The sequence below is a fragment of the Lysobacter sp. P5_C4 genome (assembly GCF_054049695.1).
Map to the genome: position 1 here is coordinate 1 of NZ_JBFULX010000003.1, position 226,049 is coordinate 226,049.

A 226,049-nucleotide genomic window follows, 5' to 3' on the forward strand; every position below is an offset into this window, starting at 1 on the left:
CTGCTTCTACGTGATCAGCACCGCCACGCCCAAGCGCGAAGCCGCGCTGCGCGACGACATCGCATCGCTCAACAACTGCTCGCGCCTGATTCCGCTCGCCGATTTCGTCAATCGCCCCGAGTACACGTCGGGCGCGCTTTTCGACGTCAAGGTGACCGAACAAGTCGTCACGACAACCCAGCAACGCATCACCGGCTTGAAGACCGACGACATCAACTTCGCCACCAACAAATCGGAACTCGCCGCCGAGGACAAGGCGGAACTGGACAAGATCGCGGAGTTCATGAGCATGAAGCCGGATGCGTTTGCGGTCGTCGCCGGCTACACCGACGACGTCGGTGGCCGCGACCACAACGAAGGCCTCTCGCGCCGCCGCGCCGAAATGGTCGGGCGCTATCTGAAGGAAGCCCACGGCATTGCCAGCGACCGCATCGTGCTGTTCTGGTACGGCCCGAACAACCCGCTCGTGCCGAACGACTCGGCGGAAAACCAGGCGAAGAACCGGCGCGTGGAGATCCGGGTGGGGTTGCGGGGGGCGACTTGATCTGCGTGCGCTGAAAAACGAGGCGTACGCGAAGAGGCCAAAACGGACAGTGCCCCGGGACCCCACGCGCGATTACGCGTGGGACCGCTTTTCTTTCTTGTTTTCCCGAAGCACCGCCTCAAACGCATCGAGAAGGGTTCTTGTGGCCGGCAATTCGCTGAGCATTTCTTGTCCCGGATTTGGCGCTGCTTCGCTCCGCGCGTTTCGGAAGGTGCGCTCCAGCGTGCTTGGGGTGGGATGCGTGCGGAATAGCGCGATCAGCGCGCATGCCATCGTTTGGCGTAGGGCTTGGGCATCGTCGAGCTTCATTGGGGGCCTCCCCCGATTGCCGCCGAGTCGCGGCACCAGTGCCAACGGAAAGACCGGGGCAAGATGGCCGTATCTCATTACCGGGCGGTCGCGGTACCGATCTCCCGCTCGCATCTCATGATCGGTTCGATGTTCGTGACGCAAAACCGCATTGACGTGGAGGAGCGTCACCCGATCGGTGGCATTGGTCCAACGGCCAATTCAGGCGCTGGCCTCCAAGTGGGACCATCGCGATTCGGCGGCCGGGAGGAAGTCCGATGCAAGTCGACCAGTCAACCCTTCGCAAGTTGGTGACCCAGGACCTGACGGACACGTTGCTCCGGGTCGTGCTGATCGTCTTGTTGGTGTACGCGTGCGTGCGGGTGTTTTCCCCGTTCGCCCGCTTGCTGACCCTGGCCATGATCCTGGCCATTGCGCTGTATCCCCTTTACCTCCACCTGGTCCGATGGTTCGGCGGAAGGCGTGGGTGGTCGGCCACCGCGCTCGTGCTGTCGAGCCTGTTGTTGCTCGGCACGCCGATCGTGTTGCTGGGCGCGACCGTCACCAGCGAATTGAGCGAGATACACGACCGCGTGGAAGGCGACACGCTGGCCCTCAAGTCGCCCGATCCCAAGGTGGCCCAGTGGCCGATCATCGGTCCGCGCGTGTTCGCCACGTGGAATGCCGCGGCGAGCAACTTGCCGAGATTCCTGAAACAGAATCGCGAAGTGATCAAGGGCTACGCGAAAAAGGTGCTGTCGATGGCCGCCGGGGGTGCGAAGACGGCGGGCATGTTCCTCCTTGCCATCGTCGTGGCCGGCGTCCTGATGGTTTACGCGGAGGCGGCTGCCAACGTCAGCCGACGCATCTTCATACGGCTGACCGGTACTGACCAGGGACCGCAGTTGCAGACGCTGTGCATCGCCACGATCCGTTCCGTCGCCACCGGCGTGGTGGGTGTCGCCTTCATCCAGGCCATCCTGTTGGGCGTGGGCTTCGTGCTCGGCGGCATTCCGGGGGCGGGCGTGCTCGCGCTGATCGCGATGTTCCTCGGCATTCTCCAATTACCCGCGCTGCTCGTTTCGATTCCGGCGGTGGCGTATCTGTGGATGGCGGAGGATGGAAGCTCCACCGTCTTCAAAGTCCTCTTCAGCGCGTGGTTCATCGTGGCCGGCCTGGCCGACAACGTGCTCAAACCGATGCTGCTCGGACGCGGCGTGGATGCGCCGATGCTGGTGATCCTGATCGGCGCCATCGGCGGCATGGTGACCGGCGGCATGGCCGGCCTGTTCCTTGGTGCAGTGCTGTTGGCGGTGGGCTATCAGCTCTTCATGCAATGGGTCGATCGTGGCGTGCCCGACATGCGCGCGACGGCGCCCCCGGGGATCGCGCACACCGACGACACGCCCGGGTAGTCGCAACATGCGACGCGTCGGCACCGCGTTGATCCTTGCGTCCGTCGTGCTGCTCGAGGGCTGCGTCACGCTCGGCCCGGACTACCAGGAGCCGGAAGTCGGCTGGCTGAAGGCTTGGCGGTCCGACCTCTATGGCCAACTCGGAAACACCGACCAGCAGACGCAGGTCGACCTGCGTTTCTGGTGGCAGGCCTTCAACGACCCGATGTTGAACGGGCTGATCGAAACCGCGCGTCGCGAGAATCCATCGCTGCGCATCGCAGGCCTGAGGATCCTGGAGAGCCGCGCCGCGCTCGGCATCGCCGGCAGCAACCAGTTCCCGCAGGTGCAGCAACTCGGCGGCGCAGCCACCTACATCGACGATCGCCAGAGCGGAGGCGCAGGCCCGGACAACCACCAGCACTTCACCGCGTATGGCGCGGGCTTCGACCTGGCGTGGGAGCTGGATTTCTGGGGGCGCTTCAAGCGCGGCATCGAGTCGGCCGAAGCTGGCTTCTTCGCGTCGATCACCAACCAGCAGGACGCGCAGGTGCTGTTGAGCGCGCAGGTGGCCACGCTCTATTACGGCTATCGCACGACCTTGCTGCGCATCGGGATCGCGAAGAACAACGCGGCCATCCAGAAGCGGAGCCTGGACATCACCGAGCGCCTCTACCTGCAGGGTGAGGAATCGGAGTTGGATCTGCAGCAGGCGAAGGCGCAATACCTCGGAACCCTCGCGACGATCCCCGAGCAGGAAGCCGACCTGGTCAAGCTGCGCAACGCGCTGTCCGTCGTGCTGGGGCGGCCGCCGGGGGCGTTGCCGGAACTGGCATCGGTGGGCGGTCCGTTGCCGAACGTCGAGAAGGCGGTGATCGGTCAATTGCCGGCACAACTGCTGTTGCGTCGCCGGGATGTCCGCACGGCGGCGTGGCAGGTGGCCGCGCAGTCGGCGCAGATCGGCATCGCGAAGGCCGATTACTTCCCGGCCATCACGTTGCTCGGAAGCATCGGATGGTCCTCCGATACGCTGGACGGGACGCCGGATGTCACGCGCATCACGGCCGGCCCCGCGCTGAGCTGGAACCTCTTCGACCACGGCCGGATCCGCAACAACGTGCGCCTGCAGGATGCGCGCCTGCAGGCATCGATCGCGCTTTTCCAGAACAGCGCACTCCTCGCGGCGCAGGAGATGGACGATGCCGCGATCAGCGTCGTCAAGACCGGCGAACAGCAGGGACCGCTGCACGGCGCGGCGCGCGCGGCGGAGCGTTCGCTCGAGCTTGCGAACACGCTTTACCGGGAAGGCTACGCCGGATTCGACCGCGTCCTGGACGCGCAGCGGGTCCTGTTCTCGCAGGCCGAACGCGAACTGCTCAACGACAGCGCGCACATCAGCGCAGTGATCACGATGTACAAGGCGGTCGGCGGTGGATGGGTGGACATGCCGATGGACGACATCGTGCCTGACGAAACGCGCACCACCATGGAAGCGCGGACGCATTGGGGCGATCTGTTGCGTGCCCCGCTACCGACGGACGACGCGAAATGAGCGAAGCACAGTCTGCGCCAGGCGATGCCAAGGCCACCGTCAGGAAAGGCGGACGCGTCATCGCCGTCGTGATCGCCATCAGCCTCGTGCTGTATCTGCTCGCCGATCGCTACACGCCGTACACCTCGCAGGCCAGGCTCGAAGGCTTCGTCGTCGGCGTCGCGCCGACGGTTGCCGGTACGGTGACGAAAATCGGCGTCGCCAACAACCAGGCGGTCAAGGCCGGGCAGGTGTTGTTCGAAGTCGACCCGTCCCAGTACCGCATCGCGCTGGCCAAGGCGCAGTCGGACCTCGCCAACGCGCACAAGCAGGTCGGCGCCGGCACTGCGACGGTGGAAGCGTCTCGCGCCAAGCTCCGCGCCGCACGCGCGGCCGAGCTGGCCGCGCGACAGGATGCGATGCGCTTGCGCCGGCTGCGAGAAGAGGACGAAGGCACGGTCTCCGTGCGCCGCCAGGAGATCGCCGATGCCGGCCTGCAGCAGGCGACCGCGCAGGTGGCTGCGGCCGAAGCCGACATCCGCCGCGCCATCGAACAAATGGGCGGCGACAACGTCGACGAGAACACGGTGCTCCAAACCGCAGTCACCGCGGTCGACAAGGCGGAACTGGACCTGGCGAACACGATGGTCAAGGCGCCCTCGGCGGGTGTCATCACCGATCTGCGCACCGACGTGGGCCTGTATGCCGGCACGGGCAGTCCCGTGCTGACGCTGGTCGCCATCGACGAGGTGTGGATCAACGCGGAGTTCACCGAAAACAACCTGGGGCACATGCGCGCGGGAACGCCGGTGGAGATCCTGTTCGACGCGCTCCCCGGGCGCGTGTTCAAGGGCCGGGTGCGCAGCATCGGCCTGGGCGTCAGTGCGGGCAACGCGCCGCCGCCGGGCACCTTGCCTTCGATCGACAACAGTCGCGATTGGCTGCGGCAATCCCAGCGATTCCCGGTGATCGTCGGCTTCGACGCGCGACAGGATACTGCGCTGGCCGATGCACTGCGTGTCGGCGGCCAAGCCTCCGTGATCGCCTACGGAGAGGGCAGCGGGATCCTGCGCCTGCTGGGCAAGCTCTACATCCGCGCAGCCAGCGTGCTGTCCTACGCGTACTGACGATCGTGATGCCATTGGCCGCCAGGCGAACGTTCCGGATCGCAGCCGTCATGGGGTTGTCGTTGTTGCTGGCCTATGCCTTCGGCATGCCATTGCCGTTCCTCGCACCCTTGTTCGCGATCTTGCTCACTGCAAAGCCCGCACCGCCGATGGGGCCGAAAAGCCTGTTGGGCTTGTTGCTGGTCGTGTCGATCACGCTGGGCACCGGCCTGGTGCTGGCGCCGGTCCTTCGCTATTACCCATGGACCGGCGTGATGCTCGTCGCCGCGGGGCTCTTCGTGAGCACGTACTTGGGCGTGGGGATGGGAAAAGGCCTTGTGTCGACCTTGCTGACGATCGGCCTGACGATGATTCCCGCCGCCGGGCTCGTCGAATACGCCGTGGCCCGATCCGTCGTGCAGGCACTGCTGATCGGCATCGCGATGGCCATTGCGTGCCAGTGGATCGTCTATGCGTTCGTCCCCGAAGACCGGGTCGTCGCGCCTCGCGCCAAAGCATCGGAGACGGACGCGCAGCCGGCGGCCTGGATCGCCTTGCGCGCGATGATCATCGTCCTGCCGCCCGTGCTGATGGCCTTCACCAATCCGTCGTTGTACATGGCGATCATCATGAAGGCGGTCATGCTCGGACAGCAGGGGTCGGCAGTCAGTGCACGCGCGGCCGGCACGGAGCTCCTCGGTTCCACCTTCCTGGCCGGCGTCTTCGCGATGGCGTTCTGGTTTGCGTTGCAGGCGTGGCCCAGTCTGTGGATGTTCTTCCTCTGGATGTTGTTGTTCGGCGTGTACCTGGGCGCGAAATTGTACGGCGTGGTCCCGACGCGATTCCCGTCGTCGTTCTGGGTCAACGTCGGCGTGACGATGCTCATCCTCATCGGTCCCGCCGTCGAAGACAGCAATGGTGGCGATGTGCGGTCTGCATTCGCGCAACGCTTCTTTCTGTTCGTCGCGGTGACTTCGTATGCGTGGTTCGCGATCGTGGTGCTCGAACGGTTGCGTGCGGGCCATGCCGCACGGCGATTGCGCGCGGCCTAGCGCGGGAGGTGCATGATGTTGCTGAATGTCGTGATCGGGTTGTCGACGATGGCCGTCTGCCTGTTGCTGCAGTCGGTGTTGATCGTCGTGGCCATGCGCCATTATCTGCGGCACAACTACCTCGGCTCCACGCCTTCGGCGTGGCGCACGCTCGTCACGCTGAATGCCGTGATGTCGTTGCTGGTCATCGGCAACCTGGCGCAGGTGGTGATCTGGGCGCTGGTGTTTCGCATCCTCGGCGAGTTCGACGCGTTGGATCTGGCCGTGTATCACTCGGCGGTGAACTTCGCGAGTTTGGGCTATGGCGACATCGTGATGTCCGAACGTTTCCGGCTGCTGGGCCCGCTCGAAGCGATCAACGGCGTGCTGATGATCGGTGTGTCGACGGCGGCGTTGATGACGACGCTGCAGGATGCGTACGGCAAGACCCGGGCTGCAACGGACGAGACGATGAGTCGGCATTGATCCGTGCGAACGAAAGCGCTACTCCATCATTGGCGCGCCGCTGGGGCGTTACCTTGCGGGTCGCTTCGATCGGGGGCCGAGGATGCCGAAAACGCTTGCGCCGAGTGACGCGCGCCAGAGGGCGGTTCGCATGACTGGAGCATACCGTGGCAATAACCGCTCTTGGCCGATGGCGGACGCCACAGTGGCGAGTCCGTGCGCGGGTCAAGGCGCTCGCTGCATAATGGGTCCAGGGGTAGCGCGCGACGCGCCGATTGGAAAGAGATGATGGGTCGTATGCAGGAGAGACGCTGCCTCGTCGCGGTGATGTGCCTGCTGTTCCTCGGCGCTGCTTTTGCGGGAGAGCCGCCGTCGCAAGTCGCATGCGGGATAGGGCAGGCGGGTCCGATGCCACCGCTCGATAACGTGCGGGCGACCACGAATGGAAATTGAACTGGATTGCCTGATGGTCCGTACGGAGGATGGGCTCATCAACTGGGCCGTCGGCGCCTTCGAACTTTTACCGGGGCGACTTCCGTACACGCGATACACGGTGGAGTACGTGGCTAGTTGCATTGCAGCGCATGCTACGGACCGCCAAGAGCACTACAATGTGCGCCTGCAGCGCAAGTGGGCCGCATCGTTGACCGTGCGTCGTATTCTTTTCGGCAGGAAGGGCTGGGCTTATCGTCTCGGCTATGGGCTCATGCGCCACAGCGGCGTGGTAGTGACCTTCCACTAGCGACAGCGTCCTCCCCTGCGTACGGTGCAAGGGCGCTGGTCAGGTCGCTCGCACATCGGTGACGCGCGTTTCTGTTCGATTTCTGGCAAAAGCGCTGCTCCATCATTGGCGCGCCGCCCGAACGTGGAGAGTTCCAAATTTTTTTGGGAAAAAAATTTGAAACTCCCCACGCTGGGGCATCACCTTGCGGGTCGTTTCGATCGGGGGGCTTTCGCCCGAGCGGTCGTTGGGGGCTGCAAAGCAAGCTTTGCAGGAAGGTGATCGTTTTTGTGACCGCATTCGACCCAAAGCGGACATTCGGTCCGGCCCTGCTTTGACTCATGCGCGCCGTCCCTACCGATTGCCATACTGGAGATTGCCGGTAGCGGAACGGGCTGCTCGGGTCTTCGTTACAGCGAGATATAGCCACGTGCACGGGAATGCGGCGATGGCGCCGCACACTGCGAGGCCGATGGCTCAAGCAGGGCAAGTCCTTTCACATTACCGAACGCGGTCGGACCGTTCTTGAATCTGCGCACAAGGGAGCCGCAAATATGTTCGAAGTGTGGCGCGCGATTGAGGCGCGGATCGCGAGTGTCGATGCGGTTTGAGCAACTCACGCTGCACCTGTTCGAGGCGATTCGAGACACCTCCTTTCGAGAAACCCCGGGAATAGACGACGCTTTTGTTGCATGTCGAAAATGCATCGCCCCTCGGTCGACCTGACTCTGTCCACACTGTGCGTCAGAATTCGGCGGAGTCGTCATCCACCTCGGCGGCTTCCGCTTGCTCCGCTTCGGCTTCGGCTTGGTCGAGGCGTTCCTGGGCATACGTTTCGCAGCCTTCGATGAAGGAGTCGGAATTGCCGTCGCAATCGCCGGGCTCCTCAATGTCGTTTTCTTCCGCCCAGGCATACCCAGCTTCGTGGCCCGAGCAATCGACGGTGCACTGATCGACGTATGGATAGGCACTATCCGACGACGCGGACTGCATCTCGGCTGTCGCTGCCGCCGCGGCGTCCACCCCTTCCATGACGATCTGGCTTTGCACAGTGCGGGTGGCTGCCGGTTGCGCCAGTGCGTAGTCGTCGCTCGCCTCAGCTGCTGCAGCCGCGGCCGCAGCGGCTGCGTCAGAATCGGCACTCCGCTTCTCGCAGGCGCATAAGGTCGAAACGAACGCCACAGCCAATAACAGCTGCGCCCGCCTGAGCAAGATCTTCATGTGTTCCCCTGTTGTCCCCCAAGAATAGCGACATCCGAATGGTTGGAGAACCGGGACGCGTTTTCATCATTTCCCGTGGGTCAATCGCATCAGGCGGCGCAGCCTGCGGAACTGCCGTCGGTACATGCGCGCTTTCAATACTGCGTCTTGGTAAACGCCGAAGTACGTCCGATTCGACAGTACGATCAACATGATGACGAGTCCCGAGCAGGCGAAGAGGGCCAATCGCAACCACGTCGTATCGACGGGCGCTTCGACGATGACCCCGTCGACCAGGTTCTTGTTGAACATGGTCAGTTCCAGGAACCGATCCACCTTGCTGATCACGTAGCCAGAGATGAACGCGGAAATCGTCTTGCCGATGGCGCTGAACTTGGCGGCCTCTGCTTCGGTGTAGGGCGCGAAGAGCATGCCGAGGGCCCATCCCATCAGGCCACCCAGCGCGGATACGAGCGCGTTGATGACAGTACTTCCCGGCGCCCGCGCGCTGATCAGCCCAATGCCAAGGATGAACAAGAAGCCGCAGCCGTTGGTGAACACGACGAGCGCGTAGTGGTCGCCGAACCAGTTGTAGAGCGCTTTCCTCATGTTTCAGACCACGTAGGTCGGCGCGCCCCCTAAATTGGATGGGCGATAGCTCGGATCTTGTATGCGACGAGTTTCGACGCTTCCGTGCACTAGTGCATTTCCGGGGACAACTCTGGGCCTCGACGCGTGCGGCGACCATCGATGCGTCCACTTGCCGGCGACCTGTTCCCAGCGGGGAATCGGCAGCATCTCCGCGAATCGCCAACTGACTTTGTCCAACTCGTCGTGGCGCTTGCTGATAGACGTCGTCTGGAATTCGCGAGTTCCTGGAAAAGGTAGTTTGGCGGCATCTACGACGGCGCGATCCACTGCGAGTGGTGTCACGCGTCCGAGCTCGCTCAGCATCCACGCCAGGGACAGCTTGGATAGCGCGTCGGTTCCTGCGTAGCCACCGCCTACGTCCGAATGCACGCCGGCAAACCAAACTTCCTTGATATCCCCGGAGGTTCCCGTCCAAGGGCGATTGACATAGAAGACGCGGCGCTCATCCAGGGAAACGGCGTGCCTGACGATGTCGACAATCGGGTTCGAGTCGGTGTAGTTGTAGAGCGTCGGCGCCCACGGGAGGCCTACCGAACTGACCGTGTCCCAAAGGCCGAGAAACTTGACGCGCGCTGGACGTGAGTACGTCCTGTTGAAGTTGCGCGTTCGGTTGTGCCATGCGCGACTCTGCCTGCCTCTCGCGGTGCTCTCATCCTGCGTGTGCGCTTCGGCGCACAACGGCGACCAGGACGAATACGCGTCCCACGCAAAGGACACCATCTCGTGCATGCCGGGGTGCAGGATACCGACGGTGCCCAACATCCCTGCAATCACTCGGGCGGTATGCGCGCCGCGACTGAAGCCGAACAGATAGATTTCGTCGCCGTCAAGGTAGGTCTGGCAAAGGAATTCGTATGCTGCGCAGGCATGCCGCTTGAGCATCACCGCACTCGCCATGTCGACCAGCATCATGGTCCGGCGGCTCCCTCTCCCGAGCACGCCAATCGGCTCGAGTGTTCCGACGCCCGGTTGGTAGTAGGTGAGTTGTTCGCCCGGAATCCGAGGCAGCATCGAGTAAAGCCGCTGCACGTTCGTGCGGGTCTCACCCGGCTTATTGTTCGTGCCGTCGATGCAGATAGCGATGCGACGGGCCGTCTTGGATTCGACGATCAGCCCGGCTTCTGAAATTGGTTGTTGAATGGTGTCCATCGAGGGTTGCTCCTCAACGCACAGCACGCGTTCGCTGGGGACAACGCCCGGCCGGGGCTACTTCGGACAAGAAACCGGAATAAGACCAGACCATCCGTCGGTCACGGGGTGATTTGCGAGCGGCGGTCGTGCTGAAAGTGCTACCAGAGGTGCACCGATTGGTTGACTCGCGGTCACCCTCACAGGTTTGTTGTCCGCATCGCTTGTAGCGAGTCGTTCGCTGCATTCGCAACAGGCGCAAGTTTTGGGGGTTCCTGTTGACGCGATGACTGGACGCCTGTCGACGGGAGGAGAGCGCTCGTGCTCAAGTATTCGCTTCCGCGCATTCTTGCCATTCTTCTTGCGCTTCTCCTTGGTGGGTGCGCGACGATGAAGGGGATGCCGGATCAAACGGTCCGAATGGACTACTACCCAAGTCCCGCATCGACTGTCGTCAAAAGCGCTCCGCTGCTGGAGTCCTCGATTGGCTCAACAGAGTTGCCGCTAAGACGTGGCTACAGCGATGTGGAACGAAACGCATGGATAGAGCAGCACCTGATCTTCGTCGATCGTGCATACGCTCAATTCGTAGCTGGGCTGCAAGCTAGCCGCACCGGGTGGGGGTTGGGTGCAGGAATCCTCGACCTCGCATTCGGTGTGGCCTCCAGTCTGACGCCGTCCGCCGGAGTCAAGGCGAACTACGCTGCGGCAAGCACGCTTCTTACTGGATCGTATGCGGTCATCACCAAGGAAGCGTTCATAGAAAAGACTGTTTCGGCACTCGTCTCCGCGATGGATGCGCGAAGGAAGGCTGCAGTTGTCCAGATTCGCCGCGGAATGCTGCTCGATGAGCGTGCGTACACCGCGTCCGCTGCCCATGCCGACTTGCTGGAATACCAACGTGCTAGCAGCCTCGTTGGCGGTTTGTCATTTATTGAAACTGCGGCTCAAAAGGATATCGAAAAGTCCGTAGCGGATATCGGGGAACTGACTCCCGAGGGGAGGGTGCTGCGCGTCTGCGTCAAGGATCTTCTCTTCGGATTGAAGGAGCAGGATCACGCCAAGTTCTTGGCGGCCATTCGGGTCATCGATCCGAAGTTCAAGGACGAGGCCAGTACGGCTGACCTGGCTCAAGCCTTCAATGAAACGCGCTTGGCCCTCGACGCCGCGTACGACACGCGCGTCTTGGATGCACTGCGCGCCGCCGGGCTCACTCAGTCGAAATGCGGAGGTTGACCATGGGTACGTTGAAAGCTCCGATCGAATTATCTGCCAACGATCTGACACAGCGGATCAACGATGTTCAGATCGGTGGTTTCGCTTTCGTTGGATGCACCGTCGAGGGTGACTTCAACTATCTGCACTTCGCCCACTCTTTGGAGGCGTTGCCAATTCACGTAGTGCCATCGGACCAGGTTCCTCCACTGCACGCCGTTCTCACCTGGAGTGGCCAGATGGGCATCTCGGGGAAGCTGGGTCCGGTCAATGTCTTTCGTGACCTGCCGGGCACTTCGTCGGTTCCTCTGTCGCAGCCAGCATTAAGCCCAGAAGCGGCATCAGCAGTCTCGAAAAGCGTGTCAATTGAAAGCATTGCGACAATCTCCCGTGCAACGGTGGTCGCGCGCGCAATGAGCGCCGTGGGGACTAGTACGCAGTACACGATGACCGACACCCGCCCGCCGGCCATCGACGCCGAAAGGTGGCCGGAAGATGGTGCGCGAATTGATTGCTCGGGGTTCGTCGCCTGGTGCCTGCGTATGCCGCGAAAGATCCGGCATCCCCTTTATCAGAAAGTCAACGGTGGATGGTTCGAGACGACGGCGTTGTATCAGGATGGATTGAATCAGACCGGCTTCTTCTCGTCTGTTCCCAGCGCACAACCGGGCAGCCTGTTGGTATATCCGGACAAGGATGGAGCGCAGGGTCATATCGGCGTAGTGCTGGAGGCCAACGGCGCGGGTGTCCAGGGCGCACAGCGCGTCGTGCATTGCTCTTTAGGGAGTTTCAAGAAGACCGGGAAGGCGATCCAGGAAACAAGCGCCGCGATCTGGCAGAAGCGCGCGGACGCGATTGTGCTGGATTACGAGGGGTACGTTTGAAATCGAGGGCAATGCACATGGATATCCGAACGATGGCGATGATATTGGCGCTGTCCATTACTGCACTTTGCATGCCGCCTTCCATGGCTCAACAACAGGTTCCGGCTGCAAAAAAGCCATCGCGGATGAGCGCTGTTTTCGGTGAGTCCGATGACTTTGTCGAGTTGAAAAGGGCTCGCTCAACACTGATTTCGCAAGTTTCGCAGCTTGAAAACGAGATTCGAGATCAGCAAGAGGAGGCGGACAAACTCGACGAGCTGTCAAAGGATGATCAAGAGCGCCTGCGAACCATTGAAAGGGACTACCGCGCAATCAATGCGGCGATCGAGTTCCAGGAAGATTCAACGCCGGCGAAGAAGAAGGCGTTGCTTGCACGAGAGTTTCGAGCGGCCTTGTATCTCGACGCCCCGCCGCCGGCGCTGGTGGAGGCAAAAGCGTCAGTTGAGCGACAGCGTTCCGAAATTGATGAACGGGCAAAAAGAAGTCCTGTTCTGAAGGAGTCAATCAGGAAGTCCAAGGAGCACCTGAGCGAGCTGCAACAGGATCTCGAGGAAGTCGAAGACAGAATCGAAGAGGCGCTTGGAACGGGGCACAAGCAGTACATCTATCGCACTGCAGTCAGCTTCATATTCGCCGCGATCGTTTTCTTCTTGGTCTGGCAGTTCTTCCGGATCGTGCGCGATAACAACACCGTGCTGCAGAGCATCTTTGCGGGCGACGCAGGCATCCAGTTCATCACCTTGTTTTCGATCGTTATCGCGGTGATTCTGTTTGGAATTTTGGAGATCCTTGGATCAAACGAACTCTCAGCCCTCCTTGGCGGCCTGTCGGGTTACATCCTGGGCAAGACTCGTGGTCCTGATCGAACAGCCGCGATTGATCCGCCGGCCCCCGCGCCAGCTCCAGCGCCAGCGCCAGCGCCAGCGCCAGCTCCAGCTCCAGCTCCAGCTCCAGCTCCAGCTCCAGCTCCAGCTCCAGCTCCAGAGCCGAACTTAGCTGAAGCTGAAACACTTCCGTAGTTATTGCGCTGCGGGAGGCGATATCCATACCGTGCGATGGCGCCATTGATATTGAGCTGCGTTCAATGGCGGGTTACCAGCTTCTTCTTGACCGCCTTTTCGCGCGGGCCGTTAGGGACATCTTCTGAGAAGTACGTCGCCCCAATGATCGCGTCGATCTCCTTCGACAGGCTGGAAAAACACCAACTCAACGCACTCGGTCGCAGGTGCGCCTCGTAGTTGCTAGCATTGGTGCCGGGCTCGGTGAGCTGTTTCATCAGGTGGAGGAAGTAGGCCACCTGGACCAGCGAGAAGTGGGCTTCTTCGGGAATCGCGATAACGGTGGGGGCAGGGCGCGCATCGGCAACTTTGGACATGACGATCTCCTCGACGGGAAAGGACTTGCGCCGCGGATGCGGCGCAAGGTGCCGGGAGGTAGAAAGCCGCGCTCCGAACGATGCGGTGGACATATTCCCTCGCAAGCGAGGTCTTGTATTGGTCCCCTCCCGACGCAGAGGACTTGCGTTGCGACGGTGATGCCAGGCTGTTCGGAGCGAAGCTTTCTAACCTCGCGTTGCAATCGTGCCCGTCAAGCGGTGTCCAACGTAATCAGACGCGCACGCATCGCGCGTCTGACCGATCACAACCGTTACATCATTCCTCTTGGGCCAGCGCGGGTTTCTTCTTGCGCCGCGACCAGCGATGGCCCAGTTCCTTGACGGCTTCGTCCAGCCCCGTCGCTTTGCCGAGAAGTTTGAGCACCGCGTAGGCGATCTGCGCGAAGACCATCAGGTCGCTGCCGAGTGCATACGTCGTGTCCTCGCACTTCTTGACGAACTGCTGCGCGCGCTGGGTGATGCGCATCATGCGGTCGCGCGCTTCGAGATCCTGGTTGGCGCCGGCCAGGTCGGCGTTCGGCGGAATCAGGCCGGCATTCTGGTTCGCCAGGTCCATGGTCAATCGAACGTAGCGCTCGCTCTTCGTGCCCATCGAGTTCGAGCGGTCGTTGTCGGGCGTGTTGATCAACCCGGGCAGCAGGGCTTCGATCTGCGCGAAGAGGGCCATCACCTGGTCCTCGATTTCCTGCGTGATCTTCATTGATGCGAGGTCTTGCGTCATTTCGGTACTCCTTTGAGAGAAATCTCGCGCGGAGTGTTTGATCGCAGGAAAGCGGAAGGCAACAGAGGAAAGTTCGTGTGTGTTGTGCATGTGTTCGCAAGCGAAACACGGCGTGCGATGCGGTGTTGTGGCTTTGCGACAAGGGTCAAAGGATTGCGCTTAGACCTGGGAGGTTTGCGCGCAAGCGCTGGAGGTTTGCGCTAAGGGTCTGGCGGCTTGCGCGAAGACCTCGGAGGCTTGCGCTAGGACCAGAACGGCTTGCGCTAGGACCAGAATGGCTTGCGCTAGGACCGGAATGGCTTGCGCTAGGACCAGAACGGCTTGCGCTAGGACCAGAACGGCTTGCGCTAGGACCAGAATGGCTTGCGCTAGGACCAGAGCGGCTTGCGCTAGGACCGGAATGGCTTGCGCTAGGACCCGAATGGCTTGCGCTAGGACCGGAATGGCTTGCGCTAGGACTACAAACGCCTTGAGCTAAGGCCTCGGAGGCTTGCGCGAGGACCTCAGGGGCTTGCGATGGGACCTTAGAGGCTTGCGATAGGACCTCAGAGGCTTTCGCCAAGGCTTCGGAACGCTTGCGCCAGGACCTCAGAAGCACACGCTGGGACCTCGAACGGTAGCTCTACGAATTTTGCGGGCGCCAGTTCGGCGAAGCGCTTTTTAGACTCACAGCAGCGGACTCGCTGAGCAGGGCTCAAAGCCAAAAACGTTGATCAGCGATGGGGGCGCCTAGTTGGGTGTCTTTGGCAAACTGGCCGCGGCATCGCCACCGAACAGCCTTTCAGCGATCCATTGTCCGTTGTATCGCAACAGCTTTCCCGACAACCACTCATCAATGTCGTAGCCGGCTTCGCGCAACTCGCTCACGTACTCGTTAGAAATCTCCAATGAATCAGGCCCAAGCCAGCCAAGCGCTTGATCGGGATGCATCTGCATGGACTTAAACGCAAAGCGATCACCCTTCGAGCGAAGGATGATCTTTTTCTCCCTGGGTCCGTTCCTATACCAGTTGATGAGCGTGTCGTACGACATCACCTCAATGCGTTCTTTTTCCCTGAGTCGTTGCAAGTACTCCATTCGCTCCGACGACGCATTCTTGTTGTCGGATCGACCCATGATTAGCACGTAGTTGAACTCAACCGGATGCCGTCGCATGACCGCCGGAGCCATTATTGGATGCAGCCGTCGAAGTACGTCATCCTTATTACTTGCGACGTAGTGCTCCCAACTGCGAACCTGGTCTAGTGCGCCATTGAACTTCGAGCTAGAAACAACCTTGTCAAAAGTGGAATTAAAGAAGTTCTTCTCAGGAACTTCCAGTTCCACGAATGTGACAATCCACCGAGCAGAGCTCTTGGTGAGATACGCGTAGTCAGTTGTCAGCGCGGATGAGAGAGCAAACTTTGAAATGATGAAGTCGAAATGTAGTCCGTGATTCAGCAGGTTGTGCAACGGGACTAGTTCAGAGTTGTTCTCTAGGAAATCCTGAACAACCTGTTCCTTCTGCCGGCCGGGTGGGGCTGGCGCTTTCAAGACTTCTTCGAACCGATCAACGAGCGTCTGATCAAAATCTAGATACACGCTTCCACTCCATTACTTCTGTTGATCTTGCCGTTCCAATCGGCGAATCCGCGCGACTGGGGCTTGCTCCACTTTCAACACCAGAGCAGTCCACCAATGGTTGCCTACTTCGGTTGTGGAACGGCCTTCGCCAGCGCAGTTAACAGGTCCGCCAAAGCCTTTGGATCCCACTGTCCGTGCGTCTGAGCCTCAGGAACGCCGGCGCCATGCATCGATGACAGGAGCTCCTTTGCGATGAGGCCGGCCGCCTCATCGCCGGCAGACGCAAAAGCGGCCTGAACCGCCACATGTTGGACCGTCAGCCGCGTTATTTCATTCTGATACATGCGCATTTCGTTTAGGGTGGCGCGATATAGCCTCAAGAAAAAGAATGAAAAGACCTCGATGAAGACCACTAGAGACAGTCGAGGTATGTAGTGCGCGACGAGTACGGTAATCGAATCAAATTCTTCCGGTGCGCCGAGCACCATGTACGTTAGCAACGACACCGCCATCATCGTTGTCACCACGCCGATGACGAGATTCAAGTTGCTACGTCGGCCGAGTGCAGTTAGCTCAGACCGAAGCCTCCGCTCGGCGAGCGTGTACGTCTCTGTAATCTTCGTTTCACGGGCCTCACTTATTGCAGCTGCAGCAAAGCGTCGGCTAAATTCCGTCGCCAGATCCGCGTTGATTGACGGTCTAAGAGCATCAATCACCGCCTGCCGGTCTTCCTCCGAAACGCCCGGTCGGCCAGCCTTTAAGCGTTCGACGTCTGATACAAGGTGTTTGAAGTAGAGATCCACGTCCGGCTCAAACGCAAACAATCCGGGGCCGCTGATGGCGGCCTTAAGTTGCTCGCCGAAAGAACCACGCAGGTAGCGCAGCATCAATAGCGCAAATCCTAAAAAGAGGAACGCTATGCCAAAGGCAATAGCGAAGCTAACCGGCTTCTCAGGGCGCGAAGCAACGAGAATCGCGCGGTCGATGTCTCCCCGGAACGCCAACGCCGCAGTGCCGACGGTGATGAAAGCTACGGCCAATGAATACCGAAACTTTGCGTCGCGAAGCATCGCCCCGACGAATTCAAGGTAGGACATTCTCATGCAACTCCCTCCCGCGCCGCGTGTACGGCCGTTGCGTGGCTAATCGCGCTAACCTTAGATGAGATTGTCCTGCACAACAATGTGGATCAGGGTGGGTGAACGTTGGTAGCGCGCAACTCTAGACGCGTGCTCTCCCGCGATTTACTGCAGCCGCGAATTGACAACGAGGGGCCTGTCGCGGATCGGGGTTTCGACCATGCCGCGACTTGGCCGGCAAGGAGGGCGGGGAACGCCCTAAGCCCGGTCGTCTCGGACCTCTTGATGTACGCGTCGTCCTCCAAGGCAATACGCCGCGACGTCAACAGGATCGCTTGCGCGGGCTAACTCAAGTACTTTTTCGCATCTTCGTAGCGCGAATAAACCTTCGGGATGCGACCCTCGAACGTCATTCGTCCGACTGTCCGCCGGTCGGTCCAGTATTCAGCCGTCATCGACTCTGGTTTGTACTTCGCCCCATGCGTGGAAATCGTAGCCGCCCCAACGTGACGCTCGCTACGCACGCCCCGAAGCTCGACCCCTGGAGTATTGGCGTAGACAACCGAGACGTTGAAACGATTACCGCACGGTGTCGGCTCAATGGCATGGGCCAGCAGGCACGATTCGGATTCGGGTGTCATAAGCTGAATCTGCAGCTTACTTAACGTCTGTACCACACCTGCGTAGGCCGTGATTGGCGGAACCCGTTCGCCAGTCTCGGGGTTAATCCATTCCGACTGTATGGTCACCTTCCAGGTGCCACGAAGGTCGGGGCGATCGAACAACCAGCCCTGAAGGGGCCGCCACCGCCATAGGACATACTCCATCGCAAGCGACACGCCGACGAGCACGCCGACTACCGTTGTGAACGGCGCAAGATGCTCCCAGGATAGTTGCGTTCCCTGCATTGCAAGCATCCCGCCCCACGCGGAAGTGGCGACAGCAAGTGCAGCGGTGATTTGAAGGCGCGTGAACATGGTCTCAAGCAGTCCCGATGTATTGACGGGCGCGGTCAACGAAAGATTCGAACTGCTGGCGTTTAAATTCGTCGCCTTGGAGGAGGTATTTCAATTTGCTTACTTCAACCCATTCGCCGCATCGATCCATACTTGCAAGATTGTACGAAAGGTGATCGAGCACGGATTTGACGGCMGCGAACCAAGTGCTGTGTGCGAAACACGTGTTGGGTGCGTTCCAAACCAAGCACTCCACATTGAATCCTTTAAGCGGCTTCGCTTCAGAGATGCCTTCCTCGTCCATAACGTTTCGAAGCTTCTTGACGATGCGAACGACGCCACGATACGCGCGTCGGGTGTCATTGTTCTTGCCGTTTCCGTTTTCGTAATGCTGATTCGGCCATTCGGCCTTGTCGTAAAGGCGCTCGGGCCAGTTGATGATGCGCCCTCCGTCATCCGGACGAAGTTCTGTCCCACAAATGTATGAGCCATCGACGGCAAAACGTCGGTGAACCATTAGGGGTACAACATCGGCATCGACGCGATAAGTATTTTCGTGAACATCAAAGGCCTTCTTGCCTCTTGTCACGTGGTCGCGACCAAAGTGTTTTACAAGCGCCTTCTCGACATCGTCCTTGAAGTGCGAGTACCCGTAGTCGACGCTGACGACATTGAAGTCGCTGCCGGTTTTTCCAGGAGGGTAGTCGGGGCCAAAAAGATTGCCGGTGAACAGAACTCCGATGTCTACGTCGCTATCTTGTCGCACGTTTACGCGGTTTCGGTACGAACCTTGCACGAAGACCTTGGTCACAGATGCCAATTTCTCGTCGGCGGCCATGGCCTTCCGCACAGCGTTGATGGAGTTCTGAATTTTGTCGCTTTCAGTTTGGCTTGGCGCCTGCGCCCAAGTTGTGAATCGGTTCTCCCATGTAACGCTCACGATTTCCCCTTCTTTTTTCTTGTTCGGAATACTTCGGTTGCGTTTTCTCGGTGCCTATGTGCGCCGCATTTTGATAGCAGCGCTCGTTGCAACTACCTCCGCAGCCATAGGCTGCCCCCTATGCGTCTCTCTTAGGGAGATTAACGGAATCAGCTCCCGCGCTGGGCCAGGGCGTTTTCATTCAACGAAACCCGTGCCCGTCCGCAATCCCAGGACTTCAGAAATGGACGTGTTCGCACGCACTAGCGGTCTACACACCTGCCGGATGTGCGCTTGTGGTGGCATGTGTGTAGATATAGGTCTTGTTGGAGAGCCTCGCGTGCATGTATCCCCGCGTCCACTTGCGCCGGATGGTTGAATCTCTCCGAACCGCAGCCGCACTGACAGCGCGGCGCAAATTGCAAGGCATGCACGGACTCGGCATCGCGTAAGGGATCGTGGTGGCTGCGGCGACTTCCAACACGCGTTCGACCACCGCGGTTTCGTTCATGAAAATTGAGCGCGGAAACCTTTCATCGGCGATGGTCAATGTAATCAGGGTACGCTCCCCGAGTAAGCTCCTCCATCGTCAACTATCAACTTGAATCGTCGTGGGGTTGTGCCAATGCGGTGGTGTGAACTGCGTTCCCGAGTCGAATCCGAGTTCGCAGACGACATCCAGGGCAGGGTGTCCGTCCACGTGACCCGGCATCACGAACGCCCCCGCTCCGATCGGGGTTGGATCACGATCGACGGCAACGAGATCGCGAACTTTTTGCGACTGGTCCGTCTATACCCAAACCCGGACCATCGGTCGTCACACAAGGATGCGCTCGCGGCCTATGGCGAACTGCGCGCGTGGGATTTTTCAAAGAGGCGTGCTGGGCGCTGATCCACGACGGCGTGGATGCATGTTTTGATTCCGGCGAACCGCTGCGGCAGGCGTTGGCCGTCCTGCATCGCAAGTTCGGTAAGCGTCGGCTGCAAGAGCTGCTTTCCCCGCACGAGGCGTTGCATCCGTTGGTTCGGTTTCTCGCGGAGTTCAGAGCCACGGGCGGGGCTCCCGCGGTTGGCGAGGGACGATCAACGCATACGCTCACGAGATGCGTCCGGTTCCCACAGGCGGCCGGGCCGCGTGACCGAGCAGTGGTAGCCCGCTGCTGAAGTCGTCCACCTTGTGCCACGCGTGCGCGCAGCCAGAAGCCTCGCAATCGCGCCTCTTGCTGGCTACACCAAGGTCATCAGAACCACGACAGATGACGTCGCAGTGCAGTTCGCCAACGAAACGATGATGGCTTGTTGAGGTTGCTCACGATTCGTTTCCGAAAGAGTGAGTAACTCGCGCTGACCCGCTTCGATGGCGTTGGCCGCGTCATGAACAAAAAACCCCGCGCTTGCGGGGTTTGATGGGACTCGGGATTTCGATGCTCTGGTGCCGGAAGTGGGACTCGAACCCACACGCTTTTAAGGGCGGCGGATTTTGAGTCCGCTGCGTCTACCGATTCCGCCATTCCGGCGCGGGCGTGAAGTATAGCCCGGCTGTTGGTTCTTCAGAACCCGCCGTGGCGGGCCATCGCCGCGGCAAGGACGAAGATCGCCGCCACCAGGCCCAGTTCGATGCGCAGCACCCTGCGGATCTTCGCCAACTCACCGGCGGCCGGCGCGAAGCCCGGTTGCGTGCGCTGCGCTTTCTTCCAGCGCAGGAACTTCACCGTCGGGAAGATCGACAGCAGGCCGACGAGGACGAACGCGCCGATCTTCGCGTGGAAGTAGGGGTTGTGCAGGTAGAAGTCCGGGCCTTTCACGCCCAGGAACACGCGGCACAGGCCGACGACGAGGAGCAGGCCGGCGCAGGCGCCGTAGCCGCCGTCGAGTTTCGCCAGGCGCGCAATGGCGTCGGTGGTCAGGGGGCCGCGGAGGAGGACGGCTTCGGCGACGAGCATCGCCACCAGGCCGAACACGAGCAGATGATGGAGGGCGGCCAGGCCGAGGTCGGTCGCCACGCGGTCAGGCGGCTTCGTCGGTTTCGAGGACCGCGCTTTCGCGGACGAACCATTCGTCCTTCACGTTCGCGAACTTCGAGCAGCATTCCATCGGCGCTTTGTAGATGTGCAGCGAGATGGCGATGCGGTCGGGGCTCGCGTTTTGAATGGTGTGGTACTCGTGCGGCGGGATCAGGCTGCCGGCGCTGCCGGGGCCGGCGTGCATGCCGCCCGCGGCGCGGAAGCGGAAGCGGTCGCCTTCGCGGCCCAGCAATTCGTACTGCACGATTTCCAGTTGGCCGTCCCACACGCCTTCCACGCACCACAGGCCCGAGTGGTCGTGCAGCGGGGTGCCCTGGCCGGGGCCCCAGGTCATGCAGACGATGCTGTAGCCGTGGTCGCGGCTGCGATAGAGCTCGCGGCGGGCGTAGTGGTCGGTGATGGGTTCGTGCACGCAGTCGGGGAGTTGCACGTCGCGGTCGCGGATCAGGCGGCACAGGGCGTCGCGCAATGCGGCGGTCACCTTGTGTTCGTCGTCCTGGGCGACGGCGGCGTCGACCGCTTCGATCAGCTTGTCGCGGCCCGGGAAGTCCACGTCCGGGCAACAGGCGGAGTCGGTGGCGGCGGACGACGGGTTCATGGGTTTTTACCGGAAGGGGCGGCGGGGGACGACAGGCAGGCGGAATTGTACTTAGACCGTTGCGAGGAATTCGCTAACCGCGGGCCCAAAACGGGCAATGTCCACGAGGAAGGCGTCGTGGCCCTGCGGTGAGGGCAGGGGCAGGAAGGCGGAGTCCGCGCCGGCGGCCCGCAGGCCTTCGGCGATTTGTTCCTGTTGTTGCAGGGGGAAAAGGATGTCGGTCTCCACGCCGATGGCCAACGCGCGATCCACCGCGATCCGGCCCAGGCCGCGGTCCACGTCGCCGTCTCCGTATTCGGCGAGATCGAACCAATCCATCGAACGGCTGAGGTAGAGGTAGCAGTTGGGGTCGAAGCTGCGCACGAAGCGGCGGGCGTGGCCTTCCAGGTAACTCTCCACCTGGAACTCCAGGCCGAAGGGTTCGTCGTCGTCGCGGTCGTCCGATTCCAGGCGCACGCGGCCGAAGCGCCCGTCCCATTCCAGCGCGGAGCGATAGGTGATCACGCCGAGCTTGCGCGCCATGCGCATGCCGGCTTCGGGATAGATCTCTTCGTCGTAATCGCCGTGGTTCCATTTCGGATCCAGGCGGATCGCTTCGCGCTGCAGCGAGCGGATGGCGATCGAGAACGGCAACGCGCGTGCGCTGCCGGAGATGTTGATGTGCGTGCGTGCGGAATTCGGATGCAGCATCAGGTAGGCGAGCGCAACCATGCCGCCCATCGAGTTGCCGATCACGCACGCGAGTGCGTCGATGCCGAGGCCCTTCACGACTTCGTGCGCGGCGTTCGCGCCGTCCTCCACCGAGAGATCCGGAAACGTGAGTCCATACCGTTCGTTGGTTTCAGGGTTCAACGATGCGGGACCCGTCGATCCCTTGCAGCTGCCCAGCGAGTTCGCGCAAATGACGAACCAGCGGTTGGTGTCGATCGGTTTGTCGGGGCCGAGCATTTCTTCCCACCAACCGGCTTCGGCGTTGCCGGCATTCTTCGCCGCATGCGCGTTGGGCGATAGGCCCGTGAGGATCAACACCGCGTTGTCGCGCGCGGGATTGAGCGTGCCCCAGGTTTCGTAGGCCATGCGTGCGTTGCGCAACTCGCCGCCGCGTTTCATCGGGAAGGGCGAGGGCAGGGGGTGGTAGCGCGTGCCGGGGGGGATGAATTCGGTCATGGGGCCTTCGGTCCTTCGCGGGCTTTGGGGCATTTTACTTCGCGATGGGGCCGGAGCCGCTTCGGAGGGAACATGAGACTGTCCAAGGTCGAATAATGACTGAACCCGCTAATTAGCAGTCACCCGTCGATCAACTTCATTCGTTCACCGAAGTGGCAGCCCACACAGCCCAAGTGAGGCGCACTCCTTGATCATCTGGAGCTCCGGTGCCGAGATGTCGTTCTCGCGGGGTTTCAAGTCAACGCGTTGCTCGACGACTAGCTTGGCCAATCGCGAGTCACCGCGTGAATATTGGGGCCACGTTTGGAGCGACCCGCAAGGTGATGCCCCAGCGTGAGTAGTTTCAAATTTTTTTCCCAAAAAAATTTTGAACTACTCACGTTCGGGCGGCGCGCCAATGATGGAGGACCGCTCTAAACCACCTACTTCGGCAAGTAATCATTCGCCTCGACCAACGCAACCCCAGGCGCCTCGATCACACACTGGCGCAACAAGTAAGCGTGCCCCTCGCCGAAGAACACCACCGCGCGACCCCCCACCGGCAAGTCCTGCAACAACCGCGCACAGATCGCGAGATTGCGCGCATACCACGCACTGGCAAGCCGAACACCCGGCTGCGTATCGCCGTCGCCATAACGCAACATGTCCACGTAGAACCCATGGTTGCGAAGCGCGCGTTCCGGCGAATTCATGTAACGCAGCACCGATCCGAGACTTCCCTGCGCAACCCGCTTGCTGAGCGCCTGCACTTCCTTCCCGGCACCGGCCAGTGAAGCGTCCAATCGCGGCGCCATGCCATGACCCTTGGCGTACTCCTTGACCGCATCGAACGGAAACTCCCCTCCGACGTCGATCCCGCGAACACGCGCCAACCCACGCAACTTCGCCAGCCGGAACCCCAACTGCACGACCTCGTTGCGCGAGGGCGGAAGCGTGCCGTCCCGGAAGCTCGCGTACTTTTCGTCCGCCACCGCCTCCGGCCACTCCACCATCACCTGCGTCGGCGCGAACCGCGCGAGCGACGTGGCGATGTCGGCCAGCTCTGCCTGGCGCTTCCTGGAAAGTACGTCGTCGACCTGGACGTTGAAGAGGTCCTTTCCCGGATTGTCCAGGTGGAACGTGCCGACGATGATGACTTGGGTGGGCGCCGCCTTGGAGACCGACTGCGCCGTCGCATCGCCGATGGCGAGCAGTGCGCAAAGCGCGACAAGCAACCTTGCGGACATGGGAACGCTCCTGCAGGTCGAACCGATGCCCGCAAGAGTTTACCCCCACGTTCCGGGCAACGGCCGACGCGCACCGGGCGACGCGCCCGCCGCCCCCGGAGCAGGAAAATACGGCGAAGCCGCGCGGCGATTCCGAGCCTCACCCCGCACTCGCGCCTCGCATGGCGAGCTAGCCGCCCGATCGCCGCACACGACCGCACCATGCCGCTGCTGTTACTCCTCCCCCTCGGGCTGCTCGCACTGGTCGCACTCTGGCTCGTGCTGCTGCCGATATCGCTCTGGGCGCGCTACGCCTCCGGCCGCGCGCGCCGCCGCGCGCAACACTGGGTCATCCGCGCAAACGCGTGGTTGCTCGCGTTCTCCGTTCCACTGCTCCTGCTGTCGGCGTGGCTGGCATCGCACTGGATGCATGCCGCATTGCGCGATGCTTCGGTGGGCCTGTTGCTCGGCGCACTCGTCGGCATCGCGAGCCTGTGGTTGACGCGGTTCGAGCGCGACGCGAAAGGGCTGTTCTATACGCCCAATCGCTGGCTCATCCTGGCGATGACGACGTTGGTCGCGCTGCGCATCGCCGTGGGAGTGTGGGTGGCGTGGCGGCACGCGACGAGCGGCGCCGTGGATGCGCTCACCGACTGGATCCAGGGCGGCGCATGGAGCGGCGTGGCCGGGGTGTTCCTGGGCTATGCGCTGGCCTACACGTGGGGATTGCGGGCGCGGCTGTCGCAAGCGAAATAGCGAACCGAACTCGGCAATCAGCGCCGCGCAAGACCCTCGGGCACCAGCATCGTCGGCGCCAGGCCAAACACGCGCCGGCACGTGCGCGTCAGGTGCGCTGCATCCGCGAACCCGGCTTCGTGCGCAGCCTCCGTCCACGAACGCCCCTGAAACGCAGCCTGCACCGCCCGATCCACGCGTGCCCACAACAACCATGCCCGCAACGACGTCCCGGTCTGCTGCACGAACAAATGCCGGAACCGGCCCGGCGACAAATGCACCGCACCCGCCACATCCTCCAGGCGGATCTGCGACCCCAAGCGCGCACGCATCCACGCCAGCGCGGCCGTGATGCGCGGATCCTCGCTGGGCGCGAGCACCGGATCGCCGGCGACACGACAGATCGCGCCCTTCGCGTATTGCGACAACGCCGTGTCGTCGGCCCCACGGGTGTACTGCGCGTGCAAGTGTCGAACCGCCGCGTGTGCTTCCTCGTCCGAAAGCAACGCGACATCGAACCCCGCGAAGCGCTCCCGCAACGCCGCGCCGCTGCGCGAGTTCGGTTCGACGAACATCGTGGCGATCGACGCCCCCCGCCCATCGAAGGCATGCGGCCGATCCGGCAGCACGACCATCCCGCGCGCCGCCCGCGCCGCGGGCCAGTCGGCGGCGCGGATGTCGAACGCGCCATCCATCGCCAACGAAATCTGGATCGCGTGGTGCGCATGCGTCTGCACCGCGCCCAGATGGACACCGATCCAGAGACTGCCGCCGGGCCAGCCGATGATGCGGCCGATGCCCGCGACCGGTCGTTTGCCTGGAACCTGCGCGTCCGTGTTCACGTGCGAACAGCCCCTTTGTTCAAGAGCCCCCGGGGGGAGGGGGCCAAGATTACCCGCAGGCCACCCACGGCCTGTCCCTCACCCCGGAGATGAAGCCATGAACACCGAAGCCAAGGCCGCCTGCACCTGTGCCGATTGCGTGGGCGCCGCCTGCACCTGTGGTTGCCAGGCGCCCGCCGCCGCCAAAGGCGCCTGCCAGTGCGGTTGCCAGGAGGCGAAGCCGTGCCAGTGCGGGCCGAGTGCCTGACCTTACTCGCGAACCGCACCGATCGTCAGATCAACAGGGCCACCAGCGGGCAACGTGACGCGCGCAGGCGCTGACTCGAGATCGCCAGCCTGCGGAATCGCATCCCCACTCGCGGAGATGCGCGCCAACACTTCGATGTCATGCATCGCCGAGAGCTTCTGCGTCGGCATCGGACTGTCGCCGTCGTCGAGCGTGATGTCGAGCGGAAGGTCCTGCAGCGTGTGACGTTCGACCGCCACCGGCATCGGCGGCCCGCCAGCGGCGCGTGCGATGACGAACACGGTGGCATCGCCGCGCAGGCGCGCACGCGCGGCCAGGTCCGGATCCAGCGTCACCCGAACACGCAGGCCCGGTTGCGCGGCGACGGGCGCGGCGGCCGGCAGGGGCTGCATCCCCGCGGCCTTGCGCGCCTCGTCGATCTGCACGCGCAGCGATGGCGCGGTGTTCGCATCGACCATCGCGAGCAGCGGCTCCCACGTCTTCGCGGCTTCCGCATTTTCGCCGGCCTGGCGCTGCGCGATGCCGAGGAACCACCGCGCGCGCTGATGTTGCGGTTGCACCACAATCGCCTGGCGCAGCAGCGCAACCGCGACCGTGTCGAAGCGGTGTTCGGGATCGGCGAGCGCGCGCGACTGCGCGGCTTCGGTCAGCACGTCGGGATCGCGGGGTGCGAGCCTTGCTGCATGCGCCAAGGCATCGCGCGATTCGGTGAAGCGTTGGCTGTTGCCGAGTGCCTGGCCGAGCAAGCGCCAGCCTTCGGCCTGGTCCGGATGCTTCTTCAGCTCCGCCTGCAGCTCCCCGATCGCATCGTCCATCGTCTGCGGCATCGCCACGGCAGGCTGCACTTCCAGCGCCGCCGGCGCGCCGACGATGCGATACAGCGCAACGGTGCCGAGGGCGATGAACAGGGCGATGCCGAGCACCAGCTTCTGCGAATCACGCCACAAGGGCCGCAACAACAGCGCGGCAACGACCAGGACGAGCAAACCGCCCGCGATGGCGAACGTCAACGTGGGCGACATCACCACTCCTGGTTGGGGTCGTCGGGCAGGGGCGTGGTGCCCGCGCGCTTGCGCACGATGCGCGCGATGACGAAGCCGCCGGCGAGCAGCAGCAGCGCCGGGCCCAGCCACAGCAGCCACGTCGTGCGTTCCATGCGCGGGCGGTACAGCACGAACTCGCCGTAGCGCGCGACGAGGAAATCCTTGATCTCCGCGTCGCTGCGGCCTTCGCGCATCAGATCCAGCACTTCCTTGCGCAGGTCGAAGGCGATCTGCGCGTTGGAATCGGCGAGCGACTGGTTCTGGCACATCACGCAGCGCAGTTCGGAGACCAGCGCGTGGAAGCGCTTTTCTTCGGCGGCATCCTGGAAGTGCAGGGGCGCCACGTCGGTGCCGACCTGCGCTTGCGCGTGCGGCGTGGCGAACAACGCGGAGAGTGCGAGCAGCAGCGCGAACAGGAATTTCATCGTGCGACCTTGCCCTGCGGGTCGATGGCGTCGAGCGCGGGAATCAGCTCGCCTTGGATCAAGGCATCGGTGAGCGGGCCGACGTGCTTCCAGCGGATCGTGCCGTTGGCATCGACGAGGAAGGTTTCCGGCGCGCCGTAGATGCCCCAGTCGATCGCGGACTTGCCTTCGATGTCCGCGATCACCAGCCAGTAGGGATTGCCGAACTGGTCGAGCCAGTGCAGCGCGTCTTCGGGGTCGTCCTTCCAGTTGAAACCGACCAGGCGCACGCGCTTGGTTTCGGCGAAGCGCGTCAGCACCGGATGTTCGTCGCGACACGACGGGCACCAGCTGCCCCACACGTTGAGCAGGAACGGCGCGCCCTTGAGATCGGCGAGCGTGACCTTGCGGTCGGGTTCGTGCAGCACGGGCAGCGTGAATTGCGGCGCGGGCTTGTCGATCAGCGGGGAGGGCAGCGCTTCGCGATCGGGGTTGCGGCTCAACCACACACCGGCGGCGAGCAGCAGCGCGAGCGCGGCGAAAACCGCAAGCGGAACGAAACGCGATGCGCGCCCGGTCATGCCGCAGCCTCCGCGCGACGGAAGCGTTTGTCCGTCGCCGCGATGAAGCCGCCGATCGCCATCAACAATGCGCCGAACCAGATCCACCGAACGAAGGGTTTGGCGTGTACGCGCACGGCCCAGGCGTCGCCGCCCAAGGGTTCGCCGAGGGCGACGTACAGATCGCCGCGCACGCCGGGGGCGATCGCCGCTTCGGTCATCACCTGGCCGCCGGAGGCGTACTTGCGTTTTTCCGGATGCAACGTCGTCAGTTCGCGGTCGCCTTCCAACACGCGCACGGTGCCGCGATCGGCGACGTAGTTGGGGCCTTCGCGGTGTTGCACGCCTTCGAAGACGAACTGGCGGCCATCGATCGCCACCGACTGGCCCGGTGACAACGCGAGCTCGCGTTGTTGCGCGAGGCCTTCGACCAGCAATGCACCGACGAGGAACACCGCGATGCCTGCGTGCGCGAAGGTCATGCCGAGCATTTCGGCGGTGAACTTGCGGCCCGACGAATTGAATCGCGTCCACAGGAAACGCACCGTGCCCGCGGCGACCCAGGTCGCGCCCGCGAGACCCGCGGCGACTTTCCACGGACCCTGTTTTGCGAGGAAGAACGACGCGATGCCGATGCCGAGCGCAAGCCCGGCCCACGGCACGAGCATCGCGATCGGGCGCGAGGCCTGTTCGCGCTGCCACTTCGTCAACGGGCCGAACGGCAGCAGCAACACCAGCGGCGCCATCAGCAGCGTGAACAGCAGCGCGAAGTAGGGCGGGCCGACGGAGATCTTGCCGAGGTCGAGCGCGTCGGCGAGCAGCGGATACAGCGTGCCGATCAGCACCATCGCGCACGCGGTCGAGAGCAGCAGGTTGTTGGCGAGCAGCAGGGTTTCGCGCGACGAAGCGGCAAAGGGCGCGCCGTCGTTTTCGTTCGGCGCTCGCAACGCGTACAGCAGCAGCGAGCCGCCGACGACCGTGCCGAGGAACAGGAGGACGAAGAGCCCGCGCGTGGGATCGGCGGCAAACGCATGCACGCTCGTCAACACGCCCGAGCGCACGAGGAAGGTGCCGAGCAAGGACAGCGAGAACGTCGCGATGGCCAGCAGCAAGGTCCAGCCGCGGAAGCTGCCGCGTTTTTCGGTCACGGCCTGGGAATGCAGCAGCGCCGCGCCGGCGAGCCATGGCATGAAGCTCGCGTTCTCGACCGGATCCCAGAACCACCAGCCGCCCCAACCCAATTCGTAATACGCCCACCACGAACCCAGCGCGATGCCGCAGGTGAGGAAGCCCCAGGCGACGTTCGTCCACGGGCGCGTCCAGCGCAGCCAACGTGCGTCCACTTCACCACCGAGCAGCGCGGCGATGGCGAATGCGAAGGGGACGGAGAACCCGACGTAGCCCAGGTAGAGCATCGGCGGATGGATGATCATCCCCGGGTCCTGCAGCAGCGGGTTGAGGTCGCGGCCTTCGATGGCGGCGGGCAGCAAGCGTTCGAACGGATTGCTGGTGAAGATCAGGAAGGCGAGGAAACCGACGGCGACCAGGCCCATCACGCCGAGCACGCGCGCGATCACCTCGCTCGGCAAGCGTTGCGAGAAACGCGCGACCGCCGCCGTCCACAACGCGAGGATCAGCGCCCACAGCAGCAGCGAGCCTTCGTGCGCGCCCCACACCGCGGTGTAGCGATAGACCATCGGCAACAACGAATTGCTGTTCTGCGCGACGTAGCGCAGCGAGAAGTCCTGCGTCACGAACGCATGCGACAGCAGCCCGAAGGCGAACAGCACGAGGGCGAATTGCAGGTACGCCGCCGGGCGCGCGACCGCCATCCACGACGCGCGGCCGTTCTGTGCGCCGGCCAGCGGCAATACCGCCTGCAGCGCGGCGACGAGCAGTGCGAGGACGAGCGCGAGTTGTCCGAGTTCGGGCAGCACTACGGGGTGCCTTCGGTCGGCATGGCGGTGTCGGACGGGTTGGTGTCGACGTCGTGTTTCTTGTGTGCCTTGCCCATCTTGTCGGCGACTTCCTTCGGCATGTAGGCCTCGTCGTGCTTGGCGAGCACTTCCTCGGCGACGAAGGTGCCCTGGCGCATGCGGCCCGTCGCGACGACGGCCTGCTTCTCGCGGAACAGGTCGGGCAGGATGCCGGTGTAGACGACGGGCATCATCGCGTCCCCATCGTCGACGCTGAAGTGCGCTTCCATCGAACCGGGGGCGCGCTTGAACGAGTTCGCGGCGACCATGCCGCCCAGGCGGATGCGCGCTTGTCCCGAGGAGACGGCATCGCCCGCGCGGCCGTCGAGGATTTCGGCGGGCGTGTAGAGATAGGTGACGTTGCGACCCAGTGCGGTGACGACGAGGCCGACGGCGATTGCGGCGGCGACCAGCAGCGCGATCACGTACCAAAGGCGGCGCTGGCGGGTGGGGTTCATTCGGATTCGGTCCTGCTCAGGGTGTCGACGTTGGGGCGCGGTGCCTTGCGGGTTGCGCGCAGCTTTGCGGCGCGCAGCTGGCGCGCGATGTCGATGCGCGGTGCGATGAAATCCCACAGCAGCACGACGAAGAACACGGCGTATGCGCCGATGACGTAATCCAGGTAACTCATCGCACGCGCTCCGCAGTACCGGAGGCCATGCGCACGACCCAATCCTTCCCTGCTTCGCGGCGCAGATTGTCGGCACGCGCACGCGCCAGCAGCGAGCCGATGAACCAGAGCTTCGTTGCGATGATCATGGCGAACAGCGGCGGCAGCATGCTGGCATCCATCTTCGAACCGCCGAGCAGGCTGATCGTCTGCCCCTGGTGCAGCGAATTCCACCAATACACGGAGTAGCGGATCACCGGCAGCAGGGCGACGCCGACGATGGCGAGCAGGCCTGCGGCGCGCGCGGCTTGCCGTCGATCGTCGATCGCGTGATACAGGCCCATGATTCCCAGATAGAGGAACAGCAGCACGAGTTCACTCGTCAGCCGCGGATCCCAGTCCCACCACGTGCCCCACATCGGCTTGCCCCAGATCGACCCGGTGGCGAGCGTGATCAGCGTGAATGCAGCGCCCGTCGGCGCGCACGCCATGGCGAGGATTTCGCACAGCTTGATGCGCCAGATCTGCGCGATCGCCGCGTAGAAGGCCATCAGCCCGAACACGAACAGGCTCATCCACGCGGCCGGCACGTGGATGTAGAGAATGCGGAAGCTGTCGCCCTGCTGGTAATCGGCGGGCACCTGGAACAGCGCGCCCCACAACCCGTAGGCCATGACCAGCACGGCCAGCGCGTACGACACCGGCGACCAGCGCGCGGCGAAGCGATCGAAGTAGGGCGGCGAGCCGAGTTGGTGGAACCAGCGGACGAGCGGGTGCATGGGGGTCAGCTCAGTGAAATGCGGATCGCGGCCGCCGCGGCGAGCGGCGCCAGGACCAGCGCGAGCACCAGGCCCGCGCCGAGGTAGAGCAGTGGCGCGGCGGCATCCAGGCCTTGCCCGGCGAGCGCAACGCTCCCGGCGCCGAACACCAGCACCGGTACGTACAGCGGCAGCGCGAGCAGCGCGACAAGGATACCGGAGCGGCGCATGCCGACGGTCAATGCGGCCACCACTGCGCCGATCAGGCTTAACAGCGGCGTGCCCAGCGCGAGCGAGGCCATCAGCACGGGCAGTTCCGCGCGGGGGAGGTGGAGCAGTTCGCCGAGGACGGGCGTGGCGATCAGCAGCGGCAGGGCGGTCGAGGCCCAGTGCATGAATGTGCGCACCAGCACGAGCCAGGACAGCGGCACCGGCGCGAGCATCCATTGTTCGAGCGAACCGTCCTCGGCGTCGCCGCGGAAGAGCGTGTCGAGGGCGAGCAAGCCGGCGAGCAGCACCGCGAGCCACAAGGTCGGCGCTGCCACGCGCGCAAGCGTCTTTCCTTCGGCCCCCAGGGCGAGCGCGAACAGGACGACGACGAGCAATGCGAACAAGGCCGGCTGCAACGCATCGCCCCGGCGCCGCCACAACATGCGGGCATCGCGCGCGAGCAATGCGAAGGCCGCCGAGCGCATCATGCGGCGCGCTCCAGCGTGAGCATGCGCGTGCGCACCGGCGGTGCGGCGTAAGCGCCGTGCGTGGTCAGCAAGCAAGCGCCGTTTTCGCGCAGATGCGCCTGCACCATGCGGTTGACGAGGTTGATGCCTTCCAGGTCGAGGTTCGCGTAGGGCTCGTCGAGCAGCCACAGGGGCGCGGGCGAAAGCCACAGGCGCGCGAGCGAGAGGCGTTTCTTCTGCCCTGCGGAGAGTTGCCGCGCGAGGGTGTCTTCGTATCCGGCCAGGCCCACGATGCCCATCGCGGTTTCCGGCACCTGTCCGCGGCGGCGGCCATGCAGCCCGCAGAGGAAGCGCAGGTTTTCCATCGCGGTGAGGTCGGCCTTCAACGCGGGGAGATGACCGAGGTAGGCGATGGCGCGTGCGCGGAGCAACGGCGAGGCTTTGCGACCATCGATGTCGATCTCGCCCTCGTCGGGACGCAACAGCCCTGCAAGCACGCGCAACAAGGTCGTCTTGCCCGCGCCGTTGTCGCCCTGCACGAGCAGCGCTTGCCCTGCGTCGACGGAAAACGCGAGGGGACCGAACACCGGTTGTTCGTTGCGCGCGAAGCGCAGGCCGCGTGCGGCGAGCAGCGGTGGGGCGTCGCTCATTCGGGGTCGGTCTGATGCGGAGCCGGCATTTTAGCGGGTCGGTCGCGCGGAAGGGTCGTCTACAATGCGCCGCCTTCACCCCGGGCGGGGCCCGCATGCAGCGCTGGCGTGTCTTGTGCGCTGGCAATCACTGACGCGGCTGGCGCCCTTCACGGGCAAAATCGACGGTCAGGCGCCATCCGCGACGCTCCTGGGCCGCGTGGAGCGTTGTGCACGCACGTCGCGACGCTTCGAAGTGTCCGGTTGGATGACGCGGGCGGGGTCGTGCGGGACGGTTAGGGCGTGTGCGAGCGCGGGGTCGAACGACGATCGCGAGGCGTCGGGTTGACCGACGCCCATTCGACATGCGCGCGGTCTTTCGCCATCAGCGGCTGCGTTGCGTACATGCGCAATCCCACCGGCGCACCGCGGTCCCACACCAGCGTGCCCAGTTGCCCGTAGCGCAGGGCGAGGCGATCGAATTCGGGGTCGGGCATGTCCATCACCACCCAGCTCGGCTCGCGCCAACTGCGATTGGGCGCCGAGGAGAAGCCGGGGCGGAAGGGCAGGTCGCTGGTCAACAGGGCGGCGTGCAGCGCTTCGTCGGCGCGGCGGTTGACCGCCTCGGCGCGCGGGATCGACTGCGGATCCCAGGCCGACAGCAGACCGAAGCGCCGGCTGTGCGGGAAGAACGCCTCGAGTTCGGGCGCCCGCTGGCCGATGCGGATCTGGCGCCATTCCCCGTCGAGCTCCCAGCGGTATTCGGCCGCGTAGTAGGCGTCGAGGAGGGTGGCGATGCGGAGGTCGGTCTGGAGCGACATAAGACGATCAGGTTTAACGCAGGGGGCTTGCTTCCGTAAACTCGAATCTCCGCCGACGGCACGCCGTTCGTCGGATTCCTCACATTTCCCTCACACGGACGGCCCATGCACCCCACCACCAAGCTGCCGAAGGTCGGCACCACGATCTTTACGGTGATGTCGCAGCTCGCGATGGAACACAAGGCCGTCAACCTCGGGCAGGGCTTCCCCGATTTCCCGGTGCCCGACCTGCTGGTCGAGTCCCTGGACCGTGCGATGCGCGCCGGCCACAACCAGTACGCGCCGATGACCGGCATCCCCGCGCTGCGCCAGGCCATCGCGAACAAGACCGAGCGCGTGTACGGCTGGCGCCCGGACGCCGACACCGAAGTCACCGTGACCTCGGGCGCGACCGAAGCGATCTTCGATGCGATCCACGCGGTGGTGCACGCCGGCGAGGAAGTCGTCGTGCTCGACCCGTGTTACGACTGCTACGAACCCGCGATCGAACTGGCCGAAGCCAAGGCCGTGCATGTTGCGCTCGACCCGCAGACTTTCGCGCCGGATTGGCAGAAGGTGCGCGCAGCGATCACGCCGCGCACGCGCATGCTGATGATCAACAGCCCGCACAACCCGTCGGGCGCGATGTTGTCGCAGGCCGACCTGGCGGCGGTGGCCTCGATCCTGCGCGACAACCCGGACGTGTATCTGTTGTCCGACGAGGTGTACGAACACATCGTCTTCGACGGCGCGCGCCATGAATCGGTGCTGCGTTACCCCGAGTTGCGCGAGCGCGCCTTCGTCGTGTCGAGCTTCGGCAAGACGTATCACTGCACGGGCTGGAAGGTCGGCTACTGCATCGCGCCGCCCGCGCTGTCGGCCGAATTCCGCAAGGTGCATCAATACAACACGTTCTGTACGTTCGCGCCTGCGCAGCATGCCTTCGCCGACATGATCGAACGCGACCCCGCCCATTACCTGGAACTGGGTGCGTTCTACCAGGCCAAGCGCGATCGGTTCGCCGCGCAATTGCGGCAGACGCGCTTGAAACCGCTGCCTGTGCCCGGTGGGTATTTCCAGTTGGTCGACTACTCGGCCGTGAGCGACCTGGACGACCTGGCGTTCTGCCGTTGGCTGACGACCGAGAAGGGCGTCGCCGCCATTCCGTTGTCGCCGTTCTACGAATCGCCGCCCCCGGGCCAGCGCCTGGCACGCTTGTGCTTCGCCAAGAACGACGCGACGCTGGACGCGGCGCTCGAACGTCTTCGCAAGCTTTGAACGCAGGAGCGATTTAACGTGACGGCCATGCAGGATCTCCGCGTCACCCTGGTGCAAGGCGACACCCGCTGGCACGACCCGGCGGCCAATCGTGCGTATTACGGCCACCTCGTCGCGCCGTTGCACGGCACGACGGACCTGGTGCTGCTGCCGGAAACCTTCACCAGCGGTTTCAGCAACGAAGCCATCGGCCAGGCCGAAACGATGGACGGCCCGACGACCGATTGGCTGCGCGGGCAGGCGGCGAAGATCGGCGCGGCGATGTGCGGCAGCGTGCAGATCCGCGACGGCGAGGGTGTCTACAACCGGTTGTGCTTCGTGACACCGGATGGCGCCTTGTCGACCTACGACAAGCGCCACCTGTTCCGATATGCGAAGGAACACGAGCGTTACGCCGCCGGCCGCGATCGCATGACGATCGAATTCAAGGGCTGGCGCATCTGTCCGCTGGTTTGCTACGACCTGCGCTTTCCGGTGTTCTCGCGCAATCGCTTCGATGTCGAGCGGCCGCAGGGGCTGGACTACGACTTGCTGGTGTATGTCGCGAACTGGCCGGCCGCGCGGAGCTATGCGTGGCGGACCCTGTTGCGTGCGAGGGCGATCGAGAATCTGTGCTTCGTCGCGGGCCTGAATCGCGTGGGCGTGGATGGCAACGGGTTGAAGTACGACGGCGAGAGCGCTGTGCTGGATTTCCTCGGGCAGCCCCTGAGTGAAGCCGCGGACGAAGAGGTGGTGGTGACGGCGCGTTTGCCGGCGCGGGAATTGTTGGCGCATCGCGAGCGATTCCCCGCGATGCTCGATGCGGATGCATTCGCGCTGAAGTAGGGCTTGCGGGAACATCACGCCGCGACGGCCCCGGCTCGCGCGAACCGCGGGAACAATGCCTCCGCTTTCCCAAGCGCACTTCCAACGAATCGGCGATCGGCCATGGGCCGGACGATACGCCCGCGTTATTTCAACGCATCAGCCGAAATACACCCGTTCGGCCGCCCAGCGGACGGGCGGCGCGGACAGCAACAGGTCGAAGGGCCAGTCGAAGGGCAGGCGGTCGTAGGCCCAGCGCAAGGCGCGCTTGGTGCGGAATCGCGGGGCGGCGTCGATCGCGATGCTTTCCGGCGCGGGGCCACCGTGGCGCAGGTGCGCGGCGATGGCGCGACCGACCGTCCACGCGTGTTCCCAGGAGGCGCGGATGCCGCCTGCGGTCACGGGCGAAACAATACCGGCGGCATCGCCGGTGAGGATCGCGCCATCGCGCGCGAGCGGCCACACCGGTCCGCTGCACGGAATCAGGCCTGCGCGCGTCGGGCCGGGGGTCAATCGCAAGGGGAGGCCACCGGCTTGGCCGACGCGCAGGAGGAACGCATCGAGGTCGGGCACGCGCACGTTCGCCGGATCGTGGCGCAGCGCGAGACCGGCTTGCACGCCGCCCGGGTTCTGCGCGATCCAGCCGATGTAACCGGGCGCGTGGCGCTTGCTGATGAAGCAATGCAGCGCGTCGGGATCGGCGAGGCGCGCGTGCGGGAATTCGTATTCGATGCCGTAGAGGAAACCGCGCACGCGGCCGAGCCCGCAACGATCGGCGACGCGCGAACGTGCGCCGTCGGCGCCGACGAGGAAGCGCGCGCGGCCGGCGCCTTCGACGTGCCAGTGATCGCCGACGCGTTTCGCCTCGCGGAACGATGTGTTCAAGCGCAGGTCGACGCCGTTCGCGCGCAGTTGATCGGCGAGCCAACGCATCACGCCGGGCGTATCGGTGGTGAGGAAGTAGCTTCCCGGTGCGGCGAGCGCGATCTGTTTCAGGTTGGGCGCATACAGCTGCACGCGTTCGACGCGCCGCGTGAGATGCGCTGGCAACTCGCCGAGCAGCGTGCGCTCGGCGGCCTCCTTCACGATGATGCCGGTGGTGCGCAGCTTGTCGCCGGGATCGCGCTTGCGTTCGAGCACGCACACGCGCAAACCCGATTGCGCGGCGGCGAGCGCGCACGCCGCGCCGGCGAAGCTTGCGCCGACGACGATGAGGTCATGGTCCATGCGCGCAGTGTTTGCGCGCTGCGCGAAGCGACGACGAAAGGAATGTGAAGCGAAAACGAAGAAGGGCGCCGAGGCGCCCTTCTGTTCGATCAATCAACCGCCGCTGTGGCGACCGCCGCCGGGGCGTCCACCGCCGCGCGGACCACCCGGACGCGGGCCGCCGGGGCGCGGGCCACCGGGACGTTGACCGCCGGGGCGCGCGCCGCCGGGGCGCGGACCGCCGGGGCCGGCGTTACCCRGACGCGGACCACCGGGACGGGGACCTCCCGGACGCGGTGCGCGCGGCTTGTCGCTGTACGGATTGAAGCTGCCGGGATTCGCGTGATCCGACGGGAACGACGGCGCGTTGCCCGGGTGACCGTAGGGACGCGCACCGCCGCCGCCACTGCGCGCCGGGCGATTGCCGTCGCGGTCGCCGAACGGACGCGCCGGACCACCCGTGCGGTTGCCGTCGCGATCGCCGAACGGACGCGGCTGGCCGCCACCGCGATTCGCATTCGGGCCGCCGAACTTGTTGCCGCCGCCACCGGGCTTGCCGGCGCCACCCGGTCGGCCTGCGCCGCCCGGCTTCGGGCCGTAGGGCTTGCGCGGACCACGCGCGCCATCGGGATTCTTGTGGCCGGTCGGACCGGTATCGACACCTTCGGGCACGTACCAGGTGCGGAACGCAGCGGGGTTGCCCGCGTCGCGCTGTTCGCCCGGGCGCATGCGCTGACCCTGCTGACGCGGGCCTTTCGGCTTGAACGCTTTGTTGCCGGCATTCGCGGCGGCTTCGCCGCTGACGGTCAAACCCCCGTGCGGCTTCTTGCCACCGCGACCCCCGCGGCGATCTTCGCGCACGTGGTCGAAGCGACGCAGTTCGCGGCCTTCATCGGCGGTGTTGTGCCCGCTGACGTAACCGGCGGTGCGCGCGCCGCCGAAATGCAGCGTCGACTTCGCCGCCTTGCGCTGGCCGATTACCGGCATCAGCGTCAGCGACGCAGTGCCGTCTTCCAGGCCGAGCTTGCCGCGCAGCGTGGCGACCTTGTCGGGCGCGAGTTCCTGCGACTGGCCGCGCAGCAGCGGCTGCGGCAGCGAGACCTCGCCGTAGCGGATGCGCTTCAGGCGCGAGACCTGGCAGCCCTGCGATTCCCACAGGCGGCGCACTTCGCGGTTACGGCCTTCCTTCAGGAGGACGCGGTACCAATCGTGCGACTGGTCTTCGCCGCCGCTCACCTTCGTGATTTCGTCGAACTTGGCCGGGCCGTCTTCCAGCGCGACGCCGCGACGCAGGCGGTCGACCAGCTTGTCCGACACTTCCTCTTCGCCTTCCGGCGGACGGACGCGGCACACGTACTCGCGTTCGATCTCGTAGGAGGGATGCATCATCGCGTTCGCCAGCTCACCGTCGGTGGTGAGCAGCAGCAGGCCGGTGGTGTTGATGTCCAGGCGGCCGATCGCGATCCAACGCGCGCCCTTGAGCGAAGGCAGCGATTCGAAAATCGTCGGGCGGCCTTCCGGGTCTTCGCGCGTGGTGACTTCGCCTTCGGGCTTGTTGTAGATCAGCACGCGCGCAGGTTCGGTCAGCGCGGTGGCGACGAACGTGCGTCCGTCGATTTCGATCTTGTCGCCGCCGGTGATGCTCATGCCGACTTGCGCGACGGTGCCGTTGACCTTCACCAGGCCATCGGCGATGCGCTGTTCGAGCGCGCGGCGGGAGCCGAGACCGGCCTGCGCGAGGACCTTGTGCAGGCGTTCCTCGATGCGCGGGGCTTCGGCGGGTTGTTCGGTGGAGGCGCCGCGCTTGAGGGAAAGCTTGCGACGTTCTTGATCACTCATTGTGTCTGCTCCGACGAGGCCGTTTCAGCGTCGTCATCTTCGGTGACGTCTGCGGTGTCTTCTTCAGTTTCCGCTTCGTCGAGGGGGGACAGGGCATCGTGTCCGGATGCGTCCTGTTCGGGGATTGCGTCTTGCGTCGAGTCTTCGACGGCGACGGGTTGCGGCAGCGCGGCTTGGGGGCCGGCTTCGGGTTCGAACTGGAATTGCGGTTCGAGCTCGCCGATATCCTTGAGTTCGGACAGCGGCGGGAGTTCGTCGAGGCGCTTGAGGCCGAAGTAATCCAGGAAGCCCTTCGTCGTGCCGAACAACGCCGGCTTGCCGGGGACGTCGCGATGGCCGACGACGCGGATCCACTCGCGTTCTTCGAGCGCCTTGATGATGTTGCTGTTTACCGCCACGCCGCGGACCTGTTCGATTTCGCCGCGCGTGATCGGCTGGCGATAGGCGATCAGCGCCAGGGTTTCCAGCGTGGCACGCGTGTAACGGGTCTGGCGTTCGGTCCACAGGCGCGCGACCCACGGGTGCACGTCGGCCTTGACCTGGAAGCGGAAGCCGGAGGCGAGTTCCACCAGTTCCACGCCGCGATCGGCGCAACTTTCGCGCAGCGCTTCGAGTGCCTGTTCGACCGAGCCGTCGGGCGCGGGGTCGTCCAGCGAGAACAGGGCGTGCAACTGCGCAAGCGTCAGCGGCTGGTTGGCCGCCATGAGCGCTGCTTCGACGATGCGGGTGATGAGGCTCTGGTCCATTGGAGTCATGCGCGGGAATCGTTCGCTGCGGCGGGTTCTTCGTCGAACTCGCTCGAGAGTTGGAGGGCTTCGGGTGCGCCTTCGCCGACGGCGAGGGACTTGACGTAGATCGGGGCGAGGGCGCGCGCCGGCGTGTCGCCGTGTGCATCGCTCGGTCGGCTGTTGTCGGTGTATTCCTGGATGATCTCGACCAGTTGTTCCTTCGCCAGGGTCAGCAGCGCGAGGAAGGTGACGACCACCCCGAGCTTGCCTTCCTGCACCGTGAACAGCGATTCGAAGCGGTGGAACTGACCGTCGTGCATGCGTTCGAGCAACTCGCCCATGCGCTGGCGCACGCTGAGGGCGTCGCGCTTGATCGCATGTTGCGTGAACAGCTCGGCGCGCTTGAGCACGTCGCCCAACGCCAGCAGCATTTCGCGCAGGTCCACCGGCGGCGGCAGCTTCACCGACGCGCGATCCGGCACGAACGCGGTCACCGGCACGGTGTCGCGGTCCTGTCGGGGCAGGGCATCGAGGTCCTCGGCGGCCTGCTTGAAACGTTCGTACTCCTGGAGGCGGCGCACGAGGTCGGCGCGCGGGTCGTCCTCCAGGCCTTCCTCGCTCGGCGGGCGCGGCAGGAGCATGCGCGACTTGATCTCGGCCAGGATCGCGGCCATCACCAGGTATTCGGCGGCGAGCTCGAACCGCATCTCGTGCATCGCCTGGATGTAGTCGACGTACTGGCGCGTGATCTCGGCGACCGGGATGTCGAGGATGTCCAGGTTCTGGCGGCGGATCAGATACAGCAGCAGGTCCAGCGGACCTTCGAACGCATCGAGGATGACCTCGAGCGCGTCCGGCGGGATGTAAAGATCCTGCGGGATCTGCAGGACCGGCTGGCCGAGCACGACCGCCAGCGGCATTTCCTGCTGCTGCGGGTGTGTCGGATTGTGCGTTTGCGGGTGCGCGCCGTTGGCGGAATCGCCTTCGGGCGCGGGCACGCTCGGTTCGTCGGACATGCGTTATGCGGCCCCCTCGAGGCCACCGGTGGAGCAATGCAGCGCGAACGGCGGGGCCGTGCGCAGCCGCGGAACTCAAAGTCGCTTGCGGGGGGACCCCGGTCCGATTGTCGGTCGAACGCTGGTGGGGTCGCGCGGGCCGCGTCGCGCGCGGCACCGATTCATTGACCCCAAGGTTACGGGGGCAGGCGAGGGCTGTCCACCACTTACAATCGCCTTTTCACCAAACGCACCAACGGGCAGGAGCATCGGATGTGGTACGCGATCGAAGGGCACGACGGCCCCGGGGTGCTGGAACGCCGCCTGCAGGCCCGCCCTGCGCACGTGGCGCGCTTGCTCGCGCTGCGGGATGAAGGGCGGCTGCTGCTGGCCGGCCCATGCCCGGCGATCGATGCCGAAGACCCCGGCCCGGCCGGTTACAGCGGCAGCATCATCGTCGCGGAGTTCGATTCCCTCGACGACGCGCGGACCTGGGCCGAGGCCGATCCCTATGTCGAAGCCGGCGTCTACCACCGCGTCGACGTGCGCCCCTTCAAGCCCACGCTGCCGTGAACCGGGTCGAACGCATTCGCGCGCTGCTCGATCAGGCACTGTCGCCGCAGTCGCTGGATGTCGTCGACGACAGCGCCCGCCACGCGGGCCATGCAGGCGCGCGCGACGGGCGCGGGCATTTCAATGTCGACATCGTGAGCGCGGCCTTCGCGCGCCTGGCGCCACTGGCCCGACATCGCAAGGTGTATGCGGCCCTGGGCGGGATGATGGAGACCGATATCCACGCGCTGTCCATTCGCGCGCGGACCCCGGAAGAAGCCAACCGCTGAGCTTGCTGCAATGCAGCACGCACTCCGCTCTTTACACGACGTTTACAGTCCTTTGTGAAAACGTTTACATTCCAGCCACGGACGAAGGTGTGGGGCGGCGATGGGAGACGTTGTCACGATTCGCGACGTAGCGCGGCTGGCCCAGGTATCGGTGGCCACCGTCTCGCGTGCGCTCAACGGCCAGCAGAACGTGGCCAGCACCGTTCGCGAACGCGTCCTGGATGCCGCGAAGGAACTCAAGTACGTCCCGCACCACGCCGCGCGCAGCCTCAGCAGCCGTCGCACGCGCACGATCGGTGTCGTCCTTCCTGATCTGCACGGCGAGTTCTTCTCCGAATTGATGCGCGGCATCGATGTCGTCGCGCGCGAGCACGACCTCCACCTGCTCGTTTCCAGTTACCACGGCCATCCCGACGAACAAGGCACCGCGTTGCGTGCGATGCGCGGGCGCGTGGACGGCCTGCTCGTGCTCTCGCCCTTCCTCGACAGCCAGGCGCTGGCGAGCGAACTCGGGCAATCGCAGCCGGCGGTGCTGATCAACTCGCACCTCACCGGCGTCGGGCTGGGCACGCTGCGCATCGACAACTATGGCGGCGCGCGCGCGATGGTCGCGCACCTGGTCGACAATGGCTTCCGCCGCATCGCCTTCGTCACCGGCCCGAAGGACAACTTCGACGCCGACGAACGCCTGCGCGGTTACACCGATGCGCTCGCGCAGCTGCTGCCCGATGCGCAACCGATCGTGTTGCAGGGCGCGTTCGACGAATCCTCCGGACATGCCGCCGGACACGATGTCCTCAAGATGGACCCGCGTCCCGACGCGGTGTTCGCCGCCAACGACATGACCGCGCTCGGCGTGCTGTTCGCGTTCCACCAGGCCGGCCTCACGGTGCCGGACGACATCGCCGTCGCCGGCTTCGACGACATTCCCCTCGCACGCTACGTGCATCCCTCGCTGACGACGATCTCCGTCGACATCGCGCAACTCGGCGGCCGCGCGCTGCGCATGCTGCTCGCCGGCTGCGAGAACCCCACACCACCGACCGACGAAGCGACGCTCATCGCGCCGCACCTCGTCGCGCGGCAATCCACACAACGCAACGCATCAAACCGCCCGCCGGGAGAGAAACTCAAATGAAGTCTCGCAACCATCAACGCCCCACGCCGCGCCTGCTCGCATGCGCGCTCGCCGCGGCCCTCGCGGTCGGCGCGCCTTCGGTGTATGCGCAGAGCACCGCGTCCACCGTCCGTGGCGTCGCCACGGCTTCGCAGCAGGTCACTGCGACCAACGTCGCAACGGGCCTGACGCGCACCGCCACCGCCGACGCCAACGGCAACTACATCCTCGCCGGCCTGCCGCCGGGTACGTATCGCGTGCAGTCCGCGGGTGGCACGCCTAAGACGGTCACGCTGGCCGTGGCACAGACGGCGTACCTCAACGTGGCCGCCGCGCCCACCGAGATGGAGGCAGTCGAAGTCGTCGGTACGGCCCAGGAAGTGCGTACGTCCGAAGTCGCCACCAACGTCACGCCGCAGAAGATCGAAGCGCTGCCGCAGACCAACCGCAACTTCCTGTCCTTCGCCGACACCGTGCCCGGCGTGATCTTCGAGCAGGGCGCGGACGACTCGACGAAGTTGCGCAGCGGCGCGCAGAACTCCAACGGCATCAACGTCTTCATCGACGGCGTGGGCCAGAAGAACTACGTGCTCAAGGGCGGCATCAGCGGGCAGGATTCCTCGCGCGGCAATCCCTTCCCGCAGATGGCGATCGGCGAGTACAAGGTCATCACGTCCAACTACAAGGCCGAGTACGACCAGATCAGCAGTGCGGCGATCACCGCGGTCACCAAGTCGGGCACCAACGAAATGCAGGGCTCGGTGTTCTTCGACCGCACCTCCGATCATTGGCGCGCGCGCACGCCGTCGGAAGAGGACGCCGACCGCGAGTCGGACACCGCGACCTCGCAGTACGGCATGTCACTCGGCGGCCCGATCCTCAAGGACCGCCTGTTCTACTTCGTCTCGTACGAAGGCAAGGACATCACCTCGCCGCGCTCGGTGACCATCGGCGGTAACTACACCGGGCCGCTGCCCGACGAAATCCTCGAGCAGACTGGCCCCGTCGCTTCGCCGTTCTCCGAAGACCTGTGGTTCGGCAAGCTGACATGGCAGCCCACCGGCGATCACCTGATCGAGCTGTCGCTCAAGGACCGCACGGAATCGGAGATCACCGGCATTGCCGATCGCAACACGTCCTCCTACGGCACGACCAAGGACAATGACAGCACGCGCGCCGACCTGCGCTGGCAATTCAATCGCGAAAACTGGTTGAACGATGCGCACCTGACGTTCGAAAACGAAAGCTTCGGTCCGCGGCCTCTCACCTTCGGCCCCGGCATCAACATCACGCGCGCCAACCGCGACGCGGTGATCAACATCGGCGGCGGCCGCGACTTCCAGGACAAGGGGCAGAAGGGTTGGTCGTTGCAGGACGACTTCACCTGGTTCGGCGTCGAGAACCACACGATGAAGGCCGGCTTCAAGTACAAGGCGATCGACATCAACGCCTTCGAACAGCAGCCCTTCAACCCGCAGTACCTGGTGGACATCGACGAACAGAACCTGTTGGGCAACACGACGGTGGCCTCGTACACCCCGTATGAAGTGTCCTTCGGCGCCCAGGTGCCGGGCTCGCCGTCGCGCGACATCACGACCAACGCAAAGCAGTTCGGCATCTACTTCCAGGACGACTGGCAAGTCACCGAGCACCTCCTGCTGAACCTCGGCCTGCGCTACGACATCGAACGCAACCCGGGCTACGAGAACTACGTGACGCCGGTGGGCGTCGCCGCCGCGCTGCGCAACTGGTCGAACATCCACGGCCCCAACGTGGACTACAACATCGAGGACTACATCAGCAGCGGCAACAACCGCGACACCGACGACAACAACTGGGCGCCGCGCCTGGGCTTCTCCTACGATCTGTTCGCCGACGAACGCCACGTCATCTTCGGCGGTGCGGGCCGCACCTACGATCGCAACCTTTGGGATTACCTCGCGCTGGAGCAGTCCAAGAGCACGTTCCCGCAGTACACGTTCCGTTTTAATTCCGCGGCGCATCTCTGCGACACCGTCAACGACCCGCGTTGCTTCACATGGGATCCGAGCTTCCTCGATCCCAATCAGCTCGCCTCCCTCGTCGCTGCAAATCCGTTCCTCGGCGCCGAAGTGAACATGATGAACAACGCCTTGGAAACGCCGTACTCGGATCAGTTCTCCCTGGGCATGCGCAACACCTTCGGCATCTGGGGCCACGACTGGACCTTGTCGACAACGGCGGTGCACATTCGCAGCAAGGAAGGCATCTATTTCCGGCTCGGCAATCGCTTCCCGGACGGCAGCTTCTATGATCCGGGTCGCCCGGATCCGCGCATCCAGTTCGGTTACCAGCCGTGGGGCTTCCCGATTCCCGGCTACGGCACGCTGATCCTCGCCGACAACGGCATCGAAACGCGCCTCAACCAGTTCCTGCTCGGCATGGAGAAGGGCTGGACGAGCGATTCGCCGTGGAATGTCACGATCGCCTATACCTGGAGCCAGGCCGAGGAAAATCGTCCGAATGCGTCGAACGACGAGCACTATCTGTTCGACCTGGCCAACCTCGACAACCAGGAATTCATCCCGTCGATCGGCGTGCCCAAGCATCGGCTCGTCGTGAGCGGCTTCACCGACCTGCCGTGGGACTTCCAGTTCTCCGGCAAGCTGACCCTGTCGAGCCCGACCCCGAAGGACGCGACGAACTGCTTCGAAGTGGTCACGCCGGGCGCGTGCTATTTCGATCCGTTCACCCCGTCGGACAACATCGGCTACAAGTCGCTCGACATGGCCCTGCGCAAGACCTTCAACACCGGCACTTCGTTGCAGCCGTGGGTGCGCGTGGACGTGATCAACCTGCTCAACTGGGACAACTGGCAGGACTACAACACCTTCCGCGGCGATCCCTTCTCCGGACCGAATCCGGACTTCGGTGAAGTCAGCAGCCTGGCCGTCGTCGGCGCCACGCGTACGTGGAAGCTGTCGGTTGGCTTCGATTTCTGATTGGAAGTGAAGTAATGCCGCAAACGCTTTCGAAACTGGCCCTGACCGCAATCGTGACCGTCGCGCTGGCCTCGTGCCAGCGCGACATTGCGAAGACCGAGCCCACCCGCACCGCGGCGCCACCCGTGGCCTCGGTGAAAGCACCGGTGGATCGTCCGGTCCCGCCGGTGGTCGAGGATCTCGAAAAGCGCACGTTCGACTTTTTCTGGATGACCACCAATCCGGCAAACGGATTGGTGCCCGATCGCTGGCCCACGCCATCGTTCTCGTCGATCGCGGCGGTGGGCTTCGGGCTCACCGCATACGGCGTGGGTGTCGAACGCGGCTGGATCACGCGCGAAGAAGCCGTCGAACGCACACTGACGACGCTGCGCTTCCTCAAGAATGCGAAGCAGGGGCCCGAAGCGAAGGGTACGTCGGGTTACAAGGGCTTCTACTACCACTTCCTCGACATGCAGTCGGGCGCGCGTTTCGAGACCAACGAACTCTCCACGGTCGACACGACGCTGCTGATGGGCGGCGTGCTGTTCGCGCAGACGTATTTCGACCACGACGATCCACGCGAAAAGGAGATCCGCGAGACGGCCGATGCCTTGTATCGCGCGGTCGACTGGCCGTTCGCGCAGGTCCGCAAGCCGCTGATCTCGATGGGCTGGAAGCCGGAGGACGGCTTCATCGCCTACGACTGGAACGGCTACAACGAAGCCATCCTCGTCTACGTGCTCGCGCTCGGTTCGCCGACGCATCCGGTCGGCCGCGATGCCTACGATGCATGGACCTCGACCTACGATCGTTCGTGGGGCGCGTTCAACGGCGGCCAGGAACACCTGACGTTCCCGCCCTTGTTCGGCCACCAGTATTCGCATGTGTGGATCGATTTCCGCGGTATCACCGACGATTACATGAAGCGGCGCGGCATCGATTACTTCGAGAACAGCCGTCGCGCGACACTGTCGCAACAGGCCTACGGCAAACAGAATTCGCAGGGCTGGACGGGCTACGACGCAAACGTGTGGGGCTGGACCGCATCGGATGGTCCCATCGACGCGAACATCGTGTTCAACGGCAAGTCGCGGAAGTTCCAGACTTACACCGCGCGCGGCGTCGGCACGGAGTACACGGTCGATGACGGCACGATCGTGCCGACGGCCGCGGCGTCCTCCATCGCGTTCACGCCCGAACAGTCGATCGCCGCGATCCAGGCGATGCACGACCGCTACGGGAAGGCGATCTACCAACAGTACGGTTTCCTCGATGCGTTCAATCCGAGCTTCACGTTCAAGGACGTGCATTTGCACCACGGCCAGATCGTCGACGGCGTGGGCTGGGTCGACAAGGACTATCTCGGCATCGACCAGGGCCCGATCGTGCTGATGATCGAGAACCATCGCAGCGATTTCGTCTGGTCGGTGATGCGCCGCAATCCGTACATCCGGAAAGGCCTGGAACGCGCGGGCTTCACCGGCGGGTGGCTCGACGAGGCGAAATGACACGCCTCCTGCGCACGTGGGCGTTCGTCGCGTGCGTCGCGTTGCTCGCGGGTTGTTCGCGTGCAGCACCAGAGGACACGAAGACCACGACCATCCGTTTCTGGGTAATGGGCTACGAGGGCGACATGGTCGCCCAGATGTTGCCGGACTTCGAACGCACGCATCCCGGCATCAAGGTGCAATTGCAGCAGTTGCCCGTCACTGCGGCGCACGAGAAGCTGCTGACCGCATTCGCCGGTGATTCGTTGCCGGATGTCTCGCCGCTGGGCAACACCTGGCTCGCCGAGTTCGCCGCGCTCGATGCGATCGAGCCGCTGGATCCCTGGATCAAGCGCACGCCCGGCATCGTGGTGTCCGATTATTTCGCGGGCGCGTGGGATACCGGCGTCATCGACGGCAAAACGCTCGCGATCCCTTGGTACGTGGAAACGCGGCTGCCGTTCTATCGCAAGGACATCGTCGCCGCGTCGGGCGTGAAAACGATGCCGCGCACCTGGGCGGAATGGCGCGTTGCGATGCGTGCGGTGAAGAAGCATGTCGGCCCGGATCGTTACGCGATCCTCCTGCCGCTCAACGAATACGAACCTCTGCTCAACCTTGCCGTGCAACAGCCTGATCCGCTGCTGCGCGACGGTGGACGCCGCGGGAATTTCCGCAGCGCAGGCTTCAAGCGCACGCTGCAGTTCTACAAGGACACCTTCGACGAAGGCCTCGCGCCGCGCGTGGACAACACGCGCATCTCGAACGTCTGGCAGGAACTCGGGCGTGGTTACTTCAGTTACTACGTCAACGGGCCCTGGAACATCGCGGAGTTCCGCAAGCGTTTGCCGCAGGATGTCGCGGGCACCTGGGGCACGATGCCGCTGCCCGGGCCGAACGGGCCGGGCGCTTCGGTGGCCGGCGGCACGAGCTTCGTGTTGTTCAGGAAATCGAAGCACAAGGAAGAAGCCTGGCAGTTGATCGCGTGGTTGGCGGAACCCGAACAACAGATTCGTTTGCACGCGATCACCGGGAACCCGCCGCCGCGTCGCGCGCCGTGGTCGGCACCTGCGCTCGCGAATGATGTGTACATCCAGGCCTTTCGCGATCAGCTCGAGCGCGCGGTCTCCACGCCGAAGGTGCCGGAGTGGGAGCGCATCGCGCAGGAAATGCGCTTCGTGGGTGAGCTCGTCGCGAACGACAAGCTGGGCGTCGACGAAGCCGCCGCGGAAATGGATCGCCGCGCCGACCGCATCCTCGAGAAGCGCCGCTGGATGCTCGACCACCACACGCTGCCGGGCGGCGCGCAATGAAGGCGTCGCTCGCGGGCTGGGCGTTCACGGCGCCGGCGCTGGCGGTGATCGCGCTGTTCTTCGTGCTGCCGGTGCTGGCCGCGTTCGCGTTGTCGGTGACCGACTTCGACATCTACGCGCTCGCCGACCTGCGCAACCTGCGCTTCGTCGGACTCGACAACTACATCGGGTTGCTCACCAATCCGTTGTTCTGGAAGGCATTGGGCAATACCTTGTATTTCGTGCTGGTCGGCGTGCCGCTGTCGATCGTCGCGTCGCTGGCCGCTGCGTTGCTGCTGCACTCGAAACTCGCGCGCTTCAAGCCCTTGTTCCGCACGTCGCTGTTCGCGCCCGTGGTGACCACGGTCGTCGCGGTCGCGGTGATCTGGCGGTATTTCTTCCACACACGCTACGGCATGGTGAACTGGGCGCTCGGTCTTGCCGGCATCGACCCGATCGATTGGCTGGGCGACCCGCATTGGTCGATGCCGACGATCATCCTGTTCGCCGTGTGGAAGAACTTCGGCTACAACATGATCATCTTCCTGGCCGGACTGCAGGCGATCCCCGAAGACCTGTACGAAGCCGCGCGCATCGACGGCGCGACATGGCGGCGCCAGCTGATGCACGTCACCTTGCCGATGCTCGGGCCGGTGTTGCTGCTCGTCTCGATCCTGACGATGGCCGGTTACTTCCAGTTGTTCGCCGAGCCCTACGTGATCACGCAGGGCGGGCCGCTGCAAAGCACCGTGAGCGTGCTCTACCTGATGTACGAGGAAGGCTTCAAGTGGTGGAACCTGGGCAACGCCTCGGCGGTGGCGTTCCTGTTGTTCCTGCTGATGACGACCGTGACGAGCGGCCTGTTGTGGTTCGCACGCAGGAAGGGGGCCGAATGAGCGGCGTCGCGCGCCAGCGTTGGTGGTCGTCGGTTGCGGTGAACGGCGCATTGATCGTGTTCGCCGCGGCCGCGCTCGCTCCGCTCGCATGGATGTTGCTGGTCTCTTTCATGCGTCCCGGCGAAGCGAGCCATTTCCCGCCGCCGTGGTGGCCGTCGCAGCCGACGCTGCACAACTATCGCGAGTTGTTCGTGCGCGCCGGCATGGGCCGCTACCTCTTGAACAGCTTCATCATCTCCACGGGCGTGATGCTGATTTCGGTCCTGCTCAACACGCTGGCCGGTTACGCTTTCGCGAAGCTTCGCTTCAAGGGGCGCGAGCGCACGTTCCGCGCATTGCTCGCGGCACTGGTGATCCCGGCGCAGGTGGCGATGATGCCGCTGTTCCTGCTGCTCAAGCAGATGGGCCTGGTGAACACCTACTTCGGCGCGATGGTGACAGGCCTTGCGAGCGTGTTCGGCATCTTCCTGGTGCGGCAGTACGCACGCTCGCTGCCGGACGAATTGCTGGAAGCCGCGCGCATCGATGGTGCGGGCGAAGCGCGCATCTTCTTCCAGATCGTGCTGCCGGCCTTGCGYCCCATCCTCGTGACGCTGGCGATCTTCGCCTTCCTCGGCGCCTGGAACGACTTCATGTGGCCCTTGATCGTGTTGAGCGACCAGACGATGCAGACCCTGCCGGTCGCGCTCGCCAATCTCTCGCGCGAACACGTGCAGGACAACGAATTGATGATGGCCGGCGCCGTGGTCACCGTGATCCCGGTGCTGGTGCTGTTCCTGGTGCTGCAGCGGTACTACCTGCAGGGCTTGTTGGTCGGGAGCGTGAAGGGATGACGAAGTGGATCGCAGGTGCGCTGTGCTTGCTGGCGTTCAACGTGCAGGCACGCGTGCTCGATGATTTCGATTCGACGCACGCTTGGAAGATCATCCAGTCCGACCAGGTGACGGGCATGCTGCGAACGTCCGACGGCGGTCTGTGCCTGGATTACGACTTCCATGGTGTGTCGGGCTACGTCGGCCTCCAGCGGGACGTGGCGCTCGACTATCCCGCGAATTACGCCTTCGATTTCAAGGTCCGCGGCAACGGGCCGAAGAACGATTTCCAGTTCAAGCTCGTCGACGCCAGCGGCGACAACGTCTGGTGGGCGACGAAGCCGAAGTTCGAATTTCCTTCAGAATGGACCGAGATGCGCTTCAGGAAGCGTCATGTTTCCAAGGCGTGGGGCCCTTCGGAAGAGAAGCAACTCAAGCACAGCGCCAAACTCGAGTTCACGCTGGCGAGCGGCGAAGGCGGCAAGGGCAGTGCGTGTTTCGATGCGCTGACGTTCCAGGCGCTGCCGCCGCCGGATGATTCCCCGCTGACGGGTACCCTGTCCCGCAAGGACAACGTGTTCACGTACGACCTCGGCAAGACGCGCGAGATCGGCGGTGCGATCTTGCGATGGAAGGCAGGCGAGGCCGCGGATTGGTACACGGCGTCGTTGTCGGCCGATGGCCGCACCTGGCGCAAGGTCTACGAAGAGATGTCGAGCGACGGCGGCGAAGATTTCATCGCCTTGCCCGAGGAAGAAGCGCGCTATCTCCGCATCGATGTGCGGAGCGTACAGTTCTTCGGGCCGAAGCTTGCACAACTCGAGGCCGTCGAAGTCCAACCGCTCGCGTTCGCGGCGACGAAGAATGCGTTCCTGACGTCGATCGCCACGCGCATGCCAAAGGGCGATTTCCCACGGGGATTCGTCGGCGAGCAATCGTACTGGACGATCGTCGGTGTGGATGGCGGCACGCAGCAAGGCTTGCTTGGCGAAGATGGCTCGGTGGAGTTCACGCCGGGCGGTTTCAGCATTACGCCTTTCGCGGATGGGCCAAAGGGGCGCATCGATTGGGCCAACACGCCCGCAACGCAAACCCTGCTAGACAGCTACCTGCCGATCCCGTCGGTCCACTTCGTGCGCGACGATATGCGGTTGGACATCACGGCATTTGCCGTCGGCAAGCCGAAAGATGCGCGCATGATCGTGCGGTATCGCGTCACCAACACCGGCGCGCGTCCCGATGGCTTTGGATTGACGCTGCAACTGCGCCCGTGGCAGGTGAATCCGCAGACGCAGTTCCTCAACACGAGCGGCGGCTTCAGTCCGGTGCGCGACATTCGCCTGGAACCGCAGGTGGAGCCGAAACTTGTCCACGTTAACGGCAAGCCTCGCGTGGCGTTGTCGGAAGCGAGCGAGGACATGCTGACCAACACGTATCCGTTCGCCGCCCAACATTGGTCCGGCAGACATCCGGCGCGCAATCGGGAAGCGCACGATCCCGACGGCATGCTCTTCGTCGACCTTCCGTACATGCGCGAGCTGGCGCCGGGCGAATCCTTCGAGCTTGCGTTGAGTTCGCCGATCAGCGACACGGTTGCGACCCCGATCACCAACGAAGAAGCCGCGCGCCTGCAGGACGAGGCTGCGAAGACCTGGCACGACAAACTCGACCGTGTGAAATTCGCGCTTCCCAGGCAGGGCGAGCACATTGCGAACACCATTCGCACCGCGCTCGCCCACATGTCGATCAGCCGCGTTGGCCCGCGCCTGCAACCGGGCACGCGTTCCTACTCGCGCGCGTGGATCCGCGACGGCGCGATGATCGGCGAAGGCCTGCTGCGCCTGGGTCGCGAGGACATCGCGAAGGATTTCCTGCGCTGGTACGCGCCGTATCAGTTCGAAAGCGGCAAGGTGCCATGTTGCGTCGATGATCGCGGCGCGGATCCGGTACCGGAAAACGACAGCCACGGCGAGTTGATCTATCTCGTCGCGGAGGTCTATCGCTACACCCACGACCGCGCCTTGCTGGAACAGATGTGGCCGCATGTCGTCGGCGCCGTGCAGTACATGGACGCGCTGCGCACAAGCGAACGCACCGACGCCAACCGTGCGAAAAATCCCGCGTTCTACGGCCTGATGCCCGCCTCGATCAGCCATGAAGGCTATTCGGCAAAGCCGATGCATTCGTACTGGGACGATTTCTGGGCGTTGCGCGGGTACAAGGATGCGGTGCAGATCGCGCAGTGGCTCGGGAAGGACGCCGACGCGCAACGCTTCACTGCATCACGCGATCAATTTTCCGGCGATCTCGAAACCTCGCTGCGCACCGCGATGGCGCAGCAGAAGATCGATTTCGTTCCGGGGTCGGCGGAACTCGGCGACTTCGATGCGACCTCGACGACCATCGCGCTCGCACCCGGCGCCGCCGACGCCATCCTGCCGCCAGGTGCGTTGGAGAAAACATTCGAACGCTACTGGCGCGAGTTCGAACAACGCCGCAAGGGCGAGCGCGCGTGGAAGGATTACACGCCTTACGAGCTGCGCACCGTCGGCACCTTCGTGCGCCTGGGCTGGCGCGACCGCGCGCAAACGGCGCTCGACTTCTTCTTCGCCGACCAGCAACCGCGCGCGTGGAATCAATGGGCCGAAGTGGTCTCGCGCACGCCGCGCAAGCCGTTTTTCCTTGGTGACCTGCCGCACGCGTGGGTCGCGAGCGATTACGTGCGCTCGGCGCTGGATCTGTTCGCCTACGAACGCCCCGACGACGAAGCGATCGTCGTCGCCGGCGGCATTCCCGCGGATTGGTTGAAAGGCGAGGGCATCGCGATCGAAGGCCTGCGCACGCCGGGAGGCGCGCTGTCGTATTCGTTGCGCGAAGTCGGCGACAAGCTCGTGCTCGATGTCGCTGGTGGCATCGCGCTGCCGAAGGGCGGCCTGGTATTCCCCTGGAATGGCACCGAAACCCGCGTGACGCGGGTGCCTGCGAAGGTCGAGATCGCGCGCCGGTAAGGTCGTGCGTCAGTAAGGCCGTGCGTCGGTAAGGCCGTGCGTCAGTAAGGCAACGGATCGTCGATCGACGCACCATGCGTCGCGATCGCCTGCGAATACCACTTCGCGCTGTCCTTCGGCGTGCGCTCCTGCGTTCCGTAGTTCACATGCACGATGCCGAAGCGCTTGGAGAAGCCCAGCGACCATTCGAGATTGTCGAGCAACGACCACACCATGTAACCGCGGATGTCGCAGCCCTGGTCGATGGCGTCGCGGATCGCGGTGAGGTGCTTCTTCAGATAGCCCATGCGCAGCGGATCGCGCACGCGGCCTTCTTCGGCCACCGCCGGATCGAAGAATGCAGCGCCGTTTTCGGTGATGTAGGTCGGCAGGTTGCCGTAACGGTCCTTCGCCCACACCAGCAGATCGGTCAGGCCCTGCGGGAAAACTTCCCAACCGGTTTCGGTATACGTGCCCAGCGGCTGGCGCACGGCGCCGGCCTTCAGCGGATAACTGTCGGTCGCCTGCGTCACGCTGCGCGTGTAGTAGTTGATGCCGATGAAGTCGAGCTTCTGCTTGATCAGCGCGTAGTCTTCGTCGGCCCACTCGGGCCACGCGTCGCCGAAGATTTCGTTCTTCAGCTCCGGCGGATACTTGCCGAGCAGCGCGGCGTCGAGGTACTGCTCGTTCATGTACGCATGCGCACGCCTGGTCGCGGCGAGGTCTTCGGGCGATTGCGTGTTCGGGTACTTCGGCTCGATGTTCACCACCAGGCCGATCTCGTGCTTGCCGATTTCGCGATACGCCTTCACCGCCGCGCCATGCGCGCGCATCAGGTTGTGCGTGGCGATCGGGGTTTCGTACTTGCTGCGATGGCCCGGCGCCAGCGCGCCGTGCAGATAACCGCCATCGGTGACGACCCACGGCTCGTTGAGCGTCACCCACTTCTTCACGCGGCCGTCGAGCGCGCGATAGAGCACGCTGCCGTATTCGGCGAACCACTGCGCGATGTCGCGGTTGAGCCAGCCGCCGCGGTCGTCGAGCGCCGCCGGCAGATCCCAGTGGTAGAGGGTGAGGAGGGGTTCGATGCCCTTGGACAACAGTTCGTCGACCAGGCGCGAGTAGAAGTCCAGGCCCTTCTGGTTCACGCGGCCCGTGCCGTCGGGGAGGATGCGCGACCACGAAACGCTGAAGCGGTATGCCTTCAGGCCGAGCGAGGCCATCAGCGCCACGTCGTCCTTCATGCGGTTGTAGTGGTCGCAGGCCACGTCGCCGGTGTCGCCGTTCACGGTCATGCCCGGCGTGTGCGCGAAGCGCGTCCAGATGCTCGGGCCTGCGCCGTCGGCCATGGGGGAGCCTTCGATCTGGTGCGCGGCGGTGGCGGCGCCCCAGAGGAAACCTTCGGGGAAGCGTCGGGCGTTCGGGTTGGCGGCCATTGTGTATTCGTGTAAACGGTTACATGGCAGGATACCGCCAACACGCCGCGCATTGCACATTCCCTTTCGTCGAATCGGAACCGATGGCCCAGGTCAGCCTCGAGCAGGTCCGCAAGGTTTACCCACCCACGAGGGGCGGCACCGGCTTCGTCGCCGTCGAGGGTGCCACCTTCGACGTGGTCGACGGGGAACTGCTGGTGCTCGTCGGGCCCTCGGGCTGCGGCAAGTCGACCTTGTTGCGAATGATCGCGGGCCTGGAAGACATCTCGTCGGGCACGCTGCGCATCGGCGATCGCATCGTGAACGACGTCGCGCCGAAAGACCGCGACATCGCGATGGTCTTCCAGAGTTATGCGTTGTACCCGCACATGACCGTCGCCGAGAACCTCGGCTTCGGCCTGAAACTCCGCGGTGCCTCGAAAGCCGACATCGCCGCACGCGTGGATGAAGCGGCCCGCGTGCTCGAATTGGGCAAGTTGCTCGATCGCAAACCCGCCGCGCTGTCCGGCGGGCAGCGGCAACGCGTGGCGCTCGGCCGCGCGCTCGTGCGGCATCCGCAGGTCTTCCTGCTCGACGAGCCGCTGTCCAACCTCGACGCGAAGCTGCGCGCCGGCATGCGCGTGGAAATCGCGCGACTGCACCGGCAGGTGGGCGCGACGATGATCTACGTCACGCACGACCAGGTCGAAGCGATGACGCTCGGCCAGCGCATCGTCGTGTTGAAGGACGGGCACGTGCAGCAGATCGACACGCCGATGGCGTTGTACGAACGGCCGGCAAACCTGTTCGTCGCCACCTTCCTCGGCAGCCCGGCGATGAACGTGCTCCGCGGGCGCCTCGTGCGCAGCGACGGCCTCGCGCTGGATCTCGGCGACGGGCTTCGCGTCCCGATGGGCGAGGGCAGTTCCGTTCCGGAAGCCTGGCTCCAGCGCGACATCGCCATCGGCGTGCGTCCCGAAAGCCTGCTGCCCGCAACCGACGGTGCCCCCGCATTCGATTCCACCATCGAAATGATCGAGGCCCTGGGCAACGAAACCCTGGTGAACGTCCGCGTCGGCCCGCAGGCGCTGGTCTCGCGCATGCCACCGCGCGGGCTCCCGCCGCCCGGCGAGACCTTGTCGCTGACGATCACCCCTGGCCAGTGGCACGCCTTCGACGCGGCCACCGGCGAGCGCCTTTCCCCCGCGGGCTGAGCGATTCGCACGGCCCCGGCGCCCACGGCGCGGAAGGCCTCGCTATACTCGCGCGTAATCACGGCGGTTTCGTCGTGCGCCGCCTGCCGGATCAACGGGTTAGCGGTGGTTTTCAACTGAATCTCTCACATACGGCGGCACGGGCCCTTGGGCTGCGTGCTGCAGGGGCCGAACGACCGCCGCATGCGCCTGTCCACGATCAAGCTCTCCGGTTTCAAATCCTTCGTCGATCCGACCACGCTGCACCTGCCGACCAACATGACCGGCGTGGTGGGGCCGAACGGCTGCGGCAAGTCGAACATCATCGATGCCGTGCGCTGGGTGATGGGCGAAAGCTCCGCCAGCCGACTGCGCGGCGATTCGCTCACCGACGTCATCTTCTCCGGCAGCACCGCGCGCAAGCCGGTGTCGCAGGCGACGGTCGAGCTGATCTTCGACAACAGCGACCACACGATCACCGGCGAGTTCGCCGCGTTCAACGAGATCTCGGTCAAGCGCACCGTGAGCCGCGACGGGCAGAGCATCTACGCCCTCAATGGCACCAAATGCCGCCGCCGCGACATCACCGACCTGTTCCTCGGCACGGGCCTGGGCCCGCGCAGCTATTCGATCATCGAGCAGGGGATGATCAGCCAGATCATCGAAGCGCGCCCGGAAGAACTGCGCGTGTACCTGGAGGAAGCCGCCGGCATCTCGAAGTACAAGGAACGCCGCAAGGAAACCGAAACGCGCATCCGCCACACGCGCGAAAACCTCGACCGCCTCAACGACCTGCGCGACGAAATCGGCAAGCAGCTCGAACACCTGCGCCGCCAGGCGCGCCAGGCCGAGCAGTACCAGTCGATCCAGGCCGAGCGGCGCATCAAGGACGCCGAGTGGAAGGCGCTGGAATATCGCGGCCTCGACGCGCGCGTGCAGGCGCTGAAGGAAAAGCTGGGCAACGAAGAAACCCGCCTGCAGCAGCTCATCGCCGAACAGCGCGCAGCCGAAAGCAAGATCGAAACCGACCGCGTGCGTCGCGAGGAAGCCAGCGAAGCGCTGAACAAGGCGCAGGCCAACGTCTACCAGGTCGGCGGTACGCTGGCCCGCATCGAACAGCAGATCGCGCACCAGCGCGAAATGGCGCAGCGCCTGCAACGCGCGCGCGATGAAGCACAGAACCAGCTCAGCGAACTGGGTTCGCACATCAGTGGCGACGAATCGCGTTTGACCGGCCTGCGCGATGCGATCGCCCAGGCCGAACCCGAACTCGAACGCCTGCGCGCCGAGGACACCGCGCGCCAGGACGCCCTGCGCGACGCCGAAGCCGCACTCGCCGATTGGCAGCAGCGCTGGGATGCGCACACCAAGGCGCAGTCCGAAGCCGCGCGCGCCGGCGATGTCGAACGTACGCGCATCGAACACCTGGATCGCCAGACGCTCGACGCCGACCGCCGCCGCGAGCAACTCACCGCCGAACGCGCGAGCCTGGACCTGACGTCGTTGTCCGACGCCTTCGCCGGGACGCAGCAGCAACACGACACGCAGAAGGCTTCGCTCGAAGGGCTGACCGCACAGGTCGAAGAGCGCAAGGCGGCCGTCACCGCCATGCAGGACCAGCAGCGCAGCGCGCAGAGCGAAATCGCCGACGTGCGCAAGAACGCGCAGGCCTCGCGTGGTCGTCTGTCGTCGCTCGAAGCCCTGCAACATGCGGCGCTCGGGCAGGAACAGGGCGCCGCGACCGCGTGGCTCAAGGCCCGCGGCCTGGACAACGCCGCGCGCGTGGGCGAAACGCTGCAGGTCGAATCGGGTTGGGAAAACGCCGTCGAAAGCGCGCTCGGCCAACTGATCGAAGGCGTGCTCGTCGAAGCGCCCGAAGCGCTCGTCGATGCGCTCGGCGATCTCGGCGAAGGCCGCCTGACGCTCGTGGACCCGACAGGCGCCGACTTCCCGGTCGCGCCGACTTCGCTCGCTGCGAAGGTCAAGGGCCCGGCCGCGATCCGCCGCCTGCTCTCGAAACTCCACGGCGCCGAAACGCTGGCCGAAGCGCGTGCGCTCGTGCCGCAACTGGGCGACGGCGAATCGGTGATCACGCGCGCGGGCGAACGCCTCGGCGCCGGCTGGGTGCGCGTCGTGCGTTCCGGTGCGGCGAAGCAGGGCGCGCTGCTGCGCGAGAAGGAAATCCAGTCGCTGCGCGCGGAGATCGAAGATCTCCAGAAGCGCGAAGCGTTGCTCAACGAAACGCTGACGCGCCTGCGCGATCAGTCGCTCGCCGCCGAACAGCAGCGCGAAGACGCGCAGCGCGCGCTGTATCTCGCGCATCGTGGCGTGTCGGAACTCGCGGGGCAGTTGCAGAGCCAGCAGGGGAAGCTGGATTCGGCGCGCAACCGCATCGAACGCATCGATGCCGAACTCGCGCAGTTGATCGCAACGCTAGACGCCAGCCGCGATCAGGCCCGCGAAGCGCGTTCCAAGCAAGAAGATGCCGTCGGCCGCATGGCCGAACTCGAACAGGTCCGCCAGGCGCTCGACGCCGAACGCCGCCGCTTCGCCGAGGCCCGCGACGCCGCCCGCGTGGCTGCGCGCGAGTCGCGCGACACCGCGCACGCGCTCGCCCTGACCGTCGAATCGCAACGCGCGCAGATCGTCGCGCTCGCGCAATCGCTGGAACGCATGGGCAGCCAGCGCGGCCAGCTCGACTCGCGCCTGGGCGAACTCGCCTCGCAGCTCACCGACGGCGACGCCCCGGTGCACGCGCTGGAAAGCGAACGCCAGGCGGCGCTGGAAGAACGCGTGCGCGTCGAAAAAGCGTTGGGCGAAGCGCGTTCGACGCTGGAAGGCATCGACGCCGAACTGCGCGCCAACGAACAGACGCGCCACCAGCGCGACGAACAAGCCATCGCGCAGCGCGAGAAGATCGGCCAGCGCAAACTCGACCAGCAGGCGCTCGTCATCAAGGCCGACCAGTTGTCGGCGGCGGTGGTCGAGGCCGGTTTCGTGCTGCAGGAAGTGATCGACACGCTTGCACCGGATGCCGACGTCAACGCGTGGGAAAAGACCGTCACCGATTTCGACGCAAAGCTGCGCCGCCTGGAACCGGTGAACCTGGCCGCGATCCAGGAACACGCCGAGGCCGCGCAACGCAAGGAATACCTGGACGCGCAGGACACCGACCTGACCACCGCGCTGGAAACGCTGGAAGAAGCGATCCGCAAGATCGACCGCGAGACGCGCGGCCGTTTCAAGGATACGTTCGACCGCGTGAATTCCGGCGTGCAGGAACTGTATCCGCGCCTGTTCGGCGGTGGCCACGCGTACCTGGAACTCACGGGTGAAGATTTGCTCGACACCGGCGTTGCGATCATGGCCCGTCCGCCGGGCAAGCGCGTGTCGAACATCTCGCTGCTTTCCGGCGGCGAGAAGGCGATGACCGCGGTTGCCCTGGTGTTCGCGATCTTCCGCCTCAACCCCGCGCCGTTCTGCCTGCTCGACGAGGTGGACGCGCCGCTCGACGAAGCCAACGTCGGCCGTTTCACGGCGATGGTCAGCGAGATGAGCGAAGCGGTACAGTTCCTGTTCGTCACCCACAACAAGGCGACGATGGAAGCCGCGCAGCAGCTTTCGGGCGTCACGATGCGCGAGCCGGGCGTGAGCCGCCTGGTGTCCGTCGACCTCGCCGAAGCCGCGCGCCTGGCCGGCGCCGCCTGACGACACGCAGTCTCATTACAGGGAGGACGTGATGGATTCGACGGTACTGCGCATAGGCATCGCGATCGCAGGCGTGGTGTTGATCGCCGCGATCTATTTCTTCGGCCGCCCGCGCAGGCCGGGGCAGGGGCGTCGGGTCGGCGGCGGGTTCGCCGATGCGGCCAATCGTGCGGATGGCGAGCGCATCGAGCCCACGCTGGGCGAACAGATCACCGACGAACTCGGCAACGGCGAGCAATCGCAATCCGAACTCGAACTCGGCGCGCGCAACGAACACAACGACCTGGGCAAGCGCGGCGACGCCTCGTTCGAAAAGATCGTGACGCTGTACGTGGCCGCACGCGAAGGCGCGAAGCTGCGCGGAAGCGACATCGTCGTCGCGGCCGAGAAGGCCGGTCTCACCTACGGCCACATGCAGATCTTCCATCGCCTCGTGGAAGGCCACCCCGAGCGCGGCCCGATCTTCTCGGTCGCCAACATCATGAAGCCGGGCAGCTTCGAGATGGCGACGATCCAGGAACTCGAAACCCCGGCGATCGCCTTCTTCCTGACGCTGCCCGCGCCGATGACCGCGCTGGAGGCCTGGGACAAGATGCTGCCGACCGCGCAGCGCATGGCCGAGTTGCTCGACGGCGTCGTGCTCGACGAGTCGCGCAACGCCCTGGGCCGACAGCGGATCGCGCACATCCGCGATGAATTGCGTGGTTACGATCGACAACATGAAGCACCGCCGCTGACCAAGCCGGCACGCTGGTAATGGCGAAGGCCGCTGCGCTCGCGGCGCGCGTCGAAGAACTGCGCCGCCTGCTCGACGACGCCAACTATCGGTACTACGTCCTCGACGATCCGACACTGGCGGACGCCGAGTACGACACCTTCCTGCGCGAACTCGAATCACTCGAGCGCGAACATCCCGAACTCGCCGATCCCCATTCGCCCACCATGCGCGTGGGCACCGCACCCTCGGGCAAGTTCGCCGAGGTGAAGCACACCGTCGCCATGCTTTCGCTCGCCAATGCGTTCGAAGACGAAGAGGTGGCCGAGTTCGTCGCCCGCATCGCGAAGGAAACCGGCGATGCAACGCCCGATTTCTCGGTCGAACCCAAGCTCGACGGCCTGGCGATCAGCCTGCGCTACGAGGACGGCGTGTTCGTGCGCGGCGCCACGCGCGGCGATGGCGCGACGGGCGAAGACGTCACCGCCAACCTGCGCACGGTGCGCAGCGTGCCGTTGCGCCTGCGCGGCAAGGCCCCGAAGGTGCTCGAAGTGCGCGGCGAGGTGTACATGCCGAAGGCCGCATTCGAAAAGTACAACGCGTGGGCGCGCGAACACGGCGAGAAGACGCTCGCCAATCCGCGCAACGGCGCGGCCGGTTCCTTGCGCCAACTCGATCCGCGCATGACGGCGCAACGCCCGCTGGCGTTCTATGCGTACGCGCTGGGCGAAGTGGAGGGCGCCACGCTGCCGCCGACGCATTCCCGCACCCTGCAATGGCTGCGCGTACTGGGCCTGCCGGTGAGCGCGGACGTCGACGTCGCCACCGGCGCAGACGGGCTGCTCGCGTACTACCGGCGCATCGGCGACAAGCGAAACGCGCTGCCATACGACATCGACGGCGTCGTCTACAAGCTCGATCGCTACGACCAGCAGCGCGCGATGGGCTTCGTATCCCGCGCACCGCGCTGGGCCATCGCACACAAATATCCGGCGCAGGAAATGCCGACGGTCGTCGAATCCATCGAGGTCAACGTCGGACGCACGGGCGCGGTGACGCCGTGGGTGCTGATGACCCCGGTGCAGGTCGGGGGCGTGACCGTCACGCGCGCGACCTTGCACAACGCCGACCAGATCGCGCGCCTGGACGTGCGCGTCGGCGACACGGTGATCATCCGCCGCGCGGGCGACGTGATTCCGGAAGTCGTGCGGGTGGTCGAAGACAAGCGCCCGGTCGATGCGAAGGGAAAGCCGAAATCGCCTGCCTACCAGTTGCCGACCGCCTGTCCGGTGTGCGGCTCGGCGGTGGAGCGCGAGGAAAACGAGGTCGTCGCACGTTGCACCGGCGGACTGTTCTGCCCGGCGCAACGCGTGCAGGCCTTGTTCCACTTCGCCTCGCGCCGCGCGATGGACATCGAAGGCCTTGGCGAGCGCTTCATCACGGCGCTGGTCGAGTTCGACATGGTCCGCAGCGTCGCCGACCTCTACAAGCTGGCGGTGGAAGATTTCGTCGCGATGAAGCAACGCGCCGACGAACTCGCCGATGCGGTGCCCGAAACCGTCAAGAGCGGCAAGGTCGCGACCAAGTGGGCCGAAAACCTGGTGGCCGCCATCGATGCCAGTCGCACGACGACCTTGGAACGCGTGCTGTATGCCCTGGGTATCCGCGACGTCGGCGAAAGCACCGCGCGCACGCTGGCGCGACATTTCGGCGCACTCGATCCGATCCTCGCGGCCGACGAGGAAACGCTGCGCCAGGTGCCGGACATCGGGCCGGTGGTGGCCGCGCGCATCGCGCATTTCTTCGCCGAAGCGCACAACCGCGAAGTCATCGCCGCGTTACGTTCCAATGGCGTGCATTGGCCCGAAGGTGCGCCGCAACGCGCCGCCGACGGCCCGCTCGCGGGACAGACCGTGGTGTTGACCGGCGGTCTGTCTTCGATGTCGCGCGACGAAGCCGGTGCGAAGCTTGAGGCCTTGGGCGCGAAGGTGTCCGGCAGCGTCTCGAAGAAGACGAGTTTCGTCGTCGCCGGCGAGGCGGCGGGGAGCAAGTTGGCGAAGGCGCAGGAACTCGGGGTCGCGGTGTGGGACGAAGCCCACCTGCTCGCCTTCCTGGCGGAGCAGGGCGCCTGACCCCGATCCCATGACGCACGACGCGCTCCGCCTCCGCGCCCGTTTGTACGCGACGTTGCGCGCCTTCTTCGCCGAACGCGGCGTGCTCGAAGTCGAAACGCCGGTGCTCTCGCGCGCCGGCAATACCGATCCGAACATCGCTTCGTTTTCGCTGGATTTCTCAGGCCGCACCGACGGCGCATCGCGTACCCGGTGGCTGCGCACCTCGCCCGAATTCCCGCTCAAGCGATTGCTGGCCGACGGCATCGGCGATTGCTACGAACTCGGGCGCGTGTTCCGCGACGGCGAAGCCGGCGGACGACACAACCCGGAATTCACGATGCTGGAGTGGTATCGCGTCGGGCGCGATCATCGCTGGTTGGCGGGCGAAACGGTCGAGGTGGTTCGCGCGGCGCTTGCGTTGGTCGATCGCGACGTGCGCGTGGTCGACATCGCGTATCGCGATCTGTTCGGCGAGCGCCTGCGCCTGGATCCGTTCACCGCGGACGACATGCAATTGCGCAACGCACTGGGCGATGTCGTCATCGATCCCGAAGGCTTGGTGCGCGACGACTGGCTGGACCTGGTGATCACGCATCGGCTGCAGCCGGCCTTCGATGCCGACACCCTCCACGTCGTGCACGACTACCCGGCCTCGCAATGTGCGCTTGCGAAGATTCGCGCCGGCGATCCGCCGGTGGCGGAGCGATTCGAAGTCTTCCTCGGCCCCCTGGAACTCGCCAACGGTTACCACGAGCTCCTGGATGCCGACGAGCAGCGCGCACGTTTCGAACGCGACCAGGCCGTGCGCAGGGCGCGCCGGCAAGCCGTGCCGCCCATCGACGAAGCGCTCCTGGCCGCGCTGGAGCGCGGTTTGCCGCCCTGCGCGGGCGTCGCGCTGGGGGTCGACCGGCTGATGATGGCCCTGCTGGGGACAGACCGGATCGGCGAGGTGCTCGCCTTCGACTTCGCACGGGCGTGACGCGGCACGGTCCAACGTCCATGTGTCACCGCATTCAGCGATGCGGCATAGTGCGCGCAAGGAAATCGAGGACTTCGTCGATGCCAACCAGCGCCTCCCGCGTTCTGCTCGCCGGCCTCGTGGCCGTCGCGCCTGCGTCGGCGCAACAGTTCCGCACGGCCGACCCGTACCCGGGCAACCGGCCCGACATCGTGCGTTGCGAGTCGGCGAGGGGGCGTTCGACCTCCTGCAAGGCCRACGTGCGCGGCGGCGCGCGCCTGGTCCGCCAGTTGTCGCGCAGTCCGTGCGTCGAGGGCGAGACGTGGGGCGTGCGCGAAGGCGAAGTGTGGGTGCGCGCGGGGTGTCGCGCGGATTTCGGCCTGGGCGATACGCATGCGGTGTCGCCGGGGCCGCAGTTCGTCAAGTGCGAATCCACCAACAACGTCTCGCGCCGGCATTGCCCTGCGCTGACGGTCGGCGGCGTGCAGTTGATCCGGCAGTTGTCCAAGTCGCAGTGCATCCAGCACAGCACGTGGGGTTACGACCGCAACAGCGTCTGGGTCTCGCAGGGCTGTCGCGCGGAGTTCCAGATCGGCGAGGGCCATGCGGCGGTCGACAAACTCGGTCCGCAGCAGGTGCGTTGCGAATCCGATCGGGGGCGCGAACGTCGTTGCGAGGTCGGCGTGTGGCAGGGTGCGCGGATGACGCGGCAATTGTCGAAGTCGCCATGCGTGCAGGGCCACAGTTGGGGTTGGGACCAGCGCGGCGTGTGGGTGAGCCGCGGGTGTCGCGCGGAATTCACCGTCTGGTAGTGTCCCGCGATCAAACGATCCCGAAAAGATAGAACGCCGCGATCGCGACGAACACCGCGCCGGTCTTGATCAAGGTGATCGCGAAGACATCCTTGTAAGCCTGCCGATGCGTCAGCCCGGTCACGGCCAGCAAGGTGATCACCGCGCCGTTGTGCGGCAAGGTGTCCATGCCGCCGGAGGCCATCGCGGCGATGCGGTGCAGCACCTCCATCGGAATGCCGGAGGCCTGCGCGTTGGCGATGAAGGTATCGGCCATCGCCGCCAGGGCGATGCTCATGCCGCCGGAGGCCGAACCGGTGATGCCGGCCAACGCCGTCACGGTCACGGCTTCGTTGACCAGTGCATTGGGGATCGCGCGCAACGCATCGGCGACAACCAGGAATCCGGGCAAGGCCGCGATGACGGCACCGAAGCCGTATTCCGACGCGGTGTTCATCGATGCCAGCAGTGCGCCGCCGATCGCCGACTTCGTGCCGTCGGCAAAGCGCGCGATCACCGGCTTCCACGCGAAGGCGAGGACCGCGATGATGCCGGCGAGCAGCGCGCCTTCCACCGCCCAGATCGCGGTGACTTTCGCGATCTCCTGCACGACGGGCGCGGGCGCGCCGATCACGCCGGGCACGAAGCTGTGCGCATCGCCGTACCAACCGGGAATCGCATGGGTCAGCCACTTGTTGACCACGCCGACCAGGAGCAGCGGAAACAGCGCGACGAACGGATTGGCGAGGCGGTCGCCGGCGAAGGCCGCCGGCTCGTTCACCAGGCTCGCCGGATCGCCGTAGCCTTCGCCCTTGCGCATCGCCGCGCGCCGGCGCGATTGGAGATACGCCATGCCCGCGACGAGGATTGCCACGGCGCCGATCGTGCCGAGCCATGGCGCCGCCCAACCATTGGTGCCGAAGAACGCCGCGGGGATGATGTTCTGGATCTGCGGCGTGCCCGGCAGCGCATCCATGGTGAAGGTGAACGCGCCGAGCGCGATCGTGCCGGGGATCAGGCGCTTGGGGATGTCGGCCTGGCGGAACAGTTCGGCCGCGAAGGGATACACGGCGAACACGACGACGAACAAGGACACGCCGCCGTAGGTCAGCAACGCGCACACCAGGACGATCGAGAGGATCGCACGCTTCGCGCCGACAACGCGGATCGCCGCTTGCACGATCGCACGCGAGAATCCCGAGAGTTCGATCAGCTTGCCGAACACCGCGCCGAGCAGGAATACCGGGAAATACAGTTTCAGGAACCCGACCATCTTGTCCATGAACAAGCCGGTGAACATCGGCGCGACCAGCGATGGATCGGTCAGCAGCACCGCGCCCAGCGCGGCGATCGGCGCGAACAGGATGACGCTGTGGCCGCGATAAGCGACCACCATCAGGAACACCAGTGCGGCCAGCACGATCAGGAAAGCCATGCGTCGTCCCCGGTCGCGACGTGCGACCCGATGGCGCAGTGTTCGGCAGGCCGGCGCGCGGGCCCACTGTCCGAAAGTACGATGCCGCTTCGATGCGCGGCGTCCTAGCCTTGGCGTCGATCCGCGGCCCGTCGCCGCATTGCATCGGGGAAGCAAACGCATGAAGCGCAAGACACTGAGCCTGGCCATCGCCTGCGCCCTGTTGCCGACGATCGCCTGGGCGCAGGACGCCCGGCCGGCCGCGCAGCAGGAAGCGACGGCGAAGAAGCCTGCGACGCTCGACTCGGTCACGGTGACGGCGCGCAAGCGCGAAGAGACGCTGCAGGAAGTCCCGGTGGCGGTCACGGCCTTCACCTCCGATGCGCTCGACAAGCTGCAGATCGAAGACCTCGGCGACCTCGATGCGCAGGTGCCGAACCTCACCGTGTACGCCGCGCGCGGTTCGAGCAGCACGATCACCGCCTACATCCGCGGCGTCGGCCAGTCCGATCCGCTGTGGGGCGTCGACCCGGGCGTGGGCATCTACATGGACGATGTCTACATCGCGCGTCCGCAGGGTGCGCTGCTCGACGTGTTCGACGTCGAGCGCGTGGAAGTCCTGCGCGGCCCGCAGGGCACGCTGTACGGCAAGAACACCATCGGCGGCGCGATCAAGTACGTCAGCCGCCCGCTTACGCCCGAAATGCAGGGCTTCGGTTCGGTGACGATCGGCAACTACGGCCAGCGCGATTTCAAGGCCGGCGTCGGTGGCGGCCTGGGCGGCAACGATGCGCTGCGCGCGCGCGTCGCGGTGGCCGACCTGCACCGCGACGGGTTCGGCGAAAACCTCGTCACCGGCGCGGACGTCAGCGACAAGGACATCACCGCGTTCCGCCTGTCGGTCGGTGCGTTCGTGACCGACGATTTCGACCTGCAGTTCAACGTCGACCACGTCGACGACACCTCGGGCGTGCGCGCCGCGCAGATGCTGGCGCCGAACCCGTTCGCGCCGAGCATCTTCGCGCCGAACCCGAATGCGCCGGAAAACGCGCCGCTGGCGGGCAATCGCTTCGACGTGCGCAACGGCATGCCGAACGTCAACGACACGACGATGCTCGGCATGTCGGCGACGGCGAACTACCGGTTGAGCGACGACCTGACCTTCAAGTACGTCTGGGCAAAGCGCGAGTCCGACACCGAGACCAACATCGACTTCGACACGCTGCAGTCGAAGACCGCCGACGTGAAGGCCTTTTACAACGACGAGCAGACCACGCACGAGTTGCAGGTGAACTACGACGCCGGCGGCCGCGCACGTGGCGTGATGGGCATCTATTCCTTCGACGGCTTCGCCGGCGGCCAGGTGCTCAACAACTTCTTCAACCTGTCCTTCGGCGACACGCAGGGCACGGTGTACACGCAAAGCACGGCGGTCTACGCGGACTGGACGTTCGACCTCACGCAGAAGCTCGCGCTCGATGTCGGCGTGCGCTACACCGACGAGGACAAGCGCGCCGACGTCGTGAATCGCTGCTACAGCGATGCGACCTTCGCCACGATCGCCAACTGCGCCGGCCTGGGCAGGCCGGTCGCGGCGGGCTTCGACAAGTCGATCAACTTCAAGAACACCTCGCCGAAGATCTCGCTGGATTACCAGGTCACCGACGACATCATGGTGTACGGACTGGCCAGCCGCGGCTTCAAGTCGGGCGGATACAACATCCGCGCGCAGGCCACCGCGGTGCCGCGTTCGGCCGAGCCGTTCCAGGACGAGCAGGTCGACAGCTACGAAATCGGTTCGAAGATGGGTTTCTTCGATCAGTCCCTGTTCCTCAACGCCGCGTACTTCCACAACAAGTACGACGACATCCAGTTGTCGGTGTTCACCGAGTACACGCTGCCCAACGGCACGCGCGCGTTCTTCGGCGACTTCACCAACGCAGGCTCGGGCACGGTGCAGGGCCTGGAACTGGAATACCAGTGGCTGGCGGGCGAACACTTCACCTTGTCGGGCAACCTGGCGTGGCTGGACGCGCAGTTCGACGAATACATCTACAAGAACGTCAACATCGCCGACCAGCAGGAATTCACCAATGCGCCCGAGTTCTCCGGCGCGCTGAACCTGGAATACCGCACGCCGGTGGGCGAGATGGGCCAACTGTCGGCGCGCCTGACCTACGCGTATCAGTCCGAAGTGACGGCGACGACGGAAGTGACCCGCGATCCGGTCACCGGCGTGCGCAACAACCCGATCACGCAGGACGGCTACGGCCTGGTGAATGCGGGCGTGACGTGGGCGATCGACGACCATTGGTCCGTCGTCGCGCAGGGCACGAACCTCACGGACAAGGAATTCCTCACCACCGGCTACGTGATTCCGGCCCTGGGCGTGCGCACGGGGTTTTACGGCAACCCGCGCCAGTACAGCCTGACGGTGAAGTACGCGTTTTAAGTATGATCTGGGCATGACGCCCGACACGACACGCCGACCTTCATGCTGAGCGTCGGCGTCGTCGTCTTCGCAGGCCTGGCGTGGCTGGGCCTGCTGTTCTTCGCAGGCGTCTACGGCGAGCGCCATCCGCGCGCGTTTTCCGGCGGATGGCGCCACGTCTACGCGCTCTCGCTCGCGGTCCACTGCACGTCGTGGACCTTCTACGGCACCGTGACGCAAGCAGCGCGCAACGGTTGGCCGCTGCCACCGACCTTCCTCGGCGCCATCCTGCTCTACGTGATCGGCGGCGCCTTCATGGTGCGCCTGGTCAAGCTGGCGCGCGAAACCAACGCGACCTCCATCGCCGACCTGATCGCCACGCGCCTGGGCAAGGACGCGTGGCTGGCGGCGACGATCACGCTGGTCGCCGCGCTGGGCCTGATTCCCTACATCGCGCTGCAGCTCAAGGCGATCGCGATGAGTTTCGGCATGCTCACCGCGCGCGATGCGGACGGCGCTGCGTGGCGGGACAGCGCGTTGTATGTCGCGTTGGCGATGGCCTTGTTCGCGATGTTGTTCGGTACGCGGCGGGTGAGTGCGGCCGAACACAACCGCGGGCTCGTGCTCGCGATGGCGCTGGAGTCGGTGCTGAAACTCGCCGCGATGCTCGCACTCGGCGCGTTCGTGTGGTTCGGGCTGGAGTTCGACGTGCCGGCCAAGGCGCTGCAGGCGCCGGCGCAGGCGACGGGCTTCATGCCGCTGGTGCTGCTCGGCGCGTTCGCGATGTTCATCCTGCCGCACCAGTTCCACATCGCGGTGGTCGAATGTCGCGAGCGGGGGGACGTGCGCACGGCGCGCTGGCAGTTCCCGCTGTACCTGGTGTTGATCGCCCTACCGGTGCTGCCGCTCGCGCGCGCGGGCGAGGCGTTGTTGGGAAGCAGCGTGCCGTCGGATCTCTACGTGCTGGCGCTGCCCTTGTCGCAAGGGCAACACGCGCTTGCCTTGTTCGCCTTCCTCGGTGGATTGAGCGCGGCGACGGGCATGGTCGTGGTCAGCACGCTGACGCTGAGCCTGATGATCGGCAACCACTGGTTCGCGCCCGGGTTGCTGCGCGGTGCGTGGGCGCGCGGCGACGGCGGGGATTTGCGCGGACACGTCTTGGCGCTGCGACGCTTCGGCATCGTCGCGATCATGCTGCTCGCGTGGGGTTACAGCCGGCTCGTCGCGGGCAGCGAAGCGCTGGCGGATGTCGGCGCGGTGTCGTTTTCCGCACTCGGCACGCTGGTGCCCGCGCTCGTGTTCGCGGTCTGGCGGCCGCAGACACCGGCGCGCGCGGTGGTGGTCGGCATCCTCGCGGCGTTCGCCACGTGGTGCTGGGTGCAATGGGTGCCGACGGCTTACGCGCTGCGCGGGACATCGCCTGCGTGGCTGGTGCAGGGGCCGTTCGGCATCGATTGGTTGTCGCCCAATGGCCTGTTCGGATTGACCGGATGGAGCCGGCTCGGGCGTGCGGTGGGTGCGAGTCTGTTCGTGGGCTCGTTCGCCACGTTGTTGGCGCTGGCGTGGAAGCGCGAGACGCCGCGGCGGGCGCGTCGTGGCCTGGATGCGCGGACTTTGCGCGATGCGGGGTCGCGCTTCCTGCCGCGCGATCGCATCGAGGTGTTGCTGTGCGACGCGCCGGCCGACGGTGCGGTCCCCGCGCAGACCGAAGCGCAGGTCGAACGCGAACTCGCCGCGGTCCTGGGTTCGGCCTCCGCGCGCGTGTTGCTCGATGCCGCGCGTCGCGAAGCCGGGCACCTGGATACCGTCGCCGCGATCGTCGGCGAAGCCTCGCGCGATTTGCGTTTCAACCAGCGCTTGCTGGAAACCTCGCTGGAGAACATGGACCAGGGCATCAGCGTCGTCGATGCCCAATTGCGGCTGGTCGCGTGGAATCGCCGGTATGCCGAACTGTTCGACTTCCCCGCATCGTTGCTGAAGGTGGGCACGCCGATCGCCGAACTTGCGCGCCATGCGCTGCAATCGATGCCGCCTGCGGGCAACGCCGAACGCGCGCTGCAGCGTCGCCTCGCGCACATGCGCGCGGGGACGCCGCATCTCACCGAGCGCGTCTTCCCCGACGGCAGCATCGTCGAAATCCGCGGCAATCCGATGCCCGGTGGCGGCTTCGTCGCGACCTTCACCGACGTCACCGCATTCCGCCGCACGGAAGCGGCGCTGCTGGAATCGAACGAGACGCTGGAACAGCGCGTGGTCGAACGCACGGCCGCGCTCGACGAAGCACGCCGCGAAGCCGAGCGCGCCAACGATGCGAAGGGGCGCTTCCTCGCCGCGATCGGGCACGACCTGCTGCAACCCTTGCACGCCGCGCACCTGTTCACCGATGCGCTCGCGCAACAGGTGCCGCCCGCGGGCCGCGACAGCGTGAAGCAGATCCGCGGTGCGTTGGATTCCACGACCGACCTGCTGACCGCGCTGCTCGACATGTCGCGGTTGGAAGCCGGCGGCCTGGATCCGCAACCGCGCGCGTTCGCGCTCGCCGACGTGCTTGAACCCCTGGCTTCGGAGTTTCGCGTGCTGGCGGCCGAACGCGGACTGGCCTTCGACGCCTTGACCACGCACGCGTGGGTGCACAGCGATCCCCAATTGCTGCGTCGCGTACTGCAGAACTTCCTCGCCAACGCCGTGCGCTATACCGAACGCGGCCGCATCGTGCTGGGCGTGCGCCGCGCGGGCGACAAGCTTCGAATCGAAGTGCACGACACGGGGCCGGGGATCGCGCCGGATGCGCAGTCGCACATCTTCGAAGAGTTCCGTCGCGGCGAAGACGCCGCGGGGCAGGGGCTCGGCCTGGGCCTGTCGATCGCCGACCGTATCGCCAGGCTCCTGGATGCGCCACTGGCGCTGCGCAGCCGCCCGGGAAGCGGGACCATGTTCGCGGTGACGGTTCCGCGCGTGGCCGCGCCGCCGACAGCCTTGTCCGTTTCGACCCGGGGCGCGCTGGCCGGCACGCGCGTGCTGGTCCTCGACAACGAAGCGCCTGCGCGCAATGCATTGCGCCAGTTGCTCGAAGGCATGGGTTGTTCGGTGGTCGACGCCGCCGACGCGAACACCGCGCATGCCGCGCTCGCGCAATCGGCCGCCGATCTGTGGCTGTTCGACTACCACCTCGACGACGGCGCCACCGGTGTCGGCGCGCATGCGCGCCTCGCGGAAACGCACGGTGCGCGACCGACCCTGATCCTCAGTGCCGACGCCGGTGCCGAAGTGCGCGCGGCGGTGCACGAAGCGGGCCTGCCGCTGCTGATGAAGCCGCTCAAACCCCTGGCGTTGAAGAGCGTGCTCGACCGATTGCTGGCCGCGAGGGCGGTGACGTGACGCGCGCCGACCGATCGTTCACGCTGTGGCCTGGGCGGTGACGACTCGCGTAGCCCGCCTGCGCGTCAGCCTTCGATCTGCCGCGACGGATCGGTCAGTTCCAGCTCTCGCAACACCACGCTCGCCTGCGTGCGGTTGCGCACGTCGAGGCGTTCGAAGATCGCCGACAGATGCGACTTCACCGTGCGTTCCTGGATGTCCAGGCGATCGGCGATCTGTTTGTTGAGCAAGCCTTCCGCGACGAGCGCGAGCACGCGGAATTGTTGTGGCGAAAGACTCGCCAGGCGCGCGGCCAGCGCCGAATCCCCCGGCGTCGACGGTGCGCCATCCACTGCCGCGCGCAACTTGGCCGGCAACCATTGCTCCAGCGCCAGCACGCTGCGGATGGCGTGGCGCAGGTCGTCCAGGCCCGTGCTCTTGGGCAGGTAACCGGCGGCGCCATGGTCGAGTGCGCGGCGGATCACGCGCGGATCGTCGTTGGCGGAAACCACCACGACCGCGACGCCCGGATGTTGCGCGCGAATCGCCGCGAGCCCGGCCAGGCCATGGTTGCCGGGCATATGCAGGTCGAGCAGCACCAGGTCGATGCCGGGCTCTGCTTCCAGGTGCGCGAGCACGCCGTCGAGCGAGCCGGCTTCGTGCACTTCGAGATTCGCGACCGCATCCTTCGCCGCGCCGTGCAGGGCGGCGCGGAACAGCGGGTGGTCGTCGGCGATCAGCAGGGACGGCATCAGGCGAGTGTCACTGCACGGTCCAACCGCCGTCCACCTCGATCGTGTGCCCGGTGATGTTCCGCGCGGACCGGCCCATCAGGAAGTCGGTGATGCCCGCCAGTTCGTCGAACTCGATGAACACGCCCTTGGGCATCGGCTTGAGCATCACTTCGCGCACGACGGCGTCTTCCGGGATGCCGCGCGTGCGCGCCTGGTCGGCGATCTGTTTGTCGACCAGCGGCGTCTTCACGTAGGTCGGGCAAATCGTATTGATGGTGATGTCGGTGTCCGCCGTTTCCAGCGCGATCACTTTCGAAAACCCGACCAGCCCGTGCTTCGCGGCGACGTACGCGCTCTTGTACGGGCTGGCGACCAGCGAGTGGATCGATCCGATGTTCACGATGCGGCCGAAGCCGCGCGCACGCATGCCCGGAAGGACCGCACGCGTCAGGCGCGCGACACCGACCAGCATCACCTGCACGAGGAGATCCCACTTGTCGATCGGGAAGTCTTCGAGCGGGGCGACATGTTGTAGGCCGGCGTTGTTCACCAGCACCTCGACCGGGCGCGAGACCTGCGCCACCGCGGCGGCGACGCTGTCGTCGGAGGTCACGTCGAGGACCAGCGCTTCGGCCGAACCGCCGGCGGCGCGGATGGCCTCGGCCACCGCCTGCGCCGGTGCCATCGTCACGTCGGTGACCACGAGGTGGTGCCCGGCGCGTGCGAGTTCGGCGGCGATGCCGGCGCCGATGCCACTGCCGGCGCCGGTGACGAGGATGCAGCGTGCGGTCATGTCGTGGGCCCGGGAATGCTGCGGCCAGACTAGCAGGCCTTCGCGCGGGCGCCGTCGGACGAAAGTACGATGCCGCGCTGGCGACGGATTGCTAGGGTGACCGCATGGATCACATCCGTGGGCTCATCATGCGCAATCGGGCGAAGTGGGGCGCGGCGCTGTGCGTCGCGATGGCAGGCCTGGCGGGGTGCGCATCCGCGCCGCGCGCGACGGAGGCGACGATTTTCACGACGGCACGCACGACCGAACACCGCGGTACGGACGACCTGCTCACTGCCGGGCTCGGCATCGATGGCCTGCATGCGATGGCGGCGCCCCCGTTCGCCGATCCCGCCCACCCCACCGATGCCGAACGTCGCCGCCGCGCGTTGTGGAGCAATTGGCGCGGCATCGCCGACCTCGGGCCGCTCGGCGGCTACGGCACGCTGTACGGCAGCACGCAGGCGGTGCCCGGCCGCGAATTCAGCGCGCAGGCGCGCATCGATGGCGCGCGCCAACCGCATCGCGTATTGGTGCAGGTGCCCGATGCGTTCGACGCACGCAAACGTTGCGTGGTGGTGGCGGCATCGTCCGGTTCGCGCGGCATTTACGGCGCGATCGCCGTTGCCGGCGCATGGGGCCTGCCGAAAGGCTGCGCGGTTGCGTACACCGACAAGGGCGCGGGCACCGATTACGTCGACCACGGCGTGGACGGCGTGGAGGTGAAGCACGCGCACTCGCAAGACAACCCCGAGGCCGATTGGGGTCGCCATGTGAAGCAGGCGGCGGAGTTCGCGCTGCAGTCGCTGACGCAGGCCTTTCCGGACCAGGCGCCGTTCGGTTTCGACAATACGCGCGTCATCGCGGTCGGCATTTCCAACGGCGGCGGCGCGGTGTTGCGCGCCGCCGAACTCGACGGTGATTGGCTGGATGCAGTGGTCGCGGGCGAACCCAACATCGACGCCGCCGGTGGTCGCGCGTTGTACGACTACACGACGCAGGCGGCGTTATTGATGCCGTGCGCGTTGCTCGACTTCGAAGGCGCGCCCCAATCGCCGCTGTCTGCAGCGGGCAAGGCGGTCGGCACCATGCGCTGCAAGTCGCTGGCGATGTCGCCGAAGGAAGCGCGCGCGCAGTTGCAGGCCGGCGGCTGGACGGATGCGGCGATGCGCGCGGCCGCCTTGTCGGTCGACTTCGATCTGTATCGCGCCGTCGCCGTGACCTACGCATCGGCGTACGGGCGTTACGCGTTCAACGCGCACCCCTGCGGCTTCCGGTTCGGTGCGCAAAACGCCGACTTCACCCCGCGCGCCGCCACCGATGCCGAGCGCGCCGCATGGTGGTCCGATGCGGGCGGCGTTCCGCCGGGCGCGGGCGTCAACATCCTCGATGCGAAACTCGCCGCGCCGGACTTCACGCTGCCGGGCCTGCAATGCCTGCGCGCGTTGTGGAACGGCCAGGGCGCCGATGCCGACCGCGTGCGCGCGGGCATCGCGGCGCTGCGTGCGAAAGCGCCGCGTGCCGGGCTTCCGGTCGTCGTCGTGCACGGCCTCGACGATGGTTTGATTCCGCCGGCTTTCTCGAGCGCGCCTTATGTTGCGATGGCCAAGGCCGCCGGTCGCGACGTGCGCTATTGGCAGGTGCGCAACGCGCAGCACTTCGACGGCTTCCTCGCGCTGCCCGATTACGGCGCAAGGTACGTCCCGTTGTTGCCTTACGTGTATGCGGCCCTCGACCAGGTCGACGCGCATCTCGACGATGCGAGCAAGCCCTTGCCGGTCGATGCCGTGATCGAAACGACCCCGCGCGGCGCGACGGCCTTGGCACGCGAACACCTGGCGATCCCGTAGGTGCGTGCGGGGTAAACTCCCCGCATGGACGATTTCGACTACGCCCGCTACGACCGCATCCGCCCCATCCGCTGGACCGGCGATGCGCTGGAACTGCTCGACCAACGCAAGCTCCCGTTCGACACCGAATACCTCACCTGTCGCACGAGCGATGACGTCGCCGCCGCCATCCACGCACTCGCCGTGCGCGGCGCGCCGGCGATCGGCATCGCGGCCGCGTGGGGCGTGGTGCTCGCCGAACGCGACATTCAAGCCACCGACGCGCACGAGGCGGCCGCCAGGCTCGAGCCAGCACTGCAACGCCTCAATGCCGCCCGCCCGACGGCGGTCAACCTCGCCTGGGCGCTCGCGCGCATGCGCGCCGCGCTCTCCCGCGCCGACCACGATTGGCGCGGCGCACTCGAACGCGAAGCGCAGGCGATCGATACCGAAGACCTCGCCGCGAACCGGCGCATGGGCGCGCTGGGCGCTTCCCTGATCGAACCGGGCAGCGGCGTGCTCACGCATTGCAACACCGGCTCGCTTGCGACCGCCGGCTTCGGCACCGCGCTTGGCGTCATCCGCGCGGGCGTCGCGCAGGGCCGCATCGACCAGGTGTTCGCCGGCGAGACGCGGCCCTGGCTGCAGGGCGCGCGCCTGACCGTGTGGGAATTGCAGCAGGACGGGATCGACGCCACGCTCATCGCCGACTCCGCCGCATCCCACCTGATGAAGACCGGCAAGGTGCAGTGGGTCGTGGTCGGTGCCGACCGCATCTGCGCCAATGGCGACACCGCCAACAAGATCGGCACCTACCAGCTCGCCATCGCCGCCCGCCACCATGGCATCGGGTTCATGGTCGTGGCGCCGTCCTCGACCGTCGACATGGCCACGCCCAGCGGCGATCTGATCGAAATCGAGGAGCGCGACGCCGCCGAATTGCACGGCCTGGGCGGCACCCGCACGGTGGCCCAGGGCATCGGCGCGTGGAATCCGGTGTTCGACGTGACGCCCCACGATCTGATCGATGCCATCGTCACGGAGCGGGGCGTGATCCGCCGGCCCGACCAGGCGTCGATGCGGGATGCCTTCGGCATGCCGTGATGGGCCCCTAAGTTCCTGTTTTTGCCCGGGAATCGGCCCCTGTTCGGGGCCGTTTCCGTGCTAGAATTCCCGTCTTGCGCACTCCTTAGAAAAAGCCCACCGAATGGCAGAACTCGCCAAGGAAATCATCCCGGTCAACCTCGAAGACGAGATGCGCCGCAGCTACCTCGATTACGCGATGAGCGTGATCGTGGGGCGCGCGCTCCCCGACGTCCGGGATGGCCTCAAGCCGGTGCATCGCCGCGTGCTGTTCGCGATGAACGAGCTCGGCGCCCACAGCAACAAGCCGTACTACAAGTCGGCGCGCATCGTCGGCGACGTCATCGGTAAATACCACCCGCACGGCGACACCGCGGTCTACGACACGCTGGTGCGCATGGCGCAGCCTTTCTCGCTGCGCTACATGCTCGTCGACGGGCAGGGCAACTTCGGTTCGATCGACGGCGACTCCCCGGCGGCCATGCGTTACACCGAGGCGCGCATGTCGCGCCTGGCGCATGAGTTGATGGCGGACATCGACAAGGAAACCGTCGACTTCCAGCCCAACTACGACGAGAAGGAACTCGAACCCACCGTCATGCCCACGCGGGTGCCGAACCTGCTGGTCAACGGCTCGGCGGGCATCGCGGTCGGCATGGCGACGAACATCCCGCCGCACAACCTCAACGAAGTCATCGATGCCACCATCGCGCTGATCGACGATCCGCTGCTCGACGTCGAAGGCTTGATGCAGTACATCCCCGGCCCGGATTTCCCGACCGCGGGCATCATCAACGGCACCGCCGGCATCCAGCTGGCCTATCGCACCGGCCGCGGCCGCGTGCGCATGCGTGCGCGCGCCGAGATCGAAGTCAACGAAGACAACGGCCGCGAAGCCATCGCGGTGTCCGAGATTCCCTACCAGGTCAACAAGGCGCGGCTGATCGAAAAGATCGCCGAGCTGGTGAAGGAAAAACGCCTCGAAGGCATCAGCGAGCTGCGCGACGAGTCCGACAAGGACGGCATGCGCATCTACATCGAGGTCAAGCGCGGGGAGTCGGCCGAGGTCGTGCTGAACAACCTCTACGCGCAGACGCAGATGGAGTCGGTGTTCGCGATCAACATGGTCGCGCTGGTGGACGGCCGCCCGCAGCTGCTCAACCTCAAGCAGATGCTCGAAGCCTTCGTGCGCCACCGCCGCGAAGTCGTCACCCGCCGCACCATCTTCGAGCTGCGCAAGGCCCGCCAGCGCGCCCACGTGCTCGAAGGTTTGACGGTCGCGCTCGCCAACATCGACGAGATGATCGAGCTGATCAAGACCTCGGCGAACCCGAACGAAGCCCGCGAGCGCATGCTCGCGCGCCGCTGGCCGCCGGGCCTGGTCGGTTCGCTGCTGGCCGCGGCCGGCGCCGACGCTTCGCGTCCGGAAGACCTGCCGGCGGGTGTCGGCCTGTCCGATGACGGTTACCAGCTGACCGAAGTGCAGGCGCAGCAGATCCTCGAAATGCGCCTGCACCGCCTGACCGGGCTGGAGCAGGAAAAGCTCACCGACGAATACAAGGCGCTGCTCGACACCATCCAGGGCCTGATCCGGATCCTCGAAAACCCCGACGTGCTGATGGACGTCATCCGCACCGAGTTGCGCAACCTCAAGGAAGAATTCGGCGACGCGCGTCGTTCGGAAATCCGCGCCAGCGAGGAAGACCTCGACATCCTCGACCTCATCGCGCCGGAAGACGTGGTGGTCACGCTGTCGCATTCGGGTTACGCCAAGCGCCAGCCGGCCAGTTCGTATCGCGCGCAGCGCCGCGGCGGCCGCGGCCGCAACGCGGCGATGACGAAGGACGAGGATTTCATCGACCAGCTGTGGCTGGTGAACACGCACGACACGTTGCTGACGTTCACCAGTTCCGGCCGCGTGTTCTGGCTGCCCGTGTACCAGCTGCCCGACGCCGGCCCGCATGCGCGCGGTCGCCCGATCGTCAACTGGATTCCGCTGGAACCGGGCGAACAGGTCCAGGCCGTCCTCCCGGTGCGCGAGTACCGCGACGACCGCTTCGTATTCTTCGCCACCAAGCACGGCACGGTGAAGAAGACGCCGCTGACCGAGTTCGCCTTCCGCCTGCAGCGTGGCAAGATCGCGATCAACCTCGACGACGCCGACGCGCTGATCGGCGTGGCGCTGACCTGCGGCGAAAGCGAAGTCATGCTGTTCGCCTCCAACGGCAAGGCCGTGCGTTTCGCCGAGAGCGAGGTGCGTTCGATGGGCCGCACCGCCACCGGCGTGCGCGGCATGCGCCTGACGCAAGGCGAGGAAGTCCGCAGCCTGATCGTGATCGAAGGCGACGGCGACATCCTGACCGCCAGCGAACGCGGCTTCGGCAAGCGCACCCCGGCGGCGGAATACCCGCGCAAGGGCCGCGGCACGCAGGGCGTGATCGCGCTGCAGACCACCGCCCGCAACGGCAAGCTGGTCGGCGCCATCCAGCTCAGCGACCACCACGAGGTGTTGCTGATCTCCGATGGCGGCACGCTGGTGCGCACGCGCGCGGCGGAGATCTCGCAGGTCGGCCGCAACACGCAGGGCGTCACGCTGATCCGCCTGGCGGCGGACGAGACCTTGCAGGCGGTCGAACGCGTCGACGCGTCGCTGGACGACGAGGCGGTTGTGTCGGAAGCTGAAGGCGCGGCAACGGAAGTTGTCGAGGTGTCCGCCGGCGACGCCGAGGGCCGTATTCCGGAGTGATCGCACGAGTGCGAATGCGCATTCGACGACGCCGCCTCCGGGCGGCGTCGTCGTATCCGGCGCACGGTTCGCGAATCGCAAGGCGGCTGCAGGTCGCCACACACAACTCAATCGGGGATCGAACATGAAGTCGTCTGCGCGTCCGAACGGAGTCGGGGGTGCGTTTCGGAAGGCGGTCGGGTGGGCGGCGGTCGCCGCCTTGGCATTGGGTTTCGCGGCAGGCTGCAAACCGCAGCCGGGCGGCGAACTGCCGGAAGTCAGCGGCGAGAAGATCGCCGCGAAGAAGGCGCAGGTCGCCGGGTTCGGGCTGGTCGCCGCGTATCCCGACCAGCAAGGCGAGACGCTCGCGCTGGCGCTGGAATTCAGCAAGCCTCTGGTGGGCACGCAGGATTTCGACGACCTGCTGTCGGTGACGGACAAGGACGGCGCGCCGATCAAGGGCGGCTGGGTGCTCGACGACAAGGGCGACGACGAAGGCCGCGTGCTGCGCTTCCCGCACGTGGAGGCCAACCGCGATTACATCGTGACCGTCCCGGCGAAGCTCACTGCCGCCGACGGCCGCACGCTGAAGGAAGACATCCGCCGCACGGTGCACACCGGGCCGCTGGATCCGGTCGTCGGCTTCGCTTCGCAGGGCAGCGTGCTGCCGGCGCGCGAAAGCCGCGGTTTGCCGGTGGTCTCGATCAACGTGGCGGAAGTCGACGTCGAATTCCTGCGCATCCGCGATAGCGAACTGCCGCGCTTCTTCGCCGAGTTCCAGCGCGGCGGCCGCCGCGGCACCTGGGATCTGGAACGCGACTATTCGTGGGACGACGACTCGGGCATCTCCCACAACCGCACCCCGCTGTCGAAACTCGCCGAGCCGGTGTACGTCAACCGGTTCACGCTGGGCGGCCGCACCAACGAGCGCGTGCTGACGTATCTGCCGCTGCAGGACATCGCCGAGCTGCAGAAGCCCGGCCTGTATTTCGCGGTGATGAAGCGGACCGGCCAGTTCACCGACCAGTTCGACACCGCGTTCTTCACCGTCAGCGACCTGGGCCTGCACACGCGCGCCTACAAGGATCGCCTGTTCGTGCATGCCGCGTCCTTGCAGACGGGCAGTGCGCAACCCACGGTCGAACTCAAGGTGCTGGATGCGAAGGGCGAGGCCATCCTCAAGGCCAGCACCGACCGCAACGGCAATGCGTTGCTGCCGTACAAACTCGATGCCAGCCATGTGCTCGTCGCAACGCATGGCACCGATGTGTCGATGCTGCCGTTCAACCAACCCGCGCTCGATCTCTCGGAGTTCGCGGTCTCCGGCCGCGAGCAGGCGTGGTACGACGTCTTCGCCTGGTCGGGTCGCGACCTGTATCGCCCCGGCGAAACGGTGCGCATCTCGGCGTTGCTGCGCGACCAGGATGGCCAGCCCCTCGATACGAAGGGCAAACCGCCGCAACCGATCTTCGTGCGTTACGTGCAACCCGACGGCAAGGCACTGCTCGAAACGCCGCTGCAACCCGACGCACAGGGTTACGTCCGCCACGCGCAGGCGATTCCCGCCGATGCCGCCACCGGCCGTTGGCGCGTGGAGTTCCGCACCGATCCGTCGAGCAAGGAAGCGGTGCAGGGCATGACGCTGCGCATCGAGGAGTTCCTTCCCGAGCGCATGAAACTCGACCTCGATGCGCCGGCGCGGCTCGCCTTCGGGCAACCGTTGGCCTTGAAGGCGACCGGCGCGTATCTCTACGGCGCACCCGCGGCCGGCAACCGCTTCACCGCGAAGCTGGCCGTCGCCGTCGAACAACATCCCATCGAATCGCTCAAGGGCTGGTTCTTCGGTGACCCCACGCTCGCCTTGCCAAAGGAAGCCAAGGACGTTGTCGACACCGAATTCGGCGAGGACGGCACGCTCGTGCAAGCCATCGCGCTCCCGCAGGAAGCCAGGCCCGTGACGCCGATCGCCGCCATCGTCACCGGCAGCGTGTTCGAAACCGGCGGCCGAAGCGTCAATCGTTCGATCACGCGCGTGGTGTGGCCGGCGGAGACCCTCGTCGGCGTGCGCCCGTTGTTCGACGACAAGGAAGGCCCGGGCTCGGAATCCAATGCCGGTTTCGAACTCGCACGCTATTCGGCCGATGGCACGATGCGCGCCGTGCAGGGCGCGCGCGTCACGCTGATGCGCGAACAACGCGACTACCACTGGGCGTGGGGCGACGAAGGCGGCTGGGATTACGACTACACCAGCCGCTGGTCGGCGGTCGAAACGCGCAACGTCGACCTCGGCACCAGCGCCGTGCGCATGAACTTCCCGGTGGAGTGGGGCAGCTATCGCATCGAGGTCTACGACCCCACGACGAAACTCACGACGCGCTACCCCTTCGTCGCCGGCTGGAGCTGGGACGATGAAAACCGCGGCCTGGACGCGCGTCCCGACAAGGTCAAACTCGCGCTCGACAAGACGCATTACCGCGCCGGCGACACGATGAAAGTCACCGTGACGCCGCCGCACGAAGGGGAAGGCCTGCTGATGGTCGAGAGCGACCACATGCTCTTCGTCCAGGGCATCCACGCGAAGGCGGGCAGTACGTTCGAGATTCCCGTGACGAAGGACTTCGAGCGCCACGATGTGTACGTGACCGCGCTCGTGTTCCGCGGTGGTAGCGCGAAGAGCAAGGTCACGCCGGCGCGCGCCGTCGGTGTGGCGCATGTGTCGATGGATCGTCGCGATCGCACGGTCGCCGTCGGCGTCGCCGTCCCGAAGATGATGCGCCCGCAGCAGAAGTTGCCCGTCGTCGTCAGCGCGCCGCAACTGGCGGGGCAGATGGCGTACGTGTCGGTGTCGGCGGTCGATGTCGGCATCCTCAACATCACGCGCTTCCCGGTGCCGAATGCGGCCGAACACTTTTTCGCGCAGCGGCGCCTGGGCGTGGATGCCTACGACCTGTACGGCCGCGTGATCGAAAGCTTCGACGGCGACACCGCGAAGATCCGCTTCGGTGGCGACATGGCGCCGCCGCTTGCACTGCCGCAGGCGCGCAGGCCGACCTCGCGCGTGCAGACGGTCGATCTGTTCAGCGGCCCGGTGCAACTGGATGCGAAGGGCATCGCGCGCGTGAAGCTCGACGTGCCCGACTTCAACGGCACGCTGCGCGTCTCCGCGCTCGTCTGGTCCGGCGGCAAGTACGGCAGCCGCGCGAATGAAACCCTGGTGCGCGCGCCGGTGCTCGCCGAAGCCAGCATGCCGCGCGTGCTCGCGCCCGGCGACAAGAGCAACGTCACGCTCGACGTGCAGAACTTCACGGGTCAACCCGGGACGTTCAGGGTGCAGGTCGACGGCATCGGCCCGCTGTCGGTCGGAAACGGCAAACGCACGGTGAAATTGGCGAAGGACGAACGCACGACGCTGACCTTCCCGTTGCAGGCGAAGGAAGGCTTCTCCACGGCGCAGGTGCGCGTGCGCGTCGATGGCAACGGACATCCGGTCGATCGCAAATACGATGTCCCGGTACGCGCGGCGTGGCCGCAGGTCATGCGCACGCGCAGCGTGACCGTGCAGGACAACGGCGCGATCGCGCTGGATCCGGCGCTCGCCGCCGGCCTGATGACCGATTCGGTCCGTGGGCGCCTGGTGGTCAGCGCGTTCCCGCCGATCCCCTTCGCCGCGGCGCTCGAAGATGTCCTGAAGTATCCCTACGGCTGCGCGGAGCAGACGACGAGCAAGGGCTTCGCCACGCTCGTGCTCGATGATGCGACCGCCAGGCTGCTCGGCGTGCCGCCGCTCGGCGATCGCGTGCGACGCGACCGCATCGCCGGTGCGCTTGCGCGCCTTGCGGGCATGCAAGTCGCATCGGGCCACTTCTCGTTGTGGGGCGGCGAGGACATGGTCGATCCCTCGCTCACGCCGTACATCGCCGAGTTCCTCCTCGATGCGCGCGAAGCCGGGTTCGCCGTGCCCGAAGCGATGTTGCAGAAGACGCTGAAGGCGCTCAACGAAGACCTGCTCTCGGGCGGCCCGCAGTTCTACAACTACGATCACCGCGAACACCTGAAGTTCGCCTACCGCGCACACGCCGGTTACGCACTCGCCCGCGTCAATCGCGCGCCGCTCGGCACGCTGCGCGCCCTGTACGACGACGAACGCAGCAAGGCGGAAACGGGTTTGCCGCTCGTGCGCCTGGGCATCGCGCTGTCCTTGCAGGGCGATCGCCGGCGTGGCGCGAAGGCGATCGCCGAAGGCTTCGCGTTCGACGATTCGCAGCGTCCGGAATGGCTCGGCGACTACGGCACGCGCATCCGCGACGACGCGATGATGATCGCGCTCGTGCACGAACGCGGGCTGGCGAAGCCCGAGTACGATGCGCGCACCATCAAACTCGGCCGCGAACTCGACGCACGTCGCAAGGAACGCTGGTTCTACCTGAGCACGCAGGAGCAGGTGTCGATCGCGCGCATGGGCAAGGCAATGATGCGCGGGCAGGGCAAGGTGGTCGCCGGGCAATGGATCGGCGCCAACGAACGCAGCGAGGTCGCGAACGTGCCGATGACCGGCCGCGTCGTCGATTCCAGCGCGCTCGACCTGCGCTTCGTTCCCACCACGCCGCCGCCGTACTACGTGAGCATGGAAGTCGCCGGCATCCCGCGGGAAGCGCCGCCGGTGGACAAGTCCGCGATCGACATCGTGCGCACCTACTACACCCCCGACGGCGAACCCTGGGAGGGCAACAAGCTCGCCGAAGGCGACAGCCTGATCGTGCTGCTCACGGTGAAGACGTCGCAGCCGATGCCCGATGCGCTGGTCACCGACCTGTTGCCCGCGGGCCTGGAGATCGAGAACTTCAACCTCGGCGATGCGAAGCAGTGGGCGGGCGTGGTGATCGACGGCATCGAGATCGCCAACCGCGACCGTGCGAGCGAGGTGCGCCACGAAGAGTTCCGCGACGACCGATACGCGGCTGCGCTCAAGCTGGATCGTTACGACACCGCGCGCCTGTTCTACCTCGTGCGCGCCGTGACACCGGGCACGTACGCGGTGCCGCCGCCGCAGGCCGAAGACATGTACCGGCCCGAGTTGCGCGGCACGGGCGCGCGCACGCCCGCGACGATCACGGTGACCCAACCGGGGCAATGACCGTGCGCAGTCGCAGTCGGTGGTGGTGGCGGGGCGTGTTGGCAGTGGAGTTGCTGCTCGTCCTGTCCATGCTGGGCGACCTCGCGTTCCCCGTACCGTTGCCCGATGGGCGCGGTGCGGGCGCGATCGTGCTCGCGCGCGACGGCACGCCCTTGCGCGCCTTCGCCGATCGCGATGGCGTGTGGCGATATCCGGCATCGGTCGAACGCGTTTCGCCCTTGTACGTGCAGGCACTGATCGCTTACGAAGATCGTTGGTTCTACAAGCATCCCGGCATCAACCCGATCGCGCTCGCGCGCGCGGCCGCGCAGTGGGCGCGGCATGGGCGCGTGGTGTCGGGTGGTTCGACGCTGACGATGCAGGTCGCGCGCATCTTGGACCCGCCGCGGCCGGGGCGTCGCAGCCTGTTCGACAAGGCGCGGCAGATGTTGCGTGCGCTGCAACTGGAAGTGCACCTGTCCAAGCGCGAGATCCTCGCCTTGTACCTGGATCGCGCGCCGTTCGGCGGCACGATCGAAGGTGTCGAAGCGGCCAGTTGGGCATATCTCGGAAAACCGGCGTCGCGCTTGTCGCATGCAGAAGCGGCATTGCTCGTCGTACTGCCGCAATCGCCGAGCCGTTTGCGGCCGGATCGGGAGCCCGAACGTGCACGCATCGCGCGGGACAAGGTCCTGGCGCGCATGGTGTCGCAAGGCTTGTGGTCGATGGAGGACGTGCGCGAGGCGCGGGTGGAACGCGTCGTCGCGCGTGCGCTGGAGCCCCCACGCCACGCGCAACTCCTCGCGCAACGCCTGCGTGACGCCGCGCCCGGCGCATCGCGCATTCGTTCGACGATCGACAGCGATCTGCAACGCATGCTCGAAGAGCGCGTCGCCGCGTATTTCTCCGACCTGCCGCCGCGCACGTCCGCCGCCTTGCTCGTCGTCGACAACGCGACGCTGGAGGCGCGGGCCTACGTCGGTTCGGTCGAGTTCGGCGATCCGCAACGCCTGGGCCACGTCGACATGGTGAAAGCCTGGCGCTCGCCCGGTTCGACGCTCAAGCCGTTTCTTTACGGCCTTGCACTCGACGACGGACTGATCCATTCGGAGAGCTTGCTCGTCGATGCGCCGCAATCCTTCGGCGACTACCGGCCGGGCAATTTCGACATGGCGTTCAATGGGCCGGTCGCGGCGTCGGAAGCCTTGCGCCTGTCGTTGAACGTGCCGGCCGTCGATTTGCTCGATCGCGTCGGGCCCGCGCGGTTCGCTGCACGCCTGGAGAATGCGGGCATCGCGCTGAAGTGGCCGCAGGGCGGCGCGCCGAATCTGGCGATGATCCTCGGCGGCACGGGCGCGCGCCTGGAGGATCTGGTGGGCGCGTATGCGGCCTTGAATCGCGACGGCATCGCGGGGCGCGTGCGTTATCGCCCGGATGCGCCGCGCGTGGATCGACGGCTGCTGTCGCCGGGCGCGGCATGGATCGTGCGCGAAATCCTCGAAGCGCATCCGCGCCCCGGCATCGTCGCCGACACCTTCGATCCGCGTTCGCGCATGCGCGTGGCATGGAAGACGGGCACGAGTTACGGTTATCGCGACGCCTGGGCGCTCGGCAGCACGCGGCGTTACACGGTCGGCGTGTGGGTCGGACGCCCCGACGGCACGCCGCTGCCCGGGCAATACGGTGCAATGACGGCACTCCCCCTGTTGTTCGAAACGATCGACGGCCTGCCGACCGCCGCCGTCGACAGCGCACCGCGTCCGCCGCCGCCGGGCGTGGAGGAAGTCGAAGTGTGCTGGCCGCTCGGCCTGCCGCCCGATCCCGCCGCGCCTGCGCTGTGTCGCAAGAAGCGCCAGGCCTGGACGCTCGACGGAAATGTGCCGCCGACCTTCGCCGAACGCGATGCGCGTTTGTGGAATGCCGGCGTCGAGCGCTTCGACATCGACGCACGCACCGGCCAACGCCTCACCGCGGCGTGCACGGCCGCGCACGACCGCAAGCCGACGGAACTCGCGCGCTGGCCTGCGCTCGCATCGCCCTGGCTGTCCGCCGAAACACGCGCCGCCGCCACCTTGCCGGCGCGCGCATCCGACTGCGACGCCGACAGCCGGGATGCCACCGAATCCTTGCGCATCGACGGCCTCGTCGACCGCGCAACCCTCGCGCGTCCATCGAACAGTACGGCGCCGCTGCGCCTGTCCGTGCGCGCACTCGGCAGCGAGGCGCGCATCCGCTGGCTCATCGACGGCCGCATGGTCGGTCAGACGCGGGGCGCGGCGCCATTCGCCTTCGACTTCGCCGACCACGGCGCGCACACGCTCACCGCGCTGGCCGAAACCGGGGCATGGGCGGCGATCGGGTTTCGCGTGATGGAGTAGGGCGCTTAGCCCAGCTGCTCGAGTACGTAATCGGCGGCCGACACGCGGAACTCACCCGGCGCTTCGACGTGCAACTGCTTCACTACGCCATCTTCGGCGTACAGCGCGAATCGCTTGGACCGCGTGCCCATGCCGTACGCGCTCGCATCCATTTCCAGTCCGAGAGCGCGCGCGAAATCGCCGTTGCCGTCGGCCAACATTTCCAAACCCTGCGGCACCTGGTGGGCTTCGCCCCAGGCCTTCATGACGAAGGGGTCGTTGACCGACATGCACAACACTTCGATGCCGCGCGCGCGGAAGTCGGCATGGCGCTCGACGAAACCGGGCAGGTGGCGCTCCGAACAGGTCGGCGTGAACGCACCCGGCACCGAGAACAACACGACTTTCTTGCCGTCGAACAGCGTGCGCGTGTCGACGGTTTCCACGCCTTCGCGGATGCGCTTGAGGGCGACTTCGGGAATGCGATCGCCGGGCTGGATGGACATGGGGAATCCTCGATGGGGGGCAGGTCTGCGAGTTTAGGCGATGACCCGGCCTCGACGGCGTTGCGGTAGGCTTTCGCGCATGGAATTCAAGGACTACTACCAGATCCTCGGCGTCGAACCCGGCGCGGGCGACTCCGAGATCAAGACCGCCTATCGCCGGCTCGCGCGCAAGTACCACCCCGATGTCAGCAAGGAAGCGGGCGCCGAAGACCAGTTCAAGGCCATCAACGAGGCCTATGAAGCGCTGCGCGATCCGCAGAAGCGCGCGGCCTACGATCAGTTGCGCACGCGCGGATATCGGCCGGGCGACGACGTGCAACCGCCGCCGGGTGGCTTCGGTGGCGGCCAGGGGGATTTCGATTTCGACGAGATCTTCGCCGGCGGCGGCGCGGGCGGCGGCTTCTCCGATTTCTTCGAATCCTTGTTCGGTCGGCAACGCGGCGGCCCGGGCGGCGGCCCGCGTCCGCAAGGGCGCGGCGATACGCGCGCGAAACTCGCGGTGCCGCTGGAGTCGGTCTACAGCGGCGGCAGCGTGCGCATCGGCGTGAACGGCAAGACGCTCGACATCAAGGTGCCCAAGGGCATCAAGCCCGGGCAATCGATCCGGCTCGGCCGTCAAGGCAACAACGGCGGCGACCTGTATCTGGAAATCGAATACGCCGCGCATCCGCAGTTCGAAGTCGACGGGCGCAACATCCTGCATGTGTTGCCGGTTGCGCCGTGGGAAGCCGCGCTCGGTGCGACGGTGAGCGTGCCGACGTTGGGTGGTGCGGTGGAGCTCAAGATTCCCGCGGATTCGGAGTCGGGGCGCAAGCTGCGCCTGCGTGGTCGCGGCTTGCCGGGTCAACCGCCCGGCGACGAGATCGTCGAGTTGGAAATCCTCGCGCCACGCGCGCATTCGAAGGATCAGCGCGAAGCGTACGAACGCATGCGAGATGCGTTCGGCGATGATTGGCGTCGCGAGTAGCTGTTTCGACGTTCACACCCCCTTTGGCACCCTGCGCCTTCGCAACAGGAGTTCGGACGATGTCGCGACCCCGCCATTTCTCCATGCTGCGCGACTTCCACCTGGCAGATTGGTTCACGCTGGCCAACGCGTTCTGCGGCACCGGCGCGGTGTTCTCGGCGATGCGCTTCCTGCAGGAAGGCGTGGTGCGCGACCTGCTGGTGGGCATGGCGCTGATCCCGCTCGCCTTCATCTTCGACGCCCTCGACGGGCGCGTGGCGCGATGGCGCAAGTCGGCCTCCACGCTGGGACGGGAGTTGGATTCGCTCGCCGACGTCATCTCCTTTGGTGTCGCGCCCGCCGCGCTGGGGTATGCCTGCGGGCTGCAGGGCGGATGGGATTGGGTGGTGCTGTCGTATTTCGTCGGCTGCGGCGTCAGCCGCCTGGCGCGGTACAACGTGACCGCCGAGGCGCTGTCGGGCGCAGACGACAAGGTGAAGTTCTTCGAAGGCACGCCCATTCCCACGAGCCTGCTGCTCGTGGTGGTGCTGGCCATCGCCGCCATCCAGGACCGCATCGGGACGAATGTGTGGTTCGGGGTGGTCCATCTCGGGCCGTGGCAGCTGCATCCGCTGGTGCTGGTGTTCGCCCTCTCGGGCTCGCTGATGATCAGCAAGACCCTGCGGATCCCGAAATTCTGAGGAATGCGGCACTGCAACATTTCGGGCGATATGATGCCGCCCTGATTAGCGTGGGAGGCACGGATGGACGCAGGACAGGATTTCGAGAAGATGGCCCGGCAGTACTGGAGCGCATGGGGCGACATGCTCCGCGGGGCGGTGCCCATGGCCCAGCCGGCGACGCCGGACCCGATGAAGCAGTGGCACGACGCGGTGGACTGGTGGACCCAGCTCGCGCACGGCCAGCGCTCGGAGGTCAATGCCGCGGTCGACCGTTTCAATGGCCAGGCGCGCAGCTGGTACGGCTCGATGCAGCAGGTGGCGGCGCAGTTCGCCGGGCAGGACGCCACGGCGCGCGACATCACCGATGCATGGAAGAAGTCGCTCGGCGCCGTCGGCGAGAACCCGTTCCCGGAATTGTTCCGTTCGATGCGCGGCCAGGGCCAGCAGGGCCTGGACCAGTGGATCGAGGATGCCTCGCCGTTCCTGGATGCGTGGCGCCGCGAAGCGGGTTCGTGGCTCGGGATGCCGACCTTCGGTTTCGCGCGCGAGCAGCAGGAGCGTTTGCAGAAGCTCATGCAGGCCCAGATGGACCTGCAGCAGGAAAACAGCGCCTACAACGCGTTGATGCTGAAGTCCGGCCAGCGTGCGTACGAAGTGTTCGAACAAAAGCTCTCGGCACGCGCAAAGGACGGGCAGCAACTGAAGTCCGCGCGCGCGATGTTCGATCTGTGGATCGACGCGGCCGAAGAGGCGTACGCCGAAATCGCGTTGTCGGATGAGTTCCGCAAGGTGTACGGCCGCCTGGTCGACGCGCAGATGCGCGTGCGGGGTGGCATGCAGCGCGAAGTTGAAAACGCGACCGGCCAGTTCGGCATGCCGACGCGCACCGAAGTGGATTCTGCGCATCGCAAGATCACGCAGCTCGAGCGCGAAGTGCGCAAGCTGCGCGATGCCTTGCAGCAAATGGCCTCGGTGAAGCCGCAAGCGGAGAAGCCCGCGGCGCAACCGGCGAGCGACGCACGCAGCGGCGAGCACTCGCTGAAAATGCAGGGCGACAAGATCCTCGGCGGCGACAAGCCGAAGACCGCGCCCACCAAGGGCGCCACGCCGAAGATCGACAAGAACAAGGGCAAGGGGAAGCGCGCATGAGCCTCGGCAACCAGGGTCCGCTCGACATCAATCCGCAGGCGCTCGCCGATGAAGCGCTGACGATGCAACGCAAACTCGGCGCGGGCCTCAATACCCTGCGCGAAGTCGACGACGTCGAATACGGCGCGACGAAGAAGGAAGCCGTGTGGTCCGACGGCAAGGTCGTGCTGTATCGCTACCGTGGCGAGCAGACGCCGACCGCCACGGTCCCCCTGCTGATCAGCTACGCGCTGGTCAATCGCCCCTACATGGTCGACCTGCAGTCCGATCGCTCGATCGTGCGCGGCCTGCTTGCGCGCGGCGAGGACGTGTACATCATCGACTGGGGCTATCCGGATCGTTCGGATCGCTATCTCACGCTCGAGGATTACGTCGAACGTTTCCTCGGCGGCGCCGTCGACTACCTGCGTCGCGAGCATGGCCTGGATGCGATCAACCTGCTCGGCATTTGCCAGGGCGGCGCGTTCTCGCTGTGCTATTCCTCGCTGCATCCGGAAAAGATCCGCAACCTCATCACCATGGTGACGCCGGTGGATTTCCACACCGACGACAACATGCTGTCGAGCTGGACGCGCGCGATGGACGTCGACCTGTTCGTCGACACGCTCGGCAACGTGCCTGCCGACCTGATGAACTGGTGCTACCTCACGCTCAAGCCGGCGCGCCTGTTCGTGCAGAAGTATGTCGGCCTGGTGGACATCCTCGACGACAAGAAGGCGATCGAGGATTTCCTGCGCATGGAGAAGTGGATCTTCGATTCACCCGACCAGGCGGGCGAAGCGTTCCGCCAGTTCGTGAAGCAGTTCTACCAGGCGAATGGTTTCATCAACGGTGGCATCACGATCGGCGATCGCGAAGTGCACCTGGGCATGGTGGAAATGCCGGTGCTGAATATCTTCGCCGAACAGGATCACCTCGTGCCGCCGGCGGCTTCGCGCGCGTTGCGCAACGTGGTCGGCACGAAGGACTACACCGAGTTGTCGTTCAAGGGCGGCCACATCGGCATCTACGTCTCCGGCCGCGCGCAGAAGGAAGTGCCGCAGACGATCCACGATTGGCTGGCCGCGCGCTAAGGCAATGGGCGCGCTGCCGCTCGCGGTGGCGCGCTGCATCGGCATGGTCTGGACCGTGCCGAACACGCTGTTGGGGTTGATCGCAGGCGGCGCGGGCATGGCCTTCGGCGCGCATGCGCATGTCCGCGCGCGCGAGTGCGCGATCGTCTTCCATCGTTTCCCGTGGGGCCCCGGCGGGGCGATCACGCTCGGGAACACGATCCTGCATACGGGTGATTCGCTCGACGCGCAATGCGTGACGTACGCGCATCGCGCAGGACATGCGCACGAGGCATCGATCACTTATGCCGATCACGAACGCGCGCACGTGTTCCAGTACATGGCGCTCGGGCCGTTGTTCCTGCCGCTGTACCTGGCGTGTGGTGGCGTGAGCGTGCGCAATCGCTTCGAACGCGCGGCCGATCGCTATGCGCTGACCGGTCGCGACTGGTGGCCGTGGGCTTGAAGCGGCCGTAATCCTTGACGGCCCCTTTACACCGTCAGGCATACCGTCCGAACTGTCGAGGAGGTCCGAGAATCCGCCATCCCAGGAACGAAAGGTTCGAGGGAAATGGCACTCGAAGACAACCACGACGAGCCGAAGGTCCGATCCCCTCCAGTCCCTTGAAAAAGGACAGCGAGATCGGGCCTTCTTTTTGGCCCGGCCAAGGCATGGCTCGGAATTTGCTTCGCACGACGCAGTTGCTTCACGTCGGAGCGCGTAAACAGGTATTGCACAACGGCGATGTCCTTCGCCGCCGATCTCGGGCCTCCGTGCAGCTCCGACAGGACGCTGCCATGCACCCCGAATCTCCCAGCGAGAGCGAGCGCCTTGCGCGCGCGATCGAAGAAACAAGACGCCTGCTTGACGAATCCGAACGCATCTTGCACGAAGCATCCGGCGCGTTCGTCCGTCGGGCGGCTGCGATTGTGTCGCAGGAACCCCGCGCCAATGCGATGGCATCGGATGCCGACGCGGGCGAGATGGGGTCCTGATGGTCGTGCTGTTCCTCGGCGGTCCGCTGGATGGCGAGCGCACCGACTGGACCGATCCGCCGAAGTACTACGTGTGCACCGTCGCGGGCGGCATGGTCCCTTATTCGCCCCATGGAGAGATCCGGGTTCCGGGGGTGGATGCGGTCTACGCACCGATCGGCATGGGCGGCAGCGCCATCACCGACAGCCTCCGCCACCTCTGACGCCGCGCAGATTCGCTCCGTCGATTGGCCGGCGCATACTCCGCCCATGGCCAACTTCCTCCAGATCACGCCCTTCATGCACGTGGCGGATGTGGAGGCCACGACGCGGTTCTTCGCCGACATCCTCGGCTTCCAGACCCTGTACCGGCAGCCGGGCTACGCCTACATCGAGCGCGAGGGCTGCGGCATCCGGATCATGGCGGCGGGCGAAGGCAATCGGCTGATCGAGGGGAACCGGCGGTTCCGCTATTACGTCGACGTGCGCGACGTCGACGGGCTTTACGCCGAGCTCAAGCCGAAGCTCGATACGCTCCCGAAGGACGATGTCCACGGGCCGGCGGACAAGCCTTACGGCCAGCGGGAGCTGCTCGTGAAGGTGCCCGACGGGGACCTGATCGCCTTCGGGCAGGGGATCTTCACACCCGACGGTGCCCAGGTGACCCCGGGTGGACAGGACGCGGCCGAGGTTTCAAAAGTGTGACTTTGTCCTCAATTTCACACGCGGGGCCGGCGCGATGCTTGCGCCTCGAACAGGGGAAAGGGGACGCGCCATGGATGACCGCACGCTGCAATTCGTACTCTTCCTGGGCATCGCCGCGGCGGTGTACACCCTCGTGACCGTCGGCATCGAGATCGCCCGCCGCTATTTGCTGCAAGCGCGCGCGGCCCATGTGGCGACCGTCGCCATCGTGGCGGATGTCGTTGCCCGCAACGACTGATGTCGCTGGAACGCTCGCGCCGCAACCGGCGCGCGTGATGGGCGCACTGCTCGAACTCCTCGCCGAAGCCTTCTTCGAACTCGTGGTGGTCGGAATCGGCCACGGGATCGGCTGGCTGATGCCGATGCGCCGCAAATTCACCGATGGGCAGGCGGCCTTCGCCGGCGTGTTGTTCTGGGGCGCCGTGCTGTTCGGCGGGCTTTGGTGGCGACTGGGCTGAGCGCCCTCAGCGATTGATCAACGCGAACGCCAGGAACACCAGGACCGGCCCGGCCAACGAAAGAAACGCCAGTCCGATGAGACCTTGTGTCCGCTTCGTCGGCTCATCGGCACCGGCCTTCGCCAGGCGGACGAGGCCGACGACGGCAACGGCCTGCATGACCAGGGTAATCGGGTAGACGAAGATCGCGATCGCGAACAGCGTGCTGCCGCCTTCGGTTTCCGGATGCGCCGCGAACAGCACCCGCGCGGCGAATGCGGTGAGCGCCGCCATCAGGAGGGCGGAGGCGGCCAGGAGATATTGCGGCCAGCGGGGCGAGAGGGTCATCGACGGCGATTGTATGCGCTCGTCGATGTCGAACCCAGCGCGGGCAAAGCGCTGGACTCACACCTCGCTCGGCGCGAGCTCCCTGAGCTTTCCTTCATGCAGTTCGAGCACGCGATCCAGGCGACGCGCCAGGCTGCGGTCATGCGTTACCAGCACCAGGCTCGTGCGTTGCGCGCGGTTGAGGTCGAGCATCTGCGCGAAGACATGCGCCGCGGTCTTTTCGTCGAGGTTGCCCGTCGGTTCGTCGCCCAGCACGCACGCGGGCTTGTTGACCAGCGCACGCGCCACCGCGGTGCGCTGGCGTTCGCCACCGGAGAGTTCGCCGGGCTTGTGTTCCAGGCGATGGCCGAGGCCGACCGATTCCAGCAAGTCTTTCGCGCGCTGCCGCGCATCGGGGATGTGCGTGCCGTTGAGGAGCACGGGCAGCATCACGTTTTCCAGCGCGGTGAATTCGGGCAGCAGGTGATGGAACTGGTAGACGAAGCCGAGCGCCTTGTTGCGCAGCTTGCCGCGCTCGGCGTCGGACAGATCGCTCATGCGTTGGCCTGCGACCCACACTTCGCCCGCCGTGGGCACATCGAGCCCGCCAAGCAGGTGCAGCAACGTGCTCTTGCCGGCGCCCGACGCGCCGAGGATCGCGACGGTCTCGCCTTCGGCCACCTGCAGTTGCAGGTCGTGGAAGACGTGCGTCTTGAGGTTGCCTTCGGCGTAGGTTTTCGCGAGGCGTTCCGCGCGCAGGACTTCACTCATAACGCAGCGCCTCCGCCGGTGCCGTGCGCGCGGCGCGCCACGCGGGATACAGCGTGGCCACGAACGCCATGCCGAGGGCGACCAGCGCGATGATGGTGACGTCGTCGGCTTTCAATTCGGTCGGCAATCCGGTGATGTAGTAGACGTCCTCGGGCAACAACTGGACGCCGAGCACGCGCTCCAGGCCGTTGAGGATGTGGTCGAGGTTGAGCGTCAGCAACACGCCGCCGACGACGCCCAGCACGGTGCCGATGATGCCGATCAGCGTGCCCTGCACCATGAACACCTGCATCACGCCGTTTGGCGTGAGGCCCAGGGTGCGGAGGATGGCGATGTCGGCTTGCTTGTCGGTGACCAGCATGACCTGCGAGGAGACGAGGTTGAACGCGCCCATCGCGATCAGCAGCGAGAGCAGGATCGCCATCACTGTCTTTTCCATCTTGAGCGCGCGGAACATGTTGGCGTTTTCGCGGGTCCAGTCGCTGACGCTGTAAGGCCCCGGCAATTTCAGCGCGAGGTCGCGCGCGACGTCGAACGCCTTGTCCATGTCGTGCAGGCGCAGGCGCACGCCGGTGACGCCATTGCCCATGCGCATCAGGCGTTGCGCATCCTGCAGGTTCACGACCGCCAGGCCCTTGTCGAACTCGTTGTAGCCCGCTTCGAACAGCCCGCTGACCCTGAAGCGCTTGAACTGCGGCATCGCGCCCATCGGCGTGGCCTGGAGGTCGGTCGTCAGCACGACGTAGTCGCCGACGTTGACGCCCAGCCACAGCGCGAGTTCGCGACCGAGCACGATGTTGAAACTGCCGGGCGCCAGCGCGTCGAGCTTGCCCACGACCATCTTCTCGCCGAGCACCGAGACGTTGCGCTCCTGGTCGGGCACCACGCCGCGCACGATGGCGGGCTGGTTGCGCGCGCCGCGGAGCAGGCCCTGTGTTTCGATGTAGGGCGCCGCGCCGGCGATGCGCTTGTCCTGCATCGCAAGGTGCACCGCGTGCGGCCAGTCGGTCAGCGGCTCGCCGTAACCGCTGACGGTCGCGTGTGCGGCCATCTGCAACATGCGATCGCGGATTTCGCGCTGGAAGCCGCTCATCACCGCGAGCGTGGTGATGAGTGCAGTCACGCCGAGCGCGATCCCGAGGATCGACGCCAGCGAGATGAAGGAGATGAAACCATTGCGGCGCTTGGCGCGGAGGTAGCGCAGGCCGATGGCGACGGGGATGGGTTTGAACATAAGCCGCCTATCCTCGCATCCCGCGGGGGGGCGCGGCGACCCGGGCGGCCGAAGGACACGCCAGGCGCAATGCCCGTCGTTCATGCGCGCCCAGGGTATCGGGCCAGAACGCGAGGCGATGGACGCGGCCGTCCCCGTCGCGCGCGTGCAGGAATGCGAGCGCGCCCCGCCAATGGACGTGATGGTGCGCGATGGGCATGTCGTCGAGGGTGGCGCTTGCGTCGGACCGGATGATGAAGACCCGCGGCGGCCGCCGATGTTCCCGATGCGCGCTTCCAAGGGCCAGGAGGCAGGCGCCGACCGCAAGTGGCGCGCGCAAGGCACCGGGCATATCGGATGCCAGGATCGCCAGTACGCCGAGCGGCCCAAGCGCGAGCAGCACCGCGACGACCCAGCGCGAGGGCCGCCACGTCAGGCGACATCCGGGCGAGGCGCGAACGCAAGGCAAGGCGGCGTGCATCGTGGACATCCATGTCGTGGGCAGGCGGTCACCCTAGCGCGGCGCGCGTCCGGCGTCCGTCAACGGTTGCCGCACGAAAGCGTCGGAATTTCCTGAAGGAGAAACGCCAGACCTCCGCCCGCGCGATCCGACGCGACCTCGATCGACAAGGATGCAATGCGGGACATTTCCGCGCGACGTGGCGAATGTCGGCACGGGCGCGGCGCTTACACACGACACCGCGATCGTGGCGAGATGCAGCAATGCAAAGCGCATCGTCTCCAGCCTCAGATCTTCCGGTCGGCAGATGGGTCACCGCCGCGGCGTTCGTCGGCGGCGCCGTTGTCGCGCTTTGCATGCCGTTCGCGCTCCCAATCCGGGTGTCCCTCGCGATCGCGCTTGCGGCCCTGGTCATCGGTGGAACCGCCGGCGTTTTCCGTGCATTGCCACGCTGGCCCTGGGTCCTCACGGCTGCCGGCGTCTTCGGGTTTGCCCTCGCGGGGGGACACGCCCGCCATGCCTTCGATGTTCGATTGCCGATCTCGCTGGAACGCCAGGACGTCCGCATTCGCGGGGACGTCGTGGATCTGCCGGAGCGCGACGTGCGGCGCACGCAGTTCCTGTTGCGTGTCGACGACGACGCGTCGCAAGCCGACGCGTTGCGCGGGCGCTTGCTCCGGATCGCCTGGTACGACAGCGGGGCGCCGGCGCGCACCGTCGCCGCCGGGAGCCGCTGGGAATTCGACGCGCGACTGCGAGCGCCGCGTGGCCTGCGCAATCCGGGTTGGTTCGATTCGGAGCGACATGCGCTGGCGAATCGGCTCACCGCGATCGGTTACGTTCGCAACGCGGCCACCGCGCGCGAAATCGCCGCTCCCGCGGGCCTGCAGGCATGGCGCGCGCGCATGGCCGATCGCATCGACGCCGCGCTCCAGTCCCCCGTTTCGCGTTTCATCCGGGCGCTTGCACTGGGCGACACGCGCGGCCTCGACGATCGGGATTGGGCGACGCTGCGCGCGACCGGCCTGACGCACCTCATCGCGATTTCCGGCTTCCATGTCGGTCTGGTCGCGGGCTTCGTCGCGCTCGGGATGTCGCTCGCGTGGCGCGCCATCCCCGCGTTGGCGCGGCTGATGCCGAGGCCCGTGGCGATGGCCTTCGCTGCCGTCGCCGGCGCCGTGCTGTACACCGCCGTGGCCGGTTTCGCGTTGCCTACCGTGCGCACCACGTTGATGATCGCCGTCGTCGCCGCGGTGCGCTGCGCCCGCCGCGCACATTCTGCGTTCGATGCGTTGTCGCTCGCCGTCATCGCGATGGTGTTCGTCGATCCCTTGTCGCTGCTCGGCGCCGGGTTCTGGCTCAGCGTCGGTGGCGTCGCGTGGTTGCTGTGGTGCCTGCCGAATGGCGACGGCGGCGTGCTGCGCAGCTTCGCCAGCGCGCAGGCGGTCGCGACGGTGGGCCTGTTGCCGCTGACCGTCGCGTTGTTCGGCCAGGCCTCGTTCGCGGGGCCCTTCGCGAACCTGGTTGCGATCCCGTGGTGGAGCCTGGTCGTGGTCCCGTTGGCGTTGCTTGGCGCGGGGCTGGAGGCACTGCATGCCGGTCTCGGCGCATTGCCGTGGCGCGCGGCGGGGTTCGCGTTCGATGCGACGTGGCCTGCGTTCGAAGCGCTCGGCGAAAGCCGGTTCGCGTTCGCATGGTTGCCCGAAGCGCGCTGGTTCGCATTGCCGATGGCGGCGCTCGCTGCATTCTGGTGCCTGTTGCCGCGCGGTGTTCCCGGCAAGCCGCTCGCAATGCTCCTGTGGCTTCCGTTGCTGTGGCCTTCGCGCGCGCTTCCGCCGCACGGTGCGTTCCGCATCGACGTGCTCGACGTGGGGCAGGGGCTGTCCGCCCTCGTGCGCACCAAGTCGCACGCGCTGCTGTTCGACATGGGCCCGGCCTCGCACGACGGTTACGACGCCGGCGAACGCGCCGTGGTCCCCGCGCTGCGTGCATTGGGCGTGCGCGCGCTCGATGTCGCCGTGGTCAGCCACGCCGACAACGATCATGCCGGCGGGTGGGATGCGGTCCGTCGCGCGTTGCCGGTCCGCGACAGCCACGCACCGGAAGGCAGCCCGACGCCGGTCGCCTCGCGCTGCATCGCAGGGCGCGAATGGGCGCGCGACGGCGTGCGCTTCCGATACCTGCACCCCACCGAACACTTCCCGTATCTCGGCAATGACGCCGGATGCGTGCTGCGCATCGATGGCGCGCACGGCAGCGCACTGCTCACGGGCGACATCGGCGAGGTCGTCGAACGCACGCTGCGTCGCCGCGATGCCGCCGCGTTGCGCGTCGACGTGGTCCTGATCCCGCATCACGGCAGCGAAGGCTCGTCCGATCCCGCGTTCATCCGCGCGACGGGCGCCCGCGTCGCCCTCGTCGCCACCGGCGCGAACAATCGCTTCGGGCACCCGCGCGACGCCGTCGTCGAACGCTGGTGCCGGGCCGGCGCCCACGTCCTCGACACCGCCGCCGGCGGCGCCCTGCGCGTGGATGTGGGCTTGAACGGCGTGAAAACGGCCGCACGTCGCGAAACCCACGCACGGCTTTGGGACGCAGCGCGCCGGTCCACCCGCGGCGCTGGGCTATGCTATCGGTCGAATGACGGGCCTGGCCCGGAGGAGTGAGACGTGCTGGAACTGGTGCGCGCGGGCGGCTGGCCGATGATTCCGTTGTTGCTGCTCTCCGTGATCGCCCTGGCGATCATCGTCGAGCGTTTCTGGAGCCTGCGGCGCAAGGTCGTCCTGCCGCCGGGCCTCGGCCCCGAGGTGCGGGCCTGGGCCGCGAAGGGGCGCCTGGACCCCACCCACATCGATTCGCTCCGTCGCAACTCGCCGCTCGGCGCGTTGCTGGCCTCGGTGCTCGACGTCCGCCATCGCACCCGCGAGGAAATCCGCGAGCGCACCGAGGATGTCGGCCGCCACCAGGTCCACAAGATGGAGCGCTTCCTCAACACGCTCGGCACCATCGCCGCCGCGGGGCCGCTGCTTGGCCTGTTCGGCACCGTGGTCGGCATGATCCAGATGTTCCTCGGCATCCTCGACCAGGGCATCGGTGACGTGAACCAGCTCGCCGGCGGCATCGGCAAGGCGCTGGTGTGCACGGCGGCCGGCATGATCGTCGCGATCCCGGCGCTGTGCTTCCATCGTTATTTCCGCGGCCGCATCGCGGCGTACATCGTCGAGATGGAACACGAAGCGATCGGCTTGATGGACGCGCTCGATCCGCGCGCCGCCGCCGCGCAGCGCGCCGTGGTCGCCGGGCAGTCGCCGTCCGCGCCGGCCCGCGCGAGCGCCAGCGTCGACTGATCGCATGCGCATCCGCGACCATCGCGACGACGACACGCCCGAGATCAACCTGATCCCGCTGATCGATGTCGTCCTCTGCCTGATCATCTTCTTCGTGGTCACCACCACGTTCGACGCGCGCTCGGTGCTCAAGCTGCAACTGCCGCAGGCCAACGGCACGCCGGCCGAATCCCAGGGCAAGGCGCTGAGCGTGCTGGTGAATGCCGAAGGCCGTTACTTCATCGACGATCGCGAAGCGCTGCGCACCGACGTCGAATCCCTCAAGCAAACCCTCGTCGACGTCGCCGGCACCGACCGCACGCGTCCAGTGTTGCTGCGCGCCGATGGGCGCACGCCGCACCAGGCCGTCGTCACGGCGCTCGACGCGCTCGCACAGCTCGGCTTCTCGAAGGTGTCGATCGCCACCGCGCCGCCGGTGCACACAGCGCAGGCCAAGGCCCCATGACCGAACTGTCCACCGCGACCCCGGCGCAGACCTACCGCCGCCTGCTCCGGTTCGCCAAACCGTATCGCGGCTGGCTCGGTGGCGCCGCGCTGGTGATGGCGCTCGAAGCGCTCACCAGCTACGGCGTTACGCGCCTGCTCAAGCCCATCGTCGACGGGCTTGCCGATCCCAAAACCTTCCAGCTGTGGTTGCCGGCGGCGCTCGTGGGCTTGTTCATCGCCCGCGGCCTGTTCGGCCTGGCGGGCGATTACACGATGGCGCGCTCCGGCCGCGGCGTCGCGCGCGACCTGCGCCTGCTGCTGATGCGCAAATACTTCCGTTTGCCGGGCGAGCGCTTCGACGCCGAGCCGGTCGCCTCGATGCTCACGCGCCTGGGCGGCGACACCGAGCAAGTCGCGGGGGCCGCGGTCGATGCGTTGAAGGTGATGATCAGCGCGAGCCTGACGACGGTCGCGATGATGTGGGCGATGCTCTCCACGAGCTGGCGCGTCACCATCGCGCTGTTGTTGCTCGCGCCGTTCCTGGTGTGGGCGATGAACAAGGTCGGCGGGCGGTATCGCGCCATCAACCACCGCATCCTCGAAAACGCCGCCGACATGTTGCAGTCCGCCGACCAGGCGCTGCACGGCCACCAGGAAGTGAAGATCTACGGCGCGCAGGAAAGCGAGATCGGGCGCTACGCCGAGCAGACCAACAAAAACCTGCGCCTGGCGCTGAAGGTGGAAGTCACGCGCGGTTCGATTTCCTTCTTCGTGCAGGTGCTCGGCGCGATCGGCATGGCGGTGCTGCTGTTCCTCGCCGCGCGCGAAGCCGCCGCCGGCCGCCTGACCGCCGGCGATTTCACCGTGCTGATGACGGCGATGGTCGCGATCATCCCGCCGCTGCGCCAGCTGACCAACGTGCAGGCGATGCTCCAGCGCGGCGTGAATTCCGCCGAGCGCCTGTTCTCCGTGCTCGATGCGCCGGACGAACGCGACACGGGCACCGCGCCGCTCGCGCGGGCGAAGGGCGAGCTGGAATTCCGCAACGTCACCGCGCGCTACCCCAACCAGGTGCGCCCGGCGATCGACGACATCAGCTTCGTCGCCAAGCCCGGCACGGTGACCGCCATCGTCGGCCGCTCGGGCAGCGGCAAGAGCACGCTGATCAAGCTGATCCCGCGCTTCTACGAACCCGAATCCGGCCAGGTGCTGCTCGACGGCCGCCCGCTCGAGGATTACGCACTCGCCGACCTGCGCCGCCAGGTTGCGATGGTGAGCCAGCGCGTGATCCTGTTCGATGCCAGCGTCGGCGCCAACGTGGCCTACGGCGAAATGGAAGGCGCCGATGCGCAGAAACTCGCCGAAGCGGTGCAAGGCGCGAACGCGATGGAGTTCGTCGAACGCCTGCCCAAGGGCATGGACACGCGCATCGGCGAGCATGGCGGGCGCCTGTCCGGCGGCCAGCGCCAGCGCCTGGCGATCGCACGTGCGCTGTTGAAGGACGCGCCGCTGCTGATCCTCGACGAAGCCACCGCCGCGCTCGACAATGAATCCGAACGCCTCGTCCAGGACGCGCTCAACCACCTGATGCCCGATCGCACGACGATCGTCATCGCGCATCGCCTCTCGACCATCGAACACGCCGACCAGGTGCTCGTCCTCGACGATGGCCGCCTGGTGGAGCGGGGCACACACGCGCAGCTCATCGCACAGAACGGCGTGTACGCGCACCTGCATCGCATGCAGTTCCGCGAGCAACCGGCCGAGGCATGAAGAAGGGCGACACGCCGGGCTGGTGGTATTCCGATGGCCCGGTGCCGCTGGGCGCACGCGCGCTGAGCGGCGTGTACGGCGGACTCGTCGGGATGCGTCGCAAGTGGTACAGCCGCGGTTGGTTGAAACAACAGACGGTGGGCGTGCCCGTCATCGTCGTCGGCAACGTCGCCGTCGGTGGCACGGGCAAGACTCCGCTGACCATCGCGCTGATCGAACGGTTGCGCGACGCGGGCTGGAACCCCGGCGTCGCCAGTCGCGGTTACGGTCGGGACGATCCGAAGACCCCGCGCTGGGTCGATGCAAAAACCGCACCGGCGGAAGGTGGCGACGAACCCGTCCTGATCGCGCTCCGCACCGGCGCGAAGGTGCGCGTCGACCGTGACCGCGTCGCCGCCGCGCGCGCGCTTGCGCAGGCCGAGTGCGACATCGTGGTCTGCGACGACGGCCTGCAGCATTACCGCCTGGCGCGCGATGTCGAAATCGATGTCGTCGACCTGCGCCGCCATGGCAACAACCGGTTGCTGCCGGCGGGCCCCTTGCGCGAACCCGTGCAGCGCGCCGAGGAATGCGATTTCCGCGTCGTCAACGTCGGCAGCGACGACGTACCGGCCGGCTTCGGCGAATGGCCGATGCGCCTGGTGCCGGGCGGCGTGCAGCCCATCGAAGGTGGGCGCCCGAAACCACTCACCGCGTTCTCGGGCCAGCGCGTGCATGCCGTCGCGGGCATCGGCCATCCCGATCGCTTCTTCAACATGTTGCGCGCGCACGGGATCGCGGTGGTGCCGCACGCCTTCGCCGACCACCATGCGTACGTGCCCGCGGACTTCGAATTCGGCAGCCGGCTGCCCGTGTTGATGACCGAGAAAGATGCCGTGAAATGCCGCGCCATCGCCGACAGTGCGTTTTATTCGGTGCCGGTGCGCGCGGAATTGCCGGAAGCCTTCTGGATCGCGTTGTTCGACAAACTCCCGCCGAAGGGGCACGCCGCCGCATGAGTGCAGCGCCAACCAGCGAATTCGTCGTCGCCATTCCCGCGCGTTACGCCGCCACGCGCCTGCCGGGCAAGCCGCTGCGTATGATCGGCGATGCGCCGCTCGTGTTGCATGTCGCGCGGCGCGCGCTCGCCGCGGGTGCGCGCGAAGTGTGGGTCGCGGCGGACGACCAACGCATCGCCGACGCGCTCGCGGGCAGCGGCGTGYGCATCGCGATGACCTCCCCGGCGCACGCGTCGGGCACCGATCGCCTCGCCGAATGCGCGCGCATCGCAGGGTGGTCCGACGACACGATCGTCGTGAACCTGCAGGGCGACGAACCCTTCGCACCGGCGTCGGGCATCCAGGCTGCCGCGAACGCACTCGCCCAATCCGGTGCCGAGATGGCGACGCTCGCCACGCCGATCGACGATGTCGAAACGCTGTTCGATCCCAACGCCGTGAAGCTCGTGCGCGGCGCCGATGGCAATGCGCTGTATTTCAGCCGCGCGCCGATTCCGTGGCCGCGCGATGCCTTCGCAGGACACCGCGGCACGCTGCCGGCCGGCGGCCATTGGCTTCGCCACATCGGCCTTTACGCGTATCGCGCGGGCTTCCTGCAACGCTTTGCCGCGCTGGCGCCGGGACGGCTGGAGCGCATCGAATCGCTGGAACAACTGCGCGCGCTCGAAGCCGGCTTCCGCATCGCGGTCGCGCTGTCGCCCGAACCGTTCCCGCCCGGCGTCGATACGCCGGAAGACCTGGCGCGTGCGCAAGCGCGGCTCTCGTCGGGTATGTCCGCATCCGGCGCGTGAACTCTCGACCCGAATCACGCATGCTGCAACGCACCCATCCCTAAACTTGGCGCGATGGGAACCCTGGAAAGTTCGGAGTAGGCAGGGGATGGGACGTACGTTGGTGCCGGAGTTTCCTTCGTCGTTGCATTGGTTGAACGCCGCGCCGCCGGCGTCGGCGCATCTGCGTGGCTGGCTGACAGCCGTCGCCTTCGTCAACATCGGTTCGGCCTGGTCGATCCAGGCGATGCACGACCTGCAGGCCTTGCGCCTGCGCCATCCGGGCCGGCTGCGCGCCTTCGCGGTGCACGTGCCGCGCTTCGACCACGAGCGCGACCCGCGCCGCATGCTCAAGCGCGCCAACCGCCACGGCATCACCTTGCCGCTGGCGATGGATGCCGACTGGGTCGCGTGGCAACAGTGGGGCGTGCGTTCGTGGCCGACCGTGGTGCTCATCGACGGCGATGGCGAAGTGCAGGCGCGGCTGGAGGGCGGCGATGCCCTCGGCGATCTCGACAAGCGCCTGCAGGCCCTCGCGGGCACGCCGATACTCGAGGACGACGGCGTGCAGGCGCGCAAGGTGCGCGAGCCCGCGATGCCGCTGATGTTTCCCACGGGCCTGGCGGTCACCGAGCAATACCTTTACATCGCCGACAGCGGCCACCATCGCGTGCTCGAATGCAGCCACGCCGGCCGCATCCTGCGTGTGTTCGGCACCGGGGACGCGAGCCTGATCGACGGCGACCCGGCCCACGCATCGTTCCATTGCCCGCACGGCCTGGCCTTGCAGCGCGACATGCTCTACGTCGCCGACACGGGCAACCACGCGGTGCGCCGGATCAACCTGCGCAGCGGCGACACCAACACGCTGTGCGGCAACGGCAAACGCGGCACGCCCACCGAAGGTCCCGTGCGCGAGCCCTTGTCGGTCTCGCTCGACGCACCGCGCGCGGTCGCGGTGTCGAACGACCAATTGCACATCGCGCTCTCCGGCGACAACAAGGTCTGGACCTACGATCTCGGGCGCGACCTGCTCACCTTCCGCGCAGGCTCGGGCGAGTTGGCCGTGAAGGACGGCATCGGCTCGGCGGCGGCCTTCGCGCAACCGGTGGCGCTGGCGGCCGTGCAGCAGAACCTCTACGTGTGCGACGGCGCGGGGTCGGCGATCCGTTCGCTGAAGCTCGGCGACCATTCCGTGCAGACCTTGCTGGGGCAGGGGCCCTGGGCCTTCGGGCACGTCGACGGGCCGCGCAACATCGCGCAATTGCAGGAACCGCAGGCCATCGCGCTCGACCCCGACGCGCCCCTGCTGTGGATCTGCGATGCGGGCAACGACCGCCTGCGCAGCCTGCGCCTGGGTGGGGGGGAGATGACCACGCACATGCTCCCGCAACCGCTGCACGGGCCCTCGGGCCTGGCGGTGGGCGCCGGCGCGGTCTGGATCGCCGATACCGATGCACACGCGGTGCTGCGCGTGGACCCGAAAACCGGCGCGGTTCAGCATGTGCCGATTGGGGAATGACGCGCCCGCCCCGATAATGTCCCGGTGACGACGCAAGCCCCGCAACAAGCACCCTTCGACGGCAAGGCCTTCGCCCGCGGGCTGGGCACGCAGCCCGGCGTGTACCGCATGTACGGCAAGGACGACGCCGTGCTGTACGTCGGCAAGGCGCGCGCCCTGAAGAACCGCGTCGGCAGCTACTTCAATGCCACGCCCAAGGCCACGCGCACGATGGCGATGCTCGCGCAGGTCGTGCGGATGGAAACCACCGTCACGCGCACCGACGCCGAGGCCTTGCTCCTCGAAAACCAGCTGATCAAATCCCTGCAGCCGCGGTACAACGTGCTGCTGCGCGACGACAAGAGTTACCCCTACGTGTTGCTGACGCAGGAGCCGTGGCCGCGCCTGGCGTTCCATCGCGGCCCGCGCGCGATCGCCGGGCGTTACTTCGGCCCGTATCCCAGCGCCGCCGCCGTGCGCGAAACGCTCAACTCGATGCACAAGCTGTTCAAGTTGCGCAGTTGCGAAGACAGCGTGTTCCGCAACCGGTCGCGCCCGTGCCTGCAGTACCAGATCGGTCGTTGCAGTGCGCCTTGCGTCGGCCTTGCGCCGGCGCGCGATTACGCCGATGCCACGCGACGCGCGTCGCTGTTCCTCGACGGGCGCAGCGAAGAACTCGGAAACGAATTGACCAATGCGATGGAGTCGGCGAGCCAGCGCCTCGATTTCGAGGAGGCCGCGCGCCTGCGCGACCTCGTCACGACGATCCGCAAGCTGCAGGCGCGCCAATACGTCGACGGCCAGGCCGCCGATCTCGACGTGCTCGCCGTCGCGATGCAGGGCGCATCGGCGTGCGTGTTGTTGCTCGCCTTTCGCGACGGGCGCAACCTCGGCACGCGCGCGTTCTTCCCGAAGACCAATGGCGCGCCGCCGGACGAAGTGCTGTCCGCCTTCGTGTCGCAGTACTACGGCGAACAGCCGCCGCCGCGCGAAATCGTGCTCGATCGCGATGTGCCCGATCGCGAATTGATCGAAGTCGCGCTGTGGGAAACCGCCGGCCGCAAGATCCAGCTCAAGTGCAACGTGCGTGGCGAACGCGCGGGCTACGTCGACCTGGTCAAGCGCAATGCCGAACTCACGCTTGCGACGGAGCTGGCGAGCCACGCCGCGCAGAGCGCGCGTGCCGAGGCGCTGCGCGAGATGTTCGGCCTGGCCGAGATCCCCAAGCGCATCGAATGCTTCGACATCAGCCACACGATGGGCGAGGCGACGGTGGCCTCGCAGGTCGTGTTCGACGAGAACGGCGCGGTGCGCGCGCAATACCGCCGCTACAACATCACGGGCATCGAACCGGGCGACGACTACGCCGCGATGCACCAGGCGCTGGAGCGCCGCTTCCGTCGCGCGATCGAGGAGGGCGGGGTGCTACCCGACGTCCTGCTGATCGATGGCGGCAAGGGCCAACTCACGCAGGCGAATGCGGTGCTGAAGGACCTCGGCGTTTCGTCGGTGTACGTGGTCGGCGTCGCGAAAGGCGAGGAACGCCGCCCCGGGCACGAGACGCTGATTCTTCCGGACGGCCGCGAACTGCGGCCGGGCCCCGAGTCCCCCGCGCTGCAGCTGGTCCAGCAAGTGCGCGACGAGGCCCACCGCTTCGCCATCACCGGGCATCGCGGCAAGCGCCAGAAGGCGCGCACGACCAGCCGGTTGGAAGATATCCCGGGCATCGGCCCGCGCCGCCGCGCGAGCCTGCTCAAGCATTTCGGTGGCCTGGGCGGACTCAAGCAGGCCGGCGCGGAGGAAATCGCGCGCGTGGAAGGCGTGAACGCCGCGCTGGCCGAACGAATCTATGCCACGCTGCACGGGCTGCCGATGCCGGCGGCGGGAACACAGGCAGGACGCGACGGATGAAGATGACGGTACCGACCTGGCTCACCATCGCCCGGATCGTGATGATCCCCGTGCTGGTGCTGGTGTTCTACCTGCCCTACAAGTGGACCAATTTCGCCGCGGCGTTCGTGTTCGCCTTCGCCTCGCTGACCGACTGGCTCGACGGCTACATCGCACGCCGCTGGAACCAGTACTCGGCTTTCGGCGCGTTCCTCGACCCGGTGGCCGACAAGCTGATGGTCGCCACGGCCCTGTTCCTCATCGTGCAGAGCCACCCGACGCGCTGGATGGCGTTGTGGGCGGCGGTGATCGTGGGCCGCGAGATCGCGGTCTCCGCACTGCGCGAATGGATGGCCGAAATCGGCCAGCGCAAGAAAGTGGCCGTGGCCAGCATCGGCAAGATCAAGACGATCGTGCAGATGGTCGCGGTGACGCTGCTGCTGTACCAGGCGCCCGTGCTTGGTGTCCCCGTGTTCACGATCGGCGAATGGATGCTGGCCGTGGCCGCGCTCCTGACGTTGTGGAGCGGCTTCGAGTACCTGCGTGCGGCCTGGCCCTCGTTGCGTGAGCAAGCGCATGCAGGTGTTGACAGCCCATGATTCGCCCGTAAAATGGCGGGCTCAATGCGGGAATAGCTCAGTTGGTAGAGCACGACCTTGCCAAGGTCGGGGTCGCGAGTTCGAGTCTCGTTTCCCGCTCCAAGTTTTGGACTCGATTGTCCAGGTCGAAGCCCCGTTCGCGGGGCTTCGTTGTTTCAGTCGGATGTGGTTGAATCCGATACGTCATCCGGCCGGGTGGCAGAGTGGTTATGCAGCGGACTGCAAATCCGCGTACGCCGGTTCAATTCCGACCTCGGCCTCCAGATCGAACGAAAGGGTCGCGCGCAAGCGTGGCCCTTTTTGTTTTATTCGATCATGACCGAAGATCCGGGCTACCGCTTCGGCGTCCACCGCCGAAACCGATCGTACGCCGGCGTCTGCGTGGGCCGCCCACGCTCCTCGAGTCGCTCGGCGAGCCACTGGAACCATTCGAACAACAACGGGTGGTTCTGCTCACGCCGATTCGCTTCCACCCACGGCTTGAGGCGGTGCCAGAGCAGCACGACGGCGCCGCCGATGATTTCCTCGACCAGGTGCATCGGGAGGCTGTCGCGATAGACCAGCAAGCCCATGCTCTCGAAGCGCGCGCCCAGCGAGAGGGCCGCATCTTCGTAGTCGGGGCCCAGTGCGCGGAGCTCGTCGGCGGGCATGCCCACGGGTAACTTGTAGATCAGGCGGAAGGAGTGCGTGAACTGTTGGTCCTCGATCGAACGCATCAGTTCGATCGCGGCGGCATCGTGCCGCTGCCGCCGGAATTGCCGGATCTGCGCCATGCCGAAGCACAGCGCGAGCACGACCGCCAGGTTGCCGACGATCTGCGTGAATTGCGTCAGTGCAGGCAGGTCCATGGCGCGGTGGGAACGCGGCGGTGTTGCCTTTGCATACGCGCAATCGGAACTGTTCCGGCCTGCGGCGGCACCAACGGCCTTCCCGTGGCGACGAAAAAGGCCACCGCGAGGTGGCCTTTCCCGTTCAACGCGTGCACGGCGTCGTCAACGCATCAAGGCGCCGGCGCCCAGTTCATCGAATCCGGCGAACCATCCGGATGCGACCACCAACGCAGGCCGCTGATGCCACCGGGGCAGCCATCGCCCCGCGTACGCGTTTGCAGGACGCCGAACGACGTCGTCAGCCCCGCGCTGTAGCATCCACCACGGTTATCCGTGAACAAATAATCGCGGCTCGAATTCCATTCGGTTTCCGCGCGCGTCGGTTCGCCGGCCCATAGCCGCGTGGCGTCGAAGATGTCCGCCAGCTTCGTCTCGTAGCGCGCCGTGCCGCGGTGGAATTGCGAGGTGCGGATGCTGCGCGCCTGGTGCACGGTCATCTGGATGTTGTCGGCGACGATGCCGGACTGCTCGTCGCCCTGGATCCACTCGCCATCCTGGAAGTAGTCGATGAGCAGCGGGTAGCTCGTCGCGATCTTGTCTTCGCTCAACAACGTGCTGCCCAGGGTGCGGCGGCTCGTGCGGTCGACGTTGCTTGCCAGCCGCACTTTCTGCAGGAACGAACCGAAGTACTGGTCGGACCGGTCTTCTGGCGCCGTCACATCCCACGTCACCGCGTCGGTGAAGCGATTGCTCTGGATCACGGTGCTGCGGATGCGTCCGCGCGAGGTGTCGACGTACCCATCGATATGGAAGTCGCGCCGCGCGCGCGTGGTCACCGTGCCGGTCAGGTGGTGGGTCAGGCCCATGAAGGGCGGGGTGAAGTCGGTTTGTACGAGCGTGTTCGTTTCGGCGGGGCTCGCTGGCCCCAAGGTGTTTGCGGTCACGGCGCCGGGCACGATCGCGCGGCCATGGTCGGTGTAGAGGATCAACTGTCCACCGACGAACACTTCGCTGTCGTTGAGGACGTGCAGTTGGATCGTGTGCGTCGCGCCGTTGTTGAGGCGGCCGGCGAACGGCGTGAGATCCACGCGGAAGGGGATGAAGTTGTTGGCCTGCACGCCGGGCGCGGGCAGGTTCACCGTGTTGCGCAACGCGTTGGTCATGTTGCTCGGCAACCAGGGGAAGACCGGCGCCAGGCCTGCGCGTATGCCGTCGATGGTCACCTCCACTTCGCGGAAGCTGCCGCCGCTGCAACCGTGCGGCGGGTCGCCGAAGATCGAGTGGCTGTCGCCCATCGCGAAGGGCGTGTGCAACAACGGGAACGCCGTGAACGACGCTGTGGGCGCGCAATTGGACCAGATGCGGCGGTCGACGCCGAGCACCTGCGCATACACATCCACGAAGGCCTGGATGGTGTTGCGCGGCAGCGTGCCTTCGAAGGTCGCGTCGTTTCCGAAGACATCAAACCTTTGCTCCACCGGGAAGACGCGATCGGCCACGCGTTGCGCGGGCGTGGTCGCATTCGCGCGCCAGAACACCAGACGCACGGCCGACACGCTCGCTTCGAGGCCTTCGAAGACAAGGTAGTCGTTGTCGAAGCTGCCCGGGAACACGAAGCCCTCGGGGCGGGTGAAGTAACGCTGCAGTTCCGTGACGTCGCGTTCGAACCGCCACACCGGGATGTCATCGGAGATCTGGGTCGACCCCGTCCAGAGCGTGCCGGCGTCGTTGCCCATGAAGTCGGTGTAGAACAACTGGATGTTGCCGGCGGGGTCCGCGTTCTCGCGCGGGCCGGTGAGTTCGACCACCAACATGACTTTCGAATACGGGCCCGGGCAGGTCGTGGCGGGAATCAGCGTGGGTTCGTTCTCGGAGAGGCGGAAGATCCCGCGCGGCCCGGAGATCGTCTGGACGCAGGGTGTTCCCGACGCGCGCGRCACGCGCGGTTCGACCTGCAGCGGGTCGGCGCCGGCGGCCGATGGCAGCAGCGAAGCGGCGAACAGATTGATGCGTTGCGCGCGCGCCGTACCCGATGTGCGCGCCGCGATCGATGTGCGCGTGGTGGCCGATGCCTGCGTCGCGCGCGGCGTTGCGTCGCGCTGCGCGGTGCCCAGGGCCCAGACGCCGAACGTGCAGAGCGCGGCGCCCGCGATCGCGAGCCCGCGCACGATGGATTGCGTGGACATGTCCCTTTCCTCCTGCATCCGAGTGGATGCGGGGCGGACGCTGCGAGCGCCGATGTGTATGGCATGCAAAGGGAAACACCGTTATTTACCGCAGAGTTCATCGTGCGCGCTGAATGGCGCAACGGCTGCTGGAGTGAACGTCATTCACGCAAGGCCATCGACGCGCGTGCTGCATCGCAGCGGATGGAGTGCGCGGATGTATCAGTTCGAAGCGGTGGCGTAACGGCTCTGGGCAAACGCGCGCGCCGCGCTGACGGTGATGTGGTCGTCGTCGTAATACAGCGAATACCCGTCCTTCAGCATCGGACACACCGTCGCCGTGCAGAAGAAGTCGGCCGGCTCGATATATTCGACATTCGGATGCGCGGCGACTTGCGCGTGCATGAAGGCCCGCACCGGTGCGGCACGGTGGTCGTACTCCGCGCGCGCCATGTTGCATCGCGCGATATCGCCGGAGGCGATGCAGTCTTCCGGCCACATCGGCATGACCGGCAGCGGGCCGATGACGATCACGCGCTGCGTGGGGAGCGCCGTGAGCACCGAGCGGAAATCGGCGCGCCCGTCCGGGCGCGGCAGGCGATCGAGCCAGAACCCACCCAGCACGACCACGCGGGCCTTCTGCGCCATCGCAAGTGCGGCCGCGTTGAATCGCGAACAGGGTCCATCCCCGTGTCGCGCCGAGGGCAGGCACGTGTCCATCGAAAGTTGCCGCACCACGCCGTACCTCTCGGCGAACGGGCGCCAGGCTTTCGCGTGCGAATCGCCCCACAGCACCACGTCGGCGTCGCACGCGGCCTCCAGGCCATGGCACGCGGCGTCTGCAGGTTGGTCGAGCGCGATGCGGACCGACAGGCTGCCCGCGCGACGCAGCACTGCATCCATCGTGCTGGTGCAGCCGGCGAGCAGCGCGCACGCCACCACGCCGGTGGCGATGGCCTTCGCGCGGGTGGTGCCGCGCCGGAACGGGGTTTCGACGAAGCGCCAGGTGAGCACTGCGAGCACGAAGGCAAGGCCGCAAAGCAACACGCGCGTCGTCAACGATGGCCCGGACGCGCGCGCGATCGCGAGGAGCGGCCAATGCCACAGATACAGGCTGTAGGACACCAGGCCGATGCGGCGCACGGGTTCCCATTCCAGCGGCGCGATCCGCACGCCCGAGTGGATCGCATGCAGGACCAGCACGCTCCCCGCGACGGCAGGCAACGCGCCGATGCCCGGGAACAGCGGCATCGGATACGCGACCGCGACGCACAACAACACGGCGCCTGCCAATGCGCACGCCGGTCCATAACGCGAGGGGCGCGACATCGCCAGCAGGCCACCTGCCGCCAGTTCCCAGAGCCGCGCGGGCATCTGGTAGAACGCGGCCTCGGGATTGACCTGGACCCAATACTGCGCAAACGCGAACGAGACGAGCGCCACCACGACGAACACCCAGCGACGCCGCAGGAAAAACAGCAGCGGCCAGAGCAGGTAGAACTGTTCCTCGACCGCCAGCGACCACAGATGCAGCAAGGGCATGCGGTCGGCGCCGGCATCGAAATATCCGCCCGTCACGGACTGGAAGTGCAGGTTCGCCACCATCGCGACCGCCGCGGTCGCCGAACGATTCACCGCGAGCTGCGAGGCGCCCGGCAGCAACACGGCGGACAATGCGACCGTGGCCACGACGACCAGCACCATCGCAGGCAGGATGCGGCGCACGCGACGCGCGTAGAACGCGACCAGGTCGATGCGCGGTTCGCGTGCGAGCATCCGCGTGATCACGTACCCGGAGATCACGAAGAACACGTCGACGCCGACGAATCCGGCATGCAACGGAAGCCCCGCGTGGTACGCGACGACGGCCAGGACGGCGAATGCGCGCAGCCCGTCGACTGCGGGCAGGTAGTGTTTCCCCATGGCCAAACGATACCGTAAGCTCGGGCTCCTCGACGCCAGGGAACCCCCCCGCCTTGTCGAAGTCCGTGACCAAAACCCCGGTCCTGCTCTCCGGTGGCAATCCGCAAATCGCCAAGGGCGACGGCGATGCGCCCGTGCAGGCCTATATCGCGGCGATGCCCGATTGGAAAAGCGACGTCGGCCGCCGGCTCGATGCCCTGATCGAACGCACCGTGCCCGGCGTGCGCAAGGCGGTGAAGTGGAACTCACCGCTGTACGGCGTGGAGGGGCAGGGATGGTTCCTCGGCGTCCATTGCTTCGCCAAATACATCAAGCTCTCGTTCTTCAACGGCGCGTTGCTCGACCCTGCGCCTCCGGTCGGTTCGAAGGATCCGCACACGCGTTACTTCCACATCCATCAGGACGATGCGTTCGACGAAGCCCGGCTCGCGCATTGGATTGCGCAGGCCGCGAAGCGACCGGGATGGATGCAATGACCGCACAGGAGCGTGCATGAAGACAAGTGCGAAGGCAGGCGACGGCGATGCATCGGCGCACATCGATGCGCGCATCGAAGCATTGGGCGACTGGCGCGGGCAGACGCTCGCACACGTGCGCGCGCTCATCCTGGCCGCCGATCCCGACGTCGTCGAAGAATGGAAGTGGGGCGTCCCTGTCTGGTCGCACGCCGGGATCCTCTGCACCGGTGAGGCGTACAAGAAGCACGTCAAGCTGACCTTCGCCAATGGCGCATCGGTCGCCGATCCGAAGGGGCTCTTCAATTCGAGCCTGGACGGCAACGTGCGCCGAGCGATCGACATCCAGGAAGGCGAGGCGATCGACGAGAAGGCGCTGGGCGCGTTGATTCGCGCAGCTGCGGCGCACAACAGGAAGAAGAAAGCGAAGTAGGGCAGCGCCGCCCCGTCAGGGGCGTCGTGCGTTAGCGATCACTTGCCTTTCGGCAGGAATTCCTTCGGCAACGGCAACTCCGGCGATTCGGCCTGCCACATCAGCGAGACGATCCACCAACGCTTTCCATCGTTCATCAGTTGCAGCGTGTTGATGCCGCGCAGCGTGACGTCGTCCTTTTCGATCTTCGCCTCGTAGGTCGTGAACACGTGCGCGATGTTGCCGAACTGTTCGGTCCTGCGCGCGAGTTCGCGTTCGTGGAAACCCTTCTCGAGCAGCAGCGGGCCGGAGGAGGCGATGTAGTCGTTGACGGTGAGCAGGCGGATGCCGATGGCGTCCTTCGTCTTGCCGCCGACCGGCATCATCCGTGCGCCGGGCACGAACAGCGAGCGCATGCGGTTCCAGTCGCGCGCCTGGCCGGGCGGGCCGGAGATCACGTCGTAGAGGGCGGCGAGGATGCCGTCGAGCGTGGCGACGTCGGCGTCTTTCGCGGGCGGGATCGGCGTGACGACCGGGTTGGTCGGCGGCTCGGCGTGCGTCGCGGTCTGCGCGAAGGTGGGCGCTGAAAACGCGGTGACCGCGAGGAACAGGGTGAGCGGAAGGCGCATGCACGGGTCCGTGTCGAAGGGCGGATGCGCGATCAGGCCATCGGCGTCGCCCGGCGGACAGTGCCACAAGTGGTGGTCACGCCCCCTTCGACTCGTTCTCCAGGGCCTTCGCCACGATCTGTGCGTAGAGCGACACCAGCCGCCCCGCGAGCGGTTGCAGCTCGGGGTGCCGCGCGACGTACTGGTGGCTCAGGTTGGCGTCTTCGACGAGATCCTTGAGGAATTCGAACTGGCCTTCATCGAGCTTCGCGCCGGCATCCACGCGACGCTGCAGCTCCAGCATGCGCGGCAGGCGCGCATTGAGGCGATCGAGCAGCACCTTGCTGGTCGCGAAGTCGTCGGACATCGCGTCCTCAGGGTTTGGGTTCGTCGATCGCCTGCCAGCCGCTGTCGGGATCGAAGGTTTTCATCTTCGCGACGCTGCGGTCGGTGTCCTTGCCGAGGTCGCGTTCGAACACGCCGCCATCGTGGCTGATCATGAAGGACTGCATTCCGGTGTCGCCATACTTCGCGGGCCAGGCGATGAGTGCGAAGCCGCGGCTCATGTTGTCGCCCAGCGTGTATTTGTACGCGCCGCCCGGTGCCGAAGGTCCTTGCGCTTCGAGGATGCGGTAGCGGTAGCCGAGGTAGTCGCCCTTCGGTGTCTCGTCGCCGAACAAGGGGCCGAGCGGGCTGATTTCGCCGCTGTCGTCGTCGGCCCAGTAAAGACCATCGTGGCGGCCGTCGGTGCTGACGAACTTGCGTGCGTATTCCAGCACGCCGTCCCCGTCGCGATCCGATGCGGCATAGTCGTTCTGCGCGTCGTGATACGTGCGCAGTGCATCGATGACATCGATCTCGTTGCGGCCGATGCGCCGCGCGCGGATTTCATCGGCGCCCGCGACCAGGTCGTAGTGCCAGCCCTTCGCGTCTTTCTTCAAGGGCACGGGGAGCGTCCACGCATCCGCGCCGACGGCGAGCATCTTGCGATCGGTCCCGGTGTCCTGCCATGCGTGGCGGGCGCGGTATTTCGCAAGGAAGGCATCGACGTCGCTGCGGTCCACGCTGCCCGTCGGGATGTAGGTGCGCCAATCCTTGCCGAGCAGGGCGGCCAATTGGTTCACGTCGGCGTCCTTCGTGCCGAGCGCTTTGACGAGCGCATCGGCGGCGGCGTCGGGCGAGGGGAAGGCTTGTTGCGCGAAAGCGGGCATCGCGAAGGCGAGCGCGGCGATCGATGCGATCGGAAGCAGCCTGTTCATCGACGACGTCCTCCACCTGCATGGGCACCACTGGAGGCGCGTTGTGGTTGTTGATGCGATGCCTGGCGTTGTTGCCCGCCACCACCGCCGCGCGGTTGTCGGTTCACCTGGTGCGACGCTTGTTGTTGTCGACCGCCGCCCCCCTGGCGCGCCTGGTTCTGGCTCGCGTGGCCGCGTTGTGCGGCGGCGCGCGAGGACTGCGGCGAACCCGCGCCGGCGAAGGCATCGTTGTGCGGACGTTGCTGGCGGTTCGCCTGTTGGCGCGCGGCGTCGCGCGAGGCGTGGTTGTTCGCGCCCTGTTGGCGGTGTTGTGTTGGTTGGCGGTTCTGTGCGGCTCGGTTCTGGCCGCCATCGCGGTTACCCGCGCGCTGTTGTCGATTCGCGGCGTTGGCGCGATCGGCTGCATCTGCGCGCGCACGATCGGCGCCACCGCGTTCGGCGCCACCGCGTTGTTCAACCTCGCGCCTGGCCGTCTGGGCACGCTGTTGCGCTTCACGATTGCTGCGCGCAGGGCCTTCCATGCCGCGGCTTTCCATCGACTTGCGCGCTTCCGCGCGCCGGGCGTCGTCCCCGCGCATGCGATCGCGCGAGGCCGAATCCGGCAGGCGATTGGCGTACTTGTCCCGATTGACTTGATCGCGGTACGGCACGCCGTCGCGATTCAGGCTGTTGTGCTGCCAATTGCCGTTGCTGATCTGTCGATTGGTATTGATGCTGTTGTAACGATTGACGTTGACGTTCACGTCGTTGCCGCCCCAGTCCATGTCGCCCCACAGCGAATCGGCAATCGCCACGCCCGTGCCCCACGCCAGACCGCGCGCGAGCGCGCTGCCGACGGGGTAATACGCCGACGGCGGTGGATAGTAGGGCGGGGGATAGGAGGGATAGGCCCACGTGCCGTACGCGGTCGTCGGGTTGTACGTGGGGACGTAGACCGTCTGCGGATCGGCGGACTGGATGACGATGACGTCGGTCGACGCGGCGGGCCCCGCCGTCGTCACTGCGCCGCTGCCGCTTTCGTCGTACACGGGCGCCGGTTCGGAAGGCGGCGCCGCCGCCTGCGTGCTGACCTTCTGGTATTCGTTGCTCGCCAGGTTGCCGGCATCCTGCGCCTTGTGGCGCAACTGCTGCACCGCATCCATGACGTTGTCGGGCTGTGCGAGGAACGCATCGCCCAGGCGTTGCACCCAGGCCGGATCCTGCCCCAGCGTCGCCAGCGCCTGCGGGAACGCGACGAGCGATTGCACGCTCGGATCCCACGGTTGATCGGCGACCTGCCTCACCGCAGCGTCGCCCTTCGCATCCGGATGCGCCTTCGCCCAGGCGGACGCATCGGCGACATCGCCGGGGTAGGTCGCCGCCATCAGCACTTGCGCCAGCAGCGGATCGGGATACAGCGCAATAGGCGCGACCATCTGCGCGAGCTCTTCCTGCGTGAACACGCGGTCGCGCGCCGCAGGTGCGGCCGGGGCAGCGGCAGTGGTCGTCGCGGGCGCAGGCGTCGCCGTTGCCGCGGGTGTCGGCGAAGCGGGGGCCTGCGCAGCCTCCTTCTTGCAGGACGCGCAGGCGAGGACGACGACGACCGGCAGCATCCATCGCATCGACATGGCAGGCCTCCCGACGGGAGGTCCAAGTCTGTCCGCCACGACCGGCGCGCGCCTCAGCAAAACAACCGACCGCGGCCAGCAAAATTACTGAGGCGCGCGCGAAGCTCGGCGGGAATTCAGAAACCGAACCGGGCGCCGGCGCCCACCAGGGTCAAGGCGCCCAGCACCGCGAACAAGGCGGCGGCCACGATGTGCACCAGTCGCATGGGCACGCGCGAGAGCAACTTGTCGCCGAGGAAAACCGCCGGTACGTTCGCGATCATCATGCCGAGCGTCGTGCCGATGACGACTTCGACGGGTGCGGCGTACTTCGCGGCGAGGGCGATCGTTGCGAACTGCGTCTTGTCGCCCATCTCGGCCAGGAAGAACGCGACGAGCGTGGTCCCGAAGACACCCCAATGCTTCTTCGCATCGGCCTCCTTCTCGTCGAGCTTGTCGGGAATCAGCGTCCACGCGGCCATCGCGAGGAACGACAGGCCGAGCACCCAACGCAGCGGTTCCGGACCGACGACGCGCATCAACCACGCACCGAGCGCGCCGGCGAGGGTGTGGTTGAAGATCGTGGCGGCGAAGATGCCGGCGATGATCGGCCAGGGCTTGCGGAAGCGCGCGGCGAGGACGAAGGCGAGCAGCTGCGTCTTGTCGCCGATTTCCGCAAGCGCGACGACGCCGGTCGATACGAGGAAAGCTTCCATCCCAATCCCTGAAAACGGCCGCGCATTCTAGCCGAATGCCGCGTCAGGCCGTGTTCAAGCCACGGGGCGGATCAGCGTGTCGATGCAGCCGCGGGTGCGACGACCGAGGCTTGCGCAGGCGGTGCGCCCGAGGCGGCATCGGCCAGCGCTTCGATGCGCGCGATGTGCGCGTCCTGGGCAGCGGCGGCCTGGTTCGCTTCTTCCGCAGTGTCGTTGCCCGCGCTTTGAAAGCTGCCGTGCCCCTGGGTCCATTTCGCCCAGTCCGGCGCGCCGTTCGCCGAGCCGAAGAAGATCAGCAACCCGATCGCATACACGAACGGCGAGACGAGCAGCGAGGCGAGCAACTGGAACAACCCGGCCATGGCACCGAGCTTCGACATCGCGACGATCGCGAGGATGAAAGCGACGAGGTTCAGCGCCCAGCCGAGCAAGCCGAGCCCGGGGAAGGGCAGGAGGAAGGCGAGCCACGCGATGCCCAGGCAAATCCATGCGGCCTTGCCCGCGGTGTTCGGTGCGCGCGCCGCCAACGTCTCGTTCATGCGTTCTCCCTGCCGGCTCCCCGCCGACCAGCGGCGAGGTTATCGCAGATCACGATATGCTGCGCCGCGCCCGGCCCGGATGGCGAAACTGGTAGACGCAAGGGACTTAAAATCCCTCGACCGCAAGGTCATGTGGGTTCGATCCCCACTCCGGGCACCAACGCGCAAGGGGCCACATGCCGATCCTTCGCACGACCGCGTTTCAATTGTCGCTGCGGGCTTCAACGGCCGCGGGACTCGCGTTCTGGATCGCAACGCTGCTCGGCGCCCACTACGCGATCTATGCACTGGTCGCTGCGGTGATCGTCACCGACCTCGCGCCCGCAACAACGCGGCGGCTTGCGATACAACGCATGGCCGGCACGGTGATCGGCGCGGGCGCCGGTGCACTGTTCGTCCATCTGCTGCCGAACGGACCGGTTGCGCTTGGCGTTGCGATCCTTGCGTCGATGGCGTGCGCATACGCGTGTCGCTTCGAGACGCCTGCGGCGCGGGTGGCCGGCTATGTCTGTGCGATCGCGATGTTCGCGCACAGCGGCGATGTCTGGATGTACGCCTTCGACCGCGCGTGGGAAACGATGGTGGGCATCGGCACGGCGCTTGTCGTCGGACTCGTGCCGTTGTGGCTGCGCGAGGATGAGTCGGACCCGCGCTAGACTGATGGACATGACCCACGATCCCGCATCGCCTTTCCCCATCCTCAACGCCCTGGAAGCGCGCATCCTCGGCTGTCTGATCGAAAAGCAGGCGACCACGCCCGAGCAATATCCGCTCACCGAAAACGCGATCCAACTGGCGTGCAACCAGAAAACCAATCGTGAGCCGATCATGGACGTCTCGCCCGGCGACGTCGCGCACGCGGTGCGCCGCATGGAAGAACGTCGCCTGGTCAGGAACACGCAATCGGCGCGCGCGCTACGCTTCGAACACAAGGCCGCGCAGGCCTACAGCCTGACGCCGCCGCAACTGGCGATCATCGCGATCCTGTTGCTGCGCGGGCCGCAGACGCCGAGCGAAATTCGCACACGCACCAATCGCATGGCGACCTTCGCCGACCAGGACGACCTGCAGCACGCACTGGATCGCCTGCAGCAGAAGGAAGCGCCGATGATCGTGCGCGTGCCGCGGTCCGGCGGGCAGCGCGAAGATCGCTACATGCACTTGTTGTGCGGGCCGGTCGATATCGAAGCCTTGCGCCCTGCATCCGCGTCGGAGAGTACGCACGCCGGCGGCTCGCTGGGGGAACGCGTCGCCGAACTCGAAGCGCGCGTGGAGGCATTGGAGCGCGTGATACAGCGCCTGGATCCCTCAACCGGCAGCTGAGGTTCCGTCCATCAATCGTGCGATCAACGCGATGTCCTCGCCCATCGTCGGCAGGTGCAGCACGCCGATCTCCTCGGTTTCGATCACCAGGCCTTCGCCGAGGTAGGACCACTCGGCCTCGGGGTAATCGGGTGCGTACAGCCCGTCGTCGATCACGGCGACCACCTTGCCCTTGAGGCCGTCGGCGTCGACGCGATCGCCGGGGAGGACGGCTTGTCCGCTCTTGTAGTGCATGCGACGGAAGTCTCGCACAAGGCAAATCGTCGCCTGTTTCACGTCCGTTCCGCGGGCGGCTTGCGTTCAGCGCACCATCTTGACGCCGAAGCGGTCGCTCAGCTCCTGCGGGTCGATATTGCCGTCCCCGTTCACGTCCATCCACTTGAAGCGCATCTCCGAGGCGCGATCGAGTTCGTTGACGTCCAAGAGTTCGTCGGCGTTGCGGTCGGCGACGCGCACGCGGTCGAGCGCATCGGCCGCTGTCACGTCCGGGCCCAGCAGCGGGGCGAGTTCCGCGGGACTGATGTGATGGTCGCCGTCGGTATCGAGCGCGGCGATGAAGACTTCCGAGTCGACTTCGTACTTGCTCAGCCCGCCATCGTGGTTGACGTCTAGGCGTGAGAAGCGTTCGGCGGCGGTGGTCGCGATCTGCTGCGCGGCCAGCGGCGCGCTCGCGAGCAGCAACAGGACGGCGATTGCCTTGCATTGCACGGTCATGGCCTGCCTCCACGCGGAAGAGGGCGCCAGCAGACCAGCCGGGGCCGGGCCGGGCAATTGGCCTTTCGCCCAACGGCCGCTTAGGATCCGCACACGACCTTGGGGGAGGGCGCAGGGATGGCGGTGACAGGGAGTCAGTCGGGGGCCGTGCGCAAGTCGGCCTGGAGCGTCGTCGTGTTCGTGATTGGGTTGGCGATCCTCGCCCTGGCGGCGAAGTCGGCTTCGATGCGCGAGGCACGCAGCAACGAAGAGGCCGCGCATGCGGTCGCGTCCTCGAAAGTCGCCTCCGCGTTGTGGGCGGCGGCCGAACGCAATCGGCAGGCCTTGCGCACCTATCGCGGCAAGGTCGCCGCCTATTCGGCGGCAATGGACCCCAAGCGCATCGTCGCGCCCGAAGGCGCGGCGCAGGCGCGCCAGGCGATCGATCGCTTCCGCGCGGCCTGCGCCGAACTCGACGCGGCACGCAATGCATCGGACATGGCCTTGTTGCAACAGGTCGACGCGAGTCCCGCGGGCGCCGCCACCACGCACGAGGTGCGCGAAGCGCTCGAACGCATCGATGTCTACGTGCAACGCATGCGCGACAACCAGCGCGCGCAGGCCGATGCGCTGGGGCGGGTCGTCGTCTTTCTTTCCGCGCATGCCGACACCCTGGCCTTCGACCACCAGGGGCCGGTGTTCCACGACCCCGACGACCTGGCAACCTACAACAGGCTCGCACAGGCGGCGCGCACCTTGTCGTCGCAGGAAACGCAGCTCGCCGACAGCATCGAATTCGCGACGCGCAACGAATTCGCGGATCTCGCGCGCCGGTGATCAGTCCGTATGCGTGAGCACGATCCGGCCGGGCTCGGCTTCCAGCATCCAGCCGGCGCGGTCGGCGGCGCGCGCAAGCAGCGGTGACATTGCGCCGGCGTCGCTGCGCCGGGCCGAGGGGTCGCGCACGGCATCGGCATCGATGACGCTCAGTTGCCCGTTGTTCCGCGTGGCCAGGATGCGGCTCGAATCGCGCAGGTGCTTGCGCACCAGGGCGCGCAGCAACAGCACGGTTTCGCGCCGCGCGACGTCGAATGCACCGGTGGCGTCGATGGTCGTGACGTCGGCCCATGGCGACAGGCTTTCGGAAAGCAGCGCGGCGGTGTCCATCGTTTCGCGTTGCACGGGCGTGCGGCGTGCGGCGCCGAACAGCAATTCGATCAGTTCGGCGAGTTCTTGCGTGCCGCGGTCGAGGCGTTGCAGTCGTGCGGTGTTCGCCGGGTCCTGGTTCGGTTCGTCGAGCAGCACTTCGGCGACGCCTTGCACGACCGCGATCGGCGTGCGCAACGCATGGCTGGCGTCGGCGAAGAAGGCGAGCTGGTGGGCGTCGGCCTCGACCAGGCGCGCCTGGTAGGCGTCGATCGCGCGCGCGAGGTGACCCAGTTCGTCGTCGGGCGCGCTGTCGCCCAATTGCGTCGGCGCCGGCGCGACGGGCAGGGCGTCGACGGCATCGGACAGCGCCTTGACCGGCGCAAGCGCGCGTCCGGCGAAGATCCAGCCGAGCCCACCGCCGATCCCCACGCCGAGCAACACCATCGCGGCCAGGAGAATGCGCAGGTGGACTTCGAGCGTTTCGATGTCGCCCAGGTCGATGCTGAACCACATGCGGCCGGCCACCGTGTCGAAGACGCCGACGTGGATGCCTTCGTGGCGTTCGTCCTCGTGCACGCCCGGGCCGAAGCGCGCGAGTTCCGCCGGCGGTTTGGCGAGATAACCGCTCAGGCGTTGCGTGCGCGGCAGTTCGACGCGCAGCCGGTTGGCGATGCGCAGGCTGTAATCCTCGGCTTGCCCGCGCAGCACTTCCGAGGCGATGACGTGCTCGTAATCCTCGGTGATCGCGATGACGGCGGCCGAGAACAGCAGCGTCATCACCAGCCCCAGCGTTGCGCAGGCGAAGGTGACGCGTCGGCGCAGCGAGGCGGGTGATGGGCTCATGCGGCGGGGACCTGGTAGCCCACGCCGCGCACCGATCGGATCAACGCGGTGCCGAAGGGTTTGTCCAGGAGCGCGCGCAGCTCGTACATCTGCGTGTGCAGCGCGCCCATGTCGGCGGCCTCGTTGCCCCATGCGGCGCGCAGCAGTTTGTCGTGCGGGACGATGCGCGGGGATTCGGACAGCAAGGTTTCGAGCAACCGCCCCTGCAGGCGGGTGAGCGGGATGTGCTGGCCTTCACGCGTCGCCGTCATCGTGCCCGCATCGTAGGCGAGCAGGGCGCCGCCCGTCTTGTGCGCGCCGGGCACGGCGCGGCGGTGGAGGGCGCGCAGGCGGGCGTCGAGTTCCTTCAGCGCGAAGGGCTTGACCATGTAGTCGTCGGCGCCGTGTTCGAAGCCGCGCACGATGTCGTCCAGCGTGTCGCGCGCGGTCAGCATCAGCACGGGCACGCCGTTGCCGGCGTCGCGCAGGATCCGGCACAGGTCCAGGCCGTCGAGCCGCGGCAGGCCGAGGTCGAGGACGATCGCGTCGAACCCGCCCTGTCGCGCGCGCGCCAGCCCGGTGGCGCCGTCGCCGCAATGGTCGACTTCGTACCCCCGCCGTTCCAGGAAATCCCAGATGTTGGCGGCGATGTCGTGTTGGTCCTCGATCAGGAGCACGCGCATGTCGGCGGCGGGTGGGGAGGGCATGTGCGAAGCGTGCCACGCGCGCGCGCCGGCGGGTTAACGAATGGCTGAGCCACGGCTGAGCACCCATTACATTCGGCCCACGCACCCTGCGGCCTGTTCGTTCCCCGCCGCGGAGCCGTCGTGTCGCCCTGGTCTTCGATTCCTGCCCGCTTGCGGCCGCTGGCCTGGCTCGGGGCGTGCTTTCTCCTCGTCTCCACCCTGACGCGGCTCGCGTTGCGCTTGCATGCCGGTGCGGCCGCCTTCGACGGGATCCCGGGCGAGGCGCGGGTCTTCGCGCTCGGCCTGGTCTACGACGTCCTGACCTTCCTCTACTTCGCCTGGCCGCTGGTGTTGCTGCTGTGGCTGTTGCCGATGGGCTGGCTGGAGAAGCGGCGCGGGCGATGGTCCGTCGAGGCGGTGTGTCTTGCGTTGCTCGCCGTGCTGCTGTTCGTCGCGGTGGCCGAGTGGACGTTCTGGGACGAGTTCCAGACCCGCTTCAACTTCATCGCGGTCGATTATCTGGTCTACACGACCGAAGTCCTCGGCAACATTCGGCAGTCCTATCCCGTCGGGAAGATCCTGGCGGCGCTGGCGATCGTCGCGGCGTCGATCGCGTGGTTCACGCGACGCGGCAGGCGTGCGACGGGCGATGCGATGCCCTTCGCCCGGCGCAGCGCGTACATGGTGGCGTGGTTGCTGCTCACGCTCGCGGGCACCTGGCTCGTCGACAGCGAGATGAAGGACCGCGGTACCAATACCTACGCCGACGAACTGGCGGGCAACGGCATCTATCAATTCTTCGCCGCGTACCGCAACGCCTCGCTCGACTACGACCGCTTCTATCGCACGGTGCCCGCCGAGGACGCGCTGGCGCAGGTGCGTCGCTCGCTGGCAACGCCGGACGCCACCTTCCTGTCGCCGCGCGGCATCGACCGCCACATCCACAACGCGCGCGCGGAACGCCGCCTCAACGTGGTGCTGGTGAGCGTCGAGAGCCTGTCGGCAGATTACAGCGGGACCTACACGCAGGGCCCGTCGCTGACGCCGCAGCTGGATGCGTTGTCGAAGGACAGCCTGGTGTTCACGCGCCTGTATGCCTCCGGCACGCGCACGGTGCGCGGGCTCGAAGCGTTGGCGCTGTCCGTGCCGCCGACGCCGGGCGAATCCATCGTCAAGCGCCCGGGCAATACCGGCCTTTTCAGCCTGGCCGAAGTGTTCAACGCCAAGGGTTACGACTCCGAATTCCTCTACGGCGGCTACGGCGCCTTCGACGACATGAACGCCTTCTTCGCCGGCAACGGCTACGGCGTGCACGACCGCACCGAGATCGCCGACAAGGACATTCACCACGAGAACGTGTGGGGCGTCGCCGACGAAGACCTCTACACGCTGGCGCTCGACCGTTTCGACCGTGCGCACGCGGCGGGCAAGCCGTTCTTCGCACACCTGATGACCACCTCGAACCATCGCCCGTACACGTTCCCGGCCAACCGCGGGCCGTGGCCGCAAAAGGTGCGCCAGAGCGCGGTGTTGTATACCGACTGGGCGATCGCCGATTTCCTGAAGCGGGCGCGCAGGCACGCGTGGTTCAAGGACACGGTGTTCGTCTTCACCGCCGACCACTGCGCGATGAGCGCGGGCAAGGCCGCGCTGCCGGCATTCCGCTATCGCATTCCGTTGTGGGTGTATGCGCCCGGGCATGTTGCGCCGGGCACCTTCGACGGGTTGATGGGGCAGATCGACATCGCGCCGACGGTGCTGGGTTTGCTCGGCATGGATTACGACAGCCGCTTCTACGGCGTCGACGTGTTCGAACATGCGCCCGATCGCGCCTTCGTCGGCACGTACCAGTTGCTCGGTTACCTGCGCGACGACCGCCTCGTGCAATTGGCGCCGCATCGTCGCGTCGCTTCGCTGAAACCGGCGATGCGCGCCGACCTCGTGCAGCCGGGCATCGCCGATGACCCGGGTGCGACCTTGCAGGCGGTGAGTTTCTACCAGACCGCGGCGCACGCATTCCGCGACGGCGCCATGCACAGGCTGCAGCGCGCCGCACCGGCGCGGCCCGAAGCCCGGCCCGACGATGCGACGCCCACCGTGCAGGTGCGCGAGGAGCAAACACGCCCGCGGACCGCGGGATGATCAGGCGCCGGTTCGCGTGGCTGTGCCTCGCGGCGGCGATCGTGCTTGCGCAGGTGACCGAAGAAGTCCTCGGCAACGAGAGCGCGCTGGTCGACAAGACCTTGCTCGTCGACATCCACGATGGCGTTCCGCCGGGCATGGTGCGCCTGTTCGATCTCGCGACGCTCAGCGCGTCGGGCAAGGTGTTGTTGCCCGTGGTCGCGCTGGCGGCGATCGCCTTGGGGCTCGCACGGCGCCGCCATGAAGCCTTGTTGCTGGCCGTGTCCGCGGGGCTGGCCTCGTTGGTCGTGTATTGGTCGAAGACGGCGTTCGGCCGCGCGCGCCCGGACCTCTGGGACACGCAGTGGTATTGGGGTTCGAGCTTTCCCAGCGGGCACACGCTGAGCGCGGCGGCGATCGCGACCGCCGCGTGCCTCGTCGTCGCGCGCCTGCGACCGGCGTGGCGGACTGCCGTCGTGCCGTTGGCGATCGCATGGGTGGTCGCGGTCGCGCTGTCGCGCCTGGTGTTGGGCGTGCATTGGCCGACGGACGTGCTCGCGGCTGCGTGTGCGGGCCTCCTCGTCGCAGCCGGCGTGAACGCCGCGCTTGTCTTCATCGAATACAGGCGCAAGGGATGAACGCACGCGTGGCGAGCAAAGTGCCGGCGGTCACGGCATCGTTCTGGCTGATCAAGATCCTTGCGACGACGCTCGGCGAAACCGGCGGCGATGCGGTGACGATGTCGATGGGGTTGGGCTATCTCACCGGCACGCTGATCTTCGCCATGGTTTTCATCGGAATGGTGATCCTGCAGATTCGCGCGCGCGATTTCCATCCAGCCGTCTACTGGTCGACGATCGTGGCGAGTACGACGGTCGGCACGACGCTCGCCGACTTCGCCGACCGTTCGCTCGGCATCGGTTACACGGGCGGCGCGAGTTTGCTCGCGGGCCTGGTGATCGCGTCGTTGTATGCCTGGTATCGCACGCTCGGCACGATCGCGGTGGACAGCGTGGGCGATGCGAAATCCGAAGGCTTCTACTGGCTGACGATCATGCTGTCGCAAACCCTCGGCACGGCGCTCGGCGATTGGGTGGCCGATACCGCGGGCCTCGGTTATCTCGGCGGCATCGTGGTGTTCGGCGCCTTGCTCGCCGGGATCGCTGTGCTGTATTGGAAATCGCGCGTGTCGCATGTCGCGCTGTTCTGGGCGGCGTTCATCCTCACCCGTCCGCTCGGCGCGGTGGTCGGCGACTTCCTCGACAAGCCCTTCGACCACGGTGGATTGAACTTGAGCCGCTACGTGGCCTCCCTGGTGATCTGCGCGGCGATCGCCGGGTGCGTCGCGCTGTTCCCGCAACGCGCCGCACGCTAACCTCCATCGCGTGACGCCGACCCGACTCTATGCACCGCAACTGGCGATGCTCGCGATCAGCGCGCTCGTCCTCGCGGTCGTCTTCCATGTCACGGCGCTCGACGTGCGACTCGAAACCCCGTGGTACGACCCGGTCAACCACACCTTTCCCTGGCGTTACGCCTGGATCACCAAGTTCGCGATCCATCGTTACCTGAAGGTGGCGCAGATCGTGCTGGGTGTCTGCACGTGGCTCGTCGCGTTGTGGGCGTTGCGTGCGCGCGAGGGGTTCCTCGCCACGCATCGCCGCAGGTTGTGGTGTGTCGCGGTGTCCTTCGCCGCGGTGCCGACGACCGTGGCCGTGCTGCATCGCATGAGCGCGATGCATTGCCCGTGGGATGTCGTCGACTTCGGCGGCTACGCGCCGTATTTCGATCTGTTCCGGGCGGCGCCGCCGGGCATTCGTGCCGGCCGCTGCTTTCCCGCGTCGTTCGTCGCGAGCGGCTCGTGGATGTTGTCGTTCGCCTGGTTGTGGTTTCCCGAGCGCCGGCGCCTGAGCCTGGCAATCGGGCTGTTCGCGCTCGCCTGGGCGTTCGGCCTGGGCTGGGTGCAGCAGATGCGCGGGGCGCATTTCCTGTCGCACACGCTTTGGTCGATCTGGGTCGGCTGGCTGGTCGTGCTGGTGGTGCATTTCGCCACCGGAGCGTGGCGGGAGTCCGGGCCGGTCTTCCAGCCACGGCCGTAACGCGAACGTGGCAAGGATGAACCGCGCGGTGCATGCCACGGCAAGTTGACCTGACGTTGATCGAACATCGCGCAGGGTCGGGTCATACGTCGCAAATGGAATCCCGACAATGGCCCGACCGTCCCCCGCCGCACTGGACGTGATGGAACACATCGCCGACGCCGTCGACGACCTGGATGTGCTGCTCGGACACGCCGATCGCATGAGCCCGGCGGAGATGGCCCGGCGCATGTGCCACGCGCGCGATTCGCTGGTGCACGCGCAGTCGGTCGGTGCCGAACTGCTGCTTGAAATGCTGAACCTGTCCGAGCGCCACGAGCTGATGCAATCGGAGATCGAAGCCATCCGCGACGCCGCCCACTGAAGAGTTCATGCGGGCTTGCCCGGAAGCACGATTTTTCACTCGCCCTTGAGAAGTGTTCGCCCACTGTGAAGTCGCATTCCGCAGTAGTCGAACGTAGGGGGCTTCAATGAATACGCAACCCATCCGCCGCGCGGCCGTGGCCGCCGTGGTCGCGACCGCGTCGGTCGCATCCGCACTGTCGGCGCAGGCCGCAACGCCGACCGGCAAGATCGTGTTCTCGCGCTCGACGCAGACACCGACGAGCGTCCCCCGAAGCCGCAGTCTGTGGTTGCTCGACGTGGGCACCGGGCAGGTGCGCGCCCTGACTACGGCGACCGACCGCGTCTACGACATGGCGGTGACGTGGGCGCCCGACGGTTCCAACCTGGTGTTCGAGCGCGGCGTGGACCGCCTGCAGGCCGGGCAGCGCCACACGCTGCAGATCGTTTCGACCACGGCCAACAAGCGGCCGCATGCGCTGATCCATGGCGTCGGCCAGTTCTCCAAGCCCGCCTACGGGCCGGGCAACCGCGTCGCGTTCGTCTCGCTGAATTCGAGCGGGCAGTGCGTGTCGATCGTCGACACCACCGGCCGCAACCGCCGCGATCTGTTCTGCGTTTCGGCGCCGGCGGAATTCGCGCAGCCCAAGTGGTCCTCGGACGGCGCGCGGCTGTTCGTGGGTGCCGGTTCCTACGAGGGGCGCCTGGAACCGATCTGGCACGCGCAGGCGTATCGCATCGACGTGGCCACCGGGTCGACGAAGCTGCTCAGCGACATCGCGATGGAAGCACCGCTCGACCTGACCATTTCCCCCGACGGCAACCGCGGCATCTACGCTGACATCGTGGCCAACGACATGACGGTCGTGGATTTCCGCAACGGAGCGGCGAAGCAAATGCCCATGCGCGGACACGCGCCGCTGTTCTCGCCCGACGGCCGCCGCATCGCCTTCACCGGGGAGATCTACGAGGTCGGCCCGCAGACGCGCTACTACGAGCCGCTGTACGTGATGAATGCCGATGGTTCGGGCGTGCGCCGGATCACCGACTCGCGCGTGGCCGACCATGCGTACACGGCTGCGCAGTGGTCGCGCGACAACATCCACGTGTTGGTGAATCGCCGCACGTATACCGACGACAGCCTGACGCAGCCGATCTTCGCGCTGCGCATGATCGATGCGAACACGCGCGCGCTGCAGAACCTGCCTGCGGGGTATGCGGAACCGGGGGCTTGGTACGAGGGGCCGTAACGATCGCTAGAAGATCATCGTGACCACGACGTCGTCGGTGTAGGAACCGACGACGGCGTTGGGTTGCGAGGCATCGATCTGCCCGTACACGGGATTGCCCACCATGAAATACATGCCCGGTTTCCCGGTGCATTCCCCTGGACCGTCGTTGCCCGTGGTGCATTGGACCGTGCCGGTGCCGCCCGTGATCCCGTCGCCCCACACCGTGGCGAGCGTTCCGGTGGTGTAGAGGTTGTAGGTCAGGGCACCGCCGGTGGTCGAAGTCATCACGCGGCTGGCGTAGGTCAGCGACTGGCCGGTGCCCAGGGTGATGGTCACCGGGACGCGCGAGCTGCGGCAGCCCACGCTCACGGCGCCCGTGCCCGTCTTCACCGCGCCCGCGGTCGGATCGAAGGTGCCGAAGGCGATCGCCGTATCGAACACCATGCACGTCTGCGCGCGGGCGCTCGATGGCGCAAACCACGCCAGCGCGACGAGCAACAGGGCAAGGATGATCCGGGATTTCATGGGCGAGCAGCGTACATGCGATCGTCTCGCTAGAAGACCATGGTGACGACGACATCGTCGGTGTAAGACCCGACGACGGCGTTCGGCTGTACGGCATTGATCTGGCCGTACACGGGATACGTGGCATAAAAGAGGATGCCCAACTGCCCATCGCAGCCGTTGAAGTCCTCGCCGGTCGTGCATTGCACCGTCCCGGTCCCGCTGGTGGTCCCATCGCCCCAGATCGTGCCGAGCAAGCTGGTGGTGTACAGGTTGTAGGCAAGCGAACCGCCGGTCGGCGATTTCATCACGCGACTCGCATACGAAAGCGACTGGCCGGTGCCCAGGCGAATGGTCACCGGCACGCGCTGGAACAAACAGCCCACGCGCACGGTGCCCTGGCCCGGTTTCGCGACGCCTGCGGTCGGATCGAAGGTGCCGAAGGCGATCGTCGTATCGACGACCAGACATGCCTGCGCACGCGCAACCGAGGGCGCGAACCACGCCAGCGCGGCCAACAGCAGCATCAGGGCGGTCCGCGTCATCGCTCGCTCCCGCAAGCGATGGTGCCGAGTTCGACCACGCCCGGCGTCTGCGACGCGGGCACCTCGAGCGTGCATTCGACCGGGCCCGACGCGGTGTCGATGCGCACGAGCTGCGCGCCGGTGCCGACGTTGTCGACGTAGAACATCCCGTCGGTGCCGATCACCGACGCCACGCCACCCACCACCACCTCGTCGCCGGCTGCACCGCCTGCATAGGCGAAGTGGCCGGTCACCGCATGCACCGCGGCCGCCTGCAGGACGAGCACCGTGCCCGTGTTGCGCGCCACGCTGAGCTCGCGCGCGGGGGCGTTCATCGACCAGGCCACATTCACGCCGCTCTCGTCGATCGACACGCTGTTGGCATGGAAGGGAAGCAGCTCGCGCACGAGCAGGTCGCCGTGCGCGTCGGTGCGTCCGGCGAATTGGTTTTCGCGCAGGATCGGCGCATTGGCCAGGCCGGGCACGCGCACCAGCGCGAAGCCGTTTTCCACCGGCGGCGTCAGGAACATGCGCCCACCGATGCCGACCAACGCACCCGTCGCAAGCAGGCTGCCGTTCGTGTCGCCGTCGAAGGACTGGGCGTCGACCGCGAAGCGCCCGTAGGGGTTCTGGTATTCGGCGTGCGCGAACGCCGAGTCGACGTCGCCGTCGCGCTGCAAGCTCGCGTAATAGCCCAGGCCCGTGCCGGTCGGGCGCGAGTGCTGGAAGTTCAGGCCATATCCCTGCCGCGTGTCCTGCCCGTCGTCGCGCTGGCGCGCCGTGACGTTGACGCTCGCGCGGTCGAGCGTGATGTTCAGGCTCAGCTGCACGGAGGTGTCGCGGAACAGATCGGATTCGCGTCGCTGCGCGGTGAGGAACAGTTGGCCGCGATCCCACAGGGCGTAGGAAACGGTGCTTCCGAGCGTGCGCTCCACGGGCAGTACGTCGCGACGCTGGCGGCCGGCGTTGAACTGCACCGACATCCGATTCGTCGGCGAGAAGGCGAGGGAGGCGTAATCGTCCTCGCGCAATGCGCCGAGGAGGAACGCACTCGGATCGGAAATCGTGCGGTAGGCGGCATCGGCACGGCGAGACCCCATTCCGAACGACCAGCTCCCCATGCCGAGCGAGTAATTGATGGCGTGCGCGTTGCCACGGCCCAGTCCGTCGGCGTCGCTGTCGCCCCATGCGAGCGCGAACTCGCCGATCGGCGTGCGGATCGCGGCATCCACGCCCGCGTTGCGCACGTGTTCGTCGCCTTCGGCGCGCCCGCCGAGCGTCAGCCAATCCGACAGGCCGCGGCGATACCACCCCTGCCACGCGGCGCCGTCGGCGTAACCGCCGCCCAGGCCGCCGCCGTTGCGCGGCGCGCCGATGCGCACCTGGTATTCGTCCAGGCCCTTCGCCAGCAGGCTCGGGCTGCCGCCGTAATAGGTTTGCGTCGCCAGTTCGCTGCGATTGCCGAATGGGTCGCGCACGATCACGCGCACGTCGTTGCGGCCGGGTTGCACGCCGAGCTGTTCGAGGGTGAAGGGGCCGGCGCTGACGTCGTGCCGGCCGACCAGCACGCCGTTCGCGTACACCTCGACCGTACCGGGGCTTTCGAGCACGCCGCTGTAATACGGTTGCGGGAAGGTGACTAGGTAAGGATCGGTATCGAACGCGCGTTCGACGCCGACACCGCCGATCAGGCGGCTGCCGCCCAACGCATCGCGCGGAACCGCGTATTGGTCGCCCACCGTCCAGCGACGCAGCGCGGCTGGCTGGTCCAGTTCGAAGCGCGTCAGCCCGCGTCGCCAGGAAAACGCCGGATCCCACTGCGCCGTGCTGCGCAGCGCGCCGTTGCCGCGACCCACGGCGCCGTCGACGAACAACAGGCCGTCGCCATCGTGGTTCACCGAGGCGGCGTAGTTGAGGTACGCGCTCCACGGCTGCGCGCCACCTTCGGACTGCGCACGCGTTCCCATCGACACGCGCTGGCGCGGCAGGCGATCGGCGCGGAGTTTGAGGTCCAGGCGCAACAGCGTGCGGTCGACCTTGAACGTGCTGCCGTGGTTGAGTTGATGCAGCGAGACGAAGGAGCGCTCGCCCACCGTTTCGGGCGTGACGCCCGTGGTATCGATCGCGCCGGCTTGCAGCGCGGCGATGTCGACCAGCATGTCGTCGCCGCGCGCGATCACCGGCGCGACGCCGACGCAGCGGCCGTTGATGCAAAGGTCGAGCAGGAGGATCTCGTCGCCGGGCAAGGCGTGCACGGGTCCTGCGATGGCGATGCAGAGCGCAGTCGCGAGCAGGCCGCGACGCAGCGCGGAGATCCTCAGGGCGCGCATCGCCAGCTACCGGGGGAGACCCTCGCCACGATCGGCTTGGAGTCGGGCAGCGCCAGTTCGACGCTCGCCGCATGCGCGCACGCCGACGCCGGGAGCGCCGGCTTGAACGGCAGGTGCGCGCCGGGCAGCACGTAATTGGTGTCCATCTTGAGCGTGTGCAACGTGCGGCCCTTGGCATCGCGCAGCGTCAGCGTGCCTGCGGTCGGCGCCAGATAGGCCGTGCCGGTGTTGCCCAGCACCAGCGAAGACGCGTCGACCGCGATCGTCGGGTTGGATTTCGCGGCGGGCGGTTCGACGAATACCGGCAGGCTCATCTTGGTGAGCATGCGCACCTGGCCGCTCGCGGTCTGCGCGCGCGGACCCGGGAGTTCCTGGATCTCCACGCGATAGGCGTGTTCGGCGGTGACGGTCGGGGCAATGCTACCCACGCGCAGGCGGGCTTCGCCCTTCGCCGGCATCTTCAGGATCAGGGGGTGCACGATCAGGTCCTGCGTCGGCACCTGCTCCCACTTGCCATCCGCGCCTTGCGTCCAACGCAGCACGCGCACTTCGAAGGTGACGTCGTTGGCGTCCTCGCTGGTGAGGACGATCGTGTCCACCGGGTTGGCGGCACCCAGGTGCAGACGGACGTTGCTGATGCGGAATTGCGCCGCGACGGCGACGCCACCGAAGCAAGCGAGGGGAACGAGCGCGGCCAACGCGGCCGCGCGTGCGCGCGTGCGGATCTTGATCATGCGGATGTGCAACCGAAAGCCCCGCCTTGCGGCGGGGCGGGGTGGATCAGAAGTTCAGCTGGATGGTCACGACGTCGACGTAGTTCGCCGCAACCGCGACGTCCTGGCCGGGCTGGATGCGGCCATAGACCGTCTGCAGCGCCGAGGTGTTCGCGCTGGCCGAGACGTAGGCGGTCGGCGAGGACGCGTCGACGCAACCCCACGGCGTCGTGCGCGCGGTGTCCTGGTACAGGAAGTAGGGCAGGCGGTTGGCGGCGGAGCCCATCTGGCGCTGGGGTGTCGTGCAGGTCGACGTACCCGTCTTGTTGTTGCCCTCGAGCAACCAGATCCTGGCCGAGGTGCCCTTGGTGCAGCGCACGTTGAACGTGCCGTCGACATCCTTCGGTGCGGCGTTGTTCGCGCCGGCCGGATCGTAGTTGCCGAAGTCCATCGTGCCCGCGCCGACGACGACGCACGAGGCGTTCACGGTGGCCGAGACGTTGAGGTTGCCGGTCGCAGAGGCGGCCTGGGCGGAAGCGGAAGCAAACAGCGCGCCGGTGACGGCGCAAGCGAGCAAGGCGGTACGCATTTGAAAATCCCCAAGGTTGTGGCGTTGCGGACACCGAGGGGGTGCCGCCGGGGTTAAAACCTAGTGAAGGACGATTTGGGTCGCAATCAAAACCACGACTGGTTGGCACTTGGCATGCGAAACTGTGACGTAGATCACAGAAAAAGCCCCGAACCGTTCAGGAATTCACCCTATTCAGGCGTGTGAAAGGGGTGTCAATGCGCGTCAGGTCATATGACACGCGGTGTCAGGGTGACCAAAGGTCACTAGGTGATGACGCCTATGGGTGGCTTGTAGACCGATCCTCACCCCGCCGCGGGCGCTAATGCGCCTTGGCGATGCCGGGCGTGGCTGGGGCGGGCGACTTCTGTCCGGGCCCGCCGGTGCGCAGGGCGTCGTCGTTGGTGATCGTGCCTGTCCCGGTCGCATCGGCGATCGGCGCGCCGATCGCGTTCGAAAGCGCGACCTGGAAGGTTTCGTTCGCCTCGCGCGTGCGATCACCGTTGAGGGTCACGTCGAAGTTGCGTGCGGTCTGCCCCGGCGCGAATGTCAGCGAACCCGACGCGGCCACGTAATCGCTCCCCGCAAGCGCCGTGCCGTTGCGCGTGGCGATCGAGACGGTGACGTTGGAACCGGACGCCGCCGACAAGCGCACCGTGAAGCGCAAGACCTTCGTGCCCGCATCGCCTTCGATGACGGCCGCATCGGCGATCGACAACGCCGGTGCGACGCTCGGCTTCCAGCCCAGCTTGACCACCTCGAAGTCGCTCGCCTTCAATCCGCCGAACGCCGGATTGAGCGCGCCGTTGTTCCAGCGCACGTCGAACGTGCCGGAGATGTACATGTCCGAGCCGTTGTCGGCGACGATCAGCCCGTAGGACTGCATCGCACGGAAGATCTTGCGTGCGACCGGGTCGCTGGTGCGCAGCGCGGGATCGGCGCCGTTGACGCTGCGCTTCAGGCGCAGGCGCGCGCCCATCGGCAAGGCACCGGTGGAACTGCCCGCGGTGTGGGAGGCAGGAAACACGTGGCCATTGCTCGTGCGCACGGTGACGCGGAAGGCGTGCCGGATTTCCGCAACGTTGGGATTGGCCGCTTCGTCGTAACGCACCAGGCCGGGGAAGATCGCAAGGCCCGCCGCATCGGCGGAGGTCCAACCTTCGGGGCGACGGTCGCTGCGCTTGAGGTCGTAGAACGCGCCGGAACCCGCGTACCAACGCTGCTGCGCCGTTGAATACCAGGCGTTGTACAACTCGTACAGGGTTCGATTGCTGCAGTCGACGATCAGGATGTGGCGGTCGTTGTCGTCGCGCTGGTCGACGTTGCCGGGCGCGCCGCCTTCCATCCAGTGCGCTTGCGAAGCGACGTTCGAGGGAATCGGATAGAACGCAATGCCCTGGTGGGTGGACATGTCCACGCCGTCGCTCTCGTCCCAGTAATCGAAGGTCACGGCGGACTTCGCCGTCGCGCCATTCACCACGATGTATGGGAAGCCGTAAACGGCCTGGCTGCCGGTCGATTCTTCGCCACCGAAATCCGGGTGGAGGCTGCGCGTTGCACCGATGAAGTTGATGAAGTTCGCGGAGTTCGCATCGACCGGCGCCTGCGAGATGTCGGTGTTCCACCAGTTGTCGGCGGAGAACACGGGCAGCGGCGCGGCGATGGGCGCGCCCTGTACTGGTGCGTTGACTGCCGGGCAGGATTGCGCCTGCGCCAGGCCGGAGAGGCACAGGGCGAGCGGAACGAGGGACAAGGCGAGGGCACGGGAGGCCATGGCGGATCCTGCATCGGCGGATCGGCTCGAGCCTCGCCCTCCGCCGCCTGCAGGTCAACGCTCGGAAATTAACTCCGTTCACGCCGTCACAGTCCGCGCCAACGCGAGGTTCAGCCTTCAGCCCCAGGCCGACAGATCCTGACGCAAGGTGTCGATTCCTGCCCACGGGTCCTTGCGCTGCCGCTTGATGCGCGCGAGCGTCTTGTCCATGTCGAATGCGTCGCCGCGCTTGAGCGCCTTGAGTTCGGACCACGCCAGCGGCACGGCGACCGGCGCACCCGCACGCGCGCGCAGCGAGTACGACGCCACCGCGGTTGCACCGCGTCCATTGCGCAAGTAGTCGACGAAGATCTTGCCGGGGCGCAATTTCAAGGTTGCAGTCGCCAGATAGGTCTCCGGATCGGAACCTGCGAGCGCTTCGGCGAAACCCTTCGCGAATTTCCTGACGAGTTTCCAGTCGTTCGCCGGATTGAGCGGCACCACGACATGCAGGCCTTTTCCGCCCGTCGCGCGCAGGAAGGATTGCAAGTGCAGTTGTTCGAGCAATTCGCGCACGTGCGTCGCGGCGCGTTTGACTTGCGCGAAGGGGACGTTCGGCCCGGGGTCGAGGTCGAAGACGACGCGATCGGCGCGGTCGGGATCGTCCGCGTGCGCGCCCCAGGGATGGAACTCCAATGCATTGAATTGCACCAGTTCCATCACGCCCGCGACGTCGTCGACCACCAGGTAATTCGCGTTGATGCCGGCTTCTTCCTTCAGGCGCACGAAGCGGACGATCTCCAGCCCCGCGGTGTGGTGCTTCTGGAAGAAGCAGGCCTTGCCCACGCCGTCGGGGCAACGGATGACGGACAGCGGGCGGCCGCCGATCTCCTGCAGCAGCCGCGGCGCGACGGCCTTGTAATAGTCGGCGACCTGCTGCTTGGTGATGTTGCGGTCCGGGAAGATGACCTTGGTCGGGCTGCTCAGGCGCGCTTCCGGCGCAGGGGCGCGTTCGCGCGCGGTGGTTTTCTTCGCTGCCTTTTTCTTCGCCGGCTTCGCGCGATCCGAATCGCGCAGATCGCCCACATCCTTGTCCATGCGCACCGTCTTCAGCGATGGCTGCCGCAGGATGCCCGAGTTGCCCAACCCCCGAATGAAGACTTCCACCACGAACAAGGGCGGAAACCACGTCGCGCGCTTGAGTTCGGCATCCAGCGGAATCGGCACGTGCACGCTCGGTGTCGCCGATCCGATCTGTCCGATGTGTTTCGACAACGTGCGCAACTGTTCGCTCGAAAAACCCGTCCCCACGCGGCCCGCGTACACCCAGCCGTGTTTTTCGTCGGGGCGCGCGAGCAACAGGGAACCGAAGCCCGTGCGCGACCCCTGGCCCTTCGTCGTGCCGACCACCGCGAATTCGTCGGAATCCAGGCGCTTGGTCTTGCGCCAGTCGTCGCTGCGGCCGCCGGTGTACGGCCGATCCGCGCGTTTCGAGATGATGCCTTCGAACTGTTGCTCGGATGCGAGCGCGAACGCCGCCGCGCCTTCATCGCCGGGCACGTGCGAGGAGTAGGACAGATGCGGGATCGGCGTGGCGAGCAGCGCTTCGAGCAAGGCCTTGCGCTCGGTCAGCGGCGCCGCGCGGATGTCGACACCGTCCAGATGCAACAAGTCGAACAGCACATACGCCAGGCCCCCTTGTTCGTCGCCCGACAGCGTGGATTGCAACAGGTTGAAATCCGCCTGCGTGCCGCGACCGGCGATCAATTCCCCATCGAACGCGGCGCTCCCGACGCCAAGCTGTTCGAGCGCCCCGCGCAACTCGGGCACCTTGTCCGTCCATTCGATCGCGTTGCGCGACCAGATGCGGACCTTGCCGTCGACGATCGTGGCCACGAGCCGATAACCGTCCCACTTCACTTCGTGGATCCATTGCGCGCCGTTGGGCGCGACCTCGCCCAGTTTCGCCAGTTGCGGCGCGAAGGCTTCGTTGCGCAACGTGGCCTTCCTGGCGCCACGCAACTTCAGCGCCTTCGCGGCCCAGTCCACCTTGCGTTGCGTTTTCGGCGCGATCTTCTTCGCGGCTTTCTTCGCCACTTTTTTTCCCGCCGGCGGCGTCACATCGGCCAGCAGGTCGTCGGCCTCCACCTTGCCCGCGTACGCATCGTTCTCCTTGAACAGCAGCCACTGCGGCTGGCGCGCGGGTTTGCCGGAACGCACCAGGTGCCACTCGCCCTTGAGCTTCTCGCCGAACAATTCGAATCGCAGGTGGCCCTTCGCCAGTTGCGCTTCGGGGTCGAACGGCGTCGTCCACACGCCATGGTCGAACTGCGCGACATGGCCGCCACCGTATTCGCCCTGCGGGATGTCCCCTTCGAACGTCGCGTACGACAGCGGATGATCCTCGACTTCCACCGCCATGCGCTTGACCTTCGGGTCGTAGCTCGGGCCCTTGGGCACGGCCCAACTCTTGAGCGCGTCGCCGACCTGCAGGCGGAAGTCGTAATGCCTGCGCGAGGCGTGGTGCAGTTGCACCACGAAGATCGGCCGATGCACTTCCGGTGTCGGCGCAGCCTTGCGTTTTCCCGCCTTTTTCGCCGGTGCCCGCGCGTCGGGCGAAGGTTCGCGCGTCTTGTCGAAGTGCCGCTTGCGGCGATATTCGGTGAGGCTCATTTCGTCACGAATCGTGCACGCCGGGGCGAGGTATCACGACGCTATCCAAGGCACGCGAAGGAGATCGTGATGGCGGGCAAGCGTGAACTCAACGAACCCCACCCCGGCGACAAGCGCCTGCAGCGTCGCGACAACAAGGGGCGGTTCGCCGAATCCGACGACCTGGGCCGTTCGCTCGCGCAGGACCAGCGACAGAAAGCGGAGCACGATGCCAAGCCGGGGCAGGGCGATCGCGGCGACCGCAAGCATTAGCCGCGCCGGCCGCCTGCGTTAGCATCACGGCATGTGCGGCCGATTCACCCGCGACTTCACGTGGCAGCAGGTGCGCGCGTTCTCGCACATGCTGGACCTGGACGTGCCTGCGGAAGACCCGGTGCCGGCCTGGAACATCGCCCCGACCGATCCGCACCCGGTCATCGTCGCCCACGGCGACGGCGGCCTGGTGCAGGAAATGCGCTGGGGCCTGCTCCCGCCCTGGCAGAAGGACACCAGGCTTGCCTACAGCACGATCAACGCGCGGCTGGAGTCGATCGCGGAAAAGCCCGCGTTCCGCGGCGCGTGGAAGCAACGCCGGGCCCTGGTCCCCGCATCGGGCTACTACGAGTGGCCGGTCATCGATGGGAAGAAGCGTCCGCACTGGATCCGCCTGGCCGACGCGCCGGTCATGTTGTTCGGCGGGGTGTGGGAAACGCGCTCCGACGGCGCAGGTGGGTCCTTGCTCACCTACAGCATCGTGACGCGCGCGGCCGATCCGGTGATCCGTTCCGTACACGATCGCATGCCGCTGATCCTCCCGCCCGAGGTGCTGCACGACTGGCTGCACGGCGACGCCGAGCACGCCATGGCCATCGCGCACGCCGTGCCCGAACCGGCGCTGGTGTTCCATGAAGTCGACCCGGCGGTGGGCAACGTGCGCAACCAGGGCGCGCAGCTGATCGCGCCGATGCCGTGCGCCGCGGACGGCCTGTTTCCCTGACGCAGGGTGCGTGCCAAACTCCCGCCGGTTACGAATGGCTGGGGAATTCCATGCGGGAAGTCGCATCGGCGCGCATCGCCGTGATTGGCCTGGGCTATGTCGGGCTGCCGCTGGCCGTCGCGTTCGGGCGTGCGCACGACACGCTGGGCTTCGACATCGACGCTGCGCGCATCGGTGCATTGCACGACGGTCTGGGCGACCGCAACCGCGAAGTGACGCCCGACGAACTCGCGCAGGCCGCGCGCCTGCGCTTCAGCGCATCCCCGGCCGACCTGCGCGACTGCGATGTCTTCGTCGTGACCGTCCCCACGCCGATCGACGAACACAAACGCCCCGACTTCAGCCCGTTGATCAGCGCCAGCCGCACGATCGGCGCGGTACTCAAGCGCGGCGACGTCGTCGTCTACGAATCCACGGTGTACCCGGGCGCGACCGAGGAAATCTGCGTCCCCGAACTCGAACGGGCCTCGGGCCTGCGCTTCAACCACGACTTCACCGTCGGCTACAGCCCGGAGCGCATCAACCCGGGCGATCGCGAACGCCGCCTGTCGACCATCCCGAAAGTCACCTCCGGCTCCACGCCGGAAGCGGCGGATTTCGTCGACGCGCTGTACGCCACGATCATCACCGCGGGCACGCACAAGGCCTCGAGCATCAAGGTGGCCGAAGCCTCCAAGGTGATCGAGAACACGCAGCGCGACGTCAACATCGCGCTGATGAACGAGTTCGCGCTGATCTTCCATCGCCTCGGGATCGACACCACCGAAGTGCTGGAAGCTGCGTCCACCAAGTGGAACTTCCTGCCGTTCCGTCCCGGTCTGGTCGGTGGGCACTGCATCGGCGTGGACCCGTACTACCTCATCCAGAAAGCGCAGGCGCACGGGTATTACCCCGACATCCTGCTCGCATGCCGCCGCATCAACGACGCGATGGGACAACAGGTCGCCGCCGAAGTGGTGAAGCTGATGGTGCAGCGCGGGCTCACCGTCGCCGGCGCGCGCATCCTGTTGCTCGGGCTGACGTTCAAGGAAAACTGCCCCGACCTGCGCAACACGCGCGTGGTGGAACTGGCCGGGGAGCTCGAGGATTACCGCGCGGTCGTCGAAATCCACGATCCGTGGGCGAATCCGCGCGAGGCGATGCAGGAGTACGGCATCGGCCTGGTCGCCGATCCCCCCGCTGGGGCCTATGACGCGGTCGTGATCGCGGTGGGGCATGATGACTTCAGGAAGATGGGCGTCGAAGGCCTGCGGCGCCTGGGCCACGCACGCACCGTCTACTACGACATCAAGGGCCTGTTCCCGAAGGATGCGGTGGACGCGCGGCTCTGACCCAACGCGTCCCTGGCGCAACCCGGAGCTCGCATGTCCCTCAGCCGCTACTTCCTCTACATCGCCAGCCTCGTCCTCACCGTCTTCTTCGGTTGGGCCACGCTGCGTGATCCGACGTGGAGCTGGGCGCTGGTCATCGCCGCGGGCATCGCCGCCATCGGCACGCTCGACCTGTTGCAGAAGAAGAGCACGCTGCGCCGCAATTACCCCGTGCTCGCGCATTTCCGCTTCGGCCTGGAATCCATCGGCCCGGAGATGCGGCAGTACTTCATCGAATCGGACATCGATGAAACCCCGTTCTCGCGCCAGCAACGCGCGTTGATCTACCAGCGCTCCAAGTCGGTGCGCGATACACGCCCCTTCGGCACCTTGCACGATGTGTACAGCGTCGACTACGAGTGGATCAATCACTCGTTGGCGCCGGCCGCGATTCCGTCCGACGATTTCCGCATCGACATCGGTCCGACCTGTGCCAAGCCGTATTCGGCCAGCGTGTTCAACATCTCGGCGATGAGCTGGGGCGCGCTGTCGGCCGCCGCCATTCGCGCATTGAACGAAGGCGCGCGGCGCGGCAAGTTCTACCACGACACCGGCGAGGGCTCGATTTCGCCATATCACCTGGAGAACGGCGGCGATCTGGTCTGGGAGATCGGCTCGGGTTACTTCGGTTGTCGCGACGACAAGGGCGATTTCGATCCCGGCAAGTTCGCCGTCGCCGCGCAGCGCGAACAAGTGCGCATGATCGAAGTCAAACTCTCGCAGGGCGCCAAGCCCGGCCACGGCGGCGTGTTGCCGGGTGCGAAGGTCACGCAGGAAGTCGCGGCCACGCGCGGCGTCGCACCCGGCGTGGACTGTGTGTCGCCGGCGAAACATTCCGCGTTTTCGACGCCCGTGGGCCTGCTCGAATTCGTCGCGAAGCTCCGCGAACTCTCGGGCGGCAAGCCGACCGGTTTCAAACTCGCGATCGGCCACCCGTGGGAATGGTTCGGCATCGCCAAGGCGATGCAGGAAACCGGCCTGCTGCCGGACTTCATCGTCGTGGATGGCGCCGAAGGCGGGACGGGCGCCGCGCCGTCGGAGTTCATCGACCACGTCGGCGTGCCGATGCACGAAGCCTTGATGCTCGTGCACAACACGTTGGTGGGCCTGGACTTGCGCGACAAAATCCGCATCGGCGCCGCGGGGCGCATCGTCAGCGCTTTCGACATGGCGAGAACGATGGCGATGGGCGCGGACTGGTGCAACGCCGGGCGCGGTTTCATGTTCGCGTTGGGGTGCATCCAATCGTTGTCGTGCCACACCGACAAATGCCCGACGGGCGTGGCGACGCAGGATCCGCGCCGGTTCAAGCAGCTCGACCTGGCCGACAAGGCCACGCGCGTGCACAACTTCCACCAGAACACCGTGCATGCGTTGCGGGATCTGTTGTGCGCGGCGGGGCTGGACCATCCGGGGCAACTGGGCCCCGAACACATCCTGCGCCGCGTTTCCCCGATCGAGGTGCGTTCGCTCGCGGCGATCTACAACTTCCTGGCCCCCGGCGAATTGTTGACGCGCGTGCCCGACCACGCGGTGTTCCAGCAATTCTGGCGCGATGCGCGCAGCGATACCTTCGATGCGCCGGCCAAGGTCAGCGCGATGCGGATCGGCAAGTCCGTCTAGCCAAGCGGGTCTAACGTTCGTGCCGGAGCGACCAGAACCCGATGTCGCGCCGCAGGCGGAAGCCGATGCGCTCGTACATTTCCTTGGCGCGCTCGTTTTCGTGGCTGACATGCAGGAAGGGCTGGACGTTGGAGGCGATGAGATCGTTCGTCAGGAAGGCCATGAGCCGCCGCGCATAGCCGCGGCCGTTGCAGTCGGGATGCGTGCAGACCGCACTGACTTCGCGCGTGGTCGTCGAGCCCAGGCGTTCGCCGATCATCGCCGCGAGCTGGCCGCCTTCGTAGATGCCGAAGTAGCGGCCCATGTCCATCGTGCGCGGGCGGAAGTAATGCGGATACACCGAGGCGGTGAGCGCCAGGACGTCGTCGCGGTGGTCGATGCCCAGCGGCATGATCGGTGGGCCGTCGACGCCCGGCAGCGGCGCGTCGCACACCATCTGCGCCAGCGGCGGATAGGCGTGCATCTTCGCGTTGCGCATGGTTTTCGGCGCGACGCCCAGCAGGTAGACGGTTTCCACCGGCGCGACGAGCGCGTCGAGCGCTTCGTCGACGTCGCTGGATGCGTCGGGGACCGCGAAGAACGGCGCATACGCCGAGGGATAACGGAGCGCCACGCCCGCCTGCATGGCGATCCCGTGGTGCAGCGTGCGCAGGGCGGCGTGGATGGGGTTATCGAGGTCGTCCATGGGGCAGGCTGGCCTGCAGGCGTGTCCACATGACGGCCAATGTACTCCGGGTCAGAGCAGTTGCAGGACGTTCTCGATGGGGCGGCCGATGACCGCGCGGTCCCCGCGGACGAAGATCGGGCGTTCGATGAGGATCGGATGGGCGTGCATGGCGTCGATGAGCGCCTCGTCGGTGACCGACGGATCGGCCAGGCCGAGATCCTTGTAGGCGTCCTCGGCGGGACGCACCAGCGCGCGGGTGGGCAGGCCGAGCTTGCGGACGATCGCGCGCAGCTCGGCCTTGCTTGGTGGCGCGTCGAGGTAGGTGACGACCTCGGGTTCGACGCCGTGCTCGGCCAGCAGCGCGAGCGCCCCGCGCGACTTGCTACAACGCGGATTGTGGAAGTATTTGTCCATGCCGGCATTGTAGGCCGCGCGCGACGGAAAAATTTTGCGGCCGCTTGCACACTGAATGCGCACAACGCACCAAAAGTGTGTTGTTTGCGTGAACTTCCCGCGATAACGTCGGTCCGTGGCTTGGGGAAGCCGACGTCGGGGAAGTACGAAATGAAACGGGGACTGATTCTTGCGATGGCGCTCCTGGGTGCACACGGCGCGGCGCTGGCCGCCGAGCCGGAGGTGGTGATCGACAGCCGCTACTCCAGCGCCGGCACCTTCCTGCCGGCCGTGAATGCCGCGCGCGACGCCGCCGCCGGGTTCGCGCTCTCGCGCGCGATGCTGACCAACGTGGTCGCCAAACATTGCAGCGAGGTCGACGTCGCCCACGCGCTGCGCGCCGACGAAGCGCGCAACCGCTGGTGGCAGCACAACGAAGAGACGGTCGGCGCCGCCAAGGGCTACGTGCAACTGCAGCGCGCGATCGTGCAGGTCAAGCAGGGCGAAGCGGTTGCCACGCAGTACCGCGACGGCGTCATGGCGCAGGCGAAGGCCGATGCGATCGCCACGATGGAAACCTGGTTCCCGGAAGGCAAGCAGGACGGCGCGACCTGCGACAAGGTCGTCGACGAATACTTCGCCGGTACGCGCGATATCGGCCGCAGCGAGGAGTTCGGCACGGTCCTCGGCCGTCTGGAAGGCGACATGCAGGCCTGGCGGGACGCTCAGCGCACCGAGTGAGCCATGCGATCATGGCGGGCCCGTGCACGAGCCCGCCCGATGTCCACGCCCTGCCCGCAATGCACGCTCGACAACACTTACGTCGACGGGTCCCACCACGTATGCGCCGACTGCGGATTCGAATGGCCGCTCGCAGGTGGTGAGTCGGCGCCCGAAACGCAGGTGGTGCGCGACAGCAACGGCAACGCGCTTGCCGACGGCGACACTGTCGTCGTGATCAAGGACCTGAAGGTCAAGGGCAGTGCGATCCCGCTCAAGCAGGGCACGGTGATCAAGCACATCCGCCTGGTGCCAGACGATGCGGACCACATTGAAGGCAACTCCGACAAGATCAAGGGCCTCGTGCTGAAGACGTGTTTCCTGCGGAAGGCGTGATGCATCGCGCGTGCTCGCGCGAACGCCGGCGTGGGCCAAGCCCGGGTCGAGGCGGGCCTGGCCATGACCGAGGGCGTCCGGGAACGACCGCGCGCAAGCAAGCGCGCACGCGCGACGTCCTTTCGATAGGGGCGACACGCGAACCCGGACACCGCGCTCATTCCTGCGTTATCGTCGGCGCCCCGGACAACGGAGGCACTGCATGCAACGGATTTTCGGACGCTTGGCCCTGGCGGCGCTGCTCGCCGCGCCGGCCGCCAACGCCAACGACCTGGCGACGCTGAAACAGGACGGCACGCAGTACACACTGACCGACGAGCAAGGCTTCTGCGCGAAGGGCGAAAGCGCGATCCGGCAAACCGTCGACGGCGCCGAACGCCGTGCGGGCTGTTACACGCTCGACCCGACCACCGTGCACGTGCGCTGGTCCGACACCACGATCGAATCCTTCAACATCAAGCGCTTCAAGGCGACCGCCTACGCGCAACGCCTGGCCGAGAAGGAGCACAGGCTGAAGAAGGGCGGCAACCGTTACGACACGCCATTGATCGATCGGACGATTCCCACGATTCCGGACCTGCCCATGCAGGGCAACTGAGCCGCGACCGATCGCTGCAGTGCACGAGAAAGCCGCCCGCGAGGCGGCTTTTTTGTGCTGCACCGCAGCGGGAAAACGCTTTCTTTGCCCGCTCGTCGGCAAATCCGCCCTGTTTTGTTAGCAGGTCGTTAATGACCCTGTTACAACCGTGTTGCGGTGGGACGAGCCGCCGCCGGCCATCGGCCGTCACATGTCGAAGGGAGATCGAGCATGGCGTTCGTAACGGACAAGCGTGGACTGAAGTGGTCGGCACTGGCGATCGGTCTGTCGTTCGCATTGGCGGCGCAGGCGCAGGAGGCAAGTACGACGGCGGCGCCGGCCGACCAGCAGCAGGCGGCAAAAACCCCCTCCGAACTCGACACCGTGCAAGTGCTCGGCTCGCGCGCGCGCGGGCGGACGGCGGCGGAAACCGCGGCGCCGGTCGATGTCATTTCCAGCGAACAACTCCGCCAGGCGGGTGTGCAGGAAGTGGGGCAGATCCTGCAGATGCTCGAACCCAGCTTCAACTTCTCCCGCACCTTCGTCAGTGATGGTACCGACATCCTCCGTCCGGCCACGTTGCGCGCGCTCGGGCCCGACCAGGTGCTCGTGCTGGTCAACGGCAAGCGCCGGCACCAGCAGGCGCTGGTGAACGTGCAGCAGACGATCGGCCGCGGCTCGGCGGGTACCGACATCAACGCGATCCCGATCTCGGCGATCGACCGCGTCGAAGTGCTGCGCGACGGTGCGTCCGCGCAATACGGTTCCGATGCGATCTCCGGCGTGATCAACATCGTGCTGCGCCAGCAGACCGACGCCACGCTGATGAACTTCGAAGTCGGCCAGACCTACAAGGGCGACGGCGAGGTGCTGCACGGTGGCGCCAATACCGGTTGGAAACTCGGCGACGGCGGATTCATCAACCTCACCGGCGAATACCGCGATCGCGGGGAAACCAATCGCGCGGGGCCCGACCTGTTGCGCGTGGACCCGCCGCGCGTCACGCAACGCCTCGGCGATGCGGACGCCAAGGACATGTACCTGTGGTTGAACGGCGAACTGCCGGTGGCCGGCGGCGAGTTGTACTGGTTCGGCGGCGCTTCGAAGCGCGAAGGCGATTCGTCGGGCTTCTTCCGCACCGGTGGCGACAACCGCACCGTGCCCGACCTGTATCCCGACGGCTTCCTGCCGAACATCATCACCACGGTCGAGGATCAATCGCTCGCGGTCGGATATCGCAGGCTGCTCAACGATGCGTGGGACATGGATTTCTCCGTGAACCATGGCCGCAGCCAATTCGGTTTCGAGGAACGCAATTCGGTCAACGTCAGCTGGTGGTACGAGCCGATCGATCCGGCCAATCCCGCCGCCGGCATCTACGGCGCCTCGCCGGTGGAAGCCGATACCGGCACGCTGGAGTTCACGCAGACCACGGTGAACCTCGACTTCCGCGGCAACATCGACTGGGGCATCGGCAACAGCCCGCTGTCGCTGGCCACGGGTGCGGAATGGCGCACGGACGGCTATTCGATCGAAGCCGGCGACCCGGTGTCGTACATGTACGGCCGCACCGACAACCGCGGCATTCCGATCACCGGCCAGACCGGCGACATCGCGCAACCGGGCATGCAGGGGTTCCCCGGGTTCTCGCCGCGCGAAGCGGTGGATGAAAGCCGCCACAACTGGGCGGTGTACCTGGATGGCGAGTCCAACCTCACCAACGACTTCCTGCTCGGCGCGGCGGTCCGCTACGAGGATTACTCCGACTTCGGCACGACGGTCACCGGCAAGTTGTCGGCACGCCTGGACATGAGCCCCACCTTCGCGATCCGCAGCACGGTCTCCACCGGTTTCCGCGCGCCGGGCGTACAGCAGTTGTTCTACGGCCAGCGCTCGACCAACCTCAACGCCGCCGGCGTGCTCACCGACACGCTCACCGCGCGCCAGGACAGCGACGTCACGCGCGCATTCGGCATCCAGCCGCTGAAGGAAGAGGAATCGACCGCGTTCACGCTGGGCCTGGCCTGGCGGCCGAACGAGAAGTTCGCGCTGACCGTCGACATTTTCCAGATCGACATCAACGACCGCATCATCTTCTCCAGCAACATCCAGCCCGAAGATCCGGCCACTTGCGGCCCGGCGAACGCGGGCTGCCCGATCCGCCAGATCCTCGATCCCCTCGGCGTGGGCCAGGTGTTGTTCTTCACCAATGCGATCGACACCAAGACCGAAGGCGTGGACATCGTCGCCGACTACAACACCGACCTGTGGGGCGGCGCGCTCGACCTCACTGCGCTGCTGCACTGGAACGACACGGTGGTGAACAAGCGCCATTCGCAGTCGACGGTGCTGGCGCCGCAGGTGTTGTTCGACGACACGCAGGTCACGCTGATCGAAGACGGCCAGCCCGGCGCCAAGCACGTGCTGCAAGGGTTCTGGCACGGCAACCAGTGGGAGTTCACGCTGCGCGAGAACTATTTCGGCGCAGTGTCGGGCGAAGGCTTCACCCCGGGGCTGAAGGAAACGTGGGGCGGCAAGTGGCTCACGGACGTCGCGGTCGGTTACAACTTCACCGACAACGTGCGGCTCACGGTGGGCGCGAACAACGTCTTCGACGTGTATCCCGACAAGTGGGACGCCGGCGTGACCAATCCCAACGATCCGAACTTCGGCGTCTCGCCGCAGACCAACGTCTTTCCCGCGCTGGGCTTCGTCTACGGCTGGGAAACGATGCCCTTCGGCATGAACGGCGGGTACTACTACGCCAAGATGGATTTCAAGTTCTAGCGAGCCGACGCACGTGCTGCCCTATCGGCAGCACGTGCGTCGGGGAGCCCGGCCAGCTTTGCTGGCCGGGTTTCGTCAAATCGACCCCAGCGCGAAATCGATCGCCGCGCGCACCGCGGCCACCTGCGCATCGTTGCACTGCTGCGGGGTGGCGCGCGGGCTGTCGGGATACACCTCGGTCGTGGTGCGGTAGCGCGCGTGCGTGATCGACGGGCACAACCCCAATTCGCGCAACGGATAGTTGATGACGCCATGCCCGACGACGGGCGATGCGATGATTTCGTTGTTCGCATCCGGCGGCGCGATGTGCGTGACCCTTTCCACCGCCGCGATGATGGCCTGCTGGAAGTACGGCTGCGGGTCTTCGGTATCGCCGACGAGATAGAACCCGTCGGGAATCCCTTCGGGCTCGAAGGGCTTGCCATCGCGCGCGGCGAGCGCGGGGCGGAATTCGGATTCGTCCGTGTCGGTGGTTTCGTGCAGGTCGATGTGCACGAGCACCTTGTCGGCAATGGGCGCAACCAGGCGCAGCAACGCGGCCGATTCTTCCGCCGGGCTGTTCTCGCGGAACGAGCGGTTGGGATCGATCGCGTTCGGGTTCCAGCGATGGATGCGTTCGTACGCCCACGGACTCACGCACGGAACGACGAGCAGGTTCACGCGCCCGGCATAGTCCTCGCCATGTTGTTCGACGAATTGCAGCGCGCCATGCACGCCGCTGGTTTCGTAACCGTGCACGCCGCCGGTGACGAGGATGGTCGGTAACGCGTCATTCCAGGTGCGAGAACGGATGGCGAGTTGCGGGAAGGTTTCATCGCCGTACACCAGGCGCCCGTATTCGCTGACATCGAAACGCGAACGCAGCCGATCGACGCGCGCGACGACATCGTCGGCGTAACTGCGATGACGGACCTGGCCCGCGAGCCATGCTTGTCTCTCGGCGGCGCCCCAAGGCTGGCCGGCCGTGCCGATGGGGTAGGTCGATGCGGTCATGGGAAGCGGCGGCAATGGGGGGGAAACGCACTTTACACGCTGCAACCAATGCCATTGGCCGCCCAACGTCCCTGCGAGGTCATCGCCGACCCCCGTCTAGCCCGTTGGTCATCTTGACCTTTCATGTGGCCCCTCCGCACAGTCGGCGGGGTTTACGGGATCCTATTGCCTCGGGGAGTCACAGATGGACAGACGCACGTTCCTCACGATGTCGGGCCTGGGCGTGGCCGGCCTGATGGTGCCTTTCGGTCGCGTCATCGCGGCCGAAGCGCTGGTCGAGACCATGGATGTGGGCAAGAAGAAGGCGCTGGCCGACGCCGCGCTGCAGGCCGCCACGGCGGCGGGCGCGACCTACTGCGACGTGCGCATCGGGCGTTACCTGCGCCAGTTCGTGATCACGCGCGAGGACAAGGTCCAGAACGTGGTCAACACCGAATCCACCGGCATCGGCGTGCGCGTGCTGGTCAACGGTGCGTGGGGCTTCTCGGCGACCAATTCGCTGAACACGCAGGGCGTGGTGAAGGCCGCGCAGCAGGCCGCCGCCATCGCCAAGGCCAACGCGAAGATGCAGACCGCGCCGGTGCAGCTGGCGAAGGCGCCGGGCGTGGGTGAAGTCGCGTGGAAGACGCCCATCGTGAAGAACTCGATGGAAGTGCCGATCAAGGACAAGGTGGACCTGCTGCTGGGCGTCAACGCAGCAGCCCTGGCCGCGGGCGGCGACTTCGTCAACTCGATGCTGTTCCTGGTCAACGAGCAGAAGTACTTCGCATCGACCGACGGCAGCTACATCGACCAGGACGTGCACCGCATCTGGGCGCCGATGACGGTGACCGCCATCGACAAGGCCAGCGGCAAGTTCCGCACGCGCGATGGCCTGTCCGCACCGATGGGCATGGGCTTCGAATATCTCGATGGCGCGCAGTCCGGCAAGTTCGTCTCGCCCAACGGCGTGGTGAATTACGGCCTGTCCTACGACATGAAGGAAGACGCGATCGCCTCGGCCAAGCAGGCGCGCGCAAAACTCACCGCACCCTCGGTGAAGCCGGGCAAGTACGACCTCGTGCTCGACCCTTCGCACACCTGGCTCACGATCCACGAATCGATCGGCCATCCGACCGAACTGGACCGCGTGCTCGGCTACGAAGCCAACTACGCCGGCACCAGCTTCGCCACGCTCGACAAGCGCACCAACAAGTTCCAGTACGGAAGCGACAAGGTGAACATCGTCGCCGACAAGGTGCAGAAGGGCAGCCTGGGCGCCGTGGGTTACGACGACGAAGGCGTCAAGACCAAGCGCTGGGACCTGATCAAGGACGGCGTGCTGGTCGATTACCAGACCATCCGCGACCAGGCCCACATCCTGGGCAAGACCGAATCCGACGGCTGCTGCTACGCCGACTCGTGGTCGAGCGTGCAGTTCCAGCGCATGGCCAACGTCTCGTTGCAGCCGGGCAAGGAAAAACTCGGCGTCGCGGAGATGATCAAGGGCGTCGAGAACGGCATCTACATCATCGGCGACGGCTCGTTCTCCATCGACCAGCAGCGCTACAACGCGCAGTTCGGCGGCCAGCTGTTCTATGAGATCAAGAATGGCCAGATCACGAAGCAGATCGAGGACGTGGCCTACCAGATCCGCACGCCGGAATTCTGGAACGCCTGCGTCGGCATCTGCGACGACAGCGACTATCGCCTCGGCGGTTCGTTCTTCGACGGCAAGGGGCAACCGGGCCAGGTCTCGGCGGTCTCGCACGGGTCGAGCACCGCGCGCTTCAACGGCATCAACGTCATCAACACCGCCCGCAACCTCGGCTGATCTTCGGAGACCCATCACATGAGCATCCTCAGCGAAGAGCAGGCCAAGGCCATCCTCGACAAGGTCATCAAGTTGTCCAAGGCCGACCAGTGCACCGCGCAACTGACCGGCAACGTGGACGGCAACATCCGGTTCGCCCTCAACAACATCTCCACCAGCGGCATCGTCGAAGACACCGAGCTCGCGGTCGAATCCGCGTTCGGCAAGCGCGTGGGCGTGGCGACGATCAACGAGTTCGACGACGCCTCGCTCGAACGCGTGGTGCGCCGTGCCGAGGAGCTCGCGAAACTGGCGCCGGAAAACCCGGAGTTCATGCCGGCCATCGAGAAGCAGACCTACAAGCCGAGCCCGACCTTCAGCGAATCGATCGCTGCGATCACGCCGGAATATCGCGCGCAGGTGGCGGCCGATTCGATCGCGCCGTGCAAGAACCAGAAGCTGATCGCCGCCGGTTTCCTCGAAGATGGCCAGAGCTTCGTGGCCTTCGCCAACAGCAAGGGCAATTTCGGTTACCAGCGCGCGACGAGCTTCGACTACACCTGCACCGTGCGCACCGACGATGGGCGCGGCTCGGGTTGGGTCGGGCGCAACGTCAAGGACGCCGGCGAGTTCAAGGCCGACGACGACATCCGCGTCGCCATGCGCAAGGCCACCGAATCGGCCGAAGCCAAGGCCCTGGAACCGGGCAAGTACACCGTGATCCTGGAGCCGGCCGCGGCCGCGGGCCTGATCTCCTTCATGTTCAACTTCTTCGGCGCACGCGAGGCCGACGAAGGCCGCAGCTTCCTGTCAAAGAAGGGCGGCGGCAACAAGGTGGGCGAACTGGTCTACGACCCGCGCGTGAGCTTCCATGCCGATCCGTGGAATCCCGACGCGCCCGTGCTGCCGTGGGACGGCGAAGGCCTGCCGCGCGAGAAGATGCCGCTCGTGCAGGACGGCAAGGTGGTCGCGATGCAGTACTCGCGCTACTGGGCCAAGAAGCAGGGCAAGACCGCGCAGGCCGAACCGGGCAACCTGATCATGTCCGGCGGCGACAAGACCACCGCGCAACTGGTGGCCGGCACGCAGAAGGGCATCCTGGTCACGCGCACCTGGTACATCCGCCTGGTCGATCCGCAGACGGTGCTGCTCACCGGCCTGACGCGCGATGGCACGTTCTACATCGAGAACGGGCAGATCAAGTATCCGGTGAAGAACTTCCGCTTCAACGAATCGCCCGTGATCATGCTCAACAACATCGAGGAACTCGGCAAGCCGGTGCGCGTTGCCGGCGATGAATCCTCGCTGCTGATGATGATCCCGCCGATGAAGTTGCGCGACTTCACCTTCACCTCGCTGTCGGACGCGGTGTGAGCACGTGACGCGCGCGCAGTTCCTCCGGCTGCTCCTGCTCGGGGCAGCCGGGGCTGCATTGCCGCCGCGCGTGCGTGCGACGCGCGTGGCGTACGACTTCTGGCTCACGCGCCTGAAGTACGATTCGGGCGACTGGGACGTCGACCAGCGCATGCCGTCCAACCTGGTGACGTCCCTGATCGACTACACCAACCTGCGCGTCGATCCGACCGAACACGTGCTGCCGCTGGCCGATCCCAAGATGCTCACGGCGCCCTTTTGTTACCTGGCCGGGCACAAGCTGGTGGAGTTCAACCCGCAGGAGCGACAGAATTTCGAGCGGTACGTACGCAACGGCGGCTTCGTGTTCGTCGATGACTGCAACCACGACATCGACGGCTTGTTCGCCAAATCCTTCGAAGCGCAGATGGCGTCGATCTTCGGGCCGAAGGCGCTCAAGAAACTGCCGCACAACCACCCGCTGTATCGCAGCTTCTTCAAATTCCCCGACGGCCCGCCGGCGACGGGATTCGAGTTGAACGGGTGGGGCGACGACCTCGTGCACGATTACCTGCGCGGGATCGAGATCGACGGGCGCCTGGGGATCCTCTACAGCAACAAGGATTACGGTTGCGAATGGGATTACGACTGGCGCAACAAACGCTTCCTGGCCGAGGACAACACCAGGTTCGCGGTCAACATCGTGATGTATGCATTGAACAGCTGACGGGCGAGCCATGAACGACACCAGCGCTGACAGGAATTTTTCCGAGGCCGACTTCAAGGCGCAGCTTGCGCGCCTGTCCACCTTGCGCGATGCGATCGCGCAAGCGATCGTCGGGCAGGAGGCGGTGGTCGAACAATTGCTGATCGGCCTGCTCGCCGGTGGCCATTGCCTGCTCGAAGGCGTACCGGGTTTGGGCAAGACGCTGCTCGTGCGTTCGCTCGGGCAAGCGCTCGCCTTGCAATTCCGGCGCGTGCAGTTCACGCCCGACCTGATGCCGAGCGACATCCTCGGCACCGAGTTGCTGGAAGAAGACCACGGCACGGGCCATCGTCATTTCCGTTTCCAACCCGGGCCAATCTTCACCAACCTGCTGCTCGCGGATGAATTGAACCGCACTCCGCCGAAAACGCAGGCCGCGTTGCTCGAAGCGATGCAGGAACGCACGGTGAGCTACGCCGGCGTCACGCATTCCCTGCCGTCTCCGTTTTTCGTCCTCGCCACGCAGAATCCCCTGGAGCAGGCCGGCACCTATCCCTTGCCCGAAGCGCAGCTCGACCGCTTCCTGCTGCACATCCGCGTCGACTATCCGAGCGAGCGCGAGGAATACGACATCCTCGCGCAGACCACGGGCACCGCGATGGGACAGGTGCCGGAAGTGATGCACGGCGAAGAAGTCCTGGCCTTGCAGGCGCGCGTGCGCGAAGTGCATCTCGGGCCCGATCTGCTCGGCTGGATCACGCGCCTGGTGCGCGCGAGCCGGCCGGGCGAACAATCGCCTCCGGACATCCGCCAGTGGGTGAAATGGGGCGCCGGCCCGCGTGCGGGGCAATCGCTCGTGCTCGCAGCCAAGGCGCGCGCGTTGTTGCATGGGCGACTGGCTGCGACACGCGAAGACATCCTCGCGCTCGCGGCACCCGTGATGCGCCATCGCCTGCTGCTGTCCTTCGCTGCCGAAGCCGAGCAGAAGAGTGCGGACGACGTGATCGCAGCGCTGTTGCGCAGCGTCCCCTTCACCGCCTGACACGGGGCGCCGCGTGCGTGCAGGCCACTCGATCGCCGAGCTGATTCCGCCGCAGGTGCGCGCGCGGTTGAAGGACTTGCGCCTGGTCTCGCGACGCGCGGTGGGTTTGCAAGGTGTCGGCTTGCATCACAGTCGCAGCCGCGGCGCGGGGCTGGAGTTCGCGCAGTATCGTGCGTACGAGCCGGGCGATGAGTTGCGCCAGGTCGATTGGAAACTTTACGCGCGCTCGGATCGCTTCTTCGTGCGCGAAGCCGAGCGCGAGAGCCCGCTGGCCGTGTGGTTGCTCGTCGATGCGACGGCGTCGATGGCGCAGGAAGATGCCGCGCGACCGGGCTGGTCGCGATTGTCCGCGGCCAAAGGCCTCGCCGCTTGCGTGGCCGAACTCGCATTGCGCCAGGGCGATCGCTTCGGCATGGCGGTGTTGCGTGGCGATGGCGTGCGGCTGGTGCCGCCGGGTGCGTCGGTGCGGCAACGCGATCGCCTGTTCCTCGAATTGCACGGGCTCTCCGCGGCGGGTCGCTGGCCGTCGGCCGAGCAACTGCGGCCCCTGTGGGAACGCATCCGTGCGGGCGATCTGGTCGTGTTGCTCAGTGATTTATTCGACGAGGGCGCCGTCGATGTCGCCACGCGCATGGCCGCCGCGCGGCGCGAAGTGCTCGCGATCCATATCCTGACGGCGGAAGAGCGTGATTTTCCGTTCGAAGGCGGGCATCGCTTCCGCGATCCCGAAACGGGCGAAGAGTTGCTCGGCGATGGGCCGGCGATGCAGGCGGAGTTCCTTGCGCGATTCGCGGCAGCGCGCCGTGCCTTGCAGGCGCGCCTGGATACCGGGGGCATCCGGCACGCCGACTACGTGCTCGACCAGCCGCTGGATCTGCCGCTGCGGCGCCTGTTCGGCGCGCGCGACGCCGCGGAGTACACGTGAACCTGATGTTCCTGCTGCCCGCCGGGCTCGCGGCGCTGGCGGCCGTGCTGCTGCCGATGGTGATCCACCTTGCGCGGCGCAGCGAACAGCACCCGACGGTGTTCGCCGCGCTGCAATGGTTGCGGCAGAAGCCCAAGCCGCGGCATCGGATCCGGTTCGACGAGTGGCCGTTGTTGGTCGCGCGCGTGGTGCTCGTCGCGTTGGTCGGACTCCTGTTGGCCAGGCCGGTGTTGTTCGGCGCCGCGAGCCACGCACCTTACGTGGCGGTGGCGCCGGGGATCGATGCGGCGCTCGCCAAACGCGCGGGCGTATCGAAGGAGGCGCGGTGGCACTGGTTGGCGCCGGGGTTTCCCGCGTTGTCCTCGACGCCGCCGAAGACGGACGCATCGATCACGAGCGCGCTGCGCGAACTGGATGCAATGCTGCCGTCGGATGTCGCATTGACGGTGCTCGTGCCGGCGCGGCTGGAGGGCGTCGATGCGCAGATTCCCAGATTGAGCCGGCGCATCGATTGGCGGATCGTGCAGGCCCCCACGCCCCGAGAGCTGATGCAAAGGGTGCAACCACCCGCGCCGCTGGCCGTTCGCTACGCACCCGAACGCAAGGAGGCGATGCGCTTTCTGCGCGCGGCGAACATTGCATGGCATGCCACGCCGGATATCGCGACGTCGGATCGGCCACCGAACGCGAAGTCCAGGCGCATGGCCTGGCTCGTGCCCGGCGCGGTGCCCGTGGACAGCATCGAATGGATGCGCGCGGGCGGCACCCTCGTGCTCGATTCGCAGGCAACGATCGCCGGCATGCCCACGCTCGTGCCGGCATGGCGCGATGAGGCCGGCACCGTGTTGATGGAAGGCGCGGCGTTCGGGCGCGGCCGCTTGCTGCGCTTCACGAAGCCACTGGTGCCCGCGCAGATGCCGGTCTTGCTGGAAGGCGATTTCCCGCAAGCACTGCAGGCGGCACTCGATCCGTCGCCGAAGATGCCTTCGCGCGTCTCCGCCGCCGATCACGCACCGACGACCGGCGCCGCGGCGTTCCCGCCTGCGCCGCGCGACACCACGCCGTACTTGATCCTCGTGATCCTGCTCGTGTTCGCCGTCGAGCGCTGGATGGCGACGCGGCCTCGTCGCGGCGTGACGCCATGAGTGTTGCCAGCCGCTTGCACAGCCTGTTGAACGCTGCGCGCCTGCGGCGGGGCGTCGACGCCGGCCTTGCGTGCTTGCCATGGATCGCGCTTTCAGCGGCGCTCGCCTGGCGCATCGGCGGTTGGCGCGCCGGAGCATGCATCGCCTTGCTCGCGTTGATCGCGGCCGCTGCATTCGCGCGGCACCGCATGCACCGGCTCGACACCGCCTGGATGGTGCGCGAACTCGACGGACGTCGCGCCGACCTGGAAGACAGCACCGATCTGTTGTTCGCCAAGCCCGACACGCTGACCACGCTGGAACGCCTGCAGGTCGCGCGCCTGGGCGCGCGCCTGGACGCCACGCCCGCGCCGGACCTTCGACCGCGCTGGTCGTTGCGGACCATCGCAATGGGCGCCGTATTCGCGTCGCTCGCCATCGCCGCGCTGCTCACCTGGCCGGAGCGTCAGCCGGTCACCTTCGACAATGTCCTTGCGCGCATCGGTGTTTCCGCCGCGAAGCCGACGCACACGCGCATCGTCGCGCAGACGCTGGCCATTGCGCCGCCGGCGTATACGCGCCTGCCTGCGCGCGAATCCACGACGCTCGACGCGAAGGCGCCGCAGGGCACGCGCCTGCAATGGACCTTGCGGTTCGCGCCGCAACCGGAACGGGCGGAGCTGGTCTTCCATGATGGTCGGCGCATTTCGCTCGCGCGTAGCGGCGATGATTGGCGCGCATCGGACACGCTTGCCCGTTCGGCGCTCTATCGCATCGTCCTGCACGACGCGCCGCCCTTGCTGAAGACGACGCTCCATCGCCTCGATGCGATCGCCGATCGCCCGCCGGAACTGCGCGTCGTCGCGCCGGATCGCGGATTGAGCCTGATGAAGACCGGGCAGGACACCTGGTCGCTCGCGTTCGAAGCGACCGACGATTACGGCCTCTCCCCCAACGCCCGCCTCCACCTTACCGTCGCGCACGGGAGCGGCGAGGCGATCGCGTTCCGCGAACAGGAACTGGGTGTCGGCGGCACCGGCGCCCCCGCGACGAAACGTTACGTGCGCCAACTGGATCTGCGCGCACTCGGCCTCGTAGAGGGCGACGACCTCGTCGCGCAGTTGCGCGTCGACGACAACCGATCGCCCGGTCCGCAAAGCGTCCGCAGCGCGAGCGTGATCCTGCGCTGGCCGCCGGATCTCGGCGCCGAAGCCACGGGCGTGGAGGGCATGGTCAAGAAAGTGCTCCCCGCGTATTTCCGAAGCCAGCGCCAGATCATCATCGATGCAGAAGCGCTGGTTAAACAGAAGCGAATGCTGGCGAACGCAGGCTTCGTCAAGCGCAGCGACGAGATCGGCGTCGACCAACGCATCCTGCGCATGCGCTATGGCCAGTTCCTCGGCGAGGAAGCCGAGGGCGAACCGAAACCGCCGCCGACGAACGATGCGAAGGATGACACCGCGCCCACCGTCGACGATCACGATCACGCAGCGAGCAATGCCGCGACGGCGCCCACCTTCGGGCAGGACACCGCCGTCATCGAGCAGTTCGGCCACACGCACGATGAACCCGAGGCCGCCACGCTGCTCGATCCGGACACGCGCGCGACGCTCAAGAAGGCGCTCGACCAGATGTGGCAATCCGAATTGCACCTGCGGCAGGGCACGCCGCAGGAGGCGTTGCCGTACGCGTATCGCGCGCTCGGATTCATCAAGCAGGTGCAACAGGCCACGCGCATCTACCTGGCGCGCGTGGGAACCGAATTGCCGCCGATCGACGAGGCTCGCCGCATGACCGGCGATCGCGGCGCGATCACGCGCGGCGATGGGCTTGCCGCGGGCGCAGCGCCGGATCCCGAACTGGCTGCCTTGTGGCGCGCGCTGGACGATGGCCCGCGTGCCTCGAGGGTCGACTTCGCCGCGCTGGAACGCTGGCTGGGCGACCACCCATCGCAATTGCGCGATCCGCTGGCGTTCGTCGCTGCCATCGAAGCCTTGCGCGCGCAGCCGCAGTGCGATGCCTGTCGCGCGCAATTGCGGGCGTTGCTCTGGCCGCTGCTGCCGCGGCCGGCGGCCAACGTCGCACGGCGCGCCGGCGACGATGCGGCATCGCGCGCGTATCTCGACGCACTGCGCGGGGCGCAAGCGCCATGAATACATTGACGTTCGGCGCGCACACATTCGGCCTGTCCGTCGTGGTCGGCGCCGTGCTGGCGATCCTCGTGGTCTTTTCGACGACGCGCCTGATCCTTCGCCATCTGCGCACTGCAGCGCCTCGCGCTGCAAGCTGGCGCATCGCGGTGCTCGTGTTGGCGCAGGCCCTGTGCGCGGTGTTGTTGTACTTCGCCTTGCTGCCGCCGACCACGCCGGGCGAGGCGGGCACGCTCGTGGTGGCAACGGCGGGCACGCCTGTTTCCGCGCTTGCGACAGGGCAGGGCGATGCCTTCGTCGCCTTGCCCGAAGCACCCGCACGCGCGGGCATCGAACGCGCGCCGGATCTGGCGACCGCGTTGCGCCGGCATCCGGGCATGCAGCGCATCCGCATCCTCGGTGCGGGGCTTGAGGCGCGCGATCGCGAAGCGGTTCGAGGTTCGGCGCTGACCTTCCTGCCGAATGCGACGCGACGCGGCCTGATCGAACTCCAAGCACCCACGCACGCCGTCGCAGGCGATGCATTCGCCATCCACGGCCGCGTGCACGATCTGCGCGGTGGCAATGCCGAGCTGCGGGATCCCGCCGGGCTGCGCGTCGATCGCGTCGCGCTCTCGGACGAGGGTCGATTCACGCTGCACGCAACGACGCGCGTTCCGGGGGACGCCGTGTTTACGCTGCGGCTGCGCGATGCCGGGCAGCGCATGGTCGAGGGGATTGCGCTGCCGTTGGAAGTCGAAGTGCCATCGCCGCCCCGTGTGTTGTTGCTCGCCGGCGCCCCGGGACCGGAAGTCAAATACCTGCGCCGCTGGGCGCGCGATGCGGGTATCGCGATGCAAGCGCGGATGTCGGTCGGTGGTGGCGCGCAACTCGGTGACGCAACCGTTGCATTGAACGCCGCGACCCTGAAGGGCTTCGACCTGGTCCTCCTGGACGAACGCGCCTGGTCGAGCCTCGGCGACGGGCAACGCGCCGCGTTGAACGAAGCGCTCCGCGCGGGACTTGGTGTGCTGCTGCGTGTCACGGCCCCGTTGTCGGAAGGGGAACAACGTCGCTTGCGCGCCCTCGGTTTCAGCGTCGACGCGGGCCGCGACGACGCCCAGGTTCACTTGCCGGAACCGCGTCGGGACGTCGATGCCCTGCGTGCACGCATCGGCCCCGGCACGCGCGACCAGGCGCGCGGCAACGCAACCGTGCTGCCCGAGACGCCGGCGCTGACACGTCGCTCACTGCGCATCACGGCCGTGGACGGCATCGCACTGCTGCGCGGCCAGGACGACCAGGCGCTCGCGACGTGGCGCGCCGAAGGTCGCGGCCGCATCGCCGTGTGGCCACTTAACGACACGTATCGCCTGGTGCTCGCCGGCCGCGATGACCTGCATGCGCAGACGTGGAGCAATGCAGTGGCGACACTCGCCCGCGCGCAGCCCGGTCACTCCTTCACGATCGAGGGCGAACCGCGCGTGGGCCAACGCATCGCGGTGTGCGGTCTTTCGGGTCCCGCGACGGTCGCATCGCCGGGCGGCGCGACGACCAGGCTGTGGATCGATCCCGCCACCGGTCCGCGCGCGTGCGCGGCCTACTGGCCACGGACCTCCGGTTGGCATCGCTTGATGGCGCAAGGCCGCCAGCAGCGTTTCCCTGTCATGGCACTCGACCAGGCCCCGGGCCTCCACGCGAACGACGTGCGCGAAGCGACGATGCGCCTTGTCGCCGATTCGCAGTCGCTGCCCCCGAACGCGGCCGACGCGCCACGCAATCCCGGGGCGCGTTGGCCGTGGTGGCTGGCGTGGTTGCTGGCCAGTACGGCGCTTTGGTGGTTCGAGCGCGCGCGCGTCGGCGTCGACAAGACCGCGGGATGAATCGGACGATGTCCTCGACATCCTCTGGTGCGACACGACGACGGGCGCGAATGCGATCTGGAAATCGGCGAACGCTCCCGTCGGTCGGCATCGGCTGGAGCCTGCAGCCCTCCGAAGCGCAGCCGTAACGATGGAACCGCGCCTCTCCTCCGGGAGAGGCGGCAGGCTCACGCTTCCACGTCGCCACGCGCGCTAACCTCCGGCGACCATGGCCTCCCGGTCGCTCGACAACGCGCAATGACCGCCATTCGCGCCTCGGTTTTCGTCGGAACCAGCGTCGACGGCTTCATGGCGCGCCTGGACGACGCACTCGACTTCCTGCCGCCCGGTGGCGGCGAACCGCACGGCTATGCCGAATTCATGGCGACGGTCGACGCGCTGGTGATCGGTCGCAAGACCTACGACACCGTGTTGGCGTTCGACGCGTGGCCGTACGAAGACAAACCCGTGTTCGTGCTCAGTGGACGGCCCTTGCGCGACGCACCGGCCGGCGCGGTCGTCGAACGCATGTCGGGCGAAGCGAAGCAGATCGCGTCGCAGTTGGCCGATCGCGGATTCAGACACCTCTATGTCGATGGCGGGCTCACCATCCAACAGTTCCTGCGGGCCGGGTTGATACAACGCCTCGTCGTCACGCGCGTGCCCGTCCTCATCGGTAGCGGCATCCCGCTGTTCGGCCCGTTGGACAGCGACATCCCACTGTTGCACGTCGCCACGCGGCAGTACGCGAGCGGGCTGGTGCAGAGCGAATACCAGGTGCTGCCGCCGCCATAGCGCGACGGCCGTTTGAACCTTGCGCCGCCGCGACGGCATGCATGCACGCGACTTTCGCTGGTGTGCGCCGCGCCGGTCTCCGGTCGCTTTCGTATCCGCAGGAGACCACCATGCACGCGTTCTCACCGCGTTTCCCTATTCCCGCCGCGCTGGCGGCCGCACTCACGCTCGCTTTCGCGGCACCGGCTGCCCAGGCGGACGGTTTCTACAGGCAGCGCAATCTCGTTTCCGATGGCTTCGTGCCCGCGGCGCATACCGATCCGAACCTGGTGAACGGCTGGGGCGTGGCGTTCAATCCCTTCGGCTTCGTGTGGGTGTCGGCGGCCGACGGTACGGTTTCGACGCTTTACGACGGCAACGGCGTCGTGCAATCGCTCGTCGTCCAGATTCCGTCGCCGACGATGCCCACCGGCGGCAATCCCACCGGCATCGTGTTCAATGGATCGGAGGCCTTCGTCGTCCACAAGGGCGCGTTGTCGGGGCCGGCGCGATTCCTGTTCGCCACCGAGCAAGGCATCATCGCCGCCTGGTCGCCGGGCGTGGATTTCACGCACGCGATCCGCAGGATCAATCGCTCGGCCAGCGGCGCGAACTACAAGGGCCTCGCGCTCAGCGGCGACGGCCTGACGCAACTGTTGTACGCCACCGACTTCTTCCACGCGCGCGTCGATGTCTTCGACAGCAACTTCATGCCGGTGATACTCGCACCGGGCGCATTCAAGGATCCGGGCATTCCGAAAGGCTATGCACCCTTCGGCATCCAGGCCATCAACGGGGATATCTACGTCACCTACGCCAGGCAGGACGCGAGCATGTCCGATGAAGTCCGCTGCCCCGGCTGCGGCTTCGTGAGCGTGTTCAAGCCCAATGGCAAGTTCGCGCGGCGCATCGCCACGGGCGGCGTGCTCAATGCGCCGTGGGGCCTCGCACTCGCGCCTGCGGCGTTCGGCACGTTCCATAACGCGTTGCTCGTTGGCAATTTCGGCGACGGGCGGATCCACGCGTTCGGGGCATCGTCGGGCACGCTGCTCGGCAGCCTGCGGCGCAAGGATGGGTACCCGGTGCGCATCGACGGGCTGTGGGGCATGCAGTTCGGCAATGGCCTCCAGAACCAGCCGGTCGACACGCTGTTCTTCGCGGCGGGCCCCGACGACGAAGCGCACGGCCTGTACGGGCGACTGGATTTCGTGTTCACGCCGTGACGTGATGCAACAGGGAAGGTCCGCCTCGTGCGGGCCTTTCCCGCCATGCGCACACGCCCGTGATCAGCGTTGCGCGGTGATCCGCGGTGTGCCGTCCACGTAGGCACGGATCGCGTTGGCGTTGGCTGCGCCGATCTTCCGCGCGAACTGCATCGACAGATGGTGCGCGTCCCAGGTGAAGGGCACGCGGTCTTCGTCGAACAACTCGCACCCGCGGCCGGCGTGGCAGAGGGCGTCGAGCTTGCTGATGTACAGGTAGCCGGCAGCACGGGTGGCGGCGCGCAGCTTCGCATCGTCGTGCATCGGACCGCGAATGAAACGCTGCAATTTGGGCTGGTCGAAGCCGTACTGGTTGATCAGGTCGGGCAGGTCGTCGGACATGGTGATGTAACCGCCGAAGACGATCGCGCGCTTCACGCCGGCGTGCTTCAGATATGCGACGTATTGCTGCAGGTCCGAAGGTTCGTACCAGGCGAACAGGACGTTCACGACGACGTAGTCGAACTGCCGCAGGTAGGCCACGTCGTAGCGCTGCACGTTGGCCTTCTCGCACTCGGCCAGGCCCGGGTTGTTGCGGCCGATGAGCGTGACGATGTCCGGGTGCGGCGGGCAACCGCCGTGCGCGGAGAGCACGTAGTTGTCCTTCGGGTACAGCATCCCGATCGCGTTCAACGCATCGGGTGCGTGGCTGTCGCCGACGACCAACACGTTGCGCACGCCCGGCACGAGTGAATCGCATTCCGCCCATCCCTTGATCGTGCACTGCGCCTGCCGCGTGGCGAAGCGTGCTTCCTTCCCGGCCTCGATGGCTTTGGTGGGGATCGAGTTGCTGATCCACGGGCGTTGCGGCAACCCGTCGAGCCGCCACATGGCCCCGGCGGCGATGACAATCACCACCACGCCGGCCACCGCACCGCCGATAGCGCGTGGCTTCCAGCGCGCCGGGTTGCGCATCGGCACTTCGACGGTGCGGTTGAGCACGACGGCGAGCAGGAACGACACGACGAAGAAGCCGACGATTTCCGATGCGCGCAAGTGATCGACGTGCCTGGCCTGCTTGTAGAACACCAGCAGCGGCCAGTGCACGAGATACAGCGCGTAGCTCACCAGGCCGATGTACACCATCGGCCGGTTGCGGAGCAGGATGCCGGATCGCGCATGGTCCGCACTGGCGATGCACAGCGCGGCGCCGATGCAGGGCACCAGCGCGGCGGCCCCCGGGAACAGCGTGCGGTCGGTGAACACCACCATCGACACGCCGATCAGCACCACGCCGACCGCGAACGCGAGATCCGCCGCGCGTTTGTGCAGGCGCAGCGGCCACAGTGCGAGCAGGCCGCCGACCGCGAATTCGAAGGCGCGGAACGGCGTGAGATAGAACACCGCCTCCGGCGCGCGCCCGATCATGACCACGGCCGCGACCAGGCTCACGATGCCGGTGGCCAGGATGCTCAGCCGGATGCGATGCGTCGCGATGCCCAGCAGGGGCAGCAGCCAGGGCCACGCCAGGTAGAACTGTTCCTCCACGCCCAGCGACCACGTGTGCAACAGCGGGTTGGCGTGCGCATCGGCGTCGAAGTAACCGCTGTTGAGAAAGAAGTGGATGTTGCTGGTGGAGAAAATCGCGTGGAGCAAGGTCACGCCGAATTCCGACAACCGCTGCGGCATGTCGAGCGCGAGCGCGGCGATGGCGGTGAGCGCCAGCGTGGCGAACAGCGCGGGCAGGATGCGGCGTGCGCGGCGGCCGTAGAAGGCCGGCAGGTCGATGCGCTTGTTGGCCTGGAGCTCGGCGGTGAGCAGGCGCGTGATCAGGTAGCCGCTGATCACGAAGAAGACGTCGACGCCGACGAACCCGCCGGACATGAACGGGACCCCGGCGTGATAGAGCAAGACGCCCAGCACGGCGACTGCGCGCAGGCCATCGACACCCGGGCTGTACGAGGCGGCCGAGCGGCCCTGTGGCATCGTCATTGCGCGCGCCTTCCGCTGGTGTTCGAAATGCCCCTCGAAAAAAGCCACCCGAGCGGGTGGCTTTTTCGTGGTTATGGTGGGCGGTGCAGGGTTCGAACCTGCGACCCTTGCCGTGTGAAGGCAATGCTCTACCGCTGAGCTAACCGCCCGGGTGCTGGACCGCCGCGGGGCGGGGCAGGCGCGGCATTCTACGGAAGGCGGGGCATTCGGGCAACGGGTCGGCGCTAGCGCGCCATGATTTCGAGGATCTCGACCGCCGCCTTTTTGCGTGTCGACGACAGCCGGCGCAGTTGCGCCAGTGCCTGGGCCTCGAAGGCGTCCTTCGCGTATTCGGACTCGATGACGGCCGAGGTCAGTTCGCCTTCCGAGGGGCAGCAGGGCCCGCGGCCGGTGGCGAGCCATTCGAAATACACGCCCGTTTCCTTCGCGACCTGCACCAGGTGCTCGACATTGGGCAAGGTGCCGCCCGGGCGCTCCCATTGCGTCACCGCGCTGCGTCGTACCCCCACGCGCCCGGCCAGCGCACCCTGTGAAAGACCGGCGAGGCTCCGGGCCTTGCGTACGCGCGACGCACAGGTGTGCATGGCGGGATTCCTTGCGTGGGCAACCGTGGCGGTTGGTCCTCGTTGGAACGCAGCAATTGCCACTTGCCGGACAGCGACTCTTTCGTCAATCGGCCAGTTGCGCTTCCCCGCGGCCGCGCGAGCGGTGCGTCGGGCGGCGCCATGCGTTGCGGACAGCATCGCTTACCGCGCGCCGATGTTGCTCTCGCGCGATGCATGTGCGATTGACTGCAGCTGCGCCGGTCGGCCGAGGAGACCCGGCCATGCTTGGGCGGTCACCACAATGGAATGCCTTGATGGCGCAGCTGCATCGCTTCGCGTCGTGCGACGTGCCGGTGCTGCTGGAGGGCGAAACCGGAACGGGCAAGGAGCTGGCGGCGCGTGAAATCCATTATTCGGGTGCGCGCGCCAGCCATCCGTTCGTCCCGGTGAATTGCGGCGCGTTGCAGGACACGCTGATCGAGAGCGAACTGTTCGGTCATCGCCGCGGCGCATTCACCGACGCGAAGACGGCGAGGACGGGCCTGGTCGCGTTGGCGCGCTGCGGCACGCTGTTCCTCGACGAGGTGGATGCGCTCTCGCTGAAAGCCCAGGTGACCCTGCTGCGCTTCCTGCAGGACCAGGAATATCGGCCAGTCGGCGGCAACGCGGCGCACGCGGGTGATGTCCGCATCGTTTCGGCCACCAACGCCTGCCTGAAGCAACGCGTCGATGAAGGCTCCTTCCGCCGCGATCTGTTCTACCGCCTGAATTCCCTCTACGTTTGCCTGCCGCCACTGCGCGAACGCGAGGGCGACGTGCCCTGCCTTGCGGCGCATTTCCTCGAAAGCGCCACCCGGCGCCTCGGAACCCAACCGCGGCGTTGGACACCACAGGCGCAGCAGATGCTCTGCGGCTACGACTGGCCGGGCAACGTCCGCGAGCTCGAGAACGTCGTGTTGCGCGCTTGCCTGCATGCGGAAGGCGAGTGGATCGGCATCGCCGAACTCACCGCCGTCGAACCCGCGATGCAGGCGCACGGCGCCTCCGATGCGCGCCCCGAAGGCGACGTGCCCACGTTCGTTGCCGCCAAGTCGCATGCCGTGCGGACGTTCGAACGCGGCTATCTCACCACGCTGATGCACAAGGCCGGCGGCAACATCAGCATGGCCGCGCAACTGTCGGGCACCGAACGGCGACAGCTCGGCAAGCTGCTGAAGAAACACGGCATCGAGCAGTCGCAGTTCCGTCCCTGAGCGACCGGGTCGAACGACACCCGCGCGCGGTTGCAGCCGGGTCATGCGTGCCCCGGTCGACACGCGACTGCACGACGCACGCAACGATGGAACAAGCACTTGCGCCCCGGCATGCGCTGGCACGCGACTTGCGCACACGGTGATGCGGTGTTTCGAGGATGCGCGCATGTCGCCGGTGGAAAACGCGATGCCAGTGCCCGGTGAGGTCGAACAGGCGGTCATCGGCTACCTGCAGCGCCATCCGCAGGCGGCCGACACGCTCGACGGGATCGTGACCTGGTGGCTGCCGCTGCAACGGTACGAACTGGGGCGAACGAAGATCCTGCGCGTCCTGGGCGAGATGGTCGATGCCGGCGTATTGCGCCGTGACCGCCTCCCCGACGGCGCCGACATTTTTGCGCTCAACCAGCGCGCGAACCCTCCCTAAGCGCGGCCGGTCGCCGCAACCAACCAGGAGAAAGCGATGCCGATCGCGCTCAGTTATCCCGGCGTCTACGTGCAGGAAGTCTCCGGTGGCGTCCACACCATCACGGGCGTCGCGACCTCGATCACGGCTTTCGTCGGCCGCGCGCTGCGGGGGCCGATCGACAGCGACGACGTGTCCCCGGTGCGCATCTTCAGTTTCGCCGAATACGAGCGCATCTTCGGCGGCCTGTGGGGCGACAGCCCGATGTCGTTCGCGGTCTACCACTATTTCCTCAACGGGGGTTCCGACGCGCTGATCGTGCGCGTGCACAAGGGCGCGGTGGCGGCGCAGATGCCCGCCTTGCCCACGGCCGCCGTGTTTGCGGCAGCCAATCCCGGCCTCTGGGGCAATCGCCTGCACGTGCGCGTGGATTACGACCTGGATACGGAAATCACGAGCGCGAATCCGGCGAACACGATGTTCAACCTGCGCGTCAAGGACCTGGCGACCGGAACGATCGAAGCCTTCCTCAATGTGTCGATCACGGCGACGCACCCGCGATTCGTGAGCAGCGTCCTGCGCGAAGAGAGCCGGTTGCTGCGCGGCGCGGCGAGTTTCGCTTCGCGTCCCACGGCCAACGCGGCGGTTCCGGCCGGGGGCGATCCCTTCGATACGGCCACCTCGACCGCGCTGGCCGGTGGCACCGACGGCAGTGCCGTCGCCGCTGCGCAGATCTCGGCCCCCGGCCTGCGGGCGCCCAAGCAGGGCGTGTTCGCGTTGGAGCGTGCGGATTTGTTCAACCTGTTGTGCATGCCGCCGTTCGCGCCGGCGACGAATATCGACAAGACGACGTGGGATGCAGCCGTCGCCTACGCGAAGGAGCGTCGCGCGATGGTGCTGGTCGATCCGCCGATCGCGTGGAACGAGGCCGCCGACGTCACCGCGACCGCCATCACCGCCGTCGCATCGCGCAGCGAAAATGCCGCGCTGTTCTTCCCGGGCCTGCAGATGGGCAACCCGCTGAAGGAAAACCGCGCCGAGCGTTTCGCACCGGCGGGGGCCGTCGCAGGCGTGATCGCGCGCACCGACGCGATGCGCGGCGTGTGGAAATCGCCCGCGGGTATCGACGCGACGCTCAACGGCGTCATCGCGCTCGACGTGAACCTCACCGACCCCGAAAACGGCGCGATCAATCCGCTGGGCGTCAACTGCCTGCGCAGTTTCCCGAACACCGGTCCCGTCGTGTGGGGCGCCCGAACCTTGCGCGGCGCCGACAGCCTGGCCAGCGAATGGAAATACCTCGCGGTGCGGCGCATGGCGCTGTTCCTGGAGGAAAGCCTGTATCGCGGCACGCAGTGGGTGGTGTTCGAGCCGAACGACGAACCGCTGTGGGCGCAGATCCGGCTCAACATCGGCGCGTTCATGCAGAACCTGTTCCGCCAGGGTGCTTTCCAGGGCACGTCGCCGCGCGATGCGTATTTCGTCAAGTGCGACCGCGAGACGACGACGCAGACGGACATCAATTCCGGTGTCGTCAACATCCTGGTCGGGTTCGCGCCCCTGAAGCCGGCCGAATTCGTGGTGCTGAAGTTGCAACAGATCGCCGGCGACATTCCGACCTGACCGCTGCCGCGACCATCGTCCTTCGAGGAGAACCTGTATGGCGCAGTTTTCCGTCAACGCGCAACGATTCGATCCCTACAAGAACTTCAAGTTCCGCGTGAAGTGGGACGGGCGCTACGTGGCCGGCATCAGCAAGGTGTCCGCGCTCAAGCGCAGCACCGAGGTGGTCGAGTATCGCGAAGGTGGCGATCCGTCGACCTCGCGCAAATCGCCCGGCCGCAACAAGTTCGACGCCATCACGCTCGAACGCGGCGTCACCCACGACCCCGAGTTCGAGAAGTGGGCGAACAAGGTGTGGAATTTTGGCTCGGGCCTCGGCGCGGAGGTGTCCCTGAAGGACTTCCGCAAGGACCTGATCATCGATCTGTACAACGAAGCGGGGCAGCTCGCGCTGTCCTTCAAGGTCTTCCGCGCATGGGTGTCCGAGTACCAGGCCATTCCCGACCTCGATGCCAATGCCAATGCGATCGCCATCCAGCACATCAAGCTGGAGAACGAGGGGTGGGAGCGCGACTACGACGTCGTCGAGCCGTCGGAGCCGACCTTCACCGAGCCAGCGTAGGCCGGGCGCCGACCGATGCGCGCCCGTGACGACGCGGAAACGGTGTTGGCCCTCTGGGAGAGCGCGCTCGGGCAAGCGCCGCTCGCGCGGGGCGAGGCCTTGCTGCGCGCAGCCGGCGTCGGCGAAGCAGGCGGCACGCTCGGCGAGCACAACCGTAGCTTGATCGCACTGCATTCGCGTCTGTTCGGCTGCGAGATCGCACTGTCGAGCCGGTGTCCGAACTGCGACACGCCCGTGGAATTCGCCACCGACGGCGACGCGCTCGTCTTCGGGATGCACCCACCGATGGACGCCCATTCGCCACTGCATTTCGAAAGCGCGGGCCACGTGATCGAGTTTCGCCTGCCGCGCAGCGCCGACATCGCGACCAGCGACGCTGCCGATGGCGATGCATTCGCGCAGCGCTTGCTGGAATGCTGCGTCAGCGCATGCACGCATGACGCGCGTCGCGTCCCGGTTCGCGATGTGCCCGACTCGGTGCTCGATGCGCTCTCGCAGCACATGGAGTCCCTGGATCCCGATGCGAGCCTGCGTTTCGCGCTCGAATGTCCGCAGTGTGCAGCGCATTGGCAGGCCACGCTCGATGTCGCGGAGCTGGTCTGGAAGAAAGTGCGGTGCGCAGCCGAGCAGACGCTGGTCGACATCGATGCGCTCGCGCGCGCCTATGGATGGACCGAGCGCGAAGTCCTGGCCCTGCGTCCCCTTCGCCGCGCCGCATATCTGCAGATGGCCTGGGCGTGAGCGCACGCCGATGATGGACTTCCTCCGCAGCCTTGCACCTCCGCGCACGTCGGACACCACCCGGGCCATTCCGGTGCTGCCGCCACGCTTCGCACGCGGGATGCAGCACCTGCCGGACGCGCGCCCGGAAGCAACGCAAGCGTTGGACGACACCGATGCGCCGGCGCCTGTGCGCGAATCCTTCCGGCGCGGCGGGCGCGACAGGCTGGACGAGCCACGTGACGTCCTGCGCGTCGAACAGGCAGCGATGTCGGATCTGCGACCGCCGGTCGCACCCCCAGCGCGACCGCACGCGCACGCCGCGACCACCGACGCCGGCGAGCCCTTCGGCCGCGCACCGCGCGCTGAAGCACGCGCACGCGCGACTCGCATCGATCCGACGCCGTTTTCCTTCGCCGACGATGACCGCCGGCAACCGCAGGTCGAAGGGGACGCGCGATCACGGCCCGCATCGCCCTTGTCCGATGCAGCGCTCGCGTCGCGCGCGATACGGCCGCGCGAATCGGAGGACGTCATCCACGTCTCGATCGGCCGCGTCGACGTGGTGGCCAACGCGACGACGCCCGCGCCGCGCCGCGAACCTGCCCGTGCCCGCGACACCGTCACCCTTGCCGATTACCTGCGCGGCAACGGGGCGCGGCGATGAGCAACGCGCTCGCGATCGCCGGCGTCTCCGCGGTCCTCCGGGACCTGCTCGACACGGGGATGATCGACCACAAGGTCACCGATGCGCTGGGGGCCGGCGTCACGGTCTCGGCGCTGGCGCCCGATGTCGTGCCCATCGACGGCGACGAAGCCGTTCCGCGGCTCAATCTTTTTCTTTACCAGGTGACGCCGAACGCCGCGTGGCGGAACGTCGACCTGCCGTCGCGCGACGCAGGGGGCGCACGCCTGCGCAACCCGCCGCTCGCGCTGGACCTGCACTACGTGCTCACCGCGTATGGCGTGGCCGACCTGCAGGCGGAAGTGCTGCTCGGCTACGGCATGCAACGCCTGCACGAGAATCCGGTGCTGCCCCGGGCCGCGATCCGCACGGCGCTCAATCCATCGCCGGTCGACGGCACGATGCTGCCTTCGGTGTACCAGGCCCTGCGCAGCGCGGACCTGGCCGAACAGATCGAATTGTTGAAGATCACGCCGTCGGTTATGAACGCCGAAGAGATGTCGCGATTGTGGTCGGCCTTGACCGCGCACTATCGGCCCAGCGCGACGTTCCAGGTCTCGGTGGTGCTGATCGAGCCGCAAGTGGCCGCGATTTCGCCGCTCCCCGTGCTCACGCGCGGCAAGCCGATCCCGGGCACCCCGCGCGACGAAGGCATCGTCGTGACACCCGGCCTGGTGCCGCCGTATCCGACGCTGGCCTCCGTGCTCGCCGCGGCGCATTCGACGCCATCGACGATGCTGCCCGGCGATGCGTTGACGGTCGAAGGGCATCATCTCGCCGGCACGCAACGCGCCGTGTTCCTGCGTAACGATCGTTTCGGCATCGAACGCAGGATCGACATCGCCGATGGCGACGACGCCGCGAAGTTCACCTTCAATGTGCCGAACCTGCCGGCGGACTTGCCGGTCGGCCTGTACCAGATGCAATTGCGCGTGTTGCGCGCGGGTGCTTCGGAACCGTCCTTCAGCAACATCCTGCCGGTCGCGCTGGCACCGGCGATCACGACCTTCCCGCCGACGGTGATGACGCGGGGTACCGTCGATGGCGTGCCCAACGTGTTGCGCCTGCGCATCGGCTGCCGGCCGCAAGTGCGCGCGGGCCAGAAGGTGCGCCTGCTGTTGGATTCGCGCGAAGCGCGCGCACAGCCGTTCACCGGCAACGTAAGCGTGTTGGACTTCCGCTTCCCCGATGCGCCGCCCGCCGGTGGGACGCCGCTGATGCGTTTGAAAGTGGACGATATCGAAAGCATCGACATCGATCGCGGCGCGAAGCCACCGAAATTCCTCGATCACCGCATCACGCTGCCCGCATGAACGCCGCGACTACCCACGCGTGGATCGACGCCAACCAGCGCCTGCTGGTCGCCGAATTCGCGCGGCTCAAGCAGTTGCTGGGCGAACAGGGCGATGCGGAGGCGATGCGCGCGGAGTTGGCGTCGGCACGCGCGGCGATGCCTGGCGAAGCGGCGATCGACGCGCTGGCGCAGGGATTCGGCCTGAGCCCGTTCGAACGCGACGTGCTGTTGTTGTGTGCGGGCATCGAGATGGATGCCGGCCTCGCCCGGCAGTGCGAGATCGCACAGGGCGACCCGCGCAAGCATTTCGCGACCTTCGGATTGGCGCTCGCCGCATTGGAATCGCCGCACTGGAGTGCGCTGGCGCCGGTCGGTCCGTTGCGGCGCTGGCGGCTGGTCGAGCTCGACGACGCCGCCGGCATCGCAAGCGGGCGCCTGCGCATCGACGAACGCATCCTGCATTACCTCGCCGGCGTGAACTACCTCGATGCGCGCTTGCGCGGCCTGCTGCGCCCGGTAGCGACGCCGAGTGTCATGGCGACCACACATCGCGCCGCGGCCGACGCGTTGCGCGAGGCGATTCCCACGGCGTCAGGGGACGCACCGCACGTGTGGCTGACCGGCGACGATCCGCCGGGCCAGGCCGACGTCGCGGCGCACGTGGCCTCGACCCTCGGCCTTGCACTGCAGATGCTGCGCGTGGAGGACATCGCTTCGGGCCACGGCGAGTGGGAAGCCCTGGCCACGCTCTGGGACCGCGAGGCAATGCTCCTGGATTGCGCGCTGTTGGTGGAGTGCGGCGCAGAACCATTGCCGACGGTGGCCGCGCGCTTCATCGACGCAGTGCGCGGCCTGGTGTTCGCCAGCGCCAGCCAGCCGCAAACGCTCGAGCGCCCCTGCCTGCATGCCACCATCGACAAACCGGGCCCGATCGAACAGCGGCTCCTGTGGCAAACCACGCTCGGCGCCGCGGCCGAAAAGCTCAACGGGTCGCTCGATGGCGTCGCCAGTCAATTCAGGCTCAGCGCACGCACCATCCACGACAACGCCCCGCACATCGTGGCCGCGTTGGCGCAAAGCCCGCAACCCGACAGTGCGATGTGGTCGGCGTGCCGGGGCATGGGCCGATCGAAGCTCGATGCCCTGGCGCAACACATCGAAACCAACGCGCGTTGGGACGACCTGATCCTGCCCGACGCGCAAACGCGCACGCTGCGACAGATCGCCGCGCACGTCCGCAATCGGCTCAAGGTGCACCTGGATTGGGGCTTCGCCGAACGCAACGCGCGCGGCCTGGGCATCAATGCGCTGTTCTCGGGCGAAAGTGGGACGGGCAAGACACTGGCCGCCGAAGTGCTCGCCCGCGAACTGCAGCTCGACCTGTACCGCATCGACCTGTCGGCGGTGGTGAACAAGTACATCGGCGAGACCGAGAAGAACCTGCGCCGCGTATTCGATGCGGCGGAAGGCAGCGGCGCGATCCTGCTCTTCGACGAAGCCGATGCGTTGTTCGGCAAGCGCAGCGAGGTCAAGGACAGCCACGACCGTTACGCGAACATCGAAGTCAGTTACCTGCTGCAACGCATGGAAACCTACCGCGGGCTCGCGATCCTGACGTCGAATCTGAAAGGTGCGCTCGACGTCGCCTTCCAGCGCCGCCTGCGCTTCGTCGTGCACTTTGCCTTCCCCGACCAGGCGCAACGCGAGGCCATCTGGCGCCGGGCATTCCCCGAGCGCACGCCACGCGAGGCGGTGGACTACGCGAAACTCGCGCGCCTGGCGGTGACGGGCGGCAGCATCCGCAACATCGCGATCAACGCGGCCTTCCAGGCGGCCGAGATGCAGGCGCCGGTCTCCATGGCCCACCTGCTGCAGGCCGCGCATCACGAAGCCGGCAAACGCGAACGCCCCTTGAGCGACGCGCAAACGCGAGGCTGGGTATGAGACAGGTCTTCGTCCATATTGATCGCCTGGTGCTCACGGGCGTGCGGCATGGCGACCGGCGTGCCGTCGCGGAAGGCTTGCAGCACGGACTGCAACACGCACTGGAAGAGCACCAGGCAGCCGCAGGCCTCGCAACACTGGGACACCAATCGCGCTTGCGCGTGCGCGGCGTGGACGTCATGCACGGCGCCGGCGCGCGCGCACTCGGCGATCGCGTGGGGCAGGGGATCGGCAGGGAGATCGGGACATGAACGGCCCCGTGCTGTCGCCGGCGAAGATCGACAAGTCGCGGAATGCATCGGCGCGCACCGGGTTGGTATTGCAGCGGAACGGCATGTCCTTCCGTTGTCCGCCGACGAAAAAAACCGGGCGGGAACTCGCATGAAGAAATTCGCCGATCCGCGCGACCTGGACGCCGTGATCCGCGCGCCCCCGTGGGCGGACACGAACGTGCAACGCAAGCGCGCGAGCGATCCGGTCGTCGGGCCCGCCAACGATGCGCTCGAGCAGGAAGCCGATCGCGTCGCCGACCAGGTGTTGGCAAATCCGGCGAACCCGGCGAACCCGGCGGCGTTGCACATCCAGCGCAACAGCGGACAAGCGGCGGATGGGCGCGCCCCGGCGCCTCCCAGCGTCGGCGACACACTCGCCGACGCCGGCAGACCGCTCGAACCAACGGTCCGGCGGCCGATGGAACAGCGCTTCGGGCACGACTTCTCTTCGGTTCGCGTGCACTCCGGGCATGCCGCCGCGCAATCGGCGCGCGACATCGATGCCAATGCCTACACCGCCGGGCATGACATCGTGTTCGCAGCGGGCAAGTTGTCTCCGGAGTCGAGAGAAGGACAACGGCTCATTGCCCACGAGCTGACCCATGTGATCCAACAGGAGCGCGGACAGCGTGCCTTGCAGCGCGATGCCGGCCCGAAGGTGAGCGCGACCCCGGCCGACTGGAAGGACAAGATCGCCAACGCCACCACGTCGGCCGACAAGGCGGCGTTGATCCAATCGGTCGTCACGCCGGTCAAGGTCGTGGACAAGACCACCGAAGCGGCGGGCGACGACAAGGTCGATGTGAAGCACTGCGTGAAGTGGGACGACGCCAACCCCACCGTCAGCTACGACGACGGCCTCAACGCGAAAAAGGGGCGCGCCTCCGACGCTGGCTTTACCAAGAATCCCGGCGGCTCGACCGACTACTACATCGTCCTGGGCCCGAAGGTGCTCGACCCGAAAGACCTCACCACGACCACGCTGATCCTGAACCATGAATTCGACCATGTCAGGGAAATGCGCGCCGGCAGCAAGCTCAAGGGCGACGAATCCGAAATCGCGACCTGGACGACGACATTCGTTCGCGAGTTCCACCGCTCCTACATCATCCGCGACCGCAGTGACGGCATCACCAGCTACGTCGATCCGGGCTACGCGACGTTTACGCAGTTGGGGAATTACTACGCACGGTCCACGGATTCGGCGGTGAAGACGGCCGCGGTCCAGAAGATTGCCGACTACTACGCCGCCGTCATCAAGCCCCACGCCGTCCACGACAAGGTGTTTCGTTATTGGATCCATCGCGGCATCAACAAGCTCGGCATCGCCGACCTGTGCAACGACGTCAATGACAAGCTCGGAAAGATCGTCGACCCCACGCAGGACGTAAAGGATTACTGGGAGATGCCGACGTCCATCGTCAAGGCCGCCAAGTTCACCGGGCCGCCCGTAGTGACCAAGCCCTGACAGGAGATCGTGATGCCGACCAACACGCGATGCATGCAGCAACACGCCGGGGGGGCGCGATCATGAGCACCTTCCCCGGCAGCCCCAAACTCATCAAGGGGGGCCTCGTCATCCTCGACGCCGCCAACGGGGCGGTGAAGCGCACCATCGCGTTGCAGTACAACCCCGACTCGCTCTCGCGCAGCTACCAGGTGCAGGGCGCGGGCGGCGATGGCGGCGGTGCGCACGCGCAGCCGTTCCGCCTCAAGGGGCCGGCCATCGAATCGATCAAGCTCGAAGCCGACATCGATGCGACCGATGCGCTCGAGCAGCCCGACCGGAATGCGAACACCGTGGCCTTCGGCATCGCGCCGCAACTGGCGGCGCTGGAGAGCCTGGTGCATCCGGGCACGGGCGAATTGCTGGCGCTCAATGCCTTGGCGCGATCCGGTGCGATGGAAATCCTCCCGCCCGAAGCGCCGCTGGTCTTGTTCGTCTGGAGCAAGAGCCGCGTGGTGCCGGTGCGCGTCACCGACTTCTCCGTGACCGAGGAAGCATTCGACGTCGCGCTGAACCCGACGCGCGCGAAGGTGAGTCTCGGGCTGCGCGTGATGTCGACGGACGACCTGGGCTTCGAACATCGCGGAGGCGGCGTGTTCGTCAATTACCTGCGCACGCGGGAACAGCTGGCCGGCAAGACAGGCGCGGCGCCCCTGCAGTCGCTGGGTCTTTCGAACCTGCCGCCATGACCTCGCAACCCTGCCAGGAGCCACGCACATGACCGACCCCGTCCAACGCCTGATCGACGCCGGCGCGATCCCGAGCACGCCGTTCGCACCGCAGAGCCGTTACGACGGCGTTGCGCTCGCGGTGTTGCAGCAACGTGCCGGGGATCCCGGCGTGACCTACGTGCGTCGGCGCTTCATCCCTTCGCCCGACGCGCTGACGATCGCGATGCGCCATTCGGTCGTCGCGCTGGAGCGGCCCGACCAACTCGGCGCGAAGTACCTCGGCGACCCCTTGCTGTATTGGCGGATCGCGGATGCGAACGCGGTCGTCGACCCGAACGAACTGACCGACACCATCGGACGGCGCATCGACATCGCGCTGCCACCGGGGTTGTAGCGGCCATGCAGGGCGGCATCCGGCTCTCGCTGTTCATCGGACCCGTGCCCGTCCCGGCGCCGGCCGAAGTGGTGGATGCGCTGAGCGCGGTGAAAGTCGAAGCAGGGTCGGGCGACACGCAATCGGGTTTCGAATTGACCTTCGAGCTGTCGCCCCGCTCGCCGTTGCGCACCTTGTTCCTGATCGCGGGCGGCGGTGGCGTCATGCCGTTGATGCGCGTGGTGTTGTTCGTCCGCATGGGCGGTGATGCGCAACCGCTGATCGACGGGATGGTCACGAATGTCGAAACGGTGCCGGGCGAGGGTGGGGTGAGCAAGTTGCTGGTCAAGGGCAAGGACATGAGTGCGCTCATGGACGTCATCGACTTGTCGGGCATTCCGTATCCGGCCATGCCACCGGCCATGCGCGTGTTGTTGGTGCTGGCCAAATACGCGGCCCTGGGGGTCGTCCCGGTGGTGATCCCGAGCATCGTCGAAGATCTGCCGATCCCGGTAGAACGCACGCCGCAGCAACGCGGCACCGACTTCGCGTACGTGACGCGCCTGGCGCGCCAGTGCGGCTACGTGTTCTACCTCGAACCCGGCCCGTTGCCGGGCATGTCGAAAGCCTACTGGGGCCCGGAGATCCGCGTCGGCCAGCCGCAACCGGCGCTGTCGGTGAACATGGATGCGATCACCAACGTGGAAGAGTTGAACTTCAACTTCGACAAGGAGAAGAAAACGATGCCGATCGTTTTCTTCCAGGAGGCGATCAGCAAGGCGCCGATCGGCATCCCCATTCCCGACATCTCCCCGCTCAACCCGATGCTCGGCCTGCTGCCGCCCTTGCCGCCGAAGATCGAGAAACTCGACGACACCGCGCACATGTCGCCCTTGTCGGCGCTGATGACCGGCCTTGCGTATGCAGGCCAACATTCGGATTCGGTGTTCGGCACCGGGCGCCTGGACGTGGCGCGGTACGGTCGATTGTTGAAGTCGCGGCAACTGGTGGGCGTGCGTGGCGCCGGCCTGCCGTTCGATGGCCTGTATTACGTCAAGAGCGTTTCGCACGACATCAAACGCGGCGAGTACAAACAAAGCTTCAGCCTGGCCCGCAACGCGCTGATTTCGACCGTTCCGGCGGTGCCCGCATGAGCGACCAGCCGCTCTATGGAAAGTACCGGGGCACGGTGATCAACAACGTCGATCCCATGCAGATCGGTCGCATCCAGGCGATGGTGCCGGACGTGGGCGGCTTCCTCCCCTCGAGTTGGGCCATGCCCTGCGTGCCGGTGGCCGGCATCAACATGGGCGTGTTCACCGTGCCGCCGATCGGTGCGGGTGTGTGGATCGAATTCGAGAAGGGCGATCCGGACTATCCGATCTGGGTCGGCGGTTACTGGGGCAGCGCTGCCGAAACGCCGGCGCTCGCGAAGGCCGTGCCGCCGGGCCTGGCCGGCATCACGCTGCAGACCACGCTGAAGAACGGGATCGTGATCAGCGACGCGCCCGGTCCCACCGGCGGCATCCTGATCCAGACCACGAGCGGCGCGATGCTGTCGGTCAGCGACGTCGGCATCGTCATCTCCAACGGCAAGGGCGCGACGATCAACATGACCGGGCCGACCACCGACGTGAACCTCGGTGCGCTGACGGTGATCTGACGATGCCTGCACCCATCCTCCATCTCGGCGCGACGGTCCTGTGCACGCATGGTGGCCAGGCCACGCCGGTGTCGCCGTTCCCGCGCGTCACGGTGTCCTCGCAACCGGTGGTTGCGTTGAGCTGCGCCTATGTCATCGCCGGATGCGCGCTCTCCGGAACGCCGACACCCCCGTGCGTCACCGGGCAGTTCATCGCAGGCGCGACCCGGGTGCTGGTCGGCGGCGCGCCGGCGGCCACGATGATGGGTGCGTCGACCTGCATCCCGACCGGCACGCCGATGCTGCCGGTGGTCTCGCAAACGCGCGTGCTCGCAACCTGACGGGAGCCGAACGATGCAAACGCTCGATCATCCCTATCACTTCGACGGCCGCGGCCGCACCGCCACGACGGGCGATGCCGATCATCTGCGCGACCTGATCGAACAGGTGTTGTTCACCACGCCCGGCGAGCGCGTGATGCGTCCGGACTTCGGTGCCGGCCTGCTGGCGCTGGTCTTCGAACCGAACGGCAGCACGCTGGCGGCGACGACGCAGTTCCTCGTGCAGAGCGCGCTGCAGCAGCATCTGTCGCACCTGATCGCGGTGAACGATGTTTCGGTGGAGAACATCGATGCGGCGCTGCAGGTCACGGTCCAATACGTGGTGCTGAACGACGGCGCCGCGCAGCGGGCGAGTTTCGCCGTGCCCGGGAGCGCGCCATGAAATACGCCTGCTGCGAGCCGCAACGCCTCGAGATCATCAAGCGCTCCGGCAGCGCCAACGGCATCGAATCCCTGGAAGTGCGCGATCACGCCGAGCCGGTGCAGGCACTGCGGCAGCGCACGCTCTTCGTGCGCCTGCTGCGTCCGGGGTTCACGCTGACATCCGACAACGTGCGGATCGACGGTGGGCAGCGCCAGCGCGTGGTGCCGGTCGAATGGGCGGCGGCCGGCGATGCGCTGCCCGCGGGCACCGATCCCACGCTGGTCGACGACATCGCGGACCTGCCGACCCTGCTGGTGGTGCGCACGCGGCAACTCGGGGATTTCTCGACCTACACACTGCACCTGCGCGCAGGCGCGGGCAGCGACCAGCCGCCGCCCGGATTCGATCCGGTGCTTTCGGACATCGACTTTTCGTTCAAGGTCGAATGCACGGCGGATTTCGATTGCGCGCAGGGCGTGCCGTGCCCGTCGCAGCCGGGGCAGGCGCCCGTCATCGATTACCTGGCGAAGGACTACACCGGATTCCGCCGCTTGATGCTCGATCGGCTCGACCTCCTCGCACCGGGGTGGACCGAACGCTCGTCGGCCGATGTCGGCGTGGCGCTGGTCGAATTGCTGGCGTACGCCGCGGACAATCTCTCGTATCGCCAGGATGCGATCGCGAACGAAGCCTATCTTGCGACGGCCCACAAACGCATCTCGGTGCGCCGCCACGCAAGGTTGGTGGACTACGCACTGCACGATGGCTGCAATGCGCGCGCGTTCGTTCGCATCGCGGTGTCGACGGACGTTGCGTTGCCGCAGTCCATGCCACTGTTGACGACGCCGGGTGCGACATCGATTCCATTGACGCGCGAAGTCGCGCCGGACAGCAAGGCCTTGCAGGCCGCGCTCGCGGGCGGTGCCGTCGTCTTCGAGACCGCGCATCCGCAGGAGTTGTTCGCGAGCCTGAGTGACCCGCTATCGTTCTACACGTGGGGCGACGGGGCTTGCTGCCTGCCGCGCGGCGCCACGCGCGCCACCCTGGCCGGCCTGCATCCGGACCTGAAGCCGGGCGCGCTGTTGCTGTTCCAGGAAATCGTGAGCCCGACGACCCTGGATGCGGCCGACGCCGACCCCGCCAAGCGTTGGGTCGTGCGACTGACGGATGTGCACGCCAGCGTCGATCCGTCAGGTCGATTGTTCGACGCTTCCCCCGTCGACGCATCCGCGGACGTGACCGAGATCGCGTGGAGCCAGGCCGATGCGCTGCCGTTCCCGTTGTGCCTTTCGGTCGCGGCATTGCCGGGAGAAGCGATCAGCGTCGCTTGCGGCAACATCGTCCTGGCCGACCATGGGCAGACGGTGACCGACCCCCCGATGGCACCGGTTCCTGCGCCCAGGCTGCGGCGCGTTGTTGCCGCGGCGTTCGCCGAGACGTGCGCACGCGCCGAGCCCCGGCCGATCCCGATCCGCTTCCGCCCTGCGCTGCAACAGTCACCGGTCACGCAGGGCTTCGACCTGGCAAGCGACCTGCGCATCCCGCCGACGCGCGCGGAGGCGTGGTTCCCGGCCACCGGGCTGATCGTGCGGGAGGCGCGCAACGCCTTGCCGCAGATCCCGCAGTTGCAGGGCGACCCCGTGGTGAGCCGCTGGAATCCGCGGCGCGACTTGCTCGACAGCCAAGCCGATGCACCCGACTTCGTCGTCGAAATCGAAAACGACGGACTGGCCGTGTTGCGTTTCGGCGACGACACGCATGGACGGCGACCGAACGAAGGCACTGTCTTTACCGCGACGTATCGCATCGGCAACGGCGTTGCCGGCAACGTCGGTGCCGACAGCATCGCGCACATCGTCACCAGTGCAAGCAATGTCTTCACCGCGGTCACCAATCCGCTGCCGGCGGCAGGCGGCGTGGATCCCGAGCGCATCGACGCGGTCCGTCGCGATGCGCCCGAGGCCTTCCGCACGCAGGAGCGGGCGGTGACCGCTGCCGACTACGCGGCGGCGACCGAACGCCGTGCCGACATCCAACGGGCCGCGGCGACCTTCCGCTGGACCGGCAGCTGGCACACGGTCTTCGTGACGGCCGATCGCCTGGGGGGCAGCGCGCCCGATGCGCGCTTCAAGACGGGGTTGCGACGCCATCTGGAACCCTTCCGCATGGCCGGCTACGACATCGAACTCGACGGACCGCGCCATGTCGCGCTCGATATCACGCTGCACATCTGCGTGCTGCCCGGCTACTTCCGCAGCCAGGTGATGCGCGCGGTGCAACTCGAACTGGGGTCGGGCGCGCTGCCCGATGGCCGGCGCGCCGTGTTCCATCCGGACAACTTCAGCTTCGGCGAAGCGGTGTACCTGAGCCGCATCGTCGCCGCGGCGCAAGCGGTCGAAGGCGTGGAAGCGGTGTGGGTGCAGAAATTCGAACGCTTCGGCCAGCCCGATGCGCGCCCGATGGAGACCGGTGTCCTGCCCATGGGCCGGCTCGAAATCGCGCAGTTGGCCAACAACCCCAATTTTCGCGAGCGCGGGCGCCTGACGCTCGAAGCAGGGGGCGGCAAATGAGCACGACATCCGATCCGATGGTGCCGGGCACGCAGACCTGCGGTTGTTGCGCGGGTGTCGCCGCGAGCACGCCGATGGAGGTGTCCAATCGCATCGGCCTGGCGGCGATCGGCTATCGCATCGGCACCTATGCGCAATTCAAGGACAGCCTGCACGCCGGTTTGTCGTCGCCGGAATTCCCGCAACTGGCCGGCCTGCGCACGCGCGATGCCGACGACTACACGCTGGGCCTTCTCGACGCCGTCGCCTGCGTCGCCGATGTGTTGACCTTCTACCAGGAGCGCATCGCCAACGAATCGTGGTTACGCACCGCCACCGAACGCGTGTCGCTACAGGAAATGGCCAAACTCATCGGCTATCGCCTGCGCCCGGGGCTTGCCGCCGAAACCTGGCTCGCCTTCGCGATGGAACCGCCGAAAGCACCGCCACCGCGACTGGGCCGCGATCCGGGTGCCTTCGTCACCGGGATCCCGGTGACGCTGGAACTCGACCCCGGCCTCAAGGTGCAAAGCGTTCCGGGGCCCGGGGAAGCACCGCAAACCTTCGAGACGATCGAAGCGATCCAGGCGCGGCCCGAGTGGAACGCGATGCCTGCGGTCACCCGCGAAGATGCCGTGCCGGGTGTCGGGTCGACGGACACCTGGTTGCAGGGCATCGACACGCACCTCAAAGCCGGCGATTGGCTGGTGTTCGTCGACGCCGCATTCGACAGCGACGCGACGTCGACCGCGTGGGATGCGCGCGTGCTCCTCGACGTCGAGCCCGACAGTGAGAACGATCGAACGCGCGTGCGCTGGGGCAAGCCGCTCGCGAACGTAAGTTCCCCGACGATGCACGCATTGCGCCAGCGCGCCGCGGTGTTCGGGCACAACGCGCCGGATTGGAATGCGATGAGCGTGGAATTCCGGCTCGCCTACGCCGATAGCACCAACGCCGCCGACCTGCCCCCCGAATGGCCGCCCGTGTTCGACATTCATTGCTCGCCGACGCCTGTCTTCACGCACGTCGGCGGGATCATGGGCGCCGGGGGCGTGATCTCCATTCCCGCATTCTTCGACCGAAGCGGACTCCCGGTGAGCCTCGACGCCGCTTATCCCAAGATCGTCGCGCAGGGCCTGGCCTTGCTGGTGACGCCGAACGACTGCGGGCTGTACCGGATCGCCGAGGTGTCGGAAACCTCGCGCGCGCAGTTCGCGATCGCAGGAAAGTCCACTTGCATCGACCTCGATGGGCAGGACCTGGCACGGTTCAGTGCGATGGTGCGCAGCCTGGGCGTCTTCGCGCAGAGCGAGAAGCTGCAACGCGGATTCGCGCCGAAGCTGTCTCCGGTCCAGGGCAACGTCGTGGAGGTCGCCGCCGACGCAAGCGCGCTGCCCGCGCAACGGCGCGTGTTGATCCAGGGCATTCGGATCAAGGACGGAACCGGGCTGGTGCATCCGGCGGAGGTCGTGTCGGTGGCGTCGGCGCCGGGTGGCAGCGCGCTCACGATCGATCCGCCGCTGCCCGCGGCGTTGCATCGACAGAGCGTCGTCGTCTTCGCGAACGTGGCGCGCGCCACGCATGGCGAAACGGTCACCCAAGTCCTCGGCGCCGGCGATGCCGGAAAGCGCTTCCAGCGTTTCGAATTGAAGCACGCGCCGCTGACCTATCGCAGCGCGGACACCGAAGACGGCAGCGACAGCGCATTGACGGTGCGCGTCGGGGGAATCGAATGGGACGAGAAGCCCACGCTCTACGGCAGTGGCGCAACCGAGCGCGCTTATGCCGTGCGCGTGGATGCGCAGGACAAACAATGGGTCGTGTTCGGGGACGGTGTGCAAGGCGCGCGACTGCCCAGCGGCACCAACAACGTCGAGGCCCGCTATCGCAAGGGCCTGGGCAGTCAAGGCAATGTCGCCGCCGAGCAACTCACGCAGCTGGTGACGCGTCCGCTGGGCCTGAAGAGCGTCAGCAATCCCGCGCCCGCGCTCGGCGGCGTGGATCGCGAGCCCGCCGACCGGGCGCGCCGGACGATGCCGTTGGGAACGCGCACCCTGGGGCGCGTGGTATCGCTGCTGGACTACGAAGACTTCGCGCTGGCGCGCGTCGGGATCGCCAAGGCGCAGGCGCAAGTGCTGGCGCTCGACGGTGGCCCCACGATCGCCCTCACGGTCGCCGCGCAGGATGGCGTGCCATTCACGACGACGAACCCGGTGTGGACCGAACTGCTGTCGTCGCTGAAGCACGCGGGCGATCCGCATGTGCGCGTCGTGTTGCTGTCGTATCGACCGAGCACCTTCTTCCTCGGCCTGAAGATCAAGCGGGATCCGGCGTACGAGCGCAAGGCCTTGCTCGCCTCGGTCGAAGCGGCGCTGCGTGCGCACTTCGCCTTCGCCGTGCGCGCACTGGGGCAGCCGGTCCTGCAATCGGAGGTGATCGCCGCCGTGCACGCGGTGCCCGGCGTCGTCGCCGTCGACCTCGATGCGTTGTATGGCGGCACCGCGCCGGCCTCGCAGACAGTGCCCTCGAGACAGACGCGGCTGCTCGCATCGCGCATGCGCGTCGAAGGCGGCGTTGTGCTGCCGGCCGAACTGCTCACGCTCGATCCATCGCCCCTGGGGCTGGAGGACATGCCATGAGCACGCTCGATGCCAAGCGCCTGTACGCCTTGCTGCCCGCGATCCATCGCATTCGCGACGCACAGCAGGGCCATCCGCTGCGGGCGCTGGTGTCCCTGATCGCACAGGAGTTCGAAGCGCTGGAAGACAACATCGAGCAGCTTTACGACGATCAATTCATCGAGACCTGCCAAGCCTGGGTCGCGCCTTACATCGGCGACCTGGTCGGCTATCGGCCCTTGCATGGCGTCGCCGCCGCTGTCGCCTCGCCGCGTGCCGAGGTGGCGAACACCGTCGCGTATCGGCGGCGCAAGGGCACCGCCGCGATGCTGGAGCAATTGGCGCGCGACGTGACCGGCTGGCCTGCGACGCGGGCGACCGAATTCTTCGAACAACTGGCGACCACGCAATACATGAACCACGTGCGCCTGCAGGCCCCCGCCACCGCCAACCTGCACGACGCGCAAGCGATGCAGCTGCGCGGTGGCGCATTCAATGCGGTGGCGCATACGGCGGAAATGCGGCGCCCGGAGACGGGTGGGGGACGCTACAACATTCCCAACATCGGCATTTTCCTGTGGCGCCTGCGCCCGTTTGCGCTGAGCGCGATTCCGCTGACGCCGGATGCGGCCGACCCGGCGCGCAAGTTCCGCTTCAATCCCCTGGGCGCCGACCAAGCGTTGTTCCGCTTTCCGGTCACGGAGACGACGATCACGCACATCGCGCAACCGGCGAACGTGCCCGAACCGATCGACCTGCGCGGGATGTCCCGTGCGCTCGGGGCAGCGAGCACCGATGCGACCGTCTTCGACGATTACGGCACCGATGAAAGCGTGGTCTTGCTGCGGCCGCAGGCCGATCCCGCGCTGCCGCAGGTGCCGATTCCGGCGACCGACATCTGCGTCTGCGACCTGCGCGACGTGGCCGGCGGGTGGGCGCATGAAGCGAAACTCGACGCAACGAAAATCGCCATCGACCCGCGGCTTGGCCGCGTGCTCCTCGGCAGCGCGGTCGCCGGCCCCTTGTTGGCGACCTTCCATTCCGGGTTTTCGCGTGCGATCGGCGGCGGCGAATACGAACGCACGCCATCGGAGGCGACCGATCCGACGACAGCGGGCATCGAGCGCAGCGAAAGCAACTCGAAAACCTTGCAGCCCCACCTGGATGCGATTTCCGGTGGCGGGCGACTGACCATCGAAGACAGCCGGACGTATGCGCAGCCGGTGTTCAAGGTCGACGGCGTCGTTGCACCGGGCGTGCCCGGTTGCGAAGTGATCGTCGCAGCGCGCAACGGCGCCCGCCCGCTCATCRCCGCCACGGGCGCGGTGCAATTGCAGATCGGCGCACATGGCCGGTTGATCCTCGATGGCCTCGTGATCGGCGGCGGCACGCTCGAGCTGGTCGTTCCGGCCGGCGACAACGCGCCCCGCGAACTCGTGCTGCGCCATTGCACGCTCGTGCCGGGCCTGGCGTTGGACACGCGCGGCGATCCGGTGTCGCCGGGCCTGCCGAGTCTCCTCGTCGACCACGCGCTGGCGAAGATCACCCTGGAACATTGCATCGTCGGCCCCTTGCATGTCGACGAAGCGGCGAGCGTCACGCTCACCGATTGCATCGTCGACGCCTGTGCGCCGGACGCGATCGCCTACCAGGGCAAGGCCGCCGGCGAGCCCGGGGCCGAGCTGACGATCCAGGAAAGCACGATGATCGGCAAGGCGCACGTGCGCCTGATGCGGCTGGCGTCGGACACGCTCTTTTTCGCCCGGCGCGCCGCTGTCGATCCCTGGCCGGCACCGCTGTGGATCGAGCGCAGGCAGGCCGGTTGCATGCGGTTTTGCTTCGCGCCGGAAGGCACGCCGTTGCCACGGCATTTCCACTGCGTACCCGACGACCGGCACCCGCACGTGCTGCCGCACTTCACCTCGCTGCGCTACGGGGATCCGGGCTATGCGCAGTTGCGCGCCGCCACCGCGCGCGCGATCGGCGAGGGTGCCAGCGACGGCGGTGAGATCGGCGTGATGCATGCGCTGCATCAACCGCAGCGGGAAACCAACCTGCGCATCCGCCTGGACGAATATCTGCGCTTCGGCCTGCACGCGGGCATTTTTTACGCGAGTTGAAGCCGGAACGAACACAACGATGACCGAGAGGAAAGTCCGATGCGCGCCGACGTTTCCAGAATCCGCAGCAATCCCCTGTTCGACTTCGCGGGTGTCGAGCTGAAGCAGGGCGGCGTCCTGGTCGACGCAGACTTCAACGAACACGTCGCGATCGGCGACCGCCGCTTGCGCGCGGCCGCGTCGGATATTCTCGGCCGCGGCACGGTGTCCTCGACGACGCCCGATGCGTTCAAGATCACCGTGCCGGTCGCCGGGGATCTGTCGATCGGCATCGGACGCTTGTACGTCGATGGCCTGCTCGCCGAAAACCACGGCAGCCCTTCGACCGATGCGGCGAAAAAACGCTTCGACCCCTTGCTGGGCGAGGTGACCTGGGCCGACGCGTGGACGTACGCGACGCAGCCCTATCTGCCGAGTGCGCCGGCCTTGCCGGCTGCAGGACGGCACCTGGTGTATCTCGACGCGTGGGATCGCGAAGTCACGCACCTGGAGCGGCCGGACCTGGTCGAGGTGGCGCTTGGGGTCGAGAGCAGTTCCCGCCGGCAATTGGTCTGGCAGGTGCGCGTGCTCGATGCCGATGCCGGGGCCGCGACCTGCGCCTCGCCCGACGCGGACGTGCCGGCGTGGTCGACGCTGATCGCACCTTCGAGCGGTCGACTGACGACGGGCACCTACGACGTGCCGCCCGCGGAGGATCCGTGCGAGTTGCCGCCCACCGGCGGATATCGCGGGCTGGAGAACCAGTTGTATCGGATCGAGATCCACGAGGGCGGTCAGCCGGGCCCCGGTGGCGCGACCTTCAAGTGGTCGCGCGACAGCGTGGGAAGCCGCGTGGCGAACATGATCTCGGGCACCGAACTGGAGCTGGATTCGCTCGGCCGCGACGACGTGCTGCGTTTCAACACGGGCGATTGGGTCGAGGTCATCGACGACGTGCGCGAGTTCGCGCAAGCCTGCGGCGAGATGCGCAAGATCACCGTGGACGAAGACACGCGGCGCATCACGTTCGCGACCGCATTGCCGGCCGACCTGGTGCCTGCGACCTTCCCGAGCATCGACTTCCCGCGCGACCGCAATCTCCGCGTGCGCCTGTGGCATCAACAGGGCGTCGTGCTGCAGGCCACGGGTGGCGGCGCGACGTCGTCGTTCCAGGACCTCGATGCCGACGACGCCGGCACGATCGGCGTGCCCGCGACCGACGCCACCACGCTGCTCTTGGAGCACGGCATCACCGTCAAGTTCGCCGCGCCTGCGGGAAGCAAGGGATTCAAGGCCGGCGACTACTGGGTGTTCGCGGCACGCAGCGCCGACGGTTCCGTCGAATTGCTGGACAATGCGCCGCCGCGCGGCATCCACCACCACTTCTCGCGCCTGGGCGTGTGGGACGTGCTTGCCGGAACGGTCACCGATTGCCGGCAACCCTGGCCGCCCAAGGGCGGAGACGATTGCGTCTGCACCGTGTGCGTGTCTCCCGAAGCGCACAAGGCCGGAACGCCGTCGTTGCAGCAGGCGATCGACAAGGTGATCGCGGCAGGGGGCGGCACGATCTGCCTGGATGTCGGCGAGTACTTCCTGGACACCCCGCTGCGGGTGGAGAACATCAAGCCGCAGGCCAGCCTGCGCATCGTCGGCAAGGGGGTGGCGAGCGTGTTGCGCGCGCCGCAGTCGGTGTTCGACGCGATTTCCGACAGCCACAACGTGCATCTGGAACAGTTCTCGCTGATCACCGACAGCGGCCCCGGCGACGTGCGCTGCCTGGTCATCCGCAACAGCGTGCACGTGTGCCTGGAGCATCTGGATTTCACGGTGGGCGGGCAGGGGCCGGCCGTCGGACTGTCGGGCGCCCTGGCCGACATCGCCGTACGGCATTGCACCTTCCGCGCAAACGCGGGCATTACCAACCTGGACCAGACCGGCGCCGCGACGGGCCTGATGGACGTGCGCATCGAAGACAACGACTTCGACTGCCTGAGCCTGGGCGTCGCGCTCACCGAAACCAGCATCCACCAATCGCTGACGCGCATCACCGGCAACCGCATCAACAACTGCCGCGCCGGCTGCCTGAAGCTCGCGGGCGAAACGGTGCCCGGGTTCGGCGTGGACGTGAGCGAGAACACCTTTCTTGCGCTGGGCGATGCCATCGTCTCCGGCGTCGACGGCTTGCGCGTGACACGCAACGCCATTCGTGCCCAACTGGCCGCCAACGGAATCGGCGTGACGCTGGTGGAGGGGCTGGCAGGCGGCCCGGCACTCAGCGTTTGCCAGATCTCCGGCAACCGCATCAGCGGTTTCGAAATGGGCATCGCCATCCTGACGGCGTTGGAAACCACGATGCTCCACCGCAACCAGATCGATGCGTGCGTCGTCGGCATCCTGGCCAAGGGCGTGCCCGTGCGCGAATTGAGCATCGACGGCAACCAGATCACGGGCATGGCCGAATCGGCGCTGCTGGTCGCGACGTTCGTCGCCACCGATTCACCCGCGCGGATTTCGGTGCGCGGCAACCACGTCGACGCCGCCGGCGGCCAGGCGGTCGCGCTCGTGCGCTGTCGCGGCGGCGACATCGTGTACGCGGACAACCATGCGCATCATCCGCGCGTGCCGAACCAGCCGGTGGTGATGTTGCAGGCCGAGACCTTGATCGTGGCGTCGAACCGTGTCACCGGACGCTCGCCCGACGCCATGCAACTCGATGTGAATCCGAATGCCTGCACGGTGTTGGGCAACATCACCAGCGGAAAGATCAGGCTCGGTGGTGGCGCGCTTCCCAATCCCTGGGCCCCGTTCAATCCCGTCGTCTGATCGCGAGGACGCCATGGCTACCCGAAAGGTCACCAAGCGCAGCAACAAGGCCACTGCAAAGCACGCGAAACCGGCGAGCATGCCGAAAGACAAGTCGGCCAAACCCGCGGCCAAGCGGCAAGCCGATCCTTTCGAACGCGCGATGGCCGCGATCGAGAAGACGCCGCGCCCGCCCGCGCCTGCACGCATGGATCGCCACGCACGCGTGCAAGCGGGGCTGGAGGCGCTCCAACAGCGCTTGCGGGGGGCGGGTGAGGGTGCGGGCGTTGCGCACCGACGCGCAGGGATCGACAAATCCCTGGAGCAATTGAACGCGGCTTACGCGCGCTTGCTCAGGCGGTAGCTTGGATTCCCGCCCCATTCACTCGATCTGGTCGCGCGCGTACGCCGCGTCGAGCGTCTCCATCGCGTCCTTCGGTTTCGCCTTCGCCGCTTTTTCGAAGGCGGCCGCGGCCGCGTCTTCCTGTTTCTCGCCGTGGAGCAGCAGCAGGACGTTGGCGTGTTCGACGTGCGCAATGGGCGAGTCGGGGGTGAGCTTCAGCGCGGTCTTGATATGGGATTCGGCCTCGCTGGCTTTCGCACCATACGTGAGGCCACCGATCATCGCGCCGATCTTGCCGATGATCTCCGCGTGGTAGAGGGCGAGCGCGGTATGCGCTTCGGCGTGTTTGGGGGCGAGTGCCAGTGCGGTGTCGAGGGAGGCGCGCACCTTGCCGGCGATGCCTTGTTTGAGCGCCTTGGCGATCGACAGGCCCTGGCTGTAGCGGCCCAGCGCGAAGGCATGGCGGTAGTGGCTGTTCGCTTCGTCGGGCAGCGCCTGGATGGCGGCTTCGGCGAGCCGGGCGGCGTGTTCGAAACGCTTGAGCTTTTCGGCGTCGTCTTCGACCAGGTAGGTCGCGTGGATGCCGATGGCCTTGGTCGCGACCGACGCGCCGACGGGGCCGAGTGTTTCGCCGGCCTGGAACGCGGCCTGGAAGTCCCCGCGATGGAACGCGCGCCAGGCGTCCTGCAGCGCGATCGCGAGTGCGTCGGCATCGAGCCTCGGCGCAGCCTTTCCCGCCGCTTTCAACAACTTGCCGGCATGCCTGGCATCGGGGAAGGGCTCGGCGTCGCCGGCGTGCAGTTGCGGCCAGGCCTTCTTGAGCGCGTCGCCTGCGTAGGCGAAGGCTTTCGCGTCATGCGGGAACGGCGCCCATTTCGACTTGGCCATGCGGACCTTCCTGGATGCGATGGAAGCGGCAGCATTGCGCCGCGCGCGCGTCTTCGCAAGGTGTGAGCGCGGGGCGTGGTGTGATTGCTCCATGGATGAGGCGGCAACGTGCCGTCTGTGCAGGAGGCTTTTCATGTCACGCGAAACCAATATCCGTCATCTGTGGCTCGCCGGCCTCGGCGTGCTGGCGCGCTTGCGCCGCAGCGCCGACCGCATTGCCGGGCGCATGCCGATCGCGGAAGAACCACCGGTCGAGCCGCCGTTCGTCACGACGCAGAAGGTGGCCAAGCGCAGCACGCATTCGTCGGGGTCGCGCAAGGCGGGCGAACGGGAGTCGCAGCGGCGGATCGCGGGAAAGGGGCGCTGAAGCTATCGACCCGCGCAGGTATTAGTCGATGTAAGCCCGGGTCAACGTGTTCAAGTGAACGCGCTCGGCGTCCCTCAGGAACGGCGCGAGCAACATCATCACTTGCACGATGCCCGCGCGGATCGAGGCCTGTTCGTCCTTGTCGCCGCGCGCGGAGGCGTAGTTCAACCAGAACGTCGCGATCACCAGCACGTTCGTCGCCGCGGCGTCGAGTTCGTCGGCGCTCGCGCGCATCACGCCGCCCTGCGACAGACCGCGCATGACCGTGTGCGCCTGTTCGTCCGCGCGGCGCAGGATCCGCGCGAAACGGATGCGCAGGCGCCGGTTGCGGCTGAGGATGTTGGCGAGGTCGCGATACAGGAAGCGATAGTCCCAGATGCACTCGAACACCAGGTGCAGCTGCAGCCAGATGTCTTCAAGCCCGGGCAGGCGGCCTTCGGGCGCGCTCAACGCCGCATCGATGCGCTCTTCGTAACGGCCGAAGAGGTGCTCGATGATGTCGTCCTTGTTGCGGAAGTGGTAGTACAGGTTGCCGGGGCTGATTTCCAGCTCGTCGGCGATGTGGTTGGTGGTGACGTTGGGTTCGCCCTGCGCGTTGAACATCGCGAGCGACGCATCGAGGATGCGCTGTCGTGTCTGGCGGGCCATGCGGAGTTGTCGGCGCGCGTCAGGCGGTCAGCTTGCCCACGAGGTCCACGTATTTCTGCATCGCCTCGTCCTGGCCGGTGCCCTGCAGCTTGGCCCAGGCTTCGTACTTGGCGGTGCCCACGAAGTCGAAGAAGCCCGGCTTCGGGCCGGTGACGTCGCCTTCCGAGCMCTGCTTGTAGAGCGCGTACAGGCGCAGCAGCGTGTCGTTGTCGGGGCGCTCGGACAGTCCCTGGACATCCTTGGCGGCCTGTTCGAAGCGGGCTTTCAGGTCGGACATGGTGTGCAGGCTCCCGGGCGGCAGGCGGGCATCACAGCATGCGGTGTCGACGTTTTCAATACGCAGGGGAATTGTGGCGCCGACAAGGGTCTGGCAACGTAGGCGCAGGATATCGGGGAGCACGCAGGACATGACCTATTTCGTCACCGGGGCCACGGGGTTCGTCGGCCGCCACCTGGTCACCGCGCTGCTCAGGCGCAAGGGCCCGGTCCATGTGCTCGTACGCAAGGATTCGCGCAGGAAGCTCGAGGCCATCGGCGCGAAGATGGGCTGGGACATGAAGCGCATCGTGCCCGTCGAAGGCGACATGACGGGCGCCAAATGCGGCGTCGGCCCCGCGCAGGTGCGCGCGCTCAACGGCAAGGTCAAGCATTTCTTCCACCTGGCCGCGGTCTACGACCTGACGGCCAAGGCCGACGCGCAGCGCGCGAGCAATGTCGACGGGACCCAGCACGCGCTCGACCTCGCCGCCGCCATCGGCGCGGGCACCTTCCACCACACCTCGTCGATCGCCGCCGCCGGCCTGTATCCGGGCGTGTGGCGCGAAGACATGTTCGACGAAGCCGAAGGCCTCGAGGATCCCTACCTGCGCACCAAGCACGATTCGGAAGGACTGGTGCGCAACGAGAAGCGCATCAAGTGGCGCATCTACCGCCCGGGCATGGTCGTCGGCCATTCGCAGACCGGCGAGATGGACAAGATCGACGGCCCTTACTACTTCTTCTCCTTCATCAAGAAGCTGCGCGAAATGCTGCCGCAGTGGATGCCGATGCTCGGGCTGGAAGGCGGGCGCATCAACATCGTGCCGGTGGATTTCGTCGCCGAGGCGATGGACCACATCGCGCACAAGCCCAAGCTCGATGGGCACACGTTCCACCTCACCGACCCCGAACCGATGCGCGTGGGCGAGGTGCTCAATGCATTCGCGCGCGCCGGCCATGCGCCGGAAATGACGATGCGCATCGATGCGCGCATGTTCGCGTTCGTGCCGGGCGGCGTCCGTGCGGCTGTCGGCAATCTGCCGCCGGTGCGACGTTTCATCGGCATGTTGCTGCGCGACTTCCGCATTCCGAAGGAAGTGCTGAAGTTCATCACCTATCCCACGCGCTTCGACAATCGCGAGGCAGAGCGCGCGCTCAAGGGCAGCGGCATCACCGTGCCGCGCCTGGATTCCTACGCGTGGCGCCTGTGGGATTACTGGGAACGCCACCTGGATCCGGATCTGTTCATCGACCGCTCGCTCAAGGGCAAGGTCCGCAACAAGGTCGTGGTGATCACCGGCGGTTCGTCGGGCATCGGCCTGTCGACCGCGCAGCGCGTGGCCGAAGCCGGCGCGATCGTGGTCATCGTGGCGCGCGGCGAGGCCGAGTTGTTCAAGGCGCGCGACGAGATGAAGGCCAGGGGCGGCAAGGTCTTCGCCTACACCGCCGACCTGGCCGACATGGCCGACTGCGACCGGCTCATCGCCACGGTGCTGAAAGAGCACGGCCACGTCGACATCCTGATCAACAACGCCGGGCGTTCGATCCGGCGCTCGATCGAGTTGAGCTACGACCGCTTCCACGACTTCGAACGCACCATGCAGCTGAATTATTTCGGCAGCCTGCGCCTGATCATGGGCTTCCTGCCGACGATGACCCATCGCCGCAAGGGACACATCATCAACATCAGTTCGATCGGCGTGTTGGCCAATTCGCCGCGCTTCTCGGCCTATGTCGCGTCGAAGGCGGCACTGGATGCCTGGGCACGGTGCGCGCAGGGCGAGTTGTCGGGCAAGGGCATCGCGTTCACCACGATCAACATGCCGCTGGTGAAGACGCCGATGATCGCGCCGACCAAGATGTACGACAGTGTGCCGACCCTGACCACCGAAGAAGCGGCCGACCTGTGCGTGAAGGCGATCATCGAGCGCCCGAGCCGCATCGCGACGCGCCTGGGCATCTTCGCCTCGGTCATCAACGCGCTCGCACCGAAGGCTTACGAAGTCGTGATGAACACCGCGTTCGAATTGTTCCCCGATTCGGCCGCCGCGAAGGGCGACCGGAAGGCGCTCAAGGGCGAGATGGAACCGAGCGGGGAGCAGATCGCCTTCGCCGCGCTGATGCGCGGGGTGCACTGGTAAGGCGGCGGAGGGCTCTCGCCCTCAGAGCGTCGCACACTGCTTGAAGCGCGGCGCTTGCTCGCTGTTCTCCGGTGGTTCCAGGTACACCCGCGCGGTGCGCAAGGTCGCGTAGCGCGTCAGTACCGTGCATACGGCGTCGAAGCGTTCGGTGGAGGTTTCGTCGACCTGCACCTGCAGCGTGGACTTCGTCGACCAGGTGGCGCGGTACACGCCGGGCAGCGAAGACACGCGACGCACGACTTCCACGCGCTGCAGGTCTTCTTCTTCTGGCGTCATGGGCATCGCGACCGTCGGCGGGGTGGAGGCCGACGCTGCCGCGATGTCCCCGGCAACTGTCGCCGCAGGGCTGGTGGGCCGTTGGACGATGGGCGTGATGTCGTTCGGCGGCGGGGGCGCATCCGGCAGGCCGGCCATCCACCCGATCGCCAGGCCCAATCCCAGCGCAACCGCCCACGAGATCCAGACGCCGCGACGCGCGCGCTGGCTCGCGTCCTTGCGCACGTCTTCGGCCAGGCTCTGCGGCAACAGCGGCGCGATCTCGGGCCAGAGCGCATTGCCGTCGATGAGTTCGACGCGCGCTTCCTCCGCGGCCTTGCGCGCGTCGGGATCGATCGAACCGGGCGTGACGAGCAGCCCGCTGCGCGCACCCTGGAACTTCATCGCGCCGACGAACTCGGCCACCGATTGCTTCGTCAGCTTGTAGGCCGAGCCGTGCTTGCACCCGAGGACCGCGCGCTCGCCGTTGCGCGTGAGCAGGAATTCGGTTTGTTGCCCGCTACCGACTTCGTCGTCGGTGGTGATCACGTCGTAGCCGCGATGGCGCATCGCATCGATGACGAAGTGCGAGAACTCGCGCCACCGCATCGCCGAGAGCGCACGCACGCCGTTGAGGGCTTCGTCCTGGCGGCGACGGATGGTGGAAAAGTAGAGCGTGCCGAGCGCGCCGATTAGCACGACGACGGCAAGGGCGACCAGGAGCGATGTCGCTGAAGGCATTCGGGGTCTGCTGGGGCGCGGGTGGCGCATCTTACGCCAGCGGCCGCTGTACGCCATGTAACGCCGACCGCAATACGACCCGGCAGGCCGAAAAAAAGCCCGCCAGTCCGAAACCGTCAGGGGAGGGGAGCGACGGAACCGCGTGGACTGGCGGGCTGTAGCGATGGAATCAGACGACGGCGCGTTTCTTCGTCGCCTTCTTGCGCGCGTGCTTGGCCGGGGCTTTCGCCGGAGCAGCCGACGTCGTGGTGCGGCGCGGCGAAACGCGGCGAAGCTCAGCCGTCAGCGCATCGACGCGATCGGCCAGCGCCGTCAGGTCTTCGCGATTGGGAACGCCGAGCTTGACTAGCGCGCGCTGCACGCGTTCTTCGAACACCTTCTCCAGGCGATCCCACGTGTCGACCGCACGCTCGCGCGCCTGGCCGACGCGGCTTTCGACGGCATCGCGCACGACATCGGCGCGATTACCCGCGAGCTTGCGCGCGGTCTGTTCCAGGTTCAGGCCTTCCTTCACCAGGCCCTCGAACAAGCGCGTGCCTTCGGCCTGCGCGCGCCCGAAGGCGCCGACGCCGGCGAGCCAGATCTGCTGCGCCGATTCGCTGAGGGACTTGGAGAGACGTTCGGCCTGCGCCTGCGAAGCGGCGTCGGCGGCGGCCGACTTGCGGGCGGTCTTCGCAGTCTTTGCGGTCTTCTTCAGCTTGGCCATGCTCGGCTGCCTGTGCGGGATTGGGAGCCAGAATCCGGCGCAAAGCTAGAGCAATCACACCAAGGCGTCAGGCGCGGCGTCTGGACGCGAGCAGATGGTCGACTTCATCCAGCGCCCGGCGCAGGCGCGCGGTCGTTTCCGTCGCGCGCGGGCGATGCGGGAGGCCGTCGATGATCGAGCGGGTCGCATCATTGATGACTTCTTCGCGAAGCGACAGCCCGTGCGCCTGCAGCACTGGGCGGAGTTCGCCGGCGCGCTTGCGCAGATCGTCCATCGTGTTGCGATAGGCGATTTCGCACACGCGGCGGCGCGCGGCGAAGGAGAAGACGTTGGTGAAGAACAATTCGCCGTCGTCGCTGTTGGGTTCGAACACGAGCTGGTCGATGTTCGGGTAGGTCTGCGCGTAGCGCTGCAACCCGACCTGCATGCGCGATTGCAGCAGCGTGCGGAAGGTTTGCGAGAGCACCATCGGCAGGCCGCCCTCCGAAAGGCGCGAATCGATGCCGTTCGGCGTGCGACTTGCGCCATTGGAATCGAAGGGCACCAGCGGGTTGATGCCGATCAGCAGGTCGACGCCGCGTTCGAGCAACAGCGAGGCGTGCATCGTGCGGCGCAGCGCGCCATCGACGAAGTGCCTGCCACGCACTTCGACCGGCGCATACAGCCCCGGCAACGCGGCGCTGGCCTGCACTGCGCGTGATATCGGCACGTCGTCCCAATCCTCGCCACCGAAACGCACGGCCTTGCCGCTGTCGAGCTCGACCGCCACGACGTACAGGGGGGCGGCCAGTTCGCGGAAATCGTTGCTGCGGCCACGGCGCGTGAACACGTCGCGCAGGAAACGTTCGATCTCCGCGCTGTCGAACAAACCGGTGGGCACCAGCCCGCCGAAACGGTTGATCGCATCGGACCACCGCGAATCGCCGCGGCGGAACACGATGTCGCGCCACCATTCCATCGCCAGGCGCGGGGCGCCCGCGGCGCGGCGCATGTATTCGACGAATGCCGGGCGCAGGAAGGCGTCGGGGCGGAACTGCACGTCGTCGCTGTCGCCGGTGATGAAGATCCGGCACATCTCCGCGGTATCCATGCGGTTGGCCAGGCCCGCGGCGAGGAACGCACCGGAGCTGACGCCCACGTAGGCATCCAGCCGCGTGAGATCCAGGCCCTTGATCGCCTCGTCCATCGCGCGCAGGGCGCCGAGCTCGTACATCCCGCCGATGGGGCCGCCACCGGCGACCGCCAGGCCGATCTTGGGCGCGCGCGTGGCGGCAGGTTTCGCCCGTTCGCGGGCGGTATGCAGTGAAAGCATCGATTCGGCTACGGCGGGAGACGGGCGAGTGTAGCCCCTCGACGTGCACGCGATGTGCGCCCGGTACCATGCGGCGCATGTCGCGCCATGCGGATGTCGTCCATCGCCTGCAACGCCGCCTGGCCTGCCACCAGGCGCTGCACGATCCGGCGTGCGAACCCCGCAACGGCCTGCGCTGGCTGCCCGAGCTGCGGCGCTGGCAAGCCGCGCGCCTGGAGCGCAGCTTCCGGCGCTTCCTCGACGACCCCCACCGCGCCGCGGCCGCGCGCTTTTTCCTGACCGATGTCTACGGCGACCACGATTTCACGCAGCGCGACGCGGACATCGCCCGCGTCCTGCCCACGATGCAACGCCTGCTGCCGTCCACGCTGCTCGCCACCGTCGCCGACGGCATCACGCTGGGCGCCCTGACGCATGCGCTGGACCTGCGGATGGCGCAGGCCCTCGGCGACATCGCGCCGAAGGGCAAGCGCCTGGACGATGCGCGGTATGCGCAGGCCTATCGACGCGTGGGCCTGCCGCGGCTGCGGGCGCGCCAGATCGGCCTGATCCTCGACGTCGGCCATGGCCTGGGCGGCGCGTTGCGCCTGCCGGGAATTACGACCTTGCTGAAACTCTCGCGCGGGCCTGCGCATGCGGCGGGCTTGTCGGAGTTGCAGGGCTTCCTAGAACGCGGCGTCGGGGCGTTCAAGCGGCTCGGCGACGCCGATGCATTCCTCGCCGACATCCAGCGCGGCGAGCGCGAGATCGCCGCGCGCCTGTTCGCGGGCGAACCCGACCCCTTCCGGGGCCATCCCTAGACGCGCAGGGTCAGGCGAACTTCTCGTCGAGCACGCGGCGGATTTCCTGTTCGATCGGGCCCTTCATCGCCGACAGCAGGAACCCCAGTTGCGCGGTGACGTGCAGCGAGTCGGGTTGCAACGCGATGTGCCCGTCGACGCCGGAGCGGGTGAAATGCAGCGTGTCGCCTTCCCAGCGCGATTGCATGCCGAAGCGGTCGTCGAGCTTGGCGGCGACTTGTTCGAGCGACTTGCGCGCGGTGGCCATCGGCTGGGAATGCGGGTGGCGGATATCGATTTTCGACATGGGCGCTCGACTCGTCGTAGGGATCCGGCCGCATTGTCTGCTAGATTCCCGCGCGGTGGATACCTTGCGACTGCGCTTTCCCGATTCCAACCAGCCCGACGCCGGCATCGGCCCCGGGTTGCACGGCATCGGCCGCACGGCCGATGGCGCGCTCGCGCTCGTCGCCGAAGGCAGCCGCATGCTCGCGCAGCTGTGCGTGGATCGCCGCGGCACGTGGCTCAAACTCACCGACGGCGCGCGCACCGTGCACGTGAACGGGCGCCCGGTAAAAAACATGGCGATGCTGCGCGTGGGCGATGCGATCTACATCGACGGCCGCGAAGCGCTCCTGCTCGGCATGCCGCGCCAGCCCCAGGAGCTGCCTGCGCCGGGTGGGGAAGGTGGGGATCCACGCGTGCTGTTGCGCGGCGTCGGGGGCCAGTACCACGGGCGCAGCTTCACGCTGGACCGCCCGCGCCTGGTCGGCCGTGGCGTGGAATGCGACATCCGCATCGACGACCCCGCGTTTCCCGAACGCCACGCACGCATCGACGTGCAGCAGGGGCTGGTCGTCCTGCGCGGGGTGAATGGCGCCGAGGCGAGCCTCGTGAACGGCGAAGCCGCGCGCGATGCCGTGCTGCGCACCGGCGATCAGATCGTCTTCGATGCGCACCATCGGTTCGTCGTCGAATCGCCGGGGCGCCCTTCGCTCGTGCACGACGCGATGGCGCCGCCGTTGCCCGACGACATCGATCTCGAACATTCCGACGCGCCGATCCGTTCGCCGCGTGGTGCGGCCCGCAACGCGCGGCGCCTGCCTTGGTTGCTGCTCGCCGCACTGCTGATGGCCGCGGCCCTCAGCGCGATCCTGCTGTTCGGCTCGCCGGGCTGACCGGGCCGCCGACGGGCAAGGCGGCCATGCGCCGCTTCGTCGACAAGAACTTCCACGAGCGCCAGCCCAGCAACACCGCGAGGATGCCCGCGTACAACGCCGGCTCGCGGATGTCGGATTTCACCAGCCACCAGAAATGCAGCACGGCCAGCACGCCGATCGCATAGACGAGTTTGTGCAGGCGCGCCCAGTTGCGGCCCAGGCGCCTGATCCAGCCCTTCGTCGAGGTGATCGCGAGCGGCACGAGCAGCAACCACGCCGCGAACCCGACGGTGATGTACGGACGCTTGGCGATCTCGGCGAAAATCGTCGTCCAGTAGCCGCGCAGGTCGAGCACCAGGTACGCGCTCAAATGCACGCTGGCGTAGAAGAACGCATACAGGCCGAGCATGCGGCGGAAACGCACGAGCACCGGTTGGTTCGTCCATTGCCGCAGCGGCGTGATGGCCAGCGTCAGCATCAGGAAACGCAGCGCCCACAAACCGAGGAAATGTTCGATCGCGGCGACCGGATCCGCTCCCAGCCCGTTGCCGGTGTGCGCGACTTGATTGATCTTCAGGCCGATCCAGAGGGCCGGCAGCAGTGCGAGGGCGTGGACGATGCCCTTGGCGATGGGGACTTTTTTCAGAACCATTTCCTCAGATCCATGCCTGCGTACAACGAGGCAACCTGTGCCCCGTACCCATTGAACGGCTTCGTCGGAATGCGATCGGCGAACAACTTGCTCGCCGTGCCCGCGATCCGGCGCTCGGTCTTCTGGCTCCAGCGCGGGTGGTCGACCGCCGGGTTGACGTTGGAGAAGAACCCGTACTCTTCCGGTTGCGATGCGTGCCACGCGGTTTCCGGCATCGTCTCGACGAACTCGATGCGCACGATCGACTTGATGCTCTTGAACCCGTATTTCCAGGGCACGACCAGGCGCAGCGGCGCGCCGTTCTGTTGTGGCAGCGACTTGCCGTACAGACCGGTGGCGAGGAAGGCCAAGGGATGCATCGCTTCGTCGATGCGCAGGCCTTCGCGATACGGCCAATCRAGGATCGGCGAACGGATGCCGGGCATCTGCGCCGGATCGCCGAGGGTGACGAAGGCGACGTACTTCGCCTTCGATGTCGGCTGGAATCGCTTGAGGACCGATGCCAGCGGCACGCCGAGCCACGGGATCACCATCGACCATCCTTCGACGCAGCGCAGGCGGTACACGCGCTCTTCGGGTTTCAGCCCCTTGAGCAAATCGCCGAGTTCGAGCGTGCCGGGCTTCTCGCATTCCCCGCCGACCAACACGCGCCAGGGTGTGGTGCGCAAGGTCTTGCGCGCCTGCGAAGGATCGGCCTTGCCGCTGCCGAATTCGTAGAAGTTGTTGTAGGAGGTCACGTCTTCGTAACGCGTCAGTTCCTCGCTGGTGCGAAAGCCCGACTTCGCCTGCTCGGGCGAGATCGCAACTTTCGACGGCGGCGGAGGCGGCGCGGCTTCGGAGCAACCGGCCAGGGCCAGCGCCGGGCTCGCGGCGAACGCGGCGAGCAGGCGGCGGCGATCGGCGTACACCGCTTCGTCGGTGATCTCGCAGGCGCGGATGCGCAAGGCGTCGCGCAGGGACATGGTCGGCTTCCTCGGGGGTGACAGGACAGTTACGCCCGAAAGCGTCGAGCGGATGCGATGGCCGAGTGTCGGCTCGAATTTGCGTGTTGCATACTGCCGGCAACCCCACATCGACGACGCCCACCATGCCACGTGCCTGGAACTTCAGTGCCGGACCCGCCACGCTTCCCGAACCGGTGTTGCGCAAGGCGCAGTCGGAAATGCTGGAGTGGCGCGACGCCGGGGCCTCGATCGTCGAGATCAGCCACCGCGGCCCCGAGTTCATGGAAGTCGCCGCGGCCGCCGAACAGGCGCTGCGCACGCTGTTGTCGATCCCCGACGATTACGCGGTGATCTTCACCCAGGGCGGCGCGACGACGCAGCAGGCCCTGATCCCGCTGAACTTCGCCGCACCGGGGCAGCCGGCCGACTACGTGTTGACCGGCCATTGGGGCAAGACGGCGATGAAGCAGGCCAAGCCGTACGTGGCCACGCACGTGGCCGCGACGAGCGAAGCCGACCACTTCCGTTCGATCCCCGCGCGCGATGCCTGGCAATTCGCCGCGGATTCGGCCTACGTGCACATCACGGCGAACGAGACGATCCACGGCGTGGAATTCCGCGAGATCCCCGACACCGGGCAGATCCCGCTGGTCGCCGACTTCAGTTCGTCGATCGCCAGCGAGCCGCTCGAGATTTCGAAGTTCGGCATCGTCTATGCCGGCGCGCAGAAGAACCTCGGGCCGGTGGGCATCAGCGTGGCCATCGTGCGCCGCGACCTGCTCGAACGCGCCGGCCAGCCGCGCGCCGACATCTTCGACTATCGCTCGCAGCTGGCGGCCGAGTCGATGCTCAACACGCCGCCGACGTGGAACTGGTACATGCTCGGGCTCAACGTGCAGTGGATGCTGGACGAAGGTGGCGTGGCCGAGTTCGCGCAACGCAACGCACGCAAGGCGCAACTGTTGTACGCGGCCATCGACGGGTCGGGCGGTTTCTATCGCAACGAAGTCGATCCAGCGGTGCGTTCGCGCATGAACGTACCGTTCTTCCTGCGCGATGCAGCGCTGGAAAAGGCCTTCCTGTCCGAATCGAAGGACGCCGGCCTGCTCGCGCTGAAGGGCCATCGCGCGGTCGGTGGCATGCGCGCGTCGATCTACAACGCGATGCCGGAAGCGGGCGTGCAGGCCCTGGCGGACTTCATGCGGGACTTCGCCGGCCGCCATGGCTAGGAAGCCCGACGCGCCTTCGCCGAAAACCACGGGCGACGCAGCGCCGCTCGATCTTGCGGCCGTGCGGACGCAGATCGACGGCATCGACCGGCAGATCCAGGCGCTGATCGCCGAGCGCGCGCAGTTCGCGCGGCAAGTGGGCAAGGCAAAGGGCAAGCTCGCGGCGGCGGTGGATTACTACCGGCCCGAGCGCGAGGCGATGGTGTTGCGCGGCGTGGTCGATCGCAACGACGGGCCGCTCGCCGACGATGTTCTGGTGCGTCTGTTCCGCGAGATCATGTCCGCCTGCCTGGCGCAGCAGGAGCCGTTGAAGATCGGCTACCTCGGGCCGGAAGGCACGTTCTCGCAGCAGGCCGTGCAGAAACACTTCGGGCATTCGGCGAAAGGGTTGCCGCTGGCGAGCGTCGAGGAAGTGTTCGATGAAGTCGCCGCGGGGCACGCGGATTTCGGCGTGGTGCCCGTGGAGAACTCGGGGCAGGGCACGATCCAATCCACGCTCGACCTGTTCCTTACCTCGCCCCTGAAGATTTGCGGCGAAGTCGAATTGCGCGTGCATCAATACCTGCTCTCGCGAACGGGGCACCTGGAAGACATCGAACGCGTGTATTCGCACGGGTTGTCGCTTGCGCAGTGCCGCGCCTGGTTGCGCCAATACTTGCCGCACGCGGAGAAGCTGGCGGTGGCGAGCAACGCCGAAGCCGCGCGGCGCGCGCGCAACGCCGACGACGCCGCGGCGATCGCCGGGGAAAACGCGGCGCACGTGTACGGCTTGAAGAAAGTCGCTGGCCCCATCGAGGATCGTCCGGACAACACGACGCGCTTCCTGGTGATCGGGCGGAGCATGTTCCCGCCGTCGGGCAACGACCGCACCTCGCTGATGGTGTTCGTCCGCGACCAGCCCGGTGCGCTGTTCCGCGTGCTCGAACCGCTCTCGCGCCGGGGCGTGAGCATGAACCGCATCGAATCGCGGCCCGCGCATACGGGGCTGTGGCAGTACGCGTTCTTCATCGACGTGGGCGGGCACGTGAACGATGCGCCGCTGCGCGACGTGCTGGAAGACCTGGCCGACTTCGCGGAGAACGTGACCGTCCTGGGTTCGTATCCGGTGGCGGTGCCGTGAACTTCGACGGCCTCGCGGTACCGGCGCTGCAGGGGTTGCGCGCCTACGATCCGGGGCATGACCTCGTCGCCTGGCGTCGCCGCATCGGGCCGTCGCTGGTCGAACTGGGATCGAACGAAAATCCGTGGGGCCCCTCGCCCGCGGCGCGCGCCGCGGTGCTCGATCAATTGCACGGGATGCATCGCTATCCCGATCCGCTGGGTGGCGACCTCAAGCGTGCGCTCGCGGCCAAGCATGGCGTTGCCGTCGAGCAACTGATCCTCGGCAATGGCTCGCACGAGTTGCTGATGCAATTTGCGCAAGTGTTCGCCGGGCCGGGCGATGAAGTGGTCGCGTCGCAATACGGGTTCGCAGTGTATGCGATCGCGACGCAGGCGGCGGGGGCCACCTTGCGTGCAGTGCCCGCATTGCCGCGCGATCACGCGACGATGCCGCGTGGGCATGATCTGCTCGCATTGGCCGGCGCGGTGGGGCCGCGCACGAAGCTGGTGTATCTCGCCAATCCCAACAACCCGACCGGCACGCATTTCGCGCTCGATGCGTTGTCGGATTTCCTGCGGAAGATGCCGCCGGAGGTCCTGCTCGTCGTCGACGAGGCGTACGCGGAATTCGTGGAAGGCGACACATCGGCGTTGTCGCTGCTGGGTCAACATCCCAACATGATCGTCTCCCGCACCTTCAGCAAGGCTTACGCGCTCGCCGGGTTGCGTGTCGGATTCGCGGTGGCGCATCCGGCGTTGATCGCCGTGCTCGAGCGCGTGCGTGAAAGCTTCAACGTCAATTGCATGGGGCTCGCGGCGGCCGAAGCGGCGCTGCGCGATGACGCGCACCTGCGTTGGGGGCTGGCGCGCAACGCCGAGGAACGCGCCCGTCTTGCCGATGCGTTGGCTGGGCGCGGCTGGTTCGTGCATCCCTCGCAGACCAATTTCCTGCTCGTCGAATTCGGCGCGCGCACCGCGCAGATCGAGGCGGGTTTGCTCGAACGCGGCGTGATCCCGCGCCCCATGGGCGGCTACGGCTTGCCCGATTGCCTGCGCATCACCATCGGCGATCGCGACGAGAATCGGCGTTTGCTCGACGCGCTGGACGCAATCGCATGAACGCGACACCACCGCGCGAAGCCTGGGTCGCATCGCCCGGTGGTCCGCTCCGCGGGGAGGTGCACGTGCCGGGCGACAAGTCGGTGTCGCATCGCGCGATCATGCTCGCCGCCATCGCCGACGGCACCTCGCGCATCGAAGGCTTCCTCGAAGGCGAAGACACGCTCGCGACGGCGGCGATCTTCGAACGCATGGGCGTGCGCATCGAAACCCCCGGCGCGAGTACGCGCATCGTCCACGGCGTCGGCATCGATGGACTGCAGGCACCCGGCAGCCCGCTGGACTGCGGCAACGCGGGCACGGGGATGCGGCTGTTGACGGGTTTGCTGGCGGGCCAGCGCTTCGACAGCGTGCTGATCGGCGATGGCTCCCTGTCGCGGCGGCCGATGCGGCGCGTGCTCGATCCGCTGGCGCGCATGGGCGCGGAGATCACGGCGCACGACGGGTTCCCGCCGTTGAAGATCATGGGGGGCAAACCCTTGCGCGGCATCGCTTACGCCTCGGACATCGCGAGCGCGCAGGTCAAATCCGCCGTGCTGCTGGCCGGCTTGCAGGCGAAGGGCGAGACCGAAGTGCGCGAGCCGCATCCCACGCGCGATTACACCGAGCGCATGCTGCGCGCGTTCGGTTGGCCGATCGAATTCTCGCCGGGCATCGCGCGCCTCTCCGGCGGGCATCGCCTGCGCGCCACGGATGTCTGCGTGCCGGCGGATTTCTCGTCGGCGGCGTTCTTCCTCGTCGCTGCGTGCGTGATTCCGGGGTCGGACATCGTGTTGCGGCGCGTGGGCATGAATCCGCGGCGCACCGGTTTGTTGCGCGTGCTGCGCGCGATGGGCGCGCACGTCGACATCGAAGCGATGGGCGAGCAGGGCGGCGAGGCGGTCGCGGATCTGCACGTGCGGTACGCGCCGTTGCACGGCATCGACGTGCCGGTGGACGCGGTGCCGGACATGATCGACGAGTTTCCGGCGCTCTTCGTCGCCGCGGCCTGCGCTTCGGGCACGACGCACGTGCGCGGCGCGGCGGAGTTGCGCGTCAAGGAGTCCGATCGCATCGCGACGATGGCGTGCGGCCTGCGCTCGCTCGGCGCCGTGGTCGAAGAGACCGAAGACGGCGCGGCGATCCATGGCGGCCCGTTGCGCGGTGGCCATGTCGCCTCGAACGGCGATCATCGCGTGGCGATGGCCTTCGCGATCGCAGGGCAGGTCTGCGAGGGCGAAGTCCAGGTGTGCGATACCGCAAACGTCGCGACCTCGTTCCCTGCCTTCGATGCCTTGGCGCGCAGCACGGGGTTCGCGCTGCGCGAGGCCTGAGCGTTAGAGGCGGAACTCGATCGGCACGACCACCGTGCCGGCGACCGCCTGGCCACCCCGTTGCGCCGGGCGGAAACGCCACTTGCGAACCGCTTCGAGTGCCGCGCGATCCAGGTCGCGCGACTGGCTGCTGCTGTCCACGCTGACATCGGTCGGCACGCCATCGGCGCCCACCGTGACCAGGACGCGCACCGTGCCGGTTTCCCGCATGCGCAAGGCGCGCGAGGGATAACGCGGCGCGGGCCGTTCGATCGGCGTCGGGCTGCCGATATCCGCCATCGCGGGCGCGGGGGTGGGTGGCGGCGCGACGGGCGCCGGCGCAGGCGGGGCTTCGCGGCGCGGCGCTTCTTCCAGGCGCGGTTGTTCGGCGATCGCGTCCGCGTCGGGCTCTTCCATGCCGCTGGCGCCGGTGGCGTCGCCGGGCATCGGTGCGGGAAGCGGCGCGAAGTCGGGCTTGTCGGCGGTGGCGCGGACCTGCGCGGGTCCGCGCGTGTGCTCGCCCGACCACACGATCAGGAATGCCACCAGGCCGACCAGGACGGCGGCGAGGATCACGGCCAGTCCACGCCGCGTGGGCCGCCAGGCGGCCAATCGCGTCGCGAACGGGGAGGAGAGAGTCGACATGCACCCAATTCTGTCACGCCGCCACTGCAGGGCTTGTCGGCAAGCGCGCTGCAAGGCCGCATAATTCAGCCCCCGTATCGAAACGTGGCGCCCCATGCTCGACCCCCACCTGCTGCGCACCCAGACCGCCGAACTCGCGGCCAAGCTTCGTTCCCGCGGTTTCGACCTGCCGGTGGCGGCCATCGAATCGCTCGAGGCCGACCGCAAGCGCCTGCAGGTGCGCACCCAGGAGTTGCAGAACCTGCGCAACACCCGCAGCAAGGCGATCGGGCAGGCCAAGGCGAAGGGCGAAGACGTCGCGGCGCTGATGGCGGAAGTCGCCTCCTTCGGCGACGAACTCAAGGCCTCGGAAGTCGAACTCGAACGCATCCGCGGCGAACTGGACGCGATCACGCTCGGCATTCCCAACATTCCCTACGACGACGTGCCGCAGGGCGAGAGCGAGGCGCAGAACGCCGAAGAACATCGCTGGGGCACGCCGCGCACCTTCGACTTCGACGTGAAGGACCACGTGCAGCTCGGCGAGCGCAACGGCTGGCTCGACGGCGATACCGCCGCGAAACTCAGCGGCGCGCGCTTCACCGTGCTGCGCGGGCAACTGGCGCGGCTGCATCGCGCGCTCGCGCAGTTCATGGTCGACCTGCACACCAACGAGCACGGTTACGAAGAAACCAACGTGCCGCTGCTCGTCAATGCCGAATCGATGCGTGGCACCGGGCAATTGCCGAAGTTCGAAGACGACCTGTTTGCCACTGCCATCGGCGGCGACGAACCGGGTAGCCGGCGTTATCTGATTCCCACCTCGGAAGTGCCGCTGACCAACATCGTGCGCGATGTCATCGTCGAGGAAACGCGCCTGCCGCTGCGCATGACCGCGCATTCGATGTGTTTCCGCGCCGAGGCCGGCAGCCACGGCCGCGACACGCGCGGCATGATCCGCCAGCATCAGTTCGAAAAAGTGGAGTTGGTGTCGATCGCGCGCCCGGCCGAATCGGCGGACGAGCATGAACGCATGACCCGTTCTGCGGAAGTCGTGCTGGAAAGGCTCGGGCTGCCGTATCGCCGCGTGTTGCTGTGCACGGGCGACATGGGCTTCGGCGCGGCGAAAACCTACGACCTGGAAGTCTGGTTGCCCTCGCAGGACACGTACCGCGAGATCTCGTCGTGTTCCAACTGCGATGCGTTCCAGGCGCGGCGCATGCAGGCGCGCTGGCGCAACCCGGCGACGGGCAAGCCCGAACCGGTGCACACGCTCAATGGTTCGGGCGTCGCGGTCGGTCGCGCGTTGATCGCGGTGATGGAGAACTACCAGAACGCCGACGGCACCATCACGGTGCCGCCGGTCTTGCGTCATTACATGGGTGGCGCCGAAACGATCGGCTGACCGTTACGCGGCTTCGGCCACCGGCACCGGAATCGAGGCATGCGCGCCGGCCATCGCATCGGTGCGATGCTGCGGCGAATACGCAACGCCTTCGGCGCGCACGAATTCGACGTCGGTGACGCCCAGGAAGCCGAGCGTGTGGCGCAGGTACGCTTCCTGGAAATCCGCCGGGCTGCCTTCGCCGTAGATGCCGCCGCGTCCGCTGGCCACGATCAGCTTCTTGCCCGTCGCCAGGCCTTCCGGCCCGTTTTCGGTGTAATGGAAGGTCTTGCCCGCCACCGCGACGCGGTCGATCCACGCCTTCAAGGTCGAAGGAATGCCGAAGTTGTACATCGGCGCACCGATCACGATGACATCGCTGGCGAGGAACTGATCCATGACCGCGTCGCCCTCGGCCTTGGCGGCCGCATCGGCGCCGGTCAGCACCGCACCGGTGAGGTGGGGGAGGGGATTGGTGTCGAGATCGCGATATTCGACGGCCAGGCCCGGCACGGCAGCCTGCCAACGCGCGACAATCGCCGCACTCAGCTCGCGGGTGACGGAGTTCGCGCCCAGGGCGCTGGTGTCGAGATGCAGGAGTTTCATGGCAGAGCCTCAGGTCCGGGCAGCGGGTGTGCTGCGTTGGGACGAACTCTAGGCCGTTGCATCAGTGGGATAAAGATGGTCAAATGCCACGCATCGTTGCATTTGCGACAATAGTTCGGAGCCGGTCATGCAAGACCTCAACGATCTCTATTACTTCTCCGCCGTGGTCGACAACGGGGGCTTCGCCGCCGCCGAACGCGCCCTGGGCATTCCCAAGTCCCGTTTGAGCCGGCGCATCAGCGCGCTGGAGACCGAACTCGGCGTGCGCCTGCTGCAGCGTTCGACACGCCGCTTCGCCGTCACCGACGTCGGCAGCGCCGTGCATCGCCACGCGCAGACGATGCTGGAAGAAGCCAAGGCCGCGCGCGAAGTCGTCGACCGCCTGAGTGCGGAGCCGCGCGGCACCATCCGCATGAGCGTGCCGGTGAGCTTCGCGCAGGAAATGATTCCGCGCCTGATGCCCGAGTTCCTCGCCAAATATCCGCAGGTGCGCGTCCAGCTGCACGTGAGCAACCGCCGCGTGGACGTGATCAACGAAGGCTTCGATCTCGCGATGCGCGCGCGCAACAAGCTCGACGACGACGGCAGCCTGGTGATGCGTTCCTTCGGCCAGATCCAGGAGTTGCTCGTCGCCAGCCCCGGTTATCTCGACCGCATGGGCCGGCCGAAGGATCCCGATGAGTTGAAGGACCACGTCACGCTCAGCATGAACGAGGACGAGGCGCGCCAGCGTTGGGACCTGCAGGACGCCAACGGCGAGTCACGCCGCGTCGAACTCAAGCCGCGCCTGGCGGGGTTCGATTTCCCGATGCTGATGGCGCTCGCGCGGCAGGGCATCGGCATCACGATGCTGCCCGAAACCGTGTGTGCCGAAGCGATCCGCAATGGCGAACTGGAAGTCGTGCTCCCCGAATGGCGCCTGCCGCAAGGAATTGCGCACCTGGTGTTCGCATCGCGTCGCGGCCTGTTGCCCGCCGTGCGCGCGATGATCGATTTCCTCGCCGAACGCATGCCCGCGTTGATCGAAGAGTCGCGCCTGCATTGCCGCAATTGCCCGCAAGACAAGGAAAAACAGGGGGCGCCGCACGTGGAGCGCCGCAAGCCCGCGGCGGCGACCGTCGCACCGCAGGCCTGACACGCGTCAGTGCAGTTGGTGGCGGCCGCGCCTGGGGTCGTAGAACTGCGCCGCCGTCAGCAATGCGAACGCGCGCGCCTGCAACTCGTGTTCGACGCGATGTCGCAACGTCGGGTCGAGCACGTCGGGCTCGAGCACGCCGAGCCAATGCACGCGCGTCCCGCGGATCTGTTCGATCACCGGTCCGCGTTGCAACATGTAGTGCCCCTGGTAACACCGATAGACGTTCAGCAAGGTTGACGTCATGGAAGCGGCCGTGTGGTTTCGTCGAAAAGAGCCGCATCGTCCTTGAGGATGATGAGGTTTGCGAATCCCCCGTTGCGGTGAGCAATTCGCGGTTGCGTCGTGGCCGGTTTCACTTGCGCGCTCACGCGCGCAAGCGCCGAAGGAACTGTCGAGTCTTGCCGCGAAGCGGCTGTAGCGTCTTGCCGTACAACTCCGACAACGCGCGCCGCTTGGGTGGAATGCGCCACGCGAAGCCATCCTGGATCGCGTATTGGCACGGATTGCAGAAACCGCACGGCAGGCCGTCCTGGGCCGGCGCATGACAGAACCACGTCATCGCGATGACCTCGTTCCAGCCGTGTCGCTCGACGTCGGCGATGGTGTGGTGCTTTTCGGTGTAGAACAGCGGTAGCGAAAACCCGCCGAAGATCGTGCCGATCGGTGTATCGAGATACTCGTCCTTCACGCGGAAGGTGTCGTGCCCATGCGCGTCGCGAACGCCCGCGACATGGTCCTTGATGATCCCGTGCGCGCCGTGCGTGGTCTTCTCCAGCGAGAGCTCGGCGCCCTGCACGCCGAACTGCTTCACGAAGCGCGCCAGGAACGCGTACTGGTCGCCGAGGCCGCGCAGGCGCAGCACTTGCGAGAAGGCCTGTTCGATCTGCGCATCGGGGCCTACTTCCTCCAGGCGGACGACACGGGTGGGCAGCAGCGTCTCGCGCGTTTCGGGATGGTGCTCGGCCAGCCACGCGCGCATGGAGTCCATCGCCTGCGTTTCCCGCTGCGCCGAACCGCGCTTGGTATCGAGCAGGTACCACGGCTCGACGGGCGCGCGCAGTTCGAGCAACAACACGAGCAGGCGATAGGTGGAATCCCATCCCCCGGTCCAGAGCAGGGGTACGGGCGAGTCGGTCGGCATCGGTGGGGTCCTTGCGGCGCGGGGGATGGTATGGAAGCCACGCGCCGAGCCGGCATGAACGGCCATTTGGAACGTTCAGCATCAGCCGTTAGAGTGTCGCGACCGGAGGGATGGCCGAGCGGTTTAAGGCACCGGTCTTGAAAACCGGCGTCGTCGAGAGACGACCGTGGGTTCGAATCCCACTCCCTCCGCCAGAAAATATCGAAAGATGCTTGTTTTTAGCATTTTCGTTTTATATTTTCAGGCTGATCCCTACTGCGTTACCCACATGCCAAGGGCCGACAGGGAATCGACAAGGCCTTGGACTGACCATGAAGTCCTGTGCGTTTCGTCCCTGCTTCGACGCTCCACGAAGCGTCCGGCATTGAACAGTGCATCGAATGTCCGCTATGGGTCGTACGCGTTCACCGGACAAACGTGCCCCGCCAATGTCCGCTTTCGACCCAAAGCGGACATCCGTCCGCTACGATCCGCATTGGCCCCTAACCGTATCGTTGGTAATTTGGCATGCAAAGACTTCTCTCTCTACTGATCTTCCTTGCCATCTTCCTCTGCGCCTGCACCGTTCAATCAGGCAGCCCCGCGAGTGCCGCGCCTGTAGATGGCGGCACCCAAGAGCAGCAGAAAGAGGTCCGGGCGGCTGCAAAGATTCTGGTAGCTCGCCTCGACGCCGGTCAGTACGCTGAAGCTTGGGCGATGGCTGGCCCGAGCCTTGCGGCAAAGACCACGCAGGCAGAGTTTGTGCGCTACATCTCCGCGCTTCGCGAGCCCCTCGGCGCGGCCGGGAAGCGAACGATCAAGGGATTTGGCTTCCCCACAGAGCTTGAAGGTGCGCCACGGGGCCAATACGGGGTGATTGCCGTCGAAACCGACTTTGCAAATTCGAAGGCCGTGGAGGAGAAGCTCGTCTTCGAGTTGGTTGGCGGGAAGTGGCGCCTCGTCGGTTACTGGCTTTCAAAGACGCTCACCATAGGCGCCGCGCAGATGCGGAACAACGCAATCACAGCCCCTTCGCGGCCCCGCTTTGAGTCTGTAGCGAATGTCCGCTCTTGGCCGAAAGCGGACATACGGCACCGGGCAATCCGTCGGGCCGAGGCGATGTGGGAAGGGGAATCCCTTCGTCATTTCGTTAGGTGGGCGTCTAATTGAGCTGTTCGTTCAATTGGGGGGGAGCGCCATGGCTACCAAGACTCCCGTCGGCACCGGAAGTGACGGGAAGAAGTACACCGTCCACGCGGTTCGCAGCACCATTCGGATCACGTCGTTGCGCAGCGAAGTTCACGAACGCGAGTCCACGCTGCCTATGTATTTGCTGGCGGACCGCCGGCACCTGAATTTGCAGAAGGATGGAACCCTTCAGACGGTGGATGGCCAGCTGACGATCAAGCTCGACACGGCCTAGGCCTATGGGCGCCTGAAGAGGTCAAGCGGGAGTCTTCCGCGTCCTGTTCGGAAACAGCCGTCACGCAAAGCGATGGGTTGAGGGCAATGATCGAGCTCGAGATCCCCCCGTTGGCGTCGAGCGGTACGATCGGAGCATGCCAAAACCGCGGGACCGCAAATGAAGCACCTCACGCACGCCGACCTGACGGAGATCCGCGCGATCGCAACACGGCGGGCGCTGATCGATCGTCCTGTGATGCACGGCCTGGGGAGAGAGATGAAAACGATTCTTGGCGAAAGGCGTGGCGCGCGGAGACGGAAGCGATCGAGGCGCGGATTGAGAAACTCTCGCCGGACGCACAGGCCGAACTCACCGCGCTGGCTTGGCTCGGCCGCGGTGATTCAGGAGACGATTGGGCAGCTCTTGTCGCGCATGCCCGAAATGGAGTTCGAGAAGGCGGGACGCCGGGGTATCTGGCAGCAAAGATCCCGCTCGACGAGTACCTATGGGATGGGATGCTGTCGCTTGCTGGCGTGCCGCGATACGAACCGGGTAACGATGACGAAGAAGAAGATGGCGCTTAAGGTGGAGACCTGTTGCACAGTCCCTTAGCTCTGAACGCTCGACTGTGTGGGATTGATGACCTGCCTGAGAAATCTAGTGTCGAGACGCCGAGTCAGCTCGAGAAGCTGCTTGGCCACGTCGTTTCTGTCGGCTATCGCCGCGAGCGTCACAACAGACAAAATAGCCGAAAGTCGACTTATCTCGAGTAAAAGCAGGCATTCGCCAGGCGTATGACGGCTCGTGATCTCCGCGCCACTCAAGTTGCGGAATATCTGATCGCTGCCTGCGTGTGTTAGGCCATTGAGGATCGCCCAATTGTGCGTACGCATGCGCGACAGTACGCCACCTTTGAAATTCTCCGTGCGTTCAACTTGGTCGATACGCTCACGCAAATTTTCACGGTCAAAGGGATCACGTTTGCGGGGGTGGTATTTTTCAAGATCTTTTTCGGTGGCAGCGAATGCGATCCAAGCGGCCCGCACGCACGCCTCGAATGACGGTCGGACCAAAGCAGATGCAGCCGTGTAACGCTGCTTCTCCATAAGGCATACGACGCCTTCTCCAAAGTCCCTCGAAATATGCGAAGTCGCTGCCGCTAAGTGATTTCGTTTGCCCCCAGGGATCTCGATCTGAACAACAAGATCGTCCAGTTCGTCGGTCCAGCATCGCGCCTTCTCGAGGAATGGACGTAGATCAGCATCACGTCGCTGGCGATCTTGGCTGTTCATGGCTGATCCTGCGTTCGACCCGCGGTGGTGGGGAAAACTGAGGGGCTACCCTAGCGTGGAGCGGGTTCCACGTCGTGGGAACACGCCAGACTGGGTGTCCAAGCGCAAAGCAGGATTCGGTGGCGCCGAGATTGCGTGGCCAGGCTTGTCGCCTAGAGCAAATCCGCGACCCATGCCCTCTGTTCACGTAGCAGCCGCGCTAATTCGCGTTGCGTCACCCTCTCCCCGCCATTCCACGCGTTCCGGCTAGCGCGGCGTTTTCCTTCGTCCGTGCGGGGGCCGGTAGACCGCTCCCATGGTCGCCATTTCTGGATATCCATAGCCTGCCGCTGCCGGCGTTCAGTAGTCCACCCATTTGCCATTGTGATTCCCCATTAGTTCAATTGGCGCAGTTTCGAGATCTCGTGGGCGCGGCGAGGTCTTCGCGGGCGTCGTCCCGTTATTGACCTGCTGCGGCCCGTTCGCGATGTTCGCTTGGTTGACGAAGGCGATGTTCGGCGGATTCTTGATCTTCGAAAGGGTCTCGAGCGTCACGCGGCATTGCGCCTGCGCCTTGAGTCCCAAACGCGCGTAGGTCTCCGCCGCCTCTAAGTACTCTCGCTGCATATTTACGGCAGCGCGTCGCATGCACTCAAGGTAGACGCTGTTCAACGAAGAGGCCTGCGCAATCAGCAGGGTATCCGCTAACCCGGTATCGCCTTGGTTCGACTTCTTGATTAGCGCCTGGAGCGAGAAGGTCGTCTGGGTCAGGTCGTAGTCCGGAAAGCGATCTGCGGTGAACTGCCCGACGAGCGCGGCATTTCCCAGAACGCCATCAGTGCTGAGGTCGGCCTTTACGCGAGACATCGGGCGGTCGCCCATGTCGACTTCGATACTGCGCCGCGAGTCGAAGGGGGTGCCCTCGTTCTTAGGTGAAGTTGCTCCCGACTTTTCGAGTTGGCGCTCGCGCATTCCGCCCTGACCCTTCTTGACCATCGTATTCGAACTTCGGGAAGTGGTGAGGCGCAAAGGCTTCATGGGTTCTTCCGACCGTTGGGAAGGCCAGCACGTTTGGACTTTGCGCTCATGCTGGTTGTCCTACGTGTCCCACGTTGTCCCGAGCTTTCTGTCCCATTGGGACAAGGCTTTGTCCCATGTCCCACACCCCTATAGGGGTTGGGACGGGACAGCCGTCCGGGACAGCGGTTACTCGGCGAATGCTTCGTCATGTTCCCTCCGTGTTTCGGTGAGCCAGCGCTGCACGGTCGACCTGGATATGCCCGTCAGTTCGGCAATTTGCCGGACGGTGCCTCCCTGCACTTGTAGTTGGAAGACCTGCTCACGTCGCTGACATTCGAGAACTGCGCCGACTGGGTCGCGCAAGACAAGCGTCGATGTCCGCTGTATCCCGTTGGAAGTTGCCACTTCGACGTCGACGGGTTGCTTCGTGAGCGTTAGTGGGGCTGGTGCGGACCAGTCCTTACACTTCGTCGCCCGAACTGACACGGTCTGGTTGTGGGTTTTGGTGACGAACTCAGAATCCAGCGCAGCGCGGTAGGCGCTGCTGCCGCGGGCACGGTCTTGAGTTTCGCTGCCATGGCCAGTGTGGTGAACCGAGAGCACGCAAGCGCCATACCGCTGACGAATCCAATCCATGCTCTGGATGAATCGGCCCATGTCTTCGCTGGAGTTCTCGTTGGCGCCCGCCATCGCGCGTGCGACGGTGTCGACGATCACCAAGGCAGGTTCGTGGCCGGACTCAAAGAAAATTTTCTCAGCCACCGCGGTTATCTCATCCACTACCGCGCGCGCATTGCCCGGGTCGGTGAGCGCGGGCAGGCAGTCGGCGAGAAATAGGGGCGCTCCAGTGATCGGGATGCCGAAACCCGTCTCCATCCCGGCAATGCGCTTTCTCAGTCCGTTGCGTCCCTCGCCGGCGAGGACGAAGACGGCACCTTGCTTGACCGTACGCCCGTGCCACGGCGTACCGGTTGCCACGCGCACGGCCCAATCGATCGCCAGAAACGACTTCCCCGACCCAGAGGGCCCGACGAGCGCAGCGAGTGAGTCCTGGACGAGCCACCCGTCGATCAGCCATTGGACGGGCTCCACCGCATGCTGGTCAGCGCGTGCGAACGAAATAGGCTTGCGCGGCTCATTGAACATCACCTATCCCTTAGCGAAGCAGCGCTTCACGGAAGCGCAGAACCGCGCGACGCGCGCCTTCGAGGCTCGCGGCGACGTACGCCGCCGTGTCCACGGATGGCCGCAAATACAGCTCTCCGATCTGCGTGTCGAGCGCTTTAGCGATGTCCGGCAAACCGCGTCGATGATCTTCGGCGGACGGTTCGGGGATCATCCGGACGTGCGCGGCGGGGGCGGTCATTTCGCACCTTCGATCAGGGCGCGAATGCCTTCTACCCGCCAGGCGGTGATCCGAGGGCCTAGAGCCTTGGTGGGCTTGGGGTAACGGCCCGACTGCACACCCGCCCACCAGGTCGACTTGCTGACAGGAATGATCGCGGGGACTGCGGGAGTAGTGGCGGTGGCTGGCTTGCCGATGATCTGGGCGAGACGAAGGTAGCCGGTTTCAGGAAGTTGCAGTGGCATCGGTGGTGCGACCTCGGAGGCGCCGATTGGGAAGGGGGTTTGATTTCCATCCACGTTCGAGGGGCGCGACTCCTCTTACGGCGCTACCGGTGGGCGAGTCCGGCAGTACAGCCCAGACGTGGCACAGGCCGTGGCCCGTAGGCGCGACAATGCCTATGTCCGCGGGAGCGTCAACGGACCCGGCCGACTGTCACCGTCCGCAATCGGCCAGCGCCAGAGCCCTATCAAGTTGTAGAAAGGCAAGGTGAGCGGACCGTGCTCACGCAAAGACTTGCCGGGCTAGTGCCCAATTTCGGTCACTTGTTTATTCGTCAGACTTGGTCGCAGCCGGAGTCTCCGGTGTCGGCACCGGCTTGGGCGTTGCATCTTGGCGTAGAGCTTTTCGCCCCGCTTTCGCGTCGGCGATCGCTGCGTCGATGATTGCCTTTCGTTGCTCGGTAGTCAGTGCCACGGATCACCTCCCTCTTTCGTTCGCACGGGTGCGCTGAGGCCTGCAACCGCCCCTACAGGCAGTCGCTCGTAACACCCGGTCGAGCCGCTATCAATCGTTTAAAGTCAGACGGCCTGCCGCTTTGATCTCGAGTAATGGATCGGCCGAGATGTTCCCGCCCTTTTGTGGCCGCTCGCTGCAGTATTTGCCCCAATCGGCCATCAGCCTTGCGCGTTTGGCTAGAAGATCAGAGCGGCGGTACGCCGCTTCAGTTTTGTCCTTGAGTCCGTGCGCGAGCGCTTCCTCCGCGACCTCTCTCGGGTACGACGTCATATCCGCCGCCCAATCGCGAAATGTCGACCGAAACCCATGCGAAGTTAGGCCGTGCCGAAGTCCCTTGAGCACTTTCAACGGGGCCGCCGTTGTCAAGCTGCAGCCTTCGCGAACTCCTGGGAAGACGAACTCACCGTTGGGCGGGATCGAGTCCAGCAACTTTAGAACTTGATCGGAGAGTGGCACGCGGTGGTCCTTGCCGGCCTTCATTCGTTCCCCGGGAATGATCCACGTCGCACAATTCAGATCGATTTCGGCCCACCGAGCTCCGACAACTTCGCCTGGCCTCGTGGCCGTCAAGATCAACAGTTGAAGCGCAATCGGCGCTACGCCGTTCTGCTCACGAAGCTCGGCAAAGAACTTCGGCAGGTCGGCGTAGGGGAGCGCCGCGCGTGGCTTCACCTTTCTCAGCTTGTTCGGAGTTGGCAGCAGGCTGTCGAGATGGCCGCGCCAGCGCGCGGGGTTCTCTCCGTGGCGATACTTGCGGGCAGTAGCCCAGTCCAGAATCGCCTCGATCCGTTGGCGTACCCGCGTCGCGGTTTCTGTTTTGATCGCCCAGATTGGTTCGAGCACCTCCAGGACAGCCGTGGTATCAACCGCGCCCACCGGCAACGAGGTGAGGCTGGCAGCGTACGTGTCGAGCGTGGCGGTCCACTGTAAAACGTGCTTCGAATTGCGCCAGGCGGCCCTATGTGCGTCGATGTATCGCTCGGCGCACTTGCCAAAGGTGACGCGTTGCGCTCGTTCTCTCCGTGCCTCGTTGCGTTGTGCGTGTCGGGTGTCGATTGGGTCGACTCCAGCCCTGAGCTCCGCGCGTGCCGTGTGAGCAGCCTCGCGTGCGCGCTCGAGACTGACGTCACGCACGGGTCCGAGGCCCTTGTCGCGCAGCCGACCGGTGACACGATCGCGATAGCGAAAGACCCATGAGCGGTTGCCCGCCTTGGAAACATAGAAGTACAGCCCATCTCCATCGCTATACCGCCCAGGCTTCTTTAGGGCCTTGATGCGCAATACCGAGAGCTTGTTGACCTCGCGACCCATATTCCATCCCCACGGTGTTCCCTACATTAGGGCTTGGACATTCTTGGCTGTCAATGGACCGTGGCGAACAATCAGAGGAGCGGACAGTCGAAAAGCAGGGTAGAAATAGCTTGATTGTCGGACGGTCATGGACCTGTTAAACCTAAGGTTTGGCGGACACTCCCTCCGCCAGTATCAAAAAAAACACCTGGAAGTTGCGGTGTTTGCTCAACATTTTGCGCCCAACTCATTCGAGCAGAACAAGCATCGTTGATGCTCGTCGGACGTCGAGACCCCTCGGTTGGCCGGCGGCCACGCGACCAACGCTGACCGCCATCGCCGTAGGTTGACGTAGAACCTACGGATGCACGCCGCAAGCGTCGCGTTGCTGCACATCCAGACAGTCGACAGCGGGGGGCTCGCAATGAGAACTGGAACCGTCGTCCTGGCGACGATGTGGCTCACCCTGGCAGTGACTTTGCGCGCCGCCGAGCCCCCTGCCGAGCCGACCTACGTGCAGGGTGCCGACGCAGCGCAGATCACCGCCGGGATCACAGCCGCAAACGCATTGTGGGCCGATGGGATCCGCCGGCAGGATCCGGCCATCCTTGCCCAGGTGATGGCGCCCGAGTATCGGCTGACCTTCGAAAACAGCAGCAAGCGCGTCGACTTGACTCGTTGGATGCGCAACTTCATGACAATGAAGATGCACGACTACAACCCGCGCATTACCGCCTTGCGCCTGACCGGTCCCGAGACCGTCGTGGCAACCGTGGCTTCGAACTGGGACGCGACGCTCGCGAACGGCACATCCGTGCGGGAAACGTTCGTTGCGCATGACACGTGGGCGTGGCGCGGCGGCCGTTGGATTTCGACGGGGCGCCATGTCATCGAGCTGAAGGTCCTGGACGAACCGGAAACGGTGTCGGGTGGAAAGTAAGCGCCACATCGCGCCGTCACGAGTCGCAGAGCGCCCCCACCGCATGATCCGCAGCATGTTCGAGCATTGGCACCCCCAATGGGCCGTTGTCGCCGGGATGGCGTACGCAATGCTGCTTGGTGGACTGATCGGCTTCGAACGCGAGTTGAAAGATCGCCCTGCAGGTTTTCGCACGCACATGCTGGTTTCTGGAGCCGCCTGCCTGTTGGTGAGCTTGGGGCCACTGATCCTGTCCGATCCGCTCTACACAACCACCGACGCGCGCTTGCGCCTGGACCCTCTGCGCCTGGTCGAGGCCACGATCACGGGTGTCGCTTTCATTGGCGCGGGGACCATCTTCAGCCATCGCTCGCGAGGCGTTGCTGGCATCACCACCGCGGCGTCGCTACTCATGGCAGCCGTGATCGGAATATGCGTTGCATTCCACTACTTTCTCCTGGCTACGCTGGCCTCGGTTCTTGCGTTAGTTGTCCTGCTGGCGCTGTCGGGCGTGGAGCGTTACTTCAAGCGAGGACGCTCGGAGTGATTAATCGGCCCTGTTCCAGGCTTGCAACCGGTGTGACTCTCCGGCGCGGCGTTGTTGCTCTATTGTCTTTCGCCCCAGGTGCTGCAAACGCCTGCACGCTATGCCATACGGCGGACGCCCGACAGCTACGTCATGCGGTGTTCGAGCATGGGTTCACGCAGAACCTCCTTTCGATATCAGTCGTCTTCCCCCTCCTGCTGGGCGCGATCCATCTGGCAGGGATGGAGCGTACTCAACGCAGGGAAAGATGGTGAGCACTCCTGAGCGCATCGGTCCCATACGGGCTGCAGGGTTCACTATTGGCATCGGGATGGGAGGCCTTTTCGATGGGATCGTGTTCCACCAGATCTTGCAGGTGCACAACATGCTGTCGGCGCGCATTGCCCCAAATACGCTCGTGGGCGCAAAGGTCAACATGGTGTGGGACGGCGTTTTCCACGCCGCCGTCTGGGTACTGACTTTGGTGGGCATCTCGATGCTCTGGCGTGCCGTAAGCCGCAAAGACGTCGTGTTGTCCACGCAGGCATTGATGGCCGCCATGTTGATGGGCTGGGGAGCATTCAACGTTGTCGAAGGCATGGTCGACCATCACATCCTGCATTTGCACCACGTTTACGAGATCCTCGGACAGTCGCGATGGGACTACCTGTTCCTCGCATGGGGTGCCGCCATGCTGCTCATCGGCTGGATAACGTTCGAGCGAGCGACCTCAGTGGAGTAACCCGTAGACAAATGTCCGCGTCTGGGGATGGCGGACGCTGACAGCACTGGTGGCCTGCGGCGACGGCGTGTGACCGCTTTCGACCCAAAGCGGACATTCACAGGGGATGCACAGGCAACGCGGAACCTCCAACGCGGCATCCACGCCGGAGGTATGCGCCATGACGCAGTCAAAGTCGCCAGTTCGAGGAAGCTGCCTCTGCGGGGGCGTGAAGTACGAGATCACCAGCCCACTTCAAGCGGCGGCGAACTGCCATTGCAGCATGTGCCGCAAGCAGCATGGGGCGGCCTTCCGATCGCGCGCGAGCGTCATGGCGACAGACTTCCACTGGGTACAGGGCGAGCAGCTGGTGACCTTCTACGAGTCTTCTCCCGGCACCCATCGCGGGTTTTGCAGCGTCTGCGGTTCGCCTGTCGTCAACCGGATCGAAGCCAACGCTGTCTCGGGAGGCGCGGTGGAGCGGCGCGGCATCCAGCTTGGCGGGTTGGACGACAATCCTGGCGTGGCCCCCGAGATGAACGTCTTCGTCGCCAGCAAGGCGCCGTGGTTCACCATCACCGACGGTCTTCCGCAGTTCGCGGAGCTTCCCACGCGATGACGCCCGTCATTGCACGGGCGCGACCTTCGGCGGCGACCACGTGCCATCCATGATTGAGGCATCCGGCCAGTATGCGCGGATGAACAGCGAGAAGGGTTTGCCATTCGGCGAGGGCAGCCAGTTGGCACGTTGCGATGCATCGCCCGGCGGGTCGGGTTGCACATAGAGGGTCATCGTGCCGTCGGGATTCGCCAAGAGGTCGTTGTTCTTGGTCCCGATCGAGTAGCGGTCGATCGCATTGGGCACGAAAAAGTGTTGTGCGTCGTACAAGGTCAGCGACCAGAACCCTTTCACCGGGGGACCGCCTTTGGCAAAAGTCACCGTGTAGCGTTTGCTCCCATCCAGGCGCGCGCCGTTCGCGTCGAGGTCCTGGTACAGGTACGTCGCCTCGTTGGGCCGGTTGACGAAGATGTTCGAGCGCGCCACGGCCGTGCGCGTGAAGTAATCAGTCCCGAACTTCGCGCCGTTGCGCACGTAGCTCCAGTGCTCCGGCAACGGGAGTCCGTAGTTGCGAAACTCGAGCAACGGTGCGATGAGTTCCTTCTCGGCGCGCGCCGCTTCGTCGGTGATCGCGGCCTTGATGGCGGGATCGCGCTTCGCCGCTTCGACGAGCGACAACGCCTTCGCGTATTGCGCCTGCTCTCCGGGCAAGGGCGTGGAGTCGGCGAGCACGGCGGACAACTCCTCCCAGAACGTGTTCGGGTCGACCTTCGGTGTTTCGCTGCCATCGGCGCGCGGCGGCGGTGCGGGGAAATCGGGCGCCTTGCTCCAATCGTGCAGCTTCATCTTGCCGTCGAACTTCGAAAGCGGATACATGTCGATTTGGTCGATCAGCGGTTGCACCGCTGTTCGATCTTCCTGCGTGGCATCGAGGAACACGCGGGGGATCGCAAAGCCGGTATTCGTGCCGCTGCGGAACACGCGCGCGATGCCTGCGGGCGTCTCGCCCTTCCAGTTCGGCCCGGCCAGCAGGTAGAAGCCGGGCTTCGAGTCGTACATCTTGCCGAGTTCGACGAAGCTGTCGGTGCGCGTGTCGACGATCTGGTAAACCCAGAATCGATTGCCGAAGTCGGGCACCTGCACCACCACCGGCTCGACGTCGAGCGCGAGCGGGCCGCCGCCGTACACAACATCCTGGTTCGGGCATGCGACCTCGCGTTGGCTCGGCGCGATGTAGTCGGTTAGCATCATCAGGTGATTCGGCGGCGCGGCCGGCAACACGCCGCCGACCCGTCCCGGTCCCGGCAACGCCTGGAACCCGATGCGCCGGTTGTAGACATTCACCATCGGCCACGCCCAGAAGTACACGTCGCGCGCGGCGGCGCGTGCGTAGGGTTCGGTCAGGCGGGTGCCGGCGACGGGGCCGGGCGCGTCGGGTGTTGTGCTCACGGCACTTTCTCCACGTCGTGAAGCGTCCATGTCTTTTCGAACAACGCCTTCGTGGGGGCGTAGAGACGGAACATCAGCTCGAAGGCGCGCTGCGGATCGGTTGGCAGCCAGTTGCCGTCCTTGCCTGCGGGAGGCTTCGGCCCGATGAAGATGTCGACGGAGCCGTCCGCGTTGGCCTGCACTTCGGTGTTGTTCGATGCACGGCTCGCGCGATCGACGCCCTTGATGAGCGCATGCGAGTCGCGATCGTAGGCGGTCACCGACCAGTACTGCTCCACCGGGACGTTCGGCGGCACGTGCAAGCGATAGGTGTTGGCGCCGTCCATCCGTTGGCCGGCCTTGTCCTTGATGACGATCAGGTAGAACTGCCCGACGCCAAGACGTTTGATGCCGATATAAGCGTAGGTGTACACCATCCCGCGCAGGTCGATCGGATACTGATCCGGTTCTGCATAGCTGGACGCGCTGGCCTTCACGACGTCGGCCGGCCCCGCCGAGCGCCATTGCGTGCCGGGAAACCACGTCTCCCAGCCTGCGTCGTATTTCGCCTCCAGCCAGGCATGCGCTTCCCTCATGGCGGCATTCATCTGCTTGCGCACGTTCGCATCCGCCGCGAAACGCTTGCCCTTTTCGATGCCCAGCGTGCGGAGGGTGTCGATCATCGCGCGGTCGCGGTCGATCCACGGGTTGTCTTGCACGAAGCGATCCAGATCATCGAAGAAGGTCGCGTCGTAGCGGATCGTTGAATCGAAGTCGACGTCCTGTACGTCCTTGAACACCGTCGGTGGCGGGTTGGCGGCCTGCGACAGCGGATAGACCTTCACCTGCTTGCCGTATTCGATCGAGCGCGCAACATCCTCGTCCGAGTGGCTGGCAAGATTCGCGCGCCACAGGGCATAGCCTCCGAAGGTATCGGATTGCAGTTCGAGATGACCTGCAGGCAGTGTGTCCTTGTAGCCGGGCGGCACGATCACGAACTTCACTCCCGCGCCTTTGTCGATGCCCAGCAGGCCTCCATCTTCGAGCGGCATCTGCCAGCCGGTCACGACGTTGGCGTTGAGCGAGCCTCCGTTCGCCGGCGGCAAGTCGACGACGACGGGCCCGTTCCTCGTATCGAAGAACGTCATGAAATAGAGCGTGTCGGGGTTCGGCGTCAGCGTCTGGTTGTGCCAGTCCATCGGCTTGCCCCAGTAGATGACTTCGCCCACGTTGCTTTTGGTCTTCGTGAGCATCTGCTGGCGCATCAACTCGTAATTCACCGCAGGCATGGCCCAGATCGCGGCCTCCACCGCGCGCTGGTGGACGAGGGCCTCCTGGACAGAGGGCGTCGCGTTGCGTTGCATGGCGAACTCCTGCGGGACAGCGACGTCATCGTGCCGTGGGCGTCCGGGAGCAACCTCCGTACTTCTACTTAGGCGGGTACCGAAAAACTTCCATACGATGCTCATCGCTCCGGATCGAGCATGTTGTATTCCTCCAGCCAATCGGATTGAGGTAGCGACGGCTGGGCTCCGTACAGCCAACGTCATCGCCGCATGGCCCATGCATGCGGCATGCTGTCGGCATGGACGCCAAGCCCTTCGCGCCCGCCTGCGAGCGCAACCGTGATCCGATCCTCGCGGTGCTGCGTACGCAGTTCGCCGACCGCCGCAGCGTGCTCGAGGTGGGCAGCGGCACCGGGCAACACGCCGTGCATTTTGCTGCCGCGATGCCCTGGCTGTCCTGGCAGTGCGCCGATCTCGCGTCGCAATTGCCCGGCATCCGTCAGTGGCTGGACGAGGCCGGCCTGCCCAACACGCCGCCGCCGCTCGCGCTCGACGTGTGCGGGCCGTGGCCGACCGGCCCATACGACGCAGTGTTCAGCGCCAACATCCTGCACATCGTCGGCTGGCCCGGGGTCGAGGCGTTCTTCGCCGGGGTCGGGCGGGTGCTCGGCGCTGCCGGCATGCTCGTCGTGTACGGCCCCTTCAATGCAGGCGGCATCTACACCAGCGCGAGCAACCGCGACTTCGATGCTTGGCTGAAAGCGCGCGATCCTCGCTCCGGGATCCGCGATGTCGAGACGGTGCAGGCCCTTGCCGCGCAGGCCGGCCTGCACGCCGTCGACGACGTGGCAATGCCGGCGAACAACCGCTGCATTGTCTGGCGGCGGGGCTGATGCCTCGACGGACATCGGTGCGCGTGCTGGCGCTCATAGGCGTTTTCGCAACACTGTCCGCTTGTGGCCGAGAACTGCCATCGGTCGGCGGTAACCGGTGACCGCTTTCGACCCATGGCGGTCGCCTGCAGCGGTTTCGAGGCGTGGCGCGCCGAAGGCCGTGCGGTCGAGGGCGGCCAGTCCTGATCCTCCGGCGGGCGTGCCGGGCCGTGGCCGTTCCGTTTGCGGAATTCGTTGTTCAGATTGGCGGCCAATTCCGCGTGGCTGCCCTCAAAACGTCTGTGGTTCGCGTTGCTTTGTCATTGGCGTGGCCCGGCGACCCGGCCCTGGTTTGATCCAGATCAAATCAGCGCATGGGCGTGTCCGGGAAACTGTGGCATCGAAGCGGGGTTCCCATGAACGAAGTCATGCCATCCACCGCGACGCGCCCAGTCGCCACCGGCCAACCGCCACTGCGGGTCGAATACAACGACAAGGTCGTCCTGCAGTTTTCGATCGCCACCATCCTCTGGGGCATCGTGGGCATGGCGGTGGGGTTGTTCATCGCCGCGCAGTTGTATTGGCCCACGCTCGGGGAAGGCATTCCGTGGTTGTCCTACGGGCGCCTGCGGCCACTGCATACCAACGCGGTGATCTTCGCCTTCGGCGGCAGCGCCTTGATGGCAACTTCGCTGCACGTCGTGCAACGCACGTGCGGCGCGCGCCTGATCTCCGACAAGCTCGCGGGTTTCGTGTTCTGGGGCTGGCAGGCGGTAATCGTCTCGGCGGCGATCACCCTGCCCATGGGGATCACGCAGGGCAAGGAATACGCCGAACTGGAATGGCCCATCGACCTGCTGATCGCCGTCGTCTGGATCGCCTACGCGGTGTTGTTCTTCGGCACGATCACCAGGCGCCAAGGGCGGCACATCTACGTCGCGAATTGGTTCTACGGCAGCTTCATCATCGCCATCGCGCTGCTGCACATCGTCAACAACATCGCATTGCCGGCAGGCCTGACCAAGTCCTACATCGTCTACACCGGCGCGGTCGACGCGATGGTGCAGTGGTGGTACGGGCACAACGCGGTCGGGTTCTTCCTGACCGCCGGCTTCCTGGGGATGATGTACTACTACGTGCCGAAACAGGCTGGACGCCCGGTGTATTCCTACCGGTTGTCGATCGTGCATTTCTGGGCGCTGATCGCGGTGTACATGTGGGCCGGTCCGCACCACCTGCAATACACGGCGCTGCCGGACTGGGCGCAGTCCCTGGGCATGGTGTTCTCGCTGATCCTGCTCGCGCCCTCGTGGGGCGGCGCGCTCAACGGCATCCTCACCTTGTCGGGCGTCTGGTACAAATTGCGGACCGACCCGATCCTCAAGTTCCTCGTCGTGGCGATCAGCTTCTACATGATCGCGACCTTCGAGGGGCCGATGATGTCGATCAAGACGGTGAACTCGCTGTCGCACTACACCGACTGGACCATCGGCCACGTCCACGCCGGCGCACTGGGCTGGGTGGCGATGATCTCGGTCGGCGCGATCTACGCGATGCTGCCGCGCCTGCTCGGCGCGCGGCAGATGTATTCGACGAAGTGGATCGACGTGCACTTCTGGCTGCACACGCTCGGCGTGGTGTTCTACATCGCCGCGATGTGGATCGCCGGCGTGATGCAGGGCCTGATGTGGCGTGCCACCAATCCCGACGGCACGCTGACCTACAGCTTCGTCGAAGCGCTCAATGCGACCTACCCCTATTACCTGGTGCGCTTCGCAGGCGGCGCCGTCGTGCTCGCCGGCATGCTCCTGATGGCATTGAACACGTGGAAAACCTGGGCCACCGCGCGATTGCCCGCACGCGACGCCGCGTTCGCCGTCCGTGCATCGACCTGAGACCGACATGGCAACCCAACCCACGCACAACCCGCACGAGAAAATCGAGAAGAACATCGGCTTGATGGCCGTGTTGATCGCCGTGGTCGTGGCCTTCGGTGGCCTGGCCGAGATCGTGCCGCTGATGTACCAGGCCGATGCGATCAAACCGCTGCCGGGTGTCGTGCCATACCCGGCGCTGCAACTGGCCGGGCGCGACGTCTACGTGCGGGAAGGCTGCTACAACTGCCACTCGCAGATGGTGCGCACGCTGCGCTTCGAAACCGAACGCTACGGCCACTATTCGCTCGCGGGCGAATCGGTCTACGACCATCCCTTCCAGTGGGGCAGCAAACGTACGGGGCCCGACCTGGCGCGCGTCGGTGGGCGTTATTCCGACGACTGGCATCGCGTCCACCTGATCGATCCGCGTGCGGTGGTGCCCGAATCGAACATGCCCTCGTTCCCGTGGCTCGAACACGCCCAAGTCAGCGGCCAGGACATCGCCGCCCACATGCGCACGCTGCAGGCGATCGGCGATCCGTACACCGACGCGCAGATCGCGCGTGCCGAAAGCGACGTGGCGGGAAAGACCGAACTGGATGCCGTCGTGGCGTACCTGCAGGCGCTCGGCAAACACGCGCCGAGGGGGAACTGACATGGTCGCCGGCATCGTGACCGCGTTGTTGCTGGCCGTGTTCATCGGCGGATGGGCATGGGCGTGGAGCCCGCGCCGCCGCGAAGCGTTCGACCGGGCCGCGCGCGTGCCGTTGCGCGAGGACGGCGGCGCACGCGAGGAGGACACGCCATGATGACCCCCGGTTGGTCGTGGTACGTCATCGCGCTGGTCGCGATCAACATCATCGGCTGCGGCTGGTTGCTGTGGTGGACCGCCAAGCGACGTCCGGGGGACCCGAAGCCGGAAGACACCAGCCACTACTGGGACGATGGCGACATCACCGAGTACAACAAGCCGTTGCCGAAGTGGTGGATCAACCTGTTCTGGATCACGATCTTCGTCAGCGTGGCGTACCTGTTGTGGTTCCCGGGGCTCGGCGCGTACGCCGGCCATGGCAAGTGGACGTCGCAACAGGAACTCGCACTCGAGCAGGCGGCCGCCAACGCGCGCCTGGAGGAAACCTTCGCGCCGTATCGCGGCCAACCGATCGACGTGCTCGCCAAAGACCCGGCCGCGCGCCGCCTGGGGCGCTCGATCTTCAACAACACGTGCGCGACCTGCCATGGCTCCTCGGCGCAGGGTGCGGTCGGATATCCGAACCTCACCGACCACGTCTGGCATTGGGGCGGGACGCCCGATCGCGTGCTGCAGACCGTGCTCGACGGCCGCGAAGGCGTGATGCCCGAGTGGGGCAAGGTGCTCACCGGCATGGGCGGCGAGCACGCGGTGAGCGACGTCGCAGCCTACGTGCGCGCGCTGCCCGATCCGGACAAGCGCATGCAGAACAACTATGGCGCCGCGCAAGGCAAGCCCTTGTTCGAAGCGATCTGCGCCGGCTGCCATGGGCTCGACGGCAAGGGAAACAAGAACATCGGCGCGCCCGACCTGACCGACGACTACTGGCTGTACGGCGACGACAGCGCAACGTTGCAGGCGACGATCGCCAATGGACGCAAGGGCAGCATGCCGGCGCATCGCGCATTGCTCGGCGAGACGCGCGCGCGCTTGGTGGCCGCCTACGTCTGGTCGCTGTCGCATCCGGAACCAACGGTGGTCGCCGGAGCGCAGCGATGAGCGCCGTCGCCGAGCATTCGCCACGACCGCTCGCGCAACGCGTCGGCGCCATCGCATGGCCGAGCTTCTTCGCCGCGGGCGTCGCGACGATGGTGTTCTTCGCCTTCGTCGATCCGGTGTCGCTGCGCGAGATCACCTTTCCGCAGGCTGCGGTGGGCCGCGAACTCGGTTACACCATCGGCTTTTTCCTGTTCTGGGCCGCGACCGCCTCGTCGAGCCTGTTCACCTGGTGGTTGCTGCGGCCGGGAAGCCGGTTCAACCGCCCGCTGCCGGGGCCCTGAGCGATGTCCAAGGCGATCGACGCGGCGCTTGTCGAAGAGGCGGGCACGTTCTACGTCAGCGAGCGCAAGGTGTATCCGCGCGAGGTCGCGGGGCGCTACGCGCGGCTGCGCATCATCGCGGTGGTGTGGCTGCTGGGCATGTTCTATGGCTTTCCGTGGTTGCGCTGGGGCGGGCGGCAGGCGGTGTTGTTCGATCTGCCGGCGCGCAAGTTCCACGTGTTCGGCCTGACCTTCTGGCCGCAGGATTTCCTGTTCCTGGCGTTGCTGCTGATCGTCGCCGCTGTCGGCCTGTTCTTCTTCACCGCCATCGCCGGCCGCCTGTGGTGCGGGTATGCGTGCCCGCAGACCGTGTGGACCGAAGCCTTCCTGTGGATCGAGCAACGCTTCGAGGGCGACCGCGGTGCGCGCATGAAGCTGGATGCGGCGCCGTGGTCGATGCACAAGCTGCTGCGGAAAGGTGGGAAGCACGTTGCGTGGATCGCATTCGCCTTGTGGACCGGTTTCACCTTCGTCGGTTTCTTCACGCCGATCCGCGTCCTTGCCGCGAACGCGGTGCCGTTCGCCTGGGGCGGATGGGAAATCTTCTGGGTGTTGTTCTATGCGTTCGCGACCTGGGGTAACGCGGGGTTCCTGCGCGAGCAGGTGTGCAAGTACATGTGCCCGTATGCGCGCTTCCAGAGCGCGATGTTCGACCGCGACACGCTGCTGATCGCCTACGACCCGATGCGTGGCGAACCGCGCGGCCCGCGCCGCCGGGGCCTTTCGAGCGTGCTCGAACGCGCGCGCGGATTGTTGCCGCTCCAGGCCGCGACGGACTTCGTGCGGCGCGCGGCCTTGTTTCCCACCGCGGCGACGGCCAGCCTGCATGCGCGCGGCACCATCACCTTCGATGCCGGGCCGGTCGAACCGATGCCGAAGTTCGAAGCGGTCGAACTCGGCGATTGCATCGACTGCACGATGTGCGTGCAGGTGTGTCCGACCGGCATCGACATCCGCAATGGCCTGCAATACGAATGCATCGCCTGCGGCGCGTGCGTGGACGCATGCGACCAGGTGATGGACAAGATGGGCTATCCGCGCGGGCTGATCCGCTACACGACCCAGCACGCGGTCGACGGCAAGCGCACGCGCCTGCTGCGCACGCGCGTGTTCGTGTACGGCGGGATCCTCGTCGCGATGTGCATCGCATTCGTCGCGGGCATCGCCATGCGGGCGCCGTTCACCGTCGAGGCGCTGCGCGACCGGAACGCGCTGTACCGCACGACCGCCGACGGGATCGAGAACGGCTACACGCTGAAGATCGCCAACAAGCGCGACCAGGCAGGGCGTTTCGCGATCACGCTGTCTTCCGGCACGCATGGGCTGGCGCTGCGCAATGCGCCCGTTCTCACGATTCCCGCGGGCGAGGTCGCCTCCGCACCGGTCACGGTGTACGCAGCCGAGCCGGTGTCGGGCCGGAACGACGTGCGCTTCGAAGTCTCCGCGCTCGATGGCGATCGGCGCAGCACGCAAACGGTCGACAGCACGTTCTTCGGGCCGGTGTCGCGATGAACGCCGGCGTATCGCAATCGCCGTGGCGCCAACCGCTGGTATGGCTGATCTTTGCGCTGCCGGCCATGTCGGTGGTGGCCGCCTTCGCGCTGCTCTGGTTCGCCGAAGGGCCGATCGATGCGGTCGCAGACCCCGTGCGCAACACCGCGCAAGTGCAGGACGCCGACCTCACCGCGGACCTGCAAGCGCGACGCATGGGCTTGTCGGCGCGCGTCCGTCGCGAGGGCTCGGTGCTGGATGTCGTGCCGACGGGCGCGGGGTTCGATCGCGCGGCACCGCTGGTGCTCGTGCTGCGCCATCCGGTCGTCGCCTCGCTGGATCGCCGCATCGAACTCGCGCCTTCGATGGCGGGATGGCGCGGGCGCGTCGGCGGCTTGGACGATGCGCATGATTGGGTGCTGGAACTCACACCCCCGGGCCGCCAATGGCGTTTACGTGGGCGTTGGCAGGCGCACGCAACGCAGGCGGAGGTCGGCCCCGCCCTGGCGCACGCGCAATGAATGCCGTCGTCGCCGATGCCAGCGATGCACGCGAAGACGCGAGGTGTTTCCACTGCCGCGAACCGATCGACGCGCATGCGCCGCGCATGCGTTTCGACGGCGCGGACCGTGGCTTCTGCTGCGAGGGATGCGCCGCCGCCGCGCAATGGATCCGCGATGCCCGCCTGGGCGACTACTATCGCCTGCGCAGCGAAGTCGCCGGCCGTGTCGACGACACCGACGAGGACTTCGCGAGTTGGGATCGCGAGGACCTGCTCGCCGCACATGCGCGCGCGGTACCGGGCGGACGCGAGGTGGTGTTGCTGACCGACGGCATGCGCTGCGCCGCGTGCGCGTGGCTGATCGATCGCGCGCTGCGTCGCGAGCCGGGGGTCATCGACATCTGCGCCAATGCGGTGACCGGACGCATCCGGATCGCATGGGACCCGACACGTACCGAATTATCGCGCCCCTTGCGCCGCATGCAGTCGCTCGGCTATCGGCCGTTCCTCGCCACCGGCATCGAGCGGGAACGCGCGCGCATCGCACCGCGCAATCGTGCACTGCTGCGCCTGGGCGTCGCGGGCCTGGGCGCGGTGCAGGCGATGATGTTCACCGAGGCGCTGTATCTCGACACCGCGGGCGCGATGTCGCATCCGATGCGCGACTTCCTGCG

214 protein-coding genes, 6 tRNA genes and 2 pseudogenes (1 of these 222 running past the window's edge) are annotated in these 226,049 nt (G+C 66.2%); 136 read left to right on the plus strand and 86 right to left on the minus strand.

Translation table 11 applies throughout. The annotated features are described in order from the left end of the window. On the plus strand, positions 1–544 hold a 544-nt coding region (locus ACXJJ8_RS07915), incomplete at its 5' end, for an OmpA family protein (RefSeq protein ID WP_499028640.1). Positions 545–616: 72 nt separating this feature from the next. On the opposite strand, the gene ACXJJ8_RS07920 is transcribed toward ACXJJ8_RS07915, so the two are convergent. After that, complete coding sequence (locus ACXJJ8_RS07920) at positions 617–853, minus strand: hypothetical protein (protein ID WP_499028642.1); 237 nt, start codon at positions 851–853, stop codon at positions 617–619. A 257-nt stretch (positions 854–1,110) separates the two neighbouring features. On the opposite strand from ACXJJ8_RS07920, the gene ACXJJ8_RS07925 reads away from it, so the two are divergent. From ACXJJ8_RS07925 to ACXJJ8_RS07950, 6 genes are all read left to right on the plus strand, one after another. Further along, positions 1,111–2,247, plus strand: coding sequence for an AI-2E family transporter (locus ACXJJ8_RS07925; RefSeq protein WP_499028644.1), 1,137 nt, complete (start codon positions 1,111–1,113; stop codon positions 2,245–2,247). 7 nt (positions 2,248–2,254) lie between these two features. Then, positions 2,255–3,778 carry an efflux transporter outer membrane subunit gene (locus ACXJJ8_RS07930; protein WP_499028646.1) on the plus strand — a complete coding sequence of 508 codons (1,524 nt, stop codon included), beginning with the start codon at positions 2,255–2,257 and terminating at the stop codon, positions 3,776–3,778. Continuing rightward, positions 3,775–4,884, plus strand: coding sequence for an HlyD family secretion protein (locus ACXJJ8_RS07935; protein ID WP_499028648.1), 1,110 nt, complete (start codon positions 3,775–3,777; stop codon positions 4,882–4,884). The genes ACXJJ8_RS07930 and ACXJJ8_RS07935 overlap by 4 nt, the downstream gene beginning before the upstream one ends. 8 nt (positions 4,885–4,892) lie before the next feature. Then, positions 4,893–5,915 (plus strand): DUF2955 domain-containing protein, encoded by a 1,023-nt coding sequence (locus ACXJJ8_RS07940; RefSeq protein WP_499028650.1) that lies wholly within the window; start codon positions 4,893–4,895, stop codon positions 5,913–5,915. Positions 5,916–5,930: 15 nt separating this feature from the next. After that, on the plus strand, positions 5,931–6,380 hold the full coding sequence (locus ACXJJ8_RS07945; protein WP_499028652.1) for an ion channel: 450 nt from the start codon (positions 5,931–5,933) through the stop codon (positions 6,378–6,380). A 421-nt stretch (positions 6,381–6,801) separates the two neighbouring features. Further along, a complete protein-coding gene (locus ACXJJ8_RS07950; RefSeq protein WP_499028654.1) occupies positions 6,802–7,101 on the plus strand; it encodes a hypothetical protein in 300 nt (99 codons plus the stop codon). Between the two features lie 723 nt (positions 7,102–7,824). Here the strand turns inward: ACXJJ8_RS07950 and ACXJJ8_RS07955 are convergent. From ACXJJ8_RS07955 to ACXJJ8_RS07965, 3 genes are all read right to left on the minus strand, one after another. After that, positions 7,825–8,301 carry a hypothetical protein gene (locus ACXJJ8_RS07955; protein ID WP_499028656.1) on the minus strand — a complete coding sequence of 159 codons (477 nt, stop codon included), beginning with the start codon at positions 8,299–8,301 and terminating at the stop codon, positions 7,825–7,827. Positions 8,302–8,367: 66 nt separating this feature from the next. Then, on the minus strand, positions 8,368–8,889 hold the full coding sequence (locus ACXJJ8_RS07960; protein WP_499028658.1) for a hypothetical protein: 522 nt from the start codon (positions 8,887–8,889) through the stop codon (positions 8,368–8,370). A gap of 3 nt (positions 8,890–8,892) precedes the next feature. Next, positions 8,893–10,080 (minus strand): T6SS phospholipase effector Tle1-like catalytic domain-containing protein, encoded by a 1,188-nt coding sequence (locus ACXJJ8_RS07965; RefSeq protein WP_499028660.1) that lies wholly within the window; start codon positions 10,078–10,080, stop codon positions 8,893–8,895. A gap of 300 nt (positions 10,081–10,380) precedes the next feature. On the opposite strand from ACXJJ8_RS07965, the gene ACXJJ8_RS07970 reads away from it, so the two are divergent. The 3 genes from ACXJJ8_RS07970 to ACXJJ8_RS07980 are packed head-to-tail and all read left to right on the plus strand — an operon-like array spanning position 10,381 to position 13,177. After that, a complete protein-coding gene (locus tag ACXJJ8_RS07970; RefSeq protein ID WP_499028662.1) occupies positions 10,381–11,295 on the plus strand; it encodes a hypothetical protein in 915 nt (304 codons plus the stop codon). 2 nt (positions 11,296–11,297) lie between these two features. Beyond that, entirely contained in the window at positions 11,298–12,158 is an 861-nt protein-coding gene (locus tag ACXJJ8_RS07975; protein WP_499028664.1) for an NlpC/P60 family protein, read from the plus strand. 17 nt (positions 12,159–12,175) lie between these two features. Then, the gene (locus ACXJJ8_RS07980; protein WP_499028666.1) at positions 12,176–13,177 is read left to right on the plus strand and encodes a hypothetical protein; all 1,002 of its coding nucleotides are present in this window, start codon (positions 12,176–12,178) and stop codon (positions 13,175–13,177) included. Between the two features lie 62 nt (positions 13,178–13,239). Here the strand turns inward: ACXJJ8_RS07980 and ACXJJ8_RS07985 are convergent, their stop codons facing one another. The 6 genes from ACXJJ8_RS07985 to ACXJJ8_RS08010 all read right to left on the minus strand — a co-directional run bounded on the left by ACXJJ8_RS07985 (position 13,240) and on the right by ACXJJ8_RS08010 (position 18,813). Further along, positions 13,240–13,626 (minus strand): XAC0095 family protein, encoded by a 387-nt coding sequence (locus ACXJJ8_RS07985; RefSeq protein ID WP_499028668.1) that lies wholly within the window; start codon positions 13,624–13,626, stop codon positions 13,240–13,242. A gap of 184 nt (positions 13,627–13,810) precedes the next feature. Beyond that, positions 13,811–14,275 (minus strand): hypothetical protein, encoded by a 465-nt coding sequence (locus ACXJJ8_RS07990; RefSeq protein ID WP_499028670.1) that lies wholly within the window; start codon positions 14,273–14,275, stop codon positions 13,811–13,813. Positions 14,276–15,004: 729 nt separating this feature from the next. Continuing rightward, complete coding sequence (locus ACXJJ8_RS07995; RefSeq protein WP_499028672.1) at positions 15,005–15,856, minus strand: Shedu immune nuclease family protein; 852 nt, start codon at positions 15,854–15,856, stop codon at positions 15,005–15,007. A gap of 104 nt (positions 15,857–15,960) precedes the next feature. Further along, positions 15,961–16,935 (minus strand): hypothetical protein, encoded by a 975-nt coding sequence (locus tag ACXJJ8_RS08000; RefSeq protein WP_499028674.1) that lies wholly within the window; start codon positions 16,933–16,935, stop codon positions 15,961–15,963. Between the two features lie 326 nt (positions 16,936–17,261). Further along, positions 17,262–17,933 (minus strand): Cap15 family cyclic dinucleotide receptor domain-containing protein, encoded by a 672-nt coding sequence (locus tag ACXJJ8_RS08005; RefSeq protein WP_499028676.1) that lies wholly within the window; start codon positions 17,931–17,933, stop codon positions 17,262–17,264. Further along, positions 17,899–18,813 (minus strand): nucleotidyltransferase domain-containing protein, encoded by a 915-nt coding sequence (locus ACXJJ8_RS08010; RefSeq protein WP_499028679.1) that lies wholly within the window; start codon positions 18,811–18,813, stop codon positions 17,899–17,901. Before ACXJJ8_RS08010 ends, ACXJJ8_RS08005 begins: the two co-directional genes overlap by 35 nt. Before the next feature lie 604 nt (positions 18,814–19,417). On the opposite strand from ACXJJ8_RS08010, the gene ACXJJ8_RS08015 reads away from it, so the two are divergent. Both ACXJJ8_RS08015 and ACXJJ8_RS08020 read left to right on the plus strand, forming a co-directional pair. Continuing rightward, complete coding sequence (locus tag ACXJJ8_RS08015; protein WP_499028681.1) at positions 19,418–19,684, plus strand: hypothetical protein; 267 nt, start codon at positions 19,418–19,420, stop codon at positions 19,682–19,684. After that, a complete protein-coding gene (locus ACXJJ8_RS08020; RefSeq protein WP_499028684.1) occupies positions 19,651–19,956 on the plus strand; it encodes a hypothetical protein in 306 nt (101 codons plus the stop codon). Before ACXJJ8_RS08015 ends, ACXJJ8_RS08020 begins: the two co-directional genes overlap by 34 nt. A 266-nt stretch (positions 19,957–20,222) precedes the next feature. On the opposite strand, the gene ACXJJ8_RS08025 is transcribed toward ACXJJ8_RS08020, so the two are convergent. The 5 genes from ACXJJ8_RS08025 to ACXJJ8_RS08045 form a co-directional block, all read right to left on the minus strand. Then, positions 20,223–20,309: transfer RNA gene (locus tag ACXJJ8_RS08025), tRNA-Leu, on the minus strand. Positions 20,310–20,342: 33 nt separating this feature from the next. After that, positions 20,343–20,795: a DUF2214 family protein gene (locus tag ACXJJ8_RS08030; RefSeq protein ID WP_499028686.1), complete on the minus strand. Its 453-nt coding sequence runs from the start codon at positions 20,793–20,795 to the stop codon at positions 20,343–20,345. 4 nt (positions 20,796–20,799) lie between these two features. Further along, the gene (locus tag ACXJJ8_RS08035; protein WP_499028688.1) at positions 20,800–21,414 is read right to left on the minus strand and encodes a cysteine dioxygenase family protein; all 615 of its coding nucleotides are present in this window, start codon (positions 21,412–21,414) and stop codon (positions 20,800–20,802) included. Positions 21,415–21,465: 51 nt separating this feature from the next. Continuing rightward, positions 21,466–22,581 (minus strand): homoserine O-acetyltransferase MetX, encoded by a 1,116-nt coding sequence (gene metX, locus ACXJJ8_RS08040; RefSeq protein WP_499028690.1) that lies wholly within the window; start codon positions 22,579–22,581, stop codon positions 21,466–21,468. A 422-nt stretch (positions 22,582–23,003) separates the two neighbouring features. Continuing rightward, positions 23,004–23,807 (minus strand): DUF5694 domain-containing protein, encoded by an 804-nt coding sequence (locus ACXJJ8_RS08045; protein WP_499028692.1) that lies wholly within the window; start codon positions 23,805–23,807, stop codon positions 23,004–23,006. 201 nt (positions 23,808–24,008) lie between these two features. Between ACXJJ8_RS08045 and ACXJJ8_RS08050 the strand changes: the two genes are divergently transcribed. Next, positions 24,009–24,542 carry a DUF1453 domain-containing protein gene (locus tag ACXJJ8_RS08050; protein WP_499028694.1) on the plus strand — a complete coding sequence of 178 codons (534 nt, stop codon included), beginning with the start codon at positions 24,009–24,011 and terminating at the stop codon, positions 24,540–24,542. A 17-nt stretch (positions 24,543–24,559) separates the two neighbouring features. Here the strand turns inward: ACXJJ8_RS08050 and ACXJJ8_RS08055 are convergent, their stop codons facing one another. From ACXJJ8_RS08055 to ACXJJ8_RS08105, 11 genes are all read right to left on the minus strand, one after another. Beyond that, a complete protein-coding gene (locus ACXJJ8_RS08055; RefSeq protein ID WP_499028697.1) occupies positions 24,560–25,363 on the minus strand; it encodes a helix-turn-helix domain-containing protein in 804 nt (267 codons plus the stop codon). A 249-nt stretch (positions 25,364–25,612) separates the two neighbouring features. Then, complete coding sequence (locus ACXJJ8_RS08060) at positions 25,613–26,632, minus strand: tetratricopeptide repeat protein (protein ID WP_499028700.1); 1,020 nt, start codon at positions 26,630–26,632, stop codon at positions 25,613–25,615. Beyond that, a complete protein-coding gene (locus tag ACXJJ8_RS08065; RefSeq protein WP_499028702.1) occupies positions 26,632–27,078 on the minus strand; it encodes a cytochrome c-type biogenesis protein in 447 nt (148 codons plus the stop codon). The genes ACXJJ8_RS08060 and ACXJJ8_RS08065 overlap by 1 nt, the downstream gene beginning before the upstream one ends. Beyond that, positions 27,075–27,638, minus strand: a complete 564-nt coding sequence (locus ACXJJ8_RS08070) for a DsbE family thiol:disulfide interchange protein (RefSeq protein ID WP_499028704.1) — start codon at positions 27,636–27,638, stop codon at positions 27,075–27,077. The genes ACXJJ8_RS08065 and ACXJJ8_RS08070 overlap by 4 nt, the downstream gene beginning before the upstream one ends. Continuing rightward, positions 27,635–29,554, minus strand: a complete 1,920-nt coding sequence (locus ACXJJ8_RS08075; protein WP_499028707.1) for a heme lyase CcmF/NrfE family subunit — start codon at positions 29,552–29,554, stop codon at positions 27,635–27,637. The genes ACXJJ8_RS08070 and ACXJJ8_RS08075 overlap by 4 nt, the downstream gene beginning before the upstream one ends. Beyond that, a complete protein-coding gene (gene ccmE, locus ACXJJ8_RS08080) occupies positions 29,554–30,051 on the minus strand; it encodes a cytochrome c maturation protein CcmE (RefSeq protein ID WP_499028709.1) in 498 nt (165 codons plus the stop codon). Before ccmE ends, ACXJJ8_RS08075 begins: the two co-directional genes overlap by 1 nt. Further along, positions 30,048–30,224, minus strand: coding sequence for a heme exporter protein CcmD (locus ACXJJ8_RS08085; RefSeq protein WP_499028712.1), 177 nt, complete (start codon positions 30,222–30,224; stop codon positions 30,048–30,050). Before ACXJJ8_RS08085 ends, ccmE begins: the two co-directional genes overlap by 4 nt. Further along, positions 30,221–30,982, minus strand: a complete 762-nt coding sequence (locus tag ACXJJ8_RS08090) for a heme ABC transporter permease (RefSeq protein ID WP_499028715.1) — start codon at positions 30,980–30,982, stop codon at positions 30,221–30,223. The genes ACXJJ8_RS08085 and ACXJJ8_RS08090 overlap by 4 nt, the downstream gene beginning before the upstream one ends. Before the next feature lie 5 nt (positions 30,983–30,987). Next, positions 30,988–31,659: a heme exporter protein CcmB gene (gene ccmB / locus ACXJJ8_RS08095; protein WP_499028716.1), complete on the minus strand. Its 672-nt coding sequence runs from the start codon at positions 31,657–31,659 to the stop codon at positions 30,988–30,990. Continuing rightward, positions 31,656–32,288 carry a heme ABC exporter ATP-binding protein CcmA gene (ccmA, locus tag ACXJJ8_RS08100; RefSeq protein WP_499028718.1) on the minus strand — a complete coding sequence of 211 codons (633 nt, stop codon included), beginning with the start codon at positions 32,286–32,288 and terminating at the stop codon, positions 31,656–31,658. Before ccmA ends, ccmB begins: the two co-directional genes overlap by 4 nt. A gap of 275 nt (positions 32,289–32,563) precedes the next feature. Beyond that, positions 32,564–33,088 carry a DUF3293 domain-containing protein gene (locus tag ACXJJ8_RS08105; protein ID WP_499028720.1) on the minus strand — a complete coding sequence of 175 codons (525 nt, stop codon included), beginning with the start codon at positions 33,086–33,088 and terminating at the stop codon, positions 32,564–32,566. A gap of 105 nt (positions 33,089–33,193) precedes the next feature. Between ACXJJ8_RS08105 and ACXJJ8_RS08110 the strand changes: the two genes are divergently transcribed. Then, positions 33,194–34,345: a pyridoxal phosphate-dependent aminotransferase gene (locus ACXJJ8_RS08110; RefSeq protein ID WP_499028723.1), complete on the plus strand. Its 1,152-nt coding sequence runs from the start codon at positions 33,194–33,196 to the stop codon at positions 34,343–34,345. 27 nt (positions 34,346–34,372) lie between these two features. Further along, positions 34,373–35,170 (plus strand): amidohydrolase, encoded by a 798-nt coding sequence (locus tag ACXJJ8_RS08115; protein WP_499029577.1) that lies wholly within the window; start codon positions 34,373–34,375, stop codon positions 35,168–35,170. Between the two features lie 138 nt (positions 35,171–35,308). On the opposite strand, the gene ACXJJ8_RS08120 is transcribed toward ACXJJ8_RS08115, so the two are convergent. From ACXJJ8_RS08120 to ACXJJ8_RS08135, 4 genes and pseudogenes are all read right to left on the minus strand, one after another. Continuing rightward, a complete protein-coding gene (locus ACXJJ8_RS08120) occupies positions 35,309–36,376 on the minus strand; it encodes an NAD(P)/FAD-dependent oxidoreductase (protein ID WP_499028725.1) in 1,068 nt (355 codons plus the stop codon). Between the two features lie 93 nt (positions 36,377–36,469). After that, a complete protein-coding gene (locus ACXJJ8_RS08125; protein ID WP_499028727.1) occupies positions 36,470–38,194 on the minus strand; it encodes a pseudouridine synthase in 1,725 nt (574 codons plus the stop codon). A gap of 199 nt (positions 38,195–38,393) precedes the next feature. Then, positions 38,394–38,940 (minus strand): annotated as a pseudogene (gene scpB / locus ACXJJ8_RS08130) (SMC-Scp complex subunit ScpB); the annotation flags it as partial. Positions 38,941–38,945: 5 nt separating this feature from the next. Beyond that, positions 38,946–39,938 (minus strand): segregation and condensation protein A, encoded by a 993-nt coding sequence (locus ACXJJ8_RS08135; protein ID WP_499028729.1) that lies wholly within the window; start codon positions 39,936–39,938, stop codon positions 38,946–38,948. Between the two features lie 252 nt (positions 39,939–40,190). Here ACXJJ8_RS08135 and ACXJJ8_RS08140 point away from each other — a divergent pair, with 252 nt between their 5' ends. The 9 genes from ACXJJ8_RS08140 (at position 40,191) to ACXJJ8_RS08180 (ending at position 52,334) form a co-directional block, all read left to right on the plus strand. Then, positions 40,191–40,490 (plus strand): YciI family protein, encoded by a 300-nt coding sequence (locus tag ACXJJ8_RS08140; RefSeq protein ID WP_499028731.1) that lies wholly within the window; start codon positions 40,191–40,193, stop codon positions 40,488–40,490. Continuing rightward, positions 40,487–40,759: a BolA family protein gene (locus tag ACXJJ8_RS08145; RefSeq protein WP_499028734.1), complete on the plus strand. Its 273-nt coding sequence runs from the start codon at positions 40,487–40,489 to the stop codon at positions 40,757–40,759. Before ACXJJ8_RS08140 ends, ACXJJ8_RS08145 begins: the two co-directional genes overlap by 4 nt. A 100-nt stretch (positions 40,760–40,859) precedes the next feature. Beyond that, entirely contained in the window at positions 40,860–41,897 is a 1,038-nt protein-coding gene (locus ACXJJ8_RS08150) for a LacI family DNA-binding transcriptional regulator (RefSeq protein ID WP_499028736.1), read from the plus strand. Further along, a complete protein-coding gene (locus ACXJJ8_RS08155; RefSeq protein ID WP_499028739.1) occupies positions 41,894–44,857 on the plus strand; it encodes a TonB-dependent receptor in 2,964 nt (987 codons plus the stop codon). Before ACXJJ8_RS08150 ends, ACXJJ8_RS08155 begins: the two co-directional genes overlap by 4 nt. A gap of 14 nt (positions 44,858–44,871) precedes the next feature. After that, positions 44,872–46,347 carry a glucoamylase family protein gene (locus ACXJJ8_RS08160; RefSeq protein WP_499028741.1) on the plus strand — a complete coding sequence of 492 codons (1,476 nt, stop codon included), beginning with the start codon at positions 44,872–44,874 and terminating at the stop codon, positions 46,345–46,347. Beyond that, complete coding sequence (locus tag ACXJJ8_RS08165) at positions 46,344–47,639, plus strand: sugar ABC transporter substrate-binding protein (protein WP_499028744.1); 1,296 nt, start codon at positions 46,344–46,346, stop codon at positions 47,637–47,639. Before ACXJJ8_RS08160 ends, ACXJJ8_RS08165 begins: the two co-directional genes overlap by 4 nt. Further along, positions 47,636–48,514, plus strand: coding sequence for a carbohydrate ABC transporter permease (locus ACXJJ8_RS08170; protein WP_499028747.1), 879 nt, complete (start codon positions 47,636–47,638; stop codon positions 48,512–48,514). The genes ACXJJ8_RS08165 and ACXJJ8_RS08170 overlap by 4 nt, the downstream gene beginning before the upstream one ends. Further along, complete coding sequence (locus ACXJJ8_RS08175; RefSeq protein WP_499028751.1) at positions 48,511–49,347, plus strand: carbohydrate ABC transporter permease; 837 nt, start codon at positions 48,511–48,513, stop codon at positions 49,345–49,347. Before ACXJJ8_RS08170 ends, ACXJJ8_RS08175 begins: the two co-directional genes overlap by 4 nt. Continuing rightward, the gene (locus ACXJJ8_RS08180) at positions 49,344–52,334 is read left to right on the plus strand and encodes a discoidin domain-containing protein (RefSeq protein ID WP_499028753.1); all 2,991 of its coding nucleotides are present in this window, start codon (positions 49,344–49,346) and stop codon (positions 52,332–52,334) included. The genes ACXJJ8_RS08175 and ACXJJ8_RS08180 overlap by 4 nt, the downstream gene beginning before the upstream one ends. Positions 52,335–52,375: 41 nt before the next feature. Here ACXJJ8_RS08180 and ACXJJ8_RS08185 read toward each other — a convergent pair whose 3' ends face one another. After that, entirely contained in the window at positions 52,376–53,749 is a 1,374-nt protein-coding gene (locus tag ACXJJ8_RS08185) for a GH1 family beta-glucosidase (protein ID WP_499028756.1), read from the minus strand. Between the two features lie 83 nt (positions 53,750–53,832). Between ACXJJ8_RS08185 and ACXJJ8_RS08190 the strand changes: the two genes are divergently transcribed. The 6 genes from ACXJJ8_RS08190 (at position 53,833) to ACXJJ8_RS08215 (ending at position 63,228) form a co-directional block, all read left to right on the plus strand. Continuing rightward, entirely contained in the window at positions 53,833–54,942 is a 1,110-nt protein-coding gene (locus ACXJJ8_RS08190) for an ABC transporter ATP-binding protein (protein ID WP_499028758.1), read from the plus strand. Positions 54,943–55,125: 183 nt separating this feature from the next. After that, on the plus strand, positions 55,126–58,629 hold the full coding sequence (gene smc / locus ACXJJ8_RS08195) for a chromosome segregation protein SMC (protein WP_499028760.1): 3,504 nt from the start codon (positions 55,126–55,128) through the stop codon (positions 58,627–58,629). 31 nt (positions 58,630–58,660) lie between these two features. Further along, the gene (gene zipA / locus ACXJJ8_RS08200; protein WP_499028762.1) at positions 58,661–59,386 is read left to right on the plus strand and encodes a cell division protein ZipA; all 726 of its coding nucleotides are present in this window, start codon (positions 58,661–58,663) and stop codon (positions 59,384–59,386) included. After that, the gene (gene ligA / locus ACXJJ8_RS08205) at positions 59,386–61,476 is read left to right on the plus strand and encodes an NAD-dependent DNA ligase LigA (protein ID WP_499028764.1); all 2,091 of its coding nucleotides are present in this window, start codon (positions 59,386–59,388) and stop codon (positions 61,474–61,476) included. Before zipA ends, ligA begins: the two co-directional genes overlap by 1 nt. 10 nt (positions 61,477–61,486) lie before the next feature. Next, positions 61,487–62,437: an EF-P lysine aminoacylase EpmA gene (gene epmA / locus ACXJJ8_RS08210; protein ID WP_499028767.1), complete on the plus strand. Its 951-nt coding sequence runs from the start codon at positions 61,487–61,489 to the stop codon at positions 62,435–62,437. Positions 62,438–62,517: 80 nt separating this feature from the next. Beyond that, positions 62,518–63,228 carry a DUF3011 domain-containing protein gene (locus ACXJJ8_RS08215; protein ID WP_499028770.1) on the plus strand — a complete coding sequence of 237 codons (711 nt, stop codon included), beginning with the start codon at positions 62,518–62,520 and terminating at the stop codon, positions 63,226–63,228. Positions 63,229–63,238: 10 nt separating this feature from the next. Here the strand turns inward: ACXJJ8_RS08215 and ACXJJ8_RS08220 are convergent, their stop codons facing one another. Beyond that, positions 63,239–64,642 carry a GntP family permease gene (locus ACXJJ8_RS08220; protein WP_499028772.1) on the minus strand — a complete coding sequence of 468 codons (1,404 nt, stop codon included), beginning with the start codon at positions 64,640–64,642 and terminating at the stop codon, positions 63,239–63,241. 160 nt (positions 64,643–64,802) lie between these two features. On the opposite strand from ACXJJ8_RS08220, the gene ACXJJ8_RS08225 reads away from it, so the two are divergent. Beyond that, on the plus strand, positions 64,803–67,073 hold the full coding sequence (locus tag ACXJJ8_RS08225; RefSeq protein WP_499028775.1) for a TonB-dependent receptor: 2,271 nt from the start codon (positions 64,803–64,805) through the stop codon (positions 67,071–67,073). A 42-nt stretch (positions 67,074–67,115) separates the two neighbouring features. After that, positions 67,116–70,430: a hybrid sensor histidine kinase/response regulator gene (locus tag ACXJJ8_RS08230; RefSeq protein WP_499028778.1), complete on the plus strand. Its 3,315-nt coding sequence runs from the start codon at positions 67,116–67,118 to the stop codon at positions 70,428–70,430. Positions 70,431–70,495: 65 nt separating this feature from the next. On the opposite strand, the gene ACXJJ8_RS08235 is transcribed toward ACXJJ8_RS08230, so the two are convergent. Then, entirely contained in the window at positions 70,496–71,161 is a 666-nt protein-coding gene (locus ACXJJ8_RS08235) for a response regulator transcription factor (protein ID WP_499028781.1), read from the minus strand. 10 nt (positions 71,162–71,171) lie between these two features. Then, positions 71,172–71,936, minus strand: a complete 765-nt coding sequence (locus ACXJJ8_RS08240; RefSeq protein ID WP_499028783.1) for a 3-hydroxybutyrate dehydrogenase — start codon at positions 71,934–71,936, stop codon at positions 71,172–71,174. Between the two features lie 104 nt (positions 71,937–72,040). Here ACXJJ8_RS08240 and ACXJJ8_RS08245 point away from each other — a divergent pair, with 104 nt between their 5' ends. The 5 genes from ACXJJ8_RS08245 to pbpC all read left to right on the plus strand — a co-directional run bounded on the left by ACXJJ8_RS08245 (position 72,041) and on the right by pbpC (position 85,043). Beyond that, complete coding sequence (locus ACXJJ8_RS08245; protein ID WP_499028785.1) at positions 72,041–73,765, plus strand: 3-hydroxybutyrate oligomer hydrolase family protein; 1,725 nt, start codon at positions 72,041–72,043, stop codon at positions 73,763–73,765. A 24-nt stretch (positions 73,766–73,789) separates the two neighbouring features. Continuing rightward, complete coding sequence (gene mtnA, locus ACXJJ8_RS08250) at positions 73,790–74,848, plus strand: S-methyl-5-thioribose-1-phosphate isomerase (RefSeq protein ID WP_499028788.1); 1,059 nt, start codon at positions 73,790–73,792, stop codon at positions 74,846–74,848. 103 nt (positions 74,849–74,951) lie between these two features. Further along, positions 74,952–77,573 (plus strand): DNA gyrase subunit A, encoded by a 2,622-nt coding sequence (gene gyrA, locus ACXJJ8_RS08255; protein WP_499028790.1) that lies wholly within the window; start codon positions 74,952–74,954, stop codon positions 77,571–77,573. A 124-nt stretch (positions 77,574–77,697) separates the two neighbouring features. Next, positions 77,698–82,686, plus strand: coding sequence for an alpha-2-macroglobulin family protein (locus ACXJJ8_RS08260; RefSeq protein WP_499028791.1), 4,989 nt, complete (start codon positions 77,698–77,700; stop codon positions 82,684–82,686). Beyond that, entirely contained in the window at positions 82,683–85,043 is a 2,361-nt protein-coding gene (pbpC, locus tag ACXJJ8_RS08265; protein WP_499028793.1) for a penicillin-binding protein 1C, read from the plus strand. The genes ACXJJ8_RS08260 and pbpC overlap by 4 nt, the downstream gene beginning before the upstream one ends. Before the next feature lie 5 nt (positions 85,044–85,048). Here the strand turns inward: pbpC and ACXJJ8_RS08270 are convergent, their stop codons facing one another. After that, positions 85,049–85,528: a peroxiredoxin gene (locus ACXJJ8_RS08270; RefSeq protein ID WP_499028795.1), complete on the minus strand. Its 480-nt coding sequence runs from the start codon at positions 85,526–85,528 to the stop codon at positions 85,049–85,051. A 79-nt stretch (positions 85,529–85,607) separates the two neighbouring features. Here ACXJJ8_RS08270 and ACXJJ8_RS08275 point away from each other — a divergent pair, with 79 nt between their 5' ends. The 9 genes from ACXJJ8_RS08275 (at position 85,608) to ACXJJ8_RS08315 (ending at position 91,496) form a co-directional block, all read left to right on the plus strand. Further along, the gene (locus ACXJJ8_RS08275; protein ID WP_499028797.1) at positions 85,608–86,495 is read left to right on the plus strand and encodes a DnaJ C-terminal domain-containing protein; all 888 of its coding nucleotides are present in this window, start codon (positions 85,608–85,610) and stop codon (positions 86,493–86,495) included. 59 nt (positions 86,496–86,554) lie between these two features. Beyond that, the gene (locus ACXJJ8_RS08280; protein WP_499028799.1) at positions 86,555–87,175 is read left to right on the plus strand and encodes a CDP-alcohol phosphatidyltransferase family protein; all 621 of its coding nucleotides are present in this window, start codon (positions 86,555–86,557) and stop codon (positions 87,173–87,175) included. 63 nt (positions 87,176–87,238) lie between these two features. After that, positions 87,239–88,306 carry a class III poly(R)-hydroxyalkanoic acid synthase subunit PhaE gene (gene phaE, locus ACXJJ8_RS08285; protein ID WP_499028801.1) on the plus strand — a complete coding sequence of 356 codons (1,068 nt, stop codon included), beginning with the start codon at positions 87,239–87,241 and terminating at the stop codon, positions 88,304–88,306. Then, on the plus strand, positions 88,303–89,379 hold the full coding sequence (locus tag ACXJJ8_RS08290) for a class III poly(R)-hydroxyalkanoic acid synthase subunit PhaC (protein WP_499028803.1): 1,077 nt from the start codon (positions 88,303–88,305) through the stop codon (positions 89,377–89,379). The genes phaE and ACXJJ8_RS08290 overlap by 4 nt, the downstream gene beginning before the upstream one ends. Before the next feature lie 4 nt (positions 89,380–89,383). Continuing rightward, a complete protein-coding gene (locus ACXJJ8_RS08295) occupies positions 89,384–89,824 on the plus strand; it encodes a hypothetical protein (protein ID WP_499028806.1) in 441 nt (146 codons plus the stop codon). 529 nt (positions 89,825–90,353) lie between these two features. Continuing rightward, a complete protein-coding gene (locus ACXJJ8_RS08300; RefSeq protein ID WP_499028808.1) occupies positions 90,354–90,557 on the plus strand; it encodes a hypothetical protein in 204 nt (67 codons plus the stop codon). A 46-nt stretch (positions 90,558–90,603) separates the two neighbouring features. Continuing rightward, positions 90,604–91,038, plus strand: a complete 435-nt coding sequence (locus ACXJJ8_RS08305; RefSeq protein ID WP_499028810.1) for a bleomycin resistance protein — start codon at positions 90,604–90,606, stop codon at positions 91,036–91,038. 70 nt (positions 91,039–91,108) lie between these two features. After that, the gene (locus ACXJJ8_RS08310) at positions 91,109–91,276 is read left to right on the plus strand and encodes a hypothetical protein (RefSeq protein WP_499028812.1); all 168 of its coding nucleotides are present in this window, start codon (positions 91,109–91,111) and stop codon (positions 91,274–91,276) included. Beyond that, positions 91,260–91,496: a hypothetical protein gene (locus tag ACXJJ8_RS08315; RefSeq protein WP_499028814.1), complete on the plus strand. Its 237-nt coding sequence runs from the start codon at positions 91,260–91,262 to the stop codon at positions 91,494–91,496. The genes ACXJJ8_RS08310 and ACXJJ8_RS08315 overlap by 17 nt, the downstream gene beginning before the upstream one ends. A gap of 6 nt (positions 91,497–91,502) precedes the next feature. Here the strand turns inward: ACXJJ8_RS08315 and ACXJJ8_RS08320 are convergent, their stop codons facing one another. From ACXJJ8_RS08320 to ACXJJ8_RS08335, 4 genes are read right to left on the minus strand one after another with little or no spacing between them, the layout of a single operon-like run. Next, positions 91,503–91,823, minus strand: a complete 321-nt coding sequence (locus ACXJJ8_RS08320) for a hypothetical protein (RefSeq protein WP_499028816.1) — start codon at positions 91,821–91,823, stop codon at positions 91,503–91,505. A gap of 57 nt (positions 91,824–91,880) precedes the next feature. Beyond that, positions 91,881–92,573: a lipoprotein-releasing ABC transporter ATP-binding protein LolD gene (lolD, locus tag ACXJJ8_RS08325; protein ID WP_499028818.1), complete on the minus strand. Its 693-nt coding sequence runs from the start codon at positions 92,571–92,573 to the stop codon at positions 91,881–91,883. Continuing rightward, complete coding sequence (locus ACXJJ8_RS08330; RefSeq protein ID WP_499028820.1) at positions 92,566–93,807, minus strand: lipoprotein-releasing ABC transporter permease subunit; 1,242 nt, start codon at positions 93,805–93,807, stop codon at positions 92,566–92,568. Before ACXJJ8_RS08330 ends, lolD begins: the two co-directional genes overlap by 8 nt. Before the next feature lie 7 nt (positions 93,808–93,814). Further along, complete coding sequence (locus ACXJJ8_RS08335) at positions 93,815–94,267, minus strand: YgfX family protein (protein ID WP_499028822.1); 453 nt, start codon at positions 94,265–94,267, stop codon at positions 93,815–93,817. Between the two features lie 335 nt (positions 94,268–94,602). On the opposite strand from ACXJJ8_RS08335, the gene ACXJJ8_RS08340 reads away from it, so the two are divergent. The 11 genes from ACXJJ8_RS08340 to ACXJJ8_RS08390 all read left to right on the plus strand — a co-directional run bounded on the left by ACXJJ8_RS08340 (position 94,603) and on the right by ACXJJ8_RS08390 (position 105,813). Beyond that, positions 94,603–96,912: a DNA internalization-related competence protein ComEC/Rec2 gene (locus tag ACXJJ8_RS08340; protein WP_499028824.1), complete on the plus strand. Its 2,310-nt coding sequence runs from the start codon at positions 94,603–94,605 to the stop codon at positions 96,910–96,912. Between the two features lie 3 nt (positions 96,913–96,915). Next, the gene (locus ACXJJ8_RS08345) at positions 96,916–97,593 is read left to right on the plus strand and encodes a MotA/TolQ/ExbB proton channel family protein (protein ID WP_499028826.1); all 678 of its coding nucleotides are present in this window, start codon (positions 96,916–96,918) and stop codon (positions 97,591–97,593) included. Between the two features lie 4 nt (positions 97,594–97,597). Further along, entirely contained in the window at positions 97,598–98,038 is a 441-nt protein-coding gene (locus tag ACXJJ8_RS08350; RefSeq protein ID WP_499028829.1) for an ExbD/TolR family protein, read from the plus strand. After that, positions 98,035–99,792: a lipid A export permease/ATP-binding protein MsbA gene (msbA, locus tag ACXJJ8_RS08355; RefSeq protein ID WP_499028831.1), complete on the plus strand. Its 1,758-nt coding sequence runs from the start codon at positions 98,035–98,037 to the stop codon at positions 99,790–99,792. The genes ACXJJ8_RS08350 and msbA overlap by 4 nt, the downstream gene beginning before the upstream one ends. Beyond that, the gene (gene lpxK / locus ACXJJ8_RS08360; protein WP_499028834.1) at positions 99,789–100,790 is read left to right on the plus strand and encodes a tetraacyldisaccharide 4'-kinase; all 1,002 of its coding nucleotides are present in this window, start codon (positions 99,789–99,791) and stop codon (positions 100,788–100,790) included. The genes msbA and lpxK overlap by 4 nt, the downstream gene beginning before the upstream one ends. Continuing rightward, positions 100,787–101,581 (plus strand): 3-deoxy-manno-octulosonate cytidylyltransferase, encoded by a 795-nt coding sequence (kdsB, locus tag ACXJJ8_RS08365; protein ID WP_499028836.1) that lies wholly within the window; start codon positions 100,787–100,789, stop codon positions 101,579–101,581. Before lpxK ends, kdsB begins: the two co-directional genes overlap by 4 nt. Before the next feature lie 88 nt (positions 101,582–101,669). Continuing rightward, a complete protein-coding gene (locus tag ACXJJ8_RS08370) occupies positions 101,670–103,082 on the plus strand; it encodes a hypothetical protein (protein WP_499028838.1) in 1,413 nt (470 codons plus the stop codon). 24 nt (positions 103,083–103,106) lie between these two features. Next, entirely contained in the window at positions 103,107–104,972 is a 1,866-nt protein-coding gene (gene uvrC, locus ACXJJ8_RS08375) for an excinuclease ABC subunit UvrC (protein ID WP_499028840.1), read from the plus strand. Then, the gene (gene pgsA / locus ACXJJ8_RS08380; protein ID WP_499028842.1) at positions 104,969–105,550 is read left to right on the plus strand and encodes a CDP-diacylglycerol--glycerol-3-phosphate 3-phosphatidyltransferase; all 582 of its coding nucleotides are present in this window, start codon (positions 104,969–104,971) and stop codon (positions 105,548–105,550) included. The genes uvrC and pgsA overlap by 4 nt, the downstream gene beginning before the upstream one ends. Positions 105,551–105,576: 26 nt before the next feature. After that, positions 105,577–105,652, plus strand: a tRNA-Gly gene (locus ACXJJ8_RS08385). Positions 105,653–105,739: 87 nt separating this feature from the next. After that, a tRNA-Cys gene (locus ACXJJ8_RS08390) sits at positions 105,740–105,813 on the plus strand. Between the two features lie 69 nt (positions 105,814–105,882). On the opposite strand, the gene ACXJJ8_RS08395 is transcribed toward ACXJJ8_RS08390, so the two are convergent. The 3 genes from ACXJJ8_RS08395 to ACXJJ8_RS08405 all read right to left on the minus strand — a co-directional run bounded on the left by ACXJJ8_RS08395 (position 105,883) and on the right by ACXJJ8_RS08405 (position 110,468). Then, positions 105,883–106,398 carry a DUF4760 domain-containing protein gene (locus ACXJJ8_RS08395; RefSeq protein WP_499028844.1) on the minus strand — a complete coding sequence of 172 codons (516 nt, stop codon included), beginning with the start codon at positions 106,396–106,398 and terminating at the stop codon, positions 105,883–105,885. A gap of 152 nt (positions 106,399–106,550) precedes the next feature. Then, positions 106,551–108,566 (minus strand): peptide-N4-asparagine amidase, encoded by a 2,016-nt coding sequence (locus tag ACXJJ8_RS08400; protein WP_499028846.1) that lies wholly within the window; start codon positions 108,564–108,566, stop codon positions 106,551–106,553. Between the two features lie 201 nt (positions 108,567–108,767). Next, positions 108,768–110,468 (minus strand): acyltransferase family protein, encoded by a 1,701-nt coding sequence (locus tag ACXJJ8_RS08405; protein WP_499028848.1) that lies wholly within the window; start codon positions 110,466–110,468, stop codon positions 108,768–108,770. Positions 110,469–110,533: 65 nt separating this feature from the next. Between ACXJJ8_RS08405 and ACXJJ8_RS08410 the strand changes: the two genes are divergently transcribed. Beyond that, positions 110,534–110,944 carry a DUF1801 domain-containing protein gene (locus ACXJJ8_RS08410; RefSeq protein WP_499028850.1) on the plus strand — a complete coding sequence of 137 codons (411 nt, stop codon included), beginning with the start codon at positions 110,534–110,536 and terminating at the stop codon, positions 110,942–110,944. Between the two features lie 16 nt (positions 110,945–110,960). Continuing rightward, the gene (locus tag ACXJJ8_RS08415; protein WP_499028852.1) at positions 110,961–111,356 is read left to right on the plus strand and encodes a DUF1801 domain-containing protein; all 396 of its coding nucleotides are present in this window, start codon (positions 110,961–110,963) and stop codon (positions 111,354–111,356) included. Positions 111,357–111,394: 38 nt separating this feature from the next. On the opposite strand, the gene ACXJJ8_RS08420 is transcribed toward ACXJJ8_RS08415, so the two are convergent. From ACXJJ8_RS08420 to ACXJJ8_RS08445, 6 genes are all read right to left on the minus strand, one after another. Then, entirely contained in the window at positions 111,395–111,964 is a 570-nt protein-coding gene (locus ACXJJ8_RS08420; RefSeq protein ID WP_499028854.1) for a hypothetical protein, read from the minus strand. Positions 111,965–112,040: 76 nt separating this feature from the next. Continuing rightward, a complete protein-coding gene (locus tag ACXJJ8_RS08425; protein WP_499028856.1) occupies positions 112,041–112,310 on the minus strand; it encodes a hypothetical protein in 270 nt (89 codons plus the stop codon). Between the two features lie 7 nt (positions 112,311–112,317). Then, complete coding sequence (locus ACXJJ8_RS08430; RefSeq protein ID WP_499028859.1) at positions 112,318–113,202, minus strand: DUF2950 domain-containing protein; 885 nt, start codon at positions 113,200–113,202, stop codon at positions 112,318–112,320. Then, positions 113,199–114,809 carry a DUF3300 domain-containing protein gene (locus ACXJJ8_RS08435; RefSeq protein ID WP_499028863.1) on the minus strand — a complete coding sequence of 537 codons (1,611 nt, stop codon included), beginning with the start codon at positions 114,807–114,809 and terminating at the stop codon, positions 113,199–113,201. Before ACXJJ8_RS08435 ends, ACXJJ8_RS08430 begins: the two co-directional genes overlap by 4 nt. Positions 114,810–114,925: 116 nt before the next feature. Beyond that, on the minus strand, positions 114,926–115,504 hold the full coding sequence (locus ACXJJ8_RS08440; RefSeq protein WP_499028865.1) for a TMEM165/GDT1 family protein: 579 nt from the start codon (positions 115,502–115,504) through the stop codon (positions 114,926–114,928). A 71-nt stretch (positions 115,505–115,575) separates the two neighbouring features. Then, positions 115,576–116,043 carry a hypothetical protein gene (locus tag ACXJJ8_RS08445; protein WP_499028868.1) on the minus strand — a complete coding sequence of 156 codons (468 nt, stop codon included), beginning with the start codon at positions 116,041–116,043 and terminating at the stop codon, positions 115,576–115,578. Positions 116,044–116,116: 73 nt separating this feature from the next. Here ACXJJ8_RS08445 and ACXJJ8_RS08450 point away from each other — a divergent pair. The 3 genes from ACXJJ8_RS08450 to ACXJJ8_RS08460 all read left to right on the plus strand — a co-directional run bounded on the left by ACXJJ8_RS08450 (position 116,117) and on the right by ACXJJ8_RS08460 (position 117,366). Then, positions 116,117–116,203 (plus strand) — tRNA-Leu (locus ACXJJ8_RS08450). A gap of 16 nt (positions 116,204–116,219) precedes the next feature. Beyond that, a complete protein-coding gene (locus ACXJJ8_RS08455) occupies positions 116,220–116,699 on the plus strand; it encodes an FUSC family protein (RefSeq protein WP_499028870.1) in 480 nt (159 codons plus the stop codon). A gap of 10 nt (positions 116,700–116,709) precedes the next feature. Then, positions 116,710–117,366 (plus strand): YceH family protein, encoded by a 657-nt coding sequence (locus ACXJJ8_RS08460; protein ID WP_499028872.1) that lies wholly within the window; start codon positions 116,710–116,712, stop codon positions 117,364–117,366. On the opposite strand, the gene ACXJJ8_RS08465 is transcribed toward ACXJJ8_RS08460, so the two are convergent. Next, positions 117,352–117,618 carry a hypothetical protein gene (locus ACXJJ8_RS08465; protein WP_499028874.1) on the minus strand — a complete coding sequence of 89 codons (267 nt, stop codon included), beginning with the start codon at positions 117,616–117,618 and terminating at the stop codon, positions 117,352–117,354. The two genes, ACXJJ8_RS08460 and ACXJJ8_RS08465, sit on opposite strands and share 15 nt — an antisense overlap. 48 nt (positions 117,619–117,666) lie before the next feature. Beyond that, complete coding sequence (locus tag ACXJJ8_RS08470) at positions 117,667–118,080, minus strand: EF-hand domain-containing protein (protein WP_499028876.1); 414 nt, start codon at positions 118,078–118,080, stop codon at positions 117,667–117,669. Positions 118,081–118,227: 147 nt separating this feature from the next. Here ACXJJ8_RS08470 and ACXJJ8_RS08475 point away from each other — a divergent pair, with 147 nt between their 5' ends. Beyond that, the gene (locus ACXJJ8_RS08475; protein WP_499028879.1) at positions 118,228–118,896 is read left to right on the plus strand and encodes a hypothetical protein; all 669 of its coding nucleotides are present in this window, start codon (positions 118,228–118,230) and stop codon (positions 118,894–118,896) included. On the opposite strand, the gene ACXJJ8_RS08480 is transcribed toward ACXJJ8_RS08475, so the two are convergent. Further along, complete coding sequence (locus tag ACXJJ8_RS08480; protein WP_499028881.1) at positions 118,897–120,051, minus strand: histidine kinase dimerization/phospho-acceptor domain-containing protein; 1,155 nt, start codon at positions 120,049–120,051, stop codon at positions 118,897–118,899. Continuing rightward, positions 120,048–120,737, minus strand: a complete 690-nt coding sequence (locus ACXJJ8_RS08485) for a response regulator transcription factor (RefSeq protein ID WP_499028883.1) — start codon at positions 120,735–120,737, stop codon at positions 120,048–120,050. The genes ACXJJ8_RS08480 and ACXJJ8_RS08485 overlap by 4 nt, the downstream gene beginning before the upstream one ends. A 120-nt stretch (positions 120,738–120,857) precedes the next feature. Between ACXJJ8_RS08485 and ACXJJ8_RS08490 the strand changes: the two genes are divergently transcribed. The 6 genes from ACXJJ8_RS08490 (at position 120,858) to ACXJJ8_RS08515 (ending at position 126,528) form a co-directional block, all read left to right on the plus strand. Then, positions 120,858–122,858 carry an LTA synthase family protein gene (locus ACXJJ8_RS08490; protein ID WP_499028885.1) on the plus strand — a complete coding sequence of 667 codons (2,001 nt, stop codon included), beginning with the start codon at positions 120,858–120,860 and terminating at the stop codon, positions 122,856–122,858. Next, positions 122,855–123,475 (plus strand): phosphatase PAP2 family protein, encoded by a 621-nt coding sequence (locus tag ACXJJ8_RS08495; protein ID WP_499028887.1) that lies wholly within the window; start codon positions 122,855–122,857, stop codon positions 123,473–123,475. The genes ACXJJ8_RS08490 and ACXJJ8_RS08495 overlap by 4 nt, the downstream gene beginning before the upstream one ends. Then, complete coding sequence (locus ACXJJ8_RS08500) at positions 123,472–124,212, plus strand: COG4705 family protein (protein WP_499028889.1); 741 nt, start codon at positions 123,472–123,474, stop codon at positions 124,210–124,212. The genes ACXJJ8_RS08495 and ACXJJ8_RS08500 overlap by 4 nt, the downstream gene beginning before the upstream one ends. A 10-nt stretch (positions 124,213–124,222) precedes the next feature. Next, positions 124,223–124,936 carry a phosphatase PAP2 family protein gene (locus ACXJJ8_RS08505; protein ID WP_499028891.1) on the plus strand — a complete coding sequence of 238 codons (714 nt, stop codon included), beginning with the start codon at positions 124,223–124,225 and terminating at the stop codon, positions 124,934–124,936. A gap of 109 nt (positions 124,937–125,045) precedes the next feature. Continuing rightward, the gene (locus tag ACXJJ8_RS08510) at positions 125,046–125,300 is read left to right on the plus strand and encodes a hypothetical protein (protein ID WP_499028893.1); all 255 of its coding nucleotides are present in this window, start codon (positions 125,046–125,048) and stop codon (positions 125,298–125,300) included. A gap of 106 nt (positions 125,301–125,406) precedes the next feature. Beyond that, entirely contained in the window at positions 125,407–126,528 is a 1,122-nt protein-coding gene (locus tag ACXJJ8_RS08515) for a TolB family protein (RefSeq protein WP_499028895.1), read from the plus strand. Between the two features lie 6 nt (positions 126,529–126,534). On the opposite strand, the gene ACXJJ8_RS08520 is transcribed toward ACXJJ8_RS08515, so the two are convergent. The 7 genes and pseudogenes from ACXJJ8_RS08520 to ligD form a co-directional block, all read right to left on the minus strand. Then, complete coding sequence (locus ACXJJ8_RS08520) at positions 126,535–127,035, minus strand: spore coat protein U domain-containing protein (RefSeq protein ID WP_499028897.1); 501 nt, start codon at positions 127,033–127,035, stop codon at positions 126,535–126,537. 29 nt (positions 127,036–127,064) lie between these two features. Continuing rightward, positions 127,065–127,559, minus strand: coding sequence for a spore coat protein U domain-containing protein (locus ACXJJ8_RS08525; protein WP_499028899.1), 495 nt, complete (start codon positions 127,557–127,559; stop codon positions 127,065–127,067). Then, positions 127,556–129,868, minus strand: coding sequence for a fimbria/pilus outer membrane usher protein (locus tag ACXJJ8_RS08530; protein ID WP_499028901.1), 2,313 nt, complete (start codon positions 129,866–129,868; stop codon positions 127,556–127,558). The genes ACXJJ8_RS08525 and ACXJJ8_RS08530 overlap by 4 nt, the downstream gene beginning before the upstream one ends. Then, the gene (locus ACXJJ8_RS08535) at positions 129,856–130,602 is read right to left on the minus strand and encodes a fimbrial biogenesis chaperone (RefSeq protein ID WP_499028904.1); all 747 of its coding nucleotides are present in this window, start codon (positions 130,600–130,602) and stop codon (positions 129,856–129,858) included. Before ACXJJ8_RS08535 ends, ACXJJ8_RS08530 begins: the two co-directional genes overlap by 13 nt. Before the next feature lie 46 nt (positions 130,603–130,648). Next, positions 130,649–131,170 carry a Csu type fimbrial protein gene (locus ACXJJ8_RS08540; RefSeq protein WP_499028906.1) on the minus strand — a complete coding sequence of 174 codons (522 nt, stop codon included), beginning with the start codon at positions 131,168–131,170 and terminating at the stop codon, positions 130,649–130,651. 328 nt (positions 131,171–131,498) lie between these two features. Next, positions 131,499–131,873: pseudogene (locus ACXJJ8_RS08545) on the minus strand (Calx-beta domain-containing protein); the annotation flags it as partial. A gap of 1,167 nt (positions 131,874–133,040) precedes the next feature. Beyond that, on the minus strand, positions 133,041–135,575 hold the full coding sequence (ligD, locus tag ACXJJ8_RS08550) for a DNA ligase D (protein WP_499028909.1): 2,535 nt from the start codon (positions 135,573–135,575) through the stop codon (positions 133,041–133,043). 69 nt (positions 135,576–135,644) lie between these two features. Between ligD and ACXJJ8_RS08555 the strand changes: the two genes are divergently transcribed. From ACXJJ8_RS08555 to ACXJJ8_RS08570, 4 genes are read left to right on the plus strand one after another with little or no spacing between them, the layout of a single operon-like run. Beyond that, entirely contained in the window at positions 135,645–135,827 is a 183-nt protein-coding gene (locus ACXJJ8_RS08555; protein ID WP_499028911.1) for a hypothetical protein, read from the plus strand. 31 nt (positions 135,828–135,858) lie between these two features. Further along, positions 135,859–136,551 carry an SOS response-associated peptidase gene (locus tag ACXJJ8_RS08560; RefSeq protein ID WP_499028913.1) on the plus strand — a complete coding sequence of 231 codons (693 nt, stop codon included), beginning with the start codon at positions 135,859–135,861 and terminating at the stop codon, positions 136,549–136,551. Positions 136,552–136,601: 50 nt separating this feature from the next. Next, complete coding sequence (locus ACXJJ8_RS08565) at positions 136,602–137,882, plus strand: nucleotide sugar dehydrogenase (RefSeq protein WP_499028915.1); 1,281 nt, start codon at positions 136,602–136,604, stop codon at positions 137,880–137,882. A 33-nt stretch (positions 137,883–137,915) separates the two neighbouring features. After that, on the plus strand, positions 137,916–139,544 hold the full coding sequence (locus tag ACXJJ8_RS08570; protein ID WP_499028917.1) for an FMN-binding glutamate synthase family protein: 1,629 nt from the start codon (positions 137,916–137,918) through the stop codon (positions 139,542–139,544). 10 nt (positions 139,545–139,554) lie between these two features. Here ACXJJ8_RS08570 and ACXJJ8_RS08575 read toward each other — a convergent pair whose 3' ends face one another. After that, positions 139,555–140,229, minus strand: coding sequence for a GNAT family N-acetyltransferase (locus ACXJJ8_RS08575; RefSeq protein WP_499028920.1), 675 nt, complete (start codon positions 140,227–140,229; stop codon positions 139,555–139,557). Positions 140,230–140,280: 51 nt separating this feature from the next. Beyond that, positions 140,281–140,625, minus strand: a complete 345-nt coding sequence (gene arsC / locus ACXJJ8_RS08580; RefSeq protein ID WP_499028922.1) for an arsenate reductase (glutaredoxin) — start codon at positions 140,623–140,625, stop codon at positions 140,281–140,283. 150 nt (positions 140,626–140,775) lie between these two features. Here arsC and ACXJJ8_RS08585 point away from each other — a divergent pair, with 150 nt between their 5' ends. The 4 genes from ACXJJ8_RS08585 to ACXJJ8_RS08600 all read left to right on the plus strand — a co-directional run bounded on the left by ACXJJ8_RS08585 (position 140,776) and on the right by ACXJJ8_RS08600 (position 145,084). Continuing rightward, positions 140,776–141,345, plus strand: coding sequence for a hypothetical protein (locus ACXJJ8_RS08585; RefSeq protein ID WP_499028925.1), 570 nt, complete (start codon positions 140,776–140,778; stop codon positions 141,343–141,345). A 39-nt stretch (positions 141,346–141,384) separates the two neighbouring features. Continuing rightward, positions 141,385–141,720 (plus strand): zinc ribbon domain-containing protein YjdM, encoded by a 336-nt coding sequence (locus ACXJJ8_RS08590; RefSeq protein ID WP_499028927.1) that lies wholly within the window; start codon positions 141,385–141,387, stop codon positions 141,718–141,720. Positions 141,721–141,922: 202 nt separating this feature from the next. Then, a complete protein-coding gene (locus ACXJJ8_RS08595; RefSeq protein ID WP_499028930.1) occupies positions 141,923–142,318 on the plus strand; it encodes a hypothetical protein in 396 nt (131 codons plus the stop codon). Positions 142,319–142,528: 210 nt separating this feature from the next. Beyond that, positions 142,529–145,084: a TonB-dependent receptor plug domain-containing protein gene (locus tag ACXJJ8_RS08600; RefSeq protein WP_499028933.1), complete on the plus strand. Its 2,556-nt coding sequence runs from the start codon at positions 142,529–142,531 to the stop codon at positions 145,082–145,084. 75 nt (positions 145,085–145,159) lie between these two features. On the opposite strand, the gene ACXJJ8_RS08605 is transcribed toward ACXJJ8_RS08600, so the two are convergent. Further along, the gene (locus tag ACXJJ8_RS08605) at positions 145,160–146,077 is read right to left on the minus strand and encodes a M14 family metallopeptidase (RefSeq protein WP_499028935.1); all 918 of its coding nucleotides are present in this window, start codon (positions 146,075–146,077) and stop codon (positions 145,160–145,162) included. Between the two features lie 184 nt (positions 146,078–146,261). Here ACXJJ8_RS08605 and ACXJJ8_RS08610 point away from each other — a divergent pair, with 184 nt between their 5' ends. From ACXJJ8_RS08610 to ACXJJ8_RS08655, 10 genes are all read left to right on the plus strand, one after another. Next, a complete protein-coding gene (locus tag ACXJJ8_RS08610; protein WP_499028937.1) occupies positions 146,262–147,890 on the plus strand; it encodes a TldD/PmbA family protein in 1,629 nt (542 codons plus the stop codon). A gap of 18 nt (positions 147,891–147,908) precedes the next feature. Further along, a complete protein-coding gene (locus tag ACXJJ8_RS08615; RefSeq protein ID WP_499028939.1) occupies positions 147,909–149,243 on the plus strand; it encodes a TldD/PmbA family protein in 1,335 nt (444 codons plus the stop codon). Between the two features lie 4 nt (positions 149,244–149,247). Beyond that, positions 149,248–149,949 (plus strand): DUF4159 domain-containing protein, encoded by a 702-nt coding sequence (locus ACXJJ8_RS08620; protein WP_499028941.1) that lies wholly within the window; start codon positions 149,248–149,250, stop codon positions 149,947–149,949. A 10-nt stretch (positions 149,950–149,959) separates the two neighbouring features. Next, positions 149,960–150,970, plus strand: coding sequence for an AAA family ATPase (locus ACXJJ8_RS08625; RefSeq protein WP_499028944.1), 1,011 nt, complete (start codon positions 149,960–149,962; stop codon positions 150,968–150,970). Positions 150,971–150,983: 13 nt separating this feature from the next. Further along, positions 150,984–151,895, plus strand: a complete 912-nt coding sequence (locus ACXJJ8_RS08630; protein ID WP_499028946.1) for a DUF58 domain-containing protein — start codon at positions 150,984–150,986, stop codon at positions 151,893–151,895. 5 nt (positions 151,896–151,900) lie between these two features. Beyond that, positions 151,901–153,040: a BatA domain-containing protein gene (locus ACXJJ8_RS08635; RefSeq protein WP_499029579.1), complete on the plus strand. Its 1,140-nt coding sequence runs from the start codon at positions 151,901–151,903 to the stop codon at positions 153,038–153,040. Beyond that, on the plus strand, positions 153,037–155,172 hold the full coding sequence (locus tag ACXJJ8_RS08640) for a hypothetical protein (RefSeq protein ID WP_499028948.1): 2,136 nt from the start codon (positions 153,037–153,039) through the stop codon (positions 155,170–155,172). The genes ACXJJ8_RS08635 and ACXJJ8_RS08640 overlap by 4 nt, the downstream gene beginning before the upstream one ends. Beyond that, positions 155,169–157,031 carry a carboxypeptidase regulatory-like domain-containing protein gene (locus tag ACXJJ8_RS08645; RefSeq protein WP_499028950.1) on the plus strand — a complete coding sequence of 621 codons (1,863 nt, stop codon included), beginning with the start codon at positions 155,169–155,171 and terminating at the stop codon, positions 157,029–157,031. Before ACXJJ8_RS08640 ends, ACXJJ8_RS08645 begins: the two co-directional genes overlap by 4 nt. A gap of 237 nt (positions 157,032–157,268) precedes the next feature. Beyond that, positions 157,269–157,805: a dihydrofolate reductase family protein gene (locus ACXJJ8_RS08650; RefSeq protein WP_499028952.1), complete on the plus strand. Its 537-nt coding sequence runs from the start codon at positions 157,269–157,271 to the stop codon at positions 157,803–157,805. A gap of 110 nt (positions 157,806–157,915) precedes the next feature. Next, positions 157,916–159,007: a TIGR03118 family protein gene (locus tag ACXJJ8_RS08655; RefSeq protein ID WP_499028954.1), complete on the plus strand. Its 1,092-nt coding sequence runs from the start codon at positions 157,916–157,918 to the stop codon at positions 159,005–159,007. A gap of 63 nt (positions 159,008–159,070) precedes the next feature. On the opposite strand, the gene ACXJJ8_RS08660 is transcribed toward ACXJJ8_RS08655, so the two are convergent. The 3 genes from ACXJJ8_RS08660 to ACXJJ8_RS08670 form a co-directional block, all read right to left on the minus strand. Further along, positions 159,071–160,978: an acyltransferase family protein gene (locus tag ACXJJ8_RS08660; protein ID WP_499028956.1), complete on the minus strand. Its 1,908-nt coding sequence runs from the start codon at positions 160,976–160,978 to the stop codon at positions 159,071–159,073. Between the two features lie 74 nt (positions 160,979–161,052). Beyond that, a tRNA-Val gene (locus tag ACXJJ8_RS08665) sits at positions 161,053–161,127 on the minus strand. 75 nt (positions 161,128–161,202) lie between these two features. After that, positions 161,203–161,562: a helix-turn-helix domain-containing protein gene (locus tag ACXJJ8_RS08670; protein ID WP_499028958.1), complete on the minus strand. Its 360-nt coding sequence runs from the start codon at positions 161,560–161,562 to the stop codon at positions 161,203–161,205. Between the two features lie 242 nt (positions 161,563–161,804). Here ACXJJ8_RS08670 and ACXJJ8_RS08675 point away from each other — a divergent pair, with 242 nt between their 5' ends. From ACXJJ8_RS08675 to ACXJJ8_RS08780, 22 genes are all read left to right on the plus strand, one after another. After that, entirely contained in the window at positions 161,805–162,776 is a 972-nt protein-coding gene (locus ACXJJ8_RS08675) for a sigma-54 interaction domain-containing protein (RefSeq protein WP_499028960.1), read from the plus strand. Between the two features lie 166 nt (positions 162,777–162,942). Next, the gene (locus ACXJJ8_RS08680; RefSeq protein ID WP_499028962.1) at positions 162,943–163,203 is read left to right on the plus strand and encodes a hypothetical protein; all 261 of its coding nucleotides are present in this window, start codon (positions 162,943–162,945) and stop codon (positions 163,201–163,203) included. Positions 163,204–163,239: 36 nt separating this feature from the next. Then, positions 163,240–164,805: a phage tail sheath family protein gene (locus ACXJJ8_RS08685; protein ID WP_499028964.1), complete on the plus strand. Its 1,566-nt coding sequence runs from the start codon at positions 163,240–163,242 to the stop codon at positions 164,803–164,805. A 37-nt stretch (positions 164,806–164,842) separates the two neighbouring features. Further along, the gene (locus ACXJJ8_RS08690; RefSeq protein ID WP_499028966.1) at positions 164,843–165,367 is read left to right on the plus strand and encodes a phage tail protein; all 525 of its coding nucleotides are present in this window, start codon (positions 164,843–164,845) and stop codon (positions 165,365–165,367) included. A gap of 15 nt (positions 165,368–165,382) precedes the next feature. Further along, the gene (locus ACXJJ8_RS08695; protein WP_499028969.1) at positions 165,383–166,108 is read left to right on the plus strand and encodes a hypothetical protein; all 726 of its coding nucleotides are present in this window, start codon (positions 165,383–165,385) and stop codon (positions 166,106–166,108) included. Positions 166,109–166,118: 10 nt separating this feature from the next. Beyond that, positions 166,119–166,754 carry a hypothetical protein gene (locus ACXJJ8_RS08700; RefSeq protein WP_499028971.1) on the plus strand — a complete coding sequence of 212 codons (636 nt, stop codon included), beginning with the start codon at positions 166,119–166,121 and terminating at the stop codon, positions 166,752–166,754. Then, a complete protein-coding gene (locus ACXJJ8_RS08705) occupies positions 166,751–168,085 on the plus strand; it encodes a Pvc16 family protein (protein WP_499028973.1) in 1,335 nt (444 codons plus the stop codon). The genes ACXJJ8_RS08700 and ACXJJ8_RS08705 overlap by 4 nt, the downstream gene beginning before the upstream one ends. Continuing rightward, positions 168,082–170,010 (plus strand): ATP-binding protein, encoded by a 1,929-nt coding sequence (locus ACXJJ8_RS08710; RefSeq protein WP_499028975.1) that lies wholly within the window; start codon positions 168,082–168,084, stop codon positions 170,008–170,010. The genes ACXJJ8_RS08705 and ACXJJ8_RS08710 overlap by 4 nt, the downstream gene beginning before the upstream one ends. Next, the gene (locus ACXJJ8_RS08715) at positions 170,007–170,261 is read left to right on the plus strand and encodes a hypothetical protein (protein WP_499028977.1); all 255 of its coding nucleotides are present in this window, start codon (positions 170,007–170,009) and stop codon (positions 170,259–170,261) included. The genes ACXJJ8_RS08710 and ACXJJ8_RS08715 overlap by 4 nt, the downstream gene beginning before the upstream one ends. Further along, on the plus strand, positions 170,258–170,395 hold the full coding sequence (locus tag ACXJJ8_RS08720; RefSeq protein ID WP_499028979.1) for a hypothetical protein: 138 nt from the start codon (positions 170,258–170,260) through the stop codon (positions 170,393–170,395). The genes ACXJJ8_RS08715 and ACXJJ8_RS08720 overlap by 4 nt, the downstream gene beginning before the upstream one ends. After that, positions 170,392–171,750: an eCIS core domain-containing protein gene (locus ACXJJ8_RS08725; RefSeq protein WP_499028980.1), complete on the plus strand. Its 1,359-nt coding sequence runs from the start codon at positions 170,392–170,394 to the stop codon at positions 171,748–171,750. Before ACXJJ8_RS08720 ends, ACXJJ8_RS08725 begins: the two co-directional genes overlap by 4 nt. 62 nt (positions 171,751–171,812) lie before the next feature. Then, on the plus strand, positions 171,813–172,478 hold the full coding sequence (locus tag ACXJJ8_RS08730; RefSeq protein ID WP_499028982.1) for a hypothetical protein: 666 nt from the start codon (positions 171,813–171,815) through the stop codon (positions 172,476–172,478). A gap of 28 nt (positions 172,479–172,506) precedes the next feature. Next, a complete protein-coding gene (locus ACXJJ8_RS08735) occupies positions 172,507–172,854 on the plus strand; it encodes a Base plate wedge protein 53 (protein WP_499028984.1) in 348 nt (115 codons plus the stop codon). A 5-nt stretch (positions 172,855–172,859) separates the two neighbouring features. Further along, entirely contained in the window at positions 172,860–173,987 is a 1,128-nt protein-coding gene (locus tag ACXJJ8_RS08740) for a hypothetical protein (protein WP_499028986.1), read from the plus strand. Beyond that, complete coding sequence (locus tag ACXJJ8_RS08745) at positions 173,984–174,496, plus strand: phage baseplate assembly protein V (protein ID WP_499028989.1); 513 nt, start codon at positions 173,984–173,986, stop codon at positions 174,494–174,496. Before ACXJJ8_RS08740 ends, ACXJJ8_RS08745 begins: the two co-directional genes overlap by 4 nt. Positions 174,497–174,498: 2 nt before the next feature. Then, entirely contained in the window at positions 174,499–174,816 is a 318-nt protein-coding gene (locus tag ACXJJ8_RS08750) for a hypothetical protein (RefSeq protein ID WP_499028992.1), read from the plus strand. 13 nt (positions 174,817–174,829) lie between these two features. Further along, a complete protein-coding gene (locus ACXJJ8_RS08755) occupies positions 174,830–175,198 on the plus strand; it encodes a GPW/gp25 family protein (RefSeq protein ID WP_499028994.1) in 369 nt (122 codons plus the stop codon). Beyond that, a complete protein-coding gene (locus ACXJJ8_RS08760; RefSeq protein WP_499028996.1) occupies positions 175,195–177,750 on the plus strand; it encodes a putative baseplate assembly protein in 2,556 nt (851 codons plus the stop codon). The genes ACXJJ8_RS08755 and ACXJJ8_RS08760 overlap by 4 nt, the downstream gene beginning before the upstream one ends. After that, entirely contained in the window at positions 177,747–180,368 is a 2,622-nt protein-coding gene (locus ACXJJ8_RS08765) for a putative baseplate assembly protein (protein WP_499028998.1), read from the plus strand. The genes ACXJJ8_RS08760 and ACXJJ8_RS08765 overlap by 4 nt, the downstream gene beginning before the upstream one ends. Beyond that, complete coding sequence (locus ACXJJ8_RS08770; protein ID WP_499029000.1) at positions 180,365–182,467, plus strand: hypothetical protein; 2,103 nt, start codon at positions 180,365–180,367, stop codon at positions 182,465–182,467. The genes ACXJJ8_RS08765 and ACXJJ8_RS08770 overlap by 4 nt, the downstream gene beginning before the upstream one ends. Before the next feature lie 39 nt (positions 182,468–182,506). Beyond that, positions 182,507–185,269, plus strand: a complete 2,763-nt coding sequence (locus ACXJJ8_RS08775) for a DUF6519 domain-containing protein (RefSeq protein ID WP_499029001.1) — start codon at positions 182,507–182,509, stop codon at positions 185,267–185,269. A 13-nt stretch (positions 185,270–185,282) separates the two neighbouring features. Further along, positions 185,283–185,612: a hypothetical protein gene (locus tag ACXJJ8_RS08780; protein ID WP_499029003.1), complete on the plus strand. Its 330-nt coding sequence runs from the start codon at positions 185,283–185,285 to the stop codon at positions 185,610–185,612. 18 nt (positions 185,613–185,630) lie between these two features. Here ACXJJ8_RS08780 and ACXJJ8_RS08785 read toward each other — a convergent pair whose 3' ends face one another. After that, positions 185,631–186,479, minus strand: coding sequence for a hypothetical protein (locus tag ACXJJ8_RS08785; protein WP_499029005.1), 849 nt, complete (start codon positions 186,477–186,479; stop codon positions 185,631–185,633). On the opposite strand from ACXJJ8_RS08785, the gene ACXJJ8_RS08790 reads away from it, so the two are divergent. After that, positions 186,478–186,846, plus strand: coding sequence for a hypothetical protein (locus tag ACXJJ8_RS08790; RefSeq protein WP_499029007.1), 369 nt, complete (start codon positions 186,478–186,480; stop codon positions 186,844–186,846). The genes ACXJJ8_RS08785 and ACXJJ8_RS08790 overlap by 2 nt on opposite strands. Positions 186,847–186,867: 21 nt before the next feature. Here the strand turns inward: ACXJJ8_RS08790 and ACXJJ8_RS08795 are convergent, their stop codons facing one another. Together ACXJJ8_RS08795 and ACXJJ8_RS08800 are read right to left on the minus strand one after the other, a co-directional pair. Continuing rightward, entirely contained in the window at positions 186,868–187,494 is a 627-nt protein-coding gene (locus tag ACXJJ8_RS08795; protein WP_498965150.1) for a TetR/AcrR family transcriptional regulator, read from the minus strand. A gap of 19 nt (positions 187,495–187,513) precedes the next feature. Next, entirely contained in the window at positions 187,514–187,771 is a 258-nt protein-coding gene (locus ACXJJ8_RS08800) for an acyl-CoA-binding protein (RefSeq protein ID WP_499029009.1), read from the minus strand. Between the two features lie 130 nt (positions 187,772–187,901). Between ACXJJ8_RS08800 and ACXJJ8_RS08805 the strand changes: the two genes are divergently transcribed. Beyond that, the gene (locus tag ACXJJ8_RS08805; protein ID WP_499029011.1) at positions 187,902–189,893 is read left to right on the plus strand and encodes an SDR family oxidoreductase; all 1,992 of its coding nucleotides are present in this window, start codon (positions 187,902–187,904) and stop codon (positions 189,891–189,893) included. 21 nt (positions 189,894–189,914) lie between these two features. Here ACXJJ8_RS08805 and ACXJJ8_RS08810 read toward each other — a convergent pair whose 3' ends face one another. The 3 genes from ACXJJ8_RS08810 to ACXJJ8_RS08820 all read right to left on the minus strand — a co-directional run bounded on the left by ACXJJ8_RS08810 (position 189,915) and on the right by ACXJJ8_RS08820 (position 192,907). Further along, entirely contained in the window at positions 189,915–190,889 is a 975-nt protein-coding gene (locus ACXJJ8_RS08810; RefSeq protein WP_499029013.1) for a restriction endonuclease, read from the minus strand. A 169-nt stretch (positions 190,890–191,058) separates the two neighbouring features. After that, positions 191,059–191,595 carry a phasin family protein gene (locus ACXJJ8_RS08815; protein WP_499029015.1) on the minus strand — a complete coding sequence of 179 codons (537 nt, stop codon included), beginning with the start codon at positions 191,593–191,595 and terminating at the stop codon, positions 191,059–191,061. Positions 191,596–191,662: 67 nt separating this feature from the next. Next, positions 191,663–192,907, minus strand: a complete 1,245-nt coding sequence (locus ACXJJ8_RS08820; protein WP_499029017.1) for a patatin-like phospholipase family protein — start codon at positions 192,905–192,907, stop codon at positions 191,663–191,665. Positions 192,908–192,984: 77 nt separating this feature from the next. Between ACXJJ8_RS08820 and ACXJJ8_RS08825 the strand changes: the two genes are divergently transcribed. Beyond that, on the plus strand, positions 192,985–193,707 hold the full coding sequence (locus ACXJJ8_RS08825; RefSeq protein WP_499029019.1) for a DUF8198 family protein: 723 nt from the start codon (positions 192,985–192,987) through the stop codon (positions 193,705–193,707). 10 nt (positions 193,708–193,717) lie between these two features. On the opposite strand, the gene ACXJJ8_RS08830 is transcribed toward ACXJJ8_RS08825, so the two are convergent. Then, positions 193,718–193,993: a polyhydroxyalkanoic acid system family protein gene (locus tag ACXJJ8_RS08830; RefSeq protein WP_498965138.1), complete on the minus strand. Its 276-nt coding sequence runs from the start codon at positions 193,991–193,993 to the stop codon at positions 193,718–193,720. A 55-nt stretch (positions 193,994–194,048) separates the two neighbouring features. Here ACXJJ8_RS08830 and ACXJJ8_RS08835 point away from each other — a divergent pair, with 55 nt between their 5' ends. Next, the gene (locus ACXJJ8_RS08835) at positions 194,049–194,864 is read left to right on the plus strand and encodes an FHA domain-containing protein (RefSeq protein ID WP_499029022.1); all 816 of its coding nucleotides are present in this window, start codon (positions 194,049–194,051) and stop codon (positions 194,862–194,864) included. Here the strand turns inward: ACXJJ8_RS08835 and msrQ are convergent. Together msrQ and msrP are read right to left on the minus strand one after the other, a co-directional pair. After that, the gene (gene msrQ / locus ACXJJ8_RS08840) at positions 194,830–195,498 is read right to left on the minus strand and encodes a protein-methionine-sulfoxide reductase heme-binding subunit MsrQ (protein ID WP_499029024.1); all 669 of its coding nucleotides are present in this window, start codon (positions 195,496–195,498) and stop codon (positions 194,830–194,832) included. The two genes, ACXJJ8_RS08835 and msrQ, sit on opposite strands and share 35 nt — an antisense overlap. Next, complete coding sequence (gene msrP, locus ACXJJ8_RS08845; RefSeq protein ID WP_499029026.1) at positions 195,489–196,460, minus strand: protein-methionine-sulfoxide reductase catalytic subunit MsrP; 972 nt, start codon at positions 196,458–196,460, stop codon at positions 195,489–195,491. Before msrP ends, msrQ begins: the two co-directional genes overlap by 10 nt. Positions 196,461–196,585: 125 nt before the next feature. Between msrP and serC the strand changes: the two genes are divergently transcribed. From serC to aroA, 4 genes are read left to right on the plus strand one after another with little or no spacing between them, the layout of a single operon-like run. Beyond that, complete coding sequence (gene serC / locus ACXJJ8_RS08850) at positions 196,586–197,671, plus strand: 3-phosphoserine/phosphohydroxythreonine transaminase (RefSeq protein WP_499029029.1); 1,086 nt, start codon at positions 196,586–196,588, stop codon at positions 197,669–197,671. Continuing rightward, positions 197,664–198,791 (plus strand): prephenate dehydratase, encoded by a 1,128-nt coding sequence (pheA, locus tag ACXJJ8_RS08855; RefSeq protein ID WP_499029031.1) that lies wholly within the window; start codon positions 197,664–197,666, stop codon positions 198,789–198,791. The genes serC and pheA overlap by 8 nt, the downstream gene beginning before the upstream one ends. Further along, complete coding sequence (gene hisC, locus ACXJJ8_RS08860) at positions 198,788–199,891, plus strand: histidinol-phosphate transaminase (protein WP_499029033.1); 1,104 nt, start codon at positions 198,788–198,790, stop codon at positions 199,889–199,891. The genes pheA and hisC overlap by 4 nt, the downstream gene beginning before the upstream one ends. After that, complete coding sequence (gene aroA, locus ACXJJ8_RS08865) at positions 199,888–201,204, plus strand: 3-phosphoshikimate 1-carboxyvinyltransferase (RefSeq protein ID WP_499029036.1); 1,317 nt, start codon at positions 199,888–199,890, stop codon at positions 201,202–201,204. The genes hisC and aroA overlap by 4 nt, the downstream gene beginning before the upstream one ends. Positions 201,205–201,207: 3 nt before the next feature. On the opposite strand, the gene ACXJJ8_RS08870 is transcribed toward aroA, so the two are convergent. Continuing rightward, the gene (locus ACXJJ8_RS08870; RefSeq protein ID WP_499029038.1) at positions 201,208–201,828 is read right to left on the minus strand and encodes an energy transducer TonB; all 621 of its coding nucleotides are present in this window, start codon (positions 201,826–201,828) and stop codon (positions 201,208–201,210) included. A gap of 94 nt (positions 201,829–201,922) precedes the next feature. Here ACXJJ8_RS08870 and serS point away from each other — a divergent pair, with 94 nt between their 5' ends. Further along, complete coding sequence (gene serS, locus ACXJJ8_RS08875) at positions 201,923–203,212, plus strand: serine--tRNA ligase (protein WP_499029039.1); 1,290 nt, start codon at positions 201,923–201,925, stop codon at positions 203,210–203,212. A gap of 3 nt (positions 203,213–203,215) precedes the next feature. Here the strand turns inward: serS and ACXJJ8_RS08880 are convergent, their stop codons facing one another. After that, positions 203,216–203,797, minus strand: a complete 582-nt coding sequence (locus ACXJJ8_RS08880; RefSeq protein ID WP_499029041.1) for an FMN-dependent NADH-azoreductase — start codon at positions 203,795–203,797, stop codon at positions 203,216–203,218. Between the two features lie 127 nt (positions 203,798–203,924). On the opposite strand from ACXJJ8_RS08880, the gene ACXJJ8_RS08885 reads away from it, so the two are divergent. Further along, a complete protein-coding gene (locus ACXJJ8_RS08885) occupies positions 203,925–204,932 on the plus strand; it encodes a LysR family transcriptional regulator (protein ID WP_499029043.1) in 1,008 nt (335 codons plus the stop codon). A 6-nt stretch (positions 204,933–204,938) separates the two neighbouring features. Here ACXJJ8_RS08885 and ACXJJ8_RS08890 read toward each other — a convergent pair whose 3' ends face one another. Then, positions 204,939–205,178 carry a hypothetical protein gene (locus ACXJJ8_RS08890; protein WP_499029045.1) on the minus strand — a complete coding sequence of 80 codons (240 nt, stop codon included), beginning with the start codon at positions 205,176–205,178 and terminating at the stop codon, positions 204,939–204,941. A 121-nt stretch (positions 205,179–205,299) separates the two neighbouring features. Further along, a complete protein-coding gene (locus tag ACXJJ8_RS08895) occupies positions 205,300–206,076 on the minus strand; it encodes a hypothetical protein (protein ID WP_499029046.1) in 777 nt (258 codons plus the stop codon). A gap of 104 nt (positions 206,077–206,180) precedes the next feature. On the opposite strand from ACXJJ8_RS08895, the gene ACXJJ8_RS08900 reads away from it, so the two are divergent. The 4 genes from ACXJJ8_RS08900 to ACXJJ8_RS08915 all read left to right on the plus strand — a co-directional run bounded on the left by ACXJJ8_RS08900 (position 206,181) and on the right by ACXJJ8_RS08915 (position 208,044). After that, positions 206,181–206,270: transfer RNA gene (locus tag ACXJJ8_RS08900), tRNA-Ser, on the plus strand. A 313-nt stretch (positions 206,271–206,583) separates the two neighbouring features. Next, a complete protein-coding gene (locus ACXJJ8_RS08905) occupies positions 206,584–207,225 on the plus strand; it encodes a DUF4019 domain-containing protein (protein WP_499029049.1) in 642 nt (213 codons plus the stop codon). Positions 207,226–207,253: 28 nt separating this feature from the next. After that, positions 207,254–207,478, plus strand: coding sequence for a hypothetical protein (locus ACXJJ8_RS08910; RefSeq protein ID WP_499029051.1), 225 nt, complete (start codon positions 207,254–207,256; stop codon positions 207,476–207,478). Positions 207,479–207,564: 86 nt separating this feature from the next. Next, complete coding sequence (locus ACXJJ8_RS08915) at positions 207,565–208,044, plus strand: DUF3775 domain-containing protein (protein ID WP_499029053.1); 480 nt, start codon at positions 207,565–207,567, stop codon at positions 208,042–208,044. 24 nt (positions 208,045–208,068) lie between these two features. Here the strand turns inward: ACXJJ8_RS08915 and ACXJJ8_RS08920 are convergent, their stop codons facing one another. From ACXJJ8_RS08920 to ACXJJ8_RS08945, 6 genes are all read right to left on the minus strand, one after another. Continuing rightward, the gene (locus ACXJJ8_RS08920) at positions 208,069–208,752 is read right to left on the minus strand and encodes a DUF6988 family protein (protein WP_499029055.1); all 684 of its coding nucleotides are present in this window, start codon (positions 208,750–208,752) and stop codon (positions 208,069–208,071) included. Between the two features lie 339 nt (positions 208,753–209,091). Continuing rightward, positions 209,092–209,769, minus strand: a complete 678-nt coding sequence (locus tag ACXJJ8_RS08925) for a hypothetical protein (protein WP_499029057.1) — start codon at positions 209,767–209,769, stop codon at positions 209,092–209,094. A gap of 168 nt (positions 209,770–209,937) precedes the next feature. Next, positions 209,938–210,897, minus strand: a complete 960-nt coding sequence (locus tag ACXJJ8_RS08930; RefSeq protein ID WP_499029058.1) for an AAA family ATPase — start codon at positions 210,895–210,897, stop codon at positions 209,938–209,940. Positions 210,898–210,907: 10 nt separating this feature from the next. Continuing rightward, positions 210,908–211,117 (minus strand): hypothetical protein, encoded by a 210-nt coding sequence (locus ACXJJ8_RS08935; protein WP_499029060.1) that lies wholly within the window; start codon positions 211,115–211,117, stop codon positions 210,908–210,910. Beyond that, positions 211,114–211,341 carry a helix-turn-helix transcriptional regulator gene (locus ACXJJ8_RS08940; RefSeq protein WP_499029062.1) on the minus strand — a complete coding sequence of 76 codons (228 nt, stop codon included), beginning with the start codon at positions 211,339–211,341 and terminating at the stop codon, positions 211,114–211,116. The genes ACXJJ8_RS08935 and ACXJJ8_RS08940 overlap by 4 nt, the downstream gene beginning before the upstream one ends. A 541-nt stretch (positions 211,342–211,882) precedes the next feature. Then, positions 211,883–213,145 carry a tyrosine-type recombinase/integrase gene (locus ACXJJ8_RS08945; RefSeq protein ID WP_499029065.1) on the minus strand — a complete coding sequence of 421 codons (1,263 nt, stop codon included), beginning with the start codon at positions 213,143–213,145 and terminating at the stop codon, positions 211,883–211,885. Between the two features lie 364 nt (positions 213,146–213,509). Between ACXJJ8_RS08945 and ACXJJ8_RS08950 the strand changes: the two genes are divergently transcribed. The 4 genes from ACXJJ8_RS08950 to ACXJJ8_RS08965 all read left to right on the plus strand — a co-directional run bounded on the left by ACXJJ8_RS08950 (position 213,510) and on the right by ACXJJ8_RS08965 (position 215,909). Continuing rightward, positions 213,510–214,064: a nuclear transport factor 2 family protein gene (locus ACXJJ8_RS08950; protein WP_499029067.1), complete on the plus strand. Its 555-nt coding sequence runs from the start codon at positions 213,510–213,512 to the stop codon at positions 214,062–214,064. A 55-nt stretch (positions 214,065–214,119) separates the two neighbouring features. Continuing rightward, positions 214,120–214,590 (plus strand): MgtC/SapB family protein, encoded by a 471-nt coding sequence (locus ACXJJ8_RS08955; RefSeq protein ID WP_499029070.1) that lies wholly within the window; start codon positions 214,120–214,122, stop codon positions 214,588–214,590. A 247-nt stretch (positions 214,591–214,837) separates the two neighbouring features. Continuing rightward, positions 214,838–215,311: a DUF2243 domain-containing protein gene (locus ACXJJ8_RS08960; RefSeq protein WP_499029072.1), complete on the plus strand. Its 474-nt coding sequence runs from the start codon at positions 214,838–214,840 to the stop codon at positions 215,309–215,311. A gap of 160 nt (positions 215,312–215,471) precedes the next feature. After that, entirely contained in the window at positions 215,472–215,909 is a 438-nt protein-coding gene (locus ACXJJ8_RS08965) for a GFA family protein (protein ID WP_499029074.1), read from the plus strand. Positions 215,910–215,915: 6 nt separating this feature from the next. On the opposite strand, the gene ACXJJ8_RS08970 is transcribed toward ACXJJ8_RS08965, so the two are convergent. Continuing rightward, positions 215,916–217,298 (minus strand): DUF1254 domain-containing protein, encoded by a 1,383-nt coding sequence (locus ACXJJ8_RS08970; RefSeq protein WP_499029076.1) that lies wholly within the window; start codon positions 217,296–217,298, stop codon positions 215,916–215,918. Next, positions 217,295–218,641, minus strand: coding sequence for a DUF1254 domain-containing protein (locus ACXJJ8_RS08975; RefSeq protein WP_499029078.1), 1,347 nt, complete (start codon positions 218,639–218,641; stop codon positions 217,295–217,297). The genes ACXJJ8_RS08970 and ACXJJ8_RS08975 overlap by 4 nt, the downstream gene beginning before the upstream one ends. Before the next feature lie 221 nt (positions 218,642–218,862). Here ACXJJ8_RS08975 and ACXJJ8_RS08980 point away from each other — a divergent pair, with 221 nt between their 5' ends. From ACXJJ8_RS08980 to ACXJJ8_RS09020, 9 genes are all read left to right on the plus strand, one after another. Beyond that, positions 218,863–219,456, plus strand: coding sequence for a DUF938 domain-containing protein (locus tag ACXJJ8_RS08980; protein ID WP_499029080.1), 594 nt, complete (start codon positions 218,863–218,865; stop codon positions 219,454–219,456). 407 nt (positions 219,457–219,863) lie between these two features. Then, positions 219,864–221,330: a cytochrome-c oxidase, cbb3-type subunit I gene (ccoN, locus tag ACXJJ8_RS08985; protein ID WP_499029582.1), complete on the plus strand. Its 1,467-nt coding sequence runs from the start codon at positions 219,864–219,866 to the stop codon at positions 221,328–221,330. Between the two features lie 7 nt (positions 221,331–221,337). Next, entirely contained in the window at positions 221,338–221,967 is a 630-nt protein-coding gene (ccoO, locus tag ACXJJ8_RS08990; protein WP_499029082.1) for a cytochrome-c oxidase, cbb3-type subunit II, read from the plus strand. A gap of 1 nt (position 221,968) precedes the next feature. Next, the gene (locus tag ACXJJ8_RS08995; protein WP_499029084.1) at positions 221,969–222,121 is read left to right on the plus strand and encodes a cbb3-type cytochrome oxidase subunit 3; all 153 of its coding nucleotides are present in this window, start codon (positions 221,969–221,971) and stop codon (positions 222,119–222,121) included. Next, positions 222,118–223,062, plus strand: coding sequence for a cytochrome-c oxidase, cbb3-type subunit III (gene ccoP / locus ACXJJ8_RS09000; protein ID WP_499029086.1), 945 nt, complete (start codon positions 222,118–222,120; stop codon positions 223,060–223,062). The genes ACXJJ8_RS08995 and ccoP overlap by 4 nt, the downstream gene beginning before the upstream one ends. After that, positions 223,059–223,343 (plus strand): hypothetical protein, encoded by a 285-nt coding sequence (locus tag ACXJJ8_RS09005; RefSeq protein WP_499029088.1) that lies wholly within the window; start codon positions 223,059–223,061, stop codon positions 223,341–223,343. Before ccoP ends, ACXJJ8_RS09005 begins: the two co-directional genes overlap by 4 nt. 3 nt (positions 223,344–223,346) lie before the next feature. Continuing rightward, the gene (locus ACXJJ8_RS09010; protein ID WP_499029090.1) at positions 223,347–224,894 is read left to right on the plus strand and encodes a 4Fe-4S dicluster domain-containing protein; all 1,548 of its coding nucleotides are present in this window, start codon (positions 223,347–223,349) and stop codon (positions 224,892–224,894) included. Beyond that, positions 224,891–225,394, plus strand: a complete 504-nt coding sequence (locus ACXJJ8_RS09015) for a FixH family protein (RefSeq protein WP_499029093.1) — start codon at positions 224,891–224,893, stop codon at positions 225,392–225,394. Before ACXJJ8_RS09010 ends, ACXJJ8_RS09015 begins: the two co-directional genes overlap by 4 nt. After that, positions 225,391–226,049 carry the 5' end (the start) of a heavy metal translocating P-type ATPase gene (locus tag ACXJJ8_RS09020; protein ID WP_499029095.1) on the plus strand. Its footprint extends 1,747 nt past the window's final position, so the window shows 659 of its 2,406 coding nt (coding positions 1–659); the start codon lies at positions 225,391–225,393; its stop codon lies off the right edge, out of view. Before ACXJJ8_RS09015 ends, ACXJJ8_RS09020 begins: the two co-directional genes overlap by 4 nt.

Bases quoted from the DNA above. Each gene is read 5' to 3' on its own strand.
- ACXJJ8_RS08980 (WP_499029080.1), top strand. From the start codon at position 218,863: ATGGACGCCAAGCCCTTCGCGCCCGCCTGCGAGCGCAACCGTGATCCG.
- ACXJJ8_RS08275 (WP_499028797.1), top strand. From the start codon at position 85,608: ATGGAATTCAAGGACTACTACCAGATCCTCGGCGTCGAACCCGGCGCG.
- ACXJJ8_RS08140 (WP_499028731.1), top strand. From the start codon at position 40,191: ATGTGGTACGCGATCGAAGGGCACGACGGCCCCGGGGTGCTGGAACGC.
- ACXJJ8_RS08370 (WP_499028838.1), top strand. From the start codon at position 101,670: ATGGGACGTACGTTGGTGCCGGAGTTTCCTTCGTCGTTGCATTGGTTG.
- ACXJJ8_RS08405 (WP_499028848.1), bottom strand. From the start codon at position 110,468: ATGGGGAAACACTACCTGCCCGCAGTCGACGGGCTGCGCGCATTCGCC.
- ACXJJ8_RS08940 (WP_499029062.1), bottom strand. From the start codon at position 211,341: ATGCCACTGCAACTTCCTGAAACCGGCTACCTTCGTCTCGCCCAGATC.
- ACXJJ8_RS08035 (WP_499028688.1), bottom strand. From the start codon at position 21,414: ATGAACCCGTCGTCCGCCGCCACCGACTCCGCCTGTTGCCCGGACGTG.
- ACXJJ8_RS09005 (WP_499029088.1), top strand. From the start codon at position 223,059: ATGAGCGCCGTCGCCGAGCATTCGCCACGACCGCTCGCGCAACGCGTC.
- ACXJJ8_RS08260 (WP_499028791.1), top strand. From the start codon at position 77,698: ATGAAGTCGTCTGCGCGTCCGAACGGAGTCGGGGGTGCGTTTCGGAAG.
- ACXJJ8_RS08290 (WP_499028803.1), top strand. From the start codon at position 88,303: ATGAGCCTCGGCAACCAGGGTCCGCTCGACATCAATCCGCAGGCGCTC.
- pheA (WP_499029031.1), top strand. From the start codon at position 197,664: ATGGCTAGGAAGCCCGACGCGCCTTCGCCGAAAACCACGGGCGACGCA.
- ACXJJ8_RS08460 (WP_499028872.1), top strand. From the start codon at position 116,710: ATGACCCACGATCCCGCATCGCCTTTCCCCATCCTCAACGCCCTGGAA.
- ACXJJ8_RS07945 (WP_499028652.1), top strand. From the start codon at position 5,931: ATGTTGCTGAATGTCGTGATCGGGTTGTCGACGATGGCCGTCTGCCTG.
- ACXJJ8_RS08820 (WP_499029017.1), bottom strand. From the start codon at position 192,907: ATGCTTTCACTGCATACCGCCCGCGAACGGGCGAAACCTGCCGCCACG.
- ACXJJ8_RS08565 (WP_499028915.1), top strand. From the start codon at position 136,602: ATGCGGGAAGTCGCATCGGCGCGCATCGCCGTGATTGGCCTGGGCTAT.
- ACXJJ8_RS08160 (WP_499028741.1), top strand. From the start codon at position 44,872: ATGCCGCAAACGCTTTCGAAACTGGCCCTGACCGCAATCGTGACCGTC.
- ACXJJ8_RS08240 (WP_499028783.1), bottom strand. From the start codon at position 71,936: ATGACCGCACGCTGCATCCTCGTCACCGGCGCCGGCAGTGGCATCGGC.
- ACXJJ8_RS08755 (WP_499028994.1), top strand. From the start codon at position 174,830: ATGCAAACGCTCGATCATCCCTATCACTTCGACGGCCGCGGCCGCACC.
- ACXJJ8_RS08910 (WP_499029051.1), top strand. From the start codon at position 207,254: ATGGCTACCAAGACTCCCGTCGGCACCGGAAGTGACGGGAAGAAGTAC.
- serS (WP_499029039.1), top strand. From the start codon at position 201,923: ATGCTCGACCCCCACCTGCTGCGCACCCAGACCGCCGAACTCGCGGCC.
- ACXJJ8_RS08570 (WP_499028917.1), top strand. From the start codon at position 137,916: ATGTCCCTCAGCCGCTACTTCCTCTACATCGCCAGCCTCGTCCTCACC.
- ACXJJ8_RS08615 (WP_499028939.1), top strand. From the start codon at position 147,909: ATGAGCATCCTCAGCGAAGAGCAGGCCAAGGCCATCCTCGACAAGGTC.
- ACXJJ8_RS07940 (WP_499028650.1), top strand. From the start codon at position 4,893: ATGCCATTGGCCGCCAGGCGAACGTTCCGGATCGCAGCCGTCATGGGG.
- ACXJJ8_RS08180 (WP_499028753.1), top strand. From the start codon at position 49,344: ATGACGAAGTGGATCGCAGGTGCGCTGTGCTTGCTGGCGTTCAACGTG.
- ACXJJ8_RS07930 (WP_499028646.1), top strand. From the start codon at position 2,255: ATGCGACGCGTCGGCACCGCGTTGATCCTTGCGTCCGTCGTGCTGCTC.
- ACXJJ8_RS08440 (WP_499028865.1), bottom strand. From the start codon at position 115,504: ATGGAAGCTTTCCTCGTATCGACCGGCGTCGTCGCGCTTGCGGAAATC.
- ACXJJ8_RS07990 (WP_499028670.1), bottom strand. From the start codon at position 14,275: ATGACGCAAGACCTCGCATCAATGAAGATCACGCAGGAAATCGAGGAC.
- lolD (WP_499028818.1), bottom strand. From the start codon at position 92,573: ATGAGTGAAGTCCTGCGCGCGGAACGCCTCGCGAAAACCTACGCCGAA.
- ACXJJ8_RS08830 (WP_498965138.1), bottom strand. From the start codon at position 193,993: ATGTCGAAAATCGATATCCGCCACCCGCATTCCCAGCCGATGGCCACC.
- pgsA (WP_499028842.1), top strand. From the start codon at position 104,969: ATGAAGATGACGGTACCGACCTGGCTCACCATCGCCCGGATCGTGATG.
- ACXJJ8_RS08750 (WP_499028992.1), top strand. From the start codon at position 174,499: ATGCCTGCACCCATCCTCCATCTCGGCGCGACGGTCCTGTGCACGCAT.
- ACXJJ8_RS08045 (WP_499028692.1), bottom strand. From the start codon at position 23,807: ATGTCCGCAAGGTTGCTTGTCGCGCTTTGCGCACTGCTCGCCATCGGC.
- smc (WP_499028760.1), top strand. From the start codon at position 55,126: ATGCGCCTGTCCACGATCAAGCTCTCCGGTTTCAAATCCTTCGTCGAT.
- ACXJJ8_RS08685 (WP_499028964.1), top strand. From the start codon at position 163,240: ATGCCGATCGCGCTCAGTTATCCCGGCGTCTACGTGCAGGAAGTCTCC.
- ACXJJ8_RS08880 (WP_499029041.1), bottom strand. From the start codon at position 203,797: ATGAAACTCCTGCATCTCGACACCAGCGCCCTGGGCGCGAACTCCGTC.
- ACXJJ8_RS08415 (WP_499028852.1), top strand. From the start codon at position 110,961: ATGAAGACAAGTGCGAAGGCAGGCGACGGCGATGCATCGGCGCACATC.
- ACXJJ8_RS08050 (WP_499028694.1), top strand. From the start codon at position 24,009: ATGCCGCTGCTGTTACTCCTCCCCCTCGGGCTGCTCGCACTGGTCGCA.
- ACXJJ8_RS08885 (WP_499029043.1), top strand. From the start codon at position 203,925: ATGCAAGACCTCAACGATCTCTATTACTTCTCCGCCGTGGTCGACAAC.
- arsC (WP_499028922.1), bottom strand. From the start codon at position 140,625: ATGGACAAATACTTCCACAATCCGCGTTGTAGCAAGTCGCGCGGGGCG.
- ACXJJ8_RS08920 (WP_499029055.1), bottom strand. From the start codon at position 208,752: ATGAACAGCCAAGATCGCCAGCGACGTGATGCTGATCTACGTCCATTC.
- ACXJJ8_RS08780 (WP_499029003.1), top strand. From the start codon at position 185,283: ATGGCTACCCGAAAGGTCACCAAGCGCAGCAACAAGGCCACTGCAAAG.
- ACXJJ8_RS08715 (WP_499028977.1), top strand. From the start codon at position 170,007: ATGAGACAGGTCTTCGTCCATATTGATCGCCTGGTGCTCACGGGCGTG.
- ACXJJ8_RS08155 (WP_499028739.1), top strand. From the start codon at position 41,894: ATGAAGTCTCGCAACCATCAACGCCCCACGCCGCGCCTGCTCGCATGC.
- ligA (WP_499028764.1), top strand. From the start codon at position 59,386: ATGGCGAAGGCCGCTGCGCTCGCGGCGCGCGTCGAAGAACTGCGCCGC.
- ACXJJ8_RS08165 (WP_499028744.1), top strand. From the start codon at position 46,344: ATGACACGCCTCCTGCGCACGTGGGCGTTCGTCGCGTGCGTCGCGTTG.
- ACXJJ8_RS08480 (WP_499028881.1), bottom strand. From the start codon at position 120,051: ATGAGCCCATCACCCGCCTCGCTGCGCCGACGCGTCACCTTCGCCTGC.
- ACXJJ8_RS08350 (WP_499028829.1), top strand. From the start codon at position 97,598: ATGCGCATCCGCGACCATCGCGACGACGACACGCCCGAGATCAACCTG.
- ACXJJ8_RS08435 (WP_499028863.1), bottom strand. From the start codon at position 114,809: ATGTCGATGCGATGGATGCTGCCGGTCGTCGTCGTCCTCGCCTGCGCG.
- ACXJJ8_RS08655 (WP_499028954.1), top strand. From the start codon at position 157,916: ATGCACGCGTTCTCACCGCGTTTCCCTATTCCCGCCGCGCTGGCGGCC.
- epmA (WP_499028767.1), top strand. From the start codon at position 61,487: ATGACGCACGACGCGCTCCGCCTCCGCGCCCGTTTGTACGCGACGTTG.
- gyrA (WP_499028790.1), top strand. From the start codon at position 74,952: ATGGCAGAACTCGCCAAGGAAATCATCCCGGTCAACCTCGAAGACGAG.
- ACXJJ8_RS08905 (WP_499029049.1), top strand. From the start codon at position 206,584: ATGCAAAGACTTCTCTCTCTACTGATCTTCCTTGCCATCTTCCTCTGC.
- phaE (WP_499028801.1), top strand. From the start codon at position 87,239: ATGGACGCAGGACAGGATTTCGAGAAGATGGCCCGGCAGTACTGGAGC.
- ACXJJ8_RS08300 (WP_499028808.1), top strand. From the start codon at position 90,354: ATGGTCGTGCTGTTCCTCGGCGGTCCGCTGGATGGCGAGCGCACCGAC.
- ACXJJ8_RS08515 (WP_499028895.1), top strand. From the start codon at position 125,407: ATGAATACGCAACCCATCCGCCGCGCGGCCGTGGCCGCCGTGGTCGCG.
- ACXJJ8_RS08065 (WP_499028702.1), bottom strand. From the start codon at position 27,078: ATGAAATTCCTGTTCGCGCTGCTGCTCGCACTCTCCGCGTTGTTCGCC.
- ACXJJ8_RS08190 (WP_499028758.1), top strand. From the start codon at position 53,833: ATGGCCCAGGTCAGCCTCGAGCAGGTCCGCAAGGTTTACCCACCCACG.
- ACXJJ8_RS08720 (WP_499028979.1), top strand. From the start codon at position 170,258: ATGAACGGCCCCGTGCTGTCGCCGGCGAAGATCGACAAGTCGCGGAAT.
- ACXJJ8_RS08425 (WP_499028856.1), bottom strand. From the start codon at position 112,310: ATGTCCGACGACTTCGCGACCAGCAAGGTGCTGCTCGATCGCCTCAAT.
- ACXJJ8_RS08695 (WP_499028969.1), top strand. From the start codon at position 165,383: ATGCGCGCCCGTGACGACGCGGAAACGGTGTTGGCCCTCTGGGAGAGC.
- ACXJJ8_RS08745 (WP_499028989.1), top strand. From the start codon at position 173,984: ATGAGCGACCAGCCGCTCTATGGAAAGTACCGGGGCACGGTGATCAAC.
- ACXJJ8_RS08775 (WP_499029001.1), top strand. From the start codon at position 182,507: ATGCGCGCCGACGTTTCCAGAATCCGCAGCAATCCCCTGTTCGACTTC.
- ACXJJ8_RS08670 (WP_499028958.1), bottom strand. From the start codon at position 161,562: ATGCACACCTGTGCGTCGCGCGTACGCAAGGCCCGGAGCCTCGCCGGT.
- ACXJJ8_RS08305 (WP_499028810.1), top strand. From the start codon at position 90,604: ATGGCCAACTTCCTCCAGATCACGCCCTTCATGCACGTGGCGGATGTG.
- ACXJJ8_RS08245 (WP_499028785.1), top strand. From the start codon at position 72,041: ATGGATCACATCCGTGGGCTCATCATGCGCAATCGGGCGAAGTGGGGC.
- ligD (WP_499028909.1), bottom strand. From the start codon at position 135,575: ATGAGCCTCACCGAATATCGCCGCAAGCGGCACTTCGACAAGACGCGC.
- ACXJJ8_RS08555 (WP_499028911.1), top strand. From the start codon at position 135,645: ATGGCGGGCAAGCGTGAACTCAACGAACCCCACCCCGGCGACAAGCGC.
- ACXJJ8_RS08395 (WP_499028844.1), bottom strand. From the start codon at position 106,398: ATGGACCTGCCTGCACTGACGCAATTCACGCAGATCGTCGGCAACCTG.
- ACXJJ8_RS08960 (WP_499029072.1), top strand. From the start codon at position 214,838: ATGGTGAGCACTCCTGAGCGCATCGGTCCCATACGGGCTGCAGGGTTC.
- ACXJJ8_RS08995 (WP_499029084.1), top strand. From the start codon at position 221,969: ATGGTCGCCGGCATCGTGACCGCGTTGTTGCTGGCCGTGTTCATCGGC.
- ACXJJ8_RS08170 (WP_499028747.1), top strand. From the start codon at position 47,636: ATGAAGGCGTCGCTCGCGGGCTGGGCGTTCACGGCGCCGGCGCTGGCG.
- ACXJJ8_RS08105 (WP_499028720.1), bottom strand. From the start codon at position 33,088: ATGTCGCTCCAGACCGACCTCCGCATCGCCACCCTCCTCGACGCCTAC.
- ACXJJ8_RS08595 (WP_499028930.1), top strand. From the start codon at position 141,923: ATGCAACGGATTTTCGGACGCTTGGCCCTGGCGGCGCTGCTCGCCGCG.
- ACXJJ8_RS08965 (WP_499029074.1), top strand. From the start codon at position 215,472: ATGACGCAGTCAAAGTCGCCAGTTCGAGGAAGCTGCCTCTGCGGGGGC.
- ccmB (WP_499028716.1), bottom strand. From the start codon at position 31,659: ATGATGCGCTCGGCGGCCTTCGCATTGCTCGCGCGCGATGCCCGCATG.
- msrQ (WP_499029024.1), bottom strand. From the start codon at position 195,498: ATGGTTCTGAAAAAAGTCCCCATCGCCAAGGGCATCGTCCACGCCCTC.
- ACXJJ8_RS08795 (WP_498965150.1), bottom strand. From the start codon at position 187,494: ATGGCCCGCCAGACACGACAGCGCATCCTCGATGCGTCGCTCGCGATG.
- ACXJJ8_RS08015 (WP_499028681.1), top strand. From the start codon at position 19,418: ATGCGGTGGTGTGAACTGCGTTCCCGAGTCGAATCCGAGTTCGCAGAC.
- ACXJJ8_RS08445 (WP_499028868.1), bottom strand. From the start codon at position 116,043: ATGAACGAGACGTTGGCGGCGCGCGCACCGAACACCGCGGGCAAGGCC.
- ACXJJ8_RS08510 (WP_499028893.1), top strand. From the start codon at position 125,046: ATGGCCCGACCGTCCCCCGCCGCACTGGACGTGATGGAACACATCGCC.
- metX (WP_499028690.1), bottom strand. From the start codon at position 22,581: ATGACCGAATTCATCCCCCCCGGCACGCGCTACCACCCCCTGCCCTCG.
- ACXJJ8_RS07920 (WP_499028642.1), bottom strand. From the start codon at position 853: ATGAAGCTCGACGATGCCCAAGCCCTACGCCAAACGATGGCATGCGCG.
- ACXJJ8_RS08810 (WP_499029013.1), bottom strand. From the start codon at position 190,889: ATGCCTTCAGCGACATCGCTCCTGGTCGCCCTTGCCGTCGTCGTGCTA.
- ACXJJ8_RS08420 (WP_499028854.1), bottom strand. From the start codon at position 111,964: ATGCGCCTTCCGCTCACCCTGTTCCTCGCGGTCACCGCGTTTTCAGCG.
- ACXJJ8_RS08955 (WP_499029070.1), top strand. From the start codon at position 214,120: ATGTTCGAGCATTGGCACCCCCAATGGGCCGTTGTCGCCGGGATGGCG.
- ACXJJ8_RS07980 (WP_499028666.1), top strand. From the start codon at position 12,176: ATGGATATCCGAACGATGGCGATGATATTGGCGCTGTCCATTACTGCA.
- ACXJJ8_RS07985 (WP_499028668.1), bottom strand. From the start codon at position 13,626: ATGTCCACCGCATCGTTCGGAGCGCGGCTTTCTACCTCCCGGCACCTT.
- serC (WP_499029029.1), top strand. From the start codon at position 196,586: ATGCCACGTGCCTGGAACTTCAGTGCCGGACCCGCCACGCTTCCCGAA.
- ACXJJ8_RS08585 (WP_499028925.1), top strand. From the start codon at position 140,776: ATGAAACGGGGACTGATTCTTGCGATGGCGCTCCTGGGTGCACACGGC.
- ACXJJ8_RS08935 (WP_499029060.1), bottom strand. From the start codon at position 211,117: ATGACCGCCCCCGCCGCGCACGTCCGGATGATCCCCGAACCGTCCGCC.
- ACXJJ8_RS07950 (WP_499028654.1), top strand. From the start codon at position 6,802: ATGGAAATTGAACTGGATTGCCTGATGGTCCGTACGGAGGATGGGCTC.
- ACXJJ8_RS08230 (WP_499028778.1), top strand. From the start codon at position 67,116: ATGCTGAGCGTCGGCGTCGTCGTCTTCGCAGGCCTGGCGTGGCTGGGC.
- ACXJJ8_RS08470 (WP_499028876.1), bottom strand. From the start codon at position 118,080: ATGACCGTGCAATGCAAGGCAATCGCCGTCCTGTTGCTGCTCGCGAGC.
- ACXJJ8_RS08270 (WP_499028795.1), bottom strand. From the start codon at position 85,528: ATGTCCATCCAGCCCGGCGATCGCATTCCCGAAGTCGCCCTCAAGCGC.
- ACXJJ8_RS08760 (WP_499028996.1), top strand. From the start codon at position 175,195: ATGAAATACGCCTGCTGCGAGCCGCAACGCCTCGAGATCATCAAGCGC.
- ACXJJ8_RS08295 (WP_499028806.1), top strand. From the start codon at position 89,384: ATGGGCGCGCTGCCGCTCGCGGTGGCGCGCTGCATCGGCATGGTCTGG.
- ACXJJ8_RS07975 (WP_499028664.1), top strand. From the start codon at position 11,298: ATGGGTACGTTGAAAGCTCCGATCGAATTATCTGCCAACGATCTGACA.
- ACXJJ8_RS08525 (WP_499028899.1), bottom strand. From the start codon at position 127,559: ATGACGCGGACCGCCCTGATGCTGCTGTTGGCCGCGCTGGCGTGGTTC.
- ACXJJ8_RS07955 (WP_499028656.1), bottom strand. From the start codon at position 8,301: ATGAAGATCTTGCTCAGGCGGGCGCAGCTGTTATTGGCTGTGGCGTTC.
- ACXJJ8_RS08335 (WP_499028822.1), bottom strand. From the start codon at position 94,267: ATGCACGCCGCCTTGCCTTGCGTTCGCGCCTCGCCCGGATGTCGCCTG.
- ACXJJ8_RS08640 (WP_499028948.1), top strand. From the start codon at position 153,037: ATGAGTGTTGCCAGCCGCTTGCACAGCCTGTTGAACGCTGCGCGCCTG.
- ACXJJ8_RS08895 (WP_499029046.1), bottom strand. From the start codon at position 206,076: ATGCCGACCGACTCGCCCGTACCCCTGCTCTGGACCGGGGGATGGGAT.
- ACXJJ8_RS07935 (WP_499028648.1), top strand. From the start codon at position 3,775: ATGAGCGAAGCACAGTCTGCGCCAGGCGATGCCAAGGCCACCGTCAGG.
- ACXJJ8_RS08070 (WP_499028704.1), bottom strand. From the start codon at position 27,638: ATGACCGGGCGCGCATCGCGTTTCGTTCCGCTTGCGGTTTTCGCCGCG.
- ACXJJ8_RS08330 (WP_499028820.1), bottom strand. From the start codon at position 93,807: ATGTTCAAACCCATCCCCGTCGCCATCGGCCTGCGCTACCTCCGCGCC.
- ACXJJ8_RS08735 (WP_499028984.1), top strand. From the start codon at position 172,507: ATGACCGACCCCGTCCAACGCCTGATCGACGCCGGCGCGATCCCGAGC.
- ACXJJ8_RS08495 (WP_499028887.1), top strand. From the start codon at position 122,855: ATGATCAGGCGCCGGTTCGCGTGGCTGTGCCTCGCGGCGGCGATCGTG.
- ccmE (WP_499028709.1), bottom strand. From the start codon at position 30,051: ATGAACCCCACCCGCCAGCGCCGCCTTTGGTACGTGATCGCGCTGCTG.
- mtnA (WP_499028788.1), top strand. From the start codon at position 73,790: ATGGACGATTTCGACTACGCCCGCTACGACCGCATCCGCCCCATCCGC.
- ACXJJ8_RS07925 (WP_499028644.1), top strand. From the start codon at position 1,111: ATGCAAGTCGACCAGTCAACCCTTCGCAAGTTGGTGACCCAGGACCTG.
- ACXJJ8_RS08085 (WP_499028712.1), bottom strand. From the start codon at position 30,224: ATGAGTTACCTGGATTACGTCATCGGCGCATACGCCGTGTTCTTCGTC.
- msbA (WP_499028831.1), top strand. From the start codon at position 98,035: ATGACCGAACTGTCCACCGCGACCCCGGCGCAGACCTACCGCCGCCTG.
- ACXJJ8_RS08000 (WP_499028674.1), bottom strand. From the start codon at position 16,935: ATGTCCTACCTTGAATTCGTCGGGGCGATGCTTCGCGACGCAAAGTTT.
- ACXJJ8_RS08650 (WP_499028952.1), top strand. From the start codon at position 157,269: ATGACCGCCATTCGCGCCTCGGTTTTCGTCGGAACCAGCGTCGACGGC.
- ACXJJ8_RS08600 (WP_499028933.1), top strand. From the start codon at position 142,529: ATGGCGTTCGTAACGGACAAGCGTGGACTGAAGTGGTCGGCACTGGCG.
- ACXJJ8_RS08220 (WP_499028772.1), bottom strand. From the start codon at position 64,642: ATGGCTTTCCTGATCGTGCTGGCCGCACTGGTGTTCCTGATGGTGGTC.
- ACXJJ8_RS08575 (WP_499028920.1), bottom strand. From the start codon at position 140,229: ATGGACGACCTCGATAACCCCATCCACGCCGCCCTGCGCACGCTGCAC.
- ACXJJ8_RS08975 (WP_499029078.1), bottom strand. From the start codon at position 218,641: ATGCAACGCAACGCGACGCCCTCTGTCCAGGAGGCCCTCGTCCACCAG.
- ACXJJ8_RS08235 (WP_499028781.1), bottom strand. From the start codon at position 71,161: ATGCCGTCCCTGCTGATCGCCGACGACCACCCGCTGTTCCGCGCCGCC.
- ACXJJ8_RS08805 (WP_499029011.1), top strand. From the start codon at position 187,902: ATGACCTATTTCGTCACCGGGGCCACGGGGTTCGTCGGCCGCCACCTG.
- ACXJJ8_RS08680 (WP_499028962.1), top strand. From the start codon at position 162,943: ATGTCGCCGGTGGAAAACGCGATGCCAGTGCCCGGTGAGGTCGAACAG.
- ACXJJ8_RS08705 (WP_499028973.1), top strand. From the start codon at position 166,751: ATGAGCAACGCGCTCGCGATCGCCGGCGTCTCCGCGGTCCTCCGGGAC.
- ACXJJ8_RS08090 (WP_499028715.1), bottom strand. From the start codon at position 30,982: ATGCACCCGCTCGTCCGCTGGTTCCACCAACTCGGCTCGCCGCCCTAC.
- ccmA (WP_499028718.1), bottom strand. From the start codon at position 32,288: ATGAGCGACGCCCCACCGCTGCTCGCCGCACGCGGCCTGCGCTTCGCG.
- ACXJJ8_RS09015 (WP_499029093.1), top strand. From the start codon at position 224,891: ATGAACGCCGGCGTATCGCAATCGCCGTGGCGCCAACCGCTGGTATGG.
- ACXJJ8_RS07960 (WP_499028658.1), bottom strand. From the start codon at position 8,889: ATGAGGAAAGCGCTCTACAACTGGTTCGGCGACCACTACGCGCTCGTC.
- ACXJJ8_RS08675 (WP_499028960.1), top strand. From the start codon at position 161,805: ATGCTTGGGCGGTCACCACAATGGAATGCCTTGATGGCGCAGCTGCAT.
- ACXJJ8_RS08280 (WP_499028799.1), top strand. From the start codon at position 86,555: ATGTCGCGACCCCGCCATTTCTCCATGCTGCGCGACTTCCACCTGGCA.
- ACXJJ8_RS08340 (WP_499028824.1), top strand. From the start codon at position 94,603: ATGCCGTTCGCGCTCCCAATCCGGGTGTCCCTCGCGATCGCGCTTGCG.
- zipA (WP_499028762.1), top strand. From the start codon at position 58,661: ATGGATTCGACGGTACTGCGCATAGGCATCGCGATCGCAGGCGTGGTG.
- ACXJJ8_RS08485 (WP_499028883.1), bottom strand. From the start codon at position 120,737: ATGCCCTCCCCACCCGCCGCCGACATGCGCGTGCTCCTGATCGAGGAC.
- ACXJJ8_RS08660 (WP_499028956.1), bottom strand. From the start codon at position 160,978: ATGACGATGCCACAGGGCCGCTCGGCCGCCTCGTACAGCCCGGGTGTC.
- ACXJJ8_RS08110 (WP_499028723.1), top strand. From the start codon at position 33,194: ATGCACCCCACCACCAAGCTGCCGAAGGTCGGCACCACGATCTTTACG.
- ACXJJ8_RS08530 (WP_499028901.1), bottom strand. From the start codon at position 129,868: ATGCGCGCCCTGAGGATCTCCGCGCTGCGTCGCGGCCTGCTCGCGACT.
- ACXJJ8_RS08060 (WP_499028700.1), bottom strand. From the start codon at position 26,632: ATGTCGCCCACGTTGACGTTCGCCATCGCGGGCGGTTTGCTCGTCCTG.
- ccoN (WP_499029582.1), top strand. From the start codon at position 219,864: ATGCCATCCACCGCGACGCGCCCAGTCGCCACCGGCCAACCGCCACTG.
- ACXJJ8_RS08430 (WP_499028859.1), bottom strand. From the start codon at position 113,202: ATGAACAGGCTGCTTCCGATCGCATCGATCGCCGCGCTCGCCTTCGCG.
- ACXJJ8_RS08225 (WP_499028775.1), top strand. From the start codon at position 64,803: ATGAAGCGCAAGACACTGAGCCTGGCCATCGCCTGCGCCCTGTTGCCG.
- ACXJJ8_RS08790 (WP_499029007.1), top strand. From the start codon at position 186,478: ATGCGGACCTTCCTGGATGCGATGGAAGCGGCAGCATTGCGCCGCGCG.
- ACXJJ8_RS08540 (WP_499028906.1), bottom strand. From the start codon at position 131,170: ATGCGTACCGCCTTGCTCGCTTGCGCCGTCACCGGCGCGCTGTTTGCT.
- ACXJJ8_RS08500 (WP_499028889.1), top strand. From the start codon at position 123,472: ATGAACGCACGCGTGGCGAGCAAAGTGCCGGCGGTCACGGCATCGTTC.
- ACXJJ8_RS09010 (WP_499029090.1), top strand. From the start codon at position 223,347: ATGTCCAAGGCGATCGACGCGGCGCTTGTCGAAGAGGCGGGCACGTTC.
- ACXJJ8_RS08115 (WP_499029577.1), top strand. From the start codon at position 34,373: ATGCAGGATCTCCGCGTCACCCTGGTGCAAGGCGACACCCGCTGGCAC.
- ACXJJ8_RS08120 (WP_499028725.1), bottom strand. From the start codon at position 36,376: ATGGACCATGACCTCATCGTCGTCGGCGCAAGCTTCGCCGGCGCGGCG.
- ACXJJ8_RS08700 (WP_499028971.1), top strand. From the start codon at position 166,119: ATGATGGACTTCCTCCGCAGCCTTGCACCTCCGCGCACGTCGGACACC.
- ACXJJ8_RS08535 (WP_499028904.1), bottom strand. From the start codon at position 130,602: ATGATCAAGATCCGCACGCGCGCACGCGCGGCCGCGTTGGCCGCGCTC.
- ACXJJ8_RS08560 (WP_499028913.1), top strand. From the start codon at position 135,859: ATGTGCGGCCGATTCACCCGCGACTTCACGTGGCAGCAGGTGCGCGCG.
- lpxK (WP_499028834.1), top strand. From the start codon at position 99,789: ATGAAGAAGGGCGACACGCCGGGCTGGTGGTATTCCGATGGCCCGGTG.
- ACXJJ8_RS08520 (WP_499028897.1), bottom strand. From the start codon at position 127,035: ATGAAATCCCGGATCATCCTTGCCCTGTTGCTCGTCGCGCTGGCGTGG.
- ACXJJ8_RS08690 (WP_499028966.1), top strand. From the start codon at position 164,843: ATGGCGCAGTTTTCCGTCAACGCGCAACGATTCGATCCCTACAAGAAC.
- ACXJJ8_RS08310 (WP_499028812.1), top strand. From the start codon at position 91,109: ATGGATGACCGCACGCTGCAATTCGTACTCTTCCTGGGCATCGCCGCG.
- ACXJJ8_RS08455 (WP_499028870.1), top strand. From the start codon at position 116,220: ATGCCGATCCTTCGCACGACCGCGTTTCAATTGTCGCTGCGGGCTTCA.
- ACXJJ8_RS08645 (WP_499028950.1), top strand. From the start codon at position 155,169: ATGAATACATTGACGTTCGGCGCGCACACATTCGGCCTGTCCGTCGTG.
- ACXJJ8_RS08185 (WP_499028756.1), bottom strand. From the start codon at position 53,749: ATGGCCGCCAACCCGAACGCCCGACGCTTCCCCGAAGGTTTCCTCTGG.
- ACXJJ8_RS08925 (WP_499029057.1), bottom strand. From the start codon at position 209,769: ATGAAGCCTTTGCGCCTCACCACTTCCCGAAGTTCGAATACGATGGTC.
- ACXJJ8_RS08740 (WP_499028986.1), top strand. From the start codon at position 172,860: ATGCAGGGCGGCATCCGGCTCTCGCTGTTCATCGGACCCGTGCCCGTC.
- ACXJJ8_RS08765 (WP_499028998.1), top strand. From the start codon at position 177,747: ATGAGCACGACATCCGATCCGATGGTGCCGGGCACGCAGACCTGCGGT.
- ACXJJ8_RS08635 (WP_499029579.1), top strand. From the start codon at position 151,901: ATGTTCCTGCTGCCCGCCGGGCTCGCGGCGCTGGCGGCCGTGCTGCTG.
- ACXJJ8_RS08710 (WP_499028975.1), top strand. From the start codon at position 168,082: ATGAACGCCGCGACTACCCACGCGTGGATCGACGCCAACCAGCGCCTG.
- ACXJJ8_RS08890 (WP_499029045.1), bottom strand. From the start codon at position 205,178: ATGACGTCAACCTTGCTGAACGTCTATCGGTGTTACCAGGGGCACTAC.
- ACXJJ8_RS08930 (WP_499029058.1), bottom strand. From the start codon at position 210,897: ATGTTCAATGAGCCGCGCAAGCCTATTTCGTTCGCACGCGCTGACCAG.
- ACXJJ8_RS08605 (WP_499028935.1), bottom strand. From the start codon at position 146,077: ATGACCGCATCGACCTACCCCATCGGCACGGCCGGCCAGCCTTGGGGC.
- ACXJJ8_RS07965 (WP_499028660.1), bottom strand. From the start codon at position 10,080: ATGGACACCATTCAACAACCAATTTCAGAAGCCGGGCTGATCGTCGAA.
- pbpC (WP_499028793.1), top strand. From the start codon at position 82,683: ATGACCGTGCGCAGTCGCAGTCGGTGGTGGTGGCGGGGCGTGTTGGCA.
- ACXJJ8_RS08625 (WP_499028944.1), top strand. From the start codon at position 149,960: ATGAACGACACCAGCGCTGACAGGAATTTTTCCGAGGCCGACTTCAAG.
- ccoO (WP_499029082.1), top strand. From the start codon at position 221,338: ATGGCAACCCAACCCACGCACAACCCGCACGAGAAAATCGAGAAGAAC.
- aroA (WP_499029036.1), top strand. From the start codon at position 199,888: ATGAACGCGACACCACCGCGCGAAGCCTGGGTCGCATCGCCCGGTGGT.
- ccoP (WP_499029086.1), top strand. From the start codon at position 222,118: ATGATGACCCCCGGTTGGTCGTGGTACGTCATCGCGCTGGTCGCGATC.
- ACXJJ8_RS08320 (WP_499028816.1), bottom strand. From the start codon at position 91,823: ATGACCCTCTCGCCCCGCTGGCCGCAATATCTCCTGGCCGCCTCCGCC.
- ACXJJ8_RS08815 (WP_499029015.1), bottom strand. From the start codon at position 191,595: ATGGCCAAGCTGAAGAAGACCGCAAAGACTGCGAAGACCGCCCGCAAG.
- ACXJJ8_RS08915 (WP_499029053.1), top strand. From the start codon at position 207,565: ATGATCGAGCTCGAGATCCCCCCGTTGGCGTCGAGCGGTACGATCGGA.
- ACXJJ8_RS08785 (WP_499029005.1), bottom strand. From the start codon at position 186,479: ATGGCCAAGTCGAAATGGGCGCCGTTCCCGCATGACGCGAAAGCCTTC.
- ACXJJ8_RS08150 (WP_499028736.1), top strand. From the start codon at position 40,860: ATGGGAGACGTTGTCACGATTCGCGACGTAGCGCGGCTGGCCCAGGTA.
- ACXJJ8_RS08730 (WP_499028982.1), top strand. From the start codon at position 171,813: ATGAGCACCTTCCCCGGCAGCCCCAAACTCATCAAGGGGGGCCTCGTC.
- ACXJJ8_RS08725 (WP_499028980.1), top strand. From the start codon at position 170,392: ATGAAGAAATTCGCCGATCCGCGCGACCTGGACGCCGTGATCCGCGCG.
- ACXJJ8_RS08610 (WP_499028937.1), top strand. From the start codon at position 146,262: ATGGACAGACGCACGTTCCTCACGATGTCGGGCCTGGGCGTGGCCGGC.
- ACXJJ8_RS08135 (WP_499028729.1), bottom strand. From the start codon at position 39,938: ATGTCCGACGAACCGAGCGTGCCCGCGCCCGAAGGCGATTCCGCCAAC.
- ACXJJ8_RS08870 (WP_499029038.1), bottom strand. From the start codon at position 201,828: ATGTCGACTCTCTCCTCCCCGTTCGCGACGCGATTGGCCGCCTGGCGG.
- ACXJJ8_RS08825 (WP_499029019.1), top strand. From the start codon at position 192,985: ATGTCGCGCCATGCGGATGTCGTCCATCGCCTGCAACGCCGCCTGGCC.
- ACXJJ8_RS08590 (WP_499028927.1), top strand. From the start codon at position 141,385: ATGTCCACGCCCTGCCCGCAATGCACGCTCGACAACACTTACGTCGAC.
- ACXJJ8_RS08945 (WP_499029065.1), bottom strand. From the start codon at position 213,145: ATGGGTCGCGAGGTCAACAAGCTCTCGGTATTGCGCATCAAGGCCCTA.